At 43.8% G+C, this 230,686-nt stretch carries 194 protein-coding genes, 1 tRNA gene and 1 riboswitch (2 of these 196 only partly in view); of the genes, 94 read left to right on the top strand and 101 right to left on the bottom strand.

Features of this window, described 5'->3' with window-relative positions; all coding sequences use genetic code 11:
• Positions 1-699, bottom strand: the 5' portion of a protein-coding gene (locus ABFW99_RS10525) for a DUF4835 family protein (protein WP_349353456.1). The gene continues 231 nt to the left of window position 1, outside the view; 699 of the gene's 930 nt are visible here — the first part of the coding sequence; it begins with the start codon at positions 697-699; its stop codon lies beyond the left edge, outside the window.
• A gap of 63 nt (positions 700-762) precedes the next feature.
• Between ABFW99_RS10525 and ABFW99_RS10520 the strand changes: the two genes are divergently transcribed.
• The 9 genes from ABFW99_RS10520 to ABFW99_RS10480 all read left to right on the top strand — a co-directional run bounded on the left by ABFW99_RS10520 (position 763) and on the right by ABFW99_RS10480 (position 12,552).
• A complete protein-coding gene (locus ABFW99_RS10520; protein WP_349353455.1) occupies positions 763-1,545 on the top strand; it encodes a hypothetical protein in 783 nt (260 codons plus the stop codon).
• Positions 1,545-3,611: a ComEA family DNA-binding protein gene (locus ABFW99_RS10515; RefSeq protein WP_349353454.1), complete on the top strand. Its 2,067-nt coding sequence runs from the start codon at positions 1,545-1,547 to the stop codon at positions 3,609-3,611. Before ABFW99_RS10520 ends, ABFW99_RS10515 begins: the two co-directional genes overlap by 1 nt.
• 137 nt (positions 3,612-3,748) lie before the next feature.
• Entirely contained in the window at positions 3,749-6,184 is a 2,436-nt protein-coding gene (locus ABFW99_RS10510) for an SLBB domain-containing protein (RefSeq protein ID WP_349353453.1), read from the top strand.
• 17 nt (positions 6,185-6,201) lie between these two features.
• Complete coding sequence (locus tag ABFW99_RS10505) at positions 6,202-7,971, top strand: SLC13 family permease (protein WP_349353452.1); 1,770 nt, start codon at positions 6,202-6,204, stop codon at positions 7,969-7,971.
• A 16-nt stretch (positions 7,972-7,987) separates the two neighbouring features.
• On the top strand, positions 7,988-8,761 hold the full coding sequence (cysQ, locus tag ABFW99_RS10500) for a 3'(2'),5'-bisphosphate nucleotidase CysQ (RefSeq protein ID WP_349353451.1): 774 nt from the start codon (positions 7,988-7,990) through the stop codon (positions 8,759-8,761).
• Positions 8,762-8,807: 46 nt separating this feature from the next.
• Positions 8,808-9,716, top strand: a complete 909-nt coding sequence (gene cysD / locus ABFW99_RS10495; protein ID WP_349353450.1) for a sulfate adenylyltransferase subunit CysD — start codon at positions 8,808-8,810, stop codon at positions 9,714-9,716.
• A gap of 53 nt (positions 9,717-9,769) precedes the next feature.
• Entirely contained in the window at positions 9,770-11,704 is a 1,935-nt protein-coding gene (cysN, locus tag ABFW99_RS10490) for a sulfate adenylyltransferase subunit CysN (RefSeq protein ID WP_349353449.1), read from the top strand.
• Between the two features lie 60 nt (positions 11,705-11,764).
• The gene (locus tag ABFW99_RS10485; RefSeq protein ID WP_349353448.1) at positions 11,765-12,223 is read left to right on the top strand and encodes a hypothetical protein; all 459 of its coding nucleotides are present in this window, start codon (positions 11,765-11,767) and stop codon (positions 12,221-12,223) included.
• A gap of 2 nt (positions 12,224-12,225) precedes the next feature.
• The gene (locus ABFW99_RS10480) at positions 12,226-12,552 is read left to right on the top strand and encodes a hypothetical protein (RefSeq protein ID WP_349353447.1); all 327 of its coding nucleotides are present in this window, start codon (positions 12,226-12,228) and stop codon (positions 12,550-12,552) included.
• Positions 12,553-12,615: 63 nt separating this feature from the next.
• Here the strand turns inward: ABFW99_RS10480 and ABFW99_RS10475 are convergent, their stop codons facing one another.
• The 4 genes from ABFW99_RS10475 to ABFW99_RS10460 all read right to left on the bottom strand — a co-directional run bounded on the left by ABFW99_RS10475 (position 12,616) and on the right by ABFW99_RS10460 (position 16,897).
• Complete coding sequence (locus ABFW99_RS10475; RefSeq protein ID WP_349353446.1) at positions 12,616-13,518, bottom strand: glycine betaine ABC transporter substrate-binding protein; 903 nt, start codon at positions 13,516-13,518, stop codon at positions 12,616-12,618.
• A gap of 45 nt (positions 13,519-13,563) precedes the next feature.
• A complete protein-coding gene (locus ABFW99_RS10470) occupies positions 13,564-14,388 on the bottom strand; it encodes an ABC transporter permease (RefSeq protein ID WP_349353445.1) in 825 nt (274 codons plus the stop codon).
• 2 nt (positions 14,389-14,390) lie between these two features.
• Entirely contained in the window at positions 14,391-15,623 is a 1,233-nt protein-coding gene (locus ABFW99_RS10465; protein WP_349353502.1) for a quaternary amine ABC transporter ATP-binding protein, read from the bottom strand.
• Between the two features lie 116 nt (positions 15,624-15,739).
• On the bottom strand, positions 15,740-16,897 hold the full coding sequence (locus ABFW99_RS10460) for a hypothetical protein (RefSeq protein ID WP_349353444.1): 1,158 nt from the start codon (positions 16,895-16,897) through the stop codon (positions 15,740-15,742).
• A 349-nt stretch (positions 16,898-17,246) separates the two neighbouring features.
• Between ABFW99_RS10460 and ABFW99_RS10455 the strand changes: the two genes are divergently transcribed.
• Entirely contained in the window at positions 17,247-18,872 is a 1,626-nt protein-coding gene (locus ABFW99_RS10455) for a M1 family metallopeptidase (RefSeq protein ID WP_349353443.1), read from the top strand.
• A gap of 45 nt (positions 18,873-18,917) precedes the next feature.
• On the opposite strand, the gene ABFW99_RS10450 is transcribed toward ABFW99_RS10455, so the two are convergent.
• The 6 genes from ABFW99_RS10450 to ABFW99_RS10425 all read right to left on the bottom strand — a co-directional run bounded on the left by ABFW99_RS10450 (position 18,918) and on the right by ABFW99_RS10425 (position 23,191).
• Complete coding sequence (locus ABFW99_RS10450; protein ID WP_349353442.1) at positions 18,918-19,904, bottom strand: c-type cytochrome; 987 nt, start codon at positions 19,902-19,904, stop codon at positions 18,918-18,920.
• Positions 19,905-20,037: 133 nt separating this feature from the next.
• Positions 20,038-20,670, bottom strand: a complete 633-nt coding sequence (locus tag ABFW99_RS10445) for a class I SAM-dependent methyltransferase (protein WP_440707495.1) — start codon at positions 20,668-20,670, stop codon at positions 20,038-20,040.
• Between the two features lie 49 nt (positions 20,671-20,719).
• A complete protein-coding gene (locus tag ABFW99_RS10440) occupies positions 20,720-21,469 on the bottom strand; it encodes an MBL fold metallo-hydrolase (protein ID WP_349353440.1) in 750 nt (249 codons plus the stop codon).
• 77 nt (positions 21,470-21,546) lie between these two features.
• Positions 21,547-21,984 (bottom strand): CBS domain-containing protein, encoded by a 438-nt coding sequence (locus ABFW99_RS10435; protein ID WP_349353439.1) that lies wholly within the window; start codon positions 21,982-21,984, stop codon positions 21,547-21,549.
• Positions 21,985-22,061: 77 nt separating this feature from the next.
• The gene (locus ABFW99_RS10430; protein WP_349353438.1) at positions 22,062-22,994 is read right to left on the bottom strand and encodes an alpha/beta hydrolase; all 933 of its coding nucleotides are present in this window, start codon (positions 22,992-22,994) and stop codon (positions 22,062-22,064) included.
• A gap of 5 nt (positions 22,995-22,999) precedes the next feature.
• Positions 23,000-23,191 (bottom strand): YwbE family protein, encoded by a 192-nt coding sequence (locus tag ABFW99_RS10425; RefSeq protein WP_349353437.1) that lies wholly within the window; start codon positions 23,189-23,191, stop codon positions 23,000-23,002.
• 153 nt (positions 23,192-23,344) lie between these two features.
• Here ABFW99_RS10425 and ABFW99_RS10420 point away from each other — a divergent pair, with 153 nt between their 5' ends.
• The 14 genes from ABFW99_RS10420 to ABFW99_RS10355 all read left to right on the top strand — a co-directional run bounded on the left by ABFW99_RS10420 (position 23,345) and on the right by ABFW99_RS10355 (position 39,338).
• Positions 23,345-24,580 carry an Nramp family divalent metal transporter gene (locus ABFW99_RS10420; RefSeq protein WP_349353436.1) on the top strand — a complete coding sequence of 412 codons (1,236 nt, stop codon included), beginning with the start codon at positions 23,345-23,347 and terminating at the stop codon, positions 24,578-24,580.
• Positions 24,581-24,582: 2 nt separating this feature from the next.
• Positions 24,583-25,338, top strand: a complete 756-nt coding sequence (locus ABFW99_RS10415; protein ID WP_349353435.1) for a LamB/YcsF family protein — start codon at positions 24,583-24,585, stop codon at positions 25,336-25,338.
• Positions 25,313-26,011, top strand: coding sequence for a 5-oxoprolinase subunit PxpB (pxpB, locus tag ABFW99_RS10410; protein ID WP_349353434.1), 699 nt, complete (start codon positions 25,313-25,315; stop codon positions 26,009-26,011). Before ABFW99_RS10415 ends, pxpB begins: the two co-directional genes overlap by 26 nt.
• Positions 26,011-26,928, top strand: a complete 918-nt coding sequence (locus ABFW99_RS10405; RefSeq protein ID WP_349353433.1) for a biotin-dependent carboxyltransferase family protein — start codon at positions 26,011-26,013, stop codon at positions 26,926-26,928. The genes pxpB and ABFW99_RS10405 overlap by 1 nt, the downstream gene beginning before the upstream one ends.
• A gap of 276 nt (positions 26,929-27,204) precedes the next feature.
• Entirely contained in the window at positions 27,205-29,088 is a 1,884-nt protein-coding gene (locus ABFW99_RS10400; RefSeq protein ID WP_349353432.1) for a histidine kinase dimerization/phosphoacceptor domain -containing protein, read from the top strand.
• Between the two features lie 192 nt (positions 29,089-29,280).
• On the top strand, positions 29,281-30,828 hold the full coding sequence (locus ABFW99_RS10395) for a CRTAC1 family protein (RefSeq protein WP_349353431.1): 1,548 nt from the start codon (positions 29,281-29,283) through the stop codon (positions 30,826-30,828).
• Between the two features lie 10 nt (positions 30,829-30,838).
• On the top strand, positions 30,839-31,324 hold the full coding sequence (locus tag ABFW99_RS10390) for a GNAT family N-acetyltransferase (RefSeq protein WP_349353430.1): 486 nt from the start codon (positions 30,839-30,841) through the stop codon (positions 31,322-31,324).
• Positions 31,325-31,327: 3 nt separating this feature from the next.
• Complete coding sequence (locus tag ABFW99_RS10385) at positions 31,328-32,005, top strand: hypothetical protein (RefSeq protein WP_349353429.1); 678 nt, start codon at positions 31,328-31,330, stop codon at positions 32,003-32,005.
• A complete protein-coding gene (locus tag ABFW99_RS10380; protein WP_349353428.1) occupies positions 32,005-32,508 on the top strand; it encodes a hypothetical protein in 504 nt (167 codons plus the stop codon). Before ABFW99_RS10385 ends, ABFW99_RS10380 begins: the two co-directional genes overlap by 1 nt.
• Before the next feature lie 105 nt (positions 32,509-32,613).
• On the top strand, positions 32,614-33,066 hold the full coding sequence (locus tag ABFW99_RS10375; protein ID WP_349353427.1) for a GNAT family N-acetyltransferase: 453 nt from the start codon (positions 32,614-32,616) through the stop codon (positions 33,064-33,066).
• Between the two features lie 235 nt (positions 33,067-33,301).
• Positions 33,302-34,114, top strand: a complete 813-nt coding sequence (locus tag ABFW99_RS10370; protein ID WP_349353426.1) for a LytR/AlgR family response regulator transcription factor — start codon at positions 33,302-33,304, stop codon at positions 34,112-34,114.
• A gap of 149 nt (positions 34,115-34,263) precedes the next feature.
• Positions 34,264-37,329: a SusC/RagA family TonB-linked outer membrane protein gene (locus ABFW99_RS10365; protein WP_349353425.1), complete on the top strand. Its 3,066-nt coding sequence runs from the start codon at positions 34,264-34,266 to the stop codon at positions 37,327-37,329.
• A gap of 19 nt (positions 37,330-37,348) precedes the next feature.
• Positions 37,349-38,851 (top strand): RagB/SusD family nutrient uptake outer membrane protein, encoded by a 1,503-nt coding sequence (locus tag ABFW99_RS10360; protein WP_349353424.1) that lies wholly within the window; start codon positions 37,349-37,351, stop codon positions 38,849-38,851.
• A gap of 43 nt (positions 38,852-38,894) precedes the next feature.
• Positions 38,895-39,338 carry a Calx-beta domain-containing protein gene (locus tag ABFW99_RS10355; protein ID WP_349353423.1) on the top strand — a complete coding sequence of 148 codons (444 nt, stop codon included), beginning with the start codon at positions 38,895-38,897 and terminating at the stop codon, positions 39,336-39,338.
• Between the two features lie 323 nt (positions 39,339-39,661).
• Here the strand turns inward: ABFW99_RS10355 and ABFW99_RS10350 are convergent.
• The 5 genes from ABFW99_RS10350 to ABFW99_RS10330 all read right to left on the bottom strand — a co-directional run bounded on the left by ABFW99_RS10350 (position 39,662) and on the right by ABFW99_RS10330 (position 45,016).
• Positions 39,662-39,745, bottom strand: a tRNA-Leu gene (locus ABFW99_RS10350).
• A gap of 124 nt (positions 39,746-39,869) precedes the next feature.
• Complete coding sequence (locus ABFW99_RS10345) at positions 39,870-42,197, bottom strand: T9SS type A sorting domain-containing protein (protein WP_349353422.1); 2,328 nt, start codon at positions 42,195-42,197, stop codon at positions 39,870-39,872.
• A gap of 11 nt (positions 42,198-42,208) precedes the next feature.
• Entirely contained in the window at positions 42,209-42,607 is a 399-nt protein-coding gene (locus ABFW99_RS10340) for a hypothetical protein (RefSeq protein ID WP_349353421.1), read from the bottom strand.
• A gap of 105 nt (positions 42,608-42,712) precedes the next feature.
• Positions 42,713-43,519 (bottom strand): dienelactone hydrolase family protein, encoded by an 807-nt coding sequence (locus tag ABFW99_RS10335; protein WP_349353420.1) that lies wholly within the window; start codon positions 43,517-43,519, stop codon positions 42,713-42,715.
• 51 nt (positions 43,520-43,570) lie between these two features.
• Positions 43,571-45,016 carry a T9SS type A sorting domain-containing protein gene (locus ABFW99_RS10330; protein WP_349353419.1) on the bottom strand — a complete coding sequence of 482 codons (1,446 nt, stop codon included), beginning with the start codon at positions 45,014-45,016 and terminating at the stop codon, positions 43,571-43,573.
• 162 nt (positions 45,017-45,178) lie between these two features.
• Between ABFW99_RS10330 and gatB the strand changes: the two genes are divergently transcribed.
• The 7 genes from gatB to ABFW99_RS10295 are packed head-to-tail and all read left to right on the top strand — an operon-like array spanning position 45,179 to position 53,057.
• The gene (gene gatB / locus ABFW99_RS10325) at positions 45,179-46,627 is read left to right on the top strand and encodes an Asp-tRNA(Asn)/Glu-tRNA(Gln) amidotransferase subunit GatB (protein WP_349353418.1); all 1,449 of its coding nucleotides are present in this window, start codon (positions 45,179-45,181) and stop codon (positions 46,625-46,627) included.
• A 22-nt stretch (positions 46,628-46,649) separates the two neighbouring features.
• The gene (locus ABFW99_RS10320; RefSeq protein WP_349353417.1) at positions 46,650-48,011 is read left to right on the top strand and encodes a TlpA family protein disulfide reductase; all 1,362 of its coding nucleotides are present in this window, start codon (positions 46,650-46,652) and stop codon (positions 48,009-48,011) included.
• A 15-nt stretch (positions 48,012-48,026) separates the two neighbouring features.
• Complete coding sequence (gene tpiA, locus ABFW99_RS10315; RefSeq protein ID WP_349353416.1) at positions 48,027-48,794, top strand: triose-phosphate isomerase; 768 nt, start codon at positions 48,027-48,029, stop codon at positions 48,792-48,794.
• Between the two features lie 3 nt (positions 48,795-48,797).
• A complete protein-coding gene (gene purD / locus ABFW99_RS10310; protein ID WP_349353415.1) occupies positions 48,798-50,075 on the top strand; it encodes a phosphoribosylamine--glycine ligase in 1,278 nt (425 codons plus the stop codon).
• Positions 50,076-50,079: 4 nt separating this feature from the next.
• Positions 50,080-51,006 (top strand): hypothetical protein, encoded by a 927-nt coding sequence (locus tag ABFW99_RS10305; protein WP_349353414.1) that lies wholly within the window; start codon positions 50,080-50,082, stop codon positions 51,004-51,006.
• Positions 51,003-52,001 carry a LuxE/PaaK family acyltransferase gene (locus tag ABFW99_RS10300; protein ID WP_349353413.1) on the top strand — a complete coding sequence of 333 codons (999 nt, stop codon included), beginning with the start codon at positions 51,003-51,005 and terminating at the stop codon, positions 51,999-52,001. The genes ABFW99_RS10305 and ABFW99_RS10300 overlap by 4 nt, the downstream gene beginning before the upstream one ends.
• Positions 52,002-53,057 carry an acyl-CoA reductase gene (locus ABFW99_RS10295; protein WP_349353412.1) on the top strand — a complete coding sequence of 352 codons (1,056 nt, stop codon included), beginning with the start codon at positions 52,002-52,004 and terminating at the stop codon, positions 53,055-53,057.
• A gap of 74 nt (positions 53,058-53,131) precedes the next feature.
• Here the strand turns inward: ABFW99_RS10295 and ABFW99_RS10290 are convergent, their stop codons facing one another.
• Positions 53,132-54,856 (bottom strand): DUF885 family protein, encoded by a 1,725-nt coding sequence (locus ABFW99_RS10290; RefSeq protein WP_349353411.1) that lies wholly within the window; start codon positions 54,854-54,856, stop codon positions 53,132-53,134.
• A 130-nt stretch (positions 54,857-54,986) separates the two neighbouring features.
• Here ABFW99_RS10290 and ABFW99_RS10285 point away from each other — a divergent pair, with 130 nt between their 5' ends.
• From ABFW99_RS10285 to leuS, 4 genes are all read left to right on the top strand, one after another.
• The gene (locus ABFW99_RS10285) at positions 54,987-55,193 is read left to right on the top strand and encodes an AbrB/MazE/SpoVT family DNA-binding domain-containing protein (protein ID WP_349353410.1); all 207 of its coding nucleotides are present in this window, start codon (positions 54,987-54,989) and stop codon (positions 55,191-55,193) included.
• Positions 55,190-55,567 carry a type II toxin-antitoxin system VapC family toxin gene (locus ABFW99_RS10280; RefSeq protein ID WP_349353409.1) on the top strand — a complete coding sequence of 126 codons (378 nt, stop codon included), beginning with the start codon at positions 55,190-55,192 and terminating at the stop codon, positions 55,565-55,567. Before ABFW99_RS10285 ends, ABFW99_RS10280 begins: the two co-directional genes overlap by 4 nt.
• 219 nt (positions 55,568-55,786) lie before the next feature.
• On the top strand, positions 55,787-56,212 hold the full coding sequence (locus ABFW99_RS10275) for a GxxExxY protein (protein WP_349353408.1): 426 nt from the start codon (positions 55,787-55,789) through the stop codon (positions 56,210-56,212).
• A gap of 256 nt (positions 56,213-56,468) precedes the next feature.
• Positions 56,469-59,000 (top strand): leucine--tRNA ligase, encoded by a 2,532-nt coding sequence (leuS, locus tag ABFW99_RS10270; RefSeq protein WP_349353407.1) that lies wholly within the window; start codon positions 56,469-56,471, stop codon positions 58,998-59,000.
• 249 nt (positions 59,001-59,249) lie between these two features.
• Here leuS and ABFW99_RS10265 read toward each other — a convergent pair whose 3' ends face one another.
• Entirely contained in the window at positions 59,250-60,419 is a 1,170-nt protein-coding gene (locus ABFW99_RS10265) for a citrate/2-methylcitrate synthase (RefSeq protein WP_349353406.1), read from the bottom strand.
• Between the two features lie 300 nt (positions 60,420-60,719).
• Between ABFW99_RS10265 and ABFW99_RS10260 the strand changes: the two genes are divergently transcribed.
• On the top strand, positions 60,720-61,232 hold the full coding sequence (locus tag ABFW99_RS10260; protein ID WP_349353405.1) for a DUF2306 domain-containing protein: 513 nt from the start codon (positions 60,720-60,722) through the stop codon (positions 61,230-61,232).
• Here the strand turns inward: ABFW99_RS10260 and ABFW99_RS10255 are convergent.
• From ABFW99_RS10255 to ABFW99_RS10235, 5 genes are all read right to left on the bottom strand, one after another.
• A complete protein-coding gene (locus ABFW99_RS10255) occupies positions 61,229-61,702 on the bottom strand; it encodes a MazG nucleotide pyrophosphohydrolase domain-containing protein (RefSeq protein WP_440707494.1) in 474 nt (157 codons plus the stop codon). The genes ABFW99_RS10260 and ABFW99_RS10255 overlap by 4 nt on opposite strands.
• Positions 61,656-61,994, bottom strand: a complete 339-nt coding sequence (locus ABFW99_RS10250) for a MazG nucleotide pyrophosphohydrolase domain-containing protein (protein WP_349353404.1) — start codon at positions 61,992-61,994, stop codon at positions 61,656-61,658. Before ABFW99_RS10250 ends, ABFW99_RS10255 begins: the two co-directional genes overlap by 47 nt.
• 78 nt (positions 61,995-62,072) lie before the next feature.
• A complete protein-coding gene (locus ABFW99_RS10245; protein ID WP_349353403.1) occupies positions 62,073-63,341 on the bottom strand; it encodes an asparagine synthetase B in 1,269 nt (422 codons plus the stop codon).
• A 1-nt stretch (position 63,342) separates the two neighbouring features.
• Positions 63,343-65,247 carry a tetratricopeptide repeat protein gene (locus tag ABFW99_RS10240; protein ID WP_349353402.1) on the bottom strand — a complete coding sequence of 635 codons (1,905 nt, stop codon included), beginning with the start codon at positions 65,245-65,247 and terminating at the stop codon, positions 63,343-63,345.
• Between the two features lie 7 nt (positions 65,248-65,254).
• Entirely contained in the window at positions 65,255-65,851 is a 597-nt protein-coding gene (locus ABFW99_RS10235) for a Maf family protein (protein WP_349353401.1), read from the bottom strand.
• Positions 65,852-65,941: 90 nt separating this feature from the next.
• Here ABFW99_RS10235 and ABFW99_RS10230 point away from each other — a divergent pair, with 90 nt between their 5' ends.
• The 5 genes from ABFW99_RS10230 (at position 65,942) to ABFW99_RS10210 (ending at position 72,137) form a co-directional block, all read left to right on the top strand.
• Positions 65,942-66,190, top strand: coding sequence for a hypothetical protein (locus ABFW99_RS10230; protein ID WP_349353400.1), 249 nt, complete (start codon positions 65,942-65,944; stop codon positions 66,188-66,190).
• A 7-nt stretch (positions 66,191-66,197) separates the two neighbouring features.
• Positions 66,198-67,025, top strand: a complete 828-nt coding sequence (locus tag ABFW99_RS10225) for a DUF92 domain-containing protein (RefSeq protein ID WP_349353399.1) — start codon at positions 66,198-66,200, stop codon at positions 67,023-67,025.
• The gene (locus ABFW99_RS10220) at positions 67,022-68,323 is read left to right on the top strand and encodes a dicarboxylate/amino acid:cation symporter (RefSeq protein WP_349353398.1); all 1,302 of its coding nucleotides are present in this window, start codon (positions 67,022-67,024) and stop codon (positions 68,321-68,323) included. Before ABFW99_RS10225 ends, ABFW99_RS10220 begins: the two co-directional genes overlap by 4 nt.
• Before the next feature lie 88 nt (positions 68,324-68,411).
• The gene (locus ABFW99_RS10215) at positions 68,412-71,237 is read left to right on the top strand and encodes a lamin tail domain-containing protein (RefSeq protein ID WP_349353397.1); all 2,826 of its coding nucleotides are present in this window, start codon (positions 68,412-68,414) and stop codon (positions 71,235-71,237) included.
• 78 nt (positions 71,238-71,315) lie between these two features.
• On the top strand, positions 71,316-72,137 hold the full coding sequence (locus ABFW99_RS10210; RefSeq protein WP_349353396.1) for an aldo/keto reductase: 822 nt from the start codon (positions 71,316-71,318) through the stop codon (positions 72,135-72,137).
• A 112-nt stretch (positions 72,138-72,249) separates the two neighbouring features.
• Here the strand turns inward: ABFW99_RS10210 and ABFW99_RS10205 are convergent, their stop codons facing one another.
• From ABFW99_RS10205 to ABFW99_RS10180, 6 genes are all read right to left on the bottom strand, one after another.
• Positions 72,250-72,978, bottom strand: a complete 729-nt coding sequence (locus ABFW99_RS10205; RefSeq protein WP_349353395.1) for an acyl-[acyl-carrier-protein] thioesterase — start codon at positions 72,976-72,978, stop codon at positions 72,250-72,252.
• A 185-nt stretch (positions 72,979-73,163) separates the two neighbouring features.
• Positions 73,164-76,187, bottom strand: a complete 3,024-nt coding sequence (locus ABFW99_RS10200; protein WP_349353394.1) for an efflux RND transporter permease subunit — start codon at positions 76,185-76,187, stop codon at positions 73,164-73,166.
• Between the two features lie 9 nt (positions 76,188-76,196).
• Complete coding sequence (locus ABFW99_RS10195) at positions 76,197-79,487, bottom strand: efflux RND transporter permease subunit (protein WP_349353393.1); 3,291 nt, start codon at positions 79,485-79,487, stop codon at positions 76,197-76,199.
• A gap of 12 nt (positions 79,488-79,499) precedes the next feature.
• A complete protein-coding gene (locus ABFW99_RS10190; protein ID WP_349353392.1) occupies positions 79,500-80,555 on the bottom strand; it encodes an efflux RND transporter periplasmic adaptor subunit in 1,056 nt (351 codons plus the stop codon).
• Positions 80,556-80,668: 113 nt separating this feature from the next.
• Positions 80,669-80,989 (bottom strand): hypothetical protein, encoded by a 321-nt coding sequence (locus ABFW99_RS10185; protein WP_349353391.1) that lies wholly within the window; start codon positions 80,987-80,989, stop codon positions 80,669-80,671.
• A 156-nt stretch (positions 80,990-81,145) separates the two neighbouring features.
• A complete protein-coding gene (locus ABFW99_RS10180; RefSeq protein WP_349353390.1) occupies positions 81,146-81,850 on the bottom strand; it encodes a metal-dependent hydrolase in 705 nt (234 codons plus the stop codon).
• Positions 81,851-82,017: 167 nt separating this feature from the next.
• Between ABFW99_RS10180 and ytxJ the strand changes: the two genes are divergently transcribed.
• Together ytxJ and ABFW99_RS10170 are read left to right on the top strand one after the other, a co-directional pair.
• Positions 82,018-82,410, top strand: coding sequence for a bacillithiol system redox-active protein YtxJ (ytxJ, locus tag ABFW99_RS10175; RefSeq protein ID WP_440707493.1), 393 nt, complete (start codon positions 82,018-82,020; stop codon positions 82,408-82,410).
• 64 nt (positions 82,411-82,474) lie between these two features.
• Positions 82,475-82,678 carry a hypothetical protein gene (locus ABFW99_RS10170; RefSeq protein ID WP_349353388.1) on the top strand — a complete coding sequence of 68 codons (204 nt, stop codon included), beginning with the start codon at positions 82,475-82,477 and terminating at the stop codon, positions 82,676-82,678.
• 38 nt (positions 82,679-82,716) lie between these two features.
• Here ABFW99_RS10170 and mtnA read toward each other — a convergent pair whose 3' ends face one another.
• The 6 genes from mtnA to ABFW99_RS10140 form a co-directional block, all read right to left on the bottom strand.
• The gene (gene mtnA, locus ABFW99_RS10165) at positions 82,717-83,763 is read right to left on the bottom strand and encodes an S-methyl-5-thioribose-1-phosphate isomerase (RefSeq protein ID WP_349353387.1); all 1,047 of its coding nucleotides are present in this window, start codon (positions 83,761-83,763) and stop codon (positions 82,717-82,719) included.
• A gap of 38 nt (positions 83,764-83,801) precedes the next feature.
• Positions 83,802-84,188, bottom strand: coding sequence for a GxxExxY protein (locus tag ABFW99_RS10160; RefSeq protein ID WP_349353386.1), 387 nt, complete (start codon positions 84,186-84,188; stop codon positions 83,802-83,804).
• A 79-nt stretch (positions 84,189-84,267) separates the two neighbouring features.
• Positions 84,268-85,965, bottom strand: coding sequence for a gamma-glutamyltransferase (gene ggt, locus ABFW99_RS10155; protein WP_349353385.1), 1,698 nt, complete (start codon positions 85,963-85,965; stop codon positions 84,268-84,270).
• A gap of 349 nt (positions 85,966-86,314) precedes the next feature.
• A complete protein-coding gene (locus tag ABFW99_RS10150) occupies positions 86,315-87,430 on the bottom strand; it encodes a hypothetical protein (protein ID WP_349353384.1) in 1,116 nt (371 codons plus the stop codon).
• Between the two features lie 136 nt (positions 87,431-87,566).
• Positions 87,567-88,478, bottom strand: coding sequence for a site-specific tyrosine recombinase XerD (gene xerD / locus ABFW99_RS10145; RefSeq protein WP_349353383.1), 912 nt, complete (start codon positions 88,476-88,478; stop codon positions 87,567-87,569).
• 2 nt (positions 88,479-88,480) lie between these two features.
• Positions 88,481-90,889 carry an HD family phosphohydrolase gene (locus ABFW99_RS10140; protein ID WP_349353382.1) on the bottom strand — a complete coding sequence of 803 codons (2,409 nt, stop codon included), beginning with the start codon at positions 90,887-90,889 and terminating at the stop codon, positions 88,481-88,483.
• A gap of 264 nt (positions 90,890-91,153) precedes the next feature.
• On the opposite strand from ABFW99_RS10140, the gene rsmA reads away from it, so the two are divergent.
• From rsmA to ABFW99_RS10115, 5 genes are all read left to right on the top strand, one after another.
• Positions 91,154-91,927: a 16S rRNA (adenine(1518)-N(6)/adenine(1519)-N(6))-dimethyltransferase RsmA gene (gene rsmA, locus ABFW99_RS10135; RefSeq protein WP_349353381.1), complete on the top strand. Its 774-nt coding sequence runs from the start codon at positions 91,154-91,156 to the stop codon at positions 91,925-91,927.
• Positions 91,928-92,094: 167 nt separating this feature from the next.
• Positions 92,095-92,382 (top strand): co-chaperone GroES, encoded by a 288-nt coding sequence (gene groES, locus ABFW99_RS10130; RefSeq protein ID WP_349353380.1) that lies wholly within the window; start codon positions 92,095-92,097, stop codon positions 92,380-92,382.
• Positions 92,383-92,431: 49 nt separating this feature from the next.
• The gene (gene groL / locus ABFW99_RS10125) at positions 92,432-94,102 is read left to right on the top strand and encodes a chaperonin GroEL (RefSeq protein WP_349353379.1); all 1,671 of its coding nucleotides are present in this window, start codon (positions 92,432-92,434) and stop codon (positions 94,100-94,102) included.
• A 175-nt stretch (positions 94,103-94,277) separates the two neighbouring features.
• The gene (locus ABFW99_RS10120; RefSeq protein WP_349353378.1) at positions 94,278-94,703 is read left to right on the top strand and encodes a hypothetical protein; all 426 of its coding nucleotides are present in this window, start codon (positions 94,278-94,280) and stop codon (positions 94,701-94,703) included.
• Positions 94,700-95,089, top strand: a complete 390-nt coding sequence (locus ABFW99_RS10115; RefSeq protein ID WP_349353377.1) for a DUF3224 domain-containing protein — start codon at positions 94,700-94,702, stop codon at positions 95,087-95,089. The genes ABFW99_RS10120 and ABFW99_RS10115 overlap by 4 nt, the downstream gene beginning before the upstream one ends.
• Before the next feature lie 11 nt (positions 95,090-95,100).
• Here the strand turns inward: ABFW99_RS10115 and ABFW99_RS10110 are convergent, their stop codons facing one another.
• Positions 95,101-95,694: a YdeI/OmpD-associated family protein gene (locus tag ABFW99_RS10110; protein WP_349353376.1), complete on the bottom strand. Its 594-nt coding sequence runs from the start codon at positions 95,692-95,694 to the stop codon at positions 95,101-95,103.
• 114 nt (positions 95,695-95,808) lie between these two features.
• Entirely contained in the window at positions 95,809-99,471 is a 3,663-nt protein-coding gene (locus tag ABFW99_RS10105) for a multifunctional oxoglutarate decarboxylase/oxoglutarate dehydrogenase thiamine pyrophosphate-binding subunit/dihydrolipoyllysine-residue succinyltransferase subunit (RefSeq protein WP_349353375.1), read from the bottom strand.
• A gap of 362 nt (positions 99,472-99,833) precedes the next feature.
• Here ABFW99_RS10105 and ABFW99_RS10100 point away from each other — a divergent pair, with 362 nt between their 5' ends.
• The 10 genes from ABFW99_RS10100 (at position 99,834) to ABFW99_RS10055 (ending at position 114,697) form a co-directional block, all read left to right on the top strand.
• Entirely contained in the window at positions 99,834-101,636 is a 1,803-nt protein-coding gene (locus tag ABFW99_RS10100; RefSeq protein WP_349353374.1) for a M3 family oligoendopeptidase, read from the top strand.
• A 205-nt stretch (positions 101,637-101,841) separates the two neighbouring features.
• Complete coding sequence (locus ABFW99_RS10095) at positions 101,842-103,305, top strand: GAF domain-containing protein (RefSeq protein WP_349353373.1); 1,464 nt, start codon at positions 101,842-101,844, stop codon at positions 103,303-103,305.
• The gene (locus ABFW99_RS10090) at positions 103,305-104,468 is read left to right on the top strand and encodes a phosphopentomutase (RefSeq protein WP_349353372.1); all 1,164 of its coding nucleotides are present in this window, start codon (positions 103,305-103,307) and stop codon (positions 104,466-104,468) included. The genes ABFW99_RS10095 and ABFW99_RS10090 overlap by 1 nt, the downstream gene beginning before the upstream one ends.
• A gap of 189 nt (positions 104,469-104,657) precedes the next feature.
• Positions 104,658-105,512 carry a sigma-70 family RNA polymerase sigma factor gene (locus ABFW99_RS10085; RefSeq protein WP_255132498.1) on the top strand — a complete coding sequence of 285 codons (855 nt, stop codon included), beginning with the start codon at positions 104,658-104,660 and terminating at the stop codon, positions 105,510-105,512.
• Positions 105,513-105,631: 119 nt separating this feature from the next.
• Complete coding sequence (locus ABFW99_RS10080; protein WP_349353371.1) at positions 105,632-108,508, top strand: sensor histidine kinase; 2,877 nt, start codon at positions 105,632-105,634, stop codon at positions 108,506-108,508.
• 15 nt (positions 108,509-108,523) lie between these two features.
• Positions 108,524-109,156 carry a response regulator transcription factor gene (locus ABFW99_RS10075; RefSeq protein ID WP_349353370.1) on the top strand — a complete coding sequence of 211 codons (633 nt, stop codon included), beginning with the start codon at positions 108,524-108,526 and terminating at the stop codon, positions 109,154-109,156.
• Positions 109,157-109,237: 81 nt separating this feature from the next.
• Positions 109,238-110,050 carry a hypothetical protein gene (locus tag ABFW99_RS10070; RefSeq protein ID WP_349353369.1) on the top strand — a complete coding sequence of 271 codons (813 nt, stop codon included), beginning with the start codon at positions 109,238-109,240 and terminating at the stop codon, positions 110,048-110,050.
• A gap of 72 nt (positions 110,051-110,122) precedes the next feature.
• The gene (locus ABFW99_RS10065) at positions 110,123-111,643 is read left to right on the top strand and encodes a hypothetical protein (RefSeq protein ID WP_349353368.1); all 1,521 of its coding nucleotides are present in this window, start codon (positions 110,123-110,125) and stop codon (positions 111,641-111,643) included.
• Between the two features lie 146 nt (positions 111,644-111,789).
• Positions 111,790-113,121 carry a hypothetical protein gene (locus ABFW99_RS10060; RefSeq protein ID WP_349353367.1) on the top strand — a complete coding sequence of 444 codons (1,332 nt, stop codon included), beginning with the start codon at positions 111,790-111,792 and terminating at the stop codon, positions 113,119-113,121.
• Between the two features lie 40 nt (positions 113,122-113,161).
• A complete protein-coding gene (locus ABFW99_RS10055) occupies positions 113,162-114,697 on the top strand; it encodes a hypothetical protein (protein WP_349353366.1) in 1,536 nt (511 codons plus the stop codon).
• An 81-nt stretch (positions 114,698-114,778) separates the two neighbouring features.
• Here the strand turns inward: ABFW99_RS10055 and corA are convergent, their stop codons facing one another.
• The 4 genes from corA to ABFW99_RS10035 all read right to left on the bottom strand — a co-directional run bounded on the left by corA (position 114,779) and on the right by ABFW99_RS10035 (position 120,028).
• Positions 114,779-115,876, bottom strand: coding sequence for a magnesium/cobalt transporter CorA (corA, locus tag ABFW99_RS10050; RefSeq protein WP_349353365.1), 1,098 nt, complete (start codon positions 115,874-115,876; stop codon positions 114,779-114,781).
• 121 nt (positions 115,877-115,997) lie between these two features.
• Positions 115,998-116,675, bottom strand: coding sequence for an OmpA family protein (locus tag ABFW99_RS10045; protein ID WP_349353364.1), 678 nt, complete (start codon positions 116,673-116,675; stop codon positions 115,998-116,000).
• A gap of 83 nt (positions 116,676-116,758) precedes the next feature.
• Positions 116,759-119,311, bottom strand: coding sequence for an ABC transporter permease (locus tag ABFW99_RS10040; RefSeq protein WP_349353363.1), 2,553 nt, complete (start codon positions 119,309-119,311; stop codon positions 116,759-116,761).
• Between the two features lie 3 nt (positions 119,312-119,314).
• Entirely contained in the window at positions 119,315-120,028 is a 714-nt protein-coding gene (locus ABFW99_RS10035) for an ABC transporter ATP-binding protein (protein WP_349353362.1), read from the bottom strand.
• Positions 120,029-120,131: 103 nt separating this feature from the next.
• On the opposite strand from ABFW99_RS10035, the gene ABFW99_RS10030 reads away from it, so the two are divergent.
• Together ABFW99_RS10030 and ABFW99_RS10025 are read left to right on the top strand one after the other, a co-directional pair.
• Complete coding sequence (locus tag ABFW99_RS10030; protein ID WP_349353361.1) at positions 120,132-120,752, top strand: arylesterase; 621 nt, start codon at positions 120,132-120,134, stop codon at positions 120,750-120,752.
• Positions 120,753-120,814: 62 nt separating this feature from the next.
• Entirely contained in the window at positions 120,815-121,711 is an 897-nt protein-coding gene (locus tag ABFW99_RS10025) for a PIG-L family deacetylase (protein WP_440707492.1), read from the top strand.
• Positions 121,712-121,782: 71 nt separating this feature from the next.
• Here the strand turns inward: ABFW99_RS10025 and ABFW99_RS10020 are convergent, their stop codons facing one another.
• Genes ABFW99_RS10020 through ABFW99_RS10010 form a run of 3 tightly spaced genes read right to left on the bottom strand, consistent with a single transcriptional unit; the run spans position 121,783 to position 123,804 of the window.
• Positions 121,783-122,490 (bottom strand): SIMPL domain-containing protein, encoded by a 708-nt coding sequence (locus ABFW99_RS10020; protein ID WP_349353358.1) that lies wholly within the window; start codon positions 122,488-122,490, stop codon positions 121,783-121,785.
• Positions 122,474-123,094, bottom strand: a complete 621-nt coding sequence (locus tag ABFW99_RS10015; RefSeq protein ID WP_349353357.1) for a hypothetical protein — start codon at positions 123,092-123,094, stop codon at positions 122,474-122,476. The genes ABFW99_RS10020 and ABFW99_RS10015 overlap by 17 nt, the downstream gene beginning before the upstream one ends.
• Positions 123,091-123,804 (bottom strand): SGNH/GDSL hydrolase family protein, encoded by a 714-nt coding sequence (locus ABFW99_RS10010; protein ID WP_349353356.1) that lies wholly within the window; start codon positions 123,802-123,804, stop codon positions 123,091-123,093. Before ABFW99_RS10010 ends, ABFW99_RS10015 begins: the two co-directional genes overlap by 4 nt.
• Positions 123,805-124,033: 229 nt before the next feature.
• Here ABFW99_RS10010 and ABFW99_RS10005 point away from each other — a divergent pair, with 229 nt between their 5' ends.
• The 4 genes from ABFW99_RS10005 to dnaJ all read left to right on the top strand — a co-directional run bounded on the left by ABFW99_RS10005 (position 124,034) and on the right by dnaJ (position 130,528).
• Positions 124,034-126,892 carry a TonB-dependent receptor gene (locus ABFW99_RS10005; RefSeq protein WP_349353355.1) on the top strand — a complete coding sequence of 953 codons (2,859 nt, stop codon included), beginning with the start codon at positions 124,034-124,036 and terminating at the stop codon, positions 126,890-126,892.
• Positions 126,893-126,911: 19 nt separating this feature from the next.
• On the top strand, positions 126,912-128,564 hold the full coding sequence (locus ABFW99_RS10000; RefSeq protein WP_349353354.1) for a hypothetical protein: 1,653 nt from the start codon (positions 126,912-126,914) through the stop codon (positions 128,562-128,564).
• Between the two features lie 197 nt (positions 128,565-128,761).
• Positions 128,762-129,343 carry a nucleotide exchange factor GrpE gene (locus ABFW99_RS09995; protein ID WP_349353353.1) on the top strand — a complete coding sequence of 194 codons (582 nt, stop codon included), beginning with the start codon at positions 128,762-128,764 and terminating at the stop codon, positions 129,341-129,343.
• 3 nt (positions 129,344-129,346) lie between these two features.
• Positions 129,347-130,528 (top strand): molecular chaperone DnaJ, encoded by a 1,182-nt coding sequence (gene dnaJ, locus ABFW99_RS09990; RefSeq protein WP_349353352.1) that lies wholly within the window; start codon positions 129,347-129,349, stop codon positions 130,526-130,528.
• Positions 130,529-130,592: 64 nt separating this feature from the next.
• Here the strand turns inward: dnaJ and ABFW99_RS09985 are convergent, their stop codons facing one another.
• The 4 genes from ABFW99_RS09985 to ABFW99_RS09970 all read right to left on the bottom strand — a co-directional run bounded on the left by ABFW99_RS09985 (position 130,593) and on the right by ABFW99_RS09970 (position 133,182).
• Positions 130,593-130,913, bottom strand: coding sequence for a heavy metal-binding domain-containing protein (locus ABFW99_RS09985; RefSeq protein WP_255132458.1), 321 nt, complete (start codon positions 130,911-130,913; stop codon positions 130,593-130,595).
• 157 nt (positions 130,914-131,070) lie between these two features.
• Complete coding sequence (locus ABFW99_RS09980) at positions 131,071-131,316, bottom strand: RNA recognition motif domain-containing protein (protein ID WP_349353351.1); 246 nt, start codon at positions 131,314-131,316, stop codon at positions 131,071-131,073.
• Positions 131,317-131,470: 154 nt separating this feature from the next.
• Positions 131,471-131,956, bottom strand: a complete 486-nt coding sequence (gene purE, locus ABFW99_RS09975) for a 5-(carboxyamino)imidazole ribonucleotide mutase (protein WP_349353350.1) — start codon at positions 131,954-131,956, stop codon at positions 131,471-131,473.
• A gap of 65 nt (positions 131,957-132,021) precedes the next feature.
• The gene (locus ABFW99_RS09970) at positions 132,022-133,182 is read right to left on the bottom strand and encodes a 5-(carboxyamino)imidazole ribonucleotide synthase (protein ID WP_349353349.1); all 1,161 of its coding nucleotides are present in this window, start codon (positions 133,180-133,182) and stop codon (positions 132,022-132,024) included.
• Between the two features lie 139 nt (positions 133,183-133,321).
• On the opposite strand from ABFW99_RS09970, the gene prfA reads away from it, so the two are divergent.
• Complete coding sequence (prfA, locus tag ABFW99_RS09965; RefSeq protein WP_349353500.1) at positions 133,322-134,395, top strand: peptide chain release factor 1; 1,074 nt, start codon at positions 133,322-133,324, stop codon at positions 134,393-134,395.
• Here prfA and ABFW99_RS09960 read toward each other — a convergent pair.
• From ABFW99_RS09960 to ABFW99_RS09940, 5 genes are all read right to left on the bottom strand, one after another.
• Positions 134,392-135,411 (bottom strand): family 10 glycosylhydrolase, encoded by a 1,020-nt coding sequence (locus ABFW99_RS09960; protein ID WP_349353348.1) that lies wholly within the window; start codon positions 135,409-135,411, stop codon positions 134,392-134,394. The genes prfA and ABFW99_RS09960 overlap by 4 nt on opposite strands.
• Before the next feature lie 41 nt (positions 135,412-135,452).
• The gene (locus tag ABFW99_RS09955; protein ID WP_349353347.1) at positions 135,453-136,529 is read right to left on the bottom strand and encodes a carbohydrate-binding family 9-like protein; all 1,077 of its coding nucleotides are present in this window, start codon (positions 136,527-136,529) and stop codon (positions 135,453-135,455) included.
• Positions 136,530-136,666: 137 nt separating this feature from the next.
• Positions 136,667-138,274, bottom strand: coding sequence for a phosphoenolpyruvate carboxykinase (locus tag ABFW99_RS09950; RefSeq protein WP_349353346.1), 1,608 nt, complete (start codon positions 138,272-138,274; stop codon positions 136,667-136,669).
• Between the two features lie 290 nt (positions 138,275-138,564).
• Complete coding sequence (locus ABFW99_RS09945; RefSeq protein ID WP_349353345.1) at positions 138,565-141,294, bottom strand: serine/threonine-protein kinase; 2,730 nt, start codon at positions 141,292-141,294, stop codon at positions 138,565-138,567.
• 81 nt (positions 141,295-141,375) lie between these two features.
• The gene (locus ABFW99_RS09940) at positions 141,376-141,951 is read right to left on the bottom strand and encodes a sigma-70 family RNA polymerase sigma factor (RefSeq protein ID WP_349353344.1); all 576 of its coding nucleotides are present in this window, start codon (positions 141,949-141,951) and stop codon (positions 141,376-141,378) included.
• Between the two features lie 532 nt (positions 141,952-142,483).
• Between ABFW99_RS09940 and ABFW99_RS09935 the strand changes: the two genes are divergently transcribed.
• Positions 142,484-143,509: an agmatine deiminase family protein gene (locus ABFW99_RS09935; RefSeq protein WP_349353343.1), complete on the top strand. Its 1,026-nt coding sequence runs from the start codon at positions 142,484-142,486 to the stop codon at positions 143,507-143,509.
• Positions 143,510-143,513: 4 nt separating this feature from the next.
• On the opposite strand, the gene ABFW99_RS09930 is transcribed toward ABFW99_RS09935, so the two are convergent.
• From ABFW99_RS09930 to ABFW99_RS09910, 5 genes are all read right to left on the bottom strand, one after another.
• A complete protein-coding gene (locus ABFW99_RS09930) occupies positions 143,514-144,827 on the bottom strand; it encodes a M20/M25/M40 family metallo-hydrolase (protein WP_349353342.1) in 1,314 nt (437 codons plus the stop codon).
• Between the two features lie 100 nt (positions 144,828-144,927).
• Positions 144,928-147,303, bottom strand: a complete 2,376-nt coding sequence (locus ABFW99_RS09925) for an ATP-binding protein (RefSeq protein ID WP_349353341.1) — start codon at positions 147,301-147,303, stop codon at positions 144,928-144,930.
• A gap of 63 nt (positions 147,304-147,366) precedes the next feature.
• The gene (locus ABFW99_RS09920; protein ID WP_349353340.1) at positions 147,367-148,476 is read right to left on the bottom strand and encodes a fatty acid desaturase family protein; all 1,110 of its coding nucleotides are present in this window, start codon (positions 148,474-148,476) and stop codon (positions 147,367-147,369) included.
• Positions 148,477-148,534: 58 nt separating this feature from the next.
• Complete coding sequence (locus tag ABFW99_RS09915) at positions 148,535-149,734, bottom strand: saccharopine dehydrogenase family protein (protein WP_349353339.1); 1,200 nt, start codon at positions 149,732-149,734, stop codon at positions 148,535-148,537.
• A gap of 86 nt (positions 149,735-149,820) precedes the next feature.
• Complete coding sequence (locus tag ABFW99_RS09910) at positions 149,821-150,030, bottom strand: cold-shock protein (RefSeq protein ID WP_255132410.1); 210 nt, start codon at positions 150,028-150,030, stop codon at positions 149,821-149,823.
• A 380-nt stretch (positions 150,031-150,410) separates the two neighbouring features.
• Here ABFW99_RS09910 and ABFW99_RS09905 point away from each other — a divergent pair, with 380 nt between their 5' ends.
• Together ABFW99_RS09905 and ABFW99_RS09900 are read left to right on the top strand one after the other, a co-directional pair.
• Positions 150,411-151,733 (top strand): aspartyl protease family protein, encoded by a 1,323-nt coding sequence (locus tag ABFW99_RS09905; RefSeq protein WP_349353338.1) that lies wholly within the window; start codon positions 150,411-150,413, stop codon positions 151,731-151,733.
• Between the two features lie 81 nt (positions 151,734-151,814).
• Positions 151,815-153,341 carry a S10 family peptidase gene (locus tag ABFW99_RS09900; RefSeq protein ID WP_349353337.1) on the top strand — a complete coding sequence of 509 codons (1,527 nt, stop codon included), beginning with the start codon at positions 151,815-151,817 and terminating at the stop codon, positions 153,339-153,341.
• A 58-nt stretch (positions 153,342-153,399) separates the two neighbouring features.
• Here the strand turns inward: ABFW99_RS09900 and ABFW99_RS09895 are convergent, their stop codons facing one another.
• The 4 genes from ABFW99_RS09895 to ABFW99_RS09880 all read right to left on the bottom strand — a co-directional run bounded on the left by ABFW99_RS09895 (position 153,400) and on the right by ABFW99_RS09880 (position 155,869).
• Positions 153,400-153,798, bottom strand: coding sequence for a DUF1353 domain-containing protein (locus tag ABFW99_RS09895; protein WP_349353336.1), 399 nt, complete (start codon positions 153,796-153,798; stop codon positions 153,400-153,402).
• A gap of 125 nt (positions 153,799-153,923) precedes the next feature.
• Positions 153,924-154,142 carry a cold-shock protein gene (locus tag ABFW99_RS09890; protein WP_440707491.1) on the bottom strand — a complete coding sequence of 73 codons (219 nt, stop codon included), beginning with the start codon at positions 154,140-154,142 and terminating at the stop codon, positions 153,924-153,926.
• Between the two features lie 382 nt (positions 154,143-154,524).
• Positions 154,525-155,304 carry a S1/P1 nuclease gene (locus tag ABFW99_RS09885; protein ID WP_349354417.1) on the bottom strand — a complete coding sequence of 260 codons (780 nt, stop codon included), beginning with the start codon at positions 155,302-155,304 and terminating at the stop codon, positions 154,525-154,527.
• A 73-nt stretch (positions 155,305-155,377) separates the two neighbouring features.
• Positions 155,378-155,869: a VOC family protein gene (locus ABFW99_RS09880; RefSeq protein WP_349354416.1), complete on the bottom strand. Its 492-nt coding sequence runs from the start codon at positions 155,867-155,869 to the stop codon at positions 155,378-155,380.
• Between the two features lie 141 nt (positions 155,870-156,010).
• Between ABFW99_RS09880 and ABFW99_RS09875 the strand changes: the two genes are divergently transcribed.
• Entirely contained in the window at positions 156,011-158,362 is a 2,352-nt protein-coding gene (locus tag ABFW99_RS09875; protein WP_349354415.1) for a PAS domain S-box protein, read from the top strand.
• Between the two features lie 356 nt (positions 158,363-158,718).
• Here ABFW99_RS09875 and ABFW99_RS09870 read toward each other — a convergent pair whose 3' ends face one another.
• On the bottom strand, positions 158,719-159,192 hold the full coding sequence (locus ABFW99_RS09870; RefSeq protein ID WP_349354414.1) for a hypothetical protein: 474 nt from the start codon (positions 159,190-159,192) through the stop codon (positions 158,719-158,721).
• Positions 159,193-159,449: 257 nt separating this feature from the next.
• Between ABFW99_RS09870 and ABFW99_RS09865 the strand changes: the two genes are divergently transcribed.
• The 3 genes from ABFW99_RS09865 to ABFW99_RS09855 are packed head-to-tail and all read left to right on the top strand — an operon-like array spanning position 159,450 to position 163,141.
• A complete protein-coding gene (locus ABFW99_RS09865) occupies positions 159,450-160,142 on the top strand; it encodes a hypothetical protein (protein ID WP_349354413.1) in 693 nt (230 codons plus the stop codon).
• A 27-nt stretch (positions 160,143-160,169) separates the two neighbouring features.
• A complete protein-coding gene (locus ABFW99_RS09860; protein ID WP_349354412.1) occupies positions 160,170-161,933 on the top strand; it encodes an adenylate/guanylate cyclase domain-containing protein in 1,764 nt (587 codons plus the stop codon).
• Positions 161,934-161,944: 11 nt separating this feature from the next.
• Positions 161,945-163,141 (top strand): hypothetical protein, encoded by a 1,197-nt coding sequence (locus ABFW99_RS09855; protein WP_349354411.1) that lies wholly within the window; start codon positions 161,945-161,947, stop codon positions 163,139-163,141.
• Positions 163,142-163,153: 12 nt separating this feature from the next.
• On the opposite strand, the gene ABFW99_RS09850 is transcribed toward ABFW99_RS09855, so the two are convergent.
• Positions 163,154-164,824, bottom strand: coding sequence for an amidase (locus ABFW99_RS09850; RefSeq protein WP_349354410.1), 1,671 nt, complete (start codon positions 164,822-164,824; stop codon positions 163,154-163,156).
• Positions 164,825-165,016: 192 nt separating this feature from the next.
• Positions 165,017-165,232: riboswitch (cobalamin riboswitch) on the top strand.
• Positions 165,233-165,396: 164 nt separating this feature from the next.
• Between ABFW99_RS09850 and ABFW99_RS09845 the strand changes: the two genes are divergently transcribed.
• The 3 genes from ABFW99_RS09845 (at position 165,397) to ABFW99_RS09835 (ending at position 172,555) form a co-directional block, all read left to right on the top strand.
• Complete coding sequence (locus tag ABFW99_RS09845) at positions 165,397-167,253, top strand: TonB-dependent receptor plug domain-containing protein (protein WP_349354409.1); 1,857 nt, start codon at positions 165,397-165,399, stop codon at positions 167,251-167,253.
• A 632-nt stretch (positions 167,254-167,885) separates the two neighbouring features.
• Positions 167,886-171,542: a vitamin B12-dependent ribonucleotide reductase gene (locus ABFW99_RS09840; RefSeq protein WP_349354408.1), complete on the top strand. Its 3,657-nt coding sequence runs from the start codon at positions 167,886-167,888 to the stop codon at positions 171,540-171,542.
• Between the two features lie 398 nt (positions 171,543-171,940).
• Complete coding sequence (locus tag ABFW99_RS09835; RefSeq protein WP_349354407.1) at positions 171,941-172,555, top strand: inorganic pyrophosphatase; 615 nt, start codon at positions 171,941-171,943, stop codon at positions 172,553-172,555.
• Positions 172,556-172,622: 67 nt separating this feature from the next.
• Here ABFW99_RS09835 and ABFW99_RS09830 read toward each other — a convergent pair whose 3' ends face one another.
• Entirely contained in the window at positions 172,623-173,774 is a 1,152-nt protein-coding gene (locus ABFW99_RS09830) for a ribonuclease D (protein ID WP_349354406.1), read from the bottom strand.
• A 139-nt stretch (positions 173,775-173,913) separates the two neighbouring features.
• On the opposite strand from ABFW99_RS09830, the gene ABFW99_RS09825 reads away from it, so the two are divergent.
• Together ABFW99_RS09825 and ABFW99_RS09820 are read left to right on the top strand one after the other, a co-directional pair.
• Positions 173,914-174,369 carry a hypothetical protein gene (locus ABFW99_RS09825; protein WP_349354405.1) on the top strand — a complete coding sequence of 152 codons (456 nt, stop codon included), beginning with the start codon at positions 173,914-173,916 and terminating at the stop codon, positions 174,367-174,369.
• Positions 174,362-174,568, top strand: a complete 207-nt coding sequence (locus tag ABFW99_RS09820; RefSeq protein WP_349354404.1) for a helix-turn-helix transcriptional regulator — start codon at positions 174,362-174,364, stop codon at positions 174,566-174,568. The genes ABFW99_RS09825 and ABFW99_RS09820 overlap by 8 nt, the downstream gene beginning before the upstream one ends.
• Here the strand turns inward: ABFW99_RS09820 and ABFW99_RS09815 are convergent, their stop codons facing one another.
• Together ABFW99_RS09815 and ABFW99_RS09810 are read right to left on the bottom strand one after the other, a co-directional pair.
• A complete protein-coding gene (locus ABFW99_RS09815; RefSeq protein WP_349354403.1) occupies positions 174,569-175,135 on the bottom strand; it encodes a DUF922 domain-containing protein in 567 nt (188 codons plus the stop codon).
• An 85-nt stretch (positions 175,136-175,220) separates the two neighbouring features.
• Positions 175,221-176,108: an aldo/keto reductase gene (locus ABFW99_RS09810; protein ID WP_349354402.1), complete on the bottom strand. Its 888-nt coding sequence runs from the start codon at positions 176,106-176,108 to the stop codon at positions 175,221-175,223.
• A gap of 145 nt (positions 176,109-176,253) precedes the next feature.
• On the opposite strand from ABFW99_RS09810, the gene ABFW99_RS09805 reads away from it, so the two are divergent.
• Together ABFW99_RS09805 and ABFW99_RS09800 are read left to right on the top strand one after the other, a co-directional pair.
• Positions 176,254-176,511, top strand: coding sequence for a DUF4212 domain-containing protein (locus ABFW99_RS09805; RefSeq protein ID WP_349354421.1), 258 nt, complete (start codon positions 176,254-176,256; stop codon positions 176,509-176,511).
• Between the two features lie 2 nt (positions 176,512-176,513).
• Positions 176,514-178,280, top strand: a complete 1,767-nt coding sequence (locus ABFW99_RS09800; RefSeq protein ID WP_349354401.1) for a sodium:solute symporter family protein — start codon at positions 176,514-176,516, stop codon at positions 178,278-178,280.
• A gap of 57 nt (positions 178,281-178,337) precedes the next feature.
• Here ABFW99_RS09800 and ABFW99_RS09795 read toward each other — a convergent pair whose 3' ends face one another.
• The 7 genes from ABFW99_RS09795 to ABFW99_RS09765 all read right to left on the bottom strand — a co-directional run bounded on the left by ABFW99_RS09795 (position 178,338) and on the right by ABFW99_RS09765 (position 181,598).
• Complete coding sequence (locus ABFW99_RS09795) at positions 178,338-178,778, bottom strand: cytochrome B (RefSeq protein WP_349354400.1); 441 nt, start codon at positions 178,776-178,778, stop codon at positions 178,338-178,340.
• A 49-nt stretch (positions 178,779-178,827) separates the two neighbouring features.
• Positions 178,828-179,181 (bottom strand): DUF1499 domain-containing protein, encoded by a 354-nt coding sequence (locus ABFW99_RS09790; protein ID WP_349354399.1) that lies wholly within the window; start codon positions 179,179-179,181, stop codon positions 178,828-178,830.
• A gap of 32 nt (positions 179,182-179,213) precedes the next feature.
• Entirely contained in the window at positions 179,214-179,615 is a 402-nt protein-coding gene (locus ABFW99_RS09785; RefSeq protein WP_440707490.1) for a TIGR00730 family Rossman fold protein, read from the bottom strand.
• A complete protein-coding gene (locus ABFW99_RS09780) occupies positions 179,590-179,751 on the bottom strand; it encodes a hypothetical protein (protein ID WP_440707489.1) in 162 nt (53 codons plus the stop codon). Before ABFW99_RS09780 ends, ABFW99_RS09785 begins: the two co-directional genes overlap by 26 nt.
• 17 nt (positions 179,752-179,768) lie before the next feature.
• A complete protein-coding gene (locus ABFW99_RS09775; RefSeq protein WP_349354397.1) occupies positions 179,769-180,929 on the bottom strand; it encodes a cysteine desulfurase family protein in 1,161 nt (386 codons plus the stop codon).
• Positions 180,930-181,124 carry a hypothetical protein gene (locus ABFW99_RS09770; RefSeq protein ID WP_349354396.1) on the bottom strand — a complete coding sequence of 65 codons (195 nt, stop codon included), beginning with the start codon at positions 181,122-181,124 and terminating at the stop codon, positions 180,930-180,932.
• Positions 181,125-181,202: 78 nt separating this feature from the next.
• Positions 181,203-181,598 carry an endonuclease domain-containing protein gene (locus ABFW99_RS09765; RefSeq protein WP_349354395.1) on the bottom strand — a complete coding sequence of 132 codons (396 nt, stop codon included), beginning with the start codon at positions 181,596-181,598 and terminating at the stop codon, positions 181,203-181,205.
• A gap of 306 nt (positions 181,599-181,904) precedes the next feature.
• Between ABFW99_RS09765 and ABFW99_RS09760 the strand changes: the two genes are divergently transcribed.
• Positions 181,905-183,098: a phosphoglycerate kinase gene (locus ABFW99_RS09760; protein WP_349354394.1), complete on the top strand. Its 1,194-nt coding sequence runs from the start codon at positions 181,905-181,907 to the stop codon at positions 183,096-183,098.
• A gap of 60 nt (positions 183,099-183,158) precedes the next feature.
• Here ABFW99_RS09760 and ABFW99_RS09755 read toward each other — a convergent pair whose 3' ends face one another.
• Positions 183,159-183,749: a DinB family protein gene (locus ABFW99_RS09755; RefSeq protein WP_349354393.1), complete on the bottom strand. Its 591-nt coding sequence runs from the start codon at positions 183,747-183,749 to the stop codon at positions 183,159-183,161.
• A gap of 151 nt (positions 183,750-183,900) precedes the next feature.
• Here ABFW99_RS09755 and ABFW99_RS09750 point away from each other — a divergent pair, with 151 nt between their 5' ends.
• Positions 183,901-185,001: an AI-2E family transporter gene (locus ABFW99_RS09750; protein WP_349354392.1), complete on the top strand. Its 1,101-nt coding sequence runs from the start codon at positions 183,901-183,903 to the stop codon at positions 184,999-185,001.
• A 6-nt stretch (positions 185,002-185,007) separates the two neighbouring features.
• Here the strand turns inward: ABFW99_RS09750 and ABFW99_RS09745 are convergent, their stop codons facing one another.
• The 3 genes from ABFW99_RS09745 to ABFW99_RS09735 all read right to left on the bottom strand — a co-directional run bounded on the left by ABFW99_RS09745 (position 185,008) and on the right by ABFW99_RS09735 (position 187,402).
• On the bottom strand, positions 185,008-186,018 hold the full coding sequence (locus ABFW99_RS09745; RefSeq protein WP_349354391.1) for a TlpA family protein disulfide reductase: 1,011 nt from the start codon (positions 186,016-186,018) through the stop codon (positions 185,008-185,010).
• 144 nt (positions 186,019-186,162) lie between these two features.
• The gene (locus ABFW99_RS09740; RefSeq protein WP_349354390.1) at positions 186,163-186,873 is read right to left on the bottom strand and encodes a CPBP family intramembrane glutamic endopeptidase; all 711 of its coding nucleotides are present in this window, start codon (positions 186,871-186,873) and stop codon (positions 186,163-186,165) included.
• A gap of 55 nt (positions 186,874-186,928) precedes the next feature.
• The gene (locus ABFW99_RS09735; protein ID WP_349354389.1) at positions 186,929-187,402 is read right to left on the bottom strand and encodes a YybH family protein; all 474 of its coding nucleotides are present in this window, start codon (positions 187,400-187,402) and stop codon (positions 186,929-186,931) included.
• A 211-nt stretch (positions 187,403-187,613) separates the two neighbouring features.
• On the opposite strand from ABFW99_RS09735, the gene pheA reads away from it, so the two are divergent.
• On the top strand, positions 187,614-188,753 hold the full coding sequence (pheA, locus tag ABFW99_RS09730; protein WP_349354388.1) for a prephenate dehydratase: 1,140 nt from the start codon (positions 187,614-187,616) through the stop codon (positions 188,751-188,753).
• 4 nt (positions 188,754-188,757) lie between these two features.
• On the opposite strand, the gene ABFW99_RS09725 is transcribed toward pheA, so the two are convergent.
• The 3 genes from ABFW99_RS09725 to xseA all read right to left on the bottom strand — a co-directional run bounded on the left by ABFW99_RS09725 (position 188,758) and on the right by xseA (position 192,110).
• On the bottom strand, positions 188,758-189,795 hold the full coding sequence (locus tag ABFW99_RS09725; protein ID WP_440707488.1) for a hypothetical protein: 1,038 nt from the start codon (positions 189,793-189,795) through the stop codon (positions 188,758-188,760).
• A gap of 181 nt (positions 189,796-189,976) precedes the next feature.
• Positions 189,977-190,921, bottom strand: coding sequence for an FAD-dependent oxidoreductase (locus ABFW99_RS09720; protein ID WP_349354386.1), 945 nt, complete (start codon positions 190,919-190,921; stop codon positions 189,977-189,979).
• Entirely contained in the window at positions 190,911-192,110 is a 1,200-nt protein-coding gene (gene xseA, locus ABFW99_RS09715; RefSeq protein ID WP_349354385.1) for an exodeoxyribonuclease VII large subunit, read from the bottom strand. Before xseA ends, ABFW99_RS09720 begins: the two co-directional genes overlap by 11 nt.
• Positions 192,111-192,315: 205 nt before the next feature.
• Between xseA and ABFW99_RS09710 the strand changes: the two genes are divergently transcribed.
• The 7 genes from ABFW99_RS09710 (at position 192,316) to ABFW99_RS09680 (ending at position 200,986) form a co-directional block, all read left to right on the top strand.
• Positions 192,316-193,596, top strand: a complete 1,281-nt coding sequence (locus ABFW99_RS09710) for a dihydroorotase (protein WP_349354384.1) — start codon at positions 192,316-192,318, stop codon at positions 193,594-193,596.
• Between the two features lie 91 nt (positions 193,597-193,687).
• Positions 193,688-194,344, top strand: coding sequence for a tRNA (adenosine(37)-N6)-threonylcarbamoyltransferase complex dimerization subunit type 1 TsaB (gene tsaB, locus ABFW99_RS09705; protein WP_349354383.1), 657 nt, complete (start codon positions 193,688-193,690; stop codon positions 194,342-194,344).
• Positions 194,345-194,410: 66 nt separating this feature from the next.
• Complete coding sequence (accD, locus tag ABFW99_RS09700; protein WP_349354382.1) at positions 194,411-195,256, top strand: acetyl-CoA carboxylase, carboxyltransferase subunit beta; 846 nt, start codon at positions 194,411-194,413, stop codon at positions 195,254-195,256.
• Between the two features lie 74 nt (positions 195,257-195,330).
• Positions 195,331-197,502, top strand: coding sequence for a S9 family peptidase (locus ABFW99_RS09695; RefSeq protein ID WP_349354381.1), 2,172 nt, complete (start codon positions 195,331-195,333; stop codon positions 197,500-197,502).
• 86 nt (positions 197,503-197,588) lie between these two features.
• On the top strand, positions 197,589-198,587 hold the full coding sequence (obgE, locus tag ABFW99_RS09690; RefSeq protein WP_349354380.1) for a GTPase ObgE: 999 nt from the start codon (positions 197,589-197,591) through the stop codon (positions 198,585-198,587).
• The gene (gene dprA, locus ABFW99_RS09685) at positions 198,562-199,680 is read left to right on the top strand and encodes a DNA-processing protein DprA (RefSeq protein ID WP_349354379.1); all 1,119 of its coding nucleotides are present in this window, start codon (positions 198,562-198,564) and stop codon (positions 199,678-199,680) included. The genes obgE and dprA overlap by 26 nt, the downstream gene beginning before the upstream one ends.
• A gap of 94 nt (positions 199,681-199,774) precedes the next feature.
• Positions 199,775-200,986 (top strand): GAF domain-containing sensor histidine kinase, encoded by a 1,212-nt coding sequence (locus tag ABFW99_RS09680; protein ID WP_349354378.1) that lies wholly within the window; start codon positions 199,775-199,777, stop codon positions 200,984-200,986.
• A gap of 62 nt (positions 200,987-201,048) precedes the next feature.
• Here ABFW99_RS09680 and ABFW99_RS09675 read toward each other — a convergent pair whose 3' ends face one another.
• The 5 genes from ABFW99_RS09675 to ABFW99_RS09655 form a co-directional block, all read right to left on the bottom strand.
• Positions 201,049-202,194 (bottom strand): baeRF7 domain-containing protein, encoded by a 1,146-nt coding sequence (locus tag ABFW99_RS09675; protein ID WP_349354377.1) that lies wholly within the window; start codon positions 202,192-202,194, stop codon positions 201,049-201,051.
• Positions 202,195-202,375: 181 nt separating this feature from the next.
• Positions 202,376-204,112, bottom strand: a complete 1,737-nt coding sequence (locus ABFW99_RS09670; RefSeq protein WP_349354376.1) for a phospho-sugar mutase — start codon at positions 204,110-204,112, stop codon at positions 202,376-202,378.
• Positions 204,113-204,243: 131 nt separating this feature from the next.
• A complete protein-coding gene (locus ABFW99_RS09665; protein WP_349354375.1) occupies positions 204,244-205,179 on the bottom strand; it encodes an SPFH domain-containing protein in 936 nt (311 codons plus the stop codon).
• A 2-nt stretch (positions 205,180-205,181) separates the two neighbouring features.
• Positions 205,182-206,138 (bottom strand): SPFH domain-containing protein, encoded by a 957-nt coding sequence (locus ABFW99_RS09660; protein ID WP_349354374.1) that lies wholly within the window; start codon positions 206,136-206,138, stop codon positions 205,182-205,184.
• A 1-nt stretch (position 206,139) separates the two neighbouring features.
• Positions 206,140-206,637, bottom strand: coding sequence for an NfeD family protein (locus ABFW99_RS09655; RefSeq protein WP_349354373.1), 498 nt, complete (start codon positions 206,635-206,637; stop codon positions 206,140-206,142).
• A 171-nt stretch (positions 206,638-206,808) separates the two neighbouring features.
• On the opposite strand from ABFW99_RS09655, the gene ABFW99_RS09650 reads away from it, so the two are divergent.
• A complete protein-coding gene (locus ABFW99_RS09650) occupies positions 206,809-208,596 on the top strand; it encodes an ABC transporter ATP-binding protein (protein WP_349354372.1) in 1,788 nt (595 codons plus the stop codon).
• A 94-nt stretch (positions 208,597-208,690) separates the two neighbouring features.
• On the opposite strand, the gene ABFW99_RS09645 is transcribed toward ABFW99_RS09650, so the two are convergent.
• The 4 genes from ABFW99_RS09645 to ABFW99_RS09630 form a co-directional block, all read right to left on the bottom strand.
• The gene (locus ABFW99_RS09645) at positions 208,691-209,662 is read right to left on the bottom strand and encodes a hypothetical protein (protein ID WP_349354371.1); all 972 of its coding nucleotides are present in this window, start codon (positions 209,660-209,662) and stop codon (positions 208,691-208,693) included.
• Between the two features lie 25 nt (positions 209,663-209,687).
• Positions 209,688-210,563: a hypothetical protein gene (locus tag ABFW99_RS09640; RefSeq protein WP_349354370.1), complete on the bottom strand. Its 876-nt coding sequence runs from the start codon at positions 210,561-210,563 to the stop codon at positions 209,688-209,690.
• Positions 210,564-210,632: 69 nt separating this feature from the next.
• Positions 210,633-211,589 (bottom strand): pyridoxal-phosphate dependent enzyme, encoded by a 957-nt coding sequence (locus tag ABFW99_RS09635; protein WP_440707487.1) that lies wholly within the window; start codon positions 211,587-211,589, stop codon positions 210,633-210,635.
• Positions 211,590-211,593: 4 nt separating this feature from the next.
• Positions 211,594-213,180: a hypothetical protein gene (locus ABFW99_RS09630; protein WP_349354368.1), complete on the bottom strand. Its 1,587-nt coding sequence runs from the start codon at positions 213,178-213,180 to the stop codon at positions 211,594-211,596.
• 131 nt (positions 213,181-213,311) lie between these two features.
• Between ABFW99_RS09630 and ABFW99_RS09625 the strand changes: the two genes are divergently transcribed.
• A complete protein-coding gene (locus tag ABFW99_RS09625) occupies positions 213,312-215,921 on the top strand; it encodes a M14 family metallopeptidase (protein ID WP_349354367.1) in 2,610 nt (869 codons plus the stop codon).
• 58 nt (positions 215,922-215,979) lie between these two features.
• Here ABFW99_RS09625 and ABFW99_RS09620 read toward each other — a convergent pair whose 3' ends face one another.
• The 5 genes from ABFW99_RS09620 to ABFW99_RS09600 all read right to left on the bottom strand — a co-directional run bounded on the left by ABFW99_RS09620 (position 215,980) and on the right by ABFW99_RS09600 (position 221,500).
• The gene (locus ABFW99_RS09620) at positions 215,980-217,566 is read right to left on the bottom strand and encodes an amidohydrolase family protein (RefSeq protein ID WP_349354366.1); all 1,587 of its coding nucleotides are present in this window, start codon (positions 217,564-217,566) and stop codon (positions 215,980-215,982) included.
• Positions 217,567-217,637: 71 nt separating this feature from the next.
• Positions 217,638-218,096, bottom strand: coding sequence for a methylated-DNA--[protein]-cysteine S-methyltransferase (locus ABFW99_RS09615; RefSeq protein WP_349354365.1), 459 nt, complete (start codon positions 218,094-218,096; stop codon positions 217,638-217,640).
• A gap of 311 nt (positions 218,097-218,407) precedes the next feature.
• The gene (locus ABFW99_RS09610) at positions 218,408-220,645 is read right to left on the bottom strand and encodes a TonB-dependent receptor (RefSeq protein ID WP_349354364.1); all 2,238 of its coding nucleotides are present in this window, start codon (positions 220,643-220,645) and stop codon (positions 218,408-218,410) included.
• Positions 220,645-221,118, bottom strand: a complete 474-nt coding sequence (locus ABFW99_RS09605; RefSeq protein ID WP_349354363.1) for a hypothetical protein — start codon at positions 221,116-221,118, stop codon at positions 220,645-220,647. The genes ABFW99_RS09610 and ABFW99_RS09605 overlap by 1 nt, the downstream gene beginning before the upstream one ends.
• 73 nt (positions 221,119-221,191) lie before the next feature.
• Complete coding sequence (locus ABFW99_RS09600) at positions 221,192-221,500, bottom strand: hypothetical protein (protein WP_349354362.1); 309 nt, start codon at positions 221,498-221,500, stop codon at positions 221,192-221,194.
• 110 nt (positions 221,501-221,610) lie between these two features.
• Here ABFW99_RS09600 and ABFW99_RS09595 point away from each other — a divergent pair, with 110 nt between their 5' ends.
• On the top strand, positions 221,611-221,976 hold the full coding sequence (locus ABFW99_RS09595) for a hypothetical protein (protein WP_349354361.1): 366 nt from the start codon (positions 221,611-221,613) through the stop codon (positions 221,974-221,976).
• A 57-nt stretch (positions 221,977-222,033) separates the two neighbouring features.
• A complete protein-coding gene (locus ABFW99_RS09590) occupies positions 222,034-223,518 on the top strand; it encodes a dihydrolipoyl dehydrogenase family protein (RefSeq protein WP_349354360.1) in 1,485 nt (494 codons plus the stop codon).
• Positions 223,519-223,552: 34 nt separating this feature from the next.
• Here ABFW99_RS09590 and ABFW99_RS09585 read toward each other — a convergent pair whose 3' ends face one another.
• The 3 genes from ABFW99_RS09585 to ABFW99_RS09575 all read right to left on the bottom strand — a co-directional run bounded on the left by ABFW99_RS09585 (position 223,553) and on the right by ABFW99_RS09575 (position 225,866).
• Positions 223,553-224,008: a DUF2306 domain-containing protein gene (locus ABFW99_RS09585; RefSeq protein WP_349354359.1), complete on the bottom strand. Its 456-nt coding sequence runs from the start codon at positions 224,006-224,008 to the stop codon at positions 223,553-223,555.
• Positions 224,009-224,068: 60 nt separating this feature from the next.
• The gene (locus tag ABFW99_RS09580; protein WP_349354358.1) at positions 224,069-224,785 is read right to left on the bottom strand and encodes a ribonuclease H-like domain-containing protein; all 717 of its coding nucleotides are present in this window, start codon (positions 224,783-224,785) and stop codon (positions 224,069-224,071) included.
• A gap of 91 nt (positions 224,786-224,876) precedes the next feature.
• Entirely contained in the window at positions 224,877-225,866 is a 990-nt protein-coding gene (locus ABFW99_RS09575) for an asparaginase (RefSeq protein WP_349354357.1), read from the bottom strand.
• 230 nt (positions 225,867-226,096) lie between these two features.
• Between ABFW99_RS09575 and ABFW99_RS09570 the strand changes: the two genes are divergently transcribed.
• Positions 226,097-228,223 (top strand): elongation factor G, encoded by a 2,127-nt coding sequence (locus ABFW99_RS09570; RefSeq protein ID WP_349354356.1) that lies wholly within the window; start codon positions 226,097-226,099, stop codon positions 228,221-228,223.
• Between the two features lie 46 nt (positions 228,224-228,269).
• Here the strand turns inward: ABFW99_RS09570 and ABFW99_RS09565 are convergent, their stop codons facing one another.
• The 3 genes from ABFW99_RS09565 to upp form a co-directional block, all read right to left on the bottom strand.
• Complete coding sequence (locus ABFW99_RS09565; protein ID WP_349354355.1) at positions 228,270-229,685, bottom strand: OstA-like protein; 1,416 nt, start codon at positions 229,683-229,685, stop codon at positions 228,270-228,272.
• Between the two features lie 36 nt (positions 229,686-229,721).
• A complete protein-coding gene (gene lptC, locus ABFW99_RS09560) occupies positions 229,722-230,276 on the bottom strand; it encodes an LPS export ABC transporter periplasmic protein LptC (RefSeq protein WP_349354354.1) in 555 nt (184 codons plus the stop codon).
• A 183-nt stretch (positions 230,277-230,459) separates the two neighbouring features.
• Positions 230,460-230,686 carry the 3' portion of a uracil phosphoribosyltransferase gene (gene upp / locus ABFW99_RS09555; protein WP_349354353.1) on the bottom strand. 400 nt of this gene lie beyond the right edge of the window, so 227 of the gene's 627 nt are visible here — the last part of the coding sequence; its start codon lies off the right edge, out of view; the stop codon is at positions 230,460-230,462.

Below are 230,686 nucleotides of genomic sequence, written 5' to 3'. Positions count from 1 at the left end.
GACAAACTGGTCGAGTCCAAGGCGGTGATATCGGTAATAGGCCGTTCGCAATGGCCGATAGTTGGAGGAAACCAGATCCGTGATCATGGTATTTCTGTTTCGCCGGTTATTGGTGCTGCGTGTCCAGCCGATGGCAGAAGTACTTTCTGCAAGGTTTAAAATATTCTGTGCCTTTCCAAAGTAAGGGTCGCCGCCATGTTCAGAAAAAGTATCGAAATCGTACCCGAGTATGGTATAGCAATAAAAATCGATAAAGCCGGTGAGCGCATCAAACTGAAGCTCGTCATGGATAAGGCTCTTTCCTTCCGGATAAGAAAACTGCCAGGCGTTATCACTGAGTAAGACCGTAGTTGTTTTGGCGGTTGTGTTGTAAATAGGTCGCTGAACCTGGAATACCACTTCCGCAGAAAATGTATAATCGGAAGTACCGCTGTTAATGGCGACCTGAATTTGGCAATCAATACGTTCTTCTTCAGCAAAGTCCTGCTCAGTCCACCGGTACTCGTTTATGTAATTTTCGAGGGTGGGTTTCAGGTTCTCCAGGTAATTAAACGAAGAACCCTCAAGCTGATCAATATTCACGGTAACAGTACAATCAAATTCTTGCCCTTTTGAGGTAAAAGGGGTAATGAGGAAAATTATCCCGCAAAAAATGAGGGGCTTTATTATTTTAAAGATATAATTAGTGAGAGAGATCATATTTATTAGTCGACATTTGGGGTACTAATGATACGAATACGACACGTTCTAAATAAATTTTCTTTGGGAATTATTCTGGGATTGATTTCCATGCCGGCTTATGCTCAGCTTTCGATGGGTGCGCGTGGCTTGGGAATGGGGCAAGCTACAACGGCACTTCCCGGTTACGACTGGTCCCTGTTCTCAAATCCTGCCCTTTCCGCTAACGAAGATATTGCCGTAGGATTTTACGGACTTCGAAATTATGGCTTCCCGGAGCTTACCGATATGTCGGCATTGGCGCGGGTTCCTACAAAATTTGGCGGTGCATCAGTAGGTTTTCACCGGTACGGTGATAATGTGTTCAGTGAAACAAGGCTGAGAATTGGCTATAAGAATGAGTGGCAGATGCTGCATTTTGGATTAGCCGGAAACTATAACCATATATCATTCGGGGGTGATTATGGGTCAGGCGGAGCTATTGGGGTGGATATTGGGATAGCTGCTGAAATCTCAAATAGCCTTTGGATTGGTGCGAAAACAATAAACGTTAATCGAGCTTCTTATAACGGAATTCGGGAAGATCTGCCGCGAGAGACCACTGTTGGTTTTTCATATGCCCTAAACGAGCAGGCCTTATTCGCTTTCGATGTTGTAAAGGACGTGAATTTCCCTGTAGCATATCGGGGAGGAGTAGAAGTTAAAGTAATAGAAAACCTGAAAGGAAGGGTAGGTATCACCACGGGGCCACTAACTTATGCGCTTGGTTTTGGTTATGGACGGGAGCAATGGGATATAAATTTCGCGGTACAAAAACATGAGGTTCTGGGATTTAGTCCCGGGCTCGATTTTATGATCTATTTTTGATGGGTAAGAAATGGAGAGTCATATCGTATCTTTCTTTATTTGGGGTGATGCTGGTTTGCCCCGGTTATATTGTTGCGCAGGAAGATACCACAGCTACCCGCGTAGAAGAACAACTCGAAAAAGCCTTTGAAGAATTAGATACGGAAGAAGTAGGAGAAGCAGGCGAACAATTAACTCAGTTCCTGGAGGACCTTGCTTCCAATCCGGTAAACCTGAATAGTGCCGGACTGGATGATCTTCTGCAGGTGCCTGGCATCAACCTTAAAATAGCCCGGGCTATCATCGACTTCAGAAACACAAAACCATTTGAAGAGAAAACAGAACTTCTGGATGTATGGGGAGTCGGCGAAGCAACCTATCAGCGAATGGCTCCTTATGTTACTATCGGAGGGGTAGAATCACAGTTTCGGGATTTATATATGAGGCCCGAATACTGGATGGCAAACCGCAAGGTTGAAGTCTTTTCCCGCTATCAACAAAACCTGCAAATCCGGGAAGGATTCAGAGAACCGGATTCTTCAGGTGGATATCTTGGGAGTTCTGCCAAGTATTATCAGCGGTTTCGGATAACCAGTAACCACCTGTCTTTAAACCTGACTCAAGAAAAAGATCCCGGCGAAACCCTGCAGGGAATAACCGGATTTGATTACAACTCAGGTCATATCGCCTTAACCGATAACGGAAAACTGAAAGATTTTGTAGTTGGGGACTACAGCCTGAGCTTTGGTCAGGGCTTGGTGCTTTGGACTGGTGGTGCCTTTGGAAAGGGGCGTGAGGTGATTGGAACTATCAGCAAGAGCGAGCGTGGTGTAAAAGCCTATTCCTCGGCACAGGAAACGGATTTCTTTAGAGGGATTGCTGCCACCTATGGTGAAAAGGTAGAACTGACCGCCTTTTACTCCAGTCGCCCCAGAACAGCATCGGTTATAAACAGAGACACCACACGATTTCCAACCTCAGCAGGTTTCCACAGAACACAAAGTGAACTGGAAAGGAAGAATAATATCGATCAAATGGTTATTGGCGGTCGTGCCCGACTGGATACCCCCGTTGGACTGCTTGGTTTAACTGGCTATTACAATGAATTCAACAGCTACATTGCAAAAGGTACTTCACTCAGTAACCTGTATGACTTTGAAGGCTCAGAAAACTCAGTTTTAGGCATTGATTATCGGGGGCTTGCAGGGAATGCCTTTGTTTTTTGGGAGATGGCACGCAGCCGGAATGGGGGTTTAGGGGCTGTTGCCGGATTAGAGGCTCCGATTTCAGAGAATACGGAACTGGCAATTTCTTACCGGAACTATCAGAAAGACTTTCAGTCATTTCTGTCAAGCGGATTTGGAGAACGGTCATCAGCTCCGCAGAATGAAGAAGGGTTTTACGTTGGCATCCGCCATCAGCTTAACCAAAGAATATCTCTCAGCGGATATGTGGATCAATACCGGTTCGCTGCTCCTCGCTTTGGCACTTCTCAGGCTACCGGAGGCTTCGACTTGCTGGGTTTGGTTGAAGTTAAATTCTCCCCGAAATTGAATGTATATGTACTGCTTAGAAATGAACTTCAGGATGAAGAATTTGAAATAACCAATGAGCGGGGTGCACAAGAACTTTGGTTAGGCAGGGAAAAAAGAGCGAGTATCAGGGCAAACTTTGAATATCATGTTAGTTCGGCAGTTCGCCTGCGATCACGGATAGAATTCGCGCGCAATAAAGAGGCGGGAGATGGCTGGGAAAAAGGTTTTTTGATGTATCAGGACGTTCGGTTACAGCCAATTGATGCTCTTCGAATTGACGCGCGGGTGTCTGTATTTGATACGGAAAGTTTCTCAACAAGAGTGTATCAATTTGAAAGTGACTTGCTGTATGTGCTTTCAAATACGGTTTTGTACGATCAGGGCCAGAGAGCGTATATAGCTGTAAAATATACAGTAACCGAGTTTTTGGATCTGTGGTTTAAGTATGGTATTACCATTTTTGAAGATACTCAGGTGATCGGAAGCGGGCTTAGTAAGATTGAAGGTGATGTAAGAAATTCAATAGGTTTGCAGGTCAGAATTCAGTTTTAAGAGCCGTTTATATTAATAAATTATAATATTTAAAGAACGGACGTTGCTAGTTGGTGGTTATTTTATATTTTGATGATGTAGATACAAGGGGTACATAATACTCGAGAGAATTTGGGTTAGACTAAACTATATTTGAGATGGGTATACGAGTTATAATGTTGTTATGGGTTGGGTTGTTTTTTTCAGCTGTTTCTGTGAATGCACAAAGTTCTGTACAGGAGGAGTTGTCACGAAGAAATTTAACATTATCACAGGCGCAGGAGTTAGCCAGACAAGCGGGAATTAATCCTAATGATCCGGATCAGATAGCCAGAGTTGCGCGAGCAAGGGGGGTTTCGGAAGAGCAAATTCAGGAGTGGCTGATTGATCTTAGGTTAAATAATAGAAACGATACCAGTGGCACCGGGTTTGAAAATCTGCGGGGAAATGTTACAAGTGCAGATGATATTATTCTAAGTGCAAGTAGTGAACAGGACAGTGTTCCAAAAACCACCACATCTAAAGATACCTCCGGGTTGGAGTATTTCGGCTATAACATTTTTTCCGACACCCCTGACCCTTTTAAGCCAAGAACAGTTGGACCCGTTGGGGATGGATATGTTGTGGGACCTGAAGATCAGTTAAGGCTTACTGTGTGGGGTGCAACCGAATTTCAGTACGAGCTGCAGGTAGATGTGGAAGGCAGAATTTTGATTCCAAATATTGGTTTAGTCACGGTGGCCGGACAAAAACTTTCAAACTTAAGAGAGTCTTTAAAAATAAGACTTGGAAAGAGCTATTCGGGATTACTTAGAAATCCACCTACTATTTTTATAGATCTGACGGTTACTCGATTAAGACCTATTCAATTATTTGTGCTGGGTGAGGTTAAGAATCCCGGAGGCTATTCCTTCACCCATAATTCTACTATTTTTAATGTGTTGTACGGTGTTGGCGGGCCTAAAATATCCGGTTCATTGCGAGATGTTCGGATTATCAGAGAGGGTAAGCAAGTAGCATCTATTGACCTGTATGAACTTTTATTAAACGGTACGGATAACCAAAATATACCTTTACTGAATAACGACCGAATATTTATCCCTCCCCGCGAAAGCACTGTATCTATTCAGGGGCAAATTCGAAGGCCTGCGATTTATGAAATGAAGCCTGATGAGGGACTAAGTAAACTCATCGAGTTTGCGGGCGGGGTGAAGTCAGAAGCGTATGGAGATCGTTTTCAGATTAGCAGAGTGATACCTATTGAGCAGAGAGAGGATCCAAGTTTTGCCCGGCAAATAATTGATTATCCACTAAAAGAAGTGTTATCCGGAGAAAGAGAAGTTGAGCTCTTTGATCAGGATAAAGTGCGGATGTTCAAGATATCTGAAGTATCAGATGATTATGTTCAGATCACAGGGTTAGTAAATCAACCGGGAATCTATGAACTATCTGAAAAAATCAGGAAAATCAGGGATCTGATCTTGGCCGCCGACAGTTTGCGAGACGATGCCTTTTTAGGAAGAGCCATTCTTACCCGAACCAATGATGACTCTACCACCACGGTGTTTAGTGTTGACCTTCAGGCAGTGATTGAAAATGAAGGCGGGGATCAAAATATTACGCTTCAAAAAAGAGATCAGCTACAGGTTTTCAGAAATACGGTTGAGCTTATTGATCAAAGATATGTGAATATAACAGGAGAAGTGAGTAACCCCGGCCGCTACAAATACAGCGAGAACATGAGCCTTGAAGATTTGATTTTGAAGGCCGGAGGATTTACCGAAGCTGCGTACATCGGGGATGCAGAAATCACCCGAACGGAGAAAACGTCGAGTAAGAACATGCTCACCAGTAAACTCACACATGAATTGACTTCAGATTCAGAAAAGAAAGACGATTTTTATTCTGTAGAACATTTCTGGCCTATTCTTGATAATGCCAAAACATTTGAGCTTGAGCACAGAGACCAGGTGTACATCCGGCGAAACCCGCGCTTTAACGAACAGCGGTTTATATCTATTGAAGGTGAGGTCGAATTTCCCGGCACCTATACCATTCTTTCTGAAAATGAGAAGCTTTCAACTGTAGTAGAGAGAGCCGGAGGGTTAACCAGGGAGGCTTATGCAGCAGGGGCCCGGTTATTCAGGGGGGATAAGGAAGTGGTTATAAATCTTAAGGAATTACTCCAGGGAGATAGAACCCAGGAAATTTTTGTGAAATCCGGTGATTCAATTCGAATACCACAAGTACCAAGTACTGTTTTGGTTACAGGAAATGTTGCTCTTGACGGGTTCATTAAATTCAAACCGGATGAACGATTAACATACTACCTGGATCAGGCAGGGGGTATGCAGAAAAACAGTTACAAATACGTTCAGCTCACACAAGCCAATGGTGCTATTTACCAGGTTCGGCGCAAAGGGTGGTTTAAGCAAAACCCCAAAGTTGAAGATGGGGCACGTATTAACGTAATTTACGAGGCGCCGGAGCCCGAATCTGAAAAACAGAGTGCCGGAGAAATTTTGCAAAAATCTGTTGCCACACTTACCAGCGCATTGACTATTATTATACTCGCAGAAAGAGCTTTTAATTAGTTAGTGAGTTTTTATATATGACAATTGAAGGAATTGCGGTATTGTGTGTAATTCTGATTTGTTTAATCCTATTAGTCAGCACAACAGTATCAGTTGATATCGTTTTATTCGGGGGGCTAGCTGTTCTCTTTATTTCAGGCGTAATACCCGCAGAGCAGGCACTTTCCGGGTTTTCTAATGAAGGAATGCTTACCGTGGCGGCACTGTATATAGTCGCGGCCGGACTTAAAGAAACAGGGGCCATTCACTTCATTGTACAAAAAGTAATGGGCAATGCCCGAACTGTTAAAACTGCACAATTACGGATTATGAGTCCGGTTATGGTGATGAGTGCTTTTTTGAATAATACACCCATCGTAGCTTCTTTTATTCCTGCACTGGAGCGTTGGAGCCGAATTTCTCAAATTCCTGTATCCAAGATATTAATCCCTCTAAGTTATGCGGCCATCTTAGGTGGAACATGTACGCTTATAGGAACGAGTACCAACCTGATTCTGAATGGGTTAATGATTGAAGAGGCGTCCACAAGGGCAATTGGCATTCTTGAACCGGCGCTAATCGGAATTCCCTGTGCCATAGCCGGTTTTATTTATCTTGTGATTTTTGGTGATAAACTGCTGCCTGAACGGGGCTCCAGTATGGATACATTTCAAGACCCCCGAGAGTACACTATTGAGATGATCGTGAAAGACAGTGCACCATTATCAGGTAAAACCATTGAAGATGCCGGTTTAAGAAATCTCCCCGGTTTATTCCTGATTGAAATTCAACGAAATGGCAGAGCAATACCTGCCCCAGGACCTTATGAAAAGCTGAGAGGAGAGGACCGGTTGATTTTTACAGGTATAGTAGATTCGATTATTGATCTGCAACAGATTACCGGACTAGTACCGGCAACAAATCAGGTTTTTAAGCTGAATGCTCCCAGAAATGAGCGGCAAATGATCGAAGCTGTGGTTTCAAGATCAAATCCTTTGATGGGGAGAACGATAAGGGACGGAAACTTCAGAGACCGATATGATGCCGTAGTTTTGGCTGTATCTCGCAGCGGAGAGCGCATCAACGAAAAAATCGGTGATATCACACTCAAAAGTGGTGATGTTTTATTGCTTGAAGCACATCCGAATTTTGTTCAGAAATACAGAAATGCCAACGACTTTTACCTGGTAAGTTCCATCGAAGATTCTTCTCCGGTGACCTATGAGAAAGCCTGGGTGGCTGCTCTTTCCCTCTTAGGCATGGTTGTGCTGGCTGCCACTGGGGTTCTCAGTATGCTTCAGGCGGCTATTTTTGCTGGCGGACTTTTACTCGTTACAAAATGCTTCAGGTACACCACAGCGCTTGAAAGTGTGGACTGGCGGGTATTGATTGCGATAGCTTCAGCCTTAGGTCTTGGTAGCGCTCTGCAATACACAGGGGTTGCAGAACAATTGGCGACTAATCTTCTATCCTTCGCAGAGAATGATCCTACACTCGCTCTTTTATTAACCTACCTTGCCACCTGGCTACTCACAGAAATGATTACCAACAATGCGGCGGCTGTGCTGATATTTCCAATCGCTTTATCACTCGCACAGTCGATGGGGGTAGATTTTATGCCTTTTGCTATGGTTATGATTATAGCTGCCTCCTCCAGTTTTTCAACACCGATCGGGTATCAGACCAATCTGATGGTGTACGGTCCGGGCGGATATAAATTCACCGATTTTGCCAGAATAGGTCTTCCTTTAAATTTGATCGTAGCCACAGTAGCCGTATCTTTAATACCTTACATTTGGAGCTTTTAAAAGATAATCAGAGTTGATGCTTAACCAAGTCATTAAGACGGCAGAAGAGGCAGGAAAAAAAATACTAGAGTTTTATCAAACGGATGTGGAAGTCATTACAAAAGACGATGACTCACCACTCACTAAAGCCGATCTGGCAGCGCATCATATTATCGTGGATGCCCTTAAGGAGATTGATCCCGGAACCCCAATAATATCAGAAGAATCCGGAATTCCTGATTTTAACGAGAGAAAAGAGTGGAACCGGTTTTGGCTGGTGGATCCTCTTGATGGCACAAAAGAGTTCATCAAAAAGAACGGAGAGTTTACCGTTAACATCGCCTTGATTGAAGATGGAAAACCCATTCTTGGAGTTGTGTATGTGCCGGCCAAAGATGTTATGTACTACGCTGAAAAGAGCATAGGGGCATTCAAAAAAGAGGCTGACACAGAAGCCGAAAAGCTGGAAAATGTTTCATTTGAGAAACCGGGAGAAGCAAGAATAGTAGTAAGCCGTTCTCATGGAGATGACCAAACCGCTAAAAAGCTTTCCGGAATTGGGATAGAGGTTATAGAAGAAGTGCCTTCCGGAAGTTCAATCAAATTTTGCCTGGTTGCAGAAGGGAAAGCGGATTTATATCCCCGCCTGGGACCAACTATGGAATGGGATACGGCTGCAGCTGATGCCATTTACCGGTATTCATCCAAAAACGGCGAAAAATACTCGCCATTGGTGTACAACAAAGAATCCCTTAAAAATCCTTATTTTCTGTTGGGATTAAACGAACATGTTGATGTCGAGAGTTTATAAGGAAGCCTGATCATCAGAAAAATTTACATTATACTTTTTTAGAAAAATGAGTGAAAAAAGATCACATTCACACCTTAAAGAACTGGAAGACGAAGGAATTTATGTTATGAGAGAAGTGGCAGCTCAGTTTGAGCGACCTGTTTTACTTTTCTCAGGGGGGAAGGATTCTATCGTTATGTTTCATCTGGCCCTGAAGGCTTTTCATCCGGGAAAGGTCCCCTTCCCGCTTATGCATATTGATACGGGGCACAATTTTCCCGAAACCATAGCATTCAGAGACAAGCTTGTCGAAAAATACGATGTGGAACTGATTGTGGGAAGTGTACAAAAATCTATTGATGAAGGCCGGGTTGAAGAAGAAACCGGGCCCGATGCCAGCCGAAATGCCCTTCAAACAACCACGCTTTTAGATACTCTAAAAGAGTATCAGGTTGATGCTGCTTTAGGCGGCGGGCGTCGTGATGAGGAAAAAGCACGTGCCAAAGAACGTTTCTTCTCACACCGGGATGTATTCGGTCAATGGGACCCTAAGAATCAGCGACCTGAACTTTGGAACCTGTTCAACGGGCGAAAGAATCAGGGGGAGAACTTCAGAGTATTCCCGCTGAGTAACTGGACGGAAATGGATGTATGGCAGTATATCGCCCAGGAAGAGATTGACATTCCGGAGCTCTACTTTGCCCACGAGCGAGAAGTTTTTAATCGTCGAGGAGTATGGCTTGCCGACACAGATTTTGTAAACCGAATGGAAGAAGAAGAGCTGGAAACGAAGACTGTACGCTTCAGAACTATCGGGGACGCAACATGCACCGGTGCTGTATTGTCAGATGCATCCAATATGGAAGAGATCATACAGGAAGTAGCTTCTGCCCGACAAACGGAGCGCGGAAATCGTCACGATGACAAACGAAGCGAAACCGCAATGGAAGACCGAAAACGTCAGGGATACTTCTAAGCCATCCAAACACGATCCACTAAGAATACTGAACAACGAATTTTATTTCTCAAATGAGCGAAAGTAACGGAAAATCGAACAACCCGAACACAGACAATAAATACCTGGATATGGATCTGCTCCGGTTTACAACAGCCGGAAGTGTGGATGATGGAAAAAGTACGCTGATCGGCCGGCTATTTTATGATTCAAAATCTATTTTTGAAGACCAGATGGAAGCCATCGAAAAATCCAGTAAAAGCAGCGGAGAAGAGGATGTAAACCTTGCCTTGCTTACTGATGGATTGAAGGCAGAGCGAGAGCAGAAAATTACCATCGATGTTGCGTATCGTTATTTTGCGACCCCAAAAAGAAAGTTCATTATCGCGGATACGCCGGGGCATACCCAGTATACCCGAAATATGGTTACCGGAGCTTCAACAGCTGATTTAGCAATTATCCTGGTTGATGCTTCCAAGGGATTATTGACTCAATCCCGCCGACATGCGTTTATTTCCTCACTGCTGAGAATCCCTCACTTGGTGGTAGCTGTTAATAAAATGGATTTGGTTGGATATGATGAGAAAGTGTTCAATGAGATCGTAAGTGATTTTAGAAGCTTTGCCAAGAAACTGAATGTCAGTGATATTACTTATATCCCGATATCAGCGCTAAAAGGGGATAATGTTGTTGATAAAAGTGAGAACACAGATTGGTACAACGGCTCGACTTTGTTGCATCACCTTGAGACCGTGAAAGTAGATGCTTCTGATAATATCGTTGATTTCCGTTTTCCGGTGCAGTATGTAATCCGACCGAATCAAAACTTCCGGGGTTTTTCAGGAAGAGTGGCTTCAGGTCATGTTCGTCCGGGTGATGAAATTACAGTGTTACCGTCCGGCCTATCATCTAAAGTAAAAAAGATTGTTACCCGGGATGAAGATTTGGATATTGCCTATCCGGGCGATTCCATAACTCTGACCATTGAAGACGAAATTGATACCAGTCGCGGCGATATGATTGTTCGTAAGAATAATGTGCCGACCGTAAGTAACGAGTTTGAAGCTTATATTTGCTGGATGAATGAGAAGGACATGGAGCTGAATAAGCAGTATGTTCTGCAGCACACCACCCGTACGGTTCAGGTTTTTATGGAAGACCTGCTCTACCGAATGAATGTGGATTCTCTGACCCGCGAAGATGCTACCAAGTTAAGCCTGAATGAAATTGGGCGTGTTAAGCTGAAGACCAGCCAGCCTATTTTCTATGACCCTTACCAGGTGAACCAGAAGACGGGAAGCTTTATCATTATTGATCCTGCTACGAATGTTACGATTGGGGCAGGGATGATCCGGGCTGGTTCTACAGAATCCAAGTCGTCTAAGGACACATCTGAAGCAGGTATAAAGGGCAGACAAACCCGACCAAAATCACCGAATGTAGTTTGGGAGCCATGGAATATACCTCGTGAAGAACGGGAAAAGAGAAATGATCATAAGGCAAGTTTGCTATGGTTTACCGGAATCTCCGGAGCCGGCAAGAGTACCATCGCCAAACAGCTCGAAAGAAAGCTGTGGGAAAATGGTAAGCAAACCGTGCTTCTGGATGGAGATCAGGTACGCCATGGATTGAATGGTGATCTTGGCTTCAGTCCTGCCGACCGAACCGAGAATATCCGTCGGGTGGGTGAAGTAGCCCGTTTGTTCTATGAGCATGGAAATATTGTGATTTGCACATTCGTATCTCCGTACATTCAGGACAGGGAAGCTGCTAAACAGCTTTTCCCGGAGGGGGACTTCAAGGAAGTTCATATCACCTGTGATCCGAAGACAGCACAGGATCGTGATCCAAAAGGCTTGTACAAAAAGGCTCAGGAAGGCGAAATTAGCGGTCTCACCGGTTACGATGCGGACTATGAGGTATCCGATGACCCTGCTTTGACTATCGATACAGATTCAATGTCGGTGGATGAGGCTGTACAAGAAATTCTGAAACTGATCAGTGAATAATATTTTTACCAGGTTTTAAAAAAACTGGGAATTCCTCACTGAATTTTACAGATTAGTGACATGCTTCAAACATTCACTAATTATATCGGGCGAACACACCGGGTTGCTATTCTTGTAGCCATTGGGATTCTGCTTACCGCTTGTGCGCCTTCGATTTCTCAATTCAATGAGACGGCTTACCAACAAGCGGTTCAGCTTAAAGTGAAGTCGATGTCATTAATCGATAAAGCGAATGAACCGTATTCGGCTCATGAGGAGGCAGCTGTTCAGCTAAAACAGAACTTGCTTACCGCTTATGAGTATGCAAAAGGCCGTCCAAGCAATGAGATAAGTACGCGACAATGGGAGATTATGGTTGATGCCGAGCGTAACCTGATGGGGGGATTTTTAGTGCGCTGGAAAGAACAAGAGACTTTATCCCCGGCTTTCATTGGAGAGTACAGCAAAGTGATAGCAGATGCCTTCGATACTATCATCGGGTTGGAAAGCGGAAAAATTAAACCGGGTGAGGTGGAGTAGCTATGTTTGACTTCGATGCTTTTCTGGAAACCTTAAAGACTGATCTCACCGAAGTGGTTTCCGATTTTGGTGAAGATTTAAAAGATGATTTATTGAATGATGCCGGAGACTTTGCCTTTCAGACCAAAGAAGACTTAATCAAATGGTCAAAGATGCTGAAAGATGGAGAGATAAGTGCGGATGATTTTGAGTTTCTCCTGAAGGCAAAGAAAGATCTTGCTGAGATGGAAGCTTTAAAGCAAAGAGGACTGACACAGGCTAAACTGGATAAATTGAAGCTTGCCATAATGGATACAGTAGCCGGGTCGGTGAAGAAAGTAATTGCCTGAATAAGAAAAGGGAAACACGAGCTAACGCGCTTCCCTGAAATTGATTTGAAGTAGTTAGTTCAACTACATTCCTGCCTGCTTTTCGTCTTCAGGAATCCAGTCTGCAATCACATCTTCATTATTGACGAGCCATTCTTTGGCAACTTCCTGTTCCGGTTTATCTGATTTATTGATTTGAACCATTAAATCGGATAGCTCGGTATCGGTCAGGTGCATATTGGAAAGAAAGGCGGCCAGTTCCGGTTTGTCTTCCCGAAGGTCTTTACGGCCCATAATGTGTATGCTTCCGGTTTTCCATTTCATCATGTCTTTGTCTTGCTGAAGAAACTTGAGGTCGAAGCTTCCAAACATCCAGTGAGGCTTCCAACCGGTTACAACAATAGGTTCCTCATTTTCATAAGCTTTCTTCAGAGCAGAGGTCATTGCCGGTCCGCTTGATTGTACAAGCTCATAATCAAGGTTGTAGTCCTCAATTACTTCGCTGGTGGTTTTCATGATACCTGCACCGGCGTCAATTCCGGTAATCTCACCGTCGAATTTATCCGCAACGGTATTCAATTCAGAGATTTTATCAATCTCAACATAAGTTGGTACAACCAGGCCGCTTTGGGTTCCCTCATAAACGGTTCCCAGATCAATGATGTCTTCCTGATATTGCTCAATGTAATCTGCGTGAAGGGTGGGCAGCCAGGTTTCCATAAAAGCATCGGAATCACCATTCGCAACGGCTGTATAGGCTGGTCCAACTCCGGCTGAAGTAATTTCAACCTCATAGCCCATCTTATCTTCCAGTACTACTTTAGCAAGGTTAGTGTAGGCAATCCCTTCAGCCCAGTTTACATATACAAGGTCGGCTGTTTTTGTTTCATTTTCTGATTTTTGATTACATGCGGTAATCAGCCCAAAAGCCAGGACGAATATCCCCAGCTTTGAAAGCATAACCGATATTCTGTTATTCGTTCTCATTGTTCTTTTGGTTTAATGTTACGGTTCTGTTTATATCTAAAACTCTTATTGGGTTGAAGCACCTAATGACTGCGTCACTCTATCCAAAAACACGGCCAGAATTACGATAGCCAGCCCGCCTTCAAATCCAAGGCCAATATCCAGCTGTTGCAGGCCTGTTACCACAGGCTGACCTAACCCTCCGGCTCCAATCAAAGCTGCAATAACCACCATTGATAGAGCCAGCATAATGGTTTGGTTTACTCCCGCAAGGATTGTGGGGAGGGCAACAGGCAGTTCCACTTTTAAAAGCATTTGTTTGGAATCGGAGCCAAAAGCCAGGGCAGCTTCCCTGATTTCTTCCGGTACCTGCCGGATTCCCAAATTGGTAAGTCGTACAGCCGGTGGCATAGCAAAAATGAGCGTAGCGATCACGCCAGGAACCTGACCTATTCCAAAAAATAGTACGGCAGGGATCAGGTACACAAAAGCGGGCATGGTCTGCATAAAATCCAGAATGGGACGGACAACCTTTTCCACTGTTTTGCTTTTGGAAGCCCAGATCCCCAGCGGGATGCCAATCAGCAGTGCAATTACAACCGCGGTGATGATCAGGGCCAGCGTCTCCATGGTTCCGTCCCACATATCCATACCTTCAATAACGAGCAGACCAAGTATGGTGAAAATTCCGACTCCCTTTCCTGATACATACCAGGCAATGGCGCTGAACAGCACAATCATTATAATGGGGTGGGGAAATAAAAGCAGGTTCTCTATCCCCACCAGAAAAGAGTCAACCACCAGGGTCACAAGGTCAAAGAATCCGCTCAGGTTATTGGTCAGCCAGTTGATTGCAAATTCAAATGCATCTCCAACAGGTAGATCAAACATAATCAGGAAGTAGTAGTTTTTTTATTAGTCTTGATTTCTTTGTTTTGGGTATCTAAGCCATTTTCGTTGAGCTCTGCCATAATCGTAGCACGATCTACAATTCCTGCCAAGCTGCTGTCATCTTCAATTACAGCGATAGGGTATTTGGCTTCAATAGCTTTGGGAAGTAATTGATTGATGGGGGTTTCTGGTCCACAGACTTCAATATCTGAAATAATAATTTCCTGGAGGTCCTTAACTCCGTCTTCCTTCAACTTAATGGCGTCATCTATCTTAACAATGCCTTTTAGATATCGGTTTTCATCAACTACATACGTTGTAGAAACCCCTGTTTTTTCCATATTTCGGATAGCAACGGATGGACCGTCTTTAGGAACCTGAACGGTTGGGGCTTTCCGCATGATGGCCTGCGCCGTAATGATCTTTGTTCGATCTACATTCTGTACAAAAGCTCTCACATAGTCATCAGCGGGGTTGGTAAGAATTTCTTCCGGCGTTCCCACCTGAACCACATATCCGTCTTTCATGATGGCGATGCGGTCTCCGATTTTAAGCGCTTCATCCAAATCATGCGTAATAAATACGACCGTTTTATGAACTTCAGCCTGTAGCTCCAGCAGTTCGTCCTGCATATCGGCGCGAATGAGAGGGTCGAGGGCGCTGAATGCTTCATCCATCAGCAGGATTTCGGGGTCATTAGCCAAAGCCCTTGCCAATCCGACCCGCTGTTGCATTCCGCCACTGAGTTCATCAGGCTTCTGTTCTTCATATCCTTTTAATCCAACCTTCTCAATGGCTTCGTAGGCTTTTTTCTTACGTTGATCTTTATCCATCCCACTGATTTCCAGCCCGTATTGCACATTTTCTGAAACGGTGCGATGGGGAAATAAGCCAAAGTTCTGAAACACCATCGACATTTTTTTGCGGCGCATTTCCAGTAATCTCTCCTTATCTACCTCGGTAATATCTTCGTTGCCAATCATTACCTGACCTTTGGTAGGTTCTATGAGCCGGTTCAGGCACCGCAGCACGGTGGACTTCCCACTTCCGGAAAGCCCCATGATCACAAACATCTCTTTCTCTTTAACCTTAAAGCTGGCATTATTGATACCGATGGTATTTCCTGTTTTGTTCAGGATTTCATCTTTGGATTTACCTTTTTCTATTAACGGGAAGGCTTTTTCAGGATTCTTCCCAAAAATTTTAAACAGGTTTTTAACGGTTATAGCGGCCATATCTCCTTCGTTCAATTATAATTGAGTTATATGATGTCCGGGACCTCCTCAAAAGGGAATATGCTTCCGTTTTCAGGACATCCCGCATCAAGCAGGATGTATGTTAATACTACCGTTTAGAAGTAGTACCCAATATTAATGTTGAACCGGGTGTTCCAGCGGGCGTCATTTACACCTTGTCCAAGACCCGTTCCGAAATTGTCGGTAATCCATGGCTGATTACTGCCTCTGGCAATGTCAAAGTAGGTATATACATTTCCGGCAGAGAGCAGGAAGCCAACCACATGTTGATGGGCATCGTAAAAACCGTCGATGTTTTTCTGAAAGTAGGAGTAGTCGTTATAGAAGTTCAGGTTTGTGATGGGGCCCCAGTCCACATCATAGCTGTAGCTTAACCCGGCAGAGTAGATGTTCATTGCTGTAGCCACCGAATATGGAGTACCGTATGCACCCATATTTACGATATCAACACTCTGCCCGCTGTTATTTTGGGCATCCATTCCATAATTGATAAACTGCCCTTTGAAGTTCCAGTTGCCATAATCTATATCTGTGTGGGCAGCCAATGCGTAGCGGGAAGAAGTTTCGTTCAGTGCTTGGTTCCAGATTTGCCCAACTTCACCACTTGCACCAAACTCAATGCTTCCCTGTTCGATATCAATGGTTCGGGTAACACGCAGATTCAGTTGATTCCGTTCGTAGTTGGTTTGATTTCCGGCAGGAACTATATCATAGGAATATCGTCCTGAGCCCCCAAAACCAAACGATCCGCTACCGCCGGCCGGACCTGCTGGTTCGGGCTGAAAGAAGTATGCGGCCATTAAGTCCCAGTTATCAGCTGTATGGGTATATTTCAGTCCCATGTCATGATCATCTTCCAAGCCTACATAATAAGGCCCCTGAAACCACCAGTTATGCGAGTTATACTGCAAATTCCCGAAAGGCACCTGAGTAACACCTATCTGAAGGTTATTCTTTTCGTTAAAGTCGTAACCCAACCAACCCTGTTTTACAAAATGAGTATTAAAGGTAGGGTAGAAGCGGTACTCAAAATTAAGTTTCACTCCATTCTTCTCGGCGTTAACATTCAGCCGCCAGGTATCCCATGTAAACTGTGCATCATTGTTGTTGATGGTGCCGTCTTCATAATCGGTTAGCAGTACGTTATATCGTACAGCACCTCCTACCGATAACGAAGATTCATCTTCTTGCGCAAAAGCGAATGTTGAGAAGAACAATAGAAATGTTGTGACAAGAACGCTTAGTTTTTTCATGATTAGCTCTGAAAATTTAATTTAGTTACCATTACGTAATTAGATGAAAGAAACTCAGCCTGAAGCATTAGGCGAGAACACCATGAAGTTTTGTAGCAGTTAACTTCATTTATCAGGTGTTTTGATTTTTGGTGGATTAAAAAATCCAACGGATGAACCACCTTAAGATAAAAGGCTGAGACGCTATTGCAAACGCTGTTTGTCAGACTAATTATATTAAATCATCGACCTAAGCACAGCAACTAAGAAATATTAAAAGTTGGATAGCGTACAAAATACTCCGTCCGCTATCATAAAGGATAAGAAATTGAAAACGTTCAGAATTTTAACACTTGTTTTTTTATTTATAATGGCGGTCGGATTACCGGATATAAATGCACAGATTTTTACTCCACAAACAGAGTTCACCCATCAGGATAGCCTAAGGGGTTCCATTACAGAAGAGCGGAAATGGTGGGACCTGACATATTATCACCTGACAGTAGATGTGAACATTGCAGACAGTTCCATTTCCGGTTCCAACAAAGTACAGTATAAAGTACTGAAGCCTTACCAAACCATGCAGATTGATCTGCAGCCACCGATGGAAATCAATAAGGTAATCCAGGCCGGTAAATCGCTGGACTACCGCCGGGATGGAAATGCTTATTTTATAGTGCTCACCAAAAACCAAAAAACCGGAGACGTAAATGAGCTTGTTGTTCATTTTTCAGGAAAACCGAAAGTTGCTGTTCGTCCACCCTGGGATGGCGGTTTTACCTGGACTCAGGACAGTAATGGGCGTCCGTTTGTAGCTACTTCAAATCAGGGGATTGGTGCCAGTATATGGTGGCCCAACAAAGATCATCCCTATGATGAAGTGGATAGCCTGCTGATCAGTGTAAATGCCCCGGATTCACTCATGGATGTGTCGAACGGGAGATTGAGAGGTGTTGATGAACATCAGAACGGAACCAAAACCTGGAATTGGTTTGTGTCTAACCCCATCAACAGCTATGGAGTAAATATAAATATTGGTGATTATGTGCATTTCGGGGAAGAATACGAAGGGGAAAAAGGAATCCTGGATTTGGATTATTATGTACTCCGGGAAAACCTGGAGAAAGCCAAAAAGCAGTTCAAGCAGGTTAAGCCCATGATGGATGCCTTTGAATATTGGTTTGGTCCTTACCCGTTTTATGAAGACGGTTTTAAACTGGTGGAAGTTCCTTATCTGGGAATGGAACACCAAAGCTCGGTTACCTATGGAAATAAATACCAAAACGGATATTTAGGCCGGGATTTAAGCGGATCGGGCTGGGGTTTGAAATTCGACTTCATCATCATTCATGAAACGGGACATGAGTGGTTTGCCAATAATATCACCTATGCCGATGTAGCTGATATGTGGATTCATGAAGGATTCACCAATTACTCAGAAAGCCTGTACCTGGATTATCACTATGGTGAACAAGCAGCCAATGAGTATGTACAAGGGCTCAGACTCGGAATTCAAAATAACAGTCCGTTGATTGGGGTTTATGGGGTGCATCACGAAGGGTCGGGTGATATGTATAACAAAGGCGGGAACCTGTTGCATACGTTACGGCAGGTAGCGGACAATGATTCTCTATGGCGGGAAACCTTGCGGGGGTTGAACCGGGAATTCTACCACCAAACCGTAACTACCACTCACATTGAGAATTATATCAGCGATAAATTAGGCATGGATTTAGATTCCGTCTTTGATCAGTATCTGCGGGATATTCGAATTCCTGCCCTCGAGTATGCTTTTCGGAAGAACACGCTGATGTATAGATGGGGGAATACAGTAGCCGGATTTAACCTGCCGGTAGATGTAACAATCAACGGTGAAAAGCTAAGGCTGGAACCCGGTACAGGATGGAAGACAGTAGCCCTGGAATCCAATGAGTCATACACACTTACAGTTGATCCAAATTACTATGTGGGAAGTTTTAATCTGCTTGGGAATTAAAAAGGTTCAGGGCAAACCTGAACCTCTTTATAAACGATCTGACTGTTAGTCTCCGACGGGTGTAAACCTCGTGACTAAATGTTGAACAGGAGCGGCTGTGCGCAGGTAAGCGTAAATGGCTTTCAACTCCTCTTCCGACATTTGGGCGTACATAGTCCAGGGCATGGCTGTGTTAAATTCTCCGGCAGCAACTTCATGATACTCAAAAGTGGAGTCAGCATATACTTTAAATCGGTTTACAAACTGCTCCTCTGTCCATGTTCCTATACCTGTTTCAATATCCGGAGTAATGTTCGCCGTCCTGACAATACTGCCGTCTTCCATTGGGAATTCCATCCCCCCTGCAAGGGTCATTCCCGGAATAGGAGCTCCTTGCTCCATTGGGGTGTGGCAATCCATACAGCTGGCTGCAGTTACCAGGTACTTCCCCCAGCTTACGGGATCAGTTGTGGCTGGTTGATTATCAGAAAGTTCGGTCTCAGCAGGTATGGTATTTATGATGAAATTCATAGGGAAAAAAGATTCTGATGCAGGTACTTCATTTTCAATCGGCTTTAGTGTACGCAGGTAAGCGATAATTGAATAAACATCCTCTTTGCTCATTTTTGCATAATTCGGGTAAGGCATAATCGGAAATAGAGCCCGTCCGTCTTTGCTTACGCCTTCGGTTATTGCCCGGTAAATTTCCCCATCCGACCAGCCGCCAAGGTTGGCGGGAGTCAGGTTAGGGGCATAATAATTTCCCGGAAAACCTTCTTCAGTACCAAAACGGGTTCCACCGGCGGCAAACATGTTCTTATCAAGAGGGTGTGTGAATTTTGATTTTTCCTGCGGCGAGTGGCAATGGGTGCAAACCATTACGTTATTGGCAAGATGTCGTCCCCGCTCGATTCTTTCCGCAGTCTGTTCAATCTGAATTTCTGGCGCAGGTCCAACATTCGGGAGAGCCGTAGAGACATAAATCAATAAACCAGCCAGTCCGACAATTACGATTAGAAACAATGCTCCCAATGCAAGTAATAACTTTTTCATAGTATTTCATTTGTAGTTAGAGAAGCTTTGGTACCCCTTATTTTCTTTAAACCCAAAAGCCCCATAGGATTGAGACTAATTTGCATAAAAAAAGGGTGATTTTCTACTATGCGGAAAAGTGTGGAAAAATATGCTAAAGCAGGAAGGTAATATGCCTTCCATCGATGTCTAACCGGCCGAATCCAAATTCAGATTTCATCCAGGTGAGCGTATCGGGATGGTAGAAGATGACATGGGTCTCATCACTTTTATAATACCAGCTGTGGAAATCGATATCGTCGGTATAAATATCAGTTTTGAGGAAAAGCCCACCGCCCGGCTTTAGCATATTTCTAAGCTTGGTGAATTCCTTATGAGGATGGTGAAAATGCTCCATTACTTCGCAGCTGACGATGTAATCATAATTTAAATCCAGAACGGAAGGATTATTGTCAAAAAACGGGTCAAATGTATTGACGGAATACCCTTGGTCGGTGAGCATTTTGGTAATTACAGGTCCCGTACCCGAACCAAAGTCCAGCCCCAAAGAATCGGGGGGGAATTTTTCGGTAATCTTTTCCACTAAAGGCGACACAAACTCCTGATAACGCGGATCTTCCACGTCATTATCGTGGCTTTCATACCTGAAAATCTCTTCTTCAGGAGTTGGGTAATCTTCAGTATCCATGAGAACCGCCCGGCAGTAGGTGCACCGGTGATATTTCCGGTCTTCATTCTCGTAATGATAAAACGGTTCTGTTTCAGATGAGCAGAGCGTACACAGCATAGATTCTTTTTGAGGGAAGGTAGGAGTTACGCTCAACAGATGTTAAGCTCTATCTGGGGTACCAGTTTTTCAGTCGTACTTCGATATCTTTGTTTCCTGTATCCACCAGCTTTTTGAATTCCTGAATGTCCTGCCCGCGGTGGTGGTAGGGGTATATGATTGCCGGTTCAAAATCCAAAACGGCATCGGAGGCCTGGTTAATATCCATGGTGTACGGCAGGTTCATGCATACAAATGCGATGTCTATGCCCTGGAGATTTCGCATTTCGGGGATTCCTTCCGTATCACCGGAAACATAAACATCCTTTCCCCCCATGGTAAGCACATATCCATTACCCCAGCCTTTAGCGTGGCGGGCACCTTCTTCGGGAAGATTATACATAGGTACTGCCCGGATGGTAATACCTTCATATTCCATGGTTTCACCATTGGCAATCACTGTTGTCTGGCCAAGGAATTCTTCCGGCATTTGATCAGCCACAGCTTGTGGAACATAGAATGAAGCGCTTTCAGTATCGAGGCTGGCCAGTGTTTCGGGACTGAGGTGATCGCCATGCGGATGAGTGATAAGGATGATATCAGGAGCAGGTTTGTCATCATATAATCCGGCTTGTCCCCAGGGATCTATATATACCGTTTGTCCGTTCCACTCAAAAATTATCGAACCGTGCAATATAGGATGAATGACCAGTTCTCCTTCATCGGTTTCAATTCGGTCGGGATTATTATTTAGCTGAGCCAAAGCAGTAGTAATAGTTAAAAATCCTAAAACGATAGAAATGAAAAAGGTACGAAGCATAGCTGGGTATTAGTTCTGGGTTGAAAGTGTAACTCTGATAAATGACGGATCATTCAACCATCATTTGGTACATGCCGCTATGTTGGATATCCGCCACCGATATAATTACGGAGGGAATCAATCTCTGATTTCTGATGAGCAATCACGGTTTTTACAACGTCACCTATAGAAATTACCCCCACTACTTGCTCGTTCTCAACAACAGGCAGATGCCGGATTTTCTTCTCAGTCATAAGCTGCATGCACAAATTGACAGTATCTTTGGGCTCAACTCGGATGACGTCCCTGGTCATGATATCCTGCACTTCCGTAGTCTTGGAGGTTCTGCCCTCAAGAATTACCCGGTTCCTGTAATCGCGCTCTGATATTATTCCCTTTAATTTAGAATCTTCCATCACCAGTAATGCTCCGACATTGTATTCAGCCATTTTGGCGATGGCATCAAATACAGTGGAATCCGGCTTTACAGAAAATATGTCTCTTCCTTTTTGATTTAAGATCTCTTTTACCTGCATAATCCAAACCTCCCTTATTATAATTGGCTGTTTCTCTAATAAAAGGATTTTTTGGAGATTTGCAAGCGGAAAGGAAGTTACATGCGTTCTGTGTTCCTGAGCCAACTAAACATTTTTTCAAAAGCGTGCTTTCGCACTCCCGCCCCCGAAAGAAAAACATCGTGCATGGCGCCTTTCACTTCGGCCAGGGTAACATTGTCTCCTAATTTTTCCCCATACTTTTTTATGTGCTCCACATTCAGAACCATGTCTGTTTTCAGGATGTTTTCGTTCCAGCTTTGGTTGCGGCTGGATTTATCTGAGTGAAGAATCAGAATCGGAATTTTGATCGGGGAATGACGGCGGAGATTTTTCTGAGCTTGATGCATGGCGGTAACCCATTTCAGATAGGCGGGAAATCCCCGTAGCGGTTTCCAGTCGGTATTGTAATCCCATTCTCCGTGTTTTTTGCTGGAAATACTGGCTCCGTACAAATGAGAAAATGGTTTCTTCAGGGAAGCGTATGGCTTGAAATTTGAAATCAAACGCGCAGCGGGAAAAAGAATAGCACGTTGCCAGAGACTGAGGTTGAACTGTAGAAAAGGGGAATTCAGAATCAATTTGTCTATGCATTGCCGGTTTTCGCCTTCGTTCAGGTAAAGGCTACCGGTTAGTCCGCCCGTGGAATGCCCTAATAAGATGATTTCACTATTATTTTCAGATTGTATGAATTCCAGGGCCCGGTCAATCTCGGGGAAATACTCTTTTACTGACCGGCAGTAATTCGGAGTTTGATGTGGAAGTAAAGAGCGGCCGTGTTTCCTTAAATCCAGGGCATAAAAGTTGAAACCTTGTTTATGAAAAGCCTCAGCCACGTGCGCCTGGAAAAAATAGTCGCTCAATCCATGGATATATAAAATGGAAGGCCGTGAAGCATCATGCTTCGGAGATTCCATAAGGGTTGCTATTACTTTTCCTTCATAGTCTTCTCCTAAATCGAATGTATGTTCCGAAAAATCCCCGAGTTCCATATTGATTAAAGAATTTTCTTTACCCGCCCGATTTGTCCATCAGTTAATCTGACTTTAATGCCATGCGGATGTGTGGCCGAATTCGTCAGGATATTTTGCACCTCACCGTTGGTGACTTTTCCACTTCGTTGGTCTTTCTTTAGCACAATTCCAACCTGCATGCCGGGTCGGACATTAGCTCTGTATTTTCCATCCATATTTTTTATGAAAGAGATTTCCGTTTGTTGATTACAAGACTAACACAAATTCGGAGACGAATGTTTAGTGTTATAAAAATAATTCAAAATTTTCTTTTGTTTAGAACGGTAAATCTGTTTGGGATTTTCTGACTTAGACGCTATATACAAATCATGAACAACCCACTTAAAAAGTATTTTGGTCCCAGTACGCTGGTAGCTGCCGCCTTTATTGGCCCCGGAACGGTTACAGTATGTACTTTAGCCGGGGTTAGATCAGGATATGTATTACTTTGGGCGCTTCTATTCTCTGTGATTGCTACCATTGTTTTACAGGAAATGACCGGGCGTTTGGGTATCATTACCCGCAAAGGGTTTGGAGAAGCCATCCGGGAACAGATTGGAAATCCGGTAATCAGAATATCGGCCATTATCCTGGTTTTCAGTGCCATTGTAATTGGTAATGTAGCGTATGAGGGGGGGAATATATCCGGAGCCGTATTGGGTTGGGAGGAGCTTTTTGCCGGATTTGATGTAACGGTGAACGGTTCTGTTATACGTCTCAGCTCTTTAATCATAGGTGTTGTCGCTTTCCTATTATTGTATTCCGGAAACTTTAAACGAATTGTGACTGTAATGACCGCGCTTGTGGGCGTAATGAGTATTGTATTTGTAAGCACCGCAATTGTTATACAACCGGATATAACGGCTATCTTAAAAGGGCTGTTTATTCCCACAGCATCCGCTGATGAATTGCTGACGGTGATTGCCTTAATTGGAACCACGGTGGTCCCATATAATCTATTTTTGCACGCCTCAACCGTTCAGGAAAGGTATTCAAGTTACTCGCAGCTATCGGAAATGAGAGTAGAAAATGCCGTGGGTATTATTTTAGGAGGGCTGATTTCGATGTGTATTGTCATTACCAGTGCCGCTGCAGCCGATGGGTCGCTGGCTCAGGTAAACAGTGCGGCCGATATGGCTCAGCAACTGGAACCTGTGCTGGGTACCTGGGCAAAATCGTTTATGGCAATCGGACTTTTTGCCGCGGGTATCACTTCGGCTGTAACCGCCCCCCTTGCAGCTGCCTATGCTGCGAAGGGTATGTTTGGCTGGAAAGCCGATCTAAAGGACTTTAAGTTCAGAGTGGTATGGATGCTGGTGCTTTTTACAGGCATGGTGTTTTCCGCTTTTAGTATTAACCCGGTTAAACTCATCGAATTCGCTCAGATAGCAAATGGAATCACACTGCCGGTGATTGCTGTTTTCTTATTGTACATCATGAATAAGCCACTGCTGCTTGGAACCAACTCCAATTCGACCCGACAAAATATACTTGGAGTAGTTGTGATTTTAGTCACTATCCTGGTCGGGTTCAGAAGTTTGAATTCTGTATTTAATTTCTTTTAGCTATGATTAAGCAAATTGATTTGAATTGTGATTTGGGTGAATTCTACGGCATGTACGATGAGCGCCGAGATTCTAAAATCATGCCTTATATTTCGAGCTGTAATATAGCTTGTGGTTTTCACTCGGGTGATCCCGTCACAATTTCAAAAACCATTGAATTAGCTTTGCAACATGAGGTGGCAGTAGGGGCACACCCTTCGTATCCGGACTTGCAGGGATTTGGCCGGCGCATTATGAACCTTTCGGCCGAGGAACTGGAGGCATGTATTCTGTATCAGGTGTCGGCCTTGAAGGGGATGACGGAATCGCTGGGAGGCAAGCTTCATCATGTTAAACCACACGGTGCTTTATATAATCACGCCGCCAAAGATGAAGAAGTTGCTCTGGTTATAGCTAAAGCTCTTGTTCAGATTCAGAATGATATGATGATTTATGCCCCTGCCGAATCCAAACTGGCGGAAGTGGCTGAAGATGTAGGGCTGGAAGTACGAAGTGAAGTTTTTGCTGACCGGCAATATGAAGACGACCTGAGCTTACGGTCAAGATCTTTGGAAGGAGCCGTTCTTCACGAAAAGAAGTCCGTTTTAAAACAAATGGCTTCTTTTCTGGATGGAGTAGTGCACACCCAGGGCGGACTTGACCTCCCCATCACGGCTGAAACTGTTTGCTTGCACAGCGACACTGAAGGAGCAGCAGAATTAGCTAAAGAAATCCACGATTTTTTGGAGAAACATGAGGTCGAGATTACTTCAGCTTAAGAACAGCAGCTGGGCGGTTTCAGCCCTTGGGGAACAAGCACTTCTCATAAAGCCGAAGCAGGATGAAGTTTCTCTACAGCTTATTCACGAATCATGCAGAATAATTGGTGAATCATCTATTCCCGGTGTTGTCGATATCATACCGGCTTATGAAAGTATTGCTGTTATTTATGACAGGGTGCTGAATGATCTTGACAGTGAGATCGAAATACTTTTAAAAGCCTTCCAATATTTTTCGGCAGAAAACCATTCACCCCAAAAACATGTGATACCCGTCTGCTATGAATTAGGCCTCGACTGGGAGGAGGTTGAAAGTCACACCGGAATGAAAAGAGACAGGATTATTCAAATTCATTTAGCAGGAGCCTATACTGTAGCCATGATGGGATTTCTTCCCGGTTTCTTATACTTGTCGGGCTTAAATGAGGAGATAGCTTGTTCCCGAAAGCAGGAGCCTCGGAGTCAAATTCCGGCCGGATCGATTGGCATTGGTGGAAAGCAGACGGGGGTGTACTCGTTGGAAAGTCCCGGTGGCTGGCAAATCATTGGCCGAACGCCTCTTTCTTTTTTTGATGTACGGAAAGACCCGCCAACTGTGGTAAGGGCAGGAGATCAGGTAGTTTTTGAACGCATCCGGGAAAAAGAATTTTCCGCACAAAGAGGAGATACCTAATGGGCAGCCTGGAAGTGATAGACGGTGGATTATTAACTACTGTTCAGGATGAAGGGCGATTCGGGTACCGCCAGTACGGAGTGCCTGTTTCAGGTGCGATGGATGATTACGCCTACCGGTTAGTGAATCAACTGGTTGGGAATGCGGGCGATATGCCGGTATTGGAAATGACCCTGAATGGGGGAAGATATCGGTTTAAAACAGACTCAATCATAGCCATAGCCGGAGCTGATATGCACCCCACAATAAATGATGAGGATGTTTCACTGAATACTCCATTAAAAATTGAGTCAGGTGATGTTATCTCATTCGATTACTGCCAAAAAGGATGCAGAAGTTACCTTGCAATTCGTGGTCAATTGGATATCAGGAAAGTGTTGGGCTCCAGTTCAACCTATATAACCGGAAAATTCGGTGGATTTGAAGGACGTGCTTTAAAAAAAGGGGATGTACTTTCGTGGATTGAAGAAAAGGGAGGTTATAATCCGGAAAAAGTATCCGAAAAACGGTTCCCTTATTACTCATCAAAAGTAGAATTACGAATTATTGAAGGCCCGGAGTGGAGCTGGTTGTCCCAAAATCAAAAAGAACAATTTCTGAATACTGAATTTGACGTTAGCCCTGACAGTAACCGAATGGGGGTACGATTAAAAGGGAGCTCTATCCAACCTGTAGGTCGGCAGATGGTTTCGGGGCCGGTTATTCCCGGAATGATACAGCTCCCCGAAAACGGACACCCTATTATAATCATGAAAGACGGACAAGCGGTGGGAGGGTACCCAAGAATTGCTAAGATAGCAGATGCTGATTTGTGGAGAGCCGGTCAGTTATGGTCGGGGGTACAGCTAACATTCAGTAAAATCGACAGAGAAGAGGCCAACCGATTGAGTAATTATCATATAGAAGTACTCAGTTAAGAGCGATTTTTAAAAGTTTAGGAAATTTGTACAACCCGATGACAACTCGCATTTATTGAGAAGTTATAGCAACCATTTCAAAGTTCAGGCCGGTTATTCATATAAAGCTAATTGTTGGTGAAAAAAATAAGACCAAAGAAGCAGCCACCGTAAATAAACCCGCTTTCTGTTTAAATCTTTTCTTAATATACCGATAACGAGAATGCCGGTATATGGTACCCATACTTACATCAATAAAAGGAAGGTCGGCATTTACCAAGACTTAGGTTAGTTACTTTGAAGGATTTAGTTGAAAAATACAGGCTTTTAGGCTCTTTTTTGATCGGTGTAGTATTGAGTTTTTTTGTTATTCTGATTTGGTTTGGGAATCAAAAGAGTATAGAACAAAGCCAAAAAAATAAAGTTAGGGAAACAGCTAAGCTTGTTACGCATCAGTTTAAAAGTGCTGTACACGACAACATTAATACGCTTCTGAATTTAAAAAGCCGGTTGGAAATAACCGATGGTACATACTTCGATTTTTGGGAGTATGATGCCGGGCATATAATAAACCAGGATTCCTCTTTCTTGTTGGTTGAATGGATCGACAGCAGCATGGTTATCAGAAAAGTTGAACCGCTGGAACCTAATAAGAATGCTATTGGTCTCGATATTTCCAAGCTGGATTACAGGCGTATCGATTGGCTTCAGGCCAGACAGGATTCTTTAGTTAACATCACACATTGGCTTAAACTGGTGCAGGGGCCCAATGCTTTTTTGGTGGATGCCCCGGTTTATTACGACGGTGTTTTCCAAGGTACAATTAGCGCAGGGATGGATTTTAATCCACGTTTTGATCTGATTATGCAGGGATTGGATCAGTACTTAGTGAAAATTTATGATCATAAAGGAACGTTGTTTTATCAACATGGCGACAGCTCAGTAGCATCCAGCCTGAAAGGATTTTCAGCAGAGGAGAAAATCACTTTAGAGGGAACAAATAAAGATTTTTGGAAAGTCAGCGTATTTCCGAATACTATTTTTGAGGCTGAGAACAATTCGGATGGTTTTTTTCTGAACATTGCTCTGGGAATAATCCTCTCGGTAGTTATTTCGGTTCTTTTCTATTTCATGCAAACGGCATTTATAGCTCAAAAATCTTTCAGGCAGGCAAATGATAAAATCCGGGCTTTTATTGATTCATCACCAATGGCTATTTATACAATCGATACCGATGGGATAGTACGCGATTTTTGGAATAAGGCAGCAGAGGATATGTTAGGCTGGACCCAGGAAGAGGCAATTGGACATTTCTTACCGCACGTTGGAGAGGAGATGAAAGGTGAATTTAAACAGTTGATGTCTGTTAACCTGAAAGAAAAGGAAGTCAAGAATAAGGAGATCATAAGATATCGAAAAGATGGATCTCTGATTCAAATGCGTCTAAGTGCCAGCCAGATTATCGGCAATGGAAGTGAGAAAAAGCAAATGCTGATTATAGCAGAGGATATAACAAATGAAGTTGAGTATAAGAAGCAGCTGGAAAATTCCGTGCATGAAAAAGAGGTGCTGCTTTCGGAAGTTCACCACCGGGTAAAGAACAATTTAGCCATCATAGCCGGTTTAATAGAACTTCAAAAAGAAGGGCTCTCCGACGAAAACCTAAAGCTTATTTTGAGGGAAACTCAAAACCGGATTTACTCCATTTCAGGCGTACATGAGTTGCTCTATAATACCGACAGTTTTACCGAAATTACCTTTGGGGAATATGCTGTTAAACTAATTGACAGAATCCGGGGTATGTTCGACAGCCCGGGTAAAAATGTGGTTATTGAGCACAAGTTTGATTCCCGGCGCCTTAATATAAATCAGGCTATACCATTGGGTTTGTTGGTAAACGAACTGATTACGAATTCTTTTAAACATGCTTTTAATGATCGGAACGAAGGAAGGATATACATCAGTCTGGAAGAAAAAGAGGATCTTATACAGGTAGTTTATGAGGATGACGGACAAGGATTTGATGAAAACCTATTTGATCAATCTAATACACTTGGGGTAACACTTATCAAAACGTTGGTCGACCAGCTTAATGCAAAATACAATATTGAGTCGGATAGCGGATTCAGGTTTGCCTTTTCGTTCAAGATAACCGGCCGGGGTGCTCATTCCAATTTGTAATTCAGGTGAGTTTACTGAGGTCAAATCCTGATTCGATGCCTCCCATTTTTGATTTTAAACCATATGATGGTTTGCCAAATTGGTAACTATCTCTCCTGAAACAGCACATAAACAAGATGACTTTGATGCAGGGCTAAAAAGGAATCAGTATCATATTTCCAGGTATTGACACTGACTTTCAAACTGATCAAGATGAAGGAAAAGCACTGCTTTGTACTAGTCACGCTTTTGAGTAAAGTGAACCTCATCAACAGGTTTTTGCTAACTGTAATTATAGGTTTTACCAGTTGTACTGCCAATAATTACGAGCAAGCCGAATGGCAATTCACCAAAATCGATTCCGACTTCACCGCTCAACGAGCAAGCACCGGGGGAATTAGCCTGATTGATATAGACGGCGATTACGATCTGGATGTGTATGTGTCGAATGGCTATGATGTCAGCTCAGGTGATCCTCAGCCACAGAAGAACCGCTTATATATAAATGATGGTGATGGAAATCTGAAACCGGAAGAGTCTTCCATACTCAGTAATGATGAGATGTTTTCGTCAGGAAGTGCCTGGGCAGACGTCAACAACGATGGATTGGTTGATGTGTTCATAGCTAACCAACGATCGCAGGATAACGCTCTTTTCCTGAATATGGGGAATGGTGATTTCAAGCAGGTTGAAAACTCTGTGGTTGGTAATGATGGCGGACATTCTTACTCGGCAAACTGGTCTGATATCGACAATGACGGCGATCTGGATCTGTATGTAGCGAATGGGGGAATAAGTCATCAGCAAGCGGACTTCCTTTATGAGAATAACGGTGATGAGACGTTCACAAAAGTTCAAAATACTCCCATCACCAGAGACACACTTTCAACGGTTGGGGGATTATGGAGAGATTTTAACGGGGATAACCTGCCGGACCTTTACGCATCGTACAGGCTTCAAAAAGATCGGATTTATTTTAATAATGGTGGCTGGGAGTTTGATGAATACACCCTGGATGCACCCGGGACAGAAAGATATTCTTTCCCAAAAAGTGCCGGAACTGCCGGAGATGTAGACAATGACGGAGATATCGACATATATCAAACTTCAATGATGGGCGGGGCAAATTTTTTGTTTATTAATAATGGAAAAGGTGAATTTGAGTTTATGGAATCCGGTAGGTTGACTTCAGCCGGAGGTCATACTTATGGAGCTTTGATCACAGATTTTGATAATGATGGTTTACCTGATGTAGTTGCTGCCAATTGGGGGAGTTCAGTAAATTTGTTCAGAAATCAGGATGGTCGGTTTGTACCAGAATCAAATACCGCTTTTTCCGAGAGGGTATTTTATGCATCCACCATAATCACCGGTGATATAGATGGGGATGGAAAACAAGACATCCTCATTCCTCAATGGCCCAATACAAAAGGGGATTACGAAAGAAACGAATGGTATCAAAATAGCGCAAAGAAAACAGGAAATTGGCTGAAAATAAAGCTTAGAGGCACACAGTCGAACAGCTCCGGTATCGGAGCTAAAATAGAGGTTACATGTGAAGAAGGAAGCGAAATAGTAAATCAAACAAGAATCGTTTCCTCACAGCAGACGTGGAGATCTCAGGGCGGACTTATACAACAAATAGGCTTAGGAAATTGCTCTGCAGTAAAAGAAGTTTTGGTGAGATGGCCTTCCGCAAGGGAAAGTATTATGGATGAAATACCGGTCAACCAGCTGCTGGAAATTACCGAACCGGATTAGATGTAATTTCATGGAATCGAATGGTAATAAAGCACGTGATGTATCTCTGAGAAAATTTTGCCCTCAGGATTTAAAAACATTGCTCTACATTTTCAGGCTGAATGTGCCTGAATACTTTGAAGCCGGAGAAGAAACGGATTTCAGAAATTATCTTCAGCTTAATTCTGACACCTATTACACCATTCTTAGCAATGGGTTAATTGCAGGGGGAGCAGGTTACAGAATCAATAAGGAGGAAGAAACAGGTTCCATTACCTGGATATTTTTACATCCTGATTATACCGGGGAGGGCATTGGTAAATACAGTGCAAAGTTCTTGTTGGGTATTCTTCAAAACCATGAAAATGTAAAATTTTTGCGAGCGGATACATCACAACATGGTTATAAATTTTTTGGTTCTCTGGGCTTTAGCATGGTAAAGAAAAAGAAAGATTTCTGGGGCAGGGGATTAGACCTCTACCGAATGGAAATGATGAATACTGAACCAAATAAATGACCAATGAATAAGTACTTTTGTATTGAGTTTTCTGTAGTGGGATTTACTGTGGCTTTAGCTTTGATATTTACGATGTCTCAACCGGTATATGGTCAAAGGAAAGATGCCGAACAGCTTTTTAAAGAGATCAGGAAAACCCTTAAAGCTCCGGAAAATGAAATTGAAATTCATTCTGTAGCCGAATGTTTCGGGCCGGATGGTACCTATACGTCAAAAGCAGAAGGTGATGGAGTAAACCTCTATTTCAGCCAGGTGTTTTCTTATCGTGACGAACCTGTAGAACTATATATAATGGGGAATGAAGGAAAGAATGCTTCCGGGGAAGCTCTTAGCAACTTCATGATTTTTTACGGTCGCATGCACGACTATGTGAGGATAGCCCTTCAGCCCGAGTATCTTCTTCATAGTGTAGATACAGTAATTACAAAACAGGATAACATTGCGGTTGATGGAAAAACCCATATGGATTACAGAGTCAATTATGTAGTAAACAACCAAAAGCTACCAATCCGGTTCACATTCTATTTGAATGACGAACAGCCTATAACCACATGGTTTGAAGAATGGATGATTACTGCTGAGGGCGTAAAAGTTCCCAAAAAAGTCCGCATCGTCGATGAAGAAAAAGTATTCACATTTAACTACACCGAAATTTCCATTAGAGAAATGGGAGAGAATTAATGAAATCACTGTTTAAATATTGGGTATTAATAGCTTTGTTGATGACCACTTCGTGTACTGATGAGGATAAGCTTAAAGAAAAATACACCCGCCAAGTTTTGGAAATGCATGATGCCCAACGTGAATATCATTTTGAGAAAATGTCGGCAGCGTTTGCAGGACAGCTTTCAGAAGACTTTATATCCGTTAACAGGGGTGAACTTTCCCAGATGAGTTATGAAGAGCACAAAGCAAGATACGATCAGTATTTCTCAGCGGTAGAATTTGAGTACTGGGATGATACAAGAGAGCCTTTAATCAGGTTTTCGGATGATTACTCACTTGCTTATACCATTGTTGAGAAAGATGTGATTTTGAATTATCAGGATGAAAATGGCACCATGCTTAGAGACAGTGTGCATTATGCATGGCTGGCCGTTTATCGAAAACAAGACAATGGTGAATGGAAAATAGAGTCGGTGGCCTCTACTAATTCAGAGCCTGTGGTAGAAGAAATCAGGTAAGGTTTATTCAGGTTAAGGAGAGCAATATTACATTCGTTTATGAGTCAATTTTGTAGTATTTAAAGGAAAAATCCATCTCCACTGAAACTAAAAAGACTGGGCGAAATGGTTCCACCAGATATCATAAAAGCTACTGAAAGTCATATCGAAGAATTATCCCGCTTGTTCAGCGCATACAGGGATTTTTACCGGATGGAGACCGACCTTGAAGGCTGTAAATCATTCTTAACCGAAAGAATAGAAAACGGAGATTCTGAGATCTATATTCATATCAATGAAGAAGGTTCTCAAACAGGGTTTGTACAGCTATATCCGCTATTCTCTTCTACAAGAATGGCGAAGTTTTGGTTGCTCAATGATCTATTTGTTCACCCGGATTACAGGGGAAGGGGTATATCAAAAAAGCTGATAGACGTGGCCAAAGAATTATGCCGAAATACCCGTGCCTGTGGTATGATGTTGGAAACGGAAAAATCAAATGACATTGGCAATAACCTGTATCCCAAAACCGGGTTCAAACTTGATACAAAACATAACTTTTATACCTGGGATGTATAGTCAAACATGGTCTGTAGATTGGGTGAAATAAATCCGGTCTTAGTCTGTATAATTTCTTTATTATTAGTTTGATAAACTTCTGTTTAGTGCCTCTTCTTCCGTGTTATTAAGCACCAGCATAAGAACATAATATCTGTATTTAAGGAAGTACTTTTAGTCTGTTAAAAGTGCTGATTGATTCAGCTCATTCAGCGAACGAGCCGCGCAGCTGTTATACTTATTCAAAACGAATATTATGACAGCTTCACCAATAAAAATATTGATCTGTGAGGATGAAGGTCCTGCCCAAAAACACATTGTAAAGTTGATCAATCAGGTTAATAAAGATGCTGAAATCGTGGCCGTAGTAGAGACCGGAGAAGAAGCCATCCAAAAAATTGAGCAAAATCAGTTTGATCTGATTTTCATGGATATTGAATTAGCTGATGGTCCCTGTTTTCAAACTTTGGAAGGAACAGATATCGATTCACCGATCATTTTTACGACAGCCTATGACCAATACTCGCTGAGGGCTTTTGATTTAAAAAGCATTGATTATTTGGTGAAGCCCATCTCCAGATCCGATATCGAACAAGCCTTTGTAAAGTTTGAGAGCATGAAGCGCATGTTTGTAAAGGGGACACAGGTGCATTTTCAAAACGAGTTGAATGAAAAGAAACTTCAGAACCATCCTGATCTTCTGGAAAAACTGGAGGCGTATTTAGAGAGTAATATGCATTCTCAGAATGTCATTCAACGATTATTCATCAAAACTGGAGAGACCATCGAAGTTGTGCAAACCGGCGATATTCAGTGGATCGAGGCTTCCGGTAACTACATCAAAATTATTACAGGGAAAAAGAAATATTTACTCAGAAGCACATTGTCAGGTATTTATAACAAGCTGGATCAAGATCAGTTCTTCCAAATTCATAAATCGACCATTTTGAATATCAGGTATGTGTTAAAAATTGAAGAAATGGCTTATGGCGACTTTACCATCATCCTGGAAAATGGAGAATCGTTAAAAATGAGCAGAAACTATAAAGAGCTCATAAAGTCGTTTTGAAACTCTGCGGTTGATAATACAACATCAGCTTTTCATCCCTGCCTGCATCGTTTCATCACATTTCTCTTAAGGTTGGTTTCAAGGCCTCATATATATAGGTGTATTCACCATTTTGGTGGATTTTTTCTAACCAAAACTAAGAGGACTTTATGAATAGAAAGCTACTATTTACCATATTTGTTTTGTTATTGTCGGCGAGTGCGTTTGCACAAAGCGGGGAACTGACAGGGCAAGTTACAGATGCTGAAACAGGCGAGCCGTTAATTGGTGCCACTGTTTACATCGAATCGCTTAACAAAGGTGCCCAATCTGATATTGACGGAAATTACACCATTTCCGGAATTGAAGCGGGTGTTTACACCGTATCTTATCGATACGTTGGCTATGAAACAGAAACAAGAAGTGTTGAAATCGGTTCAGGTACGGTTACACTTGATATTCAATTAAGTGTAGACGTTGTTGGCCTCGATGAACTGGTTGTTTCCGGCTATTCTGTTGAACAGAAGCGGGAAATCACCGGGTCAATTTCAACGGTTTCATCCGACGAATTTGAGAATGTTTCTCTTCAAAGTACCGAGGCTCTGCTTCAGGGTCGTGCTGCGGGGGTAAATATTACCACTACTTCCGGTAACCCGGGAGGAGCATTTCGGGTAAGTATTCGAGGAAATGGATCCATCAATGCGGCAACAGAGCCGCTCTATATTGTGGATGGTGTGCAAATTTCATTTGCTCAAACATCTTCCCAGGCCAGTACAACACCACTTAATGCTATAAATCCAAGCGATATTGAGTCTATTGAGGTGCTTAAAGATGCGGCTTCTGCGGCTATTTATGGTGCTCAGGCTGCTGCCGGTGTGGTTATTATTACCACCAGGAACGGTAGTGCCGGACCAACCCGAATTACTGCCAGTGCAGAAACCGGAGTGCGTTCTTTGGCAAGAAATGTAGATTACATTTCCAGTGAAGAGTACGTTGCCTATTTAGGAGAAGGGCGTGCACTGAACTTTGGCGAAACACCGGGTTCTGATTACAGTACGGACGAAGACTTATACCGAAACTTCCTGATTACCAGTTACGGTGCAGATCCAGATTCTGATCCTAATAATCCTCAGCTGGCAAATACCAACTGGCAGGATTTTATTTATCAAGAGGGGGTAACTCAGAAATACAATGTTTCTGCAGCCGGTGGTAACTCATCAACCAATTTTCTGCTTTCCGGTGGATATGAGGATACCGAGGGAACGGCGTTCAATTCAAATTTTACCCGGTTGAACCTTAGAACAAATATCGATCATGACTTATCGGAGAGAATGCGTGCATCGGTACGGTTAAATGTTTCCCGGGCAGCTCAGAACGGCGTATGCCAGGATGGTAACTTTATTAACTGCCCGACCTCACAGGCTATGTTTGAACCGCGATTCTCTTTCCCATACTTAGCGGACGGTTCATACAATCCGAATACCAACTTCGGGGGATCAAATAACCCTGCGGTAACAAAAAATGAAGTAGATCGGGAGAATACCGTTACTCAGATTCTGAGTACTCTTCGCCTGCAATATCAGGCCAACGAATGGTTATCGTTTAGCGGTAGTGCTAACGTGGATTACCGAAATACACAGGATGATCAATATCGTTCAGCTATAGCATCACCGGCAACGGGGGGATTCATCACGTTTGCCAATCGAAATGTAGAAAACTATCAGGGTAACCTGGTGGCGAATGCGAATCGCACTTTTGACGGTGTTCATGCTGTTACCGCTCTTGCAGGTACCGAATTTCGTTCCGATTATTCTGAAAGTCAGCTTGTGCGTGGGGACGGATTGCCGGGGCCGTTTTTTACGGTTCTTGCTGCCACAGCAAATCCTACCACTGCAAACGGAATAAACACACAGTGGAAGCAAGCCAGTTACTTCGGGAATGTAAAATACACCTATGATGAGAAATACATCCTGAAAGGCGTTGCCCGATATGATGGAAATTCTCGATTTGGTGAAGAAACCCGCTGGGGATTCTTCCCGTCTATATCACTTGGATGGATTATTTCGGAGGAAGACTTCCTGAATGTTGAAGCCATCGATCAGTTAAAGCTTCGTGCCGGATACGGTACTACCGGTAACTCTGCCATTGGAGACTTCGCTTCCCGTGCTCTCTATGAAGCAGTGGGCTCCTATCAGGGTTTTACAGGACTTCGCCCTGATCAGTTAGCTAATGCTAATCTTGGATGGGAAGAAGCACGTGAAATAAATATCGGACTCGATTATGAGTTGTTTGAAGGCCGGTTGTTTGGTTCTGTTGATGCCTATCAGAAAGATAATACCGACTTATTGTTCGAACGACCCCTGCCTATAGACAGTGGTTACGGAGATATCACGGAGAATATCGGTAGAGTCCGGAATACCGGGTTGGAGTTTGAGATAAACTCAGTGAACGTGTCTTCGGCTGGTTTCAGGTGGCAGTCACGCTTTAATATTGCGTTTACTGATAATGAGATCCTGGAACTTCCCAATGGAATCCCAATCGATGAAAATGACCTGTTTGAAAGCCTTCAGGAAGGTAAGCCGATAGGTCTTATCCAGGTAGTGCGCTGGGCTGGTGTAAACCCGGCCGATGGTCGCCCGATGTGGTACGATGCCGATGGTAACATCACCTACACCCCAACCAATGCAGTTGATGCGGTTGAATACAAAGACGGGGTAGCCAACGTGACCGGAGGATTCGGAAACACATTCAGCTACAAAGGGTTCAGTGTGGATGCGTTCCTGCAATTCAGCTTCGGGCAATGGGCCTTCCCTCAAAGCGACTACTTCTTTACAAGAACACCTGATTTCTTAATGCAAATGCATGAAAGTGTGTTAGACCGATGGAGACTTCCCGGAGACCTGACTTACTATCCGCGTGCAATGGAAGCGGGTTCAAACTTCGCTGAAACAGCCAACTACCGTACCCAGCTAAGTACTGCTTCCATCTATAATGCAAGTTATATCAGGCTTAAGAACGTGTCTGTGAATTACAATCTTCCTGATCGTTTTACTCAAAGCATAGGACTTAACAACATACGCTTGTATGCCTCTGCTGTGAACTTACTGACCTGGACTGCATGGCCATGGTACGACCCGGAGGTAGCAGCGGATACTCAAGACATTTTCAACAATGTAACAGCTGCATCATACCCTACAGAACGCCAGGTGAATGCCGGTATAGAAATCCAGTTTTAATATAAAATCAGGTAAACAAATGAACTACTTAAAGACATTAAAATATGTACTTGTTGCAGTGTTAGTGGCAGGGTTTGCCGGCTGTGACAGCTTGTTGGACGGTGTGGAACCCTCCACATCGGTTTCAGGGCAATTAGTGCTTTCAACTGAAGATGGGGTAAACGCCCTGAGAGCATCGATGTATTCAAAAATCAGAGAAAACTTTGATATGACCACCGGTTATTTTGTCGGGCCGAGTGCTTTCGCTGATGAAACACGCAATCGTCCGGGATCAACCCGATATCAGGCATTGAACTCGGCTACCGGAACCAGCGGTGGAACCACCCATCTTGACAATTGGGACTTGTATGATATTATACAGGATGCCAACCTGATGGTCAGCGGGGTGGAAAATGGTGTAATTGATGCAGCCACCCTGGATCAGTATCGGGGGGAAGCACTGGCACTTCGGGCATTTGTCATGCACAATATGGTCCGTGTGTATGGGTATGAGCCCGGTAATTTTGGTGTGGGACCGGAGGCTAACTGGAATGCCGGAATAATCATCCGAACGGAACCGGTGCTGGATGTGGCTGATGCCAACTTGCGCCCGAGAAGTACAGTTGATGATGTATATACACAAATCCTTTCAGACCTGAGCACGGCAAAGACCCTGCTTTCCGGAGTTAACTCTGATAACACGTATGTCACCGAAGCCTTTGTGGATGGTGTGACAGCCCGTGTTAATCTGTATGCCGGTAACTGGGCGGCGGCGGGCACAGCTGCTCAAAATGCCATCGACAATTTTTCCGGCACCCTGATGGATACTCAGGAAGCAATAGCCAACATGTTTTTTGAGGGTTCCGGCGGGGGTAACCATCCGGAAGCTCTGTTTAAACTTGTTATTAATCCTGATACAGAGAATAATACAGGTAACGGAACCTTCTCAAATAACGGACCGGCCACTTACACATCAGACGGTTTTTTGGCTCAATTACCAACTCAGTTCCTTATTGATCAGTATGGTGCCGGTGATTTCCGGAATGGATGGTACCTGTCATGCGATCAAACTCAAATCAACACCGGCCTGGCATCTCCAACCGCCTGCGATCAGGTAAATTCCGGAGGATTGGCCAGTGTTAAGTTTAATGGTGGTAAAGGGCAGTCGGTAGATGATTTGCCGATGATGCGTGTTTCTGAGATGTATCTGATCCGGGCGGAAGCACTGGCTAAAGATGCCAACAGCGCGGCTGCCGGGGTGGCACCATTGCAAGCACTGCGTGATGCCCGAAATGCCGGTGTGGTTCCTGCTTCGGCGCTAACCGATTTAGATGCATTCCAAGATTTCATCCTGGAAGAACGAATGAGAGAATTAAGCATTGAAGGACACCGATTTTACGACCTGAAGCGATTGGCCCGCGACGTTCGGAATCCGGACGGTTCTATTAAAATGAGAGCCGAATCTTACCGAATTCTTGCAGATTTGGGTTCAGGACTAATCAATGTAAACGATTTGTTGGTGGAGAATCCCGGATACAACTAATTCATGGTTCAGCCAAAATTTTAATTCTTAATAACATTATACAATGAAAATAAAAGCACTAATACTTGTACTGATACCACTTCTGGTTGTGAGTTGCGACAGCCTCTTCGACAAAGGTGATGTAGAGAAAAAGTTCAGTGGCCCTGCTCAAATTGAGTTTAAGCCTCTTCAGCAGGAAGCAAACCAAAACAGCGGGTCATTTGAAGTAGCTATACAACTAATCGGAAAGCAGAGAGGATCAGATCTTACGGTTAGCTTTAGCGTGGATGGATCTTCAACAGCCGTTGACGGAACCCACTACACCTTGCCTTCTTCTTCAGCAACCATTGCTTCTGGAACAAGCACAGCTACAGTTACCATAAATCTCATAGATGGCAACCTGGCATCCGGGGAGGAAGTAACCCTGATGCTAAACCTGGAAGATGCAGGTGAAGTAACCGCTGCTCCAAACCTGGATCAGTCTACTACCTTCATCTTTGGCTCTTAATTTAAATCTGACAGACTAAACTAAAGATGAAAGTCATGCTTCGAAAGGAGCATGACTTTTTTTGTTCGGAAAAGTGTGCTGGATGGAATACTCGTTGGCTGAAAGACATAAAAAAAGCCTGATGCCACGAGATACTACTATGTTTAGGTTAGCTACAACCTTTTTTAGTTGAAAAGCGCGGAGGCATCAAGCTCTGTTGAAAAGCTAAAGCATTGTCTTTTCCTGTCAAAAGCCTATGTGATGAGAGGCAGTATAATGTGATGAAGTGGTTTGGGAAGGCAGGCATAAAAAAACCCACAAGAACAATATCTTGCGGGGCAAAGTACCCGAGAGAGGACTTGAACCTCCACGCCCGTAAGGGCATACGCACCTGAAGCGCACGCGTCTACCAATTCCGCCACTCGGGCTTGTTTTGAATGACAGATTTCAAAGATAAAGAGAATTCAAATTCAATTCATAACAGAAATTCAATAAAATAAAAGCCCCGGCACTTAAGTCGGGGCTTTGGTGTATCTGTAATCAGGATTATAGTTACTTCATCAGTATCATTTTCTTGGTTTGGGAAAAATCACCGGCTTCAATTCTGTAAATATATAGTCCTGAGGCCATATCCTGAGCATTCCAGCTAACGGAGTGTTCACCGGCCGTCAGGGTTGAATTGACCAATGTAGCCACCTTCTGCCCCAGCATGCTGTACACGGTTAGTTGTACATCCGTTGTTTGGGGCAGGCTGAAATTGATGTTGGTGGTTGGGTTAAACGGGTTTGGGTAATTTTGACTTAACACAAATTTATTTGGCTGAGCAGTCTCCGTTTCTGTATCGGTTATAATGGCTTCAGCCAGAACCAAATTATTCCAGACTCCGTGTTGTCCGTTGGTATCGTCGTCGGTGAACATATCTTCGAATTCGCCTGGGTCTGTAATAACATGAGTCACATCCTGGGTTCCGTTGCCATCATCAAGCCGAAGAGGAATAGAATTACTATCTCGGTCAATGACAGGCACTATCACTTCATAAGCTACATGCACGATTTGGCCTTGCTCCACATTGAGGTCCCAATCGGTTACATTAAAAGTTTGCCAGCCGGTTCCGATTTCAGAAAAGTCTAAAGAATCGGAAGCCAATACTTCACCGGGGGCACCATTGTTATCTGAATAAACAGCTAACCGAAGGGTTCCTTCTCCTTTAACGCCAATTTGCTCTCCTTCTGCACCTTGTCCGCCTACAACATACAGTTCAAGAGAGTGAACCAGGGCATCAAAACCAATGGTATATTGGTTACTGAAGCCAAACCGCCCCACATTTGAACTGTTTTTATAGGGTATCGGCCAGTAGAATTTGGGAGTATCCGAGTAGGTATTTACCGTAGTCAGGTTATATGCGAGCTCCCCGGAAGAAGAGACCGTAAAAGTTGCCGGTTCACTGGTTCCTGTGTTGGTGTTAACCAGCATGATATATGCCTTATCAATAACGTCGTCTGTTGGTGAAGTGAATATTTCTCCGCTGTTCAGAGAGTTTATTTCAACATTGTTATTTGCTTCGGTGATAACCCGAATTTCTGTAGTCTGGGTATTAGAGGCGGAAACCGTTATTTCCAGGTTTTTGCTTTGCTGAAACCCTATGTATTCGATAGCTCCGCTTTCAACAGCTATTTCTTCAGATGAAATATCAGGGTCTTCGAAATTAATACCTGCTCTCAGGCTGGAGAGGAAGGGGTGTTCGTATCCGTAAAAATCATTTACCTGCTTTGCATTAATGAGGTTGGCAATTCCCCAGTTCACCAGAAACTCTTCAAAACTAAAAGGCGCCTGCAGGTCCGAAAAGGTGTCTTCAATACCTGTTCTTCCGGACAGCGAATTTTGGGTTAAGGCTCCGGAATTCTCAAATCCAAGTTGGTCCCACATATAGCTGGCAAAAGAAGCAGCCCGGCCATAATCAGGAAGGGTATTTCCGCCTGAATTCCATTGAAAAAGGGGGACGTTGGTATCGGCGAGGTAGCTTCCATAACTGGAGTGCGGGAAGTATCCGCTGAGTAAAGAGGCAAAATTGGACTGGGCTTCATTTATAAAAGTGAGTTCACCCTGTACGCCGCTGTTGTAGTTATAATGGATGAGATGTTGGTACTCATGGGATAGAGTCCCCAAAGGTTTGGTTGCATTGGCTTCGCCGTTGTTATAGATGCCGGGATAAGAATCGATGTATAAAACATCCCGTTCGTTGGAGCGATAGCTTCCCCCCGGTCCGGGATCCGGGTTTTGATCAACACCATAAAAGAATCCGGCTGTAAATCCTCCGCCTTCGGATGGGCTCCACCCGTCCTGTATATCCGTAATCAGGAAGTCAACCACGTTATCTCCATCATAATTAGGAGGGTTACCCAAATACTCGTTGCTGAGTTCAATAATGCCTTTATTAGGATCGAATGAGCTTGGGTTGGATTGCTCCTCCAAATATTTGAACATCGTATCAGCCACGGCCGTGTTTAAATGACCATTATCAATTTCAGCCACTTCAAACCAAATCTGAGTAAGGCTGCCTTTTCGAATCAGACGAAAGGTCTTCATGTCAAAAACCAGGTTATTGGATGAACTTGCCTGAAAGTTATAGACGTAAAACGTTCGTTCATCGCCCTCTTCATCAACCACAAGCATGGATTTGTTGCGGCTCGGCCGGGTTGAGGATTCTGCCCGTAAACGTTGCATAAGTTCGCTGTTGTTCAGCTTATCACTAACGTGAACCGTAAAGCTTTTTGGTTGTTGCTGAGAAACCGCAGGTACATCTGTGGCGCGTTTCTCTTGCCCAAAAGCAAATGAGGTGAATAAGAGGAATGTGGTGGCGAGTAGTAATAATTTCTTCATGATTCTAAATCTTATTGTTCGCTCAATTTATAAAAGTGCACTTCCAGTTCAGCTGAGTTTTGTGACTTCCTCACTTTGCCGAAAATAGTAGCCCGCTTTCCATTCAGTTCGTCAAAGGTTTTGGAAATAAAGGTATCATCGCCGATGAGTATATACGCTTCGGAACCGGAAACGAATATAGCCGGACGGGTAAAAGGCTCGTTGCCGGTGTAGTTCAGCTGACCGGTAATTTTGGTTAGCCCGCTTGTATCAGCTTCTACACTGAAAGGCTGTGTTACCAGTGAATCCTGTTGGGTGGCTAGGGATTGTACGTCAGATGACGTTTGGTTATTTGGAGTGCTTTTCTTGTCGGAAGAAGCACAGCTTGCTGTTAACAGGCCAGCCAAAACGATATATGCAAGGGTTTTCAAAACGGATAATGATTTATTGAACTTAACTTTTCAAAAAAGTACAATCTTTTCATCATTAATGACTACGTAAATATTGAAGCGTTGTATTGCCGGTTTTTTAATCATTTAAAGATCATTCAACAGAGTAACTAATCGATCCCAGGATTTATTTCGCGCTATTACATTCGGATCGTCAGAACCAGCATCAGGATTGTCGCCGCGACGCATAAAAGCATGGCCTGCGCCCTCATAGATTTCGTATTGATAAGTTTTTCCAAATTTTTCCATAGCATTTTCTGACCCTACAATGGTGGAATTCACCCGCTGGTCATCGCCGCCATAAAACCCATACACCGGAACCTGAATATTGCTGTAGGCTTCTTCGGCATCCGGACCAGTCCCATAAAACACCATGGCGGCATCTATAGCATCACCGGCATTGGTGGCAAACCGAAAGGATTGAGAACCACCCCAGCAAAAACCAGCTACGGCAAATGACCCATTTCCGGCCTCGATGGTTTTGGCATATTCAAGCACGTTCATCAAGTCAGCAGTTACAAAATCAGGTCCGAGATTGTAGATAGCCTGACGGGCCGCGTCGGAAGTCTCAAAGTCGCCGGTTTTCTCGACGCCTTCCAGGGTATTTGAAATTAAATCAGGCGCAACAGCTATAAAACCTTCACCGGCCAGCTGATCGGCAAAACTTCGTGCCCAGTCATTGAGTCCCCGATTTTCATGAATGACAATTACGACCGGTGCTGGTTCAGAAGTCTCAGGGTAAACCACAAAATTATGCAGAGTCCGGCCATTGGATTCGATGGTCACCCATTCATGGTGCCGGGGTGAATTTTCCAGCTGCTGGATGGCATAATCCTGGGCAAAAACGGATACAGATAAAAGAAATGCGAAAATGGAAAGAAGAGCAGATTTCATAGCAAAGGCATTTGATTAAGGGATAATGGAATAACCTATGAATTCAGAATATCATTTCACCAACAGCATTTTTTGGGTGAGTGTTTGTCCGGCTGTCTCCAGACGATAGAAATAAACTCCTGAAGCCAAATTTCCGGCACCGAAGGTAACCTGATGGCTTCCTGCTGCTTTCCGCTCTCCATTCACTAAAACCGCTACTCTTCGCCCGGTCACATCAAACACTTCCAAACGAACCAAACTGTTCTCCGCCAGTTGATACCTTATCATTGTAGAAGGGTTGAAGGGGTTGGGGTAGTTTTGGTTGAGGGAGACTTGCTTTGGGATATCGGTAGGATTCTCCTCATTACTAACGGGAATTTGCTTTAGAGAAGTTACAGATTTCGTCTTTGTATTAACTTCCAAAAGCTCTTTTCGGGTTAGCACATAAAGCATATTGGAATTTGGTTTTTTGTAGAGGCCGGTGATTGCATCCTCAGAATTATAAACGACATTAAAGCTTTCCCAGGCATTATCTGACAAGTAAACAATATTTGAATCTGCCAATAGAACCTGATTTGGAACTACACGGTCAGTAGTAATAAACTCAAATCTTGTTTCTGTTTCCGGAATTGAAAGTTGGCTCCAGGAATCTTCAACTCCAAGGTTTCGGGAGATCAAAAGTTTTCGTTTAAATTCTGAATTCTGACTGACCGTAACCAATGAATAGATGGTTGAAGAGTCAGCATCAAATGCTAATTTTGTATGCGATCCTGAAGAATCAGCCAGTTTGAAATTTCCGGTATAATTAGTACTTCTGAAAAGATGTCCACTACCTCCTTTGCCAAAATAAAGAGAGTCTATTTTGGGGTGGATGCTTAATATATTCCATTTTACACCCACACTGTCCAAAAAGTGTTCGAAACCTTCATGGTCATTTTCTGAAATTTTCGGCCAATTTTCGGGAGAAGTTGAAAGTGGAATGGTTAAATAGGATGAAAAATCGATATAAACTGAGTCCTGGTTTGGGGAAAGAATTAAACCCGATTCGGAATTTTTTATAGAAATGCTTTTTGGCCGTTGCTTAATCACACAGCCGTATAGAAGAGAAAAATAGTTTTTTTTATAATCTGAGATACCACGGTAACATTGATATCCTCCCTGTACTATCCACTTGTCTGGATCATTATCAAAGAAGGTATAAGAGACTGTGTGCATTCCATCATAATAACCATCAATACACCATTCTGACCATCCATCCCTGAATTTTAAAGAATCGGACTTATTCTCTGTGTTAAAATGTCGGATATCATTGCTTCTGTTGTCAACCAAATGTCCGCCATTTCCTTCTGAACATTGAAACGTACTGGCCACATATTGCCGGTAAAATAAATGTGTTACTCCACTCGAATCTTCCATGCCTTTTAACTCATGGAAATACTGCTCCTCAATCGTAGTCTGCCCAAAAGAAAGTGAGCTTCCAAATAACGCGAAAGAGAGTATGAGTAGGTACTTCTTCATAAGTGACAGGTTTGTCTTTATTTAAAGTAACAGATACGAAGCAATTATTCACCTGCAAAGCACTAGTTACAAGCTTGGCTCTTTTCTGTAAGAAACATTCAAAACTAACCCTCAACTTTAATATCTTTCAGGCTCTGAAAAATCCTGATACACAAAATTTTAATGAGCACTATTGCCCACGAGAAGTACGAGGCGGTGATCGGCCTCGAAGTTCACGCCCAATTGTTAACGCAAAGCAAGGCTTTTGCCCCGGTTACAACCGAATACGGCGGAGCTCCCAACACTCAGGTTACCCCGCTTTGTTTAGGTCACCCGGGAACGCTACCGGTTGTAAATGAAAACCTGGTTCGCTATATCATTAAAATGGGACTGGCCACCAAGTGTGATGTGGCTGAAAAATCTATTTTTGCCCGAAAGAATTATTTCTATCCGGATCTGCCCAAAGGCTACCAGATTTCCCAGTACGATACGCCCATTTGTTTTGACGGCTTTGTGGACATTAGCCTGGAAGAATACGACAAGCGCATCGGGCTCACCCGCATTCATATGGAAGAGGATGCCGGGAAGTCGATGCACGACCAGGATCCTTACAACACGCTGGTGGATTTAAACAGGGCCGGAACTCCGCTTATTGAAATTGTATCCGAACCGGATCTCCGAACGCCACAGGAAGCCTACGCCTATCTTTCCAAGATCAAGCAGATCGTTCAATACCTGGAAATCTGTGACGGGAATATGGAAGAGGGCAGCTTGCGTTGTGATGCAAACGTATCTGTTCGTCCCCGCGGCAGGGAAAAGTTCGGAACCCGTACAGAGCTTAAAAACATGAACTCGTTCCGGAATGTGGAAAAGGCCATTGAATATGAAATTTATCGTCAGATTGAACTGATTGAAGATGGCGGGGAAGTAGTGCAGCAAACCCGTTTATGGGACACCTCCAAAATGCAAACCCGGCCGATGCGTTCCAAGGAGGAAGCGCATGATTACCGCTATTTCCCCGAGCCGGATCTTCCCCCGATCATCGTAACGGACGAGATGCTGAATGAAATCCGCGAAGAACTGCCCGAGCTGGCCGATGTTCGCCGCAAGCGATTCATGGAAGAATTCGGGATGAGTGAAGACGATGCGGTAACCATCACCGACAGCCGGTACCTGGCCGATTACTATGAAGAAGTAGTGGAGCACCTCGGAAATCCCAAGGCTGCTTCCAATATTGTATTGAGTGAAGTGCTTCGGGTACTGAATGAGCAAAGCATTGACATTCGTGAGTTTTCCATTTCAGCAAAACGGGTTTCGGATCTGGTTAAGCTGAAAGAAGAAGACAAGATCAATTCTTCAGCCATGCAGCAGATTTTTAATGCGATGCTGGAAGAAGACAAAGAGCCGGAAGCGTTGGCTAAAGAGATGAACCTGATACAGGTTTCCGATTCCGGTTTCCTCGAACCCATCGTAGATGAAATAATAGACAACAATCCCGATGAGGTTGCACGTTATAAGGATGGTAAAAAACAGTTGATTGGTTTCTTTGTAGGACAGGCAATGAAAGCGTCCCGAGGAAAAGCTAATCCTAAGTTGGTTAAAGATTTAATTTCAAAAAAATTAGACGACTGAAAATACAGTCATTAGGTTTAACATGAGACATTTCGCACTTTATTCTACAGTTGCATTAGTATGGTTAATGGCCGCTTGCTCTAACGAGCCCCGGGAACTGAAAACCGTTGTAAAAGGCACCTTTACCGTAGCTGATTCTGTTGACGACAGTAATGATTTTTCGGGTATCGGAGTAACTATTGTGACCCGTGATTCTGCCAATGCAAAGGCTGATACCCTGTTCCATGAGCTTACGAATGAAGCAGGCAGTTTTATGGGCGACGTTACTTTCCCTGAGAAAAGTTATTACAATATGATCATCAGCAGAAATGAGATCAATCTCGGTAATTTAGGAGTGATTCTGGCTGCCGGCGATACGCTGACGGTTACCGGAGAGCTTCCGGGCCTGAATGAAACCATAGAAGTTAGCTCCCGCGAGCATGAAGCCATGGAAACCCTGGCCCGGGTTAATCGGGGATTTCAGCGAATAGGTGCTTTTGCCCGAAGCGGGGTCATTCCTGATTCGCAACTCATTGATGAGGTAAAGAAATGGTCCGACTTATACTGGGAAGTGTTCGAAAAGCATGAAAATACATTCGCGGCTTATCTGGCAGTAGAAAAATCGGCTCAAATCTTAAGTAGTTTTGACCAGATTACGATGTTAGAAAGAATTGACGCTGCACTTCCGAATGATTATACCGTATCGGTTGCATTATCCCTTGCCAAGCCGTACATCGCTCAAACCAAAGGCTTTGATGCCGCTTCTGATTACCTGGATTCGCTGGTTCAGATTTCAAACAAAGAATCTGTGAAAGAAGCCATTAAGCGGGATAAGATTATGATGTATTTTGACAGCTCCCGTGTAAAAGAAGCTAAAACACTGCTTAGCAGCTATGAAGATCAATACACGGGTTCCGGGTCAAAAAAATGGGCCCGCCGAATCCGATACGATCTGAACTACCTGGCTCCGGGTGTTCAGGCCCCTGATTTTTCATTTGTAACCCTGGCCGGAGATACCGTGAGTAATGGCTCTTTGAATGGGGATGTGTATATTTTGGAAATTTCGCCTTTCGCAAACCCTGAGTATCAGAATGATTACGATCGTACCGTAATTATTCATGAAATTTATAAAAACTATGGGTTGAAAATCTTCACCATTCCACTGGATGAAAGCCCGGTTACTGTTGAAGGGTTTTTCGAAGAACGCAGTAAGGTATGGTCTGTAGCTGAAATCGGTTCATTCGATGTTCAGGATGTCATACAGAAATTCAATGTCGTACAGGTGCCAACCCGGTTACTGATTGATGAAAACGGGGTCCTGATCCGAAAGTACGAGCGCGGCGAATTTGAAGAAGTGATTCAGGGATTGAACAAAGCGTTTGATAACAGTAATTCACCAAGCTAAACAACCATTCACACCATGCGAAGATTTTTGATAGCCGGTAACTGGAAAATGAATTGTGGCCCTTACGACGCAGCCGAACTGCTGGAAGGACTCAAAGAAAAGAAAGCCGATGTCGACGAAAATGTAGATGTACTGGTTTGTCCACCCTTTGTATCTATCGGGATGGCCGTGAATTATCTGCATGACACCGATATTCAGGTAGGAGCCCAGAATCTTCACTTTGAAGAAAACGGAGCCTATACCGGTGAAGTAAGCGGAAGCATGATCGCGGAAAGCGGATGTAATTACGTGATTATCGGTCACTCTGAACGCCGGCAGTATTTCGGGGAAACGGATACAACGGTAAACAAGCGATCCCACAAAGCCCTTGAGCATAAACTGGCTCCGATTATTTGTGTGGGAGAAAGCCTGGATCAAAGAAAGTCAGATGAACATTTCCACCTGGTTAAGAATCAGGTAACAGCAGCCTTATTCGATATTTCTGAGGATGATGTGCTGGATGTGGTGATTGCATACGAACCCATCTGGGCTATAGGCACAGGCGAGACAGCCTCACCGGAGCAGGCTCAGGAAATGCACGAACATATCCGAAAAGTGATTGCTGAGCTGTACAGTGAAGACACCGCCGAACGAATCAATATTCTGTACGGGGGAAGTATGAAGCCGGCGAATGCTAAAGAGCTGCTGAGTCAGCCCGATGTAGACGGCGGACTGATAGGCGGAGCCAGCTTAGACGCTGCGAGCTTCTCTGAAATTATTACCATTGCTGAAGAACTTTCCTGAGCTATGAAATACAACGTTCTGTTACTCGGAAGCGGTGGACGTGAACATGCACTGGCGTGGGCCATGGCTAAATCCCCTTCACTAAATAAGCTGTTCATTGCTCCAGGAAATCTCGGGACAGCGAAAGTGGGAGAGAACGTAAACCTTTCCATCAGCGATTTTGATGAAGTGTGGGATTTTATTGAGGCTAATGATATCAACCTAACCGTGGTAGGACCTGAACAGCCGCTTGTAGATGGCATTGCCAACTTCCTGGAAACGAAGAACCATCCTGTTTTTGGCCCGAAACTACAGGCGGCCATGCTGGAGGGAAGTAAGGAATTTGCCAAAGAATTCATGCAGCGGCATAATATCCCGACAGCAGCATATAAAGTATTTGATCAGGACAATTTTGATGAAGCTGCCGACTACATTAAAGAGCAAGGAAAATACCCGGTGGTGCTAAAGGCTGATGGGCTGGCCGGTGGAAAAGGGGTATTTATCCCTGAAACTGAAGCTGAGGCCATAGAAGTACTGAAAGAACTGAAAACCAGTAATTCCCTCAAAGATGCAGCCAGCCGATTGGTAATCGAAGAATTTATGGTCGGGGAAGAAGCCTCGGTTTTCGCCATCTCGGATGGAGAGTCGTACAAAATAATCGGTAACGCCCAGGATCATAAACGAATTGGTGAAGGCGATACGGGTTTAAATACCGGTGGAATGGGAGCCTATTCTCCGGCGCCTGTGGTTTCAACCGGAATTATGGATCGTGTAGAACGAGAAATTATTGAACCGACCATTTCAGGGATGAAAGAAGAAGGAAATCCCTATGCCGGAATTCTGTACTGCGGGTTGATGATCACCAAAGAAGGCCCCAAAGTAGTCGAGTATAACTGCCGGTTCGGCGATCCGGAATGTCAGGTAATTCTACCCCGCTTAAAGGCCGATATGCTGGAAGTGATCGTGGCCTGTACCGAATCCAGACTGGACACTGTATCCATAGACTTTGACGATGAAGTGAAATGCTGTGTGGTTCTGGCATCAGGTGGTTACCCCGAATCCTATGAAAAAGGAAAGGTAATTACCGGTCTGGACGAAGTTGAAAATGCTATTCTTTTTCACGCCGGCACCAAAACTGAAGGTGATCAGATTCTTACCAACGGCGGACGTGTATTGAATGTGGTGGGATCAGGCAAAGATCTTAAAGAAGCTATTGAAAACACCTATACAGAAGTAGAGAAAATAGCTTTTGACAAAGCCTACTACCGAAGCGATATTGGGGCGAAAGGCCTCAAACATTAGAACATTGAATACGGAACATCCAACATTGAACATTGATCTGGTCTCAATCCGGGATGTGATTCAGTTTTCTTTATCTTACCACTCGTGCCGATCGCTTTGCATCGGAACGAACTTTTTCAAGGCTTTCATAGTAATTCTTGCAGCAACTTTTCTCTATTTCAAACCATTACAAGCGCAATCATTAATACCTATCCACTCCGGCCTTGAGAAAGCCACTTCTCTATATGTCACCCAAAATGAAATTTACATAGTTGAACAGGGCAAAGACAGGGTGCTTAAGCTGGATCACAGCGGAAAGGTACTGGATACGATCGGAGGAAAAGGAAGTGGAAATTACCAGTTCAGTAAGCCGGTGGATGTGGACGCTACGAACGGATTAAAAGTTTTTGTTTCTGATTTCAATAACCGTCGTATTCAGGTTTTTGACCGGCGCGGACAATATCTGAGCAGTATTTCCGCCAGCGATGCATTCGGAAATAATCGCCCATATAACCCGACTCAGATAGCTGTAAATGGATTAGGGGAAGTCTTTTTTGTGGATGAGGCCGGGAATTATATCCGCCGTTTTGATTTGGATTCGAATCTCTTGGATGAGTTTAGAATTTCGTCTGAGATTAATTCTGTGGATGAGATGAATGTTACTTCCCGGGAAATTTTGATTCTCGACAAATCATCAAAAACAATCCATCGATTATCTTTGAACGGCAATTACGATGGGTTTTATCCTGCTGAAGATGTAAAAGCTCTTTTTGCATCAGAATCAGGAATCTGGAAGGCCTATTCTGACCGTCTTGAATTTGAAAACCGCTCAAAGCAAAAGCGGCTTATTCCTTTCACCTCCGAATTTGAAGCTGTAGATATGCATGTGTTGGAGGGAGTGGTGTTTATTCTCAGCGCTGATGAGTTATATAAACTTTCCATTTCTGAATGATGATAACTCCGGAAGAAATTTTTGATACAGGAATCCCTTTTGAAAAGAAGGCTCTTGAAGTCTTTGAATTTCAGCGAAATAATAATCCCGTTTATCAACGTTTCTGCCAGGCCCTCGGAATCGGTGAAATCCATTCTGCATCAGAAATACCCTTACTACCCATTCAGGCCTTCAAAGAAATCGAAGTGCTCACTGCTTCTGAAAATTCAAAATCTAAAACTCAAAATTTAGAATTTCAAAGCAGTGGCACGTCAGGAATGAGCCGGAGCAGACACCTTGTCCCCGATCCGGAGGTGTATCGACAATCGATTATCCGGGGAATGAAGCATTTCTATGAACTGGATGATTATGTGATTTGGGCATACACGCCGGGCTATATCGAAAACCCGAACTCATCACTCATATGGATGCTGAATGCGCTCATAGAGCGGGAGACATCCGGTCTGAGTCGTTTTTTGGATCTTGATCAACCGATTGATCATAAAGAGTTAGATAAAGTCCAAAAATCTGAAAAAAAGCTGATGCTGTTTGGTGCAGCTTTCGGCTTGCTGGATATGTTGGAAAAAGGGGAAACAAAGCTTCCCAAAGATTCGGTAATTCTGGAAACGGGCGGTATGAAAACGCACCGGCGGGAAATTACCAAAGCTGCTTTGCATGAAAAACTGGCTTCAGGATTCGGCTTGCCGAAGTCACAAGTTCACTCCGAATACGGAATGGCCGAGTTGTTAAGTCAGGCTTACAGTCGGGAGGGGGAATGGTTTGAGTGCGTGCCGTGGATGAAGGTGAGTATTCGAAATCCCAAAAATCCGATGGAAGAAGTAGAATATGGTGAAGAGGGGTTAATCGGGGTGATGGATTTAGCAAACCTCTATTCCTGTTCCTTTATTTTAACCGGTGATAAAGGACTGCAGCGAGATGATGGCAAATTTCAGGTACTCGGGCGTTGGAACCCAGAAAACCTCCGTGGCTGTAACTTCTTAATAGATCAGGATTGAATGAGCTGGCTTAAAAAACATATCGAATGCGTCAGACAAGCTGCAGATAAATGGCTCAACCCTGAAAACAATGTACTGCAGGAAGCCATACGGAAAACCGGGGATGAAGGGTTGTTCAGCCGGCAAGACATTGAATTCCAGCTTTCCGTGTTAAGAGAAAACATTCAAAATAATGAAATTGAGCAGTGGGTAGAACGGGCAGGTTTAAGTGATCAAAAAAACGCAAAAGACAATAAAGTGCTGTGCCTTCATGCCGGTAATTTACCTCTGGTGGGATTTCAAACCGCTTTGGGCACAATCCTCTCCGGCGCTGATTATTATGGAAAACTCTCCCGCAAAGATCCGTATTTGCTTGGGTCGTTTTTAGATGGAATATCCAAGGCAGGTTTAGATCAGCACATTCAGTACACCACGGATTTGAGTGACTTTAAAGGCTTACAAGCTGATAAGGTCATATTTGCCGGCTCTGAAGAATCAGTTCCTGATGTGAAAGCTAAAGTGACGGACCTGAATGCAACAAAGGATGAAGCGAAGTATATCATACGAACGGCCAAATTTTCCATTGCTTATCTGGAAGACTGGAATGAGTCAATAAATCAGGAGCTGGTGCAAGCCATGCTGAGATACGGGGGCAAAGGCTGTCGTTCGGTAGCGGTTATTGTAGCCGACTTTGGGTTGGAAGAAGTGAAAGAAGAACTTGAAGAAGCCATAAGACGATTTTGGAGTGAAAATCCTCAGCATTTAAAACCGGCTCCGGATGTACGATACCAATATGCTTACAACGAAGCCGTACAAAGAAAGCAGCTTTGGCTGAAAAATTTCCTGATACAAGAATCCGAAGATCTGCCGGATACCGACTTTACGGTAAACTGGGTGCAAGGAGGAGATGAGAAAGTCAGCAAGTTAAAAACTAAATTCGGGAGGAAGGTACAATCGGTGTATACCACTGGCAAAGAAATAGCCGGGATAGAGACGGAAGATCTGTCGACCGCCCAGCGTCCCAACCTTTGGTGGAAACCGGATGGGGTGGATGTGATAGAACGGTTAATCAAGTAAATCCCACCAATCCCATAAATCACGGTTCTATTTTTGAACCTTGATTTACAGGATTTTAGGATTGCCAGGATTCTCTATTTCATCCCTTCAATATAATCCCCAAACTTCCAGTCAGAGCTAAAGTCTCTACTCAGCTCCTGGTTAGTAAGCAAGGCTTTTACCATTGCGACCGGCATGCTGTTATTTTGGAGGATGGTGTCGTGAAATTCCTTTTCGGTCATTTGGCCAGATTCCACCAGTTCCTGTCGCAGTGAATAAAACTGCATGGCCCCAACCATATATGCAATTTGGTAAAGTGGTCCATAGTTACCTTCAAAAGATCGGCGGACTTCCGCTTCGGCATTGGCATATTCATGGCCCACTTTATCCACCAGGTAATCAATACATTCCTGTGGAGACCAGTTTCCGAGATGATAATTCAGCGAAAACACAATACGGGCGGCACGGTGCATTCTCCAGTACAACATCCCGATTTTGTCTTCCGGATTATCAGGGAAATCTTTTTCCCACAGTACGAACTCCCAGTACAGGGCCCAGCCTTCCGTCCAGAAAGGAGTGTAGAACATTCGCCGGTGGGTTTTATATCGGCGGGTCATAAACTGTTGCAGGTGATGACCGGGAATGAGCTCATGATGAACTACAGCTTTCGAAAAGTGTGGATTGTTTCCGCGCATACTCATCATTTTTTCTTCATGGGTCATCGTGTTGGTGGGGTAGGCTATACGAACCACTTCTCCGCCCAAAAAGAAAGGAGCTATTTTCTGCCATTCCGGACTCAGCATCACCATGCGCCAGGTTTCTTTGGCGAGGGGAGGAATTGTCAGGAGGTCTCTTTCTTCGAGGAAGCTGACGGCTTCTTCGGCTAAGTCTTTTACTAACGGAGGTTGTTCCCCGGCCGGGACATGGGTTGTTTTAACGTACTCTAAAGCAGCCTTCCAGTCATCGCCATAACCCAGCTCGCGGGAGGCTTTCAGCATTTCATTATAGGTCCAAGTATACTGCTCGTTGGCAATATCAATAAGCTGCTGAGGTGTATAGGAAATCATCTCGAAGCCTAATCGTCGAATAATTTCATCCTCACCAATAGGATTGCCAATTATTCCGGATCCATCATCATCTCCCGGTTTTTGATCATAATGCTGAGCAAGGGCTTTAGCGTATTCTTCAAGAGAAGTATCTAACGCTTCATAGGGTTTCTCTACCCACCAGGTGAAATCAGGATCGTAACCGTAGTAGAACTCATACGCTTCGGTAAGGCCCTCTCTTCGCTCTTCGATGATCTCTGCAGCCAAGCCGGCTTGCCGCTTGGAAAGAAGAGGTGTTTGATCCAGTTCTTCGAGAAGTGAAACAGTTGCAGCCTTCCAGTTATTAAAACGTACCGCTACTTTTTTTCCATTCATGGAGGTGCCTGATCGACGCTCGGCGATAAACTCCATCATTTCAGCAGGCGCAGGAATACGATCAACGAGTTTATTAAACCGTTCCTGATCGGCTTTCAGGAAGTATAAAGAGCGCTCCAGATCATTCTTAAAAAGGAGGAAGTCCACTTTACGAGGGTGTGTCAACTCCGAGAAACTAAGTTTATTCAGATAAGTCAGCCAATGGGTATAAAAATCTTCAAAGCGTGAAAAGTACTGGTCTGAATATTCAACAGAATATTTTCGTGACAAAGCACCATGATCTTCCTGATATACAATGATGGCATCGTCAATGGAAGAAAAGGAGGACTGAGCCTGAATTTCAAAATGGACAGAATACAATAAAAGTGAGGTAAAAAAGGTCAGTAAAAATTTTTGCATATCTCCCGCTTTGTTAAAGAATGAATGAATTTATAAAAAGAAAAAACAGGGAGAACTGCTATTGGGAAATTGTTAAGCAAAGAAAAAGCGTTTAACGTATATTACATCGATCAATAAATCGTAAAACATTATGGAAACGGTTAAAATATCTTCAAAATTTCAGGTAGTGATTCCAGTTAAAGTTCGGAAATCACTTGATTTGAAAGCCGGGCAACGGGTAAGGATGATACCTCTTGATGGTAAAATAGAAGTTGTGCCGGTACCGGAGGTGAAATCATTAAGAGGTTTTGCTAAAGGAATCGACACCTCAATAAACAGAGAGGAGGATCGGGTTTGAATGTATTAGATTCATCGGGGTGGCTTGAATATTTTACAGATGATAAATATGCGGATGTTTTTGAGCCGGTCATAGAGAATGATAAAGAGTTATTGGTTCCCTCCATTTGTTTTTATGAAGTCTATAAAGTGTTAAATAGAGAGCTGGGGAAATCAAAAGCTCTGGATGGAATAGCACTCATGGCCAATGGAAAAGAAGTGTCAGTAGATCAGGAGATTGCACTGAATGCTGCCCTCATCAATGCGGAGAATAAGTTACCAATGGCTGACTCTATGATTTATGCCATCTCCCAAAAATATGAAGCCGAACTCTGGACATTAGATGCTGATTTTGAAGGATTAGATGGCGTGAATTTCTTTTCGAAGAAGAGTTGAACCTTGATTTAAAGGAATTTTAGGATAGCCTTGATTAGGATGAAAGTGAAAAGGATCACATAGGCTGTCTCAACTGCTCGAAAAGAATCAGGATAATCAGATAATCCTTCCAATCATGGTTCAAACCATCTAAGCAAGTATCAAATCATTTTGTAAACCCTGATTTATTGGATTTTGGGATGGCCTTGATTATGTTTTAAATCAAAGAGCGGGGTTTATATGAAATATGGAGAGTTAACTCATCAGATAATTGGGTGTGCAATGAAGGTACATTCAGAATTGGGTAATGGTTTTCAGGAAGTTCTATATCAACGTGCCATGGCTTACGAGATGGACTTAAACAAAGTAGAATATGCCAGGGAGGTTGAGATGGATGTGTTTTATAGAGATATAATTATAGGCAGTAGAAGAGTAGATTTTTTGGTGAGTAATGCAATTGCTGTAGAGCTTAAAGCAGTTATTGAACTATTGGATGTTCACCTTTCTCAGGCCATGAATTATCTTGAAGCCTATAATTTAGAACTTGGATTATTGATCAACTTTGGAGCAACCAGCTTGGAATTCAAAAGGATCTATAACAATAAGTTCAAAGGTGAGGGGTACAAAGGAAATCCAAGGCACCCAAAAAATCAGGGTAATCCGTAAATTCTATCAATCATGGTTCTAGCATAGTAGCTTAAAACATTGTGAACCTTGATTTATGGGATTAAAAGATGACCTTGATTGGGTTAATTAGGCTCAGAATTATAGGTATTTACGGCCAACAAGAATCATGGTAATCGGAGAATCCTTCTAATCAAGGTTCAAAATCTGCAATTAACCCCAAAAATCCATTTCAAAGGTTAAACAGGATTATCTTATCTTTAATGCTCTGAGAATTTCGAAATTCAAAAAAGCATAAATGCACTCTTACAATCCGGCAGACATCGAGTCTAAATGGCAACAACACTGGCTCGAGAACAAAACCTTTGAAACGCCCACCGATAAATCCAAACCTAAGTATTATGTGCTGGATATGTTTCCGTATCCAAGCGGTGCGGGGCTGCATGTAGGTCACCCGGAAGGTTATACGGCAACGGATATTATTGCCCGATATAAACGAATGAAGGGTTTCAACGTGCTGCACCCGATTGGCTGGGATGCATTTGGGTTGCCGGCTGAGCAGTATGCGGTGAAAACAGGGACCCATCCGCGAATCACCACAGAAAAGAATGTGAACAAATTCCGCGAACAGCTGCAGGCTATTGGTTTCAGTTACGACTGGGATCGCGAAGTAAATACCACCGATCCGGATTATTACAAGTGGACCCAGTGGATTTTCCTGAAGTTATATGAAAAGGGATTGGCGTACGAAGATGAGGTGGCTGTAAACTGGTGTCCTGAGCTGGGAACTGTGTTGGCAAACGAAGAAGTCATTGATGGCAAAAGTGAAGTGGGAGGATATCCTGTGATCCGAAAGCCAATGCGCCAGTGGGTGTTGAAGATTACGGAATATGCCGAGCGATTGCTTCAGGATCTGGAAGAGCTGGACTGGCCGGAGTCGCTGAAGGAAATGCAACGCAACTGGATCGGTAAATCGGTAGGGGCCGAGATTGATTTTGAGATTTCAGGTCATGACGAGAAGCTTAAGGTTTTTACCACACGTCCTGATACCATTTTTGGTGCAACTTATATGGTGATGGCTCCCGAGCATCACCTGGTGGATAAAATCACGACCGATGAACAGAAACAGGCGATTGCTGATTATCAGGAAATGGCGGCCAAGAAATCGGATCTGGAGCGTCAGGAACTGAACAAAGAAAAAACCGGTGCATTTACCGGCGCTTATGCCATCAACCCGGCCAACGGGAAGGAAGTCCCAATCTGGATTGCCGACTACGTGCTGGACAGTTACGGAACCGGAGCCATTATGGCCGTACCGGGACAGGATGAAAGAGACTGGGAATTTGCTGAGAAATTTGATCTGGAGATTGTTCGCACGGTTCAGCCGGAAGAAGGGTTTGAAGGGAAGGCTTATACCGGAGAAGGAGTGGCTATCAACAGCGACTTCCTGAACGGGTTGAATATTAAAGAAGCCAAGAAAAAAATCATTGACTGGCTGGAAGAGAAGGGAGCTGGTACCAAGTCCGTGAATTATAAATTGCGCGACTGGCTGTTCTCCCGTCAGCGTTATTGGGGGGAACCGTTCCCGATTATCCACGTGGATGGGGAGCCCAAGCCACTGCCCGAATCTGAATTGCCGGTAGAGCTTCCTGAAGTAGATAAATATCAACCTACCGGCGATGGCGAACCGCCGCTGGCTAATGCCAAAAACTGGGTAGAAACCACCGACCCCGAAACGGGAAAAACGGCTATTCGGGAAACCAATACGATGCCTCAATGGGCGGGTTCCTGCTGGTATTATCTGAGATATATTAGTCCTGAATTTGACGGCGGGCCGGTTGATCCTGATTATGAAAAATACTGGATGCCGGTGGACCTGTATGTGGGCGGAGCCGAACATGCGGTTCTTCATTTGTTATATGCACGGTTCTGGCACAAGGTGTTGTACGATATCGGAGTAGTTTCAACCAAAGAGCCTTTCAATAAACTGGTGAACCAGGGGATGATATTGGGAGAAATGGAATTCACCGGTCCCGATGGTAAAAAGATTGATGAAGACAAAGTCGAGAAAAAAGGCGAAGGCTTTGTCCTTAAAGGTACCGATACGAAAGTAGAAGCCCGGGCTCACAAAATGTCCAAGAGCCGGGGTAATGTGATTAACCCGGATAATATTATAGCTCAGTACGGAGCGGATTCATTGCGGCTGTACGAAATGTTTATGGGGCCGTTGGAGCAGGTGAAGCCCTGGAGTACCAAAGGAGTGGAAGGCGTGAACCGGTTCCTGAATCGGGTCTGGCGCTTACTGGTGGATGAAGATTCCGGAAAAATTTCTGCTAAGGTGAAGGGTATCGAAGCAGAAAAGAAACATCTGAAACCGCTGCATGAAGCCATCAAAAAAGTAAGCGAGGACATTGAGGGACTTAGATTCAATACCGCTATTTCCGCCCTCATGATTTTTGTGAATGAAGCCAATGGTTGGGATGAAATTCCTTTATCTGTCGCCGAAGAATTCATCCAGATTCTGAACCCCTTTGCCCCGCATATCACCGAAGAATTATGGCGAATGCTTGGTCATGAAGAAACGCTGGCTTATGAAGACTGGCCACAGTTCAATGAAGAATACCTGAAAGCCGATTCCATTACCTATCCGGTACAGGTGAATGGGAAAGTCCGGGCTGATATCGAAGTGGATGCCGACAAAGCCAAAGACAAAGAGTATGTGCTTGGCTTAGCGAAGAAAGAAGAGAACGTGGCTAAATATCTTGCTGATGGAAATCTGGTGAAAGAGATCTTCGTGCCCGGAAAGATTGTGAATTTGGTGGTGAAGTAGCGTCCTGTCAAAATGAACTTAGCTGATTCATATTTTGATTAGTCATTTCGCGGCGAATGCCCGAAATCTAGTTTTTTGTCAGGAATCCACGGTTCACTGAATGGCAATATTTAGATTTCCGCCTTCGCGGAAATGACCCTGACCACTGAATAATCTTTATACCATAAAAAAGGCCCTGACGTGATACATCAGAGCCTATTAAATTCAATAAATCTGTGAAATCCTAAAATCTCACAAATCTCCGGTCACTTACCGTTCTTCAACCGGAGTCCAGCCCAGGCCTTTCTCACCAACATAAAGGGCACGAGGTCGAATCAGGCGGTTGTTGGCAGCCTGCTCCATAAAGTGCCCGGTCCAGCCGGAAACACGGCTCATGGTGAAAATACAGGTGTATAAATCAGGCTCAATCCCAATAGAATAGTAAACGGTAGCTGAGAAGAAATCTACATTCGGGTCAATGTCTTTCTCACTTTTCATGGTATTCAGCATATCCATCGACCACTCATACAATTGCTCATGTCCGGTTTCTTCAGAAAGATCTTTAGACATGGTTTGCAGCAATCGGGCACGTGGATCAAAGGTCTTATACACGCGGTGCCCAAAACCGGAAATCTTTTCTTTACTTGCTAATTTCTTCTTGGTGAATTCTACAGCATCTGCCGTGTCCGGATCTTTATCCAGCTCAAGCAGGGTATTCATTACAGCGGTGTTTGCTCCGCCATGAAGAGGCCCTTTCAATGCACCAATGGCACCGGTGACAGCAGAATACATATCAGACTGAGTAGCACAGATGGTGCGACAAGTAAAGGTTGATGCATTCATCCCGTGCTCGGCATGAAGAATCAGGCAGAGATCCATGGTTTTTTCAGCTTGCTCACCGGGCTTTTCGCCATTCAGCATATACAGGAAGTTGAATGCGGTGCTGCCTTCATCAAGCGGCTCTACAATATCTTTGCCTTTACGGGCACGATCGAAAGCGGCAATGATGGTTGGGATTTTTGCGGTGATGTCGATAGCCTGACCTTCAAACAACGTGTCGTCAAATTTGCCGTGCGTATCATCAAAATCCGCAAGCATGGAAACCGCTGTTCTTAAAACGGCCATAGGCTCAGCAGATTTGTCGGTCGTTTTAATATAATCGAGTACCGGCTCAGGAAGAGAACGATGCTCAATCAAAAGCTTCTTTAAGCTTTCCAGTTCTTGCGCGTTTGGCAGGCGATCATTCCAAAGTAAAAAGCAAACTTCTTCAAAGGTTGCGTTCTCGGCCAGGGTGTCAATAAGATACCCGGAATAAATAAGTTCGCCTTTTTGGCCGTCAATAAAACTCTTAGACGTTGAAAAGGCTACAATGCCTTCAAGTCCTTTATTGATATAAGGATATTGTTGCTCGTCAAAGCCTGTGTGAATGCCTTCTGACATTTAGTACTCCAATTTATGTTAAAAGAATAATCTGCTCGGCAAGAGCCAACTTCACGCTGCTAACATTTTTAAATTTACAAGCGTTTGTCGTTGGTAATAAAATCCGATTCTCGTTTGAGAAGAGCATCGAATATAGTAAAATGACCGCACAATTTTAAGTCAAAATGTTTAAAACTATGCGAATAAAACAATTGATCTTGAAGAAAGTGTGAAGGCGGTTACACATTGCTCAATCTGTGTGAACTGTAACATTGAAGGTAGTACAGCGTACTTTTTTCATGAACCAATTCAGCTGTCACTATGGAATCTTATCAATTCGATCCGCTTGGACTTGCCCATTTCATCTTTGCCATACTTTCAATGACTTCAGGGGCGCTCATCGTATTTATTAAAAAGGGAGGATCGGTTCATAAGAAGCTGGGCTACTTCTATTTCTTTGCTATGATTGGGCTGAATGGAACCGCCCTGATGATCTACAAGCTTTTTGGTTTCTTCGGGCCTTTCCATGTATTTGCTTTGATCAGCCTTGCAACAACCATAGCCGGTTTTATTCCTGCTTACCTCAAGAAACCAAAGCATACCTGGCTGGAGTATCATTATGAGTTTATGAACTGGTCGGTGGTGGGTTTGTATGCCGCCTTTTGGTCAGAGACGTTCACTCGCTTTTTTAGTTTTCAGGGCTGGGACGGATTTTGGATGTTGGTGGCTATCGCAACCGGTGTTACCTTTGCCATTGGCGCATATCTGATTAAAAAGAAGAAGAATTACTTTATAGATAAATTTGGCGGAAAAGAATATGCACCGACCGATTAGGCCTGTTTCTTGGCTTCATTCCAAAATACATCCATCTCTTCAAGAGTAGCATCTTTAAGGGCTTTTTCCTTCTCCTTTAGCTTCATCTCGATGTAGCGAAAACGATGTTCAAATTTGGCGTTGGTTTTTCGGAGGCTATCTTCTGCATTAAGCTCAAAATACCGACTCACGTTTACGAGGGAAAATAGCACATCCCCAAACTCATCAGCGAGTTCTTCAGGCTTGTTACCTTCTAAAGCTTGCCGGAATTCCTGCAGTTCCTCATCCAGTTTTTCCCAGGCAAGTTTCCATTCCGGCCAGTCAAAGCCCACATTGGCTGCTTTTTCCTGCATACGTTGTGCGCGAATTAAAGCGGGAAGGTGGGCAGGGAGTCCATCCAAAGTGGATTTTTTTCCTTCTTTGAGTTTGATGTTTTCCCAATTTTCAGGAAACCTGTTCTTCTCCGTCCACTTCTGTATCACCAAAAACATGGGGGTGTCGGCGGATGAGCTTTTCCATCAGCGTGTAAATCACATCACCCATATCAAAGGTGTCGGTTTCAGTGGCCATGCGGGAATGAAATACAACATGCAGCAGCAGGTCGCCAAGTTCCTTTTTAAACTCATCGAAATCCTGATGATCGAGTGCTTCAATAGCTTCGTAGGCCTCTTCGATCAGGTTATCCTTGATAGATTCGTGTGTCTGCTTACGATCCCAGGGACATTCCTTCCGGAGTATAGCTACCAGTTCAACAAGATCCTCAAACTTCCGGCTTGGCTTCATAGAAAAATGTTAAGTGTTAAATTTATGAATGTTGAATGCGTTCAAATTTAACACTTAACATTGAGCATTTAACATCGATTATGTTTTTTTCTTCTTCTTTTTGGCGGCAGGGAAGAGGATGTTGTTGAGTATCAGCCGGTAGCCGGGACTGTTGGGATGCAAGGCCAAATCGGTGGGGGGATCGTTTACCCGGTGAGTGTAATCTTCAGGATCGTGACCGGCGTAAAAGGTGAAGGTACCGCGCCCGTAATTTCCATGAATATATTTAACCTGTTCCCGTCCGGGTGATTCTCCCAATATCACAGACGATGATTTTACTTTGTCTTTCTGGAATGCAGTAGTTTGGCCGTAGAAACCCCGTACACTACTCACGTGATTTTGCGTCAGCATGGTGGGAACCGGATCCCATTTGGCGGAAAACTCAAACAGGGTAAAAAAGTCCAGCGACTGGTCAACGCGGTTGATACTTACCGGTACATCAATATCAGCATGCTCGTATTCGCCGGGATTCAGTACAATGTCAAAGTCCTCAAAAGCGAGTGTTTTGCTGAAATCCAGTTTTTCCTGTGCGTTTGGATCTGCAGGATCGCCATCAAATTGTTCCGGGGCAATATCCACGCCTTCAGCGGCCAAAGCAATGTCGAAGGTGTCGGTTCCGGAACACATCGCAAACAGAAATCCGCCGTTTCCTACGTAACGCTTAATGGTGCGGGCCACTTCTTTCTTTTGCTCACTCACCGAAGCATAACCCAATTCACTGGCCATAGCTTCCATTTGTTTCACCTGAGCGATGTACCAGGGCATACTTCTGTAACTGGCCCAAAATTTCCCATACTGACCGGTAAAATCTTCATGGTGAAGGTGAAGCCAGTCGTATTCATTCAGCTTACCTTCCAGTACTTCCACATCCCACACTTTCTCGTATTCCACTTCGGCGTAGGTAAGGGCAAGCGTTACGGCATCGTCCCAGGGTAAAGCCTGATCGGGAGTGTAAACCGCAATCTTGGGCGCTTTCTCAAGGTTTACCACGGCGGTATTGCTGCTGTTGCTTTCCACATTGGCAATAATTTGCCGGGCTTCCGATGCGCTAATGGTCTCAAGAGAAACGTTGCGCAGCCTGCTTTTCCGAATAATGTCATTTTCAACCTTTGCCAGGAAGCTTCCTCCCCTATAATTCAGTAGCCATTGGGCAGTATATCCATCGGTGATATGATTGAAGACGACACCGTATGCTTTCAGGTGATTGGTTTGTGAAGCATCCATCGAAATCAATACATGCTGCTGGGCCGAAACCATAAGAATCGGACTTAGTGCAAATAATAATACCGTAAACAGCCTCTTGATCATATCAGGAATTTTGATTGGTTAAATCTGTAAGTCGTTCTCTGGCATAAGGAGCATAAAATCCTTGTGGATATTCCAGAATCAGCTTCTCGTAAATATCTTTAGGTGAAATTTGAGCTGTTGAAGTTGTTGAATCAGAGTTCCAAAAGCAATCCCCGGCAGATTCACACACATTCCGCACCGACTGTATATTTGTTTGCTCTGCCAGTTTCGCCTGTTCCCAAAGTAACTTCTCTTTGATGGGAGTTGCCGGGTTAGAGGTCAGAAACAGACTCAGTTCATTATATTTAACCGCCTTCTGAATGTGAGGTGATTCTACGAAGAATAGGAGGGCATCATCCTTTAAAGCGGTAAAACTCTCATCGTTGATCATCGCTAAAAATTCTTCAGCGCTTTCAGAGGACTTCCCGTTGTTCTCCATAAAAACAGCATCAGCAAATCTGGAAAGCATCTCCCCGGAAGTGTCTGCGGCCGTTCCCTGCTGTAGCCAAAGGCGGAGTTCCAGAGCATCGTTGGCATAATAAGAGGTGTTCTGCCTGCCCAGTGATTTTAGCTGAATGCCGGCAAACTCATAATCACCGGCGTAGAAGTCGGTTAGGGCAAGGAAATAGCGGGTTTTTTCGGCGAGTTCTCCTATTTCAGCTTGTTTGTTAGAGCGGGTAAAATTGATGCGTGCCTCGGTAAATTCTTTTTGGGCAAGATGAATTCTTCCTTCCAGGTACGGGATTTCAGGAGAGTCTCGCATGGCAGGGAGGTTTCTAAGCTTCCTGAGAGCCGTCGTGGCTTTGCCGAGATCGAACACATGATCGAGAGCCAATTCGGCCCTTTTAAGCTGTACATTTCCCATACCGCTGTAATTATTGGTCTGCGTTTCAATGGAGTCCAGCATCACCGTAGCCAGTTTATACAGACTGTCTCTTTTGTTGGTGAAGTCAAGATTGTAATCATCGATATACTTGGCCCACTTTGAATATGTATCGCCCAGTTCTTCCAGGCCCCGCCATTTAATCTCACCGTAGGCATTGTCTGTATAGTAAGTGAAGGCTTCTTTGGCCAGTTCAAACTCATTATTCTCTGTTAGTTGCCGCCCAAGGTTAAACAGCGAGTAGTTATACGATTCAGATCGGCTTTCATACTCTTTGGCTGTGGCAAGAGCCCGCCGGTACAATTTATTTTCCTGAAGCAGCCAGATTTGCAGCTGATAAAATGTTTGATAATTGGGGGAAGAAATAGACAGATTACTCAATCGCTCATCAAGTTCAATAATGGTGATGTCGTACAGAATCGGGTCGTTGTATCTAAGCAAGCTGCGCTGTATATATGAAATCTGGTTCGGCGAGGCTTCCAATAAATTCAGCCACTCTTCTATTGCCAACTCATATTCCCCGGCTCTCATATACGCATTCGCGATATCCCCGAAAAATAAACGCTGGTTTTGAAATTCATTCCGTGCCTTTTTATACACTTCAACGGCCTCAAGATATTCACGCCGGCTCACCATCGTTCGGGCCGTGGTTATATAGAGCTGTAACTGCCGTGGATTAGATTCCAAATTGGCATACCAAATATCTAACGCTGTTTCAGTCTGCTCCTTGAAATGGTAGATTTCACCGATACGAATCTGTACCTGACTCTCAACTTTAGGCTGATTTTGGTAATTATGTGCTATTTCGAGTCCCTGATCGTACTGTTTTAACTGGATCAGACAGTCGATTAGCCGGTCGGCATAAACGTAGGTTTCGGGATTGTCTTCGTGCAAGTTTTGTAACAGGGGAAGTGCATCAGCATATTGTTGCTGCTGCATAAGTCGGGTGGCAAGCTGAAAGTCGCTGTTGTTTTGTGCTATGGCCGGGCAGCTCAGTAACCCGATGATCAAAAAAGAGAAAACGGTTTTTAAAAAAGTATTCATTAATTCATTAACTCATTATATCAAATTCCGGAAAGAAAGATCTCATCTCCCTGTAAAAACGGTTCAAAGGAAACCCGACCACATTATAATAGTCACCTTCAATTTTTTCTACAAACAAAGCGCCCAGGTCATCCTGAATTCCATAAGCTCCGGCTTTGTCCATGGGGTTGCCGCTTTTTATATACGCTTTAATATCTTGATCACCTAACGTGCTGAAGGTAACTTTTGTTTGTTCATAAAAGGTGTGTTTGCCCTGAATGGTGCCGTTTTTATCAGTTTTAACAAATGCGACACCTGTGTAAACAAAGTGGTGAGTGCCGCTAAGCCGCTTCAAAAAGGCAAAAGCCTCGTCCTCATTCCCGGGTTTACCCAATACTTCCTCGTTATGGACTACAATGGTATCCGAGCCAATGATGAAGCTGTCGCTGAAATTGGTGGCAACATCGGTGGCTTTTAACTTGGCGAGGTCTTCCACCATTGGCCCGGGCTCGGCAAGTGAACTGATTTCTTCCACCTCGCTGGGGGAAACTTCAAAAGCCAGGCCAATTTGTTGTAATAATTTCTTTCTTCGGGGGCTTTGAGAAGCCAGAACAATTCGCATCATGCCGTATTTGTACTTTTGGGTTTAGCAGATAATTAAATAACTTAGCCAACCATTTCGATCTTAAATTTCAACTAAGTTAACTAAAAGAACATGGCAAAACGAGGACGTAAACAGGCGGATCATCAACCGATGTTTTTTTCCGCATATAACTACAAACTTATCGGGATTGCAATTTTCCTGATTGTAGCTGGTTTTACGGCCATGTATCTGGAAAATGAAGTGGACGGCTTTATCTCTCTGTTTATCTCTCCAATTGTAATTATGGCCGGCTATATCCTGGTTGTATTTGCTATTATGAAGCACGACCGGGATGAAGAACCTGAAGCAGCATCCAGCTAAATAAACCGTGCTCGATCGCTGGGTAAATATCTTCTTTTCTTTGGCACTGGTTTTTGTATTCATCCTGTTAGGGAATGCTCAACATCATAACCAGATTCTTCTGGGACTTTTTCTTGCTGCTCTGTTATCTATCACTGCTTTTATACTGAACTGGTTAACGATCGATGGCGCATCGTCAGCAACCATATTTGGTGGATTCGCTTATGGTTTGGGCGGTATTGCCGGGGCTGCTGTCGTGCTGGCTTTTTTTATTTCAGGATCGGTGCTTTCCAAAGATTTAATATCCCGTGAAGGTTTCCTGGAAAAGAAATTCCGGCGTAATGGTAAACAGGTATGGTCGAACGGGTTTTGGTTTGTCCTCTGGATTTTAATTTGGTTTTTGACCGATATAGATGCTTTTCTGATCGGCGCCGTAACCTCCATTGCAACCGCTGCTTCCGATACCTGGGCTACAGAAATCGGGGAAAACAGGCTAAAGGGTAAAACCCGGCTTATTACTACCGGAGAAAAAGTACAGCCCGGAACTGACGGCGGCATTAGCTTTTATGGAACCGTTGCCGCCCTTACCGGCGCAGCTTTTATAGCCGCAGTGTTCTGGTTTTTTGCTATCGACACTATGCTTTCAACCATTTTGATAATTGCGATCACCGGATTTTTTGGTTCCCTCATCGATTCTTACATTGGCGCCCGGTTTCAGAATGCGGCATACAGCCTTCCCGGACTTTCATCAATTGGTTTGGAGAATATGTATGTTAGCAACAATTTTGTGAATTGGATTTCTGCAGGCCTGGCTTCAGTAATCAGTTTGATATTAATCTTAATCATTGGCGTATGAAATGGTATAAAAAATTACACTGGCAAATTATAATTGGTTTGATTTTAGGTCTTCTTTGGGGGCTGTTAGCCAGTGTCACCGGTTTGAATGAATTTACTTCTGACTACATCAAGCCCTTTGGTACTATTTTCATAGCTATGCTGAAGCTTATCGCGATGCCGTTGGTGCTGGTTTCGCTGGTGGTAGGGGTTACCAGTTTAAACGATACGACCAAGCTGTCGCGAATGGGATTCAAAACGGTGTCTATTTATGCCGTAACTACGGTTTTCGCCATTACCATTGGTTTGGTTGCCGTAAATGTCATACAACCCGGAAAAACCCTGCCGGCTGAAACAACAGCAACTTTGCAGGAAAGCTACAGTGAATCGGTGGATGATCGCAGCGCCACAGCTGAGCTGGTTCAGAATCGGGGTCCGCTTGATTTTATTGTGGATATCGTACCGGAAAACTTTTTTGCAGCTGCATCAAACAACTCAAGTATGCTGCAGATTGTATTTGTAGCCATTCTTTTGGGTATCGGGATCATTCAAATTGGAGGGAAGAAAGCGCAGACATTGGTGGACGTGTTCGATGCCTTTAATGATGTCATTATACGCATAGTGGAGCTTATTATGCTCACCGCACCCTATGGGGTTTTTGCTTTGATGGCCTCACTGATTATAGACCTGGCCGGGGATGATTTGTCTCAGGCTATGGAATTATTATATGCACTTGGATGGTATTGTCTGACGGTAATTATTGCTTTGATTGTCCACGTTTTTATCGTGTATGCCAGCTTGTTCAAAGCGATGAGCGATATGAAGCTTTCTACCTTTTTCAGGGCTATTCAGCCGGCGATGTTGCTTGGTTTCAGTACCAGTTCAAGTTCAGCAACTTTGCCTGTTACCATGGAGCGTGTTGAAAAAAATCTGGGGGTTGAAGACGAGGTCGCAAGTTTTGTTCTGCCTATTGGAGCAACCGTGAATATGGACGGAACCAGCTTGTATCAGGCTGTGGCAGCGGTATTTATTGCCCAGGCCTTAGGAATGGATTTAACCATCGCTCAGCAACTAATGATTGTATTAACGGCAACGGCCGCTTCTATTGGAGCTGCCGGTGTTCCAGGGGCCGGTATTGTGATGCTGGTAATTGTACTGGAGGCTATACAGGTGCCAACCGCCGGAATAGCGCTCATACTTGGAGTGGATCGTATTTTAGATATGTGCCGAACTACGGTTAACATTACAGGAGACGCGGCGGTATCAGTGGCTGTGGCCTCCTCAGAAGGACGCTTAGGTGCTCCTAATCTGGATGATTAGAATTTCAGAAAACAGGAAATTTTATATGCCTTTATGCCTGAAAATCTGTTAATTGAAGGAACAAAAATAATGAGTAACACGTGTGCCTATGGCTCAAAAGTTACTATTCGGTAAACATTTAAAAGCACTACATATCGCCCTTTTCTTTCTGGTTGCTACCTTGGGTTTCAAGGCAACAGCCCAGTCTGTATTGCTTCCGGGCGATGTAGTCATTGTATCTGCCAATGCGGATACTCAATCCATCGATTTTATACCGCTTATCGATATTGAGGAAGGTACGGAGCTGTATTTCTCAAACGGGAAGTGGGATAGGCAAGCTCAAACTTTATCCGGGAATGAACTTAAAGTAACGTTCAAAAGCTCTGTTCAGGCCGGTACAAACATTCACCTTAACGCCTTAAATGACGAGCGGCTGGATATAGAAGGTAATATCAGTTTTGAAGGAGGGACATACCGTCTGTTTGCCTATCAGAAAGAAGAAGTGTATCGGTTTATCTTTGCCGTTGGCTGGGGAAAGGGAGTTATCTGGAATACCTCAGAAGAAGAATCACTGGGTTCAGATATACCGGAAAGTTTAGAAGAAAGTGACCACACGTTTTTGACATTAGGAGATGCCTCCAATTACCAATATTACATCAGAAACGGTGCCAGTGGAACCCGGAATTTGTTGTTGCAATATGTAGGAAATGAAAGCCATTGGAGAGGAAGCGAAACCCGCCCTTTCCCGGTTTTTGGCACTTCTTTTAATTTAATTTCTCCACCGGTTGTTCTTTTTGACCAAAGTGTTTCCACTGTTCAGGAGTCAGATTCGGTAGCCATTTTGAACGTCGCCATTTATGAGCACGACGGCTCCCGACTATCGGTTGACGTGAAGTTTGACACGCTGAGAAGCATCACCTCACCGGATGATTATTTAGACTTTGAAACCACTACGCTTAATTTTACCGGGCTGATTGGCGATGGAATATATGAAGTGAGAGTTCCTATTAACGATGATATGGATTACGAGGGCAGGGAAACAGGAATATTTACCTTGCAGAATTTGACCAATGGTAATTTCGGCGATTTTCTCACCCACAGTAAAATCATCCTGGATAATGAAAAACCTGAGATTTTAATTTCTGAAGCAGTCAATGCACCGAATGGCGATGGTTTTATCAAAATCAGGAATATGGAAGATGGGGTAGTATCATTAAACGGCTGGACCCTTTCTTCGAAAGACCAAAAATTTACATTTAAAGATGATGCCGTTTTATTCCCTCAACAAACTATCCTGATTAAGAATGAAGTTATTGAATCGGAGAAAGATTCGATGCAAACAATCATCTATTCAAAGCTGGATAAACCTCTGCTGAATAGGAGAGGCGGCCAATTGGTGCTGAAGGACTTTGCCGGGGAAACTATTCACGAGTTTCGCTACAACGAGCAGAAAAGAGCGGGGGGTAGTAATGCTGATCGGGATGAAGTAGTAGCTGGTAATAATGTAATCAATAATGCCACTCAACAAATGAATGATGGTACACTAACCGGACTTCAAGCTTCTGTACAGCAACTCTTGCAACCGGGACTTAAAATAATAACCCAAACGGAAGGCCTTGAACGTGTTTTCCCTGAAATAATATTAAAAGGCTGGGATGAGGAAACACAAGAATTTGTGGAGGTTGTCCCTGATGCTGCATCCATATCTGATTACCCGGTTCTGATTGGAGGTTTTGAAGGAGAAGAAGTACAAAAATTGGCAGACTGGAGCAGATCTTCTTCTCAAAAAGCACCAAATAATAGCACGCTTACATTAAATGTATCTGCTACCGACTTTGACAACAACGAAGCTTTAAATGGTACGGAAGGCTTAAATCTGGTTTATAATAATCTGGAAACCCCTGTCAACGTGCAACGGCTTCTTGAGCTAAGCATGGAAAAATATCCTGATGTTTCTGTAAATCCGGTTTTCTATGGAATTAAGCAGAGCACGGCCGGTGATTTGGATTTTGTGCCATTGAAGAATGATGATGAAATTCCTGCACAGGCTCCTTTCTGGCTTATGCTTGGTGATTTACAACCGCAAAGAGAACTTATTTTTGATGTTCAGGATCTTGCACAATCTTCCGGTGAATCTGATATAGAAAATATCCCGGAAGATGAAATTTCCACCTTATCCCTAAGCCTCAGCTCAGAAGATCAGAGCGAAGCAGTTACGGTTCAATTTGCGGATAATGGAAATACAGAAAGTGTAAAAGACCTTAACTCATATCCGGAATTATTTTTGGGTGGTCCTTCTTTTCTGGATATGGCTTTTTCAGGTGGAGAAGAATATTTTAGTGAAATAACGCTCTCATCAAAGATTGAACAGGCACTTTCACTACCATTGCAATTCAGTACTTCCGCTTCGGGTAAACTTACACTTTCGGTTAATGAGTGGACGGCCATCCCTACTGATTGGGAAATAAAGCTGGAAGATAAAGCAGCTGAAAAGGAGTATGTACTCAGAGAAGGCTTTAGCATAACCTTCGATCATACCGTACTTACAGAGGAAGACAAATCCGAAAAAGAAGCTTCCTTAGATAACTATTCCGAAAAAGACCGATTTGTGATTCACATTCAGCCACCCGGACAAATAGCAGAAGAAACGGAGGGAGATGATACACTGCCCCGTGAAGTAGAGCTTCATCAAAATTTCCCTAATCCTTTTAACCCCGCTACCATTATCTCATTTTATTTACCGGAAGCGGAAGAAGTTCGTCTCTCAATTTTTAATATTGTGGGGCAGCCTGTTGCCGTGATTGCAGAAGGAACCATGTCGGCCGGAGAGCATCAGTTTGAATGGGATGCCACCGACAAACCCAGCGGGATGTATATCTACCAGCTTGAAGTCGGAAAGAGTGTTATGACCCGAAAAATGACATTAGTAAAATAGTGAACAGATTTCGCGTGATAACAGTTATTCCAAATAAGTAACCATAAATCAAAAAAGGACAAGTACTCTTTACCTATCATGCAGTTTAAAACAATTCAAGGGGTGGAAGTGCCCGAAGTAGGGTTAGGAACACACCGATTAATTGGCAGAGAAGGCGAAAACACAATAAAGCTGGCACTGAATCTTGGCTACCGCCACATCGACACTGCCCAAAGCTATAAAAACGAAAGAGAAGTTGGGGAGGCCATCAAGAGATCACATGTTGATCGGGAAGAGATTTTTCTTACGACTAAAATCTGGCATACCCATCTTGAGAAAGACGATGTGTTGAAGATTGCAGAGAACTCGCTTCGGGAACTCGATACTCCCTATGTGGACCTTTTGATGGTGCACTGGCCCAACCCGGAAGTAAACATTGAAAAAACGATGGAGGCTTTTCTATCACTGCGCGATCAGGGTAAAGCACTGAATATTGGCGTAGCAAACTTCCCTTTAAAGTTATTGAAGGAAGTGAATGAAGAGCTCGGAGCTCCCATCTTTTGTAATCAGGTTGAGTACCACCCCTTTCTGAGCCAGTTTGACTTACTGGACTACACCGCCGAGCAGGATATCCTGTTCACCGCTTATTCTCCATTGGCACAGGCGAAAGTGATGGATGATCCATTGCTCCAAAAGCTTGGTGAAAAATATGGGAAATCGCCCGCACAAATAGCACTCCGCTGGTTGATAGAGCAAGAGCAGGTGGTTGCCATACCCAAAGCTTCTTCGGAAGAACATCTGAAGGAGAATATCGATGTATTCGATTTTGTATTGGAAGACGACGACTTCTATGCCATCGATGACATCCAGAAAGATACCCGGATTATTAACCCCGACTTTGCCCCCGAATGGGATAAGTAAAATAGGGGAGTAATAGAATCATCAACCCTTCCAGGGTTAAACCACTTAGCCAAAACAAGGACGAATGCCATAACCCTGGAAGGGTTACACCTTAATCTGGCAATAGGATAAATCAGCTGCAGGTAGCCAAGGCCAACACATCTCCATCCTGGTTGGTAAGCTGATGGCGGTAGTTTTGATGTTCCAGATTTTTCCGTTCGGATGTAATCATATCTCCGGAGTGGCTTTCCCGCATGAACATGATATCCATATTCTTGATCAGGTAAGCCTTGTCATCGTCATAAGTTTCCATGAGCCACTCTACAAAGCGGGCGTTGTTTACATGCTCATTCATGTCGAGGTCTGATTTCCGTACTACAAACTTTTTCGCTACATCGCTTTCTTCAAATGGATTCATCCGGTCCGATTTAACCGGCATCACATGATCCAGTTCCGACAACCGGAGGTCCAGAACTTCCTGAGGCATACGGGTGGGTTTTCGGGTTTTCAGGTTGATCATCATCCAGTAGCTGAGGCAGGCTCCAATTTGTTCGCCTTCTTCATCCAGAATCCTGTAATCCCTATAGGCCCGCAAGGCATCGCCGGCGGCCGGCCAGGTTTCCACGGTAATCTTTTCTCTCCAGTTGGGATATCGCTCAATCCTGATGTCCATTCGATGGAGCACCCAGGTAAGGTCTTGCTCGTGAAGCTGGGTGATATCAAAGTTCAGCTTGTGAGCATGATTGCCGGCTACCTCCTGGAAAAGAGAACAAAGGGCAGGCAGGGTAATCTGACCACCTGACCCTACTTCACTGGCCCGGATGGTAAAGGTTTCGCTATGCTTGGTGATGTCGTCAGTCATGAATCAGGATGAAGTTGAAAATCACCCTAAACATAAATTAAAAAAAGCATTTATGTGTCAGTGATTACCAAGCCGGTTTTTGTATGGTTAAGTTGCTCCGGCTGTGGAAGCGGATATGGAAGCAAGAGCTTCCGATATTGCGTCGCGGAGCAGAGCGCCGTGACGAGATTGATTGGGATCAGTTATTACTTAGCCGAATGTAAAATCCTGTTGCTCCAGATCTTGATGTCATCCAATATCACATAAATGGAAGGGAGTACCAGGAGGGTTACTACCGTAGAAAAAGTAAGTCCGCCCACAATGGCTCGGGCCATTGGGAAGTAGGGAGGGCCGTCACCGCCAATCTGCGTGGTTCCGAAACAGAGAGGTACCAGGCCAAGCACGGTGGTAGCAGCGGTCATCAAAATAGGACGCATACGATCTTTCCCGCCCTGTATCACGGCTTCCCTTCGGGACAACCCCTCACTGCGCAGGTGGTTGATATGGTCGATCAGCACGATCCCGTTATTTACCACAATTCCCATCAGGATCAGAATTCCGATAAAAGCCATGAGGTCAAAAGTGGTACCGGTGATAAAGAAGAACCAGAAGATTCCGATCATACCATAAAAAATACAGGAGAGTACGCTGGTGGGATACATAAGGGATTCAAACAGCGAGGCCATGATCAGGTAAATCAGGAAAAAGGCAATACCAATGTTAAATAGCATGGTGTTCATGGCATCCATGTCGTTGCCAAAGCTGCGTCCGTAACTCCATCCGTAGCCGGCCGGGTAAACTATCTGATCCATCACCTGAGATATTTTTCCACGGGCTTCATCCGAAGTTATGTCATCGAGGTTAACGGAAATGCCCAGCGAGGTTCGGCGGTTTTCCCTGAATATACGTCCGGCTCCGGGGCGCTCTTCAAAGTCGGCAAGGGTGGCAAGTTTTACGGACTGCTCGTCATTAATCGAAATCGGCAGGTTTTTAAGATCGTCGATGGTTTGCCGGTTCACATCCTGAAAGGCCAAAATTACATCAATTTCACTGTCTTCACCCCGAATGCGCTGTATGGTTTGGCCACGCATGGCTCCGGAAACCATACTGGCAACAGCCGAGGATGTAAGTCCGAAATTACGGGCGCGATCATGGTTTACAGTGAGGCGGATTTCATCACTGCCGGCCTCGGCTTCGGAGCGCACGTCCGCAAAACCTTCAATTTGTCCAAGCCGCCATTCTACCTGATCGGCCAGGTCTTCAAGAACATCCATCGATTCACCCTGAACAAAAACCCGAACCTGTTCGGTGCTGTTACGGCTTATGAACTCAAAAGCCGGTTGCCCGAGTGCAATTTTAGGCAGGTCTTTCTGTATTTCTTCCTTAATCTGTGTCACCGCTTTTTTGGCATCATCCTCGTCAATAAGATTGATGGTAGAATTTGCAAAGTCAGGCTGGTAGTAAGTATATACCGACTCGATTTCGAACTTATCCTGGTTTTCGTACAGGTACTCTTCAATCCGGTCAACCGATTCTTTGACACGCTCCAGGGTATAGCTGGCATTCAGGTTGTACTGCAGGCGTAGTTGCCGCTCTTCTATCCGTGGAAACATATCCACATTCATAAAAGCCATCGGAATGCCACCACTCAGAAACAGCAAGGTGATAAATAGAACGGAGATTTTACGCCGTTCCAATAACCACCCAAGCAAAGCAGAGTACTTAACAGATAGCTTATCGATAACTGTTTTCTTCTTTGACTTTTCCGGTGGGTGAATTTTGGAAGCCAGCAGGGGAATAACGGTCAGTGATATAACCAAAGAAGCCAGCAAGGCGATAATAATCGCCATGCCGATGTAATACATATGCTGTGAGATAAAGCTCTCGTTCACCACATTGGGTAGAAATACGATGATGGATGTGAGCGTACCGGCCGTTACGGCAATGGAAACTTCTTTGGCTCCAAGCAGAGCCGCTTTTTGAGCTTCATTTCCTTTGCGCTGGTATCGGTGGATGTTCTCCGTAACCACTACCGCATTATCTACAAGCATACCAATGGCAAGCATAAGCCCCATCATGGAAAGGATGTTCAGTGAAATATCGAGGAAGTAGAAAAAGCCGAGTGTAACAATAAGTGAAAAGGGAACTGCGGTAGCCACAATTAAGGTGGTGCTCATTTGCCGCAGGAAGATGTACAACACAAATACGGAAAGGAGGGCCCCTATCATTCCCGAATTAAAAAGCTCCCGCAATGAACTCAGGATACCGTCAGCCTGATTAAACATTTCAAAAATTTCAATACCCTGCATTTCAGGGAGCTCGTTCACCTCATCAATTTCAGCTAAAACCCTGTCAACCACTTCAACGGTATTGGCGGTAGATTCTTTGGTGATGTCGAGCCCGATAGCGTATTTGCGGTCGAGGTGACGGGCGTAATTTCGTTCGGGAGAGGTGTATTTAACAGTGGCGATATCTTTTACACGGATGTTGTTATCGGCCACAATCAGGTTTTCGATATCCTCAACACCATTCAGGTTGCCGACCGGACGAACCATGTAACGAAGTCCCGCATCGGTGATTTTACCGGCCGAAATGGAAAAATTTGCTTGTCGAAGGGTACTACTCAGCCTGTTCAGGTTGATGTTATATTGAGTGAGCCGATCGGGATCGAGTTCAATTCGTATTTCCTTTTTCTCCACACCATACAAAGTAACCTGACCTACTCCCGGAATACGCTCGATACGCTGCTTCAGGTTACGATTCAGTAACTCATAGGCGTCTGAAAGATCCCGGTTGCTGGAAATACGCAAAAGTAGGGTAGGAGCATCTCCATCCTGAAATTTATTGATGGTGTAGTGCTCAAAGTCATCGGGTAGCTGATTTCGGATGCTTTCGATTTTTTCCTTGATCTCGATGGCTTTGAGGTCAATTTCATTTCCTTGTTTAAAAGTAATGAATACACCCGCATTGTCTTCCCCGGAGTTGGAGTTAATACGCTCAACTCCACTGATGGTGGCAAGCACTTCCTCAATGGGGCGGGCTATATTCTCATTAACTTCAGTCGGGGTAGAATTGGGGTAGGGAAGCTGAATAAAAGCTCCGGGGAAAGTGATATTGGGCATGAACTCAAGCGGAACCAACCTGGTGGCAATCAATCCCACAACCAGCAGACTCACAAAAACCATGAGTGTGGTTACCGGGCGTCGTATGGATAAATCGGTAATATGCATGGCAGTGTTTTAAGCCGTTTCGGTTTCGGGTTGAGTGGTATAGGTCTTGCGGTCAAGGATGTCGTACATCACGGGAATAACCACGAGGGTAAGCAAGGTTGAAAACAACAGACCGCCAATTACAGTGATACCCATAGGGGCACGAAGTTCAGCACCATCGCCAAAACCAATAGCCAGGGGAAGCAGACCAAGGGTAGTGGTCATGGTGGTCATAAGAATAGGTCGTAAGCGCGACTTTCCGCCTTCTTTAATAGCTTCCAGTTTCTCCACGCCTTTTTCACGCATCTGATTGATCAGGTCGATAAGCACAATGGCGTTATTCACCACAATACCGGCCAGCAATATCAGCCCGATAAACACGACCACACTTATGGTGGTGCCGGTGATATAGAGGCCCAGAATAGCTCCAACCAAAGCCAGGGGAATGGTGAATAAAATGATAAACGGGTGAAGCAGCGACTCAAACTGAGAGGCCATTACGAGGTACACAAGAAAAATGGCAAGTGAAAGAGCGAAAATGAGTGACTGAAAGGAATCAGCCATTTCTTCATTCTGTCCGCCTATTTGAGCCAGAATCCCGGTTGGTAATGTAGTTTCAGACAGTGCTTTTTCTACTTCTTCCGCTGCTTCGCCTAAGTCTCCATAGTTCAGGTTAGCTGAAACGATGGCTACACGCTGCTGGGAAACACGACGGATTTCACCCGGTCCGTTGGCGATTTGTACATCCGCAATTGCACTAAGCGGTATGGGGCGCTCGCTGCCGGGGTTTACAATCAGGCGCTGAATTTCATCGATAGATGCTCGGTCGGCTTCACGGGCACGAACCAGTACATCAATTTTTCGGTCCCTCCAGGAATATCGGGTTGCCACATCTCCACGAACATTACTTACAATGCGATCGGCAACTTCATGTACCTGCAAACCAAGGGCAGCAGCACGATCACGGTCAAATAGAATCTGTATTTCCGGACTTCCGGTTTCCATGGTGCTTTTTACATCCGCAAATCGGTCGTTGGAAGACAGTTTACGAGCTACGGCATCACCCGCCAGCTTAAGTTTATCTAAATCGAAACCCGAAATCTCAATTTCGATCGGTGTTTTGAAAGAGAACAAAGACGGACGTGAGAACTTATACTGCAATCCCGGAATTTGTTGAAGGGAGGAACGCATCTGATCCATTGCTGCTTCCTCGTCGGTGGTGGATGAGCCGGAAGCGAGTGTTACGTTGAGCTCACCCCAGTTTTCACCACCTTGCTCGGGGTTGGCATCCATTTGATTTCCGGTTCCCGCTACGGCAAAAGTAGTTCGTACATTTTCCAGGTTTTTGGATTTGTTTTGAACCGAGCGTAAGGCATTATCTGTCTCTTCAATGGGGGTTCCGGGAGGTAATTTAAATTCCACGGCAAACTCACCCTGCGAAAGCTGAGGAATTAGCTCAATACCGATCCGGGGAACCAATGCAAGTGATCCTGCAAAGGATAATAATGCAACTGAAAGGACTATAAACTTATGGTTCAGCGACCAGCGAAGTAAAGTGGCATACACCTTTTCAGTTGCCTGATAAGATTTGTCAAATGCCCAAACAAAAGGAGAAAACAGAGCCTTACAGATCTTGCCAATCCAGCGAAAGATGAACTTAAAGCCCTTGGTAATTGCAGTAGGTACCGTGTAGAATAAAAACATGCGTACGGATCTAAGTCCACGCCCGGCTTTGGTTTTAGGCTCTTTCAGATCAAGCGGTTGCGCTTCATTTTTCTTGCCTCCGATGGATGAAAGCATGGGTATCAGGGTGATAGCTACAACCAGCGAAGCTAATAAGGAGAAGGTTACCGTAAGGGCCTGATCGCGGAAAAGCTGTCCGGCAATTCCCTGAACAAATACGAGCGGAAAGAAGACAGCGATAGTGGTGAGGGTAGAGGCAATAACGGCCATCCCAACTTCACCGGCTCCTTCACGGGCCGATTCCACGATTCCTTTCCCCATTTCCCTATGCCGTGCTATGTTCTCCAGCACCACGATGGAGTTATCCACCAGCATCCCGATACCAAGGGCTATTCCACCCAAAGACATTATATTCAGCGAAATATCATTGCCATACATCAGATTGAAAGTGGCAATAATGGACACCGGAATGGAGACAGATATAATGACGGTGGTCCAGAAATTCCGGAGAAATAAATATAGTACAAGTACCGCCAGAATACCCCCGATGATACCCGCATTCTTTACTTCATTCACCGCAGAAGATATAAAGACAGACTGATCATATACTTTTTCGAGCTTCATGTTTGAAGGCAGGGCATCCCGGATATTTGCCATGCGTGCGTTCACCGCTTCAGCTACGGCTACGGTGTTGGCATCTCCTTCTTTGTAAATGGCAATTTCTACTGCCTCAGAACCATTCAGCCGGGTGATGGCTTCGCGCTCTTTGTAAGCCTGAGTTACATCGGCTACATCTTTCAGGTAAATGGTATTATCCTGATTACGGGCAACCACCACATTTCGGATTTGTTCTACAGACTTAAATTCATTCAGCGTCCGGACCAGATACTGCTGGGTTCCTTCCTCGAGCCGACCCCCGGATAGATTCACGTTCTCGGCACTCAAAATCTGAGTTACGTTTTCAATGGGGATGTTCAAATAGGCGAGTCGCTGCTGGTCGATGTTTACCTGAATCTCTTCTTCAAGCCCACCACTCACCTTAACGGAAGCTACACCGAGGGCTGATTCTAAATTCTTTTTGAGCTGTTCATCTGCTAACACACGCAGGCCTTTCAACCGGGAAATAGCATCCGGGCTTTCCAGGTCCTGATAGCGGGCGTAATCCACATTTACATCATCTACAGCCGGGTGCTCATTTTCTCCCTCATTATAATAGAGCGCATACCGCATGATGGGATCGAGTGTGGGATCAAAACGTAAGGTAACCGGTTTGTTGGCATCCAAAGGAAGCTGAACGGCATCCAGTTTAGCCATTACGTCCAGGTTTGCGATGTTCATATCGGTTCCCCAGGCAAATTCCAGCACTACATCAGACTGTCCGGCACGGGAAATGGAACGTACTTGCTGTACGCCTTTTACCACTCCAACCGCTTCTTCAACAGGTTTGGTAATCAGGTTTTCAACTTCAACCGGAGCTGCACCTTCAAATTCGGTTCGGATGGTGAGGGTTGGATAGCTGAGTTCAGGGAGCAGGTTTACATTTAGCCGGGAAAGGGAAACCATACCGAACAGCAGAATCCCGACGGTAAACATGGCAATGGTAACTTTCCGGCGTATAGAAAGGTCAATGATTTTCATAGGAGGGCCTGCTTACAGATTGGAGATAACGTTTACTTTGGTGCTGTCCTGAAGACTTCCCTGTCCAATGGTGACTACCATTTCGCCGTCTTCCAGTCCTTCAATCACTTCAACATTCACCCCGTTTGTGTATCCGGTTTTAATAGCTTTTTTGAAAGCCAGTGAATCCTTTATTACATATACACTTTGGGCGAGATCTTCCGACATAACCGCTGATTTAGGAATCATGCGGGTGTTTTCGCGGGTGTCGTACACAATTTTTACTCGCCCGAACATACCGGGGCGAAGCATGCCTTTGGTTTCATCCACATAAACGGTCACCTTAAAAGTTCCGGTTTCGGAGTCCACAACCGGGCTAATGCGTTCTACATGACCGGCGAAAGTTTGACTGGGAAGTGCATCCACTCTGAGTTCTGCACGCTGATCTTTTCTGATTTTAGCCATCTCATGTTCCGGTATGTGTAGAATGGCTTGCAACGGGTTGAAGTCGGTTACCCGATAGACCTGCTGATCGGTGCCGATCATATTCCCAACCTTTACATATCGCTCAGAGATCACACCGCCAATAGGAGATTTAATAGATGTATGCTCCAGGTTCAGTTCGGCGAGTTCGTAAGCGGCCTTTTGAGATTCATATTCGAATTGAGCATTTTGATAAGCTTCAGCAGCGATCAGGTTCTTTTCATAAAGTTCTTTATTTCGGTCAAAATCGTTTTTAAGACGGTCTAAGGTTGCTTTTGCACGTGCTGCTTCGATGCGATATTGGTCATCTTCGATTTTCGCGATTACCTGTCCGGCTTTAACCTCATCGCCTTCCTCAACATAAATTTCCCGAACAATACCACGGACTTTAGCTACCACAGTAGCTTCCTGCTCGGCTTCAAGGGTGGCGGTGTTGGCATAGTAAGCAGAGATATTTCCCCGGCTCACATTACTGACTTCCACCGGTATTACCAGCTCTTCGTCTTCACCATTTTGATTCTCTTCGTTTCCATTATTACAAGCCGTGGTGAATACCAATGTTGTAATCATGAACAATAGCGGGAGGGAGTAGCGTAATGTTTTCATCTGAGTGTATTAAAACCGTTTTGATTATTTGCAACGGTGATGGCTTACGCCCGGATGAAATCTTTGTTTCGGGAAGGGTGAAGTTTCTGCTGGCTTGTGTGGTCACGGAGGGTTCAAATCTGAGATAACACAAAGATTACGCTGAATACGATAATGAATAGAATGAACATGGCTGCACAACCTTTCTTTTCAGATTCGATAATGGGTGAGCCATCTTTATACAAATCAAATACCACCCCATTCATGCTAAATCCGAACTGAACGTTGCAGTTCACGTCTTTGCCATCTTCATGAATTGTAAAGGGGTGTTCGGCTCCAAGCATAGAGTATTTGGATGAGACTACTTCTCCATTCACCTTCACCGTTTCTTTACCCAACAGTGTATTGTGAAGCTCAATTTTATTATCCCCGAGGTGAATGGTCGTGTATTTCATAATATCTATTCAACTAGTTTAGCTTTGGTTATGGTGCCATGTAGTAAAGGTACTAATTTATTGATTTATTGAAAGTAAGCAGGCAAATAATGATCAAATAAAAAAGCCACAAACCGTCTTTCAGATTTGTGGCTCAGGGAGGGGAAATTTAGAATATCATCCCAGGAAATTAGCGCCTTTTTCCGGCACTACAACTTCCGTGTCCGTGATGTCTTCCAGTATTTCTTTGAATTCCTCCGGGTCTGCTTCAATGGGAGGCCATGTATTGTAGTGGATAGGCACGGCCATCTTAGCCCCGATCAGTTCTACGGCGTAAGCGGCTTCTTCAGGTCCCATTGTGAAGTGATCTCCAATGGGTGCCAGCACCACATGTGGCCGGTAAAGCTCTCCATACAGCTCAAGATCAGCAAAAATATTGGTATCGCCCATATGGTAAATGCAGATGTCATCTTCGAATGAAAGCACGAGACCGCCCGGATCGCCGGCATACTTTCCTTTATAAGAAGAGCTGTGGTTAGCGGAGACCAGCGTTACGGAAAAGTCATCAAAATGAACGGTTCCTCCCTTATTAAAACCAACGGCTTGGTCTTCCGGCAACCCTTCTTCCTGTAAGATTCCCATCAGTTCCAGAATGCCAACAACTTGTGCTCCGGTATTCTTGGCAATTTCCACGGTATCGCCCACGTGGTCTTCATGCCCATGGGTCAGTAAAATATAATCGGCTTCTTTTACTTCTTTGAGTTCATCCGGGGTGGAGGGGTTGTCTTTCAGAAATGGATCGATATAAATAATCTTTCCACTTTGGCTCTCCAGCTTAAAGGCCGAATGACCCAGCCAGTGTGCTTTAACTTGTGTATTCATGATCTCCTTAATTTAATTAGGTTAAATCTGTTATCGTAAACTACTTAACTAAATGAAAACCATGCAAAAATGATTCGATGTTTATCAAATTGATGATTGCCGGGTTTAGCTCTACTTATTTTGAAGTGTAAATACTTGTATATTTAGTGAACAAAAAAAAAGGACAAATGGGCATTATAGATTCAATTGGCAATTTATTTGGCACAGAAGACCAGCCGAAGAATAAGTTTCAGTGGAAGGAGTTGTCTACTGAGGAAGACGTGGCAGATGTTATGCAGACGTCGAATGAAAAGACTCAGGTGATCTATAAGCATAGTTCGCGATGTGCCACCAGCTATTTTGCCTTGAAGAATGTGGAGTCCATTACTGCTGAGAATCAGGAACACGCCGATTTCCATAGGGTGGATGTAATTGGCCACCGGCCTGTCTCAATGCATATTGCTGAGAAATTGGGAATTCGGCATGAATCTCCCCAGTTGTTTGTGATCAGAGACGGTGAAGTTGTATGGAGTGGTTCTCATAATCAGATTCAGGCTTCGGCTTTCGAAGACATACTTTAGAGAAGTATAAAGGGTGTAACAAGGCCCGGCTATATTAGGTTTAGGTTTTGGAAGGACAGATTAAATGAAAAGTATTTTAACGTGGATTACTGCGGTGGTCATCGGTGCATGTCTTGGCTACGGTACAAGCTTCTTTCTTGAAGTAGGGACTGCTTTGCCGATTGCTGTAGGTGTGTTGATCGGGAGCTCGGTGGGTATCACTATGAACATTCACCGGGATGATGATTATGACATTCCTCCGGATCAGGATCTGCCTGCAGAGGAGTGATTTCAGCAAAACCACTTTGTAGCTGAATCACTCAAATCCTACTTCTCAAACAGCTTTTTGATGTTCTTTTTGAAATCCGGTTCCACTATTCCCTTCTCGGTGATAAACCCTGTAATGTACTTGTTGGGGGTTATATCAAAGGCAGGATTATAGGCATCTGTTTTCTTCGGGGTGATCGGTGTTTTGGCCAGGTGAATAACCTCTTCCGGTTCCCGTTCTTCAATTTCTATTTCATCCCCGGTTTCAGTTTCAAGATCAAATGTTGAAAGAGGAAGGGCTACATAAAAAGGTACTTCATTTTCTTTAGCTAATACGGCTAAAGAATACGTTCCGATTTTATTTGCAGTATCACCGTTAGCCGTTACCCGATCGGCACCAACTACCACCATATCCACTTTGCTTTGTTTCATCAGTGAGCCGGCTGTGGAATCTGTAATCATATGAAAGGGTATCTCTGCCTGCTTAAGCTCCCAGGCGGTTAGTCTTGCACCCTGCAAAAGCGGTCGGGTTTCGTCTACCCAAACATGAATACCTTTGTCGTCATCATGAGCATGTAAGATTACCGATAAAGCTGTTCCGTAAGCTCCTGTAGCCAATCCGCCGGTGTTACAATGCGTAAGTATATTCCATTCTTTTTTGACTAATTCAGCACCGTTTTCCCCGATTTTTTTGGATACCCGCTTATCCTCATCGTGTATGGTTTTCGCCGTTTTCAGGATAATCTCCTTGATCTCTTCCAGGTCTTTATCCTTGTTGGCGTATACGGTTTGGTTGATCCGCTCCAAAGCCCAGCTCAGGTTAACAGCTGTTGGGCGGGATGACTTCAGGTATTCAATCCAGCGGTTCAATTCTACATTGAAACTGGTGAAATTCTTCGACTCTAAATCTCTTACGCCAAGATATAACCCATAAGCTCCGGCAATTCCAATAGCGGGTGCTCCGCGCACTTTTAATTTTTTGATGGCATCCCAAACCTGCCCGATGGTATTTACATCAGAATATATTTCCCGCAGCGGCAGCTGAGTTTGGTCCAAAATTACTAAGTGATCGTCTTGCCAGGTAATTGATTGGTAGTTTTGTTTCATTCTATAAATTGCACACGGATTTAACGGATGTTACGGATCTAATTAAGGTGACGTTTTCGGTCGTTAGTGTAAATTTTCCTCTTAATCTGAGGCTTGGAACCAAAGTTAAAAACGAGTCCAACTTCTATGTTAGTTGCTTTTAAATAGTTCAGAATTTGCACCTCATGTTCAGCACTGAGTCGATTAATGGCTTTTAATTCTACAATTACAATGTCTTCGACAATAATGTCAGCAAAATATTTGCCAACCAGCTCTTTCTTATAGAAAACATTAATAGGTACTTGAGAGTCTGCATTTAAGCCACACTCTTTTAGCTCTTTGAGTAATGATTTTTCATATACATTCTCAAGAAAGCCAAATCCTAAGCTATTATAAACAGTATAAAAACACTGTATTATTTTTTCTGTAAGCTCGGAGTGAAGCATTAGCTTGGTTAAGATTATTCGAATACCAAACAATATATAAAAATCCGTAGCATCCGTTTAATCCGTGTTCCATCAGAGTTTAGTAACCGGAAGCCCAGCCGTCTCCGCGGGGATCGACGCCGGCACTGAGGTTGCCGTTTGGTTCTACGAATATGTTATGGGCTCGGCCTACATTGGGTATTTCAAATATCTTATGCCCTTTGGCTTCCAGGAGTCTTTTTGTATCCGGACTTAACCCAAACTGCCCGGGCATCAATACATCAGGCAGCCATTGGTGGTGAAATCTTGCGGCGGATGTTGCCTGCTGGGCCCTCATCCCAAATACGGCCCGGTTTAGAAAACTTTGCAGGGTGGCTGTAATAATTCTGGGACCTCCGGCTGCTCCGAGTACCATGTCCACTTTGCCATCTTTGGTTACGATAGTGGGAGTCATGCTGCTAAGCATCCTCTTTCCGGGTTCAATAGCGTTGGCTTCAGCACCAATTAGGCCATAAGCATTGGGTTCTCCGGGTTGAGCCGAAAAGTCATCCATTTCATTATTCAGTAAAAAACCAGCACCGCTTACAGAAACATGACTTCCAAAGGAGCCGTTGAGTGTCGTGGTTACAGCAACAGCATTTCCTTCTGCATCAATAATTGAAAAGTGAGTGGTTTCCATTGATTCAGCATAACCCTGAATTTGCCCGTGAGATAGTGAGCTTGAAGCGGTAGCAGAATCCATGGAAAAGCTATTCATGCGCTGATTGTTATAACTTTCGCTAATCATTTCTTCGATGGGGATATCCAAAAAATCGGGGTCGCCGAGATAATAAGAACGGTCAGCAAATGCCCGGCGCATGGCTTCGGCCAGTACATGTACATAGTCGGCTGAGTTGTGGCCCATTTCAGCCAGCGGGTAATCGTCAATCATTTCAAGGATCTGAGCTACAGCTATACTCCCGCTACTGGGAGGAGACATGATGTGCAGTTTATACCCCAGGTATTCTGCAACAACCGGATCACGCCACTTGCTTTCATAATTCCGGAGGTCACGATAGGTGATGAGCCCCCGGTATCGCTCCATTTCATTTACGATGGCATCGGCTACCGGACCGGAATAGAACCCTTCACGGCCAAACCGGGAAACACGTTCTAAGGTTTCTGCCAAATCTGATTGGACAAATACATCGCCTTCCTCAAAAAAAGTGGAATCTCCGGTTGTGAAGTAGTTCGCCGATGCCTGATATTTTAGAAAGGTATCCCTGCGATTATTGAGATCTTTGGCTTGTGAATAAGAAAGAGGGTAGCCTTCTCTGGCCAGCTTAACAGCCGGTTGTATAACTACATCCAGTGGCAAACGGCCATATCGTTCTAATGCTTTGATCATTCCATCAACCGTTCCCGGAACGCCTACAGCCAAAATTCCTTCCCAGCTCAAATCTGATTTAAATTCTCCATTTCTGATATACATATCTCGGGTCGCTTTTTGTGGGGCTTTTTCCCGAAAATCCAAAGCAGCTGTTTCGCCATTAGCCAAGTGAACCACCATAAATCCGCCGCCCCCGATATTCCCGGCCCTTGGTAAGGTAACTGCCAATGCAAACTGAACGGCTACAGCCGCGTCAACTGCGTTTCCGCCTTTCATTAAAATCTCTTTTCCGATTTCAGATGCGTATTTATCGGCTGTAACCACTAACCCGTTTTCATAGGTCTTAGAATTGAGAACCTGGGCGGATAAAGTCTGAGAAGTAAATACAAAAGTGAGCAGAAGGAGGAACAAACGCATAATGTAAGGCATGTATCAGGACTTGTTTTTAGAATTTCCACGTTAAAATAACAGAAGTAAGGCTTAATGCGGAACGAAAAGAATGTAAATTTATTAAAGAGATTGGGATATCGTATTTCAGGATCTGAGTTTGATCAACAGGTCAGTCGTTACCGACTGAAATAATTACTCTTTATCGTTAACGACTTGTTTATCAACCGAAATACCTGTCTATGTATCTCACGGGTAAAGATGATACGTGATATTTCCAGTTGGCAAGCAAAGGATTTAGCCCATCGCTATTTGGTAGCAGGAGCTTCTGACAGGCGTTCCGAAAGAGACGTTTGGAACGAGTATGTCGTTAGAGCCAAAAAGAGGAACTTTAATTTACATCCTTAAGGTACAACGATCGATCATAGAGAAAAAGCAGCCGTGATCCATCCGAAGAGAACCTCTGTTCCCGGGCAGGGCTTGCCTCATAGGACTTGTCTGCAGCCTGCTTTGTAGCTTCACCCTTGATGGTATTGTACACCCAAAGCGTCCATAAATAACCGCCGTCGCAGCTATAAAGGCTCGCTTCGAGACAGGTACGTTCCCAAAAAGCAAGTTGAGTGTTGTCGGCCGACCAGCGAAAAGGTCCTTCAATGGTTTTTTCGGGTCCGCCTGAAGTATCCCAAATCTTTTCTTCCCGGGAGTCAGGATAGTGGATAAGCCATAGCGAAATCCGGGCATTATTATCATAATCCCGTTTCATATAGAGAATCCGGATTCCGTTTACATCCCAAAGTGGCGGATAGAGCGGCAGGTGGGTAAATGAATTGCCAGAAAGCTGCCAGGTATCATTGATCATTCCATCCAAAGAGACAAAAGCAAGCTGGTAGAAGTCTTCTTCTTCGGTATGTACCGTTTCATCAATCTGATAGACCAACACTTCTGAACGGTTGGGTGATAATATCTCAGGCAAGCCTTCAGCAAGCCGGGTACTGTCTCCGGAGGCTTGATCATACAGATAGGTAGAAAGAACAGAAGACTGAGAATGTAATTGAACAAATAAAAACTGATTTGACGATACCGGAATAACCGGACTTCCGCCCGCAACCTGGATTTCAAGATCTGATATTTTTTCCGTGGAACCACCGTTAATGTTGACTTTGAAAACAGGAGCTAAGCAACCTGACAAGCAATCCGTCGGGAGGTAATAAATTGTTTCAGAATCAGGTTCATAAGCAGCAAAATACCCGGGCTGAACATCTATATTTGAAGCATTACCATCCTCAACGGAAATTTGATACAGGCCATGACCGCCATACCAGAAAACCGATTCATCTTCCGGCCAGAGAAGGGTACCGTAGTAGGCTTCGTGAGAAGCAGGGAAAGTGTAGAAGGGAAAATCCAGCCCAAATTCTTTTTCAGCACCGGGGCCTGCCGGATCTTTTTTGCAGCCTGTAAAGAAAAACAGTCCGCAAAAAAATACGAGTAAGCTTCTTGAAAGCACCATTTATAGCTCACTTGACTAATTGAGGGTGAGTCAGATAATCAGAACAAATAAAATATAATCAGACCTAAGTTTATTACCTATGATTAAAAAAGGTTGTTCGCTAAGTTTTTCTTTCTCTCTTACCAAGTAAAGACTATCACGCCCGTGGGTGAAATTCTTTATGCACCTGATGCAGAAAAGATCGGTCGATGTGAGTGTAGATTTCGGTAGTAAGGATGGAGGAATGCCCCAGCATTTCCTGAACGGCGCGTAAGTCGGCACCACCTTCAAGCAGATGGGTGGCAAAAGAATGCCGGAAGATATGCGGATACACGTTTTTCTTGATTTCGGCTTTTTCTGCTGCTTTTTGAACGATATTCCAGATACTCATGCGTGAAAGGGCACTTCCCCTCATACTCAGAAATACTTTGTTCTTCGCTTTGTGAGCTTTTTCAGGGTTGAAGAACTGGGGGCGTACATGCTCGGTGTAGTGAGATATGGCGTCCTGTGCAATTTCACCCACGGGTACCAGCCGTTCCTTATTTCCCTTTCCAATCACCCGTATGAAGCCGATTTCGAAGATCAGGCGATCTTGCTCGAGTCCGGTTAGTTCGCTCACCCTCATTCCGGTTCCGTATAAAGTTTCAAGGATGGCTTTGTCACGAATGCCGGCTGGTGTGGTCAAATCAGGGGTTTCGAAGATGGCATCAATTTCATCCCGGTCTAATACTTCGGGAAGCTTGGAAGCTTTTTTGGGTAATTCTACCAGCTCGGCAGGATTGGCTTTCGTGATTCCTTCTACTACAGCAAACTCATGAAAGCCTCGAATGCTGGAAATATTACGCGCCAGGGAGCTTGCTGAAAGTAATTCTTCATCCACCAAAAAATTCAGAAAGTCTTCAATATGAGAAAGGGTTACCCCGGCCAGGTCATTGATTTTTTTCTCGGAAGTGAGATATCGAAAATAACGCTCAAGATCGTTTTTGTAAGAGACTACGGAGTTTTCGGTCAGTCCTTTTTCAAGCTTTACAAACTGCAGATATAAATCCAGTTCCTGCTTGAAGGCCACGTTTATTCGCCGGTTTCTTCTTGTTCTTCCGTTTGTTCTGCTCCGTTTTCTGACCCGGCTCTTTCTGCTTCAGCTGCCTTTTCTTTGGCCTTCTCGTCTTTATCCCGCTCCTTATCCTCGGGATATTCCACGCGGCTGTGATACACGCCAACCAGGATATTCAGGAAGGTTTCCTTGATCACCTGGAGGTGTCGGAACGTCAATGGGCAATGACTAAGCTGACCTTCAGCTACCCGGTCATCTACCATCCGGTTCACCAGGTTTTCAAGCTTGCTGTAGGTTGGGTTCTTCATGGCCCTGGAAGCGGCTTCAATGCCATCAGCGAGTAATAAAATCCCGGTTTCTTTAGAGGAAGGGAGAGGGCCTTCGTACCGGAACTGATCTTCCTGAAGCATGCTCTTCATATCATCGTCTTCTTTCGCCTTCTCAAAGAAATAACGGATAACAGATGTGCCGTGGTGGGTTTTGATAAAGTCGATAATGATTTCAGGGAGATCTTCGTCTTCAGCCATTTTTACCCCTTCACTAACGTGTGCTTTAATGACCATCGCACTCATTTGGGGTTTTAGCTTATCGTGTTCGTTTGTTCCTTTGGTTTGGTTTTCAACGAAATACTCGGGCTTCACCATTTTGCCGATATCGTGATAAAGAGCTCCCACGCGACATAACAGGGAATTAGCTCCAATAGCTGATGCTGCTGCTTCCGAAAGGTTGGCAACCTGCAAGCTGTGATGGAAAGTGCCCGGAGCTTTGTTCATCAGCTCTTTAAGAAGCGGCTGATTGGTATCTCCGAGTTCGATTAAGGTGAAATCTGTGGTGACACCAAAAGTGGTTTCAAATAAAAGAATAATGGGATAGGTGAATAGAATGAATACCGAACTTATGGCGATATACATCAGGTCGGAAGCAAACATCTCCCAACCGCTGAGAGTAGCAACATTAAAGGAGCCAACTACCAATATATAGGTTATGAATACGATACCCGGGGTAGTAAAGAAAAACTGAGAACGGTCTTTAATATCCCGCACCGAAAATACACCCAAGCTACAGGCAGCAAAAGTGGCTACCACAAACTCAAAGCTGTTTCCGTTTACTAATCCCAATAAACTGGCAAGGGTGATGGAGGATACCAAGCCTACCCGTGAGTCAAAAATGATGGTCAACACAATAGGCGCTATGGCTATGGGAATAATGTAAGGATCAGCAATGTCAAGATAGTTGATGAGGCCGGAGCCAAACGAAACAAGTCCCATAGTGAGGAAGACCAGTAGAAAGAGGGCATTGTCCGAAGTAATATTCCTGCGGTATAAATAGATATACATAAAGAAGACAAAGGTAACAGCAATAATGATGACCAACTGCCCGGCAAATCGCACCCATTTTTCAATATTCGTAGCGTTTTCTGAACGTGCTTCAGCCAGGCTTAAAAGAATATTGGCACGTTCGGGTGTTACCAGGTCACCCCGCCGGATGATTACCTGTCCTTGGGCAATTGCTCCTTTTGTTTCAGAAATGGTGGTGAGGGCTTCCTCGAGCCTGGCCTGTGTGTCTTCTTCGCTATACTTATAATTTGGGATAATCACTTTGTTGTACAGCTCCATGGCAAGGCGCATCCGCTGTTCATCGAAAGCACGGTTCAGCTGAAACTGCATAAATTCATTGGCTTCCCGAAGATCTCTCACCCGCGCCAGGTCTATTGATTGTTCGGTACTTTCAAGTGTATTCCTTACTGTAATTTTATCGGTATCGAGGTTGCTTTTATTTCTATTGATTATGCCCTGATTCATCAATTGATCGATCAATTGTTCAAGCTGTTGTTTCACCGATATGCCCACAAATTGGCTGGGCGGTAGGTTCTGGCTTTGAACCTGTTCATAACTGTTAAACAGAACCTGCCATGAGGGTTCGGTAAGTTCAACTTCCGTAATGCTCAGCTCACGGGCAAAGCGAACGCTGTCATCGTAAGAAGAAGGCATTTCGTTCTTTTCAGCTATTTGCCAGTTGGCATAGGCTTCCAGCACAGGTTGAACGTCCCTGTAAATGGAATCGAGGCGTGCCTGAATCGTAATGGGAACGCTGGTATCAACCCTGAAAATAGGGGCTGTTTTATCACGAATTTCTTGTCGTTCCTGCTCTAACTCGGCTTCGGTTTTATTAAGGGCGAATGTAAAAGGAGCTGTCAGGTCAGGGTTTCTCCAGGGCTGCCCCGGAGTATAATTTAGTCCTGAATTAACGGGATTCTGAGGCAGGGAGAAGGCACTGATCGCTATAAAAAAGACCAGAATAGCTATCCGGATATAAGGATTACGCTTCAGCGAGTATTTTTCCTGCTCTTTTTTCTTTTTCTCGCCAATAAGAGGGGTCAGTTCTTTTCTCTTTTGGCCTAATCCGATTTTTTCAAGAAAGCTCATTAAAGTAATTGTATGAGAATTTACTTAGTTAGAAGTATACCAAGCGTGAGCTAATTTACAAATCTTTTTGCAGTTTACTGTGATCTGATATTGTTTACCAGCGACCAGCGACCAGCGACCAGCGACCAGCGACCAGCGACCAGCGACCAGCGACCAGCGACCGTCACGGATATTAATTTTGACTTTCGATGCAGGAAGCACAACCTTTGGTCAACCGTCAACCGTCAACCGTCAACCGTCAACCGTCAACCGTCAACCAACTGAATGTCTTTTAGAACCAAGAAAAGTCTGGGTCAGCATTTTTTAACTGACAATAGCATCATCTTCAAAATCATAGATGCCATTGTTGCAGGTAAAGGCGATCGGATTATAGAAATCGGGCCCGGAACCGGTGCTTTAACAAAATGGCTACTCTCGGGCTGCGATGACGTTCACGCAATTGAGATTGATCAGAGGGCTGTGGAAGTGCTAAAAGAAAAGTTCGAAGATCTTACGGTTCACCAAAATGACATATTGAAAGTGAACTGGAAGCAAGTGATCGATTCTAGTAAGAAAAATATTGTAGTCGGTAACCTTCCTTACTATATCACTTCACCCATTTTATTTGACCTGTTAGAACATCGCAGGCTTTTTACCGAGGCTACACTGATGATGCAAAAAGAGGTTGCTGAACGACTGGTAGCGGATCCTTCCTCCAAGCAGTACGGAATCCTGAGTGTTCAAACGCAGCTATTTTGTTCACCGGAGTTATTGTTTGACGTGCCGGCGCAATCTTTTTCCCCGCCCCCCAAAGTTACCAGTTCTGTTATCAAGCTTACCTTCGATAAGGAGCCCCTTACTGTTTCGGATGAGAAAATAAAAGAAGTAGTACGAACGGCTTTTAACCAGCGCCGGAAAAAACTCAGTAACTCCCTGAAACCGGTGTTAGGAGATTATCTTCCTGATGGTTTTAATTTTGATGACAGGGCCGACCATTGGTCTCCCGAAACCTATGCAAAGTTGGCAGAGCATCTCGAGCAGACTGACAAGTTATCTTAACCGGGCACCCCTTCCTTCCTAAATATGGCTAAAAGGATGCAATAAAGTAGTCCTTTTAAATTTTGATATCGTTTGGTACGGAACTTGCACTACAAGTATCGAAAACGAAGAGGCTTGACCTCAGAAAGAAATTTAACCATAAACTAAAACTAACAGGAGTCATAAAAATGGCTAAGATTCAACCTTTAGGCGACCGTGTGTTGGTACAGGCAGAACCTGCCGAAGAGAAAACCAGCTCAGGTATTATCATTCCCGATACGGCTAAAGAAAAACCGCAGCAGGGTACTGTAAAAGCGGTAGGTGCCGGAAAAGTGGAAAACGGCAACAAAATTGATATGACCGTGAAAGAAGGCGATAAAGTTCTTTACGGTAAATATGCAGGTACAGAAGTAACTCTCGAAGGAGAAGAGTACCTGATTATGCGCGAATCTGATATTATGGGAATCGTTTCGTAACCCACCTTTTTAAAAGAATTAAATCACAAACTTAAAATTATAGATAATTATGTCTGCTAAGTTAGTTCACTACGATATAGAAGCTCGCGACGCGTTAAAGAAAGGCGTTGACAAGCTCGCCAATGCTGTTAAAGTTACGCTTGGCCCTCGTGGACGCAATGTTGTTATTGAGAAATCATTCGGAGCTCCAACCGTAACCAAAGATGGTGTTACTGTTGCAAAAGAAATCGAGTTGTCCGACAAGATTCAGAACATGGGCGCCCAAATGGTTAAAGAAGTTGCTTCCAAAACCAGCGATAATGCCGGTGATGGTACAACTACAGCTACGGTTCTTGCACAAGCCATTTTAAGCGAAGGTCTGAAAAACGTAACTGCGGGTGCAAACCCAATGGACCTTAAGTCCGGAATCGAAAAAGCGGTTAAGGCTATTGTTGAAGATCTCGCTAAAATGAGTCGCGACATTGACGACCGTAAAGAGATCGCTCAAATCGGTACCATTTCTGCCAACAACGATGAATTCATTGGTAACCTTATTGCCGATGCAATGGAAAAAGTTGGCAAAGACGGTGTAATCACTGTTGAAGAAGCCAAAGGAACGGAAACCTATCTGGAAACAGTAGAAGGGATGCAGTTTGACCGCGGATACCTTTCTCCATATTTCGTAACCGACTCTGAGAAAATGGTTACCGAAATGGAAGATCCGTATATCCTGATCTTCGATAAGAAGATTTCTGCGATGAAAGATCTGCTTCCAATTCTTGAAAAAGTAGTTCAGGGTGGCAATCCGCTTCTGATTATTGCTGAAGATATTGAAGGCGAAGCATTAGCTACATTGGTAGTTAATAAGCTGCGTGGTTCCCTGAAGATTGCAGCCGTTAAGGCTCCCGGATTTGGCGACCGTCGTAAGCAAATGCTGGAAGACATCGCTATTCTAACCGGTGGTACCGTGATTTCTGAAGAGCGCGGATACAAGCTGGAAAATGCTACGCTTGACTACCTCGGTAAAGCTTCCCGTATTACTATCGACAAAGACAATACGACTATTGTTGATGGTAACGGTAAGGATGAAGATATCAAAGCAAGAGTAAACCAGATTTCTTCACAAATTGAAAATTCTACTTCCGATTACGATATCGAGAAGCTGCAAGAGCGCAAGGCTAAATTAGCCGGTGGTGTTGCTGTTCTTTATATCGGAGCTGCTTCTGAAGTTGAAATGAAAGAGAAGAAAGCCCGAGTAGAGGATGCCTTACATGCAACCCGTGCTGCCGTGGAAGAAGGTATTGTTCCCGGTGGAGGTGTAGCGTTATTGAGAACTATTGCCGCTCTTGATAAAATTAAGGGAGCCAATGATGACGAAAATGTTGGTGTCCAAATTATCCGAAGAGCTCTTGAAGCTCCGCTTCGCACTATTGCAAATAACGCAGGTGCTGAAGGTGCCATTGTAGTACAGAAGGTACTGGATGGCAAAGGTGCTTTTGGATATAACGCCCGTACCGAAGTGTACGAAGACCTCATCGAGTCTGGCGTAATCGATCCTACCAAAGTAACCAGAACAGCGCTGCAAAATGCTGCTTCTGTTTCCGGATTGATGCTGACTACCGAAGCTGTTATCTCTGAGAAGCCTTCTAAAGGTGACGATGATGACAACGGCGGAGGCGGCATGCCAGGTGGCATGGGCGGCGGAATGCCAGGAATGGGAGGCATGGGCGGAATGATGTAAATCATTTCCTAACCTAACTTCCTCACTCCAACGCTCTGCGTTGGAGTGAATGTTACGACGCTGAGCGTCATAACAAGAAACTTAAGAAACCCTGCACATTTAGTTGTGCGGGGTTTTTTATTGCCTGTTGGTTTCAGTATAATCTTCTGTCTTCCAGTACATTAAAGAAATAGATATGAAGCCAATCGTCAGAAATATACTTGCTCTTATTACCGGACTTGTGGTCGGGGGATTTGTAAATATGGGGATCATTATGGTCAGTGGTTTCATTATTCCGCCACCGGCCGGAGCTGATGTAACTACCATGGAAGGATTGCAGGAATCCATGCATCTGTTCAAGCCCATAAACTTCCTTATGCCATTTCTGGCTCATGCTCTTGGTACTTTGGTTGGGGCGTTATTAACAGCGCTCATCGCAACTTCATCCCAAAAGAAGTGGGCGCTCGGTGTAGGTGCTTTCTTTTTGTTGGGAGGAATTGCAAATGTGGTTGCCCTTCCATCGCCACTGTGGTTTAATGTGGTGGATATAGTTGGTGCCTATATTCCAATGGCTTACCTCGGGGTTCTGTTAGCCGAAAAATTCCAAAACAAAGGGTCATGAAGATTACCGGAGAATTTGAAGTAAAACTGAACCCGATCGATAGCTATGCTGAAGGAGAAAAAGGCATAACATTAAACCGAATGTCGATCGACAAATCCTTTTCCGGTGAACTAAACGCCAACAGCAAAGGAGAAATGTTAAGTGCAATGACTCCCGTGAAAGGATCAGCGGGGTATGTGGCTATAGAACAGGTAACAGGGGAATTAGAAGGCAAGAAAGGAAGCTTTGTTTTGCAGCATTATGGGATCATGGACAAGGGAGCAAATCGGTTAATTCTGGAAGTAGTACCGGATTCAGGCACCGGTGAACTGGAAGGTTTAACGGGCAAGATGGCCATCAACATTGAGGAAGGAAAGCACTTCTACGAGTTTGAATATGAGCTTTGAGTGCTATCTTTTCATTTCTGATACTTATCATTCAATCCCATTCCTTGCTTTATCATCGGGATGATTTTATCAAGACGCCGTTGTTTGGTAGCTTCCTGTTTGGCCTCCGATATATACTGAGCATATTCTCGTTGACGACCTGGTGTTAGACCTTTAAACTGTGTTTTTAATTCTTCATCTATTGAAAAAGCTTTTGCCAGGAGGGGTGGAATATCGGGTTTTCTCTTCGTATCGATTTGAACTTCTTTTCCGGCTCGTTGATTTTCTATAGCCTGATGGAGAAACTCATTTACTACGGTTGCATCAATATCTTCAAAAGAATGAAACCGGAGCTGACGCATGGCTTTGGTTTTTCCTTCCTGTGCATTATGTAGGTACCCGTTAGGGTCATCAAGCAATGCTCCGTTAAAAAACCATAGTCCGAAATGTTCTTGAAATGCACCTATTCCAACCACATTCTTTCCATTTATAGAATAAACAGGTTGTCCCCATTTGATAGCTGCCTCCAGTTCGGTCTTGGAGATCAGCGCATGAAGGCGACTCAGACTTTTCTCCCATTTTTCGTGCTTATCGATGTATGATTCTACTGAAGTTACTTTAGCCATAAGGAGTGTTTTTCTTTATGATGTTTTCCCAAAGTAATTTCCCGAAAGATAGATTTCAATAAAAAAGCCCGTCGATATACTCAACGGGCTTTTATGAAATGAGGTAGTTATGGTTTACAGCTTCAAAGCATCTTCAATCAGCTTGTTCTGTTCGGCTTCATGGATCTTCTTCTGTCCCGCTGCGGGTGAGGCAGATGCCTGACGGCCGGCGTAGCTAAGTTTCTGTCCGTCTTGCAGGAGCTCCATAAATCGCGGAGCAACAAAATTCCAGGCTCCCATGTTTTTGGGTTCTTCCTGGCACCACACAATGTCTTTCACATTGGTGAAGTCTTTAAGCTGTTCCTGAATCTCATCGTCCGCAAATGGGTAGAACTGTTCCAACCGGGCAATAGCCACATTTTCAATCTCATTCTCTTTTCTGTATTTGAGAAGATCGTAATACACTTTCCCGGAACAGATAACCAGACGCTTCAAATCTTTTGGATCTGTGAAGTCTTTGTCAACAATAAACGGCTGGAATTTGCCATCCGCGAGTTCGTCCCGACTGGATGTAGCCATCGGATGTCGCAACAGACTTTTTGGCGTCATTAAAATGGCAGGACGTTTATTCTCCTGAAGTGCCTGTCGGCGCAGCATATGATAATACTGAGCCGGTGTGGTCAGGTTCATGACCTGCATGTTGTCTTCTGCACAAAGCTGAAGGAATCGCTCGAGTCGGGCAGAGGAGTGCTCCGGACCCTGACCTTCATAACCGTGAGGCAGGTTCATAACCAGCGCTGTTTTCTGTCCCCATTTGGCTTCGCTTGAAGAAATAAACTGGTCGATAATAACCTGGGCGCCGTTAACAAAATCACCAAACTGGGCTTCCCAGATTACCAATGCATCCAGTTTCTCGGCACTGTAACCGAATTCAAAACCAAGCGCTGCAAATTCACTCAGCAAGCTGTTATGAACATGGAATTTCGCCTGATCATCAGAAAGGTTGTTCAGTGGGGTGAATTTCTGATTGGTTTCCGTTCCGTGTAACACGGCATGACGGTGAGAAAAGGTTCCCCGCTCAACATCCTGTCCGGTAAGGCGGATGGTTGTACCTGTTTTAAGGAGTGAACCGAAGCCCAGCAGTTCAGCAAATCCCCAGTCGATTTTCTTCTCATTGTTGTTAACGATTTCTGCTCTTTTCGCCAGCTGTTTCAACAACTTTGGATTTGCGTCAAAATCTTTGGGTACGGTGTTCAGCTTAACGGCAATTTCTTTGAGGTCTTCAGCCGGGTACGTGGTATCCGGATACGCTTTCCATTTGTCCTGTGGAGTTTCGGTACGGTCAATGAGGTTGTCGGTCACTTCCAGGTTTGGTGCTTTCTTGGCATCCTCAAAAGCTTCCTGTAGTAATTGATCAAACTCATCGAAAATCTGCTGGGTTTCCTCTTTGGTAAGTTCCCCATTTTTCACCAGGTGCTCGGTATAAAGATCACGTACCGGAGCATGGTCGTTAATTTCTTTGTACATGCCCGGTTGAGTGAAAGCAGGTTCGTCGCCTTCGTTGTGCCCGTGCTTTCGGTAACCAATCAGGTCGATGATCACATCCTTACCAAACTTCTGCCGGTAGTCGAGCGCCATTTTCATGGCATGGACTGCTGCTTCCGGAGTATCTCCATTTACATGAAAGATAGGAGCAAGAATCATCTTGGCCAGATCAGAAGCGTATTCGGTAGATCGGCCGTCTTTAGGTAGTGTTGTAAAACCAATTTGGTTGTTGATGATGATATGCATCGTACCGCCGGTTTTATATCCCTCCAGCTGCGACATATTCAGGGTTTCGGCAACCACGCCCTGTCCGGCAAAAGCAGCATCACCATGCATTAATACTGGGACTACGCGCTTCTCTGCATCTTCTTTTTCGTGATGGTCTTGCATGGCACGCACCGCGCCTTCAACTACAGGGTTCACCGCTTCGAGGTGCGAAGGGTTTGGCATGAGCTGAAGGTCAATTTCTGCTCCGTTCGCCGCTTTGTGGACCCCTTTAGCACCCAGGTGGTATTTCACATCACCGGAACCCTGAATAGAATCAGGATCAATATTTCCTTCAAATTCAGCAAATACGCGGTGATACGGTTTGTTCATAATGTTCACCAGCATATTCAAACGACCCCGGTGAGCCATGCCCATAAACATCTTTTCAATTCCATGTTCACCGGCTCGTTCCAGCATAAAGTGGATCATTGGAATCAGGGTATCGGCACCTTCCAAAGAAAATCGTTTGTGCCCGATGTACTTTTTATGCAAAAACTCTTCAAAGGCCATCGCCTGATTGAGCTTATGCAGGATTTCCCGCTTGTCATTTTTTTCGAGCTGGGCATTGTTACCGGTAGACTCCATTGATTCACGAAGCCACTTGCGTTCTTCGAGATCCAGCAGGTGCATATATTCAACACCGATGTTTCCGCAATACGTATCACGGAGCAGGCTGATGATTTCACGAAGTGTAGCCCGCTCTTTTCCACCAAGGCCACCACAATAGAACTCACGGTCCAGATCCCACAACGACAATCCATAATACTCCAGATCCAGTTCAGGGTTTTTACCGGGTTCTTTTTCAAGAGGGTCAAGATCAGCAAGTACATGTCCGCGCATTCGGTACATGTTAATGAGACGCCAAACCCCAACTACACGGCTGTCATGTTCCAGAGTAGGTGATCCGCCGCCAAATGGACCGGAATAGGTATCCTGCCCGTATGGGAGAGGCTCGTAAGGGATGTCAAGGTCTGCAAAAATCTGCTCGTAAAAATCTTCCTGACCGCTGAGCAGATCATCCATTTTCTTCAGGAACATACCGGATTCGGCTCCCTGAATAACACGGTGATCATAGGTAGAAGTAACCGTCATTACCTTGCTGACTCCCAGCTGATTGAGCACATCTTTAGACATCGCCCGGTACTCGGCAGGATAGTCAATAGCACCGGTTGCTATTATGGCGCCTTGCGTTTTCATCAGTCGGGGTACCGACGAAACGGTTCCGATGGTCCCCGGATTGGTAATACTGATAGTGGTATTCTGGAAATCAGCAATTTGAAGATTTCCATTCCGGGCTTTATCGATGAGCTCCGCATAAGCATGCAAAAACTCTTTGAAATTCATTTTATCAACGCCCTTGATGTTGGGTACCACCAGGTTGCGGGATCCGTCTTTACTTTCAAGGTCAACAGCTACACCCAGGTTCACAGAATCAGGAACTACCCGGTAGTGATTGCCATCTTTGTACAGGTAAGAGCTGTTCAGGTTTGGAAATTCTTTGAGTGCCCTGATAATTGCCCAGGCAATAAAATGGGTAAAGGAAGCTTTGGGTTCGTTTCGCTTAAGCAGATGGCGATTGATAATCGTGCGGTCTTCAACCATCATTTTAACCGGAAGCACTCGAAGTGATGTAGCCGTGGGTACTTCCAGGCTCTCATCCATGTTCTCTACAATCTTGGTAGCCACGCCTTTAATTTTCTCGAGCGTGGCATCCTTTGGTGCCTCTACATCTTTCTGTGGCTTTTTCTGCTCTTTGGCAGGGGCTTTTTTAGTCTCAGCAGTATCAGCGCCGTTGGATGGAACGGTGGTAGAACTTTCTGATGGCTGAAGTTCTTCAGGCTCAGTAGCATCTACGGGTTTGCCTTCGAGCTCATCAAAATAACGCTTCCAGTGGGCAGGAACCGATTGTGGCTCGTTTTTATATTGATCGTATAATTCTTCTACAAGTGCAGAGTTAGGGCCAAATACGGCTTCAAGTGATTTCAATGGTTGTTAACCTCTACAGGGTTTTTGGCAGCGATTTAAATAAATAATGGAAATTCGGCTCCAATGATTCAGATTTTAAAGCATTGGCATATATGTTAAGTAACCCGAAAATTAAGGATTACATTCTTAAAAAACGACATTTTCTGAAAGCTCTAAGTTAAAAACAGGCAAAGAGTACAAAGGAAAAATTTTGAAGTGAAAAGTCATTGTAATCAGGCTTAAAAGTTGAGTTTTTTTGAGAGCGGTCCTGACTGATTTTTATATACTCCCTTTTAGTTCAAATGATGTCTTTAATTCGCTTTCAGCAACCCCTATATTCAGGTTCTCAAAAATACAAAGCGACAGACTCAAAAAATCAGGAAATGGGCGAGAATTCATCAACGAAGAAAGAAACAGGGGCAGAAAATATAAACTGGGATCTCAGTGATCTTTATACATCGAGTGAAGATCCAAAACTGGAGAAAGACAAGAAAAAGGTTGTTGAAAAAGCCGAAGCCTTTGGAGAGAAATACCGCGGCCGTGTAGCACAACTTTCCCCGGAAGAATTCAAGGATATGCTGGATGAATACGAAGGTATTTTAGATTTGTCCGGTAAGATTGGATCGTTTGCTTATTTGCAGTGGTCAACCGATACCACCAATACCGCTTACGGGAAGCTGGTGGCAGAGTCGAATGAGCTGTCATCGGAAGTGAGTCAAAAACTGGTTTTTTTGGATGTGGAATGGCTACAGGTTCCGGATGAAGAAGCTCAGAAGATGATTGAAAGTGAAAAGCTGAGCAAGTACAAACACTACCTGGAGAGTTCCCGAAGGTACAAAGAGCATGTGTTGGAAGAAGGACAGGAAAAAATCATGTCGGCCAAATCAGTAACCGGTCGCAGTGCATGGGTTCGCTTCTTTGATGAAATGCTGGGAGCTGCAAAGTTTGAACTGGATGGCGAGGAGATGAGTGAACAGGAAGTGCTGAGTAAACTGCATGAGAGTGATCGCGATTTACGAATTCGTGCCCATAAATCACTCACGGATAAATTCAACGATCTAAGCCGGCAGCTTAGGTTTGTATTCAATACCATTCTTGCTGACAAATCAACGAATGATAAACTCCGGAAATACGACAGTTGGATTGATTCGCGAAACCTGTCGAACCAAACCGATAAGGAAACGGTGGATGCTCTTGTTGAGTCGGTGACCTCAAAATACGAGCTGGTTCAGCGGTACTATAAGCTGAAGCGCGATTTGCTTGGGCTGGATGAAATGAAAGATTATGATCGCTACGCTCCCATCATGGAAAATGAGGCTACGATCGACTGGAACTCTGCCAAAGAAATGGTCTTGGATTCCTACACAAACTTTCACCCGGAGATGGGGGAAATCACCCATAAGTTTTTTGAGCAGAACTGGATTGATGCCGCCATCAAACCGGGCAAAAGAGGTGGAGCTTATTCTGCAGGTACGGTTCCCTCGGCTCATCCCTATGTATTCATGAATTTTGACGGGAAAATCCGTGACGTCCAGACACTGGCCCATGAGCTGGGACACGGAGTGCATCAATACTTGTCGCGCCAGCAAGGGGTGTTGCAATCCTCAACACCGCTGACCACGGCCGAAACGGCTTCTGTATTTGGAGAAATGCTGGTATTTCAAAAGCTGATGAAAGAACTGGATGATCCCAAAGAAAAACTGGCACTATTGATTGGTAAAATTGATGATACCATCGCGACCGTTTTCCGCCAAATTTCGATGAACCGATTTGAACACGCCATGCATACCGCACGGCGAGAGGAAGGTGAACTCACTAAAGAACGGTTTTCGGAACTTTGGATGGAACAGCAACAGGCATTGTATGGAGATTCGGTGACATTAACGGATGAGTATGGCATTTGGTGGAGTTATATCCCGCATTTTCTGCATACTCCCGGCTATGTATATGCCTATGCTTTCGGTGAACTGTTGGTACTGGCTTTATATGAAGAATACACGCAGCGTCCGGAGGGTTTCCCTGAAAGATATATGGAGCTTCTTAGTGCCGGTGGGTCTGAGTGGCCGCACGATTTAGTAGCCAAAATGGGACTCGACATCACCCAGCCTGACTTTTGGAGCAAAGGCCTTGCATCTTTCGAGCGAATGGTAGAAGAGGCCGAACGTATGAGTGAACAAATCAAATAAGAAACTCCAAACTTGAAATCCTAAATTCCAAATCTCAATGACCAAGATGAATGCCAATGTAATCAAAGTCCGGCATTGTACTGAGTCAACCGGGCACTATTTTGTTTTGGATAGATTACGACGAAGCAATCTTCCGAAGTCAAATTTTTATGTATAAAAGGTGTTTTGGAATTTGTAGATTGAAATTTAGAAATTATTTTAAATCATGTCTTTAGACCGACAAGAAAAAGCCTTACGGGAATACAAGCAGATCCTTCAGGATTTGGTGCATTTATTGCGAACATCGACGAAAGTTCAACTCTCTTACTTATGCTGGGTAAACCGTGCCCGGCAACAGTTTGTGTGGGAAACCAACAGCACGGGACTTCCCAATGTGATGTTTCAGGATCGTGTAGCATTTGAAAACCATTTCCTGAATGAATTCAAAGATACCGATGAAGTCATCCAGTTGATGGTGGGGGAAGACATCGAGAAGGCCAAACTCATCCACTATTTTGATTTTGTGCAGGCTAAAAACATCCTGATTGTGCCCTTTATAAACAAAGGGGAAACGGTAGCACTCACAGTTCTTGAAAGTGAGAATGAGATAGATCAGGAAGCTATACAGGATCGTATCATGGCTTATAATAACGCCCTGGTAAATGTGCTGGATACCTACCTGGAAGTAGTTGATTTACACGAGCAACAACAGGAATGGGAAGATTATGAAGCATCTTTGAATAAACTGGATTATCGGGGTCATAAGGTGGAGGTTTTTGCCACCATGATGGAAGAAATGCAAAAAAACCTGTCAAATGGCGGGGCGGTTCTTCTGGCTCCGGGCATGGAGTCCTGGAATGTGATCTTACGCACTCAAAATTCAAAGAATCCTCCAAAACTGGGTCTCCAACTGGAAGAAAAAAGCGTGGCCTACGAAGCGCTTGAAAAAGGAGAACCTATTTTCACGATGCATTTCAACAACAATCCCCGGCGTATAACTTCTGCGGAGAAAAGAACAGAAGGAGCAACCTATGCTATCCCGGTGATGATTCACGACCGCCGTCAGGGAGTAGTGGTTTGTTATGATAACGATCCGCTGACTTTTAAAGAATCTACCAAGCATAAATTGGCCAACATGGTGAGGGTTGCGGCGCTTAGTGTTCAATCTTCTGTAAAGAAATCCGGAATGGTTCAGGAAATTTTGACACAGAATTTTGGTGCCTTTACTCCTGAGCTGTGGGAAGTAGCCCTTAATAACGAGCTTGCGAAGCTTAAAAAAGGCTCAAAAGAAAATACCTGGCTGGGTTTGGTTGCCCCGGATGATGTTTCAGCACTCCGTACAAAATTCAGACTGGAAGACCTGCAAAAAATTCAGACTGATTTTGTAACGAACCTGAACCCTTCCCGCTATGGAATTCCGGGTTTTGTGGGTTACAACTCTGATTATGTATATGCGGTGCTGATTCAAAGTGATGATGAAGAAGCTGTGTCGTTCTGGATGGAAAAAATGAAGTCGAAACTGGAGGCTGGGTTAAATCTTTCAATTGGAGGAACAATGCGCCCTCAATTCAAGGTCGGTTATACAAAACTCACTGAGCAGTCGGTGAATGCATATCAGGTCATGGAGAAAGCAAAAAAGGCATTGTCTAAAGTGATGAATGATCAGGAAGCGGAACTGGTGGAAGCGTAATGGGGAATACCTACGTTATAGTTGTTGACGGGCTGGGTGTTGGTGCTCAGGAAGATTCTGACCAATATGGTGATGCCGATATGAACACACTCGGCCATGTAAGTGAACGCACCGGAGTTAAGTTGCCCAACCTGCAAAAAATGGGAATAGGTAATATTATTCCATTAGCCTCTGTTCCGGAAAACGAGAATCCACTTGCTGCATCTGGCAAACTCAGGGAAGTATCGGCGGGTAAAGACTCTACAACTGGTCACTGGGAAATTGCCGGGATTCAGCTCGAAAAACCTTTCCCTACTTATTCGAACGGTTTCCCTGAAAACGTGATCAATAATTTTTGCGATGGAATAGGGGTAGAAAAAGCACTTTGCAATCAACCTTACTCCGGTACGGATGTAATTCGGGATTATGGTGAAGAACATCTGGAAACCGGCTTTCCCATTGTTTATACATCAGCTGATAGTGTATTCCAGGTGGCTTGCCATGAAGAGGTTGTTCCTGTAAAAAAACTCTACGAGTGGTGTGAATTTGCCCGTAATAAAGTTTGTGTTGGTGAGCATGAAGTGGGAAGGGTAATTGCACGACCCTTTACCGGTGAACCGGGGAATTTTGAGCGGATTTCTGATAAACGACATGATTATTCGTCAGTTCCTCCTGAAAATAACCTGGTACAAAAACTTTATGATTCGGGAGTTAAAACGTACTCCATTGGCAAAGTAGCTGATCTTTTCGCAGGAAAAGGATTTACCCAATATCGCCCCACCAAAAGTAATGCGGAGGGCATATCTCAGTTGTTGAGCTTGATGTCGGCCCGTCTCGATAACAGCTTCATATTCGTGAACCTGATCGATACCGACCAACTGTTTGGCCACCGGTTAGATCCTGAAGGGTATGCAGGAAGCTTAGAGGAATTTGACCGGGCCATTCCGGCAATTGTCTCTAAAATCCAGGAAGATGATTTGTTGATTATCACCGGAGATCATGGAAACGATCCCTGTTCAAAGAGTACCGACCACTCCCGGGAATTTGTTCCACTTCTTGTTTTCCCGAAGGGAAGAGCAGGAGCTGAAAACCTGGGAACAGGAGATACCTTTTCAAATATAGCCTGTAGTGTGGCCGATTTTTTCGGACTCGACCATGATTTTCCGGGAAAATCATTTATCTGAATTAATTAGAGGTCGATAATACTGATGCATGAATTTAATATTCAGCAAGAATTTCGTATATTGTTCAATTGTAAAATTCATGAAGTCGCAGACGCAATATTTAAGCTTTTCACGCGTGATTACACAAAGCTTATAACACATATCATCTGCGCATTAGCGTACGCAAACATTCATTAAACGGTATTTACAGTGGCAAAAAGTTCTGGAATCTCTACCCGCGAGTCAGAGTCATTAGATCGGTATCTGCACGAAATTGGAAAAGAGAAACTAATTACCCCGGATGATGAAGTCCGGCTGGCCAAAGAAATTCAGAAAGGGAGTCAGAGAGCACTCGAAGACCTTACCAAAGCTAACCTTCGATTTGTAGTTTCAGTAGCAAAGCAGTACCAGAATCAGGGCCTATCTCTCGGTGATTTGATTAACGAAGGTAACCTTGGTTTGATTAAAGCGGCCAAGCGATTTGACGAAACCCGTGGATTTAAATTTATCTCCTATGCCGTATGGTGGATTCGTCAGTCTATTCTGCAAGCGTTGGCTGAGCAATCGCGTATCGTTCGCCTGCCACTGAACCGTGTGGGTGCCCTCAATAAAATTGGTAAAGAGCTTTCAAAACTGGAGCAGGAATACGAGCGTGTTCCCTCAGCACATGAGCTTGCTGAAAGCCTTGAAATGACAGTTGGTGAAGTTGCCGACACATTGAAAATTTCGGGCCGCCACCTGTCGATGGATGCTCCATTTGCTCAGGGTGAAGATAACCGTTTGTTAGATGTTCTTGAAAACGAAGAGATTCCAAATCCTGATTTCGATCTGATGGGTGAGTCTCTGAAAGTGGAAATTGAACGAGCGCTTTCAAAACTGACAACCCGTGAAGCGGAAGTAATTCGACTGTATTTTGGAATCGGACGTGAGCACTCACTTACACTGGAGGAAATCGGAGAACGCTTCGACCTTACCCGCGAGCGTGTACGTCAGATTAAAGAAAAAGCACTTCGAAAATTACGCCACCACAACCGAAGTGCTGCATTAAGAGCCTATCTCGGATAATATTCGGGTAATTTTATTCGTGAGATATAAGTCCCGCACAGATTTTTTTGTGCGGGACTTTTTTGTATCCGACTATTTCTGCCTACTAATCTCCGATGGTTTGCGTTACATTTACTGCAATGAAAAGATTACTACTCATACTTTTAGCAGCTGTTGGTTTCTCAGAATTACTGGAAGCACAACGCTACCCATTCAGGACTTTTTCGATTGAAGAAGGATTAAGTGAATCGGTTGTTTATGACCTTGCTCAGGACGATGAGGGATATGTATGGCTGGCCACTGGATATGGACTGAACCGTTTTGACGGCATCCGATTTGAGAATTACTTTGAAGAACACGGGCTTAATAGCAGCCGGATTCGTTCCTTGTTTAAAGACAGTGAAGGTAAAATCTGGGTTGGTTCTGAAGCGGGTGTTAATTTCTGGCATGCCGATAGTATTCACTCGGTTCCGGTGCTTTCATCTCTCCGGAATATGACGGTGATAAGTATCTATGAAGACCGGCTGGGGGACTTTTGGTTTGGTACCGATGGTAACGGAGTTTGGCAGTATTCCGAAGGCCAGCTACTGACGCAGTATTCCACATCCAACGGGATGGTAGATAATCGAATCCGGGCTATAGCAGAGCGTGATAATGGAGAAATTTGGTTCGCGACAAGGGAGGGCATCACCATATTGCGGGACGGCAACTTCGTTAACATTACCGAGGATGACGGTTTGCCCAATCAGCGAATTCGTGACTTGAAAGTAGATAAGAATAACACCGTTTGGATAGGTACACGCGGAGGACTCCTTAAGTATGAAGGAGACCGGTTCACCCAATTAAATGAAGCCGACGGACTCGTAAACGATCTTGTACAAACACTGTCGGTTACCAAAGAAGGTGGAATCTGGGTGGGTACGGAAGAAGGAGCCAGCTTTTATGATGGGGAAGGATTTCAGAATTATACCGTAGAGTCAGGTTTATCTACAGAAATGATGTTTTCATCGATGTTGGATCTGGAGGGAAATATATGGTTAGGGTCGTATGGAGGAGGAGTTAACTTATTTCTGGGTAATTACTTTGCCAACTATGATGTTGAACACGGTTTGCCAAGCAAGTTGGTTACTTCCTTCGCAAATGACGGAGAGGGCAGGTTTTGGATAGCCACATACGGCGGGGGTATCACTAATCTTGAAAACGGCACTTTCAATGATCATAACGTAAATAGCAGGCTGCCGGATAATCAGGTATATACTCTTTTCACCGATTCTAAAGACCGAATGTGGATTGGTATGGGGGAAGGATTAGCATATATAAAAGATGGAAGGGTGAAGATATTCAGTGACAGAGAGTTTCCATACCCAAGAGTTCGGAATGTGATGGAGGCTTCTGACGGGACGTACTGGATCAGCACTTACGATGATGGTATTATCCGTTACCAAAATGGGGATTTTTTGCAAATTACAGCGGATGATGGCCTGGCAAGCAATCGCGTTTTGATTTCCATTGAAGGGGATGACGGCTCAATCTGGATTGCCACCTATGGGGGCATTACCCGCTTTAAAGACGGAGAGTTTCAAAGTTTTGCCATTCAGGAAGGCTTGCCAAATAATGCGGTCATGAATCTGCTGAAAGATGACGAAGGCCGGATCTGGGCCTCTACGTTTGGGGGCATTGCTTGGTTTGACGGGCTGAGGTTTCAAAGCATCACCCAGGACGACGGACTCCCAGATCGTGTTTGCTATTTCATCCACCAAAATGATGACGGTTTGTTTTGGATCGGGACTACCGAAGGAGTGGTCCGGTTTGATGCCGGGGAATATTTTAATGGAAACCCGGAAGAACAGCGCCAGGCTTTCAAAGTGTTGAATAAGGAACAGGGCCTGATTGCAGATGAATTGAATTTAGGAGCCGTATATGAAGATGAGCAAGGATATCTTTGGTTCGGTACGGTGGAAGGGCTTAGTCGGTTTAATCCTGAAACCTATAAAGGAAATCAGGTTCCGCCTAAAGTCCATATAGTTGGGGTGAATGTATCGGGTAGAGAATATCGCCCGGGTGAGCGCTTCTTGCTTTCTCATGAAGAGAATAACATCGAATTTCAATATACAGGGCTTAATTTCACTGCACCCAATCAAATTCTCTATGAGTATAAGCTAAATGGAATTGATGATGGCTGGCAACAAACCTCAGCCCGGTCGGTGAAATATCCTTCCTTGCCGCCGGGTGAATACACCTTTCAGGTTCATGCCCGGAATATAAATGGAACCTGGAGTCCGGATATCGAGAAAGTGAGATTTACTATTACTGCCCCGTTCTGGATGCAATGGTGGTTCTGGATTTTGATGCTGGCTGTAGTGGTTGGAATCATATCCCTGTTCTATAATTATTACCGAGCTCGAAAGATGATAGACATTGAGCGGATGAGAGTACGTATAGCGAGTGATTTACACGATGATGTAGGCGCCAGTCTAACCGAAATAGCTCTTCAGTCAGATTTTCTGCAGGCCGGAGATGCGGATACAGAATTTAAAAAGTCATTGGAACAGATTGGTAAGCAATGCCGGAAAATCGTGTCGAGCCTGGATGATATCGTATGGTCGATTGATGCACGGAATGATACGCTCGGGGATTTGACAGATCGAATGCAGGATTATATCCTTCATACCTTGGAATCAAAAAATATGCAGGTAAGTTATGATTTTGATGACCTGAATATGGAGAACAAGCTTCCTGTATCAGTTAAAGAGAATGTGTATCTGATTTTTAAAGAAGCCGTTAATAACATTGCGAAGTATTCCAATGGGGATCGGGTGGATATTAAAATGGAAAATCAGAATGGTTATTTTGAATTTTTGATTGCTGATAATGGCACATCCGGTAAAGGCACAAAGAAAACCGGACATGGATTACGTAACATGGATATGCGAGCAAAAAGAATCGGTGCAAATATTACTATCAACTCGGAGGATGGGTTCTCAATAAAAGTTGAGGGAAAATTAAATACTAACTAACGAGCAGGTTTAGTCATGGCTGTCATTGGAATTGTAGAAGACAACAAGAAGATCAGGGATTTAATACAGCGGTATCTGGATATGCAGAAAGACATGCAGTGCCCGGTTGCGGTCGACTCCGTTGAAGAGATGCTGGATTATCTCGAAAAACATCAAAAGCCGGATGTGATACTGATGGATATTCAGCTGCCGGGAATGTCGGGAATTAAAGGTATGGAGGTTATTAAGTCGAAGTATCCGGAGATTGAAATCATCATGCTTACCGTTTATCACGATTCCCATAAGATCTTTGATTCCCTGAAGGCGGGTGCATCAGGCTATTTATTGAAGCATACATCCCTCCCTGAGATCAAAGAGTCGATTGAAAATCTGTTGAAGGGGGGCGCCCCGATGTCACCACAAATCGCACGGAAAGTGATTTCTCATTTCAACGAAGAAGCGCCAAAGAAAAACGAAGACAGTATGCTTACCAACCGTGAGCAGGATATTGTAAATGGTTTGGTAGATGGTCTTAGCTACAAAATGATCGCCGACCGGTTTGATATATCTATTGATACCGTTCGGGCTCATATCCGAAACATTTATAAAAAGCTGCATGTTAATTCCAAGGCAGAGGTAATTGCCAAATCGCTAAGGGGGGAGATCTGAAAAGTTAACATTATCATGTTATTTTTTTTGACAAAACAAGCGGATAATATATTATTAAATAGTTGAACAAAACTCTGTGTTATGAAATATCTGGATACTAAACTCTTTGTTTTATCATCAATACTATTCTTCACCAGTGTGGGGTGCGTAACACAATTAAGGATGTCTGATTCAATTTCTGACTCCTATAATAATTACTTGGGCCTGAAAGCATCCGGAATTTATTATAAAAACTATGAAGTTAACGATTGGTATAACGACAATTACCTCACGGGTTATCAAGGGAAGGCGGTTGCTCATAAATCTAATGAGAAAAGCGAGATCAAAGCCGAATCAACTGATTCTGAAAAATCAGATCAAGAAGATTATGATTTTCCAAGTCTGAAAGACCCCAGACTTCATTTTAATCACCGCCACTTTATTTGGGATGAAGGATTTGGTGTATATTTTGCATATCAACTTGGCCGTTCTAATTCATTTTATCACAACAGGGGGATAAGCGCTGCCGGACATTGGTATTTTAGTCCTACAGGGCATTGGTTCTATAATTGGCATCCTTTTTATGGTTCTTTTGTTTATACAAATCCTTATGACAGCTATTGGGGCGCTACAGATTATACCTATGCTGATCTCTATAATAGCTATACTCATGCTGAGAAGTACAGGGATCGATACAGAAACAGGAGAGGATATACTCCTTCATTTACATCTGAAAGCCACAGGTACAGAGTAAATTCATCATCTGTTGAGCGTTCCAGCACCAGAAAAAGAAGCAGCTCAGTAGATAATGCCAGGGTTAGGAGTACCGGACGTTCTTCTGCAGGCGATAGATCAACGGGTCGCTCAAGAGGTTCATCTGAAGATGGGGATTCACGCTCACGTGGAGGCAGTTAACTACTAAAGTCTTCTCCGACTGTGCTTCTTTCTGAATGAACTCTTACCTATCCAAATCTATATCTACTGTATATGAGAAAGCATTCTCTGCTATTGATACTATGTCTGTATTTATTGTCACCGGTTAAAGTTTATGCTCAGGCTCAGCTCAAGCCAACCAGTTTCCAGAACCTGGCCCTGCAATTTACCCGGTCTGGTATCTCAGCAAATTCTTTGCCCGTAATGCCCTCTGTTGCACAGTCATATGGCTATGGAAGTTATATCGATAATCCGGCTTCCATGGCTTTAATGAGGAAAAGTGAGTTTTCGCTCAGCTTTTATCGTCAAGACGCTTCCTCGGAGAGCTTTTATCTGGGAAAAAGTGTCGATTCGGAATCTGACCTTAATAAAATTGGAAATATCGGTCTCACTTATAGCTTGCCTACCATTGAAGGAAGCATGGTGATTGGTGTTGGATATAGCAGGTTGACCTCAGAGAACCGAAGTTTCGGTTTCTCAGGCAGAAATTCGGATAACACGATTACGGATTCTTTTTTAGATGAAGGGAATGAATTCCATGATCTTGCCTTCGATACGTATGCCATTGACTGGGGAGATGTGGATCGAACCTACCTGGAGTCGATTTTCAGAATTGGATTTGAGCCGGGTACCTTTCCGGGAATTAATCAGGAAGGGAAGATGAGTTCTGAGACATTATCAGGAGAATATTCAGCTTTTTTTGCTACAGAATTCAGGCAAAATTTATTTGTTGGTATTTCCGCGGCTTACATGCTTGGAGATTTCGGACATGAAAGAAATTTTCTGGAACTAGATTCCCGAAATGACTACGACGGAGACTTTATTGAGGGAAGTGATATTGATAATATCTTGGTTCGCAATCAGCTCGATTCAAAATTCGAAGGTTGGAACCTCAGGGGAGGGGTGTTATACCAATTTAATAGAAGCATTAATGCTGGCCTTAGCTATGTGCTACCTTCCGATTTAGAGGTTTCAGAGTTATTCAGTTATTCCATTCAAACCACACTGGATGATAATTCCGAGCCTTTTTTCGCTGAAGTAGAACCATCCGGAAGTTTCAGATACAGGATTAGAAAACCGGGGATTTTAAAAATTGGTTTTGACTATGAATTCAAGAAAAGGATAAGGTTTGCAGTGTCAGCTGAATACATCGACTATAGGAACATCAGTTTTGACTTTGTTTCTGACAGGGACGCCCGGCTTACAGATGTAGAGTTCTGGAGAGATGAACAACAAAGGCAGAACACATTCGCGGAAAAGAATAACAATGCAGTACTGAATGTAAAAGTCGGGACTGATATTACCATTTCAGAAAAAATGAGAGCAACATTAGGGTATTCTTTTTTGCCTGAAAAATCTAATTTTGAGTATAGTGATACTCATGAATTTTCAGGTGCTCTTTCTATTGTTTTGCTGGATAATGTGGTACTCAACTTTGATGGGGCTTATTTGATGAATGAGAATCAAACAACACTTTATAACTACATAGATTTTGATAATGTAGCTCAAACGACCACATTCACTGCAGATGTACAAAGGGTGAGGGTAATAGCTGGACTAAAGCTGCTATTCTAAAAGAAATACAGTTGGCTTAGAAATAATTTTGTTTAAAAAACTATTGAGCATGTAAAATGATTAGCATTATCATGTGATAAAATAAGAACCATAGATGTTTCATCTTTTCGATGTAAATTAAAATGTAGTCTTGCAATGGTACGATCATGAAACATTCGAAAGCAACAAACCGGTTTTTTCTACTTCTTTTGCCATTCTTATTCACTGGCTGCTACACTCAATTCCAGACGTTTGATCAGTATCCTTTAGAGAACGACCGATATTCGGATTACTATTCCTGGAGTGGGTTTGAAAAAGGTACTACTGCCGACACCGATGATAGCGGTACTTCTTACTATAACAGTGATGAAGAAGAATATCTTGACGAACAACTGGCGCTTGAGGAAGACGGTATTTACTACATAGACTATGAAACGGAGCAGTGGTACAAGGCGCACTTTGCTGAGAAAATGTTCTGGAAAGGGTACAGTGCCGGGTACAACGATGGTTTTTATGATGGATCATTTCATTACCCGTATAATTCCTGGTTCAGCTATAACAGATATGGTTACGGTTACGGCTATGGATACTATGACTACTATTATCCACGGTTCCGATCTTCAATATGGATTGGGTTTGGAGGTTTTCATCACCCTCGTTTTTACGCTGGTTATTATGGTCACTGGGGATATTATGGCCCATATTACGATGGCTACTGGGGGCATCCCTACTACTCTTACGTACGGGTTTATAACAATTACCACCGGTCAAATAAGTACAGCAGAAGCGCAGATCTTTATTACAAAGGTCCAAGAGGCAGTGGTTTTGCAAATGGAAGTGACTACAGAACGCGATCAGGTAATGGCGTAACCCGAACAAGAAATTCTGGACTTACACGGACGCGAGGTACCAATAATGGAGTAAGAGTCAGAAGTACCGGCTCATCCACCAAGAGGGGTTCATCGGTTGGAAGAAGCAGTGGTACCCGAACCAGGGGTTCCTCCGTTGGTAAAAGCCGTTCAGGTTCTAAAAATAATGGCAGAAGCAGAGGTAGTGGCTCCTCAGTTGGTCGAGACCGTGGAAGCAAGGGGAATAGCAGCAGCGGAACACGTAAAAGATCCCGAGGAAACGATAGTGCATCATTAAGCAGCACATCAGTGAGGACAATTGATATTTCTGATTTTAATGGCCGGTCTTATACCATCCCGGCGCGAAAAGTCAGAGTAAATGGGTTGAACCGTTCTTCTTCCCGGTCGGGTTTAAAAAACATTGGGAGCTTTTTGGATCGTTCTATCTTTAAATCAACTTCGTCATCTTTTGACTTTAATTCGCGGAGCCGGCTCAATACAAGTAAAACCAAAAATAATTTCTCAAGAGGCGTGACCCGCAAAAGCTCCGGTACTAAAGTTACCCGAAGTTCATCTTCAAGCCGGTCCTCAGGTACCCGAAGCAAAGGTTCATCAAGCAGCTCTAAAAAGAGAAGCCGCGGCGGAAACTAAGCTACCGAAATAACCAACTTTAAATTATTAATGATCATCTATGAAGAGGATTCTATTTTTTCTCTTGGTACCCTCGCTGTTTTTTTCATCGAAATTATATGCGCAGGATGGGAATAGTCAGGTCACATACTCAAACCTGGCCCTTCAATTCAGTTCGTGGGATTTTAATGGAGATGCCGGTACAGGCTTATTTCCCTCTGTGGCCTCCCCCAACGGATACGGAAGTTTTGCTGAAAACCCGGCAAGCATAGCTTTTATTGAAGATGGGTACGTAAGTTTTAGCCTGTTCAATGACCGCTCAGAATATAAGAACAGCTATCTCGGAAATACTTTAGTAGCGGACGATCAAAGTACCAAATTAGGAAATCTTGGTTTTGTATATAAAATGCCAACCGAGCAAGGCAGTTTTGTGCTGGGTGGCGGATATAACCAGATTAGTAATGAACGAGAAGTTTACAGGATAGGTGGCCGTAACTCAGAAAGTACAATCACCGATGCCTTCCGTGAGCCATCCAGCGATTATTACGATATTGCCTTTGATACTTATGCCATAGACTGGGGAGATGTTGACTCTACTTACCTCGAATCTATATTCAGGATTGGCTTTCAGGAGTACCCGGGTATTACTCAGGATGCTGAAATCACACATACTACCAATATTGGAGAATACTCATTCTTCTTTGGAACCGAATTTCAAAAAAACCTATTTGTAGGGCTCTCAGCTGGTCTGACTGCCGGAAATTACACCTACAGGCGAGATTTTTTGGAGCTTGATGACCGAAATGATTACAACTTCAACTTCATCCCATCGGATGTTTCGGATGAAGGAACGGACATTCACAGCATATTAACGCACGATGAGATTGATGCTGAAATATTGGGTTTTTCTGTCCGATCGGGAGTTATATACAAGGTAAATCCCAAATTAAATATTGGAATCAGCTACTTATTTCCCTCTACTTTGGTGGTTAGGGAAAGCTATTATTCTTCCATCCGAACCGAGCTGGACGACAACTCAACTCCGTTCGAAGCAGATTTTGCCAGCAGTCAGGATTATGAGTACCGGATAAGCAGACCCGGAGAATTGAAAGCAGGGATTGCTTTGAACAATATTGGCAGGTTCAACTTTTCCGTTTCCGGTGAGATGATAAACTATTCCAATTTAGAGCTGGATCTGGTTTCCGGTAATGATCTGGATTTTGACCAGGAAGTTGAACTCAGGGATGAAGAAGAAAGCCTGGAAAGCTTTATGGGTTCTTCCTACCAAAGAGTGATTAACCTGAAAGGCGGGATAGGCTTTGAGGTAAATGACGATGTAACCCTGAAGGCCGGCTATGGATTCCTTCCGGGTAAAAGTAATGTGTACGAAGCGGATAGAAACATCATTTCAGGTGGCTTCTCAGCTCGTGTAGCTACGAACATCGTGCTGGAAGTGTCCGGGCAATATTCATTTTGGAGCGACCGTTCAACACTGTACAACTATTTTGATTACTCGGATAATGTGGCAAGGTCAGAAGTAGTTGACCATGAAGTAAATACATTGAAAATATTAGCCGGGATAAAATTTCTGTTTTAAAAATGAATTATTGAATCCCCAATAATACCTCCGTAGTTAGTTAGAAAAAGGTCTCGTGATTGAGACCTTTTTTTATGGCTCTTATAGCCAGTCTTTTTTTCTGAAGTAGAACACCATTCCAATGGTAGCCACAATCATAATGCCCCACACGGTTGGGTAAGCCCACTTCCATCCAAGTTCGGGCATATGTTCAAAATTCATCCCATAGATGCCGGCTATAAATGTAAGCGGAATAAAGATGGTTGCGATAATGGTCAATACCTTCATCACTTCATTCATTTTGTTGCTGACCTGAGACATGTACATATCCAGCATCCCCATTGCCATATCCCGGTAGTTTTCTATGCCATCTATTATTTGTACAAGGTGATCGTATACATCCCTGAAAAAGATCTTGTTCTCCTCATGGATCAGGTGAGATTCTTCTCTGAGCAGAGAGTTCAGGCTGTCACGAAGCGGCCATACCGATCTCCGGAAGAAAATCAGCTTTCGGCGTAAGGCATGAATTTTCTCCGGTACTGATTCGTCAGACTTTTGCAGGATTTCATCTTCAAGCTCTTCAATTTCGTTGCCGATTTTTTCCATCACCTTCAGATAGTGATCCACGATGGTATCGATAAGGGCATAGGCAAGATAATCGGGCCCTTGTTTACGAAGGCGGGGGGCTGCATTTCTAAGACGGTGCAGCACCGGTTCATAAATGGGGAAATCATCTTCCTGAAAAGAAAGAACCGAGTTTGGTGACAATACGATACTAACTTGTTCCACCTTCAATTCTCCGGTATCATCCGCTATACTCATCATCCGAAGAACAAAAAACATATGGTCAGCATATTCCTCGATTTTTGGCCGCTGTTGGGTATTCAGAATGTCTTCCTGAATGAGAGGGTGGAGGTTAAAATAATCCCAAATCTCCTTCAGTTTTTCTATATCGTGAAGCCCGCATACATTAATCCAGGTCTTAGAAGGAGAATCGAGATAGGGTTTGCTGTCATCAATTTCGGAAAGGTCGTGCTCTGAAAGATGCTCAACATCGTAGTCATAGAGATGCATCAAGACATTTTCCAGGCGCTTCTCTCCGGTAAAAAGGAGGGTGCCAGGAGCCTGACCCGGCTTTTTAGAACTTTGATTTTGTCTTAAAAAAGAGGGTATAGGAAGTCTTTTCTTTATTTTTTTCATCGGTGAACCAAAATTTTAAGGTACTGTGGTAGAATCGTAATAGTTTTTAACAAAAGAAATAAAAAAGTCCTGCTGTTTTAAACGTGCAGGACTAAAATAAAAACTAATAAGTAAAGTGATATCAGCTACCTATTTTTCCATTTTCGGCCGCTTCTTTTAAATCTTCATTGGCCCAAATGGCTACTTCAACCCGGCGGTTCTGCTGGCGGCCTTCCGGGGTATCGTTTGTAGCTACAGGTTGGTTTTCACCGTATCCGACAATCGTCATTCTTTCGGGATCAACTTCAATAAAGGCCATGAACTCGGCTACTGAACGGGCTCGTTGTTCAGACAGGTCCTGGTTGTAGCTTTCAGAGCCTCTGCTGTCCGTATGTCCGCCAAACATGATATTAGTGTCTTTATATTTTTTCAGGACTCTGGCTAAATCTTCCAGATCTCTTTTAGACGGGTCTTTAATTACATAAGAGTCGGTATCGAAGAGGATGCCGGAATCGAAGGTTATTTTAATGCCTTCTCCAATACGTTCCACTTCTGCATTCTGAAGTTCATCTTCTAACTCTTCAGCTTGGTTGTCCATGTAATTACCGATAGCTGCTCCGGTTGCTCCTCCAACAGCGGCGCCAACAATTGCTCCGGTTGTAGTGCTACCGGCTGCTTTTCCTATAATCGCACCAGCTAAGGCCCCGGCACTTGCTCCAATGGTAGTTCCCTTAGCTGTCTTGCTCCAGTTTTTACAGGAAGCAAAAGGAAGTAAGAGAAGAAGAATTACTGCTAAAGGTTTAAGGCGTAGAGATCTCATGATAGATGTTTTTATTGTCATTCTATCACTTAAAAGGATATTTCCGCACGATGTTCCTTATTCTAAACTTAAGGCATTGGCTTCTAAGTTGCTTCAGCTCTTAGTACTTCAAGCGGTGGTTTATTGTGAACCCCTTTGGTGTTGAATAATCCTATGAGCAGAACGAGGGCCGTAAGAATCAGTATCTCAATTCCAATGATGAAGAAGTTCGGTACGAACTCAATATCAAAATAGAAGTAGCCGATTAAGGTACTGGCACCAAGCGAGAGAACAAGTCCTGTGATAGAAGCCATCACGCCTAACAATACATATTCGATAACCTGAATTTTAATCACCTGTTTCTTTGCAGCTCCAAGAGTACGGAGCAAAACAGCCTCGCGTATCCGTTGAAAGCGACTGGTAGCAGCTGAGCCGGCCAATACAATCAAACCGGTAATGATGCTGAATAATCCGATAAACTGAATCACAAAAGTTACTTTATCGATGAAATTTCGAACGGTTTCGATGACCTGTCCGATATCAATAGCCGAAACGTTTGGATAACTTTGAACAAGTTCCTGTTGTAGTTCAAGGGAAGCCTCCCGGCTTGTGGTGTTAACTGTGGTTGCAAAAAACTGGGGAGCAGATTCCAGAACGCCGGCCGGAAATACTACAAAAAAATTAGGCTGAGGCTGATCCCATTTCACTGTTCGGGTACTTGCTACATAGGTTTGAATGGGGATGCCCTGTACGTTCCAGGTGAGTGTATCACCTATATCAATGGCGAGGTTATCCCGTTGGTCTTCTTCGATGGAAACAGGGAAAGGCTCGTTCATGTCTGCTGCATTTCCAATCCATTCTCCTTTAACCAACTCTTCGGATGGCAACAAAGAATCCCTGTAGGTAGATCTGTATTCACGATTCAGTGCCCAGCCACTTGCATTTCGGGTGGTATCCTGATCCCATTCCGCATTTGTGTATCCATTTACGCCCTGAATACGCATGGTAACAATGGGGACGTTCTGAAGAATTTCGTGCCCTCCGGATTGAATAATTTCATTAACCCCTTCATTCTGGTCGTACTGAATATCATACAAGGCAAGGTTTGGCAGGTCTTGTTGCCCGCCAAAGTCGATTTGATCGAGCAGCATATCCTGAGTCAGATACAAAGAACTGATCATGGTTACGCCCAAACCAAAGGTGAGCAGGAGAGTGGTCGTCTGATTATTAGGTCGATAAAGGTTAGCCAGTCCTTGCCGAAGCTCATAACTGAAGCCGGCGCGTAAAAACTTGCGGGAGCCTTTCATAATTAACTTAGCGAAACCAGTGAGTAATAATAGACAAACTGCAAGCCCAAGCGTAAAGAACAGGGCAGGTATCAGCTCACCCAGCATCAGCCAGGCATAAGAGGTGATGAATACGGCCAGGATGACTCCAAGGATTACTTTGGTCGAAGTTTGAAGGAGACCCGACAGATTTACATCTACACTGCGCAAGGAGAATAAAGGTGATATTTTCTTGACCGCAAGCAGTGGAAAAAGGGCAAATAGGATAGAGATAATCACCCCGGTTCCAATACCGATGAAAATGGAGATCCACGAGATATAAAGTTCGATGTCAACCGGGAGGAAATCCTGTACCAAAACCGGCAGGTACAATTGAACAACTGATCCAAGAATGGCTCCAAGCATCGACCCGATAAAACCCATAGCTGTTGCCTGTATAAGATAGATAGCCATTGCCTGATTGGATGATACACCCACACAACGGAGAACAGCTACAGTATTTATCTTTTGCCTGATGTACACGAAAATGGAACTGGCAACTCCAATACCACCAAGTAATAAGGCAATAAAGCCGATAAGGTTCAGGAAATTGGAAAGGTAAAGGATGGCTTCTCCCACTTCTTCCTCCCGTTCGTCCACGGTATCATAGCCGAAACGCAGGTTTTGTTCATCGCGTAGCTGGTCGAGCCGGTCATCCACATACTCCATATCGGTTCCTTCGGGAAACTTATGGTAGGAGATATATTCCAGCCGGCTGCCTCTTTGAAGTAATCCGGTTTCTTCAACATTCTGTTTCGGAATGAATATCCTCGGGCCAAAAAAAGAGGCTGCAACCGGTTGCCCCGGTACATCTATGATTGCTCCTTCAATCTTGTACGTTACCTGCCCGATTTTCACCGAATCTCCGGGTTCAATCCCGAATAACCTCATAATGGGTTCATCGACCAAGGCAGATTGGTTCTGCTGGTACACATCGGCTGCAGATGCGGGTTCGGTAACCAGGTCTCCGTAATAGGGAAATTCCCCTTCAAAAGCGGTGATTTGAGAAAGGCGTGTATTCCCGTTTTTAGGGAAAAAAGCCATGGAGTTGAACCCCAGTCCGGTAGTAACTTCACCACCCAATGAATCAAGAACTTGTTGTAGTTCCGGCTGGAAGGGAGCATTTCGCTCTACCTCAAGATCAGCTCCAAGGAGTTCTTTGGCCTGGTTTTCGATACTGGTATTCAGGTTATCGCGGAAGGAAGTAATGGCAACCTGAGCTGCCACTCCAACAATAATTGCCGCCATAAAAAGGAACAGCTTGGATCGGTTGGAGCGGGAATCCCGCCAAGCCATTTTGAATGTCCACCACATAGAATTTTTATTACTCATGGACTATTTGACTACGGCTTCAGGTTGTTGTTCAGCAAAGCTGTCTTCGTGAATGCGGCCGTTTCTTAATCTGATAATACGGTCACACTTTTTGGCAAGTTCCAGGTCGTGTGTTACCAGAACCAGGGTAGTGCCCTGTTGTTCGTTAAGATCAAAGATCAGCTTTTCGATGTACTGCCCGGTTTCGGTATCGAGGTTACCGGTGGGTTCATCAGCAAATAAAATTTTAGGCTGATTGATAAAAGCCCGGGCAATGGCCACACGCTGCTGCTCTCCACCTGAAAGTTGTGTAGGGTAGTGATGGGTTCGATCACCTAGTCCGACACTTGTGAGTAAATTTATGGCTCGTTCCCGTACTTCCTGTGTAGCTTCTCCGCGTAATTCCAGGGGGACCATCACATTTTCTACAGCAGTGAGAGTAGGCACCAGCTGAAAAGTCTGAAATACAAAACCCACATGTTGGTTTCGAACCTGTGCGCGTTCGTCTTCGTTGAGTGGGTTTAACGGAATTCTATTCAGGGAGACACTTCCCGAGGTGGGCCGGTCTAATCCGGCGCATAATCCCAGCAGGGTGGTTTTACCTGAGCCGGAAGGTCCGACAATAGCGCATGAGATACCCTCCTGAATAGAAAAGTTAATGTTGTCAACAACGGTTAATATTTTTGAGCCGCTTTCAAACTTGCGGTATAACTGATGAACTTCGAGTATATTTGACACGTTACTTGTATTTGGTTATACCGAAACAAACAAGGGTATTGCCTTCTAACATTCCGTATAATTTCTAAAAAAGTACGAGATAAAATCTAAATAGTTATCTGAAATGAGATTTTTTATAACCACCTTTTTTTTATGTACCATTTTTTCAATTTCGTTGCCTGCTCAAAATGCTGACTCAAAAACCATTCTATTTTTTGGAGATAGCATTACAGCCGGGCTGGGCGTACAGCAAGAACAGGCCTTTCCTGCTATTATCCAGGAAAAAATTGATTCACTGGGCTTGAACTATGAAGTTATTAACGGGGGACTAAGCGGGGAAACTTCAGCCGGAGGAGTTCGGCGTATTGATTGGATTCTTCGCCGCGATATTGACATTATGGTACTGGAGCTGGGAGGTAATGACGGACTTCGGGGCATTGATTTAAGATCGACCAAGGATAATCTTCAGCAGATCATTGATAAATATCAGGCAAAAAACCCTGACGGTCAGATTATACTGGCCGGAATGCAGGTTCCACCTAATTTGGGACAAGAATACACTTCCCAGTTTCAGGATATTTACCCTGAACTGGCAGAAGAAAATGATCTGCCTTTGATCCCGCTGATTATGAATAAACTGGGCGGGGAAGAAGAGCTGATTCAGGGAGATGGCATTCACCCAACCCCCAAGGGTCATGATGTGATCGCTGAAACGGTGTGGTATGTTCTAAAAGAGTATCTATAAAATCTGATGAGTTCCTATTTCTGTTTTATTTTACGTGCGTCCATTTCATTAAAAAATTATTCATGAAAAAATTACTTCTCGCTTTCGTCGCATTTCTGATTGTATCCCTCAATATCAACGCTCAGGATTCCCCTCTCGATTACCAACCCAAAGTGTTGCTGGTAACGGCTCACCCCGATGATGATGCCTTGTTTTCAGCTACCATTTTCAAGACTACCCAACTGCTGAATGGTGTGGTGGATTTGGCTCTGTTGACGAATGGAGAAGGAGGATATACCTATTCAACCCTGGGGAATTATATCTACGGAAAGGAATTGGATAAAGAAGAAGTAGGCCGGGAATGGCTGCCCGGAATCCGAAAGAAGGAGCTGATGGCCGGGGGCGATATTGTGGGAATCCGAAATTATTTCTTTCTGGATCAACCTGATTTTGAATACACCGAAGATGTAAGTATACCACTGAAAAAGTGGAATACAGATTGGGCGCGGGAAAAGCTGGTTTCCATCATGGAAAAGGGGGCGTATGATTTTCTATTTCTGATGCTGCCGTATGAAACTACTCATGGACATCATAAAGCATCGGCGGTGATTGCCCTCCAGGCTTTGCAAACACTGCCTGAAGAGAGCCGACCGATAGCCCTGGAAGCTTTTGTTCGTCGCGGAGAAGATGATCCCGGGGTGAAGTTCACCCAGCTTGAAGGGTACCCCGAAACCAAAGTGATGCCCGGCAAAACATTTGAGTTTAACCGGAATCAGACTTTTGGAGTAAACGACCGGATGAACTATAACATCATTGGAAACTGGGTGATTGCCGAGCATAAGTCTCAGGGAACCATGCAGCTGCTCATGCAAAATGACACCGGCATAATTGAACAATACTGGTATGTGGCCTTGAACGGAGATGAAGGCCTGGAAAAAGCAGCGAAGTATTTTGACGCGGTAAATGTTGTTGAACCGTGAATTGGGTATTCGTTAATCGTTATTCGTAAAGGGTTTGAAACGAATAACGAATCAACGATTAACGAAATGAATTACTCGATAGAAAAAGAGATATTAATGTTGGCGGTTACTGAAACGGACTGGCCGAAATCCATCATTGAGGCATCGCTTTTCATCGCTTGCAGTTCCATCACATCCGACTGACGGGGCATACCTATCTGATGATCGGAATAATTGATATGCTGAACCGGGCCTAAAGAAGTGCCTGATGTTTTAGCGATAAGTTCTGCCCGCTTTTTTGCAGCTTCAATAGCAGAGATAAGTGCTTTTTCCTTGCCCTGAGAAATTTCCGTGGATGAGAACCGTCCGTTAAAAGAGTCAAAACCATTTTCGATTAAGGTAACCTGGATCTTTTCATAAATCGAAAAATCACTGAAGGTGAGGCTAACCGACTGGTTTGTTGCCGTGGTCATGCGGTCATCATTACGATACCTTTTATTCATGCGAATAGGCTCGTAGTTGATGTTATCTTCTTTGATATCATACTTTTTGAGAAGTTCGGCCAACAGTGATTCTCTCTCTTTATGAATTTGAAAAGCTTCTTCCGGTGAGTCTGCTTCGGCATTGATGTTCACGTTGAAAATAATAAGATCGGCCGGGAGCATTTCTGATGCGCTCATATTTATGGTGATGGTCCGTTCATCAGTTTGATTCTGGGCTGATGATTTTTCGCTGTAGCCAAAAAACATCATAGAAACGACAAGAGTAATTTTAGTGAGCTTCTTACCAGCTGATACCATATTCTGATTTGATTTCTTGAATGTCTGCATATGATTTTCCTCGATCTAATTTAAAAATCCGGCTTCCTGAAATGTCATATTCTTCTACAGAATAACCACCCCTGTACCAACCTTCCAATAACTCCAAATATTGCTCTTTGGTTTTTTTGTTCCCTAATTTTATGGTGAATTCATTCTCCTGACTGTTATTTGTAACAGTAAACTGTAAGATAGCCTTGGGCGTAAACCAGTTCAGTTTTTGAACTACATATACTTTTATCTCTGAACTTTCGGTAACAGAAATAGGCTCATCCGGATATTTATCTTTTTTCTTGGTTGGATGCAGTTTGATCTCATTCTCAGAAATGACTGCTTTCCCGGCGCTCCTTCTAAATAAAATACCCATAAAGGCAAATCCATAGCCAATTACCATTCCGGCTGCCAGAAGCATTTGTTGCCAGCCAGCTAAATCAACATCAAGCATATCAAAAATGTAGACGCTGATCATACAACTGGCTGCAACGGTCATCCATAACCGAAACTCGAGCGTTTCAGTGAAAGTGATCCGGTCAGTGAGAGGGTCTTTATTGGCGGAAATATGTGTTAGGTTGAATTCAGTTTTCATGGCACCAATATGTGAGTTACGGTTGGGAGCATCTCCTCAATCCACATGCTGTACATTTTTGCGGAAGGGTGGAGTTCATCAGTAGCCAGTAGCGTCAGGTCGTCTTCGGCCATCTCTGAGATAGGCGTAATATTAATAAAAGAAACATCATATTCACCACTGATATCTTGAGCCAGGGCGTTATACTCACTAATTTTTCGACGAATGGTTTCCGGGTCTTTAGACTGAGCAAATGGCGTAACCCCATAATTGGGGATAGATATGACGAAAACTTTTTTGCTGTCTCCACCGGCAAACCCAATGGCTTGTTCCAGTAATTCACGGAATTCTACCTTATACAGCTCAATGTCCAGCCATTGATATTGGTTATTGACGCCAATCAACAAAGAAACCAGGTCGAAATCAGAAGCAGGGTTGTGCTCAGCGATTCCATTTTTAAGGTCAGCAGTGGTCCAGCCATTGGTGGCAATAATATGGGTGGTATCTATTTTAAAGCCGAGGGTTGAAAGAGAATCAGCCAGCTGATAAGGGTAGCTGTGTTCCCGCTCAATTCCGGTGCCAATGGTATAAGAATCACCAAGGGCGAGATAGGAAACAGGCTGTGCTGATTCACTTGCACTTTTTTTAACCTTTGTGTCGCAATTGGATACCAGCAGCACAAAAAATAATAGCTGAAAAAATTTAAAACCTGTTTTTACTGAAACATTCATAGTGATAGTGCTTAAAGGGGGTTGTAAAAGTTTTGCTAAGGATAAGAGAAGCAAAGCATTCATGCATAAATAAAAAGTGGTGAAAGCGCTTGCATTTATCCCAAAAACAGACTTTTATTTGGTGTTATATAAAAGTTCGGCCTAAATAGGAAATTCCATATATATGGACTTGATTTTACAGACGGTATAAAAGTTGGCCTCTCTAACCATAATCAAAAGGATCAATACAATGAGCAACATGATTCAGCGAGTATTTACCTTGTGTGTGATACTTACCTTATGTGTGTGTACAACAAGTGCCTACGCATCAAATATAGAAGATGAAACAGTAATATCAGGAATAGTCACTGATACAGAAGGAGAGCCATTGGCAGGGGTTAATATCCGGGTTGATGGTAAAGTAATAGGAACTTCTACACGACCTGATGGTACATTTAGTTTAACGGTACAGCAGGATCCGCCATTAACGCTCATTGTCTCTATTGTTGGATTTACCTCTCAGCGGGTAGAAATAACCGAATCTAATGTAGATGATCTTGAAATTACATTGGAAGAGGAAACAATCTCAGGGGGTGACTTAGTCGTTTCAGCTTCTCGTGTAGAGGAAAGCATCCTTAAATCGCCTGTCAGTATTGAAAAAATGGATGTTCTGGATATTCAAACTTCCGCTTCTCCGTCTTTTTATGACGCTATATCAAATATGCAGGGGGTCGACTTTAGTACTCAAAGTATGACCTTTAAGTCGATTAATACTCGTGGATTCGGAGCAAATGGTAACACCAGGTTTGTTCAGCTGATCGATGGAATCGATAATCAGGCTCCGGGGCTGAATTTCTCTGTAGGTAATATTGTGGGTATTTCAGAGCTCGACCTGGAAAGCGCCGAACTTATTCCGGGCTCAGCTTCCGCACTATACGGACCTAATGCCCTTAATGGAATTTTGCTTATGAACAGTAAAAGTCCGTTTGAGTATCAGGGACTTTCGTTTAACATCAAGCAAGGTGTAAATCATATAGATAGTGAAGTAGAAGATCCTTCACTCTACCAGAGTTATGATTTTCGGTATGGAAACACGGTGAACAACAAATTTGCCTATAAAGTAGTGGCCTCTTATTTACGCGCGCAGGATTTTGTGGCTCAGGATTATCGTGACCAAAGCGGAATTGTAGAACGTGGCGATTATCCACGTAACGACCGCCGGGTATTTAACGGTGTAAATATTTATGGGGATGACATACTCAATTTAGGGGCTATTGCCGATGGTGTTATAGCAGGAGGAGGTTCGCAAGGAGCCCAGGTAGCAGCTATACGCAGTTTATATCCTGACGGACCGGATGGTAATTTTTCAGCACCGGGTTTCCGCGAAGATGAATTTGTAGATAATACAACCGAGAGTTTAAAATTGGGCTCGGCGCTTCATTATCGTATCAATGATAACTACGAAATTTTGGGCCAGTATAATATCGGCTTTGGTAGTACGGTTTACACGGCCAATGACCGTTTTGTTCTCGACGATTTCAATATTTGGACAGCAAAACTTGAGCTTAGAAATCCTAATTTCTTTTTAAGAGCCTATACTACTCAGGAAGACGCCGGTGATACATATGCAGCCAATACCGTTGCTACCCGAATTAACCAAATATCCTACATTACCCCCTATTTCCAGAGGTTTGGCGAGGCCAGAACTCAGGGTGCTACTGTAGAAGAGGCTCATCAGGCAGCAGATCAGGCTGCAACCGCAAGCCAACAGGATTATCTTCCTGGCTCTCCGGCTTTTGAGCGGGCAGTTGATTCACTTCGTGCCTTGTCTATTGCTGAGGGTGGTGCTTTATTCCTCGATAAGTCAGATCTTTATCACGTAGAGGGGATGTACAATTTTTCTGAATTAGTTGATCCTGAAGTAGTTGAACTTATTGCCGGCGCTAACTACCGGATTTATGACCTTAACTCTGAAGGAACGTTGTTTGCCTATGAAGATGTAGCGAACGAAGAAGAGTTTGATATCAATGAGTGGGGAGCATATTTACAGGCATCAAAGAGTTTCCTTGATGACCAGATAAACCTTCAGGGTTCTGTTCGTTATGATAAAAACGAATACTTTGACGGCCAGTTTTCTCCCCGTGTTTCTGCTACTTTTACAGTAGCCGATCAGCATAATATCCGGGCTTCCTATCAAACAGGATTCCGAATCCCGACTACACAGGATCAGTTCATTAATCTTGATGTGGTAAGCCGGTTATTGATTGGTAGTAACCAGACCCTGGTAGATCGGTACCGTTTCGAAACAAATACTGTTTATACAGCACAAAGTGTACAGGAGGCACAGCAAATTTCAAATAGTGGAGGTAGTGCTGCAGATGCCAGAGCAGCATTAGAAGCAGTGGAATTTGAAGAATTCAAAACAGAAAAAGTGGAAACTTATGAGGTCGGATATAAGTCGCTACTCTTCGACAAGCTGATGATTGATGCTTATTACTACTACAGTTCTTATACCGATTTCATTGCCGAAATCCAGTTTGTGCAAGGGGTTCCGAATGGCCCAGGTGAAGATCCTGGTACTTTTGATGCAGACAGTGATGACGGAAAAGATGCTATCATTAACGGTGGCGTAGTAACTCAGGAATATGGGTTCGACGTAAATGCCGACGGAACCGTAAACTCACACGGTTGGGGGTTGAATGTAGATTACTCTCTTCCAAAAGGGTTTAAAGTTGGCGGTAATGTTTCTTACAACAAACTATTGGATCAAGATGATTTAATTGATCAGGGTTTCCGGGCAAGTTACAACACTCCGGAATGGAGATATAATGTAAATCTCGAAAACCGCGAAGTGATAGATAACCTGGGCTTTAATTTCACCTATCGCTGGCAGGATGCTTTCTTCTGGGAATCATCTTTTGGTGCAGGCGTAATTCCGGCTTATGGTACACTTGACGCACAGTTCAGTTATAAGCTCAATCAATACAACACCATTCTTAAGCTTGGTGGAAGTAATGTGCTGAACGAGCGATATACTACCTCATTTGGTAACCCAAGAATGGGAGCCATTTACTACTTCTCCGTCACATTCGATCAATTCCTGAACTAAACAAAAAGAGATTTTTATTATGAAATACTTAAATCAATTATCTAAACTATTCTTAGTAACTGCTCTTGTATTTGTAGGATGTGAAGGTCAGGAACAATCCTTGATCGATGACCGTCTGGAAGACAACCCAATACAAGAACCACCATCGGAGAACTATTCCGCCGGTGATGCCAATTTCAGCAACTATGTAGCCATAGGGAATTCATTGACTGCCGGATATATGGATGCAGCCTTATACAACGATGGTCAGTCTAATTCCATCGCCGTTTTGATGAATTCACAGTTCGAAATCGTGGGTGGTACTTCTGATTTCAACCAGCCGGACATAAACTCTGAAAACGGGTTCAATACGGCGGTAGAGAATCCACAAGGAAGCCTTGTTCTTGGTCGTTTTAAGCTTGACACTAATATTCCCGGACCATCGCCGGTAGTTGGAGGAGATCCGATTACCCCATATTCCGGAGCAACCAGTGAGCTGAATAATTTTGGCGTTCCGGGCATTCAGGTTGGTCAGTTGTTAACACCAGCAGCGGGTGGACCAAATTCCGAGCAAAATCCGGCTTATAGCCCGTTTTATGCTCGCTTTGCCAGTAACCCAAGTGCAGATGGACAAAACGGGTCTACTATTTTAGGTGATGCTATTAGTGCAGGGCCTACTTTCTTCTCCTTATGGATTGGAAATAATGATGTACTTGGTTTTGCTATCAGTGGTGGAACGAACGATGCAATTTTTACTTCTCAGGCAGACTATCAAACCCGTTTTTCTGCGGTTATTAACAACCTGATGCAAGTACCTGATCTGAAAGGTGTAGTTATTGATATTCCACCGATTTTAGCTATTCCATACTTCAGAGCTGTTACTTACGATCAAATAGTACTCGACCAGGAAACTTCAGATGCACTTAATCAGGCATTTGCAGGATTTAATGCTGCTCTTGATGCCATTGTGGCTAACCTCGGTCACGATCAGGCAGACGCTGAAATGCGTAAGGTGAGCTATTCTGCCGGCGCAAATCCCGTTCTGATAATTGATGACAACCTGGAAGACCTTGGGCCTAAATTCGATCAGCTTGAAGGGGCGGGTGCCATTTCAGCTCAGCAACGTGCCGCTTTGGTTCCTTACGAACAGGCAAGACCAATGATGGGAGACCTTCCGCAGATTGGCGATGAATTGGTTCTACTTTCAGCCGGTTCTGTACTTGGAACACTTGCTGATCCGCAAAACCCGCAATCTCAAATAGGAGTGGTAGTGCCTCTTGGCGACGAGTACACACTTACCAGCGATGAAATCGTGGAAATTGAAACAGCAAGACAAACATTTAATGGGATTATGCAACAAGTTGTACAAGGTGCGAATGCAAATTCAACCCGTATTGCTTTTCATAGTACAAATGCAGTTGATGGCGCCTTCCTTGATTTGTTTGGTTTAAGTGATGGAGAGCTTGGAGTACGTGTTAGCGGAACCCTGCTGGCTCCTGACTTCAGTCCTAACGGTGTTTTCTCAACAGATGGAATTCACCCTAATTCACGAGGTAATGCAATTGTAGTGAACGAAGTATTGAAGACGATAGAAGAAACGTTTAATGCTACGTTACCTGCTGTAGATGTACTGAATCTGCCAAGCGTTCAAGTTTGCGCAGGAGATTGTGTAAGTCAGCAATCTGGCAGTTAAACTACTTTTCTTAAGTAAGTAAGACTCTAACCACTGTATTGGTAACAATGCAGTGGTTTTTTTATGCCAATATCTTAAAGGAATGACAGAATGAAGTAACTTTGTCATTTCATAGAGAGAGTTAGGTTCGTGGCATACTATTTGCATTGGGCAATACAAACGAAGAAAATTTTTAAGTATTAATACTGATAAAGTAGATGAGCAAAGACAAGATTTCAGAAGAGGATATCTCGACTGAGGAAGAGGTAACTGAAGAAGTACAGGAAGAAAAAGCAGCTTCCGGAACTGATAACGAGGAACAAGAATCGGCTAAGGACGAGAAAGATATCAGAATTGAAGAGCTGGAGAAAGAGTTATCTAATACAAAGGATGGATTGCTTCGCAAAGCAGCTGAGCTAGAGAATGTTCGTAAACGAGTACAGCGTGAAAGAGTACAGCTGTTTGAAGAAGCCAAGGCAGGTGCTCTGGAAGACTTTATGCCCATCAGCGATGATTTATTACGAACCCTTAAGGCAGCCGAAGAATCGGAAATTGAGGACAGTTTTCTTGAAGGGGTGAAAATGGTGGCAGACAAATTTGAGAAAGTGCTTGAAAAGCACGGCGTTGAACGCATCAATAAAACAGGTGTGCCATTTGACGTGAACCTACACGATGCCATGATGAAACAACCCGCCCCGGATGAAGACACCGGAAGCGATGTGGTGCTGCAGGTTTTGGATAGCGGCTACAAAATTGGCAATCGTACAATCCGTCATGCTAAAGTTATAGTGAGCGAGTAAAACATGTCTACCAAAAGAGATTATTACGAAATATTAGGAGTCGATAAAGGTGCTTCGGAGTCTGAAATAAAAAAGGCCTACCGAAAGTTGGCTATGAAGTATCATCCCGATAGAAATAAGGGAGATAAAGAAGCAGAAAAGAAATTTAAAGAAGCATCCGAGGCGTACGAAGTACTTAAGGATTCTGATAAGCGAGCCCGATACGATCAGTTTGGGCACCAGGGAGTGAACGGACAGGGTGGCTTTGGCGGCGGAGCCGACTTTGATAACATGGGCTTCGAAGATATCTTCAGCCGTTTTGGGGATATCTTTGGCAGTGGCTTTTTTGGAGAAGAAGCTTTCGGGGGAGGAGGCCGTAGAGGTCGTTCCCGTGGCAGGAAAGAACCCGGACAGCCCGGATCTGATATGAAAATCAGAATGCCATTGACGCTGGAAGAAATTGCTTTTGGAGCTGAAAAGAAGCTTAAGATTAAAAAACAGATTAAATGCGACGAATGTAACGGTACCGGCGCAGAAACCAATTCTGATTTTGAAACCTGTGGAACCTGTAATGGAATGGGGGAAGTACGGCAGGTAACCCGAACCATGCTCGGGCAAATGGTGAACGTTCAGGCATGCCCTAATTGTGCAGGGGAAGGCCGTATCATTAAAAACAAGTGTAAGAAGTGTAGTGGCGAAGGCCGTGTGAAGGGCGAGGAAACCATTAAGGTGAATATCCCTTCCGGTGTTTCCAATGGAAATTACATCACGCTGCGTGGACAAGGTAATGCGGGGCGTCGCGGAGGGTCAGCCGGATCATTGATTGTGCTTATAGAAGAAAAAGAGCACGAGCATTTTGACCGCGATGGGAATAATATTTATTACAACTTGACGCTGAGCGTTCCTGATGCCATTTTGGGAACCGAAGTACAGGTGCCTACGCTAAAAGGCAAAGCCAAGCTTAAAATCGATCCCGGCACTCAGCCCGGAAAAATGTTACGCATGCGCGGTAGAGGAATCAAAGGGTTGAATAACTCAGGCGACGGAGACCAATACGTGCGTTTAAATGTGTACATCCCTGAAGAACTGACGGACAAGCAAAAAGAAGCGGTTAAGTCATTCAAAGATGAAGAAAACTTCGATCCATCTAATCTGGATGGCAGTGAGAAGAATTTCTTCTCTAAGATGAAGGACATGTTTGGTTAAAGACCAAAACTAATTTGCAGAGACGCACGATTTTGCGTCTCTGTGATATAAATTTTTTAGGAATCTATTCGGCAGAAACGGCGGTTCCGCTTACGGAAACCATCAACATGCTTCCATTGGCGCCTATAGTTTCATAATCTATATCTATGCCGATGATTGCGTTGGCACCCACGCTGTTGGCTTTCAGTTCCATTTCTTCGAAAGCCAGTTTACGGGCTTGCTGTAGTTCTTTTTCGTAAGCACCGGAACGCCCACCAACGATATCTCTGATCCCTGCGAAAAAGTCCTTAAAGATATTGGCTCCCAAAATGGCCTCTCCGGTAACAATACCCAAATATTTTTGCACTTCTTTTCTGTCTAAGTGATTGGTAGTGGTCATAATCATGGTAATAGCTCCTTGAGTTAGTTGAGTTTAAATGACTTAGTTATGTACTGTTACGGATCAATAAAGTTACTTCAAAAAGTAGATCCGAAAAAAAGTTAATAAAAAAGCCCCCGTTCAAATAAATGAACGGGGGCTGAAAATTTCATAACCCGAAGTATTAGTTACGGGGTTTGGCTTCATTTACCTTTACCGGACGACCGTCAATCTCTGCACCGTCGAGCTGTTCAATAGCGGCTTCAGCTTCGGCTTTGTTATCCATCTCAACAAATCCAAAACCCTTAGAACGGCCTGAACCTCTGTCGGTAATAACTTTGGCGGAACTTACTTCACCATAAGCTTCGAAAACTTCTCTGAGTTGGTCGCTGGAAACTCCATAACTAAGGTTTCCTATATAAATATTCATAGTATCAAAATGTGGTTAAAAATTATCGGATATAGGAGAAATCAGAACTAAAATCTGAATGAATTCAAAAGTCTAAGTATCAACGTAAATCCAGCCTAAAAGTACGTTATTTTAGGCCTTTCGCAAAGGATTGAGGGTAATAAATTTTTGTGTATTACTTGAGGTTGTCCGTCTTCTTCATCGACTCTTCGGCCATTTCCCTATGATAGGCTTCCAGCTTTCCGGACAAAGATTCATCATTCATTCCGAGCATTCGGGCAGCAAGGAGTCCTGCATTTTTTGCTTTCCCAATGGCTACCGTGGCTACAGGAATACCGTTTGGCATTTGGACTATGGAGTATAGGCTGTCCACTCCGCCAAGAGCCGTTGTTTTAACCGGTACGCCGATAACAGGCAGGGTTGTATGGCTGGCTAACATCCCGGGGAGGTGGGCAGCTCCTCCGGCTCCGGCAATAATAATCCTGATTCCCCGCTTGCGGGCTTCTTTACCATAATCCGCCATAACATCGGGTGTACGGTGAGCAGAAACCACGCGCTTCTCATAAGGCACGCCAAAATAATCCAGGATTTCTGTGGCTTCTTTCATGGTGGGCCAGTCGCTGTCGCTGCCCATTACTACTCCGACGATTGGTGTGCTCATTACTCAGTGTTTTTGGTTTGTTTGTTGTTGAGAAATATAGAATTCAGAACTCATAATTCAGAATTTCAAATCTCTATATTTCGTGTCACATGCATGGCCTGCTTATAAGTTTCTTCAAGGTTTTCTCCCAACAAAGTATAGTGTGCCATTTTTCGGCCAACTTTGCTATCTACCTTTCCATATACGTGAAGGTGTCCGTTTTCTTCCTCTAAAGCTTCTTTAATATGATCGGTCTCAGCCTGACGCTTATGCGTGCCCAGCAAGTTAATCATAGCTACGGCTGGTTTATTTAATCGGGTTGAGCCAAGCGGGAGATCAAGAACCGCGCGAACGTGATTCTCAAATTGTGAGGCTACCGTTCCCTCAATGGTATAATGCCCGGAATTGTGAGGGCGGGGAGCCGACTCGTTGAGGATGAGTGAGCCTTCTTTAGTCAGAAAAAATTCAAAAGCGAAGATACCCTTGCCATCAATAGCTTCAGTGGCTTTCACAGCCAGTTCCTGAGCCATTTCCCGCACAATGTTCTCTACTGGGGCCGGTGATAAAACAGCCACACAAATATGATCTTTTTGGACGGTTTCACAACATGGATAAACCACCGTGCCGGTGTCGTTTCGGGCTACCTGTACGGCCAGTTCTTTAGTGAAATCCACAAAGGCTTCGGCCAGAATGTCCTGTCCTTTGTCGCCGCCCAGATTTGAGAATGCTTCTTGAGCCTCCTCCATAGTGTTCACGGTTTCATTTCCATAGCCATCGTACCCTCCTTTGGAAGACTTCAGCATATACGGCCAGCCGTAATCTTCCCCAAATTGTTCCAGGTCCGATTCATTTCTGACCAGCTTGTATGGAGTCACAGGAATTCCCGCAGCTTCGAAGGTTTGCTTTTCAATCAGCTTGTTTTCAATCAAGGCGAAGCTTTCCGGGGAGGGATAGATGGGAGTGCCGCTTTTCTCCTGTACTTCTTTCAGGATGTCTGAACTTATAAATTCATTTTCCAGGGTGATGACATCACAACCTTTGGCAAATTCCACCATGTCGTCTACAGAATCAAAAGACCCTGAAGTAGAATAAGGAGTCATAAACTGAACAGGCTCATTCTCAGTGCGATCCGAAAAAACGGCTACCTGGATACCGAACCGAAAGGCTTCAAGAGAACTCATTCGTGCCAGCTGACCGGCACCTAAAAATCCAAGTTTAAGATTGGCGGGTATGGAAGTACGGGGCATAGCGGATTTTTTCTTTTAAGGTAAGGATGATTGGGGAGTGAATCTATTTATAGAAGTAAAGCTTTTCATAAAACCGGTATTAATACTGATTCTTAATCCTTAATTTCAGGGCTGAAACAATATCAGCTCTACAATGGATATAGAAGAAAAGCTAAAGCAAATTAAATCAAGGTTCGAAGAAGTGAATGCGGCGATGAGTGATCCGGCCGTGTTCGACGATCCTGATACATATACCGAGCTCACCAAAGAACGCAGCGACCTGGAAGAACTGGTTCAGGATTACGATACCTGGAAAGATCTTAAAAACCGGCAGGAAGGGAATAAAGAACTCATCGAGATGAATGAGGATGCCGAGATCACAGAAATGGCCCGCGAAGAGAATGCTGAAATTAAGAAAGAGCTGGGCGAGCTAGAAGAGGAAATCAAAATGAAGCTGATTCCCAAAGACCCGGAAGATTCCAAGAATGCCATTATTGAAGTAAGAGCAGGTACCGGTGGTGATGAAGCCGCTATTTTTGCCGGAGACTTATTTGAAATGTATCGCCGCTATGCCGACAAACAGGGATGGAAGATGAGCATCATGAGCATTGCTCATTCCGAGAAAGGAGGGTATAAGGAAATTGTATTTCAGCTGGAAGGGGAAGAGGTGTTTGGCAAGATGAAGTACGAAAGCGGTGTTCACCGTGTGCAACGGGTGCCCGAGACCGAAAGCCAGGGACGTGTTCATACCTCTGCGGCAACGGTAGCTGTACTTCCTGAAGTTGAAGAAGTGGATATCCATATCAACCCGGCTGATATCCGTGTGGATACCTTTCGGGCGAGTGGGGCCGGTGGGCAGCACGTAAATAAAACGGATTCTGCTATACGTTTGACCCATGAACCATCCGGCATCGTGGTAGAGTGCCAGGAAGAGCGTTCTCAGCATCAAAACAAAGAAAAAGCCATGACGATGCTTCGGGCTAAAATGTATGATATTGAGCTGGAGGAAAAGCAAAAAGAGAGAGCCGCTGAACGAAAGAGTCAGGTTTCTACAGGCGACCGTTCTGCCAAGATCCGAACTTACAATTTTCCACAGGGTCGCTTTACGGATCACCGCATCAATCTTACCCTTTATGATTTGGATAATATCATGAAAGGCGGAATCGATGAAGCGATCGAAGCGCTACGTGTTCAGGACAACCTCGAGAAGTTAAATGCATTGGCAGAGGATTAATTCCTGCTGCTTATAGTACTTAGCACTTCCCAGTGCTCCTCACTCAAGGCATTGATATCAAACACGGAAATTCCTTTAGCCCCGCCTGCTTTTGCTTTTTGAACAGCTGTTTGCAATTCATCAGGGTTCAGAGCAGGAATGTAAAGCCCGGCCACGATATCAAAACGGTCGTGGGCTTCTCGAACACCTTGCGCGGTTGAAAACTGAATCCACTCCAGATTCTGTCGGTAAAAGTTTTGGTACAACATGGGGAGAGCAATATCAAGATTCCAGCTGGCCCAGTCTTGTCGAACCATCTGCCGGCTCATTTCCGGAAAAGGAAATACAGCCGCGGTAAGCATTTTGTCTTCAGCATGTACAATTTGGGCAATCTCATTCACCAGGCTGGTTACGGCATTCAATCGAAACTGTAGCCATTCCATACTTAACTCGGGATGCTCCATTTTCATCGGGTCCACTCCGAAAAGTTCTTCAAACTCCCGGCGTGCATTGGGGTGATATCCATAATCATACTTGGGAAACTGCCGGTCCTGAACCAGATCGTATTTTGGCTGAAGATCAGCTCCAAGTATGACATCTACATATCGGACATAGTCGAGATGAACGGAAGTGAGCCCGGTGATTTTAGCGTATTCTGCCATATTAGATTTGATATACTCTCTTGCACCTTCAGAGAAGGGGGAGAGCCACTGGTAATAATCCACATAAGCTCTGTAGTCGTATGAATTGTCGCCATTTCGATTTACAGCATACCATTCAGGGTGTTTGGCAGCCGTGGTATCTCTGGGCCGGTTTAGCGTCCATACCCAGGCATGAATGTTCATGCTATAATCATCAGCTATATTAACCACGGTTTCAGTCTCTTCGGGGCTGGCAGAAAGAAAAAGATCGGTGAGTCCGTTTGAGGAAAAATGATCAAGTTGTGTACGCCACTCTTCTTCTGTTTCTGCGATATCACCTCCGGTCCAGGCAGCTATTATAAAAGAAGACTCAGGAGTTTTTTCACTACAACTCATAATGAAAAAGGTATTCGCTATTAAAAAAAGAAGCAGTTTATTCATGGTGATTTTACAATATAACCGTCTTGATTGATGGTCAGTGAGGTGTTTTCTGTATTTAAAACCGTGAGCTCAAAACCCAGTTTGGTTAAATGAACGGAGGCTGAAAGAGTCTGTTCATTTACTAAAAAGTCAGGTCCGCCTAAATCTATTATGTCACTGGTAAATTTCTCATTCATATTTTTCCAATCCAGTTGATTTCTATACAAATAGAATAGCAGCTGGTATTCGTTAACTAACTCATTTTTCTGGATCTCTTCTTCCGGGCTTTCCGCGAAATAGAGGTAGCCCCAGTGTTCGGGCCGGTGCATATCAATAACTGATTGTTGAGTCCATACCCAGTTATGTTCAGGAAGCCGGTTTCCATCCTTGTCGGTCTTTTTTTCATAATTTCCATTGACGATCTGATGCTGCCATTGCACCCTCGAGAAGTTGATTCTCCACATACTCCCCGTTCCGAACTGAACGCCGCGATCAATGGCAGTGATGGGTTTAATAGGGATGGCCATTTCCACACTCCAATATTCATCAACATCGGAAGGGTCATTTAATGTGCCATCTATATCAATTCCCACTTTCGTTTCATTAAGGTCCCAATGATCTAATACCGGGCCATTTCTTCGATAGGGACGAGCCAGGAATAAATCCCAAAGTGTTCCCAACGCATTTACTTCAAATTCGGCATAATAAGGCTGAAACTGATTGGGTTTGATGAATATTTCAAAATCGTTGTTGTAAAAGATAACCGCATCCCGATCGGTTATGTCTGCCCATACGTGTTCTTCTTCCATCTCGGCATAAAAGTAGATGTACTTTTCGTCCCACAGCATTTTGACACGTGTGTTGTAATATGGGCTTTGATTCGTTTCACCTTCAATATCAATGAAAAAGTCAGTCCATTCTGCAAGCTCCCAGCTTATTTCGTCTGCTTTGCCATCTATAGCAAGGGGTGAAGGGCTTTTCAGGACGGCATAATGCTTGGGTATAACGAGTTCAAGTGAGTCGGTCTGAGCCTGATTTGAATGACAACCGACCAGCCATAGGGAAGCAAGTAAAAGCGGGAGGAAAAATTTCATTCCCGATTATACAAAAATAACGTTCACTCCGAAATTCGGAATCGGAATTGATTAGGGATCAATCGTTAGGAAGGTCAAATAAAAAAGCCTGCACCCAAATGGATACAGGCTTTGCTTAAGAATCTATATGCTGAGTACTATTCAGCCTTTGGAGCAGCCGCAAGCAATTCGTCACTAGCTTCATCTTTAAACTGCTCAAAGTTGTGGATGAACATTTCAGCCAGCGTTTTAGCTTTCTGGTCGTAGGCTTCTTTGTCTTTCCAGGTATTTCGCGGTATCAGCACTTCTGAAGGTACTCCGTCAACCGAAGTAGGAATCTGGAACCCAAAAACCGGATCAGTTTGATATTCTACCTTTTCAAGGTTTCCGGCAATGGCTTCGCTCAGCATTTTTCGTGTGTGCGGAAGTTTCATTCGATGGCCTTCTCCGTATTCACCGCCTGTCCAGCCGGTGTTAACAAGCCAAACATTGGCATCGTGCTTGCGTATTTTTTCGGCTAAAAGCTCAGCGTACACTGTTGGATGCAGAGGCATGAACGGGGCTCCGAAACATGCTGAGAACGTAGCCTGAGGCTCAGTTACTCCACGCTCGGTACCGGCTACTTTGGCAGTATATCCACTGATAAAGTGGTACATCGCCTGATCCGGAGTAAGTTTAGAAATGGGAGGGAGCACGCCAAAAGCATCACAAGTTAAAAAGATAATGTTTTCGGGGTGACCGCCTTTGCCGGTATCACTTGCGTTAGGAATATAGTCAAGCGGGTAAGAACAACGGGTGTTCTGGGTGAGGCTGACGTCATCAAAATCGGGCTCGCGATTTTCATCCAGTACCACATTTTCCAGGATGGTTCCCGGCATCTTGGTGGTGGCGTAAATCAGCGGTTCATTCTCTTTGGAAAGATTGATGGTTTTGGCATAACAGCCGCCTTCAAAATTAAAGGTGCCTTCATCGCTCCAGCCATGTTCGTCATCACCAATCAAAGTTTTATCAGGGTCAGCTGATAGCGTGGTTTTACCGGTTCCGGAAAGACCGAAGAACACAGCCGTTTTACCATTCTCATCATGGTTGGCCGAGCAGTGCATGGCCATTACGCCTTTTTTGGGAAGCAGGTAATTCATTACTGAGAAAATACCCTTCTTCACCTCGCCTGAATAAAGCGTGCCGCCAATCAGGATAATTTTCTTATCAAAGTTGCAAAGAATAAATGTGCTGGTACGCGTGCCGTCTTTTTCGGGATTGGCTTTCAAGTGGGGAGCGGCCAGCACAGTAAATTCGGGCTCATGATTCTCCAGCTCTTCAGCGGATGGCCGGATAAACATATTATGGGCAAATAGTCCGTGGTATGCTGCTTCACTTACTACCCGTACGTTTAGCCTGTTCTTTTCATCAGCACCACAAAAGAGGTCTTTCACAAATAGATCTTTGTCTTGCAGATAGTTCACTACCTTTTCGTACAAGTTGTCAAAAACATCTTCCGAAATAGGCTGGTTAACATCCCCCCAGTCAATATCATCATGGATAGAAGGCTGATCAACAATATATTTGTCTTGGGGAGAACGTCCGGTAAACTTGCCTGTTAAAACACGGAGGGCGTAGTCTTTAGTGAGTACGGCTTCGTTTCTCTGAATAGCTTGCTCATAAAGTTCAGAGGGGGTCAGGTTCCAGAATACATTTTCATTGTCACCCAAACCAATATAATCCAGGCTTTTTAAAGAATTTGGCTGGGTCATTGTATCTACACTCATGTTGGCTTTTTGTGGTTCAATTTAATTAAGTGCTAAAGGTAAGGATATGTGCTTTTAATATTAACCTTTTTGTCTGGTAAAAATAAATTACGAAAAGATTAATGAGATACACTGGAAGCGCTTTTCTAAGTTATGCAGGGATGTTTTATCACTTAAATAACAATGATATCACTGCCCGAAGCTTGAATTTGTTAGGTGAGATTGAGAAAATGTTCAAGAAAATTTCCCTTAAAAAGAGCAATGCCTGTGTAAATTAGTAAGCGAAAGATTGAATAATCCTTTTTTAACGGCTATAAACCCTGTATTGTCTCGAGGTTTTCCTGAATAATAGCAATGAGTTTTTCATCTGTAAAATCTACCGAATCAATTCTTGACTGGGCCTCGAGAAAGTAGCGTTCAGCCGATGTAAAGTCTTTGTTTTTCATGGTTGAAAGCGCCAGATAAGTGTAAGCTTCAATATATTCACTGTGACGGGCATTATCCGAACCTTCCAGTCTCTCTAAACACTCGGTGAGTAATTGCGTGGCTTTTTGGGAGTCCTCCAGATCAAGGGCCAGTTTTCCGTGATCGATCAGGGTCTTAATCAGGTCGGGATGAGAAGGCGGCAGGGTGGCCTTCAATATTGAGGCGGATTCGTTGAAAAGGCTGTCTGCAGTATAAAGATTTCCGGTAAGGTGTTTGATAATGGCGATGTTATATAAATCGGTTCCTATGTACCGGTGTTGGTCTCCAAATATTTGCTGATCTAATTTCAATACTTCCGTGTAAAGCGATTCTGACCGGGCAAAGTTACCCCTTCTGCGTTCCAGGCTTCCCATGTTACTTAAAGTAGCTACGGTTGCGGGATGCCGCTGCCCGAAAACCACTTTAACTAAACTCAGTGTTTTGTTATAAAGAGACTCAGCCACAGAAAAATTTCCCATCTTTTCCTGCAAAACGGCCATGTTATTGTAGGTGCTTGCAAAACTGGGGTGATTTTCTTCCAGGAATTTTTTCTTAATTCGGATGCTCTCCTCAAAAAGCGGATAGGATTCTTCATATTCGTTTATGTTCATATAAAAAGTGCCAAGGTCGTTGGCTGAATAGGCTACCTTGAGGTCTTCATCACCAAAAAAATCCTTATTAATACGATAGGTGTTTTGAAGTAGTTCTTCAGCTCTTTGGTTCTCTCCTTGTTTTGCCAACAGACGCCCCAGGCTTCGGCTGGTAGAAGCAATATTCTGGTTGTCTAATCGGCTGATTGTTCTGTTGTTTTTATAGTAGTATGAAAGGGATTCATTAAACAAAGTCAGGGCTTTATCAGCATTTCCTTTCTCTTCGTAGTTACTGCCCAGCTCGGCTGTTACATTAGCAAGCAGCGTATTATCAGTGCCAGAAGCTTTTTTAAATAAGTTCAGAGCAATTTCTCCATGTTCAATAGCCTGATCCAGATGTCCCAATTTCCTTTTTACGATCCCAAGGTTGTGGTAGGTTTTAGCGGTTTGTGGGGAAGATTCCCCATAAAGTTGCTTCTGAATAATTAGTGACGCCTGAAGGAGGGAATCTGCCGTTTGATACTCCCCAATTCCGTAGAACACATCCGAAATTACAATCATCAATTCTGATTGAATAGCGGGTTGGCTTTGCAATCTGTTTACTCTTTCTAATCCATTGTTCAGCAATTGTATGGCATTCAGATCCCGAGCTTCGATTTGAGCCTCGGTGGGGTCGTTCACCCGGAAGATCTCCTTGATATACTCTGTGACTTGTCGGGCTTTTTCAGCTTCCAGTTGTGCCTGATTTCGTTCCTGCGTAATTCTCCAAGTATAGAACCCAACGAGGGCAGATATGAGCAGTACGATTCCCGAAAAAACAGCCACACCTTGCTTATGCCTCCGCATAAATTTATTTGCCCGGTACCGGAATGAATCCTCTCTTGCTGTAACAGGAAGGCCTTCAAAGTAATGATTAAGATCATTGATAAAGTCATTGGCTGTTCTGTATCGGGATTCGGGCTCCTTTCGGATGGCCTTCATCAGGATGGCATCAATGTCGCCTTTCAGTTTGGTTTTGAGGCCGCCTTCAACTATTGAGCTGGGCGTTGGTGGTTCTTTTTCGACGATGACTTTTTCTACCTGATACCGTGTAAGCTTATCGAGTTTGAATGGCTCTTTCCCGGTAAGAAGTTTGTAAAGGATGATGCCAAGTGAGTATATATCTGAGGCAGTGGTGATAACACCGTTTTTTATTTGTTCAGGAGAGGCATATCGCAGGGTTAGAACCTGTGCATTAGTACGGGTCAGGTCAATGTCGTCATCTTCCAGCAGCTTAGAGATCCCAAAATCCAGAATTTTCACATTTCCATGGCGATCAACAAGAATGTTATCCGGTTTTAGGTCGCGATGGATGGTAAGGTTTTCATGGGCATACTGTACGGCCGAAAGCACCTTCTTAAACAACTCAATTTTCTCTTTCACTGAACAGTTTTGCTCTCTGCAGTAGGCGGTAATCGGGCTACCATCAACATATTCCATGATGATAAACGGGAAGCCTTCTTCAGTTAGGCCGCCATCATACAGGCGTGCAACACCCGTGTGTTTCAGGTTAGCAAGTATCTGCTGTTCTCTCCGGAACCGCTGAATATTCTCTTTGGTTGCCCGGTGCTTTTGGATAATTTTGACGGCAACTTCGTGCGTGAAATCCTTACCTTCTCTTTCTGCCCGGTATACCGAGCCCATTCCGCCTTCACCTATCTTTTCTTTGATGATGTATGAACCGATTTTACTGCCGGTCGTTATGTGATCGGTTGGAAGAGAGGCCAAATCATCAGACGCTTCCTCAAATAAACCCTCTTTATATTTTTCAGGATTCTCCAGCCAGCCTTCGGATTCGTTAATGGAGGCGAGCAAAAGATTTACCTCATTTTTCAGTTCATCATTACCTTTGCAACGCTCCCGGATATACTCTTCTCTCTTTTCGACAGGGAGTGCTAATACTTCATCGATGATGGTTTCGACGGTTTGCCAGTTATAGTCGCTCATACAGTTTGTATGTAAATTGATGCTTGTTCTAAACGTCCTTCTCTTACGTTACTCTACGTAAACCCGCCTCGATAACGCTCATTAATGGACATCAAACTTTCCCTTTAATTCTTTATAGAGCCAGCCCCTTGCTTTCATCCAATCTCTTTTAACGGTGCTTTTTGAGATGTTGAGTGCCTCGGCTGTATCTTCAATCGTCATTTCCCCAAAAAACCTCATTTCCACCACTTTAGCCAGACGATCATTTAGTTTTTCGAGTTCATTTAACGCATCATCTATATCAATAAGCTCTTTGGCTTTCTTCTTTTGCTTGCTGAAGAGTTCATCGATGAAGGTCAGGTCTTTATTTTTCCCACCTCTTTTCTGAGCGTGTTTTTTACGGGCATGATCAATTAAAATCTGACGCATGCATTTTGAAGCGATTGCCAGAAAGTGGCTCTTATCCGAAAAATTGATTGTAGTCTGATCAATCATTTTTAAATAGGCCTCATGAACCAACTCCGTTTTTGATAAGGTGTGATCGGCTCGCTGATGCTTCATATGCCGATAGGCGAGACTCCTCAGTTCATCATATATAAGAGGATAAAGCTTTTCATAAACTTCATTTTCTCCCGATTTAAGCCGAACTAAAAGCTGGGTTACTTCTTCTTTCTTCATCCGATCTGACTGATACTAATAATTGAAGGCCTGTTAAAAGGGTTAAACAGTATATAATCAATGTAGTGTTTGAATTCAATTTTAGAACCCCTGTCCGGTTAGGCTTAAACCAAAAATTGTCTCTGCAAGAGCCTGATTTGAGTGTATATAAAAAATTATAGGCCAAAATGAGCCGTTTCTTATAATTAATTCGAATATAATGATGGAGACCAAAACCATTATGATACAGTTTGGGGTTTTCAGGGTACAAAAAAAAGGAAGGCGGTTTGCCTTCCTTTTTTTATGCATTCTAATTGGTCATGACTTTCCATAATTTATCTGTTCACAAAAAATTCTTTTATATGAGAGAACAGAAAGTACCCATTGGGTTTATTCAAACATTATGCTCAAAAAACGTTAAAGGTAATCTCTGCCGGTACATAGAGTTAATAAGAAATGCTGCTGAAAAAATAGCTCAGATTATATGCTTGCAGATACTCTACAAACCCATTTTTAAACGAATAGTCGATTAGTGGATCTCTTAACCTATCGGATGCCAGCGGAATGGTCCCGACATTCAGCTACTCAATTACATTGGCCTTCAAACCGTAAAACCTGGCCGGGCGAACGGCTGGAACGGGTGGAAGAAGTGTACTGTAGAATCATTGAAGAACTCCACTTTTTTGAACCAATTCATTTGTTTGTGGAAAGCCTGGAAATTCGAAACCGGGTGATGCAAAAGCTTTCAGGAAGAGCGGTGGATCTGGATCGGGTAATGATACATCAGCAAAAGATAAATGATATTTGGGCCAGAGACTGCGGGCCGATTTTTGTTCAGTATGAATCAGGCGATTTTATAATCGTCGATTGGGAATATAATGTCTGGGGTGAAAAGTATCCGCCATGGGAAGACGACAATAGGATACCGTCTTTTATCGCAGATAAGTTTGGGGTAAAACGTGTTGAACAGGATATGATTCTTGAAGGCGGATCCATCGACGTTAATGGCGAAGGAGGACTTCTAGCTACAGAATCGGTGCTGTTGAATAAAAACCGAAACCCGGATCTTTCCAGAGAAGAGATTGAGGAACGCCTGCGTACTTATCTTGGGGTTGATCAAATTATTTGGCTAAAAAGAGGGCTTGAGGGGGACGATACCGATGGCCATGTTGACAACATCACTCGTTGGCTGAATAAAGATACCGTTCTGACCATGATTTGTGAGGATAAAGAGGATATAAACTACCATGCGCTTCAGGAAAATCTGGAAACTCTCAGAAAAGTAGAGTTGAAAAGCGGAAAGAAGCTGAATATAGAAACGCTGCCTCTTCTCCATACAAAAATACAGGGCACTACAGTGGACGGCTCGGAGTATGTTCCGGCAAGCTATGCCAGTTTCTATATTGCCAACGGTGCTGTTTTACTTCCTCTGTACGACAAAAGGTATGATGACCAAGCCATTAATCTTCTCCAAAAATACTTTCCCGGCCGGAAAATTATAGGAATCGACTGTGCAGACCTGTTGCGGGGGGGAGGTTCCATTCATTGCATCACCCAACAGTGGTACGGTATTAACTAATTAACTATTTGTTAGAAGTAAGATTATCCTCACCGTTGAGAATACGGGTTGGTGTTTGCTCGGCCGATATGATTACTCTGGCTGCCTTCGCTATAGCCCGAATGGTGTTCGTGGCATGGGTAATGTCCAGGGTGTTAAATTCATCCGAGACTCTGTGATAATCCTGGTCTACATCGATAGGTGTTGTGCTGATGGTATGAGCCGGTACTCCCAGTTTTGCCAGGGTTGCATTATCAGAACGGTAGAACAGGTTTTGATTTGGATAAGGGTCGGGATAGAACACAAAGTTAGAATCGGAAACACTGTTCTGAAGAATTTCGCCAAACGTAGATTTATCGAAACCGGTAATCCAGGCTGAGTTTGCTCCGTCAACATCCGGTTTGCCTATCATTTCTATGTTGAACATGGCTACAATGTCGTTGGGATCCATTTGCTGTGAAAAGTACTTAGAGCCATATCCGCCTACTTCTTCAGCGGTAAAGCCAACGAAATAAAGGGTTCTCTCCGGCTTGGGCATGTTCTGGAAATACCGGGCTAATTCAATGACTGCTGAAACACCGGAGGCATTGTCATTAGCTCCGTTGGCTATGGAGTCTTCATCAACTGCTGAAACTACTCCAATATGATCGTAATGGGCTGAGAAAAGAACAATTTCATTTTCCCGTTTGCCTTCAATTTTTCCGATGATATTAGAAAGTCCCTGGCTTTTTACCGTATTCTCCAGGGTTATATCATAACTGTTAACCTTTTCATCAAAAATTACGAATATGTCGTTAGGCTCTGAATTAAGTTCAAAGGTTCGATTCGACCGGCTGAAATAAGTTCGGTATTTGTGAAATAGTTTTTCGTGCTCTCCATCAACCACAATTACAGATGATTCATCATCAGATGAATATTCCCCGAATTTTTTCCGATAATCATCCTGTGCTGAAATATAGTTCACATTAGTGTTATTCGGAGTCCAGCTAACAGTTTCAGCATTGGTAAGTCCAAAGTAATATTGACCACCAACCTCCCGATTGTTAATTATAATTGAAGCGTTTTTTGGTTTCAATGTGTATATGGAAAATTCCTGGCGAAAATTGTCTTTTCCGGGAAGGGTAGAGAGGCCAATATTTTCAAATTCAGCAGAGATGAAGTCGGCCGCGAGCTCAATGCCGCTTCCAAAGGCATGTCGGCCCTTCATTTGGTCAGAGCTTAAAGTCTCCATGATGCGAGAAACATTTTGCTCAGAAACAGTTGGTTGTTGGGTACACGCAGAAAACAGAAGTCCGAATGTGGTGGCAAATAAAATGGGTAACAGTGGAATTCGATCCATGCTAATATTAAAGGTTTGCATTTGAATTACGCTCAATTTTAAGCAACCTTTTGATCTCTATTTGAAAAAAAATGATACGTCAGCGTAAAGCTCTGTAAAATCAGGAGAACCATTTTTTCAGAGTTACTTCTACCATGTCCATCGATATAGGTTTAGATATAAAATCATTCATTCCGGCTTTAAGGCAGCGCTCCCTGTCTTCAAAGAAAGCATTTGCTGTCATAGCAATTATAACGGGCTGTTTGTTTTTAGGGAAAGCTTCCCTGATATATTGAGTAGCATCAATTCCATCCATAACGGGCATTTCCATATCCATAAATACCAGGTCAAAAATTTTTGAGCCAAGCAGTTCTATTGCTTCTTGACCATTGGTGGCAATATCGGGAAACAAATTCTTTTTACTTAGAATACTGGTGATAACTTTCTGATTCATGAGATTATCTTCAACTACTAATATCCTGAGTTTATTCAGATCTGCATCAGTGTTGCGCTGATGTGATCCGTCTATTTCCTTTTGTTGATCATTTTTCAGCGGTTTAGTTTCATCTGCTTCGATTGTAAAGAAGAATGTTGTTCCCTGCCCGGCTTTGCTTTCAAACCAAATTTCTCCGCCCAAAGCCTCAACCAGCTTTTTGCTGATTACTAATCCCAACCCGGTCCCTCCATGTTTCCTGGTTCTGCTGGCATCTATCTGCGTAAAGCTTTTGAAAAGCCGGTGGGCATCTTTGTCAGATATGCCGGTTCCGGTATCGGTTATACTAAATAACAGACTTCCCGGCTTATCGAGAGAGATAGCAGGACGTATCAGAATGGAAATCTCACCTTCTGAAGTGAACTTAATGGCATTGCCAATAAGGTTTATGAGGATTTGTTTGAGCTGGGTTTTATCAGTTAAGACCCATTTTGGGGTGTCGCGGGTAATTTCCAGGGAAATAGGTAGGTCTTTGCCATAAGAAAGCGGCAAAAGCATATTTAGTATTTCATCGGTAGTCTTTCGGACATTGACGGGTTGAAAATCGGGTTTAATACCGGCCGATTCAAGCTTGGAGTAATCCAGAATGTTGTTGATGATCTCGAGTAGGTTTTCGCCGCTTTGTTTGATGTTCTGAGCAAATTCTTGCTTTTCCTGCTCTGATTTTGATTCAAGCAGTAAATCGGAAAGGCCGATTACCGCATTCAGTGGAGTTCTGATTTCATGACTCATGGTAGACAGAAACTGACTTTTTGCTTTAGCAGCTTCTTCTGCTTTTATTCTCGCCCGGCTAAGGGAGTTTGTGAACCGGTAAGAAAGGATAAGAGACTGCAGAAAAAAGAAGGAGAAAAAACCGATAAAATTCAGAAGGAGGTTTTCTTCCAGAATAGTCAGGTATTCCAGCAGGTTGTGCATGAAAACTGTAAACACAATTACCACACTGGCAAGGGCAAACCAGGCACCCTCTCTTTTATTAAATGCGGCTTTTATATAAACCCAGGTAATATAAGCCAGTGCTATCGGTATAGAAGCAAAAAATAAATTAAGCAGGGCCGTAAAATAAAATGGAGTAAAAAGAATGGTTACAAAAGAGAAGGCCCCGAAAATTCCTACAAAAACATAGATAAGCTTCTTCGAGGCTTCCTGAGGATATAATTTGTGTACAAAAATACAGAACAAGGCTGCTGTAAAGTACAGGGAAAAATACTCTGCCTTGATGGTAAGTATCCAGGGGAGATCGGGGAACAGATAATGGAGCGGGTAAAGTCCTGTTCCAAAAATACGATAACTAAATAAGAAACAGACGAAGGCAAAATAAAGCATGGGTACTTCATGCCGGCCAAATAAATAGAGCCCCATAAAAAATAGGCCTATCATAAAAAGGCACCCTGTTAAAAGAAGGGTATAGCCAATTTCAATAGTACGTTCGCGTTCCAGGAACTCTTCTGTACCCAATTTAATGGGTAAGCGAATACCACCCTTACTATGTCTGAAGTTTGAGACATGCAGAACAACGTAGAGCGTATCCGAACTGAAGTGGTCAATAGATACCGTTCTGGGTAGCCAAAAAGGTGTGTAAGTTTCCCGGCTGGTTCCAACCCGACCGTTCCTGGAAATTACCTCGCCATTGATAAATAAGGTGTAGGCAGTATAAAGGTCAGGTATTGTGATTGCCAGGGGAGGAGGGTTCGCAGGTTTAATAATTTGGACAGCGTAAGTGGCATATCCATAAGAGGAAAGCTCAGGATCCTCATTCCACAAATGAGGGAAATTGACAAAGTTAACGAGGGAATCTTTTTCTATCTGATGAGGCGGAACGAGGTTATTCCAGTAAAACGACCATTCTCCGTTTAAAGCAATGGATTTCTGTTTGCCGAAGTCAATGTTTGATAAGTTAATGGTACCCTTATCAGCCAATGGCTGGGCAAATGATATGGTGCCGCCAAATAAAACCAGACTCCAAATACAGAAGATGCTGTAGAAATCCTTGTGTCTTTTTTGCATTACTAACCCGACGTATAATTCAGTCAGAATGTATGCAAATGAAAGTCTATTTAATATTAGAACTTATACGGCTTTAGCCGGTTGCCACTCAAAGTGGGGATCACCAAACTTTTTTAAGGTACGGTAATGGGAGGCCACAGCTCCGCGAAATGTAGGATGATGATTGTAGGGTATGCCAAACTCATTGGCCGTTTCCTCTACTATATAGCTGATTTTAGGATAGTGGACGCTGCATACCTTTGGGAAAAGATGGTGCTCAATCTGAAAATTCAATCCGCCAATAAACCAGGACAAGGGTTTGTTCTCGCGGGCAAAGTTATTGGTGGTAATCATTTCGTGGATAGCCCAGTGATTTTCAATGACATTATCTTCATTTGGCTCGGGGTGCATGGTTTCCTCAACCACATGTGCAAGCTGGAAAATAATACCGAGAATAAATCCGGCCGTAAGGTGCAGGCTCATAAAACCGATTAACCAGTGATACCAGGTAATATCTAAAAGTAGTAAAGGCAAAGCTATGGTATAGCCGTAGTACACAATTTTTGTAACAATCAGCGTCACCCATTCGGATATAGGGTGTTGTTTGTTTTCGTAAGGTCCAAGCGGGCTTTTAAAGAAATACCAGTAGTCTTTTACAAAAACCCAAAAGAAGGTGGCAAAACTATAGGCAAAAAAAGCCAGAATATGTTGCAGGCGATGTATAGGCTTATGCTCCGAGTGTGGGGAAAGCCGGATGAAAGCGGCTACTTCAAGGTCTTCATCATGTCCGTGAATGTTGGTATAGGTATGATGAATAATATTGTGAGTAATCTTCCAGATGTACCCGTTAGCACCCATGAGGTCAAAAGTAAGTCCCAAAAAGTAGTTGATGGTTTTATTGGATGAGTAGGCACCGTGAAGGGCGTCATGAGCTACCGAAAATCCAATTCCGGCCATACCCACACCCATACAGATACACATAACCCACATGAAGCCAAGCGAGAATTGTCCCGATATGAGAAGGGTATATGCTCCAAAATACAGAGAGAGCAGCGCGATGGTTTTGATTACCATAGACGCATTAGCATGTTGAGATAAGTTGTTCTCTTTAAAGTATTGATCAACCCGCTTTTTTACGGTTCGGCTGAATTCCTTGTCAATCTTATTATTGAACGTAACCTTTTCTATACTCACAAAACCAATCGTTAGTTAATCATTGCCATTTGTCAAAATACGTATTATTGCATCAAAATCATTTATTGGTAGATTTTATCTTTAATCCGCGCTCTGTAAGTCGTTGAACGAGCAATTCTTCAAGGGCAGAAATAGGAGTTTTAAATCCTGATTTTGTCTTCAGCTTATCGGTGTTCTCAGCCAAGCATAAAGCCGATTCACATAAAAAGAACACCGTCGATTTATTGCCAGGGTCGCCGGGGTAACTCATCTTCAGTGAGGCCTTTTGTCCGTCTTGGTCTTCTGCAATAGCCAGCAATTTAAAATAGCCATTCTCGATTTGCTTTTCCGAAGGACCTTCGCCCGGAGCCGGCATAATTTTTTTGAGCAGATTCCTAAACCACTCAAATGGGCCTAAAAGAGTAAGAGAAAGCACAATAATCGATACCACAAAGAAAGGAGCTGGATTATACCATCTTCCCAGTGAGGAGTGTTCGCTGTAGGAAATACTCTCCGTATAGAGAGAATCTTGTTCTCTCATTAGCTCCGCAGTTCTGTACACCACTTTGGAATTGACTGCCCCCATAATAAATGGTGCAGACCATCTCCGGATGTCACTGTCGTAACCAAAAAACCGGGCATCTTTGGGTGTGTGTATGTTTTGTTCGCTGTTCTGGCCTAACAACAAAGCAGGATTGTTCATTTTTTTGTATTCGCCCGTCTCAAACTTATTAAGCATGGTTGCAATGGTGCCGCCATTAAATCCCCCGCTGATGGAATAATAACTTTTGATGCTCAGCTTTTCCGGTTGGTCAAATTCTTTTTGAAGAAGAAAAGCAGCAACATCAGCCGGGACGGAATCAAAGCCGGAAAATGGAATAAGCAGAGATCCCGATTTCTGAGCTGTCTCCTCATACTTATCTCTCATTTCTTTTATAAAACCGACTTCTCCGGTGATATCCAGATAATGAGTTCCAAATTTTGCACAAGCGGCAATTACATTTTCGCCATACAGTGAAAAGGGACCTGCCGTGGTTAAGATGATCTTTGTTTTTTGGACGACTTCGTCGACTCGCTCTTTGTTTAAATTGTCAACAATAAAGCATCGGTCATTTGCTATGTTAAGTTTGTCTGCAAGAGCAGAAATTTTATCCGGATTTCGGGCGGCTATACCCCAGTTGAAATCTTCGGGCGCAAGTTCTTGAAGGTAACCGGCTGCTCGCCTGCCGGTAAAACCGGTAGCTCCAATAAGGATGAGATCAAAAGGTTTATCAGGCATGGAACTAAGTTTTTGGAAACTAACAGGTATAAAAAAACCTCTCACTTGGGTAAGTGAGAGGTTTATCTAAAGCGTCAAAGGATGAATTATCCGACTCTTGAAACTTCAACAGCGCTAAGGCCTTTAGGAGTTTCTTCGACTTCAAATTCTACTTCTTCACCGTCAGCAAGCCCCTCTTCAAATCCAAGGTTTTGAATGTTGTTGCGGTGAACAAAAATATCTTTTCCACCATTTTCAGGTTCGATGAAACCAAAACCTTTTTGAGCATCAAACCATTTAATTTTACCGTATTCCATAATGTGTTGTGTTGTAATGACTGCAGCAGACTTTAGTTAGTTCAAGAATTGAAGTGTATAAAAGTGCGGCTGCATAATTTATTGTTAGTTGTACAAACTATAGAGGGGAAACAAATACTAAACTAAATTACTAATACTGATTCTTACCATACATTTGCATCACCGCTAATATCTTCTTTATTACAATTAATACCAAATAATGCCCTGTTTATTTAGCGGATATGTCTATCAGGAAAAAAAAGATTGTTTGTTTATAATTAGAATCAGATACTAAAAATAAATCTTTTGTTAAAAAACTACGTTAAGTGTGTAGTTAAGGAAGTATTGGTGCATGTCTAAGTAGTGGAAGGAACTTAATTGAGGGTAGAGTGAATCAATTGTTGGCATTATTTAAAGGAGGAAGTTATAGAGTAGTAATTGCCTCATTATCGGTGATATTATTAGCTCAGGTACAGATTTTTGGGCAAGATTCAACTTCTTTTGAGCCTGAAAATGCTTCCTTTACGATAAATGGAAGGTCCGACCGACCGGTTGTTATTCCATTTGAGCTTGTAAATAACCTTATCATCATTGAAACCAGAATCAATGGGTCGGTTCCGTTAAAACTGATTGTAGACACAGGGGTGAGCAATGTTTTAATCACTTCACTTCCGAATGGAGAAGAAATATCACTTCGAAGTACCCGAACGGTAACCTTGTCAGGTTTGGGAGAGGGAGATCCTATAGAAGCTTTTTATGCAGAAAGAAATCGCCTGAATATCGGCACGGTTGAAGGGACAAATGTTGAAGTGTTATTTCTGAAGAAAGACATTTTCAACCTCTCAGCTTTTATGGGAACTTATGTGCATGGGCTAATTGGCTACGATCTATTTTCAAAATTCGCTGTTGAGATAGATTACATTGCAAAGAAAATCATACTGTATAAACCGGAGGAATTTGAAGAAAAGTTCAGAAAACTTCCCGATCACAGGTGGTGGCATAAGTATCCCATTACTATCGAAGAAAGAAAGCCATATATAGATGTAGACTTTAAACACCGCCCGGGTTCACCATACATACCGCTTCGTTTGTTGATTGATTCCGGCTCAAGCAATGCCTTTTCACTTTATAAGATTACCCATGAAGATATCATTGTCCCGCAATCAAATATTGAAGCACTCATTGGTGTAGGGTTGAGTGGGAACGTAAACGGGTTTTTGGGAAGAGTTCAAAAGATGAAGTTGGGAGATGAATTTATTATCGAACAGCCGGTGGTTGCCTATCCCGACAGTTTTGCAATAAGGAGGGCTTTTGAGCTTGGAGACCGGAACGGAAGTATTGGCGGAGAGGTGTTAAGGCGCTTTAAAATCATATTTCATTACCGGGACAATTATATTCTGGTAAGGCGTAATCATAATTTTGGAGAAGAATTCCACTACAACAGAAGCGGCATAGATATTAATACTCCAGTCCCAAATATTCCGCTTTATGTTGTTTCCGAAGTCCGTGAAAACTCACCGGCCGGCAGAGAGGGGATCAGAAAAGATGATATAATTAAAAAAATCAACGGGGAATCGGTTCTTGATATGGATCTGAATAAGATTATTAATGTACTCCAAAAGAGTAAGCGGTCAAGAATGAAAATACGTATTCAACGGGATTCAGTATATAAAAACTTTCACCTTTTACTGAATGACCAGCTCAAGGTAGACCCAAAGGAATAATATTTACCTAATTTGACAGGAATTTCAGCTTCAGAATTGGTAACTACTCCCCGTTACTCTTCACTAAATAAATTCTTTACTATGAAATCAGGATTTAAAGCACTTTTATTTTTATGCAGCTTATCGGTAATGCTGATACCGCAATTGGCTCTGGGCCAGGCAGTGGAAACGGATGATTTTTCCAAATCAGACTATCGAACCACTAAAATAGACTGGTCTAAAACCACCGATCATCAGGTTACTATAAAGGGAAAAAGAGTTCCCTATACTACCACCGTTGGAAATCAGCCGGTGTGGAATGAGGAGGGGAAACCGGTTGCAAGCCTTTTTTACACTTACTATGAACGCTCAGATGTAAAGAATAAAGAGCGCCGCCCTTTGGTATTTTCATTTAATGGCGGCCCGGGTTCAGCCTCTGTCTGGATGCACATTGGGTACACAGGCCCCAAGAAATTAAAAATTGATGATGAAGGATTTCCCATTCAGCCTTATGGGGTAGAAGATAATTCACATTCCATTCTGGATGTAGCTGATATCGTTTTTGTGAATCCGGTAAACGTTGCTTTTTCCCGCATTCTGGATTCTGAAACCGATCGCTCCGAGTTTTTTGGAGTGAATGCTGATGTTGAGTACCTGGCCGACTGGATTAACACTTTTGTGAACCGGCAAAATCGCTGGCCTTCACCAAAATACCTGATCGGTGAGAGTTATGGTACTACGCGCGTTTCCGGATTGGCTAACGAGCTTCAGTCATCGTACTGGATGTATCTGAATGGGGTGATTTTAGTTTCACCAACCGGACTTGGCGTAGATAGGGACGGACCGGTAGAGGACGCTACTGCATTACCATACTATGCTGCTACAGCCTGGTATCACGATGCTTTGGGAAGCGAATTGCAAAGCAAAGATCTGGATGAAATTCTCCCCGAAGTGGAAGCTTTTGCAATTAATGAATTTATCCCGGCGCTTGCTAAAGGCGGGTTTTTAGATGAGTCGGAAAGGCAGCGAATTGCCGAAAAAGTATCGGAGTATTCCGGGTTATCGGTTGAATCTATTTTGGATCGGAATCTTCGCATTTCAACCTCTTTCTTCTGGAAAGAGTTGCTTAGAGATCAAGGGTTAACCGTGGGCCGTCTGGATTCTCGATATCGCGGCGTTGATCGTCAAAACGGGGGAGAACGTTATGACTTTGACCCGGCTCTGACTGCCTGGAATCATGCGTTTACACCGGCTATCAATCATTATTTGAGAGATGAATTAGGGTACGAAACCGACCTGCAGTACTGGACATTTGGTCCGGTTCACCCATGGGATCGAAGTGGTGATAATACCGGTGAAGACCTGAGATCTGCGATGGCTGAAAACCCATTCCTGCACGTGTTGATTCAATCCGGATATTATGATGGAGGTACCAACTATTTTGATGCGAAATATACCATGTGGAACATGGATCCAAGCGGAAGGCTGAAAGATCGGCTTTCTTTTAAAGGCTACCGTAGCGGACACATGATGTATTTGCGTGCTGAAGATTTGGCAACTTCCAATGAAGACATTCGTGTATTTATTGAAAATTCTATCCCTGAAGAGGGGACTCCTGCCAGATATTAAGCTATGCAATTTGGCTGACTTGAAAAGGGATGTAAGAAATTGCATCCCTTTTATTGTTTCAGGGAGCCTTTAGCGTATCCGGTTTGGCTGATGATGCCCCAAATAACCGAACGGCCCAATACACAAAAAATGCCCGGATTTTGCTCATGTGGTCTTCCATGCACATTTCTCTAAGCAGTTCATCAGCATATTTTCTGTTATCAAAATCAAGATGTTGTTCTCTGATCAACTGATATAACGCATCGTGGACCAGAGAACCCTGCAGAAAGTTCTTGGTGTCTATCGTGGGGCCGCTTGGGCCATCCCAGGAATATCCTTCTGAAATAAAAAGCTTCCCGTTGGAATCCAGATATAGAAAGTCATTTCCCAGTTTTTCATCCGGCCGAATGTCAATAACACGGGAATAGGATTCCACCAGAGTGTATTTATAGTGTCGTCGTTTTTTGTAAAGAATCATTTGTTTCCCCATTGGTGAGTATAGTGACAAGAGTAGCAGGATGGGGCAGTTGTTGCAAGAAAAGAATAGCAGGTAATAAAAAATCCCGCACTTAATAAATAAATGCGGGATTCAGATTCATTGAATCAGGATATCATTCGAGCAGATATACATCTGACTGCACTAAGTCCTTTGTCTGTTTCTTCAACAGCAAATTCAACTTCTTCACCGTCGTTGATATCCTCGTTAAATCCGAGGTTCTCGACGTTGTTTCGGTGAACAAAGACATCTTTTTCACCATTTTCAGGTTTAATGAAACCAAATCCTTTTTGGCCGTCAAACCATTTAATTTTACCGTATTCCATAATAAATAATAAGTGTTGTTTCACAGGCACAGTGTACTATATGCTTCAATATGAGCATACTTCATTTCAAGATCGGCTGTGAAGATTTTGTGTTAGTTATACAAACTATAGAAGGGAAATAAATACTGTACTAATAAATAAATACCGATGTTACCTTTAATTTGTACCTCAAAGATCCCCTGAATATTGACCAATACCAAACTTCTTTTTTTTAGGGTGATAGGGTGATAGGGTGATGAGGAGAGGTGAGTTAAAGAATGAGGCTCTAAAAACATCATATATATCAGGCGAAAACTGAATTTACCCAATCCTAAAAATTGCAGATAATATCACCTAGTCACCTAATCACCTAATCACCTAATCACTCATCACTCATCACTCATCACTCATAAATTTCGTTAATCAATCCGGCCATACGAACCCCTGCTTTAACTAAACGCTGCTCAACAGTGTCCCAATTTTTGTAAGAGTATTCGTAGCTGAGTTCTTTGTCGTCGGGGAAATCATATACCTGTGGCAGCAGAGCCTGAGACTCATATGCCCAATCCCGGATCGTTGTACTCTGCCATTCGTTGATTTGCTCTTCGGTAGGATGGTTCACAAAATCAGACAGCTCGGTGAAGCTGAGCTGCTTGTCATCAATCATTTCACTGTCCCACACGCGGTGCAGGTTAGAATTACTCCAAAACCATTGCAATCTTACATCGTTTCCACCACGGTCTGTACCATTACCCACATGAAGCGGCTGGTGCAAATCACCCACAAGGTGAACCAATATTTTCAGGTTTTCCTCTTCTTGTTTTTGGCTGAGGTTTCCTTCTTTTAGCTCTTTAACCACCTTTTCCAGTGCCCATATGATATCTCCACCCTCTGCTTTCTCAACCGTTTCATAGGTTTCACCTTCGGGGATGGTTACGTAATGCCAGGGGGCCATGAAATCATAAGCATCATCCGAACGGACTTCATCCATCCAGGTGCTTACTTCTGCAAGCGACTCATTACCGAGTACACGCTCTACTTCAGCTGCGGCTTTATCGGTAAGATACTGTTCAGCAACATGGCCGGTAGTGCGGTGGCCGATCTGCCCCCAGCGCAAAGCTTCATTAGCTGTTGATGTGAATCCTAAAGCAAAAATGGAAATAAGAGTTAAAAGCTTATTCATTAATAAATAGTTTGGTTTGAATTTTTTATAAGATACATGTGTGAATATTACGATTCAGTAAAAATTTATGAGTCTATTTGAGCTCATTCAATAAATCCTGAAGATTAAGTGCTTTTGTAAACATATTCAGTGAGCCGTCTTCATTTTCAGGCCACTCATTTTCCGGTCGGTCCCAATATAGTTCGACTCCATTCTGATCAGGATCGTCCAGATACAGTGCTTCAGAAACGCCATGATCAGAAGCCCCTGAAAGCGGGTAATCGGCATCAATGAGTCGTTGCAATATTTCAGCAAGATCTTTTCGGGCGGGATAAAGAATAGCGGTATGAAAAAGTCCGGTACTTCTTTCGGGAGCGGGTGGTGCCCCCAGGCTTTGCCACGTATTTAAGCCAATATGGTGGTGGTAACCTCCGGCGGATATGAAGGCCGCCTGATTTCCGTATGTGGTTATGAGGTCGAAGCCCAGAAGCCCACAATAGAAATCGAGGGATTGCTCCAAATCTGAAACCTTCAGGTGAATATGGCCAATGCGCGTTTTTGGAGGAATTTGATATGAATCAGACATAAGGCTTATAATTTTATAATTTAATCCGATAATAAAGATTAAATCCGGTAGAACTTTTAGGTTGTTAAAATATTAAGCGCCAGAGTTTTAAACACTCGAAATGGTTATTTTAAAGCGGTTCAAAGGGAATATATTCAGGCAGTGATACAGGATAAAAATAAAGTATTAACGAGTTCAGAAGTTGAGCAGCTTTTTGAAGATGGAAGCATTATAATTTTTAAATGCGCGCCCTCCTTAACCTATCCAACAACTTTTGTAAGCGGTAATGTTGAAAAGGTTTTGGGTTTTTCAACCGACTATTTCTTTTCCAATCCCAAATCCTGGTCTGGCCGCATTCATCCGGATGATAAAGAAACCGTCGCAAAAAGATTTCACCGGGTTCTTGAAAAAGGAGGGTCAGCTATTAATGAATATCGTTTCAAAAGAAAAGACGGGCGTACGATCTGGCTCCGGGATGAAATTAAGCTGTTGTACGACGATTCCGGAGAACCCTCTTCCATATTGGGAACCTCATTTGAAATTACCGACAGAAAAATTTCAGAGTTGGAAACTCAGCGGGAAATCGAAAACGAATTACGAAATCGCCTTAATTTCCAAAACGCACTTTCACTCTGTTCAAATCTATTGGTTGATGCTTCCGAGATTAGTGTATTTGATAAGGTACTGGAAATACTACAGCGAACAACAGGTTCGGACAGAGTGTACTTTTTTACAAACGAAACCACTTCTCAGGGCAAACTACTTGTAAGCCAGAAGTACGAAGCCTGTGCAGAGGGTGTAGAGCCTGAGATTGATAACTCTGAACTTCAGAATATTCCTTATAAGGAGTTTCCATTCTTTTATCAAAAGCTTTCATCAAACAATATTGTAAATGAGCCTCTTGGGGATTTGCCTTCTCCTGAACGAGAGCTTATGGAGATGCAGGGTATCTCCTCGGTTTTGTTATTACCGGTTTTCCAGGGGGATGACTGGTTCGGTTTCATTGGGTTCGACTCGCTTGGCGAACCCCGTTCCTGGGAGCAGTATGAACTGTTAACGCTGAGGACTACAGTGGAGATTATTGGGAACTTTCTGAAGCGGATTTCCATGAAAGAAAAACTGATTCAGCAGAGAAATTTCACACAGCAGATTCTGGATAACCTGCCCAGCATCTTAACGGTGGTAGATAAAAGAATGAACTTATTACTCTGGAATAAAACGGGCGAAAGATTTACAGGGTATTCTGCGGATGAGTTGAGATCAATGTCGGTGTATGATCTGGTTCCAAAACAAGACCACAAAGGACTGATCGGAGCTATAAAAGAAATGCTGGCTAGCAACACGGCCGGCCAGGAAGTGAATGTACAGCACAAAAGAGGAAAGATTAGCCCTTATTTTTGGAGAGGAAATGTTATTGAGATGGATGGGCAGGAAGTGTTTTTATTGGTTGGGTTAAACATCAGCAAGCAAAAAGAAATGGAGCGAGAGCTGATTGAAGAGAAAAGATTTGCTGACGCCATTATTGAAGGGCTTCCGGGGACGTTCTTTATGCTAGATGAAGACCTCAATTTAGTGAGGGCCAACAAGAATTTTGCACAGGATGTAGGCTATTCTGTAGAGGATTTGTTGAATAAAAGAATTCTGGATTACTATTCTGAAGAAAATAAAGAGCTGTTAAACAACAAGTTAAAAGAAATTTTCAAGTATGGCAGAATAAGCCTGGAATCAAACCCTATTGCAAAAGATGGAAATGAACTATCCCGAAATGTAAATGCAGTACTGTTTGAGCGAGAAGGTGAAACTTTTATAATCGGAACCGGGCAGGATATAAGTGATTTAAAGAACAGGGAGCGAGAACTGAGGGCGAGCATTCAAGAGAAGGAAGTTTTACTTCAGGAAATTCATCATCGCGTTAAGAATAACCTTGCTGTTATTTCCGGTTTGCTTGAGCTGCAGGTTTACGAATATTCTGATCCAACCTACGTGAGGCTGATTCAGGAAAGCCAGATGCGTATCCAGACCATGGCTATGATTCATGAAAAATTGTATCAGTCAGAAAGTCTGAGCAGAATCTTTATCCATGAATATATTGATGATCTGATTGATCAAATCAGAAGCAGCATTAAGATCGGAAATACCGATATTAGTGTAAGTACCCAGATTGAGGATGTTGAGCTGAATATAAACCAGGCCATTCCATTTGCCCTGGCTTTAAATGAGATCATTTCTAATTCACTTGAACATGCCTTTCATGGAAAAGAGCAGGGACAGGTTACAGTAAAACTGGAAGAGCGCGAGGGTATCATTTATAGTACTATTAAAGATGACGGGGTCGGGTTTTCTACAATGAATGATATGAGCTCATTAAATTCATTGGGTATGACCTTAATAAAATCCTTACTTCAACAAATTGGTGCCGAGTGGACATCAAGTGGTAAAGGGGGAGTCACCTACCAGATAAAATTCAAGAAAGACATGGACAAAGGGTCAAGCAGTACGCTCGATATTGTTTGAGTTGATTAAGATTTATTTTTGAGCATACAGGAACAGCCTCTTTTTTTTGAGCTCAAAACTTTCAACCAAAACCTGTGTTTTCTTCTACATTAATTATATTTGATTTAGCGATTACGGGAGATATTTTTCGGGATAAAATGTGGATAACTATGTGGGAAAGTTGTGGGAAAATAGGCGTTTTTTCTGTTGACAATTATGTGTGGTTTGAGCTAATTAACCAATGAACAAAGCCATAAAAAGTACTACGGTATAATTGGTGGAAAGGCCGAAATAAAAGTCCGCGGCCTTGTTTCTTTAAGAGTTCAAACCGAATGATTATCGAAAAATGTTCCGGGCGATTTTTTTATGTACCTATATCAACCGGTAAAGTCCTGCACAAACGTGTGGTTTCCGGTAATGAAAATATCTTTCCGGTCTTTCACCATTTCAGCCAAAAACTCAGCAGCTTCCTCATAATTGACATACAGATCCCCAATGGTAATATTGTTGAAGTAATTATCACCATAAATTTCCACGCCTGCACTTCGTACTACCACCTTCTCAATGTTATTATAAGTTAATTTCTTTGTGATAATACCATTCTGAAAGATGCCATCCCGTTTAAATACAATGTTGAAACGGTGGTAGGTAGGCAGCTGAAGTGCAATCACAACAATGGCCAGTGTACAAACGGCGGAGAGGATGACTTTGAAAGCAAAGGGTTCATTGGTTCCCACCACAAAAAGCTGTACCAACACATATCCGCAAATAAACATAGATAGTGGCCCTAATGTGTACAAGGAGAGAAGTAACCATTTTTTTGGCCGTACGACAACCTCTTTCTTCATCATTGCTATCCCTTTATCTAAACCCTTTTTTATCGGATAAATAAATAATAAATATATTTTTAAAAGACCAACATAAAATTATGCTAATTAATCATAATGATGCATACGTGCTTTCGTTCGAACTGTATTAATTGAGAAGGGTGCAATTTCGTGATTCAAAGCAAAATGTCGTGTCTATTACAACAGAAAGTTATTTTTAGTAGATTAATCAGGTGTAGCATGGTGTACCGTTTATAATCAACTCTAACAAAATACTGAATGTGATGAAGGGTGCCTTTGGATCGCTATTTGTTACTCTTGTACTTTTCCTGATTATTCAAACCGAATCAACATTGGCACGTCAAAGTCAGGCAACCGGAAAGGTTGAAGGAGTTGTGATGCTGGCAGCTAAGGAAAATCCGGTTAGAGTTGGTGGCAGATATGGCCGGCCTTCACGGTCTTCGAGCTCTTCAACTGCATCTACTGATTCAGTTCTCATTTGGTTGGAAAGTTCGGAAGAGACTTCAGCAAATTTACCCGGTGGGCCGGTTATTTTGGACCAGAAAAATTTATCCTTTCAGCCCTCTCTGTTGCCTGTTTATCTCAATGGGGAGGTAAGAATTCGTAATTCCGATCCTGTCTATCATAATGTATTTAGCCTTTCTCCCAAGAAAAGGTTTGACGTGGGGCGAAGGCCGAAGGGTGAATTTTTGGATGTAAGCTTTGATAAACCCGGTCCGGTTGATGTTTTTTGTGATATTCATTCAAATATGCGTGCAACTATTTATGTGATGCCACCAAGCGTGGTAACCTGGAACAAAACTCAGAGTGGTGATTCTTTTTCTATTGAAAACATCAAAGATGGAAACTATGAGTTGAAAATTTATGCACTGGGATACCAGGAGAGAACTATCCAGATTAATGTGGTTTCCGGTGAAGCTGTTAATGTGGGAACCTTAACGCTTAGTAATTAATCTATGGACGGGAGTCGATTTTTTAGTTTGAGGTGGAAGCTACTGGCTGGTTTTGTAGGTCTTATTCTTACCACCGTTTTGATTTTATTGTTCAGCTCAGGGCAGATTTTAGAATCACGAATTCGTCAGGATATTGATGCCAATTTCAGTGAAGCCGGAAGAATATTTGAGCGTATTCAGGACATCAGGTTTCGCCAATTAAGGCAAACAGCTATTTTATTGGCGGATATCCCAAGTTTAAAAGCGGCCATTTCTACCGATGATACCTCCACTGTTAATTATGTACTCCGTGAAGACTTGTTGTACCTGCTCGATTTCGATCCCATCATCCCGGATTCACTTATTCCAAGTGAGTTCTATATGAATCCCGATTCTGCCGGGTTATTGATTATATGCGATTCAGAAGGAAAACCTCTGGGCCAAATGTCATCAGCTCCGCTTCCGAGATATTCGATCGCTGACAGGGCAGGAATAAGTACAGCTCTGCAGGGAGAAATGCCTTCACAAAGTTATATCTGGAAAGAGGGGCAGAGGTATTTCAATGTTATTACTATCCCGGTTTGGTCCGGGAATCAGCTGGAAGGAACACTTTCGTTCGGTTACCCCATCAGGCAGCTGGAGACAGAACAACTCTCAAAAGACATGGGGTTGGAAGTGCTGTATTATGTTGATAATCAGCTTTTGGCTGGTTCGTTCGAAGGAATTTCGCCCTCCAATAAAAGCACACTTTCTAAAAACATACATGCAGCAACATTTGACGTGCTGAAAAACGGTCAGGCAGCATCCACTGAAGTCGCTTTAGGGGAAGAAAACTGGCTTGTTTACGTAGCTCCGATGTTCGAAACCACAGCCAGCATAAAAGGGATTGATGGGTATTATGCAGTGGCAAAATCACTAACTAAGGAGCTTATTCCTCTGCAAAACCTGCAATTGCTGATATTTGGTATCGGGATTTTTGCAATTGCCGGTGCTATCGTTATCAGCATCTGGATTACCGGACGAATTACAAAACCCATCGACCTTTTACTGGATGGCGTGCAGCGCGTTGAAAAAGAGGACTTCGGTGAGGAAGTACCCATCACAAGCCGGGATGAAATCGGAGAACTGACCCGGGCATTTAATGAACTGGTAGAAGGACTTAGAGAACGTTTACTGATGCTCAAATTTGTTTCTGAGGCTACCCTTGATGCCATCAAAAAGAATATTTCACGTATAGAGCCGGGTGGAGAAAGACGGAATGTTACCGTTCTTTTCTCCGATATCCGTGGATTCACCGCCTGGAGTGAGAATCATACGCCTGAGGAGGTCATTGATATGTTGAACAATTTACTGAGCTATCAGGCCGATGTGGTACATAAGTTTGGCGGCGATGTCGACAAGTTTGTCGGGGATGAACTGGTAGCGGTATTTCAGGGAGAAGATAAGGAGCAGCAGGCAGTGAATGCTGCAGTCCAAATTCAACAAAAACTGAAGTCCCTGTTACAGAAAGAGCAGGAGGAGCTGGCCGTGGGAATAGGACTTAACAGCGGTGAAGTAGTAATGGGGGCTATGGGAAGTGAAAACAGAATGGATTTTACAGTGTTGGGCAGTACGGTTAATCTGGGGGCTCGTTTATGTTCTGCGGCAAGAAAGCACCAGGTTTTAATTTCAGAATCTGTTTTTCTGAACCTGGAACGCAAGGTACCCATTAATGAACTTGAAACTATTAAGGTGAAGGGCATTGAAAAACCGGTTCAAATCTATGAAATAGACTGGCAAACTGAGGATATGATGTCAATTGCTAAGAATTAGGGAGGGAAATCATGAATTTCAGAACTTGTTTTGCTTTTATCATTGTTTCAATATTCAGTTTGTATGCATCTGCGGCAATGGGACAGGTTCAGATTGGAGGGCTGGCTGATTTTGAAATTCGAAAAGGTGGAAGTGATTCATCTCCCTATGTAAATCAAACACCAAATGAGAATTGGTCGGTATACACTCCGTACCTGCGGCTTTTTTTAGGAGGTAATATATCTGACAAATGGTTTGTCTCTGCTGCATTGCAAGCAGATTATTATGATGGAAAGCAGCTCAGTCCTGTGTTCTTTTCCGTGATGAATATCAACTACCTTCCCATATCAAACTCAGATTTTACCATAACGGCCGGCCGGTTTGTGACACCATATGGGGCATACTCCAACAGGGTTTTATCTTCAGAAAATCCTTTTGTACATCTTCCGCTTTCCCATGCGTCCGGTCTTCCCATCAGCAAAACCCGGGGCACGCTCTATTCCCAGGTAGATTACGGGGATGACATTACGGGGCTTACGATGGTTTACCAGCGAATGTACACACAGGGACTTATGATCGGGAATAGGTTAGGTGATTCGGGTTGGCTCAGCTACAACCTGGCAGCTACTTTGGCGGCCGCTTCCAGCCATTTTGAATATGGGGAACATATGACCCCGGCTATCACCGGGAGGGTGGTTTTACAACCCGTTATTTGGGGAAGCCTTGGACTTTCACTGAGCCATGGTTCCTACATGAAACGCGATGATATAAATATTTCATTAACCGATAACGAGCTTGAGGGGTATAAAAAAACACTTTTTGGTACAGATATGGAGCTTTCCTACCACTACTTCACTTTTTTAGCATCCTACAACTGGAGCAAATGGGAAGCACCTTATCTGGACTCGGTTGGCACATCAATTTCCAGGTTATGGGAAGATGAAGTGCAGGTACATCACATAAGTTCTGAGCTTGTAATGGATTTTCCATTTCTTCCCGGGGCTTATGCCGGTATAAGAGCAGAACGACTGATTTCGGGAGATCTTAAGAACAGTCAATCTACCTATAACTACGAACAATGGACCTATGATCGTGACCGCATAGAATTCACCACGGGCATCAAGCTCGAGCGCAATGTGCTATTGAAAGCTTCCTATCTGTACTCGACAAACAGCGGCACCGAATTGGATGACAATGTTTTTACACTTCAGCTGAGTGCCGGGTTTTAGAATAGTTTTCGGTTATTCACTAAAAAGCGGGGGGTGTTTGGTATGATGGTCTGAAGCATCCTGATAAGCTTTAGCAACTGAAAGCACTGTAGCTTCATCAAAAAGATCCCCAACGAAAGTGATACTGGTGGGATGCATGTCATTGGTAAATCCATTGGGCAAAACCACACTCGGATGCCCCGTAAGGTTGGTGATAAGTAAATTGCCTCCACCAAAAGCCGGAGATATATACACATCAATCTGCTCCATCACGGAATCCATTTTTTGAATAAGTTGATATCTGGCACGGTTGGCATTGATATACTCGGTGGCGGGGATAAAGTGAGCTGCCCGGAAAGTATTGGGCCAGGCATTGGGCTCCTGCCATTTCATGGAATCATCCTGACCGGTTAAAGTAAGCTGATCGAAAGCGGCAGCGCCTTCAGCTGTTAATATGATACGAAGCGGGCCGGTTTCAAATTCCGGTAGTTCAATTGGGATGAGTTCAACGCCAAGATCTTTAAAGGTTTCCAAAACCAGGCTATCCCGTTCTTTATTCCAGTAATCCCGTTCAAAAGCAGATTTCAGGTAGCCGATTTTAAGTGTGGTGATATCTATGTCAGCATTATAATTGAAGGGAAGGTCAATAATGGTTTGGTCGGTTCCGTCGGGCCCATATATAGCGTTGAATACCAGAGCTGCATCTTCCACACTTCTGGTGATAGGGCCGATTTTATCCATGCTCCAGCTCAGGGCCATAGCTCCGGTTCGGCTTACACGCCCGTAGGTTGGGCGAAGGCCGGTAGTACCGTTTCGGGTTGAAGGGGATACGATTGAGCCCAGCGTTTCGGTGCCAATGGCGAATGGGAACAGTCCGGCAGCGGTACCAGAAGCAGATCCCGCAGAAGAACCGCTGGATCCCTGTTCAAGGTCCCATGGGTTATTGGTTCGTCCGCCAAACCATATATCGCCGTAAGCAAGGGCTCCCAAAGTAGTTTTAGCAATAAGTACAGCTCCGGCACCATCCAGTTTTTTAATGACGGTTGCTGTTTCATCAATCACCTGATCTTTAAATGGTGTGGCTCCCCAGGTGGTTTTATACCCTTCAACGGCCAGTAAATCTTTAGCTCCATATGGTATGCCATGCAATGGTCCCCGGTAAATACCTTGCTCCAGTTCCACATCCATTTGCCGGGCCTGCTGAAGGGCTCTTTCGCGGGTTATGGTTACAATGGCCTCCAGCTTGTCGTCGTGTTGTTCAATACGGTCCAGGAAAAATTCAGTCAGCTCAACCGATGAAATTTTCCGACCCTTAATCAGGGAAGCCAGTTCTCCGACGGTATAGAATGCCAGGTCGTTTCGGTTTTCAGGGAGCTCTGCATTTTGAGGTAAATCCCAGGTTTGTGATTTCTGCTGAAAATCAAAAGTCTTACCTACAGGGATAGGGTTGAACTGAAGGGATGGGGGAACTGAATTGTTTAGCTTAAAATCACGAATGCTTTGAAGGTCATCGCGGGTGTCATCCAGCGATTCAATCATAGAATCCCGTTCGGCCTGGGTAAAATCAAGCCCTATGATCGATGCTGCGTCCTGAATCATTGCAGACGTAATGGGTGCATTTTGTGGTTGTATGAATGTGAATGCGAATAAAAAACCGACAATAATGCCACCGGAAAAGAGCATTATTTTATTCGTTTTTTTCATGATGTCCTTCTTTTCTGAGTAAAATTATAGCCAACTAATACAGGAAGGGATTATGAACAGAAAGAAAGACTAAGTCAATGTTAGATATGGAATTGTCCATTTTTTACAAGGTACCCGTGAGGCTTATATCGCGATGCATCAGAGTGGTTTACAGAAAATCAGCATTTGATTTAACTTAAAATGTATTTAGTTTAGCAGCGAATTAATGATGGTCTCGGGTAGATGTGTGTCATCACCCAGAGTTAAAAGGGAATCTCGTGAGAAACGAGAGCTGTTCCCGCAACTGTAATCCGAATTCGCCACCAGGCGGATGAAGTGCAGCCTCACCTTTGCCACTGTTTCTTTTATGAGACGGGAAGGCGCTGCAATCGGAGAAGCCAGGAGACCTGCCATCATTTAACCGATGCACCTCTTTCGGGTAAAAGGATGTGCAGCTGAACAATCATGCTTTTAGCTCTGAATTTTATTCTGTTTCCCACACACTGATTCCTGGTTCATGGGATTACTGTATATCATTCAGAAGGAAGTTCTTTACCCGCCCAAAGTAACTCAAAAAATTTAATACAAGATTCATGAAGCACTTACTTACGCTGTCCATCATATTTTTACTGGCGGTTTCAAATAATATCTATGCACAAGTTACCGACACCCTCGATTTAGGAGAAGTAGTAATAACGGCATCCAAAACCCCTACAACCGATCGCGAAACAACAAAACCTGTAACGGTCATTGAACGGGAAGAAATTGAACGACACTCCGGTTTATCCATTTCTGAATTGTTGAATCAGCAGAATGGAATCACCATAAATGGGGCGGCATCAAGTCCCGGCAAAGACAAATCGGTGTATCTTCGCGGAGCATCAACGCAGTTTACCCTCATTCTTATTGATGGTTTTCCGGTTACCGATCCATCCGGAGAGGGAGGGGCATTTGACCTTCGCCTTTTACCCTTGGAAAATGTAGAACGCATCGAAATTGTAAAGGGAAGCATGAGTACGCTCTATGGTTCGGATGCCATAGCCGGAGTTATTAATATCATTACAAAGAAAAGCGAGTCCGGGACTTTTAATATAAACGGAAAAGCATCTTATGGTTCGTTTAACACTAATGAGTGGGAGCTTGGGGCCAGCGGCAGTTCTGATATCATCGATTATACCGTGAACCTGACCCGTACTCAGACAGATGGGATTTCGGAAGCTGAACCTCAGAACGGAGCAAGCTTTACAAAAGATGGTTTTGAGAGAAATGCCATCAATACACAGGTGTCCATTAAGCCTATAGACAGATTAACAATAACTCCATTTTTGAACTACTCCCAATACGATGGAGATTATGACGCAGGTGCTTTTTCGGATGCAGATAACCGCTATGAAGCCGATCTTTTGAATACCGGTGCCCGAATCAGCTTTAAAGGTGATAACTTTGAGATTAAAGAAGCGGCAACATTCACCCAAACGGAGAGGAAGTTTACCGATGGCTTCGGAGTATTCAATCCTGAAGCCTCTTTATTCAATTCAGACCTATACGGTATCTATAACCAGTTTGAGAAAGTAAGGCTGCTTGCCGGGTTTAATGTTCAGAGTTTAAATTTTCAGCTGGATGGAATTGATGAAGGGTCTCAGATTTTGAGTCCTTACGTAACAGCATTCCTTCGATCCGGATTTGGGTTGAATGGTGAGCTTGGGCTCAGGCTCAACAATCATTCTGAATATGGAAGTAACTGGACGTTTAACGTAGCTCCGGTTTATAACATCACGGAAGAAATTAAGTTACTAGCGTCGGTAAGTTCAGGATTCAAAGCTCCAACCCTCAATGAATTATTCGGCCCGTTTGGCGCAAACACCGAATTAAAACCTCAGCAAAGCCTGACGTTAGATACTGGCGTAGAATTGGAATTATTGGGTGGAAGAATATCCGCTTCAGCTATCTATTTCCGAAGAACCATTGAAGATTTAATTTCTTACAGCGGCAACCAGGGATACATAAATGTGAACGAGCAGAATGACTCCGGTATTGAATTGTCGGTGGGTTATAAGCAGAACCAAACGATGGTTGAGGTTTTTTATAATTACCTGGACGGTGCAATTACACAAAATGGGGAAAAGACAGATAATCTGATTCGCAGACCCGATCATAATTTTGGGGTGAATCTGAATCAGCAACTATCTTCTGATTTTAGCATAAACCTGAGCGGTCAGTTTGTAGGCAAGCGGAATGATATTTATTTCAACACTGATACATTTTCCACCGAAGAGGTAGAGCTTGATAGTTATGTATTGCTTAATGCCAATACTCAATATCAGTTACTGGAAGATCAGCTTACCGTCTTTGCTTCTCTGAATAACCTTCTGAATGCAGACTACACAGAAGTGTACGGTTTTAATACTCCGGGATTTTATTTTAAAGGTGGAATTAAATTCTCATTCTGATGCTTTGTGGATAAAAATTTTAGCTGAAAGAAACCGGGCGTTGAGTCATTCGAATTGACGCCCGGGATTTTTTCACCCGTTTTTTAGTAATACCCCTCTGACGATTGCCTGCCGATATTTTTACAAACATTACTTTCTATTTAATAGAACTATATAAGTAATATTGATCAGGTACACGCTTAAATAATTTACTATACTTTGCTATGATTATTATTCATTTAAATTTGAATAATAATTATATAAAAATAGAATTATCAATTCTGAATAGAGAATAGAGTGTGGATAACTTTTCTTCTTTGCTGAACAGCTGATCATTGATTAATTGCCTTTTAAATAATTTTATTAGCTTTTTTTTTGAATCTCTTAGAAGGGAATAGTTTATTTTACAATAAAATGTATAATGAAAAATACAATTTTATAAGTTGAATTTGCATGATAGGAAATACCAAAATCACAGATGTGGATAAGTCCCCTATTTTGTGGAAAAGTATTTGATTTTTTTCTTGCCCAATCACCTCTGCTCGTCTATATTAATTCGTACTTCTTTAGGAGATAAGGTATCGGGATTTGTTTAATTGTCTCTCATCTACGAAGGTTTCAACATAATATTAATACACTAACGAAGTACGCCAATGAAATTTACTCGCTTCTATACTAAGTCGGACTGGAAGACTCCATTTGACGACATCGAATTTGCAACACGCACCTCAGAAATTAAAAACCCGGACGGCTCCCAGGTTTTCCATATGGAAGGCGTTGTGGTTCCTGAAAGCTGGTCCCAGGTTTCCACCGATGTTATCGCTCAGAAATATTTCCGCAAGGCCGGAGTTCCTGCGAAACTGAAGAAAGTTAAAGAAAAGGGAGTGCCCAAATGGTTGCAGCGATCTGAAGCTGACGAAAAGGCACTCAAAGATCTACCCGAAGAAGAACGTTATTCACATGAAATTGATAGTAAGCAGGTCTTTCATCGTTTGGCGGGATGTTGGACCTATTGGGGGTGGAAGCACGACTATTTTGACAGCGAGGATGATGCGAAAGTTTTTTACGATGAATTAGCCTGCATGCTGGCCAATCAAATGGCTGCACCTAACAGTCCGCAATGGTTCAACACCGGGCTGCACTGGGCATATGGAATTAACGGTCCGGCACAAGGCCATTATTATGTGGACGGTAAAACCGGAGAGCTCAAAAAATCAGAGGATGCTTACACTCATCCGCAACCACATGCCTGCTTTATCCAGAGTGTGGATGATAACCTGGTGAATGAAGGCGGTATTATGGATCTGTGGACCCGCGAAGCGCGGCTGTTTAAATACGGATCCGGAACCGGAAGTAACTTCTCAAAAATTCGCGGAGCCGATGAGCCATTGAGTGGCGGAGGAAGAAGTTCAGGACTAATGAGTTTCCTGAAAATTGGTGACCGGGCTGCCGGTGCCATTAAGTCAGGAGGCACTACCCGACGTGCAGCCAAGATGGTAACGTTAGATCTGGACCACCCGGATATTGAAGAGTATATCAACTGGAAAGTTCGTGAAGAACAGAAAGTAGCCGCTTTGGTAGCCGGATCAAAAACAGTGCAGAAGCACCTTAAGAATATCATTAAGCTGTGCCACACACCGGTTGAGATTGAAGGACGTACATTCAACGGAGCGATGAGTCGCGACCCGCTGAAAAACAAAGAGCTGGCTGCAGAAATCCGAAAAGCCAAGAGAAATCAGGTTCCTCTTAATTATATAGAGCGCGTGATTCAGCTGGCAGCACAGGGTTTCACCGATCTTGAATTTGATACTTACGACACCGACTGGAATTCAGAAGCTTATTCAACCGTAAGTGGTCAGAATTCCAACAACTCCGTTCGTGTGCCAAACTCTTTCATGAAAGCTGTGAAGGAAGACAAAGACTGGCACTTGTACGGCCGGGTTGAAAAGGATAATGCTGCTGAAGAAGGCAGAGAGCCTGAGCCGATGAAAACGATGAAGGCCCGTGAACTTTGGGACGACATTGCCTATGCGGCATGGTCTTGCGCCGACCCCGGAACCCAGTATCATGATACCATCAACGAATGGCATACGTGCCCCGAAGATGGCCCGATCAACGCAAGTAACCCTTGCTCGGAATACATGTTTCTGGACAACACCGCTTGTAACCTGGCTTCTTTGAACCTGATGAAATACTTCAAAGGAGATGAGTACAAAGAATTTGATATCGAGTCGCTGGAATATGCTTCCCGAATCTGGACGGTAGTGCTGGAGATTTCGGTATTGATGGCTCAATTTCCATCTAAAGAAATTGCGGAGCTATCGTATGTATTCCGCACGCTTGGGTTGGGTTATGCCAACATCGGTGCTGCGCTGATGGTACAAGGACTTCCATACGACAGCGAGGAAGGAGCTGCTGTTGCCGGTGCCGTTACCGCAACTATGCATATGACTTCTTACGCTACTTCAGCTGAAATGGCGAAAGAACTCGGCACCTTTGATGGATATGAGCGTAACAAAGAGCATATGCTCAAGGTGATTCGGAATCACCGGCGTGCCGCATACAATGCTGACCCTGAAGAGTATGAAGGCCTAACGGTGAAGCCGATGGGCATCGATGCTTCGATCTGCCCGGATTACCTGGTGAAAGCTGCGAAGAAAGCTTCTGACAAAGCACTAAAGCTGGGTGAGAAACACGGATACCGAAATGCACAGGTTACCGTGCTTGCACCAACCGGAACCATTGGTTTGGTGATGGATTGTGATACTACCGGAATTGAGCCGGACTTTGCCCTGGTGAAGTTCAAGAAGCTGGCCGGTGGCGGTTACTTCAAGATTATCAACCAGGCGGTACCCAAAGCGCTTAAGAATCTCGGATATTCTGCCAAGGAATCGGAAGATATCATCAATTACGCGAAAGGAGCAGGCTCGGTAGAAGGCTGTCCGCACATTAACCCGGAAACACTGGGTGAAAAAGGTTTCACTGATACACAAATTGATGCGATCAACGAAGCACTGCCGGGAAGTTTTGACATCAAGTTTGCATTCAATCAGTGGACGCTGGGTGAGGACTTCTGCAAGGATGTACTGGATATTACCGAAGAGCAGCTCAACGATATGAACTTTGATATGCTGCGCTACCTTGGATTCAGCAGAGATCAAATCCAGGAAGCCAACGATTATGTATGCGGAACTATGACGGTTGAAGGAGCTCCGCATTTGAAAGAAGAAGATTACGCCGTATTCGATTGCGCCAACCGTTGTGGCCGAATCGGAACACGGTTTATTTCTGCAAAAGGACATATTCGTATGATGGCTGCCGCTCAGCCATTCCTTTCCGGCGCTATTTCGAAAACCATCAACCTGCCGAATGAGGCGACCATCGAAGATATGAAGGACGCTTACATGGATTCGTGGGAAATGATGTTGAAAGCGAATGCGCTGTATCGTGACGGTTCAAAACTCAGTCAGCCACTGAACTCTATGGCGGATGTGCTGGAGGAAATTGACGAAGAAGAGGAAGCACCGGCCGATGCCGAAACCACTATGGCACAGGATAAAGTGCTTGAAGTGGCCGAGCGTATCATCCACAAGTATGTGGCTCGTCGTCAGCGACTTCCGTTCCGACGCGAAGGATACACGCAGAAAGTAAAAATTGGCGGCCAAAGTGTTTACCTGAGAACCGGAGAATATGAAAACGGTCAGCTGGGTGAAATCTTTATTGATATGCACCGTGAAGGCGCCGCTTTCCGAAGTCTGCTGAACTGCTTTGCGATCTCCATTTCTTTGGGACTGCAGCACGGAGTGCCTCTGGAAGAATTTGTGGATGCTTTTGTATTCACCAAGTTTGAGCCAAGCGGTATGGTAAACGGAAACCCCCACGTGAAGATGAGTACATCTGTTATTGATTACATTTTCCGTGAACTGGCGGTTACCTACCTGGGCCGGGAAGACCTGGCGCATGTGCCGGCCGAGCAAATCGAAACCCGAAATTTACGTCCGACCGCTGATGCCCAGGCAGAAGCCAAAGCGGACACACAGACCGAGGCGAAAGCCCCCAATGCATCATCATCAGATGCTGTCGCAAAAAAGACCGTAGCTGAGCCCGAACCTGCCGCTGTTGATACCAGCGAAAGTGCTCAGGTTCAGCAGAAAGCGGCAAAAGACGACAGCTACGAAAGTGAATACGACCAAGCCAAACAAATGGGCTATACGGGTGAATCCTGCCCCGAATGCGGCAGCATGACCATGGTTCGAAACGGAACCTGCATGAAGTGTATCACCTGTGGGTCTACTACTGGCTGTAGCTAGTTCGTTATTGGTTAATTCGTTAATGGTTGATTGGATTCACCATTAACGAATAACTAATACCCCAATAACGAAAAAGAATAACGACTTTCATGGAGAACAGGATAAACCCTGATTGGCTGAACCGCCAGTCGGGGTTTTTTATTGGCTACAAATTTCGGGGTTGAAAGATTTAGCTTATAGTCAAAAACGGTTCAACCATAAATAGTTCAAGCGTCCGCTTGGACAAGCTGGAAAAGGCCAAATAAGCTGAATTAAACATGGCAAAAGCGGACGCTTGCGCCATTTTTAAAGGTATTGATAAGGAATAGCTCACCCTTCAAAGTTCGATGTTCCTTGTTCGCTGTTCCATATAGTTTTACCTTGAACGAAACCAAAGTTCTAACACTCATCACCGAGCTATGAATTTTCCCAATCCTTTTTTCCGGTGGAGGCCGCATCCGTGGCACGGACTGGAAGTAGGCGAAGATCAGCCAAAGATTGTAAACGCCTTCATTGAACTCACCCCTTTTGATACCATTAAGTACGAAGTGGACAAGAAAACCGGCTACATGCGGGTAGATCGTCCTCAACGAAGTTCCTCACTTCCGCCTTCTTTATATGGATTTATTCCCCGAACCTACTGCGGGAATCATGTAGGTGAACTGTCGAAAGATGATGTAAAAGGGGACGGGGATCCGCTGGACATTTGCGTATTGAGTGAACGCCCGATTGACCGGAACGAGGTTATTTTAAGTGCCCGCGTTATCGGTGGATTGCATATGGTAGATCATGACGAAGCGGATGATAAGATTATTTCAGTGCTGGATAATGATACCTATTACAGCAACATCAACAGCGTAAATGATTTACCACCGGTGCTGATTGAACGGTTGCGTCACTATTTCGGAACCTATAAACTGATCCCCGGCAAAAATCAGAATGATGTGTATGTGCAGGGAATTTTTGATGCTGATCATGCTTACAAAGTAATCGAAGCTTCTATCAGGGATTATGAAGAAATGTTTGGCGAATAGAGCTCTGATAAAGCCGATACTTTGTCAGGCCAGATTCATTTGATAGAATTCAATGATACCGGGATTGTTAAACATAATCGCTTAAATCCAGCTCCAGTTCTTCGGCATACCTTCGAAGCAGCTTTGCTTTATAATCAGGCATCAGCTCAGTTTCTCCGGTTATGATTTCTTTGGTGAGCCTGTTGGGGAGAATAAAGGATTTGGCATGTTTGCCGAAATCTGAAATTAACCGATCCTGAATGGGAGAAAGCAGCTTATTCTTCAGATCGTTAATTCGGTTTTGTTCATTACGCATGGCACGATATTCCTCACCGGTCATAGTTTCGATGGCTTTTCGGGAAGTAGACAGGCCTTTTTCCTTAGCTTCGTGGATGGCTGAGTCAATAGCCGATTGAAGCTGAGATTTGAAGTTCTCATTCTTAATGCCCCCGTAAACCCCTTTGGTTTGTTTCCAGCTGTACACCTTTTTTGGGTTCCGGGCCAGGTCACTCACAACCTTTTTACTTGCCAGGTGATACATAGGTTTATTTAATTCACGGGCCTTTACATCAAAGAAATCCATCAGTCTGCGATAGATGAACCACTCAAAAACAGACAGGTCTTTTTTGTCCTTTTCTTTGATCAGGTTGTTGTGATCCTCATCGCTGTAATCCAGGTAATCAAAAACCTCATTCTCTTGTCTAATCCAGTCAAGAATGCCCTGCTTTTCAGCTTGCTGGTTGAGTTTGGCTTTAAAGTCGAGCAGATAAATCACATCATCTGCTGCATATTGTTTTTGATTTTCGGAAAGCGGTCGTTTCCACCAGTTACTTTGCTGAGAGGAGCTGTTTACCTCAACATCCAACACCTCTTTGATGAGGTTGGTCAGCGAAGCAGGTTGGTAATTTAGCAAACTGGTGGCGGCGTCCAGATCGTACAGGTTCTTGGGAAAACACCCTAAAGAATGCAGAAGCCGCAGGTCTTCCCCAAAAGCAAAAACGACTTTCTGAACCTCTGGGTTTTCAATGGCCGGGAAAATGGTTTGGATATCCAAACCCTCACTGAGCGGGTCTACCAGGTAGCAATCAGTTCCATCATAAACCTGCATCAGGCACATATTGAACCCATAGCGATAACGGTTTCGATCAAACTCTAAATCTATGGCGAATTCCTTTAGACCTTGCAGGTTTGAAGTGAGCTTTTGGAGATCAGAATTCTTAGTGATGTAGTGAATAGCCATGTATTAAAATGAGATGAATAATTGCAACCAATGTATTAAGAATGCTGCGTAATTACTGAAATAGGGCATATAATTATAGTTGTCATAATGTAAATAATACTTTACATTTTAGTGATTTTTAATTCTAAATCATCAAGCCATGACATTTCAGTTTCTTCCAAATTTCTTCAAGAAAATAGGACTGTTCATTTTTGTTGCAACGGGTATCCCCGCTTTTAAAAAAGGATATACGGAAGGAAGAAATGCAGCCCGAGGGATAGAGAATCCGGATGTGTATGAAGTATTTACTTTTTGGGGATTTAGAATCACAGAACCCATTTATAATATTTTGGCTGTGATCGGGATATTTGGCCTGTTGTTGTATCTGTTTTCCAAAGACAAGAAAATGGACGAATTCCTGACAAGGATAAGATTCGAGGCTTTGCAAGTTACCTTTGTACTTTCAGCTTTGATAATTTTTCTATTTCTGGTATTTGAACCCGCAATGACTATCAATGCACAACTTTTGCTTGAAGGGCAAGTAATTTTGTTTTTGATAATAAACAAGGCAAAAAAGCAATGGGCATTACCCGGAGACAGAGAAAATTATGAATAATACTATAAAAGTAGAGCGTGCCCGGCATAATATGTCGCAATCCGATTTAGCTGAGAAAGCCGGAGTGACGAGACAAACCATCTATGCTATTGAAACCAAGCGGTTCATTCCTTCAACGGTTTTGGCATTCAAACTAGCAGAAATTCTTAAAATAGAAGTGACCGAGCTATTTGAACTGGAAGAGAGTGATTGGGAATGATTAATTCGCTTTGCGAGTAACCAGGACCTGTGGTGAAGCAAAGGCCTCCAATTCTTTTAACTGCTCCTTTATTTGCTCTGACCATTGAAGCTGGGAGCGGTAATCCATGGAGTAATTAGTGGCTTCATCATACTCACTCTGCACTTTCTCAAGTTGGGCCATGGCCTCATCACTCATTTCCTCGAATACACTCACAGAGATGGTTCCGGCTTTCATGGCTTCTTTAACCCTCTTTCGGAACCTACGGGCGTTTACTTCGGCCAGATCAAAATGACCTTGTTCATGAAGAAGCAGGGAAGCGATCCAGCTTTTGGACCAGGACTCATTTTTGCTGAAGTAGGTTTTTATCTCAGCCTCGTATTCTTGTCCATTCATGTTGAATGAGCTTTCATAGCCAACAACAGAGAAGGCAGCGTGTTCACTGTATCGCTTTGGGATCTCTTCAAAATCAGTCCACACCAACTTGTAGTCCTCGCTCCAGTAGATATAATCTTTCTCCGGTTCATGCTGTCCTAAAATCAAACCGGAACTAAATAGCAGAATCAGTATGGATAGTATTGCCTTCATAATGTTGAATGGATGATAGTATAATATCTGTCAACACAATGAGAAATTAAAATAAAGGCAGCAAAAAGCTAACCAAAAGTAAAGATTAGCGGTGTTGGTCATACTTTTTGGGGGATAAGAAATTCCTCAGCTTATCTAATTTATCTTGAGAAACTGGAGAGTTCATAGCATCCGTGATTTGCTGTAATTGATTTTTGGTTCGGATGCCAAGAACTGCCGAAGCAACCGCAGGATGATCCAATACAAACTGAACAGCAGCCGAAACCGGGTTGCCGGTTTTGTTGGTTGCAGTTTGCAGTTCTTCAACCTCTTCGGTTGAATATCCGAGGTAATCTCGAGCCGGCTTATCGATAATCATCCCCTTACCCAACGTCCCTCGGGTAATTACGCTGATGTTATTTTCAGCGAGGAGGTTCAGGCTTTCTTCTTCCGGTCGTCGATCCAGCAGGCTGTACTGCATCATCACACAGTCTATATCAGATCGATTTACATATTCACGAATGGTGTTTGGCCGGATGGACGAAATACCATAAGCCCGAATTTTTCCCTGATGTTTAAGGCGTTCAAAAGCCTCGATAATTTCATCAATAGGATCATCAATGGTTCCGCCATGCAGCATATACAGATCGATATATTCGGTTTGGAGCCTCCGCAAACTCTCATTCACACCTCTCAGAATATATTCTTTGGTAGGGTTCCATTCCCAACCCGAACCATCTTCGTTCCACACATTACCAACCTTGGTTGAAATAATAACTTCATCTCTGAAAGGCTTTAGCGCTTTCCCAACCACTTCTTCATTCAAACCATGATTATAGAGGTCGGCTGTATCAAAAAAATTGATCCCTTTTTGGTAAGCTTCCCGCAGCAGGGAAGAAGCAGATTCCGGATCTTTCTCAACTTCCAGCGACATACATCCAAAACTGATTTCGCTTACTTCAAGCTTCGATGTCCCTAATTTGTGGTATTTCATAATCTCCTGCTTTCTTGTGGAGTAATATAATTAGAAGCATAAAAGAATGATTCCTTGTTTGCAGAGGGATTCCTGTGGACAAAATTTGATTCATTCCTTCAAATACTGCATACTAAGCCGGAATAAAACTATGGAGGTCATACAGATGGAAGAACGGGACTTGAAAGGGTATTGGAAACGTAACCTCAAATACCTGGGTATTTTGCTCAGTATCTGGTTTGTAGTTTCCTACGGTTTAGGAATATTATTCGCACCCGCTTTAAATGAAATTCAGGTTGCCGGATTTAAACTCGGTTTTTGGTTTGCTCAGCAGGGGGCCATTTATACCTTTGTGATCCTCATCTTTGTGTACGTGTATCTGATGAACAAGCTGGACCGGGAATTTAACGTGAATGAGGACTGATCATGGATGTTCAAATCTGGACCTATATTTTAGTTGGAGTAACCTTTGCGATTTACATTGGCATAGCCATTTGGGCTAAAGCAGCTTCCACCAGCGATTTTTATGTAGCGGGCGCTCATGTGAATCCGATCACGAATGGCATGGCTACGGCAGCAGACTGGATGTCGGCAGCTTCCTTCTTATCCATGGCCGGCTTAATCTCTTTTATGGGCTACGATGGCTCGGTTTACCTGATGGGCTGGACCGGCGGTTATGTGCTTCTGGCCTTACTGCTGGCGCCTTATCTGCGAAAGTTCGGCAAGTTTACCATTCCTGATTTTATCGGAGACCGGTATTACTCCAACTTTGCCCGAACTATTGCTGTAATTTGCGCACTGGTTGTTTCATTCACTTACGTAGCCGGACAGATGCGCGGGGTTGGCCTGGTGTTCTCCAAGTTCCTGGAAGTAAATATCGACCTGGGTGTTCTGATTGGGATGGCCATTGTCTTTTTCTATGCCGTGCTGGGAGGAATGAAGGGAATCACCTATACGCAGGTAGCCCAGTATTGTGTGCTGATTTTTGCTTTCATGGTTCCGGCTTTCTTTATCTCTTTTCAACTGACGGGCAATCCCATTCCACAATTCGGGTTTGGCTCTACCTTAGCGGATGGCTCCGGGCAGTACCTGCTTGAAAAGCTGGATCAACTGCATACCGAGCTTGGTTTTGCAGCCTATACCAGTGGTACTAAAAGTATGCAGGATGTCTTTTTTATAACTGCGGCATTAATGATCGGTACGGCCGGACTACCCCACGTAATCGTTCGGTTTTTCACGGTTCCCAAAGTGAAAGATGCCCGAGTCTCTGTAGGCTATGCACTGATTTTTATCGCGATCTTGTACACAACCGCTCCGGCTATTGCGGCTTTTGCCAAATACAATATGATGGAAACGGTAAATGAGGAAGAGTACACCGAAATGCCTGCATGGTTTAATACATGGGAGCAAACAGGGCTACTTACCTGGGTGGATAAAAACGATGACGGAATTATCACCTACGCTCCCGGCGAAGCTATCGTTGGGCTGCCCGACATTCAACGAAATGCTGATGGAGAAATCATCCGCGGCCCTTTTGGGGAAGTGAAGGTTAATAACGAACCAACCGGCACCAACAACGAATTATATGTAGACCGGGACATCATGGTTCTTGCCAATCCTGAAATTGCCAACTTACCGGCCTGGGTTGCCGGCTTAGTAGCTGCCGGTGGACTGGCGGCAGCACTTTCAACCGCAGCCGGTTTGCTCCTGGTGATATCTACGGCTGTATCCCACGACTTAATCAAAAAGCAGATTAAAACCGATATTTCCGATAAAGCAGAATTGATGTGGGCCCGAATTTCGGCGGCTGCAGCGGTAGTTGTTGCGGGATATTTTGGAATCAATCCCCCGGGCTTTGTGGCTGAGGTGGTAGCCATAGCCTTTGGTTTGGCGGCGGCATCCTTCTTCCCGGCCATTATCCTCGGCATCTTTTATAAGAAAATGAACCGTCAGGGAGCCATTGCCGGAATGATTGCGGGACTGCTGTTCACACTTTCCTATGTGGTGTTCTTCAAAATTGCCTTCCCTGAATACAACGCACCTGAATACTGGTGGTTTGGGATTTCACCGGAGGGTATAGGTACATTGGGTATGCTATTAAATCTGACGGTTTCCTTTGCAGTGGGAATGATTTTCCCTGAACCGCCGGAGGATGTGCAGGAAATGGTGGAAAGCATTCGTTATCCGAAATAGTTGTAGGATTATTTCGCTGCGAATGTCTTGAATCTGGTTGCGTTTTAAGTCAAGATCCTAAAACCAGCCGGCACCTAATCCGCGGAAAGGCCATGGGATGGAAGCAATAATGATCAAAAGCCCGATTCCATAGGTGATGGCAATTCGTTTGTGCTTTGCAACGGCCTCCGACATTCGTTTCGCTGTGCTGAAACCGATGGTTATAAGCGCAATGGCGATGATCATCATAGACATATGCTCTACGGTATAGAACCTGAGAACCTGGCTTTCCATCACCCCGGATTCAAACGAAACTTTAGGACTTATAAAATACAAAGCCAGGCCAATTAAAAGCTGGATGTGCGTAAATATGAGGGCGAGAAGTGCACTGAGCCGGTCTGATTTGTGATACTCTTTTTTCCCCATCCAACCTGAGATAGCTTTGAACAAAGCCCAGACTAAAAGAACTAAAACAATCCATCGAAGCCCTGAGTGTGCGTGAAGTAAACCGTTATACATAAACTGAAATTTTTCTGTGATTGATGGTAAATATAGCCAAGTATTAACTCTAAATCTTACTTGCAGCTTTTTTTAAAATGCGTTTTACACGGCGGTGATTAACTCCCAGATCATAAGCCCCAACCCGGCTTGCACTTCGTATAAAAACGGTGGTGGTGCCTCCGTCTTCTTCCATAATTACATCCACATCATCTTTAAAGCCGAAAACAGGAATACGATATACGGCATGAAGTTCAATTCGCTTGGGATCGACCACTTCCCACCGGTACGCCTCGTTGTCAAATATTTTAATGAAAGCCTCATAAACCTTTTCTATACCTGCACCAAACTGTTCCGAAGTCCGGATACAATTGGGAGTTACGGGACATGGGGGAAGCGGATTCTTTTTGGAAATTTTAGGCATCGTCAGATTGAAACTTGGTTGCGAAAGAAGAATCAATCCTCCTCGAAAAAACGTTCCAGCATTTCAATACAAGAGTCAATTTCGTTGCACACTTTGAAAAGCTTCAGGCTGCTTTTTCGCACAAAATCATACTGAATGGAATCTTCGGTAAACTTAACCAGTCCGTCAAAATACCCTTCGGCATTTAGCAGAAAAATGGGTTTGTCGTGAATACCAAGTTGCCGCCAGGTAAGGATTTCGAAGAATTCATCCAGGGTTCCGAATCCACCGGGCAGAATGAGGAAAGCATCAGAAAGAGATTCCATCAGGGCTTTTCGGGTATGCATGTCTTGTGTTTCATGGAGGTCGGTGAGTTCGGTGTGGGCCACTTCCAGTTTTTTGAGTCGGGTTGGAATCACCCCAAAAACGTCACCGCCAGCTTTCGAGAGCGGCATCGGCCAGCTTGCCCATCATCCCGACTTTACCACCGCCGTAAACCACGCCCCAGTTACGGCGGGCAATTTCACGTCCGGCTTGTTGGGCAAGTTCGGGAAACCGTGGGTTATTGCTTTCTCTTGAACCGCAATACACGCAGATGTTTTTCTTCATCAGGCTACGGTAAACATTCGTTTAAGAACGGTGTCGAGTTTTTCAACAAAGTAGCGGACGTCCTCTTCAGTATTCTGCTTGCCAAAACTGACGCGGATGCTGGATTTAGCCAGTCCGTCTTCCATCCCGATGCCGTTAAGCACATGCGATGGTTCCACCGCTCCGGAAGTACACGCCGAGCCATTGGATACGCAAATTCCTTCGATATCCAGGTTCAGCAGCAACATCTCGCCGTCAATATATTTGCCCTGTTCATCACTGAATGAGAGGTTTACGATGTGGGGCACTCCGTTGTCTTGCGGGCCATTCACATTGTATCTGAAGTCCAGATTATGGTCCATCTCTTTGAGGAGAAGAGAACGCAATTTTTTAAAATGCTTTTGATGTTCATCAATCTCTTCAACAGCCAACTCCAGGGCTTTGGCAAAACCAACAATTCCGGGTACGTTTAGTGTACCACCCCTGCGGCGGCGTTCCTGCGATCCGCCATGTACCCATGGGATCCATTTAGAACCATTTTTCACATACATGATTCCGGTTCCTTTCGGGCCATAAATTTTGTGAGCACTACCGCTGAGGAAGTCAATACCCAGATCTTTTACATTGAGCGGAATTTTACCCAAACTTTGAACGGTATCGGAATGAAGGGGGACTCCGTGCTCTTTACAAACTTCGGCAATTTCTTTCAGCGGGTTGACGGTGCCGATCTCATTATTCACGTGCATAATGGTAACGAGGGCCGTGTTATCGGTAATGGATTCTTTAACTGCATCAGCCGTGATGGTTCCACAATCTTTAGACGGGGCAAAAACAGGTTTAACGCCCTGCATCTTGGCAAGCTCTACAGTGTGAAGAACGGCATGGTGTTCCAGTTCTGAAGTAATTACTTCCTTTTTATCACCAGAAATAGCTAAAACACCTTTTATAACGGCATTATCGCTTTCGGTGCCACCACTGGTAAAAATAACTTCAGAGGGTTCAGCACCAATTAAAGCTGCTACTTTCTCACGAGCATCTTCTACAACAACCTTGGATTTTTGCCCAAGATGATGGGGAGAGTTGGCGTTTCCGTAATTTTCTTTCAGGTAGGGAAGCATAGCTTCCAGCACGCGTTCATCCAAAGGAGTTGTGGCCGCATGATCTAAGTAAACCGTTCGCATTCAATGAATAAGGTTTGGGTTATTTTTTGCCTTGAGAAAATATCCATTATTTGATTGAAAAGCAGGGATAAAAGCACTTTTGGGATTAGGATCTGAAACCGGGCGTACCTGCCTCGCCCTGATTTGAGCAGGCTCAAATGTTCCCTCTCCGGGAGAGGGATATTCTTTGGGAGGGAAACGTAATGAGTCACTCATATAATATGAGTTGTATCAACACCTTTGTCCCTCCGAGGAGGGACAGATCATAGCCGAAGGCTATTATCAGGGCGGTTGTCAGGGTTTTGCCCCGTTCTCTAATTCCAAAATTACTTTATCAATAGCTAATAGTACAGAATCCATATTGGTAAGCACATCTTTATTTCGAAACCTGATCACCTTGAACCCGGCTTCTTCCAGATGTCGCTGCCTTCGTTGGTCGTATTCAAAAGCCTCCTTGCTGTCATGGCTTGAACCATCAACTTCAATAATCAATTTCAGCTTTTTGCACATGAAATCGGCGATGTAATTCAAAACAGGCCGTTGCCGGTTGAACGTGTATCCCATTCGTTGTTTTTTTCGAAGGCCATATTTCCAAAGGCAGACTTCTGCTTTGGTCATGTTGTTTCGTAACGAACGGGCGTTGGGTCTGAGCTCTTTGTTGTAAAAGTTAAAAGCAGAATTTCTCGACATATTTGTACCCCTCTTTTTTGGGAAAGTAATGTTCTTTGGGGTTTTATGCTACGGGGTAGGGTCGTACCTGCCTCGCCCTGATTTGAGCGGGCTCAAATGTTCCCTCTCCGGGAGAGGGATGTTCGTTGGGTGGGAGGCATAATGTGTTGTTCAACTAATATAAATTGCCCAGACACCTGTGTCCCTCCGGGGAGGGACAGATAAAAGTTCCCAAACTTTTATCAGGGCGGTGATTACCGCTTCATTTCGTGGAGAGATCTTGGTACCTTCATCACCGAATTATCAATCAATTCATTTACTCAACCCATGGCAAAACTCACACTCAACGATATAGACGTAAAAGGGAAGAAGGTGCTGATGCGCGTAGATTTTAACGTGCCGATTGAAAACGGGGAAATCACCGACGACAATCGGATTGTGCAGGCACTGCCATCCATAAAGCATGTTGTGCAAAATGGAGGATTGCTGATTTTAACCAGCCACCTTGGACGTCCATCGGGGATGCGGGAGCCTGAATTTTCCCTGAAACCGGCAGCAGACCACTTAGCTGATTTACTGAACACCAAAGTTCACTTCGCGGAAGACTGTATCGGGGATAAAGCCGAAGAGGCGATATACAATGCCAAACACGGAGAAGTGGTTGTATTGGAGAATGTCCGCTTTCACAAAGGGGAAACCAAAAATGATGAGGAATTCAGTAAGGCCCTGGCTTCTCATGCTGATGTATTTGTGAACGACGCCTTTGGAAGCAGTCACCGTGCCCACGCCTCCGTTGCCGGTGTTACTCGTTATCTGCAGCCGGCTGTATCCGGGTTTTTGCTGGAAAAGGAGATCAAGTATCTCGAAGAAAGCATCAACGATCCGGATCGTCCGTTTGTGGCAATTTTGGGTGGAGCCAAAGTGTCCGATAAAATCGGGGTAATTAAGAACCTGATTTCCAAAGTGGATTCCATCATCATTGGTGGGGGTATGACTTATACTTTTTATAAAGCTAAAGGCTGGCCGATTGGTAATTCTTTGGTTGAAGATGATAAAGTGGACCTGGCCAAAGAACTGCTTGAAGAGGCCGAAGAAAAAGGTATCCGGTTTATGCTGCCCCTGGATTCTGTAGTTGCCAAAGAGTTTAACAACGATGCCGAACACAAAGTGGTAGATGAAGAAGGCATTGAGGACGGCTGGATGGGACTAGACATAGGCCCGCAATCTTCCATTGCATTCGGAAACCAGATTAAGTCGGCCAAAACCGTGCTCTGGAATGGACCGATGGGCGTGTTTGAAATGGAGAACTTCGCAGACGGAACCTTTTCGGTGGCTGAAGCCCTTGCGGAAGCCACGAAATTCGGAGCAACCACCATTATTGGCGGGGGAGATTCCGCTGCTGCCATCAAGAAAGCTGGCCTTAGTGATGAGGTTTCTCATGTTTCCACTGGCGGTGGAGCCAGCCTTGAGTACCTGGAAGGAAAAGAACTTCCTGGGGTTGCATGGTTGACGGATAAGTAAAAATGTAAAGCCTCTTACTTAACATAAGAGACTTTAGTTTATATATTTATACGTTGCCATTTACATTCCTTCCATCTCACCCAGCACTTCCTGCATCTGGAAAGTATGTCGCTGGCTGTGGGCTCCCACAAGCAGGAAAACCTGGTAGGTGTCAATTTCGCCGAAAGGGGTATTTGCTTTGTGCTCTCTGAGGTTCTGCTTTGAATCAGAAAGAAAGCTTATAAGTCTGGACCGGGAGGCTTCCATCTCGTCCAGCATTTCCTGCTTGGTGCTCCACTTACCGGAGGGCTCGAACTGCTCGGCTGTTTGAACACGGTTTCCACGATTGGTCATCATTCCTATAAGTACACCGTCGGACACCGAACTATCAAAGTCCGGATCAGCTTCAGACTGACTCATATAGCCCTGAGCCATTTGGAAGAAGGAAGATTCCGTACTCAGGATATGTTCCAGGCAGTTGGCGACCGACCATCCACCGTCTTCAGGGGTATAATTCCAGGCTTCATCAGATAGAGGTTCCACCAAATCCACAATATTTTGATGGGTGGCATTCAGGTATTCCACGGCAAAATCACGATCGGCGGTACTAAGCTGAGCCATCACGTTTACCGAAAGCAGTATGGTGAAACAAAGCGTAATTATTCTTTTCATAAGGCGCACAATTAGTTAGGGTGTATAGCAGTGTAATAAAAAGTGGGAACAATGTCCCAACACGTTAGAAAAAATAATATAGACTTAAGCTTATATTCATGATGATAAATTCATATTCGAGTTGTATCCTCTGGTAGAAAAACCAAACCCTATGAACGAATATCCCCTTTTACTTCGAAACACCATACGCCTGGCTTTCGCCTTTCTGGTGGTAGCCGCATTGATATTAGCCCGTCCGCTTTTGGTGCCTTTGTTTCTGAGTATTATGCTGGCCTACCTGCTTTTTCCATATGCCGACTGGCTTGAGAAACACAAAATCCCCCGTATTGCTACTAACTTTATCGTGGTATTGGGCTTTATAGCTATTGTAACTGGGATTGTGGCGGCAATCGGAACACTTTCCACAAACTTCACGGAAGATTTCCCCAAATTGAAAGAGCAGTTCGAGACCAATATCCAAAGTATATTCAATGCAATCGGAGCTTATACCGGCATTTATATCTCAGGGATTGATTCACTGATTGATTCTCTTGACAAGACCGGACAATATCTCAGCCAGCTATTTGCGGCTACTACAAACACGCTTTTGAGCTTGGGACTGATTCCCGTTTATACCTTTCTGCTGCTGTTTTACCGGGATAAATTCCGGGACTTTATCTCTATGTTGATCTACACCGACCAGGAGGAAGCTGCCCAGAATATTATTGATCAGGCTTCTGAAGTAGTGCCTAAATATTTGAAAGGACTGGTGATTGTATGTTTTATTCTGATGGGATTGAATTCACTTGGCTTTTACCTGATTGGACTTGAATACGCCTTGCTTTTTGGGATTATAGCAGCCTTGTTTAACCTGATCCCATATTTAGGCACTGTGCTTGGTTATGGAGTTGTGTTACTTTTTACTTTAGGAACCGGAACGCCGGGTTTGGCTATCCCCATTCTTATCCAGTTTTTGATCGTACAGTTTTTAGAGAACAACATTCTCACTCCGAATATCACCGGGTCATACGTTCAGATAAACCCGCTGGTCATTATTTTTTCATTGATCGCAGCCAGTATGATCTGGGGGCTGCCGGGCATGCTGATTATCATCCCGTACCTGGGTTTGTTTAAGATCGTCTGCGAAAATGTGGAAGACCTAAAGCCCATTGGGTTTCTGCTGGGAACACGCGGCACCGAACGACATGCCATCACCATCGAATCGCTGCAACGACGGTTTGGGTGGCTGGATAAGGAAGAAAAAGAAGGTTGATATTATTTATTTCCGGTTTATCAATGAGTCCATTTTAAAAGTGAGTTTTTCTCCACGAAGATGCTTGGCCACAATATTTCCTTCAGGACCAATAATGTATTTTTGAGGAATGCCGCCAACATTATAAAGGGTAGGAATCTCGTCTTCCCACTTTTTTTCCTGAAGGATTTGAGGCCAGGTCATTTCTTTTTCAGAAAGAAAATTCTCGTACTTCTCGGATTTTTCCTCCAAAGCGATGCTTACAATAGCTAAATCATCTTCTGAATAGCTTTCTCTTAACGACTTAATGACCGGAATCTCCGGCATGCATGGACCGCACCAGGTAGCCCAGAAGTCAAGTATGATATATTTACCTTTATGATCGGCGAGGTTGAATTCTACCCCGTGATAAGTAGTAGCTGTGAATTCCGGCGCAGCCTGTCCGATACTGAGCGACTCCAACTCATAGATAGCACCCAAACCTAAATCTACATACCAATCACTTTCGTTTATATTTACAAGCTGTTGAGCATAGTTAAGTGCCTTGTGGTGAGTATCCGGGTTTCGCTTGTAAACTCTTACAAGAGACGCAAGAATAGCAGACTTCCCATCAGGATTCGTGATTTTATCCTTTAAAGACTCGAGTTTAGTAATAGCTTCCTGGTGGGTTCTGTTGGAATCTCTTGCATAAGCACTACCGAGAGAGTTAGGAACCCAAGACCAGATATCAGAGTCAGGGTCAAACTTGGTGATGGCATTATCCATCATAGTTGCATTTCCGGTATTTCCCCACATGAGTAAAGCACTTTGTATGGCTTTCTCCCCAGCAACGGTCTCTCCGTTGTTCAGATAGTAATCATAGAATTCAGAAGCATATTTAGTTTGGATGGAATCATCTTTTTCTGTTCCCTGAACTTCATCCCAGGAGCTATTTACATATTCAATATATGCGGAATCGACCTCAGCCTGAGCAAGCCCCTTGGAATTAAATGCTACAATTAAAAGAAGAGATAGAAAAGCACACCGAAAAATATTCATGATAGATGCATTTAATTAAACATATATCTAAATCTATTAAAATTTATATGATATGCAAATTTTGTAATTGAATAGCAAAACAGTGTATAGTTGCTCCGGGCAGTTGAGTTAGAAAGGTTTTCCCGGGTAGATATACCTGTAAGATTACAGCAGTTTAAAATCTTTGGTTTGAGGAGTATAGAATTTATGAAGAATGAACAGAACGACTGAAGGGATCAACAGGTACCAGCCCAAACTGATTAACCCTGAAATAGCCCCAGGTTCTAACGGAGCTGGTCCGGGAATAGCTGCAAAAACCTGAATGCCGAGCGGGCCGTTTGAGAACACAGTATTATTGATGAGATTCCACCCAAGGTGAAGAGCTATGGGAAGAACGATGGACTTTGTTTTTTCATAGGAAACGGCGAATACATAGCCCATGTATCCGGTTATAACGAATACCAATACCATTGCGATGATGTTTCCCATAACCCCAAACGTAAACCAATGATAAACACCAAATGAGGCAGCGGTTAGCAAAAGAGAAATTTGTCTTTTCCCGGTATATCTGAGAAGCAGGTAGAGAATGATACCTCTGAAGGTCAATTCTTCAAATAAAACAGATCTCAAATCATATAAGGCGGAATTGAAAACCAGTTCGCCAGTGATGTTTGCATTGATTTGCCAGCTTACACCACTTAAATATCCGAAGAGTAATTGAGTGACAGTACTAAAAATTGCAAGAATGAGAAATCCACTAACGAACTCTTTAGTCCTTTGACTTAGTGGCGTAAACCAAATGGTCAAAAGGTTCTTTTTCTCCGATAAATAGACAATCAGCCAGGAGATGGCGAGCACGGTAATAGCAAAGATCATGGCTGCAAACTACGATGAATAAGAGGAAAAGTTTTATTGAATCGGACCAATGATACTACTTGAGTTTATCCCATTCTTCTTTCGATGCCATAGACTCCTGATACTCCATCACCAGCTTCCACTCGCCGTCTTTTTTTACCAATAGTCCCTGAAAGTGAACATAAATAGGCTGGGGTTCTTGCCCCTCCATTTGCGAATAGTAGTTAAAAATGCCGGTGTCGTGAGCGGTTGTTTCGTTGTGCATTCTTTTGCTGAAGCGAAACTTTACACCGGCTTTCATTTTTCCGGCTTTGGTATCTACAAATCCCTGCTTCCAGCCATCTAAGGCGCTCGAAATCGGGTAGCTTTCACCGGAAATGCCATTTACTAAAACGGCATCATCATGATATAAAGCTGCATATTCTTCAAACTCACCCTCTGCTACGGTCCGGCTCATTTCATCCCAGAAAGCATCAATTTCGGCGGTAGGGTTTTGGGGAGGAACGATATAAAGCAAAGAGAATAGAGTAATAAGGAATAGCTTAGTCATAATCGCGGACTTTAATTCTGGTGATCAGCCACAATAGTTAATTTTGAGTTTTCAGCCAAATAACCAATCAAGATGATCCAAAAATCATTCTAATCAAGGTTCAAAAGCCGAAAGATGGGGACGGTAGAATTAACCTATCGTCCAAAATTCCCTCTTCAATTCCTCATCACATTTACTACTTTTCAGTTTCACTCACAGATAGAAGAAAGATATGTCAAATGAATTAGACTCTATCCGCAAGCAGCTGGATGATGTAGACCGGACTATTCTTAAAGCACTGGCCCAGCGGCAGGGACTGGTAAAAGAAGTTTCGGATTTAAAACTCAAAAATGAACAAGGCATCCGGGACCTGGAAAGGGAGGAGCAGCTGTTGAACCGAATCCGGGATTTAGCACATGAAGTAGGACTGGATCGGTATTATGCGGAACATCTGTTTCGGGAAATCATCACCAACTCAGTACGATTTCAAACGCACTCTTTGGTTGATCATCAAAATGAGAAATCCGAAGGACAAACAATCCGGGTTTCCTATCAAGGTACGGATGGGGCTTACAGTCACCAGGCCGCTATTCGACACTTCAGCGAACGGTATTCAACAGTTGATGCCATCGGGTATGATACCTTTCAGCAGGCAGCACAGGCTGTGTTAGATGAAAAAGTAGATTACGCCTTGTTGCCCATCGAAAATACTACGGCGGGATCCATTAATGATACCTATGATATCTTGGGAAATGAAAACCTACATATTGTGGGCGAGGAAATCCTGAAGGTGGTTCACTGTTTGATGGCCGTTGAACAGGTGGAATTAGGTAAAATAAGGCGGATTATGTCGCACCCGCAAGCTATAGCCCAGTGCTCACAGTTTTTGTCTACACTTCCTCGGTGTAAGGTGGAGTCGTATTTGGATACGGCCATGTCAGCCAAGAAAGTGCTGGAAGACGGAGACTTATCCCAGGCAGCCATAGCCGGAGCCCATGCTGCTGACTTATACGGATTGCACGTAATTGAACATGACATCGCCAATCAAAAAGAGAACTACACCCGGTTTGTGGTGGCTGCAAGAGAACCTGTTCAGGTTGATGTACAAATACCGGCAAAAACATCTCTGATGATGGTAACTTCAAACGATGAAGGCTCCTTGATTGAATGCCTGAACATTTTGCACAAGCATAAAATCAACATGGCCAAGCTGGAATCGCGGCCAAGACTGAATGAACCCTGGAAGTATTCTTTTTACCTGGATATTCTTGCCAATATAGACGACCCTGAAGTTTCTGCCGGTTTAGATGAGCTCAATAAAAAAGCCGAGGAGTTAAAGATCCTCGGCTGTTACCCAAAACAGGAAGCTTAGTTCCTTAGAAGGAATAGGTAGCCCGGGCAAAGAAATTGTAGTTGGTGTCTACAAAGTCACTACGGGAATCACGGATACGATACCGGAAGTCGATATTCAGATCATCAGTAATGAAGTATCGGTATCTGAATTCAACTTCATCAGAATTTGGGCCATATACATTCGGGGTCAGCCAGTCTGAATCCGTTTTGGCAAACTCAACCATCAGTTGATGCTTGTCTGCAAAGTTATGCACGCCGAAAGAAAGAACGGCACTGGTTCCATCTTCAAAAGTAGTGTTCAGGTTTTGCCCGATTTCAGCGGCAATACGGAAACTACCTCCGTTTAAAGCATCAGGCTTAGGCAGGTCGTAAACCATGCGGCTCATTACAGCCAGGTAGGTGCTGTAGCCACCGGATTTGAAATAAGCATCAGGTGCAACAAATAACCCAAATCCTTTTTGTATGAAGTTATTGTCATCGCGGGTTCGGTTTTCAAGCGCTAAATAAGAGGCCAGGTTATGCTCGCTGTTACCAAAATTAAGCGCGCCCCGGTAGGAGTAAGAGGTATGATTGCGCGGCTGATATTCTCCTGCGATTTCTCCGTACCAGTCTTCATTCAGGTTTCTTTTCACATAAATTCCATCCACCCAGTGAATGTTTATGTTATTGCTCATAAATCGAAAATGGCTTCGGCCTGCATTCGACAAAACCTTTGGGTAATATTGAAAACGGCCGGCTTTTACTTCGGTTTGTTCGTTTTTGAAGCGGTAGTAAAACTCATCGAAAGAGATACTTCCACGATTCAGTCCGCCACCATCGGCCTGTATGGTAAAACTGACTTCCGGGAATTCAGAAGACTGTGTGGTTGCTAAGCGAGCCTTAAACCCATGATTTTCGTTGATGGTATAAAAAGCCCCAACCCGGACTCTCAGGAAAGAAGTACCTTCAAAATGCTCAAGAGCTTCTCCGGAAGAGCTTACATAGGCAAACCGGGCGTTTCCTGATAAATCAAAATTGCTGTTACCCTGTGCGTTGGCGTTCAAAAAAAATGCAGCAAACACTGCAATTGTTAAACCTATTCTGGAGATCATTCTCTTGGTAAATTTAATGTTACGGATTCTTGGTTTGTGAGGCCGTTATCGTCAAAAGCTCATTTTCCTTAAATAACCAAGAGCTCTTCTTATACCAACCTTATATTATGGCTATATAATAACACATCAAGGTAAAGAATTGATGAAGAGATCAGAGAAGCTGTATCACCTCTTCGGCACATCCCCACGATACGGTAAAACCGGCGCCTCCATGACCGTAGTTGTGAACAACAGGCAAATGGGGATCTTTCTCCAGCCTGATTTGTGGTCTGCCCGGCCTTAAGCCAACTTTCACATCCAAAACCGGAAGTTCCAAAACAGTGGGTTCAAATTCTGAGCAATAGGTAAGAATTCGCTGTGTCAGAGCAGGATCAGCTTCCGTAGACCATTCATGCTTTTTGGCTGAGCCTCCCAATATGATTCCGTCTCTTCGCGGGATGATATAGGCCATTTCCTGATCTCCCAACTCATATTCGGTAGCCATTCCTTGTATTTCCTGATCCGGTGCCACACGTACAACCTGTCCCTGAATGGGATATAGTTGCTCGTCATTGAACAAATGCTTTGCGCCCAAACCAGTGCAATTCACCACCGGGAAATATGCTTCAAGTTCAGTTATCGAAGAAATTTCACGCTGAATAATTTTACCACCCGACTTCTTAAAACGGTTCAACAAGTAAGTCAGATATATAGGGGTTTCGATCAACGGAACATTCAGCGTATAGCCCCGATAATTAGGATGAACCGGGTGTTGAACATTTTTGTCCAATATGAATTCACCCGGCAAAGCGTAGAGCCACCACGGTTTCTGTTCGGTGTCCAGATAGGCCGTAAAAGGAATGAAAGAGACTCCGGAAGCCTCACTCTTGGCAAGTTCTCTGTACGTTAGAAATGAAGTTCTGCTCCACTCATTAACCTTGTTAGCCGGGTAAGCTTCATAAGGAAACCAAATGGCAGCGGCTACAGCGGAGGTTGTCTGTTCAGGCAGTTCTTTTGTCAGGATGGTCACCGTATATCCATGCTCGGCCAATATAATGCCCGTTGTTAAACCTGAAACACCGGCGCCTAAAACCGTTATGTGCGTATTATTTTTCAACCGAAATCTTATCGTCTTTCCATTCTACTTCAAATCCGGACGCTTTTTTAAAAGCTTTGGATTCCCGGACCCATTTTCCATCCTGCCATACCCGTGCAAAACCCTTTTCTAGGGGCTCGTTAGGGTTTTGTTTGTCTAAGGCGTGAAATAATTGGGTGAGATGCTCTTTCCGGTTCCGAACCAATGATTCTGTTCGGTGCTCCAGTTTTTCATTCAGGGTGAGGATACTGGACCGGGCTGATTCCATCTTCTGCTTTACAGCCAGCAATGCATGAGATTTCGCCATGTTGGCTACTTTATCTTTATATAACTCTATGGCTCCTGTGGTGTTCACTTCCAGCTTTTTGGTATAGTCTTCCACCATGTATCGGATTTCATTAATATCGGGGACTGCTAATACCGCAGCCTGAGTAGGGGTTGCTGCCCGTGCATCGGCTACAAAATCGGAAATGGAAAAATCGACTTCGTGTCCCACCGCACTGATGACAGGAACCTCACAATGATAGACCGCACGTGCCACCGACTCTTCGTTAAACGGCCAGAGGTCTTCCAGAGAACCTCCGCCTCGACCAATGATAAGTACATCCACATTTTTGTGATTGGAAAAATAGTTGATGCCCTCCACAATCTCCGGGGCTGCATTCACGCCCTGCACGCTGGCATGATAGAGCTTTACATCAGCAAGCGGCCATCTTTTCTCTAATGTGGAACGGATATCCTGAAAAGCGGCTCCGGTAGCGGACGTCACCACCCCGATGCGCTCGGGAAATTTCGGGAGGGCCTCTTTATGCATGTCATCAAACAACCCTTCTTCTTTTAATTTAGCCTTCAGCTTTTCAAAAGCTTGCTGAAGTTTCCCGACTCCGGCCTGCTGAACCAGGTTCACGATCATCTGGTAACGGCCATGCGGGGCATATACCTGAATATCTCCGCCCACTACTATTTGTTGTCCATCGGTGAGATTGATTCCTAATCGCTGAGCGGTACTTCTCCAAATCACGCAGGGAAGGGAGGCATCGGCATCTTTGAGGGTAAAATAATAATGTCCGTTGCGACTTTGATTTACGTTACTGGTTTCGCCTTCCACCAAAATATCCACAAAATTCTGTTCCAGCAGGTTCTTAATCTTCTCGGTGAGCTCAGCTACTGACGGAATATCAAAAAGAAACGGAATTTGTTTATCGGGCATGGGGGATGGTTGAGAATTCAAGTCGATTTAAAATATAGAGGTTTTAAAAGAGTGATGAAGTAATTAATGAATAGCATTGAACATTCAACATTGAACATTAATGTTGAATGTTCAATGTTCAGAAAAGTTGCCTAAAGTCCTTTTGTGGTTTAGCACCGAATCACGGTATATTTGCGGTCGAACTTGAAAGCTCAAAACTATATTCATGCTCCTCAAAAACCTGAAGCCCGTTAGCAACTCTCACAAAGGTAAAGACACCGTTGATATCCGTATTGAGGAAGGTGTAATCAAGGAAATGGGTGCAGGACTAAAGGCCGGGAAAGGTGAGGAATCTCACGATTTTGAGGGGGCGTATGTATCGCCGGGCTGGATGGATATGCATGTGCACTTACGCGAGCCGGGGTTTGAACACAAAGAAACCGTGAAAACCGGATGTGCTGCTGCTGCTTTTGGAGGGTTTACGGCTGTGGCTTGTATGCCAAACACCAAGCCGGCCACACACACCCGGGATGTGGTTGAGTTCATCATTAAAAAAGCAGAAAAGCTTCCGGTGGACGTTCACCCGATTGCATGCGTAACCAAAGAGCGAAAAGGAAAATCCATTGCAGAAATGGCAGACCTAAAAGAAGGCGGGGCCGTTGCTTTCAGCGATGACGGTGATCCGGTTTACGATTCGCAGGTGATGCGTGTGGCACTGGAGTATTCATCGATGCTGGGTTTACCGATTATCAATCACGAAGAAGACCTGGCTCTTTCCCGTCCGGGGCATATGAATGAAGGTAAAGTAGCCACCCGGCTCGGTTTGGATGGTACGCCCGGAATCGCTGAAGAAGTAATGATTGCACGCGATATCATGCTGGCGGAATACACCGGCGGACATATTCATGTGGCTCATATCAGCACCAAAGGGGCGGTTGATTTGGTGCGCCAGGCTAAGAAGAAGGGAATTAATGTGACTACTGAGGTCTGCGCCCATCACTTTGACCTGACTGATGAAGAAATCGAAAAGCAGCATTTTGATACGAACTTTAAAATGCACCCTCCGCTTCGAACACAGGAAGATGTGGATGCCATGATTGAAGGCCTGGTGGACGGAACCATCGATGCCATCTGTACGGATCACGCTCCCCATGCCATCGAAGAAAAGGAAGTGGAATTTATCTACGCCCCGAATGGAATTATTGGGTTGGAGACAGCCTGGTCTATAACCAATGAACGCTTGCTACAAACCAAGAAACTGGACCTGCAGCAGCTGATGGATAAACTGGTGTATAATCCCCGAAAAATTCTGAACCTGGAATCCCCGGAGATAAAAGAAGGAGCTAAAGCCAACCTTACCTTCTTCAATACTGATGAAGAGTGGATATTCACCCCTAAAAACGTTCGATCCAAGTCAAAGAATTCTCCTTATCTGGATAAAAAACTGAAGGGAAGAGCGGTCGGAATTTATAATAAAGGGCAGCTGGTGATTAACGAGCTGAGATAGATCAGGCGTCATTCCTGCCCGGGCAGGAATCCAAATGTAAAACCCAAGACAGGATTCTAATAATCCGGATACGACTTCTAAACAAGTACTTATGATACTCGCTTTCGAAACGGCAACAAATATCTGTTCGGTTTCCTTTCAGGATGAAAGTGGGGAAATCCATGAGAAAAGAACGGAGCGAAAGGGCTCGCATTCGGAGCTTTTGTTTCTTTATGTTCGGGAATTGATGGAAAAACATGCATTTGGGATAGCTGATTTAGATGCAGTTTTGGTGGGCACAGGCCCCGGTTCTTATACAGGGCTTCGAATAGCCGCCAGTGCTGTCAAGGGACTGCTGTTTGATTTGGATATTGATATTTATGCCGGAAATACGCTCGCAGGCTTTGCCCAATCGGCAGGCAAAGGGGTGGTTCACTCCGTGATAAATGCCAGAAGAAAGCATTTGTACCATCAGAAATTTGAATTTGATGGTGGACTTCGGGCCATATCCGAATCTGAAATTCTGGAGTTATCCGAAATTGAAGAAATGTTGAACCCCGGCGAAAAAATCATCGGAACAGGTATTGAGCGGTTGAACGAAAACAAGCTGAATGATCTGGAAGTGCTTGAAGCTGCAAACATTTCGGCCAACGCATTAATTGCTCTTTTTAACAGTTCATCCGGGAAGCAGTTTTTCAAAAAAACCACTGCAGAAGAGCTGGAATCAAACTATTTGAGCAGTAGTCAGGTTAATAATACAACCGTATAAACAGATTCAGAATTAACCGTCAGAATCTTTATTTTATCCCTCTGAAAAATTCATAAAACACAGTTTATGTCCTGGTTTAAAAGAAAAGACGAAAACATCCAGACCAATACCAAAAAGGAAATGCCGGAAGGGGTTTGGATTAAAGTTCCAACAACCGGTGAAACAATTCATAAGCGCGAGCTGGAAGATAACCTCTGGGTGGATCCACTGAGTGGCTATCACTTCAGAATTGGTAGTGAAAAGTATTTTGAGATTATTTTTGACAAAGGAAAGTTCAAAGAAATCGGGCAGGAAATTCAGCCTACCGACCCGCTCGAGTTCGAAGACCGAAAGAAATACAAAGACCGACTTGAGCAGTATCAGGAAAAAACAGGATTAAGTGATGCTGCACGGGTTGGGGTTGGTAAAATGAACAAGCTTGATTTGGTTGTAGCCTGTATGGATTTCTCCTTTATTGGTGGAAGTATGGGATCAGTAGTTGGAGAACGACTGGGGATTGCAATCGATCATGCCCGGGAGAATAAAATCCCGCTGATGATTATCTCTCAAACCGGTGGTGCCCGAATGATGGAAAGTGTACTCAGCTTGATGCAGATGGCAAAAACATCAGCCAAGCTGGCTCAGCTTGAAGAAGCCGGAGTTCCTTACATTTCGTATATGACTGACCCGACAACCGGTGGCGTTACCGCCAGTTATGCCATGCTGGGTGATTTCAATATTGCTGAACCCGGGGCATTAATTGGCTTTGCCGGGCCGCGTGTAATCAGGCAGACGATCGGTAGAGACTTGCCGGAAGGATTCCAAACTGCAGAATACCTGCTGGAGCATGGGTTCCTTGATTTCATTCTTCCACGAACCAAAATGAAAGCAAAGCTTACCAAGTTGCTTAAGCTGGTTCTCCATAAGAACTAAACCAAATTTAACTTTACATCAGAAAAGAATGCTCAACGGGCGTTCTTTTCTTTTTTAACCCAAACTTATCGTTTATGAAGGCACTTAGACTCTCAATTGTATTGATAGCGATTTGTTCTGTGGCTACCGTTGCTCAGGACAAGAAACCTATCGAGTTTGAACATATTTTTGACGGCACTTTTTCTCCCAACAGTGTGCAGAACGTTCGCTGGATGAATGATGGCGAATATTATTCGGCTACCCGAAACAATCAGATCATTCGTTTCAACATTGTGGACGGTTCCGAAGAGGTCTTATTTGATGGAAGCGAGTTTACGGGTTCGGATGGAGATACCATCCGGGTTCAGGGTTATCAATTTTCTTCTGATGAGTCGAAGCTTCTGATAAAAACCGATGTTGAGCAAATATGGAGACGAAGTACCCGCGAAAATTATTATGTGTATGAAATTGAGTCGGGGGATTTCTCTAAGCTTACTGCTACAGAAGAGAAGCAGCAATATGCTGAATTATCTCCATCAGCCGACCGCGCTGCATTTGTTCGGAATAACAACTTGTTTTGGGTAGACCTTTCTTCAGGTGAAGAAACCCAAATTACTTCTGATGGTGAGTTCAATAAGGTTATAAACGGTGCTGCAGATTGGGTGTATGAAGAAGAGTTTGGGTTTGCTAAAGCCTGGTTTTGGTCGCCCGATGGTGATCGTATTGCATTTTATCGTTTCGATGAGGAGCGGGTTAAAGAGTTTTTTATGACCAACTGGGGCTCTCTTTATCCGGAAGAAGTGGAATTCAAATATCCTAAAGCCGGTGAGCAGAATTCCATCGTATCTATACACGTATATCATCTCGATTCCGGGGAAACAGTAAACATGGATATAGGCGAAGAGACGGACCAATACATTCCCCGAATTAACTGGACACGCGATAACAACCGATTAGCTATCCGACGTATGAACCGACTGCAGAATAAGCAAGACTTACTCATTGCCAATGCGGAAACAGGTTCAACAAGAGTGATCCTTACAGAACAAAGTGATACCTGGCTGGATGTTCATGACAACCTGTACTTTCTGAGCAACGGAGAGCAGTTTATCACCACCAGTGATAAAAACGGATACAACCATGTGTACCTGTATAACATGCAGGGCAAACAGTTGGAGCAGATCACCGGCGGAAACTGGGACGTTACCGAAATGATCGGACACAATGAGCGTACCTACGAACTGTATTATGTGAGTGCTGAGGAGTCGCCATTGGAACGACATTTATACAGCATCCGCATCGATGGAAAGAAAAAAGAAAAGCTGACGCAGGGAACCGGTTGGCATAGTATTAATATGAGCCGGGACTTCAAGTATTACATTGATAGCTGGTCAGATTATAACAAACCTCCGTTAGTAAGTTTGTACCGGAACAATGGGCGAGAGGTGAGAACCATCGAAGATAATACAGGGCTTAGTCAGACGCTTTCAGAATTCAACTACATAGAAAAAGAGTTTTTTGATCTGAATGTAAACGGTACCGACCTGAATGCTTATGTGTTGAAACCGGTAGATTTTGACTCAACCCAAAAATATCCGGTTCTGATGTATGTGTACGGTGGACCGGGAAGCCAAACGGTAACCAGAGCCTTTGGCAGTGGACAACGGCCTATGTGGCATCAATATCTTGCTAACCAAGGGTACGTAGTGGTTTCTGTTGATAACCGGGGAACGGGCGCCAGAGGTCGTGAATTCAAGAAACAGGTGTATAAAAAACTGGGCCAATTAGAAACCGTTGACCAGATTGCTGCTGCCAAAAAAATAGCAGAATGGCCCTATGTTGATGAGAGCCGCATCGGAATTTGGGGCTGGAGTTATGGCGGGTATATGTCGTCTTTAGCTTTGGCTGAAGGTGCAAATATATTCACCACAGCCATTGCGGTAGCTCCTGTGACCAGCTGGCGTTATTATGATACCATCTATACTGAACGGTATATGCAGACGCCCCAAATGAATCCGGAAGGATATAATGAAGGAGCTCCTCTCACAAAAGTGAATCAGATTACGGGCAATTATTTACTGATTCATGGTACCGGGGACGACAACGTTCACTTTCAGAATACTGTTGAAATGATAGATGCATTGATTGAAGCAGACGTTGAATTTGAGACGATGCTTTACCCGAATAAAGCTCACAGCATTTATGGTGGAAATGCCAGAAAGCATTTATACCGGTTGATGAGCGATTTTGTATTTGAAAATTTATAAGGATGTCGGGCCGAATGCCCGGAATTCTGACACTTAAATTAATTGTGCTTCTGAATTAGCATTAATGACCGAAAGGAAAAAACTTTATGCGCTTTGCTGACTACGCTAAAATATATGTAACGGCCGGAAGGGGCGGAGATGGCTCTGCTCATTTCAGAAGGGAAAAATATGTCCCCAAAGGAGGTCCTGATGGTGGAGACGGCGGTAAAGGCGGTGATGTTGTCCTGGTTGGGAATGAACAGCTGAATACCATCCTTGATCTTCGCTATAGGAAATATGTGAAAGCCGGAAACGGAGAGAATGGAGCTAAAAGCAAAAGCTCTGGTGCGTCGGGTGAAGATGAAATTCTGGAAGTTCCTCTTGGTACGGTTGTTTTTGATGCTGAAACCAAAGAGAGGCTGGGTGAGATCACCGATCATGAAGAGAAGCTGGTGATTGCTAAAGGCGGTAAAGGAGGGTTGGGAAACTGGCATTTTCGCAGTTCAACTAATCAGACACCTCAGCATGCGCAGGAAGGAAAACCCGGAGAAGAACGAACCGTTGAACTGGAACTTAAACTCATTGCAGAAGTAGGCTTGGTTGGTTTCCCGAATGCAGGTAAAAGTACCTTGCTGTCAGCATTGTCACACGCCAAACCTAAAATTGCAGATTATCCTTTCACAACGCTGGAGCCTAATCTCGGAGTGGTCAAATTTGAAGATTTTCGTAGTTTTGTGATGGCAGATATTCCCGGAATTATTGAAGAAGCCCATGAAGGCAAAGGACTGGGGATTCAGTTTCTGAGACACATAGAACGTAATAATGTATTGCTTTTCATGGTGAGCGTTATGACGGATATCAAGTATGAATATGAGGCACTATTGAATGAGCTGAAGTCGTACAGGAAAGACCTGCTTGATAAACCCCGTATTCTTGCAGTTACCAAGATGGATTTAAAACAGGGGTTTGAGTTAGAAGAAGAACTTCACTTTGATGATGAAATTCCCGTTATTCCTATTTCGTCAGCCACTGGTCATGGGGTAGATGAGCTGAGAGAGAAACTATGGGAATACATTCAACATGGGAAAGAAAAAGAAGAAACGTAGGGTACTGGTTGCGCTGAGTCTGATACAGGGGTTTGGAAGCCGGCGCATTTATAAACTGCTTAAAAACATCGAAGAACCTGAGGAAATTTTCAGCCTTGGGAAACGTAAACTCAGATCAATTGAAGGCATTGGAGAAGCTTCCGCTCTTTCCATTCTATCTTTCGATGACTGGGAGAAAGTGGATCACCTTTTAGAAGAAACCGACAAAAGCGGATCCGATATTATAACCCTGGCTGATCCTGAATATCCTCCGTTATTAAAACAGATATATGACCCTCCCGCTTTATTCTGGATAAAAGGAAACCCTGAAGCTTTATCAAAACCGGGGGTTGCGGTAGTAGGTACCCGAAACACGTCCTCATATGGGCGAAATATGGCAAAGAAGCTGACGGGCGATTTAGCCGATCGTGGTTTGTGCATTTTTAGCGGATTGGCGTATGGAATAGATTCTATTGCACATCAAACGGCCATAGAGCATGAAACACCTACCGTTGCCGTTCTGGGTTCCGGGATTGACAACCTGTATCCCAAAAAGAATGCAGATTTAGCCAATCAGATAGTTAAATCAGGAGGGGCTGTAATTACTGAGTTTCCATTGGGCACCAATCCTGATGCCGGTAATTTTCCAGTTCGGAACCGAATTGTAAGTGGGATGAGTCTGGGAGTTTTGGTGGTAGAATCGGGGCTGAAGGGAGGAAGTATGATAACGGCTGATTTGGGGCTCGACCAAAACCGCGAAGTGTTTGCAGTACCTCATCCTCTGGGCAACCCATCAGGTACCGGATGCAACTACCTGATTAAGAGAGGTGCAGCTAAGTTGGTACAAACCCTGGATGATATCCTGGAAGAGTTACCCATAGAACATTCCCGGGAGTCATCGGTTCTGAAAGAAGAAAGAATAGGCTGGCGTGATAAAGGGCTGGATGAAACAGCTGTAAAAATCTGTGAGGCACTGGAAGAAAAACATTATCAGGTAGATGACTTGAGTGATACCATCGGAGTTGACACCAGCAAGTTGTTAGTTTCCCTTCTGCAACTGGAAATGGATGGGATAGTACTTCAAAAAGCAGGAAAGAATTTTGAGCTTATCTGAGCTGTAGTCCTTTACAAGATTAAGCAGTCTACGCTTAAGTTTTTACGCATTTGTTCGATAACACGAATATTCTATAGAACAAATTGGCGTGCGCATGGAAACCAGTGTTTTGAATCCAGTCCCCGACAGGGAATTTGAGCGGATTGTAGAGCTGTCAGCATTTGATTTAGATTATTCTGAGTTAAGCGAATCCCTGAAAGACTTAACCAAGCTGGCTGCGAAAGTTGCTCAAACTGAGATCTGTCTTGTAAACATTATCGATTCTTTTACTCAATGGACCGTTTCTTCCTACGGTTTGGATGTTCATCAAATGCCACGGGAAGAAGGAATTTGTCAATATACCATACTGGATGAACAAACTTTTGAAGTAGCTGATCTCAGTGAAGACAAAAGATTTCGGCATCGTGATTATGTAGCCTACCCGCCACGCTTGAAGTATTATTTTGGTATTCCGTTAATCACTCATAAGGGATTCAAGATAGGCTCATTATGCATGATGGATGCTGCCAAGAAAGAAGTGAGTCCGGAGAAAGCCGAGCAGCTCAGGATCATTTCCACAGAAATTGTTGAACGACTCGAAGCCCGAAAGAAAATTCGGAAATTAGAGAACCGGTTGGTAAAGGGATATAACTTCAAGCGCAGGCTGAACCATGACATTCGCGGACCCATCGGAGGTATCATCGGGTTGGTACAGCTTATTAAAGATCAGGATATGGATGAAAAGGTAAGTGAGATAACCCGTTATCTTGACCTGATTGAGAAAGCCGGAAATAACTTACTGGGTATAGCCAACGAAAAGCTGGCGTACAAAAAGAAGAAAGCAGAAGGGAAGCCGAAGAATAATGAGCTAACCCTAATAAGCCTTAAATCTAAACTTAGTGAGTTATATCAGTCCCAGGCTGCTTTTAATGATATTGACCTGACCATCGCAAACCATCCGCAATGTGAAGACCTGGCATTTCCGAAAAAGAACGTACTTCCTGTGATAGGCAATCTTATCTCAAACGTAATACGCTTCACACTTCGGGGAGAGATGATTATGGTGAGGCAGGAATACAAGTGTGCTTCAGGTTCAAATAACTTGTTAATTACGGTGAAGAATACAGCATCAAAATTAACAAATGATCAAATCAGGCAGGTTTTTAATAATGATATTGATGAGGCTGATCGGAAAGTGACCTCTATGAATCTCCGGGCTATCCACAAGCTACTACAAAAAATCGGTGGTAGCTTTTCCATTTCGGATGAGGGTGATCGTGGTAATAGGTTTGATGTTGAACTTCCTGTGCTATTAACCCGGAAATAAAAAAGCCGGAAGAACGTACGGTTCATTCCGGCCAATACTTGTAGAAATAGAAATACTACGTCTTAGCTTTTATAGCGGTAGATAGCTGCCAGTCCTGAGTTTTTGGGCACTTCGGCTTGCGGTAATCCATATAATGTGCTTCCGGTACGGATAGCTGAAATGGCCGCATAATTAATTAAGTCTACCGCTTCGCCATTTAGTGATTCCGACATATCCACCCGGTTTTCATCGGGATGGAAAACACCAAACTGGCGATGCCCCATCGGAACAAAAAGGGTATCCACTTTTCCGTAGTAGGCACTTTTCACGATTTCTTCAATTTCCGTAGAAATCAGCTCACTGCCCTGTAAGTCATTAAACCGTTCAATATCGCTTTGAATGGCCTGCTGAAAATAGTCTTTCGCTATATCCCATGATTCATCAGCTATTTCCTGGGCCGATTTATTGTCGAAGTTTCCGGTCATGGCTTCGGGCAGTACATTGAAATACTTATTGGCTTTTTTGTAGAATGCAACCATTCTCTCCGGCCCTGCAATAATGAGCGGACCGTTTTCCTTTTTCAGGTATTTAGTAACTTTGTTTTCAATGTGTTTGACGAAAAGCTCCAGCTCTTTGTCATCCTCATTGGTATCCCCGCCCTGGCCGTGATACATCGCATTTTTGCCGGAAGTGCCGGTATGTTGCTGTATAGACCGCTCATGCACATGATACTTGAGGTGCTCTTCCATACTGGTGGGCACACTTTCAAATTCAACCTTAGTGGTGGCGTCAGGTGCAACCTTAAACATGCGGGTTTCACTCTGGCTCAGCATCAGCACATGGTATATGCCGTGATGGTTCTGAAGCTCCAGAAGGGGTGTGACTAAAAAGTTTTCGGCTATGTAATAATTTTCTTCGGGGCTTACCGGGATTTTAAAATAGTCGAAATAATCTTCATTGATATATAATGCCAGGCCTTTGTCCTGATGTAACCAAAACTGATTCTCTTCGGTTTTAGACTGAACCTGTTGAAAGAGTTCATTAACTTTATTCTCCTGCCAGCCTTTTTCTATGAGTTCATTCTTAGCTTTTTGGATAAGATTCTTGAGCCGTATAGCGTCTTGCTTGCCTTCTTCGCCGGTTTTATGAGTTGGTATAAATATAGTGACGTTAATGTCTTTAGTTTCATTGATAAGCTTCTCAATGGTATCTCTTTTCACTACACTCATAATAGTAAACCTCTTTAATTTAGATTGATCTGTACTAATACAACAAAATCAGAACTGTGGTGTTCCACAGAAGTTGTTTATCACACCAAATAATTAATAAGGTTTTACCATGAAAGTAAAGACCTGAAATACCTTCCGTACACGTTTTAATAATTCACGAATGTTGACGAGTTGGTAAGAACTAATTCTTCAGTCCTTCAATCATCATCTCGATTCTTTTGTCGAGTGTTGCCGCTACCTGATTATAATCTTCTGCGCTCATCAGGTTGGTATTAACGCTGCAGTAGAATTTAATTTTAGGCTCCGTACCCGATGGCCTTGCAGAAACAATAGCTCCGTTTTCCGTGATAAACTGCAGAACATTCGATGTTGGGAGGTCAATGTCGGTAACCTCACCGGTGGCTATATTTTTCTCTTTGGCTGATTGGTAATCTTTAACCGACACTACTTGTGAACCGCCTAACTTTTTAGGGGGATTTGCTCTGAAATTCATCATCATTTGCTGAATTTCTTCCGCTCCCGATTTTCCTTTTTTGGTAACCGAAACCAGGTTTTCCCGGAATAATCCATGTTCAACATACATATCCAGCATGGCTTCGTATAAACTGGTTCCCTGATCTTTATAGAAAGCTGTCATCTCAGCAATAATGGCGCAGGATACCACTGCGTCTTTGTCTCTTACGTGATCCCCAATCAGGTATCCATAGCTTTCCTCTCCTCCGGCTATAAACTGCTTTTTACCTTCAAGTTGTGTCATCAGCTCACCAATATATTTAAAGCCGGTAAGCGTATTAAAGCATTCAACTTTTTTGGCTTTTGCTATGCGGTCGATAAGGTAGGAAGTAACAATTGTCTTAACGATGTATTCATTTCCCGTGATTTTTCCGGCCTCTTCCCATGCGGTAAGCATATAATTGATGATGAGAGAACCCGTCTGATTGCCGTTCAACAGCTCAAATTCTCCGTTCATGTTTTTTACCGCAATTCCAACGCGGTCCGCATCAGGGTCGGTAGCCATCACCAGGTCGGCATCAATTTGTTTGGCTTTTTCCAGGGCCATGTTCAGGGCTTCTTTCTCTTCCGGGTTCGGATATACTACCGTCGGGAAGTCACCATCAACCGTCATCTGCTCCTCAACCAGGGTTACATTTTCAAACCCATATCGCTTCAATGCGTCGGGGACGAGTTTGCGGGAGGTTCCATGAATGGGAGAGAAAACGATCTTTAGATCTTTTTGTCGTGCAATGGCTTCTTTTGAAACCGATAAATCAGCAAGTGCTTTCAGGTACTTTTCGTCCATCTCCTCGCCAATCATTTCAATCAGCTCTTCATTTCCGTCAAAATTGACTTCATCAATGCTGCTGATTCTTTGAACTTCTTCCATCACCATGTTGTCGTATGGATATACAAACTGCCCACCGTTGGCGTCGTAGGCTTTGTAGCCGTTATACTCTTTAGGGTTGTGAGAGGCCGTGAGCATCACACCGCTTTGGCAGCTTAATTCACGAATGGCAAATGAGAGTTCAGGGGTAGGGCGGAGAGCATCAAAAAAATACACTTTGATGCCATTAGCTGAAAACACATCAGCCACAACTTGCGCCAGTTTTTCGGAATTATTTCGGCAGTCGTGAGCAATGGCAACCTTAATCTGTTGATCGGGATATTCTTTCTTCAGGAAGTTACTGAGCCCCTGGGTAGCTATTCCAAATGTGTATTTATTAACCCGGTTGGAGCCAGTTCCCATAATACCCCGGAGACCTCCGGTGCCAAATTCCAGGTCTTTGTAGAACGCATCCGTGAGTTCATTAAACTTCTTTTCATCCAGTTTTTGACGGATGCTTGCTTTGGTTTCTTCATCATAACTTCCTTCCAACCAAGCGTTAATTTTGTTCTGTACAGCCGAGTCTAATGCGTTCATTTCCTGATTCTTGTAGTGAATTTATAGTTTCAAATAGTGGACTTTTCAGCGGGAAAGAATATAAATAATAAAAAAGGGCAATTCATGATTTATGAACTGCCCAGAAATGGTTAGCTGTTTTATCTGCCGGCTTATTTCTTTTTCACCGTTAGTTCTCCAAGCGACAACCCCTCCATGATGGCATCATAGTTGGAGATATCCTTCGGCAGAATAACGCTGTTTTCATCCCGGCCGAGCCCGGATAACACATCCAGGTATTTCTCAGACAATTGAAGCTGCATCGCCTCAGTTCCTTTGGGCTGAGCCAGGGCACCGGCAATTTCCTCAATGGATTTGGCAGTGGCTTCGGCTATAGACAAAATTTCTTCAGCTTGTCCTTCGGCCTCATTAATACGTCGTTGCATCTCGGCTTCAGAAATATTGATAATCTCGGCTCTCATACCTTCAGCATCATTTACTTTAGAACCTTTAACCCCTTCAGAAGTTGCAATGATAGCCCGGCGGTCCCGTTCGGCAGTCATCTGTCGTTCCATCGCTTTCTGGACGGTACGGGGGGTCACAATATTTTTTATTTCATATCGGTGAACTTTAATTCCCCATAGCTGTTCCACTTCGCTGAGTACACTCACCACTTCGCGGCTCATTGCAGCTCGTTCTTCAAAGGTTTGATCAAGCTCCATATTTCCTAAAACAGAGCGGGTGGTAGTTTGAGCCAGCTGCACAGCTGCATATCGGTAATTAGTGACGCCATAGCTTGCATTTACCGGGTCCATAACGCTCAGATAAATGACTCCATCTACTTCAACCTTCACGTTGTCTTTAGTGAAACACTCCTGAGGTTCAACTTCGATGGTTTCTTCACGCAGATCCTGCTTGTAAACAACCTTGTCAACAAAAGGGATTAGGGCGTGAAAACCCGGGCCGAGTGTTTTTTGATAATTCCCTAAACGTTCAACAATATATGCATACTGATTGGGTACCAGCCGCAGTGAACGGATGAATTTGTACATCACATAAACGGAAAATACACCTAATAAAATCTGACTGATTGTCTCCATGATTTCCATGACTATTGCTCTCCTTTATTAGATGTTCTTGTTTTTTGGGTTGATGGATCTTTAGTGTGATCGCTGATGGTGCTTACCCCTTCAAAAAAGGTTTTAAGATTGGCCGTCTCGGTAGGCAAAACGGATACGTTTGAGTTTTGGATGATATTCCCGAATTGCTTGATGTACTGTTCAACCAGCTTGGTTTTCACGGCCAGTTCGCCTCCGGGTTTTTCAATGGCTTCTGCCACTCTTCGAAGACCTTTGGCCGTTGCATTGGCAACCAATTCAATTTCTTTGGCACGTCCTTTAGCCTCATTTATTCTGCGCTGCCTTTGGGCTTCAGAAATCAAAACCTGGCTTTGTTGCTCTCCTTCCGACTCATAGATACGTGCCTGGCGGTGACCTTCAGAGTTTGTGATCTCAGCTCGCTTTGCACGCTCGGCCTCCATTTGTCGCTCCATGGTGTCGATGATCTCACCTGATGGCCGGATATTCTTTATCTCGTAACGCATCACCTTGATGCCCCACGGGTCGGCGGCCTTGTCGATTTCACGAACTATGTTCTCGTTCATCTTTTCCCGTTCCGAGAAGGTATCATCCAGAGTCATTTTACCGATTTCGCTCCGCATGGTGGTTTGGGCCAGATTTACAGCTGCTGCCTGATAATCCGAGATACCATAGCTGGCTTTATGAGAGTTCATTACCTTCAGGTAAACAAGTCCATCTACGGCCACTTCAATATTATCTTTGGTGATACAGGTTTGGCTGGGAACATCCAAAACCTGCTCCCGCATTTCCTGGCTGTAAGCCGGCCGGTCAACAAATGGGATAAGGAAATGGAAACCCGGTTTGAGTGTCTTTTTGTATTTACCCAGTCTTTCCTGAATAACTTCTTCACGCATCTCCACAATCTGAAACAGCCGGGTTAACACGAAATAGGATAAAACAATGATTACTAAAATTGTAGTCCACAACATATTAGCTTTGGTTTGAGTCTTTAAGTTGATTCTTTTTTGAGTCGATCACATCAACCGGCTCAACAATCCAGGTCGTGTTATCCCGGTACTTGATGCGTACCTGTACACCGGTTGGAATTTCCCCCTCCAATGAACGTGCCTGCCACGAAATGCCCTGAAATTTAATACGTCCTTCATTATCCAGATCGTTGATGGGTTCGGTTACCTCTGCAATCTGATCCATTGCTTCATAATCCTCATCAGCGAATTTATAGGAAGTTTCTCCTTTAAAATACTTATTGATGAATGGTCGGATGGCAATGGTTAAAATGGTTGACGACATCAGCCAGACAAAGGTTGCAGTAAAAGGATCCTGCAAAAAGCCGAAGTATCGAAGAATACCAACTCCCAAACCACTAAAACCCAGCAGAAAAGCAACGCCCCCCGGAAGTGCGGCTTCAAGAAACATCAAGAGAACACCCCCGATTAAAAAAATCCACGTCAGAATTTCACTATCCATAATCTGAAAAATAGATTTAAGTTTTAGTATAGATAGTAATTTGAAGGCAAAAAATCTCAAATGAATTGGATTAATTTTAATGGCAGTTAATCAAAGTGCGGCACGGTATTTGGATACTATTGCGGAAACCAAAAAGAGGTGCTTTATTGTTGAAGCCACCAAACCAAGCCAATGAGTAAGAAACCCGAGACGGATCATAAATCTATAAAGTCGCTTTGGCAGACACTGAAGCAAATATTTGCCCTAAGCAAACCATATCGGGTACGTTTTTATGCGGCTACCGTTGTTACCCTGATGGCATCGGCTGTGTGGCTAACGGTTCCATTGGGACTCAGGGAGCTTCTGGATGCTGTATTTGAGTCAGGTAACAATCAATTACTGAACTGGCTGGCGATTGGACTGTTCGGGTTATTTATCCTTCAGGCGGCATTTTCGTTTTTTGGGAATTACCATCTGGAGTGGGTCGGAGAGCGGGTGGTTACTGACCTTAGGAAGAAAGTGTATGAGCATTTGCACAGGCTGGGCTTCAAGTTTTTTGCGGAGCGGAGACTTGGAGAAATCACATCTCGCCTGACCAACGATGTAGGATCTATCCGAACGGCATTAACAGATTCACTGCCTCAGTTACTCACCATTTCTTTTTCTTTGATTGGCTCGGTTTCACTGATGGTAGTGCTAAACTGGCGCTTGAGCATGGTGATTTTTGTGACGGTTCCTTTTGTTACCCTGGCCACCCGTTACTTCGGGCAAAAAATTCGCCATCTCTCCAAAGACATTCAGGATGAACTCGCTGATTCAACTGCCGTAGCCGAAGATGCACTCGGGGCTGTTCGGCTGGTGAAGGCTTTTGTACGGGAAGACTATGAAGTAGGCAGATATCAAAATGCAGTAGAAAAGTTATTCAAAACGGCTCGTCGAAAGATGGTATTGACTCAACTTTTCTGGTCGGGTGTCGGCATTATGTTTATGAGTACGTTGGTGATCATTTTCTGGTATGGAGGGAAGGAGGTACTGGCTGACCGCCTTACAGCGGGGGATTTAGTGGCCTTCATTATTTATGCACTGAATATTTCAAGATCTATAAGTCAAACATCCAGACTCTATACGGCTGTAAATACAGCATCAGGTGCTTCAGAGCGCATTTTCGAGCTGCTGGAAGAAACCCCGGAAATAGAAAATAATCCCGGTGCTCAAGAAATCGAGAAAGTAATTGGCGAGGTTCAGGTAAAAGATCTGAGGTTTAGTTACGAAGGTGGAAAAGACGTGCTGAAAGGCATCTCATTCAAAGCAGAAGCCGGGAAAACCATTGCTCTTGTTGGACCGAGCGGAGCCGGAAAAACGACATTACTCAATCTCATTCCCCGGTTTTATGATCCTCAAAAGGGCAGTATACAAGTGGATGGAATCAACATTCAGGAGGTGAAATTTAAATCTCTTCGGAAACACATTTCCATTGTACCTCAAGAGGTGCATTTGTTTGGCACCACCATCCGGGAAAATATCATCTATGGAAAACTGGATGCTACTGAAGAAGAAGTTATTCAGGCTGCTAGAGATGCCAATGCCCATGAGTTTATTATGCAAACCGAAAACGGTTATGACTCATTGATTGGTGAAAAGGGAGTTAAGCTTAGTGGCGGGCAGCGACAAAGGCTGGCCATTGCACGGGCTATTCTAAAAAATCCGGCTATTCTGTTATTGGATGAAGCTACTTCTTCACTGGATTCTGAATCTGAAGCTCAGGTTCAGGAAGCCTTATTGAGGCTGATGACTAACCGAACCACCTTTGTAATAGCCCACCGGTTATCGACGGTTCAGCACGCGGACAGAATCTTGGTGCTGGATGAAGGAAAGATTGTGGAACAGGGAACACATGCTGAATTGATAGGCCAATCCGGATTATACAGCCATTTGTATGAATTGCAGTTTAGAGACCTGGACCAACCAAAAGCTTTTTAAATTCCATTTCTCAAGTCCCAAATAACAAATTCTAGTGACCAGCTTCTGAATGTTTTCAAATTTTGGTCATTGGTCATTGGTCATTGGTCATTAGTCATTGATCCACGTTATACATTCGAATAATATCCGAGTAGCTTAAATCATCAAGAAGATCTCTGTCCGCTAAACCGTTTATATAATCGGCAGTTACTCCTGAGTTGTACATGCCAATGATGGCGGAATAAGAAAACTGCTCCAATAAATCATACTGTGAAAGCTGATTCAGGTAATCAACGGTAACCCCGCTATTGTATAGTCCGATAATGGCCGAATAAGAAAATGCATCCTGATAACCATTTTCAAATAAAGAGTTCAGGTAATCAATAGTTACATCTCCATTATACAATCCAATGATGGCAGAGTAAGAAAATTCATCCAGGTAACCGGATTCTTCCAGAGAGGAAATATAATTTAAAGTAACTCCGGAGTTATATAGCCCAATAATTGCCGAATAGGAGAATTCACCCAGCAAATTCATTTCGCTCAGCCCGTTTATGTACTCTATAGGAACGCCACTGTTGTAAAGCCCGATGACAGCCGAATAAGAGAAATCATTTTCCAAATAACCGGCATCATTCAGTTGCTCAAGATAATCGATAGGTACACCGGTTTGATATAAGGCCTGATATCCTGAGTTCGAATAGATGTCATCCAAACCGGCATCATTAATTGCGACTAAATAATCTGCAAAGCCACCCTCAAAACTGAAATTCGGTAAAGGTGCCATCTCAGGGATGTCAATATCAGGGATATTAATGTTGATATCAGGAACATTGACGTTTACACTTTGCTGCCCACTCCCAAAAACGGAAGACCAGGCCTGGGCCGGACTCCAATCGTGGTACCAAAGGAATGATGCTGCAAACACCATGAAAATCAGAACGGCGTTCTTAAACAAGGAGCCATCATCTTCTTCAGGCGGTAAAGGTTGAAAGCCAATATTATCAGGTTCCTGACTTTTCTCACGGATATATTCATCCAGATCAAACTCCGGATCGGTTCCACTGTTTTTGTACTTTGTTTTCATAGTCAGTTACTCAAGCTCAAAAGGTTTAATCGTCGCTGTTTTCCCGCTGATATAAATCTACGATATCCAGAAAATTGAGATCTTCATAAAGTCCCTGTTCTTTCAGCTGATCAAGGAATTCAACGGTTACACCTGCGTTATAAAAATTGGTTACATACACGAAAGAAAGGTCCTCAAGATAGCCGGCTTCATTTAAAGTTACGAGGTACTCTACAGGGATGTCATCATTATAAAAGGCCGTTACATCTACAAACGAAAGCTCTTCATAAACCCCGGCATCCTGTAAACTTTTGAGATAGGGTAACGGGATCTGGTTTTGGTAGTAGTTGGAAATATATACAAAGGAGAGGTCCTCCAGAAAACCAGCATTCTGAAGCTCATCGAGATAGGATACGGGGACATTAGCATCATAAAGTTGACGGGCTGAGAATCCTGATATTTCATCCCCAAGATAGCCCCGATCCTGTAATACTGATAAATATTCTGTGATCGTCATATCAAGAGAAGGAGCCGGAGGTGCGGGTGGAACTTCTACACCGGGTACCGGTGGTACTTGCGGAGGCTGTGGAATAGAAATATCAAGCTGGCCGACTCCCGGTGCCCCGGCTGTCACTTCTGTGGTCTGGTCACCCCCGCCAAAAATGTATCTCCAGGATTCTGTATCACTCCAGCTGTTAAACCACAGAAAAGCTGCTGCAAAAACGATAAAAATAAGGATGGCATTTTTGAAGAGGTAGCTATCCGGATCTTTAGTTTCTTCCTGCAATGGCATGTGGGAGGTTGGCTCGCTTTGCCGGCGAATATATTCATCCAAATCAAAATCCGGATCGTGATCATCATCAAAATTGTGATCCAGATCGTTGGTGAAAGAGCGTGTTTTGTGGTCTTCTTTTTTTCCCATGGCAATAGATTGTTTACCTATGGACGAATTTACAAAGGCAATTGTTTCACTTCGTAAAAAAGAAAATGATCACCAAGGCAGATTATCCAAGTCTACATTACCCCCGGTAATGATGATGGCCACTTTTTTACCCTTAACATCAATTTTCTGCTCAAATACAGCAGCAACGGGGACGGCACAGGATGCTTCAATAACCATATTCAGGCGTTCCCAGACGTACCGCATTGCCTCAATAATAGACTCTTCAGGGACGGTTACGATATCATCCACATACTTCCGGATTAGTGAAAAAGGGAGCTCGCCCAATGAAGTTCTGAGGCCATCAGCTATGGTGTCGGGATTTTGAACGGGAATTAATTCTCCTTTTTGGAATGAGCGAAAAGCGTCATCAGCATTCGCGGGTTCAGCACCGATTACTTTTATATCCGGCTTAATCGACTTTGCTGCCAATGCGGTACCACTCAACAGCCCTCCGCCGCCTACAGGGGCCATAATCATATCCAGGTCGGGATGATCTTCCAGTACTTCCATGGCCGCCGTTCCCTGCCCCGCTATAATCCGGGCATCGTTGTAGGGATGAATAAAAGTAGCTCCGGTCTTAGCCACTACCTGTTCCAGAGTAGATTCACGGGCCTGCAGAGTGGATTCACAAAAGGTGATTTCAGCTCCATAATTTTTAACGGCTTTCACTTTCACCTTTGGGGCATTTTCTGGCATCACCACGTATGCCGGAATCCCGCGAAGCCGGGCAGCTAAAGCCAGAGCCTGAGCATGGTTCCCGGAGGAATGAGTAGCAACACCCATTGTGGCTTCTTCTTTACTCAATGAAAAAATGGCGTTACTTGCCCCCCGAAATTTAAAGGCCCCAACTTTCTGAAAGTTTTCACACTTAAAGAAAATTTGCCCCCCTGTTTTTTGATTCACTTGTTTACTGCTTAACAGAGGAGTACGATGAGCATACTCTGAAATGCGTTTCCTGGCTTCTTCAACATTCGCGAGAGTGGGAGGGGTAAGTATGGTTTCCATAGATTTATCTGATCACTTCTTTAATTCCATCCAAAAGAGATTTCCACCAATAGGCAAAAATCGACTTCTCAATTTCACGTTCAAAATTAATTGCGCCGATCCGGGGATCTTCCCCCAGGTTATCTGATTTCAGTACAAAAGTATTAGCTATGAAATCTCCAAACTGCTGCTTTAGGCCTGTTTTCTCAGGGTTATCTTTATTCAGAAAAGATACTTTTAAATCGCGATATAGAATTTTTACTTCACCGGAGGCTTTTGCAGTGTTGAGTGTATAGTTCGCACGCATATTTTCTACTAGTCCATCTTCAATTCTTACAAAGCCCACATGCTGAAGCATATCACCGGCCTCTTTGGGGTCAAAACTATCCAGGTTGACACTAATCGTATGGGTGTTATTTCTGTCAAAAGTGGCATAACCGACATCCAGAGTCATTCTGGAAGTATTCATGAACAGTGTTTCTACATCCAGTTTCAGGGAATCTTCACGAAACTCTGGATGGGACTTTGTTCTGAAGTCCTGTATCGAGGCATTAATATTATTAAAAGTGATGCTGCCTGTTTTTTGAGCCGGAGGTTTATGCTCTTCATAGGTGATGTCAGCATTTGAAATGACAGCCTTATTCAGCCCGAATGAGAAATCGGTTGAGGTCGCTATTTCGTAAAGCAATGGCTTAGGGTTAATACCCGGCGGCCGCTCCTTATATTTATCCCGAAACACTTCCATGCGCGCTCCTGCAATATGCAACGAGTCCAGTTCAAAATGTTTGTTTGCCAGAGTGGACATTTCGAAACCTATAAACTCAATGTTAGGAATACTTAGATCTATTCGGTCAATTTGCCGGTTTTTGATTTCGGAGAAACGATATTTGGGCGCCAGAGGGGTAAGATTGAAATCAGCAAGGGAAGCGTATTGTGAGTTTTTATTGAAAGTAAAATCACCTGCTGTAATCTCATACAGCTTCCGCTCCATGGAAAACCGCAAACCTGAGCCATCAACAATCAGGTTATCCATAAAAATAAACTGAGAGCCATCCAGAAGCTTATTTATGTTTACATCATTGGCTTCTACGGAGATGTTATCCACCCGGAAAACTTCCTGCTTATTGGGTCTGATGATTCTGCCCTGGCCATCATTAATTATCAAATTAAAGGAGGCCGGTTTTTTTGCTATGTCGTTATTAGTGCTGTTGCCGGAATTAGTAAATGTTGATGAGGAAAAATCACGCAAATATAACTCTACATCCGGCTCTTGAATGATTATCCGGTCAAAATTCGGAAAGGGTTTATTAATCAGACTCAGCCATTTAATTCCCTCTATAGAAACTGACGCTGCCGAAACTTTATTAATAGTTGGTGAGGCACTATCCGGGCGAACAACGATGGAATCTACAGTGATTGAACGCATCAGAATTCCGATATCGAAAGTGGAGAAATCGAGGATGAAATCCTGATCGGTTTGACGGTTGAATTCTTCAGTAAGAGCTTTCTTCAGGGGAGCGGTTAAAAAGGCAGGGGCGATGAAGGCAGCGGCTCCTGCAAGAATTGTTACAGATATAACAAATATTAAAAAAACTTTTAGCGCTTTTTTCATATCTCAAAATTGAGATAAATCCTCAAAAAGCAAAAGACTTTATTCTTAACGGAATACTCTTATTATTAACTAACCATAAATCATTCAGTCATCAGCTGCCATACTACAGTTGAGTACCTAAAATCCTCACTATGAAATCACTGCTAAAATTTCTCTTCGTATCCGGCATTTGTTTACTGGCATCAAACCAGGCATTAGCTCAGGATGAATTTGCCTACGAACGGTTCCAGTTTCATCCCAACCTGAGTTATGATTCAGAGATAACCTCACCTGCAGAATACCTGGGATATGAACTGGGTAAGGAATATACCTTTCACCATCGGGTTATGGATTACTTTAAACAACTGGATTCGGAATCGGATAGACTGACTTTCCACAGGTATGGCACTACCTACGAGGGTCGTGATTTATATTATGCGGTCATTACTTCGGAGGAGAATCAGGCGGATATCGAATCCATTCGGCAGGCGAACCTTGAACTGGCTAATAATCCTGAATCTGCGGGTATTAATGACAAACCAGTGGTGGTGTGGCTAAGCTATAACGTGCACGGTAATGAGCCCTCCAGCAGTGAGGCTGCTATGCAAACGGCATACCGACTGGCAGCCGGGGCTGACCAGGAGACGGAAAATTGGCTACAGAATTCGGTGGTTATTATTGACCCTATGATTAACCCCGATGGGCGCGACCGGTATGTGTACTGGTACAAATCTTCACGAGCTAATGTATTGAACACGAATGCCGACGACCTTGAGCATGATGAAATTTGGCCGGGTGGACGTACTAATCATTATTGGTTTGACCTGAACCGTGATTGGGTATGGCTGGTTCACCCTGAATCTCAGGGAAGAATCGCAGCCTATCAACAATGGATGCCACAGGTACACATGGATTTTCATGAGCAAGGGTTTAACAACAACTATTTTGCTATGCCGGGAACTACTCCACGCAACCTGGAATTACCCTCGAAATATGATGACTGGGCCGATACTTTTGGAAGAGGTTTAATTGAAGAACTGGATGCAGCGGGAGTAAACTATGCAACCCGTGAGGCTTTCGATTTCTTTTATCCGGGATATGGTTCGTCTTATCCAAGCATTATGGGAGGAATCGGGATGTTGGCAGAACAGGGGGGGCACAGCCGTGGCGGAAGAGCCGTTGAAACCGATGATGGTTATGTACTTACGCTCCGTCAACGGGTTTTCGATCACTATACCAACGGGGTTTCCATTGTTAAAACGGCGGTGGAGAATAAACAAGGACTGTTAGGGTACTTTAAGGAATCAGTTTCCCAAACTACTCAAAAGGGAAATACAAAAGCATACATTCTGCCCAATAATGAGAATGACTACACATACCAGGTGGTAAACCTGATGTTGAAGCATGGTGTGAAAGTTGAGCGGGCAACTGAAAACTTTACACAACGGGATTCTTACAACTATTGGGACGGAACTTCTTCAAACCGAAGATTTGCAGCCGGCGATTTTATTATAAAAACAGATCAGCCAAAGCATTTATTTATAAATACTCTGTTCAGGAAGCAGATGGAAATCGAGGATTCGGTTATGTACGACATGGCCACATGGGCGGTACCCTTGGCCTATAATCTGGATGCGGCCTGGACTACACGAGGTGTTGGGGTTTCTACTGAAATGGTGTCTGATGAATTGACGTACAAATCCGGCCTGGAAAACTCAGGGGCTCAATACGCTTATGTTATTGATTGGGAACAACGCCACGCCCCAAAGGCACTCGCCAAGTTATGGGAAATGGATTACAATGTTCGTAGTGCACGTCGCAGTTTTAATGACGGTGAAGAGTCATTCTCAGAAGGCTCGCTGATTGTATTAGTGGGCAGAAATTATGAGAAAAGAGACCGGATTGCTTCAGATATGCAGAAGATTGCAGGGGAAGCCAATGTTATAGTGAAAGGATTTAACACCGGGCGTATGACAGAAGGAATGGACCTGGCTTCCGGAGACAGTCAGCCTGTAGAGAAGCCCAATGTTGCCTTGATGATTGACTCACCGTTCAGTTCGTACACAGCTGGTCAACTTTGGTTTCTGTTCGATCAATGGACGGAGCTTGGTATAAGCCGAATTCGTTCAGGAAGCTTTTCGAACAGCGACCTAGATGAGTACGATGTTATTCTGATGCCGGGTGCCTGGGGCGGATTAAGCAGCGTATGGAGCGAAGGTGAAATTGAAGCTGTGAAAGATTGGGTACGACGCGGTGGCGTACTTATCGGCACAGAAGGAAGTGCTTCATGGCTAACCAAAGAAAGGTCGGGTTTTACCGATGTTGAACTTTTTGAAGAAGAGAAAGAAGATACCACCGAAGTTGACCCCAAAGCGTATACAAGGTATGCCAACAGAGAGGACGTATTTGGTCTTGAACGGATTCCGGGATCTGCTTTTAAAGCCATGATAGATAACACGAATCCTCTTGCTTTTGGTATGCCTGCGCGAATGTACTCCCTCAAATTTGGCGATGATGGGCTAGTTCCAGCCACCTCTTTTCAAACAGTTGGTTATTATGTGAAAGATGCTGAAGAAGTACTGGCTTCGGGTTATGCATCTGAAGAGAACAAAGAAAAAGCAGCTGGAAAAGCCTTTGCCGCTGTAGAAAATATGGGTAGTGGAAAGGTGGTCTTCTTATTGGATAACACACAGTATCGCATGTTTTGGGTAGGGCCCAGCCGAATGGTTCAAAATGCGGTGATGCTACTGCCTGGTATGTAATATTAAATCGCGGAGTTCACAGAAAAAACAAAGGTTGATCAGTGAACTCCGTGAGTTATTACCAATCTAAACCGGGTTGGGTTATTTTGAAATCTTCCTCGGCTTTGGCAGCTTCAACCATTTCAGCGACATCTTTGAGTAGCTGTTTGGCATCAAATACAATTCCGTCTTTGATGGTATATCGGACTCCTCCTTTACGTACAGGCTGGTTTTCATCATTCACATAAATAGCTCCGGTGCCATACAGCACTTTCAGGTTTTTCATGGGATTGCCATCCACAATAACCATATCAGCCAGTTTCCCAACTTCAATGGTCCCAAGCTCATCATCCACACCCAATACTTCTGCTGCTTTCAGCGAAGCGGATTGAAAAATTTCCAACGGGTGGAAACCTGCTTCACGAAATAACTCCATCTCCTGTATATACCCAAATCCGTACAGCTTATAGATATAGCCGGCATCGGAACCAAGGGTAACCCGGCCTCCTTTGTTTTTATATTCATTCACAAATTGCATCCACAGATTGAAGTTTTCTTTCCAGGCGATTTCCTGCTCGGTTCCCCATTCAATCCAATAGGAGCCATGAGAAATTCGGCTGGGTGCATAGAACTTCCATAAGGAGGGAAGGGTGTATTTTTCATGCCACTCGGCCCGGCGCTGTGCACTCAAATCACGATTTGCCTCGTAAATGGTAAAAGTAGGATTCAGAGTAAAATCGAGCTCTATCATCTCATCCATCACCGATTCCCAGGTTTCTGAACCGGGAGCTGCGGCTTGCTTCCAGAGGTTGCCGGCTTCCTCAAACCGATGCTGCTCGTTGTTATAGTTATAGTCAAGAGGGTAGTCTTGAATAATTTTGTCATCGAACATAGATTCCGGCAAGCCATACCAATGAGTCATGGAGGTAAGCCCGAGCTGTGCCGACTTCAGCGCATCATTGTAAACTACCCGGGTTTGGGCGTGGTGTGTCATGGTACCCAGCCCCAGTTTGTTTGCTTCATCAATGGCAGCTGCGTACACTTTCGGAGAGGCCCCGAAAAACTTGATTCCATCAGCCCCTTCTTTATGAATCATCTGCACCCATTTCCGGGCTTGTGCTGCAGTAGTGATAGGGCCGTCGTGCCCCATGCCAAATCCTATCCAGGCAGAAATTCGGGGAGCGGTAATTTCATTCTTCCCGCTTCTTTCTTTATGTAAAAGTGTCCATTCCATACCATTAAAAGAACCCGGTTCTCTGATGGAAGTGATGCCGTGAGCCAGCCAGAGTTTATACACATATTCAGGAGTGGTTCCCTGAGCACCGCCTCCGGTGTGGGCGTGCATATCAAAAAAGCCGGGCAGCATGTACATTCCCTCAGCATCAATCACTTTGGTGTTCTCATCAGCTTCCGGGCGCCGGTTTTCATTGATAGGTAAATTAGGGTAGCCAACGGTTTGGATAGATGCTATTCGGTTTCCTTCAACCACGATATCAACCGGACCTGTAGCTGGAGAGCCCGTGCCATCAATCAGGTTCACCCCGCGGATGATCAATCGTTCATAAGGGCCCTCACCCTCCGAGCGGTCGGGAGCATCCGGCATTTGAGCCAGAACGGTTAATGAAAAGGTGGCAATTATTAATAACAGTGAAGACGAAAATTTCATAGCGTGGTTGGATAATTGAAATAATTGGACGGAATGTAATGGTTAGTGGGCTATTTCACCGTAAAAAATAGTTACAGGAGAAGAGCACCTTCATGTTTAAGCAGCCATTCTTTACGGTCGGCACCTCCGGCATAGCCTGTTAGCTTATTGTCGGCACCAACTACGCGATGACATGGAATGACGATAGCGATGGGGTTTTTCCCATTTGCTTTGCCTACCGCCTGGGATGCTTTATCATCCCCGATTTTTTTGGCTATTGCTCCGTAGGAAGTGGTTGAGCCCTGAGGAATTTCCAAGAGTTGTTTCCATACTTTTTGTTCAAATTCTGTTCCCTGGGGAAGAAGTTCTAACTGAAAGGATGAACGATGCCCCTCAAAATATTCCCTGAGTTGAGTTTTGGCAGATTCGGTGTGGACATCAGGATCTTCCGGGCCGTCAAAATCCATGAACCTGATTTCGGTGATCCCATCTCCATTCGACAGGATGCGGAGAAAACCGATGGGGGTTTCCAAAAAGCTAACGTAAGTCACAGGCTAATTTTATGAATGATTATTCGCTGGAGGATATAGACTCGCAAAGATTTATCAAAATCTTAAAATAAATTTATTTAGTCAGGAAAAAGTATCTCTTAAGATATTGAAAAGCAGTGATTTGAAGAGGGTGAAATTTTTTTTCAAAAAAAATGTAACAAATCCTGTTACGGTTACTCTTGTAATCAGCTTAAAGGTGAGATTAATGTTTATACCCTAACAGTTAGTCGATTTTATACTCCTTAAAGCTGAAACCTAAAGCTAAGGCCCTGGAACTGAACCTTCCAGGGCTTTTTTATTTTATGAGCTTATTAAAAATAGAAGCGGTAAAGCAGGCTAATATTAATACCGGGCTGTGGCCTTAGATCTTTGATGCGGGAAAGGTGATCGTAGTACTCGGTGTTCAACAGGTTATTTACATTCAGTGAAAAGGTATGCAACAGCTTTCCTCCTTCTAACCGGTACTGGGAAAAGGCATCAACTAAAAAGTAGCTGTTGGTTGGGGTTTCAAACTCTCCTGTACGATTTTGTTCAGCTGAAAACCGCACTCTGCTTCCGATCTCAAATTCACCTTTAGTGTATTTCAGGGATGATTTCACCTTAAATGGAGGGATTTGAGGGAGCGGACGAGAATCACCGTCGTAACCAGTGGCGGCTTGTTCCTGTTCAGAAACGGTTCGTTCCGCAAGGGTATAGCTTAAGGAAGCATCGAATACAAAGCGCCGGAGAAATTGGTACTCGCCTGAGAATTCTGCTCCATACAGAACCGCCTCAGTTCCCACAAACTGATAATTGTTTAAATCGGGCCTTCTGTTATTTCTCTCCCCGGTGTCCTGAGCATATAAATAATTACTGAAAGCATTGTGAAATATAGTAACCTCAGCACTGGCTTTGTCTGCCTGGTACCGGAGAAACAGCTCCTTAGCTAAGGCCCGTTCCGGGTCGAGATCAGGATTGCCGATTTCATAGGAATAAGAAGCAAGGTGTGGTCCTTCTGAATAAAGTTCCTCCAGAGAAGGTGCACGAAATGAATGAAGCAAGCTGGTGCCTGCCGAAAATCCTTTGCCTAATGAGTAAATAGCCGCGAATGAGCTGGATAAAGCAGGGAAAGATCGTTCTCTGATGTTTCCGATACTTGAATTGGGGTTATTCTCAACGGGTTTATTCAACACCCAATCGAAGCGAAGACCGGCTTCCAGATGTAGTTTATTAATGTCTTTTTCCTCAATCAGATAGGCACCGATTTTATAGCTGTTGGCATCAGGTGTACTGGCACCGATCACAGCATAGTCTTCAAGTTCACCCCAAACACCAAAAGTGCCTTTATCGAGCAAACCCAGTGAATTATGAGTTGCCTTTACTTCGGCATTTGTAGTCACAAGCCCGAATTGAGTGCCAAGTGAACCGTTAGATTCTATTTCTCTGTGCGTATAGTTTTTAACGGAAAAATCACCTTCAATTACCTGTATAAAATCATTGCGAATAAGAATTTCTGATTTGAAATCATACTGAAACTTCTCCATCTCAATATCTACTCCATTGGGATGACCGTTGGGATCTGGCGGAATCCCGTAATTGTTGATATATGTGCTGAATGCGCCTCCTAAGTATCCCCAGTTCTGTACCAAGCTCAACCCTATAGCATCATTAGTTGAACGGTAGTATGTATTGTCGGTTTTGCCTAACGGGGTTCTAACATCACCGGCGGTACGGCCGTTGAGGTTTAAGCTCAATGCAAAATCTTTATATGGAATAGTTGCATCGATGGCTCCGGAAATACCCGTACTCACCGATTCTCCATTCAAAGTAACGCTTCCGGTGGTTTTGGAAGGAACCGTAGTTTCAATTTGATTTCGTACAACGTTGATAACGCCGCCGATGGCATTAGCCCCATAAGCCAGTGCCTGAGGGCCACGGGCAATCTCAACTTCCTGTGCTGAAATAGGATCAATGGTAACGGCATGATCGGATGATTGAGCCGATACATCACCCGAGCGTACACCGTCCTGTAATATCAAAACGCGTTCATCTCCAAGTCCTCGTATTACAGGACGGCCTGGAGCAGAACCCATTTTTCGTTCATCAAAACCGGCTAAATTGGATAAGGTTTCCGAAAGGGTGCTTCCTAGATTTCTGCGAAGATCGGATCCAAAGACTTTTTTTGAAGCGTGTTCAAGATTTGATCCTTCCAGCGTTTCCTGCGCACCAACTACATCAACGGATTGTGAACCTAATACGGTAGGCCGGAGCTGTATATTTACTACTTCATCAGCACTCTTTATGCTTATTTCCTGAGTTTGTGTGCGATAACCAATGCGGTGAATAGAAAGGGTAAATTTACCTTTTGGTACATTTTTAATTTCATATTTGCCGTCTGAATCAGCTACAGCAGTTCTGTTAAGTTCCTCAATGTGAACGTAGGCAAAAGAGATAGGTTCACCGGTATCGGAATCTGTTATGCGTCCGGATAATAAAAAACTGTCCTCGACAGGAGCATTTCCTACAAAAAAAGCTCCCGCGAGAAACAGTATTAAGCTACGTATTATCACTATTCAGCTGCTTCAACATGAACGTGAATGTGTTGTGATGAGAAATCTGAATGATCGTTATGCATAAGCATTAAGGTTAGATCAGTTATACCTTCAGATTCAGCATGCAAGTGGAAGCTCCACTTTCCGTCTTCAGAATGTTGTTCGAATTCTGCAATACCCTGATCTTCAAATTCGTGCCCGAGACTATATTCGTCTTCTTCCGGTTGAAATTCATCGCCATCATGATCTAAGAAAAAGATCGTGATGAGATCTGTTTCCTGACCCGGAGTTAATTCGAACTCTCCAGTAATATCCTGATCTGGCAGTTGTTCTACAATAGTTTGCCCATTCATCTTTAGGCGTAAGCCTTCCGGTTCCGAGTGATCATGATCATCAGAAGAAGTAGAATTTGAACACGCAGTTAAAATTCCAGCGAAAATAAATAGGGTAAGTACAGTTCTTACTTTGGATAAAAAAGTTAACTTTTTCATGATAAAATGGTTTAAATAATTTTAAATAGAATGTTGGCCTGTGATGACAGGTACGTATGTATTAAGTGCTTATTTAAACCAAAGAGGGTGGGGAGCGGCCGAGAAGAGGGTTAAACGGTTCGTTTGAGATCAGTAGAGCCTGAAAAGCAATTAGCTTCTCCTGAAACTCTAACATATGTTTTAATTCGTTCGTATCTCCGGTAAAGGTGTGGGTAACAATAGTACAAACCGGACAAACCGAATCACTTTCTGTATAATGTTGTTCGTTGGCATGATGCAGACATTCCAATCCATCGCTATGGTAGTGGGCCATAGAAGAAAGCAAGCCTACTACTGCAAGCAGCAAAAAAGCGACAGATATGTAATTTTTAAATCTGCTCAATGTATTAGTCCGTATTATACGGTAAGAATTTAATGCTTAATATCATCAAAACAAGGCTAATTAGTCTATATTCGTTCGTAATTATTACACAATTTAAAACTTGCTGATCTATGGCAGAATTTTTAGAAATCGCAAAGGATTGGTTCTTTTCTCTGGGAGAAGATTACGGGGTCAATCCCATAATATTCGGGAGTATTTATGTGGGAGCCATTCCCTTTTTTACGCTTAGTATCGGCTGGTTGGTAAAGAATTATAGGCAAAAAAAGTCGATTGTAATCCCGGCTTTGAGCTCGACATTCTTTTTTATATCTGCTTATCTGTATCTGATTATTGCCGGCGAGAACGTGCCTTGGTGGGTATATGGGGTAGTGGTATTGATGATAGGTTATGGGGCTTGGTCAACCTACAGAAAAGTGAAAACAAGGATAGAAGATATTCAGCCCGGTTTGGAAGAAGAACCGGGAGATAATCCCTGAAATGAAGTAAACATAAAGTTGGTTAAGTCAACGCTATGTAAAAGGAGACATTGATTTATGGCGAAATATGATTTTGATATGATTGTAATTGGTGGCGGTGCTGCCGGCTTAACAGCATCGGGGATAGCGGCCAATTTTGGGGCAAAAACAATGATGATTGAAGCTGACCGGTTGGGCGGAGATTGTACATGGACGGGATGTATTCCTTCCAAAACGCTTCTCAAAGCCGGGAAGGTGGCTCGCCAAATCAAAGATGCCGGAAAGTACGGGCTGATTGAGGGTGAGCCAAATATCGATTTCAAGAAAGTGATGCAGCACGTGGATGAGGTACGCAACGAAGTATATCACGATGCGGACCGGCCGGAGATTTTTGAGGATATGGGTATTGAAGTGGTTCAGGGGCTGGCTTCTTTTAAAAATAGTCATACCATCGAAATTGCAAATAATGATGGCAGTACAAGAGCGGTATCGTCTAAATACTTCATTATTGCTACCGGAGCCAAAGCATTTGTGCCTCCTATTAAAGGAATCGAAGAGGTTGAGTACCTGACAAACGAAAGCCTTTTTGAGATAGAAGATTTACCTGAAGAGTTGCTGATTATCGGTGGCGGACCTATTGGCACCGAGATGTCTCAGGCTTTTGTCAACCTGGGATCAAAAGTTACCGTGATTGATATGGCCGATCGAATTTTAGCAAATGACGATCCGGAGTTGGTTAAAATACTACACGATGAATTGAAAAGGCAGGGAGTGAATTACCAACTCAGCGCTTCAGTACAAAAAGTGCAGCAAGACGGGAGCAGAATTAAAGTACAGGTTGAAATTGAAGAAGAAGAGAAAGTAATAGAAGGCGATGCTCTATTAATGGCAACGGGACGAAGGGCAAATACTTCTTCACTGAACCTGGAAGCTGCTGGTATAAGAACAGAGAAAGGGAACGTTGTAGTAGATGAATCCTGCCGAACCAGCCAGTCTCATATTTATGCTGCCGGGGATGTGACGGGGAGATATCAGTTCACTCACATGAGCGAACATATGGCCAAGATTGCAGCTACAAAAGCTCTGCTAAAAGTTGTGCCTATGAAGATTGAGAAGGATATGGTTTCTTGGGTTACTTTTACTGATCCTGAGTTGGCTCATGTAGGTAAAACGGAGAAGCAGCTGAAGGCGGAAGGAGAGAAGTATGAAGTATATCGTTTTCCTTATTCCAAGATCGACCGTGCGGTGGCTGAAGGAGATGATGCTGGTATGGTTAAAATCTTTGCGAAGAAGTTATCAGGTAAGATTCTGGGTGCTACCGTTGTAGGTGCTCATGCGGGAGAATTTATATCCGAGTATGCGGTGGCGATTAAAAACGGGGTTTCGTTAAGAGGTATAGCAGACACCATTCATCCCTATCCCAGCTGGGGTTTGGGTGCACGGCGGGCGGCCGACCAATGGTACATCAAGAACCAAAGTGAATGGACCGTGAAGTTAATCAAAACCATTTTTGGGTACCGGGGTGAAGTTCCGGATTACAGCGATCCGGACAGAGTCGTTTAGTATTGTACGTCTAAGCAATTTTTTAAAAACCTAGTTAAGAATGTTTGGTTAACAACCTCTTCTTATTCCAATAGATTATTGATGCCCCAACTATGCAGGGTAAACCCCAGTAAAGAAATGCGCGGGCTAAGCCAGACCATCCTTCCGGACCATATTCAAATAAATGAGAACCGGTTGCCATCAGCAACCCTACATATGACCATGAAATCCACATGTAGTGATGTTCCAGCCAATTCTTATGTTTGTGACGTCGGAGAGGAAAATAAACAGCTAAGGCAATGGTTACGCCGCTAATCATTGACATGACATGAAATGGACCAAATCCTCCAAAAAGGTCAAAGATTGCGAATGATGTAATAATTAATGCACCCATGGAGAGAACATAAGTCCAGCCCATAATTCGGTGAGTTTTGGTCCCCTTGGTTGTTACCAAATTAAAAGCTCCTGAAAGCAAAGCAATTGCTCCCATCAGGGTATGGAAGGATATCATAAGCCACTTATTTAATTATTTAATCTTTATCTCGCTATGACGCTCCGCGTCAAAGCGAATTTACTTAGGCGGGCCGGACTGAATCTCTTCCAGCTTGCTCATTGCCCGGTCTTTCAGGTTATTGAACTGGTCCTCGGGAATATGTCCGGCTGTGTATTGGTGGTAAAGCCAAACGATGTAGGTGGCCATTACATCTTCATAGCAGTAGTGCTCAATCAGGTCGAGCTCGCCCCGCTGGAACATGGCCAGCACTTCATTTCCTTCACCTGTTTGCTTGAACGGAATGCCAATTAACTGCCCCAGGTGTTTAAGCTTGGGCCACGAGCTGGCTCCGTAATTACTGAATTCATCCACCAGATCTACATTGTGACGGCTGTAGCGGTAGCGGATATCATAATCGTGCATGCGAACCGGCATTTGTAGTCCGTGCTTCATCGCGCGGTAAGTGAGCACGGGAATATCGAAGCCTTTTCCATTGTGGTGAATCAACCCGAAATCTTTGTACGTGCCAATAGCATCGAAAATCTGCTTGAGGCCTTCTTTTTCGTTCTCACCACTCCAGGCTACTTTTTGTTTGGGGCCTCCCGTATTCTCAATCCAAAGCCCAACCCAGGAAACCATTCGGTGATACATGGGAGGGAGGAAACCTGACTTATTTCTGGCTAATTCCTCACTTGCCTTTTCCAGCAGTAGTTCCTGGTCAGAATCCGGATCATTCAGTACCTGTCGAATGAAGTCAAAATCCGGAACGGTCTCTACATCAAAAATAAAAAACATGGTGAAGGTGTTAGGTGCAAGGTTTTAGGTGTTAGGTGTTAGGTTTTGGATGAAGCCTTCCTAAAACCTTGAGACTAACACCTAAAACCTATTACAGTTCCCCGGCCAGCGATTGCTGGAAACGTTGTTCAATATCGGTTTTGGAATCGTAATGTGCTAATAAAAACATGAGTTTGGTTACAGCCGCCTCCAGGGTAAGATCATTCCCACTAATGGCTCCGTGTCCTAAAGCGGCTCGCCCTGCGGAATATTGGGTGAGATCCACCGAATCATAATCTGCCTGGGATACGATGGCTACAATCACATCATGCTCCCGGCATTTATCCAAAAACGGAAGCAGGCTTTTTTCGCCTTTCACGCAGAAGTTCCCGCTTCCGAATGCCCGAAGAATTACTGCACGTACGTTGTCCAGCTTCAAATCCATCAAAAGCTTGGGATTCAGGTTGGGGTGAGCCGTAAGCACAAAAACCTCATCAGAATATTTAGCCACGTTTTCAAAATTTCCGTTTCCGAATTGCTCCTGAACGAGTGATTCAATCTGAATTCCTATATCAGCAAGGGGGGAGAAGTTGGGAGTACCGAACGCATCAAAATCGCCAATACTTAGTTTGGTGGCTCGATTCCCACGATAAAGGGCATCGTTGAAACAAATTCCGACTTCCTTAAAATCCATCGTAGCCAATTCGATGGCGTTTACCAGGTTCCGGCGAGCATCACTTCGAATGGTACTCATAGGCAATTGCGACCCGGTAAATATCACCGGTTTGCCCAGGTTCTTCAACCCAAAACTAAGGGCTGATGCAGAGTAAGCCATGGTGTCGGTTCCGTGCAGAATCACAAACCCGTCGAACTCATCATATTTTTCGTCAATACAACTGGCCAGTTTCACCCAGTGCCAGGAATTCAAATCAGAACTGTCTTCAAAAAACAAAGGAAAGGTTATAATCTCAGCAATTTCATTTAGCTCGGGAATCTCTTCATACAACACTTTCGACCATCGCTCCGGATCCAGTTCAACACCTGCTCCTTTGGCATTCATGGCAATGGTTCCCCCGGTCTGTATTAATAAAATCTTTTTCATGTTGATTTATTCGTGACTCCGTTTATTTTTGATCTTCACATTCTGTTCAAAAAGAATGGGTACTGTTCATTGATTTTGTGGCGCAAAAGCTGGTCGCGCTTTTTTACAAGTTAAGCTGCTATAACAAACTTAGCAGAAATTTTGCTGCTAAAGCACCAGGCACTAAAAGTAATTAATTATTTGGTGTTTTAGAGGTTTAGAAGCAGTTGATAAAAAAGAAAGGAATCACCATGAAAGTTTATAATCCTACCCGTATCCGTAATGTTGTTCTGCTGGGGCATTCCGGCTCCGGAAAAACAACGTTAGCCGAAACGATGCTTTTCGAAGCCGGAGCCATTAACCGACGAGGGTCGATAGAAGAAAAGAATACGATCTCCGATTATCACAATTTGGAGAAGGAGAAGCAGAAATCCATTTTCTCTTCTTTCATGAACCTGGACTGGCGGGGGCACAAAATTAATCTCATCGACACTCCCGGAACGTCAGACTATATCGGGGAAGTTGCCGGGGCCGTCCGGATTGCTGATACCGCTATTTTTGTGCTAAACTCGGAACAGGGGGTTGAAACCGCTACCGATTCACTCTGGAAATACGTGCAAAAGTACAGTGTGCCTTCCATGTTTGTGGTGAATAAACCGGATACGGATCAGTCTGATTTCTGGAAGACCGTTGATGAAGCCAAAGAACATTTTGGACGTGAAGTAACCGTAGTGCAGTATCCATTTAGTGAGGGGCCCGACTTTCATGCAATTATCGATGTGCTTCGCATGACCATGTATGAATTTCCGGAGAAAGGGGGCAAGCCGGATAAACTGCCGATTCCTGAATCTCAACAAGCCCGCGCACAACAACTGCACCAGGAATTAGTGGAAACCATTGCCGAGAACGATGAAACCCTGATGGACATCTATTTTGAGCATGGCGAGCTGGACGAAGAACAAATGCAGAAGGGATTGCATATTTCGTTAGTTAACGGACAGATATTTCCGCTTTTTGTGAACTGTGCTGCCAAAAATATGGGCACCGGTCGGGTTATGGGATTCCTCGATGATGTGGCTCCTAATCCACTGGAAGGCAATTCCCCCAAAACTGAAGATGGAGAAGTTTTTGAACTCGACCCTGATGGAAAGCCTGTGATGTTTTTATTTAAAACCCATTCGGAATCTCATGTGGGTGATTTGATCTATTTTAAAACGTATGGAGGTTCTATCCGTCCGGGGATGGATTTAATTAATAGTTCAAATGACTCGTCAGTCAGGCTCGGAAGTTTATTCCTTACGGAAGGGCATAAACGCATCGAGATCAGTGAAATTCAAACCGGGGATATTGGCGCGGTTGTGAAGCTGAAGGATGGAGAAGTTAACGACACCCTCCACGAAAAAGGACATGAAATTAAACTACAGGGAATTCAATTTCCTCCAACCACCATCCGGACAGCGGTAAAACTGAAGAAGGAGGGAGAAGAGGATAAACTGGGTCACGCGCTGCACCAAATTCACCGGGAAGATCCTTCAGTGGTGATTGAACACAGTCAGGAACTTCGTCAGGTCATTATTCATGGACAGGGAGAAGAGCATCTGGCCGTGATCGAGGATCAACTAAAGAATCGGTTCAAGCTGGACGTGGAATTCATCACTCCTAAAATTCCTTATCGCGAAACCATTACCAAAGGGGTTCGATCTCACTACAAACACAAGAAGCAATCGGGTGGAGCAGGACAGTTTGCAGAAGTGCATCTTTTAATTGAACCCTATACGGAAGGAATGTCAACACCGGGCGACCTCAAGGTTCGGGATGTGCAGGAACATGAACTGAACTGGGGAGGCAAGCTGGTGTTTCAGAATTGTATTGTGGGTGGCGTCATTGATAACCGGTTTATGCCGGCTATTCTAAAAGGCGTAATGGAGAAAATGGAAAATGGGCCAATGAGCGGCTGCCGTGCCCGCGATATCAGGGTTTCTGTTTTTGACGGCTCGATGCACTCGGTGGATTCCAACGAAGCTGCTTTCAAAACGGCTGCCAGAATGGCCTTCCGGGATGGTTTTATGCAGGCAAACCCTCAGCTGATGGAGCCGGTTTACGAGATCGAGGTGACGGTTCCTTCCAATTTTATGGGGGATGTGATGAGTGACCTTAGCACCCGTCGCGGCCAGATTCAGGGCATGGATGGAGAAGGTTCAATCCAGAAGATAAAAGCCCATGTACCACTGGAAGAGCTGGATCATTATTCAACCCGACTGAAATCCATGACTCAGGGCAGTGCTACCTATACACGGGAGTTTTCTCATTATGCCCAGGTTCCGCATGATGTTCAGAAAAGAGTGGTTGAGCAGAATGTGGATCTTCAGGAAGCCTGATGAACATCGAATAAGGAACACTAAACATTCCGTGTTGAAGTGTTCCTTATTTTTCAGGGTTGATGTATTCCAGATATCTGTTGGGTAGTTCAAAAGGACGCTTTTTGGGAACAGGTGGGAATCGGGGGACAACTTCATTTTCAGGGCGCTGTGGGCGACGTTCAGGGTTCCAGGAAAATCCGTCTAATTTACGGTCGGCCAGTCCGGGAAATTCTTCAAAGAAATAGCCATCATTTTTACCAGCTACCACCCGTTGCAGTTCACCGTTAGAAAAATACATGACCGTTTTAGGAGAGGCATACTCCACCGCTCCGTCCGGTTCACCGGCATCGTTCTGAGTGTGATATAAAACCTGACTATTTGGGTAGATTTTGATTTGGGAGATACTGCCGTCAGTGAAGTTGGATATCAACGTGTCGCCCTTAATTTGGTGAAGACGGCCGGTGGCACTGTCTTCCTGAACGGCAATGGTTTTATGGTATGATTTTAGTTGTTGAACTTCGTTGCTATCCATTTGAACAGTGATATAAGGCCCGGTGAGTTGGATATTATCATGCCAGGCAACGGGATTGGATATCAGCTCAAAAACTTCCGTTGAGGAATCAAATAAAAGTGTATCAGAAACGGAAGAGAATTTACGGGACCAAACCCTTACGTTTTCATATCCACGGATCAGGTTGGTTGAATCCTGCTCCAACAGTAACAGCTGATCACCAAAAATATGGGTGGTATCGGTGGTATCAGAACTGATTTTTCGCATATAGCCATTGCCATCCACAAAGCGCCTGCCGGTAGAATCAGCTTCCAGATAATCTCCGGTTAGAGTACCATTGTTGGTACTGTCGGCCACAAAGATATTATCATACAGTTGCAGGTATTGAGTGGACCGATTGATGAATAAGCTATCTCCTTCGGCGTACTGTGCTGAATCAGATAGCTGCACATTTCCTCTAAAAATGGCACTATCCTGATTTTGGAAATAGGTGCCCCGTTCAGCAATCAGCGTTCCGTCCTGATCTTCCAGCCGAATGCCATTATCAAAATAGGCGACTTTGGTGAAGAAGTTATAGTCTACTCTCTTACCAAAAAGGGTGGTACTGTCCTGCATGATAATTACCCGACCTCTTAGTAAACTCAGGTCGCGATTCGTGTAGTAATACAGGGTATCACTCCATATGGTCTCATCCGGAGTTTCAATTTGGATGTTGCCAAATGCCCGGATTTCGCTTCGGTTTATAAAGCGCCAGGCACTGTCGCAAACCATTTCAATATTTCCGGTAGTGAGGCGGGCGTTGTATAATTTCTGAATTTGTTCGCCACCCAAAGTGGCACCAACGGCACGGCTAAAGGATTCTATATTGACAACACTTTGACCTGATACCGACAGCGGCTGTAGAAAAAGCACTGCAACAAGCATAAGGGTACAACCCGGAATATTAAGAGGAGGAAGTAATTTATTCATGAACCGAATATACAATTACGCAGTGTTAGTTTATACCTAATCAATGACAGCGCGCCCACCGCCTTCATTCAGGGTATAGTTGGTAAGGTCTGAATCGCCAAAGAATCCTTCAGCTGCGATACTGTCGGGAGGGGAAATGAATATGACAAACTCCGGAGTGCTGACCCGGTCTTTTTGCCGTTCCCATTTCAGATATTCGGAACGCAGCTTTTTGCCTTCAGGGGCATTTACACGAACACTTCCAAACATCTCAAAAGCGGATTTATCGGGGAGATGAACGGCACTGTCGGTGTAAACGAAGGTGTCCGGTTTTCCTGCTTCATCAAAAATTTCGATATAAACAGGGCCCGAAATCTTAGTGATATTTTGGTTTTCATTTTTTATGGAAGCTGCATAGGTACCCGAAAGCTTTAAGGTTAGCTTACCGTCTTCCATAATTTCCATATTAATTCCCCAGCTTTCGGTAGTAGTGAACAGAGAATCGCTCAGGGCTTCCTGCACCTGCTTATTTTCAAAATCGGTAAGTTCGCCACATCCAAGTACCAGGAATAGCAAAAGTACCGGAACTATGGGTTTGAGGCTTTTGTGCATAGGTTAGTTGTACTTTTAAGCTTTCAGCCGTCAGCGTTCAGCTTTTATATTTTACGTAATCTCGCTGTGAATGCCTGAAATCTAATTTCTAGAAATAGATTTCTATTGTCGCATTTGGAAATCAGATCCGGACTGCATATGAAAGACTTAACAAGTTAAAAGCTGAAGCCTGAAAGCCACAAATTATAACGTCCCAAAATAGCGGTCACCGGCATCTCCGAGTCCGGGAACAATAAAAGCATTCTCATTCAGCTTTTCATCGATAGCGGCCGTGATTATAGGAACGTCGGGATGGTCTTCCCTCAGTCGTTTGATACCTTCCGGGGCTGAAATCAGCGATACAAACCGAATGTTATCTGCTCCGTTCTCTTTCAGGAATTTGATGGCGTGTGAGCCACTTCCTCCGGTGG

Source organism: Gracilimonas sp. BCB1 (assembly GCF_040117685.2).
GTDB lineage: Bacteria > Bacteroidota > Rhodothermia > Balneolales > Balneolaceae > Gracilimonas.
Note: the sequence above shows the minus strand (reverse complement) of the source record. Positions and strands in the feature narration are given on the sequence as shown.

Excerpts from the sequence above, each read along its gene's own strand:
- ABFW99_RS10515 (WP_349353454.1), top strand. The coding sequence starts at position 1,545 with ATGGGTAAGAAATGGAGAGTCATATCGTATCTTTCTTTATTTGGGGTG.
- ABFW99_RS10510 (WP_349353453.1), top strand. The coding sequence starts at position 3,749 with ATGGGTATACGAGTTATAATGTTGTTATGGGTTGGGTTGTTTTTTTCA.
- ABFW99_RS10505 (WP_349353452.1), top strand. The coding sequence starts at position 6,202 with ATGACAATTGAAGGAATTGCGGTATTGTGTGTAATTCTGATTTGTTTA.
- cysQ (WP_349353451.1), top strand. The coding sequence starts at position 7,988 with ATGCTTAACCAAGTCATTAAGACGGCAGAAGAGGCAGGAAAAAAAATA.
- cysD (WP_349353450.1), top strand. The coding sequence starts at position 8,808 with ATGAGTGAAAAAAGATCACATTCACACCTTAAAGAACTGGAAGACGAA.
- cysN (WP_349353449.1), top strand. The coding sequence starts at position 9,770 with ATGAGCGAAAGTAACGGAAAATCGAACAACCCGAACACAGACAATAAA.
- ABFW99_RS10485 (WP_349353448.1), top strand. The coding sequence starts at position 11,765 with ATGCTTCAAACATTCACTAATTATATCGGGCGAACACACCGGGTTGCT.
- ABFW99_RS10480 (WP_349353447.1), top strand. The coding sequence starts at position 12,226 with ATGTTTGACTTCGATGCTTTTCTGGAAACCTTAAAGACTGATCTCACC.
- ABFW99_RS10475 (WP_349353446.1), bottom strand. The coding sequence starts at position 13,518 with ATGAGAACGAATAACAGAATATCGGTTATGCTTTCAAAGCTGGGGATA.
- ABFW99_RS10470 (WP_349353445.1), bottom strand. The coding sequence starts at position 14,388 with ATGTTTGATCTACCTGTTGGAGATGCATTTGAATTTGCAATCAACTGG.
- ABFW99_RS10465 (WP_349353502.1), bottom strand. The coding sequence starts at position 15,623 with ATGGCCGCTATAACCGTTAAAAACCTGTTTAAAATTTTTGGGAAGAAT.
- ABFW99_RS10460 (WP_349353444.1), bottom strand. The coding sequence starts at position 16,897 with ATGAAAAAACTAAGCGTTCTTGTCACAACATTTCTATTGTTCTTCTCA.
- ABFW99_RS10455 (WP_349353443.1), top strand. The coding sequence starts at position 17,247 with ATGGCGGTCGGATTACCGGATATAAATGCACAGATTTTTACTCCACAA.
- ABFW99_RS10450 (WP_349353442.1), bottom strand. The coding sequence starts at position 19,904 with ATGAAAAAGTTATTACTTGCATTGGGAGCATTGTTTCTAATCGTAATT.
- ABFW99_RS10445 (WP_440707495.1), bottom strand. The coding sequence starts at position 20,670 with ATGCTGTGTACGCTCTGCTCATCTGAAACAGAACCGTTTTATCATTAC.
- ABFW99_RS10440 (WP_349353440.1), bottom strand. The coding sequence starts at position 21,469 with ATGCTTCGTACCTTTTTCATTTCTATCGTTTTAGGATTTTTAACTATT.
- ABFW99_RS10435 (WP_349353439.1), bottom strand. The coding sequence starts at position 21,984 with ATGCAGGTAAAAGAGATCTTAAATCAAAAAGGAAGAGACATATTTTCT.
- ABFW99_RS10430 (WP_349353438.1), bottom strand. The coding sequence starts at position 22,994 with ATGGAACTCGGGGATTTTTCGGAACATACATTCGATTTAGGAGAAGAC.
- ABFW99_RS10425 (WP_349353437.1), bottom strand. The coding sequence starts at position 23,191 with ATGGATGGAAAATACAGAGCTAATGTCCGACCCGGCATGCAGGTTGGA.
- ABFW99_RS10420 (WP_349353436.1), top strand. The coding sequence starts at position 23,345 with ATGAACAACCCACTTAAAAAGTATTTTGGTCCCAGTACGCTGGTAGCT.
- ABFW99_RS10415 (WP_349353435.1), top strand. The coding sequence starts at position 24,583 with ATGATTAAGCAAATTGATTTGAATTGTGATTTGGGTGAATTCTACGGC.
- pxpB (WP_349353434.1), top strand. The coding sequence starts at position 25,313 with ATGAGGTCGAGATTACTTCAGCTTAAGAACAGCAGCTGGGCGGTTTCA.
- ABFW99_RS10405 (WP_349353433.1), top strand. The coding sequence starts at position 26,011 with ATGGGCAGCCTGGAAGTGATAGACGGTGGATTATTAACTACTGTTCAG.
- ABFW99_RS10395 (WP_349353431.1), top strand. The coding sequence starts at position 29,281 with ATGAAGGAAAAGCACTGCTTTGTACTAGTCACGCTTTTGAGTAAAGTG.
- ABFW99_RS10390 (WP_349353430.1), top strand. The coding sequence starts at position 30,839 with ATGGAATCGAATGGTAATAAAGCACGTGATGTATCTCTGAGAAAATTT.
- ABFW99_RS10385 (WP_349353429.1), top strand. The coding sequence starts at position 31,328 with ATGAATAAGTACTTTTGTATTGAGTTTTCTGTAGTGGGATTTACTGTG.
- ABFW99_RS10380 (WP_349353428.1), top strand. The coding sequence starts at position 32,005 with ATGAAATCACTGTTTAAATATTGGGTATTAATAGCTTTGTTGATGACC.
- ABFW99_RS10375 (WP_349353427.1), top strand. The coding sequence starts at position 32,614 with ATGGTTCCACCAGATATCATAAAAGCTACTGAAAGTCATATCGAAGAA.
- ABFW99_RS10370 (WP_349353426.1), top strand. The coding sequence starts at position 33,302 with ATGACAGCTTCACCAATAAAAATATTGATCTGTGAGGATGAAGGTCCT.
- ABFW99_RS10365 (WP_349353425.1), top strand. The coding sequence starts at position 34,264 with ATGAATAGAAAGCTACTATTTACCATATTTGTTTTGTTATTGTCGGCG.
- ABFW99_RS10360 (WP_349353424.1), top strand. The coding sequence starts at position 37,349 with ATGAACTACTTAAAGACATTAAAATATGTACTTGTTGCAGTGTTAGTG.
- ABFW99_RS10355 (WP_349353423.1), top strand. The coding sequence starts at position 38,895 with ATGAAAATAAAAGCACTAATACTTGTACTGATACCACTTCTGGTTGTG.
- ABFW99_RS10345 (WP_349353422.1), bottom strand. The coding sequence starts at position 42,197 with ATGAAGAAATTATTACTACTCGCCACCACATTCCTCTTATTCACCTCA.
- ABFW99_RS10335 (WP_349353420.1), bottom strand. The coding sequence starts at position 43,519 with ATGAAATCTGCTCTTCTTTCCATTTTCGCATTTCTTTTATCTGTATCC.
- ABFW99_RS10330 (WP_349353419.1), bottom strand. The coding sequence starts at position 45,016 with ATGAAGAAGTACCTACTCATACTCTCTTTCGCGTTATTTGGAAGCTCA.
- gatB (WP_349353418.1), top strand. The coding sequence starts at position 45,179 with ATGAGCACTATTGCCCACGAGAAGTACGAGGCGGTGATCGGCCTCGAA.
- ABFW99_RS10320 (WP_349353417.1), top strand. The coding sequence starts at position 46,650 with ATGAGACATTTCGCACTTTATTCTACAGTTGCATTAGTATGGTTAATG.
- tpiA (WP_349353416.1), top strand. The coding sequence starts at position 48,027 with ATGCGAAGATTTTTGATAGCCGGTAACTGGAAAATGAATTGTGGCCCT.
- purD (WP_349353415.1), top strand. The coding sequence starts at position 48,798 with ATGAAATACAACGTTCTGTTACTCGGAAGCGGTGGACGTGAACATGCA.
- ABFW99_RS10300 (WP_349353413.1), top strand. The coding sequence starts at position 51,003 with ATGATGATAACTCCGGAAGAAATTTTTGATACAGGAATCCCTTTTGAA.
- ABFW99_RS10295 (WP_349353412.1), top strand. The coding sequence starts at position 52,002 with ATGAGCTGGCTTAAAAAACATATCGAATGCGTCAGACAAGCTGCAGAT.
- ABFW99_RS10290 (WP_349353411.1), bottom strand. The coding sequence starts at position 54,856 with ATGCAAAAATTTTTACTGACCTTTTTTACCTCACTTTTATTGTATTCT.
- ABFW99_RS10285 (WP_349353410.1), top strand. The coding sequence starts at position 54,987 with ATGGAAACGGTTAAAATATCTTCAAAATTTCAGGTAGTGATTCCAGTT.
- ABFW99_RS10275 (WP_349353408.1), top strand. The coding sequence starts at position 55,787 with ATGAAATATGGAGAGTTAACTCATCAGATAATTGGGTGTGCAATGAAG.
- leuS (WP_349353407.1), top strand. The coding sequence starts at position 56,469 with ATGCACTCTTACAATCCGGCAGACATCGAGTCTAAATGGCAACAACAC.
- ABFW99_RS10265 (WP_349353406.1), bottom strand. The coding sequence starts at position 60,419 with ATGTCAGAAGGCATTCACACAGGCTTTGACGAGCAACAATATCCTTAT.
- ABFW99_RS10260 (WP_349353405.1), top strand. The coding sequence starts at position 60,720 with ATGGAATCTTATCAATTCGATCCGCTTGGACTTGCCCATTTCATCTTT.
- ABFW99_RS10255 (WP_440707494.1), bottom strand. The coding sequence starts at position 61,702 with ATGTTTTTGGTGATACAGAAGTGGACGGAGAAGAACAGGTTTCCTGAA.
- ABFW99_RS10250 (WP_349353404.1), bottom strand. The coding sequence starts at position 61,994 with ATGAAGCCAAGCCGGAAGTTTGAGGATCTTGTTGAACTGGTAGCTATA.
- ABFW99_RS10245 (WP_349353403.1), bottom strand. The coding sequence starts at position 63,341 with ATGATCAAGAGGCTGTTTACGGTATTATTATTTGCACTAAGTCCGATT.
- ABFW99_RS10240 (WP_349353402.1), bottom strand. The coding sequence starts at position 65,247 with ATGAATACTTTTTTAAAAACCGTTTTCTCTTTTTTGATCATCGGGTTA.
- ABFW99_RS10235 (WP_349353401.1), bottom strand. The coding sequence starts at position 65,851 with ATGATGCGAATTGTTCTGGCTTCTCAAAGCCCCCGAAGAAAGAAATTA.
- ABFW99_RS10230 (WP_349353400.1), top strand. The coding sequence starts at position 65,942 with ATGGCAAAACGAGGACGTAAACAGGCGGATCATCAACCGATGTTTTTT.
- ABFW99_RS10220 (WP_349353398.1), top strand. The coding sequence starts at position 67,022 with ATGAAATGGTATAAAAAATTACACTGGCAAATTATAATTGGTTTGATT.
- ABFW99_RS10215 (WP_349353397.1), top strand. The coding sequence starts at position 68,412 with ATGGCTCAAAAGTTACTATTCGGTAAACATTTAAAAGCACTACATATC.
- ABFW99_RS10210 (WP_349353396.1), top strand. The coding sequence starts at position 71,316 with ATGCAGTTTAAAACAATTCAAGGGGTGGAAGTGCCCGAAGTAGGGTTA.
- ABFW99_RS10205 (WP_349353395.1), bottom strand. The coding sequence starts at position 72,978 with ATGACTGACGACATCACCAAGCATAGCGAAACCTTTACCATCCGGGCC.
- ABFW99_RS10200 (WP_349353394.1), bottom strand. The coding sequence starts at position 76,187 with ATGCATATTACCGATTTATCCATACGACGCCCGGTAACCACACTCATG.
- ABFW99_RS10195 (WP_349353393.1), bottom strand. The coding sequence starts at position 79,487 with ATGAAAATCATTGACCTTTCTATACGCCGGAAAGTTACCATTGCCATG.
- ABFW99_RS10190 (WP_349353392.1), bottom strand. The coding sequence starts at position 80,555 with ATGAAAACATTACGCTACTCCCTCCCGCTATTGTTCATGATTACAACA.
- ABFW99_RS10185 (WP_349353391.1), bottom strand. The coding sequence starts at position 80,989 with ATGAAATACACGACCATTCACCTCGGGGATAATAAAATTGAGCTTCAC.
- ABFW99_RS10180 (WP_349353390.1), bottom strand. The coding sequence starts at position 81,850 with ATGAATACACAAGTTAAAGCACACTGGCTGGGTCATTCGGCCTTTAAG.
- ytxJ (WP_440707493.1), top strand. The coding sequence starts at position 82,018 with ATGGGCATTATAGATTCAATTGGCAATTTATTTGGCACAGAAGACCAG.
- ABFW99_RS10170 (WP_349353388.1), top strand. The coding sequence starts at position 82,475 with ATGAAAAGTATTTTAACGTGGATTACTGCGGTGGTCATCGGTGCATGT.
- mtnA (WP_349353387.1), bottom strand. The coding sequence starts at position 83,763 with ATGAAACAAAACTACCAATCAATTACCTGGCAAGACGATCACTTAGTA.
- ABFW99_RS10160 (WP_349353386.1), bottom strand. The coding sequence starts at position 84,188 with ATGCTTCACTCCGAGCTTACAGAAAAAATAATACAGTGTTTTTATACT.
- ggt (WP_349353385.1), bottom strand. The coding sequence starts at position 85,965 with ATGCCTTACATTATGCGTTTGTTCCTCCTTCTGCTCACTTTTGTATTT.
- ABFW99_RS10150 (WP_349353384.1), bottom strand. The coding sequence starts at position 87,430 with ATGGTGCTTTCAAGAAGCTTACTCGTATTTTTTTGCGGACTGTTTTTC.
- ABFW99_RS10140 (WP_349353382.1), bottom strand. The coding sequence starts at position 90,889 with ATGAGCTTTCTTGAAAAAATCGGATTAGGCCAAAAGAGAAAAGAACTG.
- rsmA (WP_349353381.1), top strand. The coding sequence starts at position 91,154 with ATGTCTTTTAGAACCAAGAAAAGTCTGGGTCAGCATTTTTTAACTGAC.
- groES (WP_349353380.1), top strand. The coding sequence starts at position 92,095 with ATGGCTAAGATTCAACCTTTAGGCGACCGTGTGTTGGTACAGGCAGAA.
- groL (WP_349353379.1), top strand. The coding sequence starts at position 92,432 with ATGTCTGCTAAGTTAGTTCACTACGATATAGAAGCTCGCGACGCGTTA.
- ABFW99_RS10120 (WP_349353378.1), top strand. The coding sequence starts at position 94,278 with ATGAAGCCAATCGTCAGAAATATACTTGCTCTTATTACCGGACTTGTG.
- ABFW99_RS10115 (WP_349353377.1), top strand. The coding sequence starts at position 94,700 with ATGAAGATTACCGGAGAATTTGAAGTAAAACTGAACCCGATCGATAGC.
- ABFW99_RS10110 (WP_349353376.1), bottom strand. The coding sequence starts at position 95,694 with ATGGCTAAAGTAACTTCAGTAGAATCATACATCGATAAGCACGAAAAA.
- ABFW99_RS10100 (WP_349353374.1), top strand. The coding sequence starts at position 99,834 with ATGGGCGAGAATTCATCAACGAAGAAAGAAACAGGGGCAGAAAATATA.
- ABFW99_RS10095 (WP_349353373.1), top strand. The coding sequence starts at position 101,842 with ATGTCTTTAGACCGACAAGAAAAAGCCTTACGGGAATACAAGCAGATC.
- ABFW99_RS10090 (WP_349353372.1), top strand. The coding sequence starts at position 103,305 with ATGGGGAATACCTACGTTATAGTTGTTGACGGGCTGGGTGTTGGTGCT.
- ABFW99_RS10080 (WP_349353371.1), top strand. The coding sequence starts at position 105,632 with ATGAAAAGATTACTACTCATACTTTTAGCAGCTGTTGGTTTCTCAGAA.
- ABFW99_RS10075 (WP_349353370.1), top strand. The coding sequence starts at position 108,524 with ATGGCTGTCATTGGAATTGTAGAAGACAACAAGAAGATCAGGGATTTA.
- ABFW99_RS10070 (WP_349353369.1), top strand. The coding sequence starts at position 109,238 with ATGAAATATCTGGATACTAAACTCTTTGTTTTATCATCAATACTATTC.
- ABFW99_RS10065 (WP_349353368.1), top strand. The coding sequence starts at position 110,123 with ATGAGAAAGCATTCTCTGCTATTGATACTATGTCTGTATTTATTGTCA.
- ABFW99_RS10060 (WP_349353367.1), top strand. The coding sequence starts at position 111,790 with ATGAAACATTCGAAAGCAACAAACCGGTTTTTTCTACTTCTTTTGCCA.
- ABFW99_RS10055 (WP_349353366.1), top strand. The coding sequence starts at position 113,162 with ATGAAGAGGATTCTATTTTTTCTCTTGGTACCCTCGCTGTTTTTTTCA.
- corA (WP_349353365.1), bottom strand. The coding sequence starts at position 115,876 with ATGAAAAAAATAAAGAAAAGACTTCCTATACCCTCTTTTTTAAGACAA.
- ABFW99_RS10045 (WP_349353364.1), bottom strand. The coding sequence starts at position 116,675 with ATGAGATCTCTACGCCTTAAACCTTTAGCAGTAATTCTTCTTCTCTTA.
- ABFW99_RS10040 (WP_349353363.1), bottom strand. The coding sequence starts at position 119,311 with ATGAGTAATAAAAATTCTATGTGGTGGACATTCAAAATGGCTTGGCGG.
- ABFW99_RS10030 (WP_349353361.1), top strand. The coding sequence starts at position 120,132 with ATGAGATTTTTTATAACCACCTTTTTTTTATGTACCATTTTTTCAATT.
- ABFW99_RS10025 (WP_440707492.1), top strand. The coding sequence starts at position 120,815 with ATGAAAAAATTACTTCTCGCTTTCGTCGCATTTCTGATTGTATCCCTC.
- ABFW99_RS10020 (WP_349353358.1), bottom strand. The coding sequence starts at position 122,490 with ATGGTATCAGCTGGTAAGAAGCTCACTAAAATTACTCTTGTCGTTTCT.
- ABFW99_RS10015 (WP_349353357.1), bottom strand. The coding sequence starts at position 123,094 with ATGAAAACTGAATTCAACCTAACACATATTTCCGCCAATAAAGACCCT.
- ABFW99_RS10010 (WP_349353356.1), bottom strand. The coding sequence starts at position 123,804 with ATGAATGTTTCAGTAAAAACAGGTTTTAAATTTTTTCAGCTATTATTT.
- ABFW99_RS10005 (WP_349353355.1), top strand. The coding sequence starts at position 124,034 with ATGAGCAACATGATTCAGCGAGTATTTACCTTGTGTGTGATACTTACC.
- ABFW99_RS10000 (WP_349353354.1), top strand. The coding sequence starts at position 126,912 with ATGAAATACTTAAATCAATTATCTAAACTATTCTTAGTAACTGCTCTT.
- ABFW99_RS09995 (WP_349353353.1), top strand. The coding sequence starts at position 128,762 with ATGAGCAAAGACAAGATTTCAGAAGAGGATATCTCGACTGAGGAAGAG.
- dnaJ (WP_349353352.1), top strand. The coding sequence starts at position 129,347 with ATGTCTACCAAAAGAGATTATTACGAAATATTAGGAGTCGATAAAGGT.
- ABFW99_RS09985 (WP_255132458.1), bottom strand. The coding sequence starts at position 130,913 with ATGATTATGACCACTACCAATCACTTAGACAGAAAAGAAGTGCAAAAA.
- ABFW99_RS09980 (WP_349353351.1), bottom strand. The coding sequence starts at position 131,316 with ATGAATATTTATATAGGAAACCTTAGTTATGGAGTTTCCAGCGACCAA.
- purE (WP_349353350.1), bottom strand. The coding sequence starts at position 131,956 with ATGAGCACACCAATCGTCGGAGTAGTAATGGGCAGCGACAGCGACTGG.
- ABFW99_RS09970 (WP_349353349.1), bottom strand. The coding sequence starts at position 133,182 with ATGCCCCGTACTTCCATACCCGCCAATCTTAAACTTGGATTTTTAGGT.
- ABFW99_RS09960 (WP_349353348.1), bottom strand. The coding sequence starts at position 135,411 with ATGAGTTGTAGTGAAAAAACTCCTGAGTCTTCTTTTATAATAGCTGCC.
- ABFW99_RS09955 (WP_349353347.1), bottom strand. The coding sequence starts at position 136,529 with ATGAAATTTTTCCTCCCGCTTTTACTTGCTTCCCTATGGCTGGTCGGT.
- ABFW99_RS09950 (WP_349353346.1), bottom strand. The coding sequence starts at position 138,274 with ATGAGTGTAGATACAATGACCCAGCCAAATTCTTTAAAAAGCCTGGAT.
- ABFW99_RS09945 (WP_349353345.1), bottom strand. The coding sequence starts at position 141,294 with ATGAGCGACTATAACTGGCAAACCGTCGAAACCATCATCGATGAAGTA.
- ABFW99_RS09940 (WP_349353344.1), bottom strand. The coding sequence starts at position 141,951 with ATGAAGAAAGAAGAAGTAACCCAGCTTTTAGTTCGGCTTAAATCGGGA.
- ABFW99_RS09935 (WP_349353343.1), top strand. The coding sequence starts at position 142,484 with ATGCCAGCGGAATGGTCCCGACATTCAGCTACTCAATTACATTGGCCT.
- ABFW99_RS09930 (WP_349353342.1), bottom strand. The coding sequence starts at position 144,827 with ATGGATCGAATTCCACTGTTACCCATTTTATTTGCCACCACATTCGGA.
- ABFW99_RS09925 (WP_349353341.1), bottom strand. The coding sequence starts at position 147,303 with ATGCAAAAAAGACACAAGGATTTCTACAGCATCTTCTGTATTTGGAGT.
- ABFW99_RS09915 (WP_349353339.1), bottom strand. The coding sequence starts at position 149,734 with ATGCCTGATAAACCTTTTGATCTCATCCTTATTGGAGCTACCGGTTTT.
- ABFW99_RS09910 (WP_255132410.1), bottom strand. The coding sequence starts at position 150,030 with ATGGAATACGGTAAAATTAAATGGTTTGATGCTCAAAAAGGTTTTGGT.
- ABFW99_RS09900 (WP_349353337.1), top strand. The coding sequence starts at position 151,815 with ATGAAATCAGGATTTAAAGCACTTTTATTTTTATGCAGCTTATCGGTA.
- ABFW99_RS09895 (WP_349353336.1), bottom strand. The coding sequence starts at position 153,798 with ATGATTCTTTACAAAAAACGACGACACTATAAATACACTCTGGTGGAA.
- ABFW99_RS09890 (WP_440707491.1), bottom strand. The coding sequence starts at position 154,142 with ATGGAATACGGTAAAATTAAATGGTTTGACGGCCAAAAAGGATTTGGT.
- ABFW99_RS09885 (WP_349354417.1), bottom strand. The coding sequence starts at position 155,304 with ATGAATAAGCTTTTAACTCTTATTTCCATTTTTGCTTTAGGATTCACA.
- ABFW99_RS09880 (WP_349354416.1), bottom strand. The coding sequence starts at position 155,869 with ATGTCTGATTCATATCAAATTCCTCCAAAAACGCGCATTGGCCATATT.
- ABFW99_RS09870 (WP_349354414.1), bottom strand. The coding sequence starts at position 159,192 with ATGATGAAGAAAGAGGTTGTCGTACGGCCAAAAAAATGGTTACTTCTC.
- ABFW99_RS09855 (WP_349354411.1), top strand. The coding sequence starts at position 161,945 with ATGAATTTCAGAACTTGTTTTGCTTTTATCATTGTTTCAATATTCAGT.
- ABFW99_RS09850 (WP_349354410.1), bottom strand. The coding sequence starts at position 164,824 with ATGAAAAAAACGAATAAAATAATGCTCTTTTCCGGTGGCATTATTGTC.
- ABFW99_RS09845 (WP_349354409.1), top strand. The coding sequence starts at position 165,397 with ATGAAGCACTTACTTACGCTGTCCATCATATTTTTACTGGCGGTTTCA.
- ABFW99_RS09840 (WP_349354408.1), top strand. The coding sequence starts at position 167,886 with ATGAAATTTACTCGCTTCTATACTAAGTCGGACTGGAAGACTCCATTT.
- ABFW99_RS09835 (WP_349354407.1), top strand. The coding sequence starts at position 171,941 with ATGAATTTTCCCAATCCTTTTTTCCGGTGGAGGCCGCATCCGTGGCAC.
- ABFW99_RS09830 (WP_349354406.1), bottom strand. The coding sequence starts at position 173,774 with ATGGCTATTCACTACATCACTAAGAATTCTGATCTCCAAAAGCTCACT.
- ABFW99_RS09825 (WP_349354405.1), top strand. The coding sequence starts at position 173,914 with ATGACATTTCAGTTTCTTCCAAATTTCTTCAAGAAAATAGGACTGTTC.
- ABFW99_RS09820 (WP_349354404.1), top strand. The coding sequence starts at position 174,362 with ATGAATAATACTATAAAAGTAGAGCGTGCCCGGCATAATATGTCGCAA.
- ABFW99_RS09815 (WP_349354403.1), bottom strand. The coding sequence starts at position 175,135 with ATGAAGGCAATACTATCCATACTGATTCTGCTATTTAGTTCCGGTTTG.
- ABFW99_RS09810 (WP_349354402.1), bottom strand. The coding sequence starts at position 176,108 with ATGAAATACCACAAATTAGGGACATCGAAGCTTGAAGTAAGCGAAATC.
- ABFW99_RS09805 (WP_349354421.1), top strand. The coding sequence starts at position 176,254 with ATGGAAGAACGGGACTTGAAAGGGTATTGGAAACGTAACCTCAAATAC.
- ABFW99_RS09800 (WP_349354401.1), top strand. The coding sequence starts at position 176,514 with ATGGATGTTCAAATCTGGACCTATATTTTAGTTGGAGTAACCTTTGCG.
- ABFW99_RS09795 (WP_349354400.1), bottom strand. The coding sequence starts at position 178,778 with ATGTATAACGGTTTACTTCACGCACACTCAGGGCTTCGATGGATTGTT.
- ABFW99_RS09790 (WP_349354399.1), bottom strand. The coding sequence starts at position 179,181 with ATGCCTAAAATTTCCAAAAAGAATCCGCTTCCCCCATGTCCCGTAACT.
- ABFW99_RS09785 (WP_440707490.1), bottom strand. The coding sequence starts at position 179,615 with ATGCCGCTCTCGAAAGCTGGCGGTGACGTTTTTGGGGTGATTCCAACC.
- ABFW99_RS09775 (WP_349354397.1), bottom strand. The coding sequence starts at position 180,929 with ATGCGAACGGTTTACTTAGATCATGCGGCCACAACTCCTTTGGATGAA.
- ABFW99_RS09770 (WP_349354396.1), bottom strand. The coding sequence starts at position 181,124 with ATGAGTGACTCATTACGTTTCCCTCCCAAAGAATATCCCTCTCCCGGA.
- ABFW99_RS09765 (WP_349354395.1), bottom strand. The coding sequence starts at position 181,598 with ATGTCGAGAAATTCTGCTTTTAACTTTTACAACAAAGAGCTCAGACCC.
- ABFW99_RS09760 (WP_349354394.1), top strand. The coding sequence starts at position 181,905 with ATGGCAAAACTCACACTCAACGATATAGACGTAAAAGGGAAGAAGGTG.
- ABFW99_RS09755 (WP_349354393.1), bottom strand. The coding sequence starts at position 183,749 with ATGAAAAGAATAATTACGCTTTGTTTCACCATACTGCTTTCGGTAAAC.
- ABFW99_RS09750 (WP_349354392.1), top strand. The coding sequence starts at position 183,901 with ATGAACGAATATCCCCTTTTACTTCGAAACACCATACGCCTGGCTTTC.
- ABFW99_RS09745 (WP_349354391.1), bottom strand. The coding sequence starts at position 186,018 with ATGAATATTTTTCGGTGTGCTTTTCTATCTCTTCTTTTAATTGTAGCA.
- ABFW99_RS09740 (WP_349354390.1), bottom strand. The coding sequence starts at position 186,873 with ATGATCTTTGCTATTACCGTGCTCGCCATCTCCTGGCTGATTGTCTAT.
- ABFW99_RS09735 (WP_349354389.1), bottom strand. The coding sequence starts at position 187,402 with ATGACTAAGCTATTCCTTATTACTCTATTCTCTTTGCTTTATATCGTT.
- pheA (WP_349354388.1), top strand. The coding sequence starts at position 187,614 with ATGTCAAATGAATTAGACTCTATCCGCAAGCAGCTGGATGATGTAGAC.
- xseA (WP_349354385.1), bottom strand. The coding sequence starts at position 192,110 with ATGCCCGATAAACAAATTCCGTTTCTTTTTGATATTCCGTCAGTAGCT.
- ABFW99_RS09710 (WP_349354384.1), top strand. The coding sequence starts at position 192,316 with ATGCTCCTCAAAAACCTGAAGCCCGTTAGCAACTCTCACAAAGGTAAA.
- tsaB (WP_349354383.1), top strand. The coding sequence starts at position 193,688 with ATGATACTCGCTTTCGAAACGGCAACAAATATCTGTTCGGTTTCCTTT.
- accD (WP_349354382.1), top strand. The coding sequence starts at position 194,411 with ATGTCCTGGTTTAAAAGAAAAGACGAAAACATCCAGACCAATACCAAA.
- ABFW99_RS09695 (WP_349354381.1), top strand. The coding sequence starts at position 195,331 with ATGAAGGCACTTAGACTCTCAATTGTATTGATAGCGATTTGTTCTGTG.
- obgE (WP_349354380.1), top strand. The coding sequence starts at position 197,589 with ATGCGCTTTGCTGACTACGCTAAAATATATGTAACGGCCGGAAGGGGC.
- dprA (WP_349354379.1), top strand. The coding sequence starts at position 198,562 with ATGGGAAAGAAAAAGAAGAAACGTAGGGTACTGGTTGCGCTGAGTCTG.
- ABFW99_RS09680 (WP_349354378.1), top strand. The coding sequence starts at position 199,775 with ATGGAAACCAGTGTTTTGAATCCAGTCCCCGACAGGGAATTTGAGCGG.
- ABFW99_RS09675 (WP_349354377.1), bottom strand. The coding sequence starts at position 202,194 with ATGAGTGTAGTGAAAAGAGATACCATTGAGAAGCTTATCAATGAAACT.
- ABFW99_RS09670 (WP_349354376.1), bottom strand. The coding sequence starts at position 204,112 with ATGAACGCATTAGACTCGGCTGTACAGAACAAAATTAACGCTTGGTTG.
- ABFW99_RS09665 (WP_349354375.1), bottom strand. The coding sequence starts at position 205,179 with ATGGAAATCATGGAGACAATCAGTCAGATTTTATTAGGTGTATTTTCC.
- ABFW99_RS09660 (WP_349354374.1), bottom strand. The coding sequence starts at position 206,138 with ATGTTGTGGACTACAATTTTAGTAATCATTGTTTTATCCTATTTCGTG.
- ABFW99_RS09655 (WP_349354373.1), bottom strand. The coding sequence starts at position 206,637 with ATGGATAGTGAAATTCTGACGTGGATTTTTTTAATCGGGGGTGTTCTC.
- ABFW99_RS09650 (WP_349354372.1), top strand. The coding sequence starts at position 206,809 with ATGAGTAAGAAACCCGAGACGGATCATAAATCTATAAAGTCGCTTTGG.
- ABFW99_RS09645 (WP_349354371.1), bottom strand. The coding sequence starts at position 209,662 with ATGAAAACAAAGTACAAAAACAGTGGAACCGATCCGGAGTTTGATCTG.
- ABFW99_RS09640 (WP_349354370.1), bottom strand. The coding sequence starts at position 210,563 with ATGGGAAAAAAAGAAGACCACAAAACACGCTCTTTCACCAACGATCTG.
- ABFW99_RS09635 (WP_440707487.1), bottom strand. The coding sequence starts at position 211,589 with ATGGAAACCATACTTACCCCTCCCACTCTCGCGAATGTTGAAGAAGCC.
- ABFW99_RS09630 (WP_349354368.1), bottom strand. The coding sequence starts at position 213,180 with ATGAAAAAAGCGCTAAAAGTTTTTTTAATATTTGTTATATCTGTAACA.
- ABFW99_RS09625 (WP_349354367.1), top strand. The coding sequence starts at position 213,312 with ATGAAATCACTGCTAAAATTTCTCTTCGTATCCGGCATTTGTTTACTG.
- ABFW99_RS09620 (WP_349354366.1), bottom strand. The coding sequence starts at position 217,566 with ATGAAATTTTCGTCTTCACTGTTATTAATAATTGCCACCTTTTCATTA.
- ABFW99_RS09605 (WP_349354363.1), bottom strand. The coding sequence starts at position 221,118 with ATGAAAAAGTTAACTTTTTTATCCAAAGTAAGAACTGTACTTACCCTA.
- ABFW99_RS09595 (WP_349354361.1), top strand. The coding sequence starts at position 221,611 with ATGGCAGAATTTTTAGAAATCGCAAAGGATTGGTTCTTTTCTCTGGGA.
- ABFW99_RS09590 (WP_349354360.1), top strand. The coding sequence starts at position 222,034 with ATGGCGAAATATGATTTTGATATGATTGTAATTGGTGGCGGTGCTGCC.
- ABFW99_RS09585 (WP_349354359.1), bottom strand. The coding sequence starts at position 224,008 with ATGATATCCTTCCATACCCTGATGGGAGCAATTGCTTTGCTTTCAGGA.
- ABFW99_RS09580 (WP_349354358.1), bottom strand. The coding sequence starts at position 224,785 with ATGTTTTTTATTTTTGATGTAGAGACCGTTCCGGATTTTGACTTCATT.
- ABFW99_RS09575 (WP_349354357.1), bottom strand. The coding sequence starts at position 225,866 with ATGAAAAAGATTTTATTAATACAGACCGGGGGAACCATTGCCATGAAT.
- ABFW99_RS09570 (WP_349354356.1), top strand. The coding sequence starts at position 226,097 with ATGAAAGTTTATAATCCTACCCGTATCCGTAATGTTGTTCTGCTGGGG.
- ABFW99_RS09565 (WP_349354355.1), bottom strand. The coding sequence starts at position 229,685 with ATGAATAAATTACTTCCTCCTCTTAATATTCCGGGTTGTACCCTTATG.
- lptC (WP_349354354.1), bottom strand. The coding sequence starts at position 230,276 with ATGCACAAAAGCCTCAAACCCATAGTTCCGGTACTTTTGCTATTCCTG.